213 protein-coding genes, 1 tRNA gene and 1 other RNA gene (1 of these 215 cut by a window edge) are annotated in these 230,686 nt (G+C 36.0%); 130 read left to right on the forward strand and 85 right to left on the reverse strand.

The window, feature by feature from the left end:
- Positions 1-71: 71 nt before the first annotated feature.
- Both ssrA and ICG50_RS07380 read right to left on the reverse strand, forming a co-directional pair.
- Positions 72-469: a transfer-messenger RNA gene (gene ssrA, locus ICG50_RS07375) on the reverse strand.
- A gap of 46 nt (positions 470-515) precedes the next feature.
- Entirely contained in the window at positions 516-1,718 is a 1,203-nt protein-coding gene (locus ICG50_RS07380) for a serine hydrolase domain-containing protein (protein ID WP_187660271.1), read from the reverse strand.
- 157 nt (positions 1,719-1,875) lie between these two features.
- Here ICG50_RS07380 and ICG50_RS07385 point away from each other — a divergent pair, with 157 nt between their 5' ends.
- From ICG50_RS07385 to ICG50_RS07435, 11 genes are all read left to right on the forward strand, one after another.
- Positions 1,876-3,078, forward strand: a complete 1,203-nt coding sequence (locus ICG50_RS07385) for an NAD(P)-dependent oxidoreductase (protein WP_187660272.1) — start codon at positions 1,876-1,878, stop codon at positions 3,076-3,078.
- Between the two features lie 59 nt (positions 3,079-3,137).
- Positions 3,138-5,885: a LuxR C-terminal-related transcriptional regulator gene (locus ICG50_RS07390; protein WP_187660273.1), complete on the forward strand. Its 2,748-nt coding sequence runs from the start codon at positions 3,138-3,140 to the stop codon at positions 5,883-5,885.
- Between the two features lie 250 nt (positions 5,886-6,135).
- Complete coding sequence (locus ICG50_RS07395; protein WP_187660274.1) at positions 6,136-9,108, forward strand: SusC/RagA family TonB-linked outer membrane protein; 2,973 nt, start codon at positions 6,136-6,138, stop codon at positions 9,106-9,108.
- A gap of 10 nt (positions 9,109-9,118) precedes the next feature.
- Positions 9,119-10,576, forward strand: a complete 1,458-nt coding sequence (locus tag ICG50_RS07400) for a RagB/SusD family nutrient uptake outer membrane protein (RefSeq protein ID WP_187660275.1) — start codon at positions 9,119-9,121, stop codon at positions 10,574-10,576.
- Between the two features lie 34 nt (positions 10,577-10,610).
- A complete protein-coding gene (locus ICG50_RS07405; RefSeq protein ID WP_187660276.1) occupies positions 10,611-11,513 on the forward strand; it encodes a LamG-like jellyroll fold domain-containing protein in 903 nt (300 codons plus the stop codon).
- 79 nt (positions 11,514-11,592) lie between these two features.
- On the forward strand, positions 11,593-12,957 hold the full coding sequence (locus ICG50_RS07410; protein WP_187660277.1) for a glucoamylase family protein: 1,365 nt from the start codon (positions 11,593-11,595) through the stop codon (positions 12,955-12,957).
- A gap of 1 nt (position 12,958) precedes the next feature.
- The gene (locus ICG50_RS07415; protein WP_187660278.1) at positions 12,959-13,666 is read left to right on the forward strand and encodes a carboxylesterase family protein; all 708 of its coding nucleotides are present in this window, start codon (positions 12,959-12,961) and stop codon (positions 13,664-13,666) included.
- 9 nt (positions 13,667-13,675) lie between these two features.
- Entirely contained in the window at positions 13,676-15,979 is a 2,304-nt protein-coding gene (gene bglX / locus ICG50_RS07420) for a beta-glucosidase BglX (RefSeq protein WP_187660279.1), read from the forward strand.
- 95 nt (positions 15,980-16,074) lie between these two features.
- Positions 16,075-18,174, forward strand: coding sequence for a glycoside hydrolase family 97 protein (locus ICG50_RS07425; protein ID WP_187660280.1), 2,100 nt, complete (start codon positions 16,075-16,077; stop codon positions 18,172-18,174).
- Between the two features lie 10 nt (positions 18,175-18,184).
- Positions 18,185-19,942 (forward strand): family 43 glycosylhydrolase, encoded by a 1,758-nt coding sequence (locus ICG50_RS07430; RefSeq protein ID WP_187660281.1) that lies wholly within the window; start codon positions 18,185-18,187, stop codon positions 19,940-19,942.
- Between the two features lie 127 nt (positions 19,943-20,069).
- The gene (locus tag ICG50_RS07435; RefSeq protein ID WP_187660282.1) at positions 20,070-21,506 is read left to right on the forward strand and encodes an MFS transporter; all 1,437 of its coding nucleotides are present in this window, start codon (positions 20,070-20,072) and stop codon (positions 21,504-21,506) included.
- Between the two features lie 91 nt (positions 21,507-21,597).
- On the opposite strand, the gene ICG50_RS07440 is transcribed toward ICG50_RS07435, so the two are convergent.
- Positions 21,598-22,188, reverse strand: a complete 591-nt coding sequence (locus tag ICG50_RS07440; protein WP_187660283.1) for a hypothetical protein — start codon at positions 22,186-22,188, stop codon at positions 21,598-21,600.
- Positions 22,189-22,462: 274 nt separating this feature from the next.
- On the opposite strand from ICG50_RS07440, the gene ICG50_RS07445 reads away from it, so the two are divergent.
- Positions 22,463-23,641, forward strand: coding sequence for a M28 family peptidase (locus tag ICG50_RS07445; RefSeq protein ID WP_187660284.1), 1,179 nt, complete (start codon positions 22,463-22,465; stop codon positions 23,639-23,641).
- Between the two features lie 38 nt (positions 23,642-23,679).
- On the opposite strand, the gene uvrA is transcribed toward ICG50_RS07445, so the two are convergent.
- On the reverse strand, positions 23,680-26,481 hold the full coding sequence (gene uvrA / locus ICG50_RS07450; protein ID WP_187660285.1) for an excinuclease ABC subunit UvrA: 2,802 nt from the start codon (positions 26,479-26,481) through the stop codon (positions 23,680-23,682).
- A 402-nt stretch (positions 26,482-26,883) separates the two neighbouring features.
- Between uvrA and ICG50_RS07455 the strand changes: the two genes are divergently transcribed.
- The 13 genes from ICG50_RS07455 (at position 26,884) to ICG50_RS07515 (ending at position 49,488) form a co-directional block, all read left to right on the forward strand.
- Positions 26,884-28,296: a T9SS type A sorting domain-containing protein gene (locus ICG50_RS07455; RefSeq protein ID WP_187660286.1), complete on the forward strand. Its 1,413-nt coding sequence runs from the start codon at positions 26,884-26,886 to the stop codon at positions 28,294-28,296.
- 127 nt (positions 28,297-28,423) lie between these two features.
- Positions 28,424-31,258, forward strand: coding sequence for a helix-turn-helix and ligand-binding sensor domain-containing protein (locus tag ICG50_RS07460; RefSeq protein ID WP_187660287.1), 2,835 nt, complete (start codon positions 28,424-28,426; stop codon positions 31,256-31,258).
- A gap of 338 nt (positions 31,259-31,596) precedes the next feature.
- Positions 31,597-34,728 carry a glycoside hydrolase 5 family protein gene (locus ICG50_RS07465; RefSeq protein WP_187660288.1) on the forward strand — a complete coding sequence of 1,044 codons (3,132 nt, stop codon included), beginning with the start codon at positions 31,597-31,599 and terminating at the stop codon, positions 34,726-34,728.
- A gap of 17 nt (positions 34,729-34,745) precedes the next feature.
- Positions 34,746-36,161 carry an Ig-like domain-containing protein gene (locus ICG50_RS07470; RefSeq protein WP_187660289.1) on the forward strand — a complete coding sequence of 472 codons (1,416 nt, stop codon included), beginning with the start codon at positions 34,746-34,748 and terminating at the stop codon, positions 36,159-36,161.
- Between the two features lie 35 nt (positions 36,162-36,196).
- Positions 36,197-37,003 (forward strand): glycoside hydrolase family 16 protein, encoded by an 807-nt coding sequence (locus ICG50_RS07475; RefSeq protein WP_187660290.1) that lies wholly within the window; start codon positions 36,197-36,199, stop codon positions 37,001-37,003.
- A 94-nt stretch (positions 37,004-37,097) separates the two neighbouring features.
- Positions 37,098-40,565: a hypothetical protein gene (locus tag ICG50_RS07480; protein WP_187660291.1), complete on the forward strand. Its 3,468-nt coding sequence runs from the start codon at positions 37,098-37,100 to the stop codon at positions 40,563-40,565.
- Complete coding sequence (locus ICG50_RS07485) at positions 40,565-41,815, forward strand: glycoside hydrolase family 17 protein (protein ID WP_187660292.1); 1,251 nt, start codon at positions 40,565-40,567, stop codon at positions 41,813-41,815. Before ICG50_RS07480 ends, ICG50_RS07485 begins: the two co-directional genes overlap by 1 nt.
- A gap of 59 nt (positions 41,816-41,874) precedes the next feature.
- Positions 41,875-43,332, forward strand: a complete 1,458-nt coding sequence (locus ICG50_RS07490; RefSeq protein ID WP_187660293.1) for a glycoside hydrolase family 30 protein — start codon at positions 41,875-41,877, stop codon at positions 43,330-43,332.
- Between the two features lie 26 nt (positions 43,333-43,358).
- Positions 43,359-45,719, forward strand: a complete 2,361-nt coding sequence (locus ICG50_RS07495; protein WP_222940167.1) for an MFS transporter — start codon at positions 43,359-43,361, stop codon at positions 45,717-45,719.
- A gap of 2 nt (positions 45,720-45,721) precedes the next feature.
- A complete protein-coding gene (locus ICG50_RS07500; RefSeq protein ID WP_187660294.1) occupies positions 45,722-46,636 on the forward strand; it encodes a glycoside hydrolase family 17 protein in 915 nt (304 codons plus the stop codon).
- 82 nt (positions 46,637-46,718) lie between these two features.
- The gene (locus tag ICG50_RS07505) at positions 46,719-48,419 is read left to right on the forward strand and encodes a family 16 glycosylhydrolase (RefSeq protein ID WP_187660295.1); all 1,701 of its coding nucleotides are present in this window, start codon (positions 46,719-46,721) and stop codon (positions 48,417-48,419) included.
- A 278-nt stretch (positions 48,420-48,697) separates the two neighbouring features.
- Positions 48,698-49,285: an RNA polymerase sigma factor gene (locus ICG50_RS07510; protein ID WP_187660296.1), complete on the forward strand. Its 588-nt coding sequence runs from the start codon at positions 48,698-48,700 to the stop codon at positions 49,283-49,285.
- Between the two features lie 59 nt (positions 49,286-49,344).
- Positions 49,345-49,488 carry a hypothetical protein gene (locus ICG50_RS07515; RefSeq protein ID WP_187660297.1) on the forward strand — a complete coding sequence of 48 codons (144 nt, stop codon included), beginning with the start codon at positions 49,345-49,347 and terminating at the stop codon, positions 49,486-49,488.
- A gap of 17 nt (positions 49,489-49,505) precedes the next feature.
- Here the strand turns inward: ICG50_RS07515 and ICG50_RS07520 are convergent, their stop codons facing one another.
- Positions 49,506-50,165, reverse strand: a complete 660-nt coding sequence (locus ICG50_RS07520; RefSeq protein ID WP_187660298.1) for an endonuclease III domain-containing protein — start codon at positions 50,163-50,165, stop codon at positions 49,506-49,508.
- A gap of 76 nt (positions 50,166-50,241) precedes the next feature.
- Here ICG50_RS07520 and bcp point away from each other — a divergent pair, with 76 nt between their 5' ends.
- On the forward strand, positions 50,242-50,694 hold the full coding sequence (gene bcp, locus ICG50_RS07525) for a thioredoxin-dependent thiol peroxidase (protein WP_187660299.1): 453 nt from the start codon (positions 50,242-50,244) through the stop codon (positions 50,692-50,694).
- 31 nt (positions 50,695-50,725) lie between these two features.
- Here bcp and ICG50_RS07530 read toward each other — a convergent pair whose 3' ends face one another.
- Positions 50,726-52,192, reverse strand: coding sequence for a TonB-dependent receptor (locus ICG50_RS07530; protein WP_222940168.1), 1,467 nt, complete (start codon positions 52,190-52,192; stop codon positions 50,726-50,728).
- Positions 52,193-52,320: 128 nt separating this feature from the next.
- Here ICG50_RS07530 and ICG50_RS07535 point away from each other — a divergent pair, with 128 nt between their 5' ends.
- From ICG50_RS07535 to ICG50_RS07545, 3 genes are read left to right on the forward strand one after another with little or no spacing between them, the layout of a single operon-like run.
- Positions 52,321-53,088: an MBL fold metallo-hydrolase gene (locus ICG50_RS07535; RefSeq protein ID WP_187660581.1), complete on the forward strand. Its 768-nt coding sequence runs from the start codon at positions 52,321-52,323 to the stop codon at positions 53,086-53,088.
- 4 nt (positions 53,089-53,092) lie between these two features.
- Positions 53,093-53,587, forward strand: a complete 495-nt coding sequence (locus ICG50_RS07540) for a hypothetical protein (RefSeq protein WP_187660300.1) — start codon at positions 53,093-53,095, stop codon at positions 53,585-53,587.
- 11 nt (positions 53,588-53,598) lie between these two features.
- Complete coding sequence (locus ICG50_RS07545; RefSeq protein ID WP_187660301.1) at positions 53,599-54,087, forward strand: hypothetical protein; 489 nt, start codon at positions 53,599-53,601, stop codon at positions 54,085-54,087.
- Positions 54,088-54,116: 29 nt separating this feature from the next.
- Here the strand turns inward: ICG50_RS07545 and ICG50_RS07550 are convergent, their stop codons facing one another.
- Genes ICG50_RS07550 through ICG50_RS07570 form a run of 5 tightly spaced genes read right to left on the reverse strand, consistent with a single transcriptional unit; the run spans position 54,117 to position 59,673 of the window.
- On the reverse strand, positions 54,117-54,761 hold the full coding sequence (locus ICG50_RS07550) for an alpha/beta hydrolase (protein WP_187660302.1): 645 nt from the start codon (positions 54,759-54,761) through the stop codon (positions 54,117-54,119).
- Positions 54,761-55,084: a DUF4870 domain-containing protein gene (locus ICG50_RS07555; RefSeq protein ID WP_187660303.1), complete on the reverse strand. Its 324-nt coding sequence runs from the start codon at positions 55,082-55,084 to the stop codon at positions 54,761-54,763. The genes ICG50_RS07550 and ICG50_RS07555 overlap by 1 nt, the downstream gene beginning before the upstream one ends.
- Positions 55,085-55,090: 6 nt before the next feature.
- Positions 55,091-56,344: a dihydroorotase gene (locus tag ICG50_RS07560; protein WP_187660304.1), complete on the reverse strand. Its 1,254-nt coding sequence runs from the start codon at positions 56,342-56,344 to the stop codon at positions 55,091-55,093.
- Positions 56,341-58,269 (reverse strand): vWA domain-containing protein, encoded by a 1,929-nt coding sequence (locus ICG50_RS07565; RefSeq protein ID WP_187660305.1) that lies wholly within the window; start codon positions 58,267-58,269, stop codon positions 56,341-56,343. The genes ICG50_RS07560 and ICG50_RS07565 overlap by 4 nt, the downstream gene beginning before the upstream one ends.
- Positions 58,270-58,329: 60 nt before the next feature.
- Entirely contained in the window at positions 58,330-59,673 is a 1,344-nt protein-coding gene (locus ICG50_RS07570) for a DEAD/DEAH box helicase (RefSeq protein ID WP_187660306.1), read from the reverse strand.
- Positions 59,674-59,915: 242 nt separating this feature from the next.
- Between ICG50_RS07570 and ICG50_RS07575 the strand changes: the two genes are divergently transcribed.
- From ICG50_RS07575 to ICG50_RS07645, 15 genes are all read left to right on the forward strand, one after another.
- On the forward strand, positions 59,916-60,656 hold the full coding sequence (locus ICG50_RS07575) for a LytR/AlgR family response regulator transcription factor (RefSeq protein WP_187660307.1): 741 nt from the start codon (positions 59,916-59,918) through the stop codon (positions 60,654-60,656).
- Positions 60,657-60,659: 3 nt separating this feature from the next.
- Positions 60,660-62,585 carry a sensor histidine kinase gene (locus ICG50_RS07580; RefSeq protein WP_187660308.1) on the forward strand — a complete coding sequence of 642 codons (1,926 nt, stop codon included), beginning with the start codon at positions 60,660-60,662 and terminating at the stop codon, positions 62,583-62,585.
- Positions 62,586-62,744: 159 nt separating this feature from the next.
- On the forward strand, positions 62,745-63,488 hold the full coding sequence (locus ICG50_RS07585; protein ID WP_187660309.1) for a hypothetical protein: 744 nt from the start codon (positions 62,745-62,747) through the stop codon (positions 63,486-63,488).
- Positions 63,489-63,565: 77 nt separating this feature from the next.
- On the forward strand, positions 63,566-64,078 hold the full coding sequence (locus ICG50_RS07590; protein ID WP_187660310.1) for a nuclear transport factor 2 family protein: 513 nt from the start codon (positions 63,566-63,568) through the stop codon (positions 64,076-64,078).
- Positions 64,079-64,145: 67 nt separating this feature from the next.
- A complete protein-coding gene (locus ICG50_RS07595; RefSeq protein WP_187660311.1) occupies positions 64,146-65,081 on the forward strand; it encodes an NAD-dependent epimerase/dehydratase family protein in 936 nt (311 codons plus the stop codon).
- A 6-nt stretch (positions 65,082-65,087) separates the two neighbouring features.
- Positions 65,088-65,966, forward strand: coding sequence for a nuclear transport factor 2 family protein (locus tag ICG50_RS13130; RefSeq protein ID WP_246448728.1), 879 nt, complete (start codon positions 65,088-65,090; stop codon positions 65,964-65,966).
- Positions 65,967-65,974: 8 nt separating this feature from the next.
- The gene (locus tag ICG50_RS07605; protein WP_187660312.1) at positions 65,975-67,351 is read left to right on the forward strand and encodes an MFS transporter; all 1,377 of its coding nucleotides are present in this window, start codon (positions 65,975-65,977) and stop codon (positions 67,349-67,351) included.
- 18 nt (positions 67,352-67,369) lie between these two features.
- Positions 67,370-67,819 carry a VOC family protein gene (locus ICG50_RS07610; RefSeq protein ID WP_187660313.1) on the forward strand — a complete coding sequence of 150 codons (450 nt, stop codon included), beginning with the start codon at positions 67,370-67,372 and terminating at the stop codon, positions 67,817-67,819.
- On the forward strand, positions 67,816-68,991 hold the full coding sequence (locus ICG50_RS07615) for an acetyltransferase domain-containing protein (protein ID WP_187660314.1): 1,176 nt from the start codon (positions 67,816-67,818) through the stop codon (positions 68,989-68,991). Before ICG50_RS07610 ends, ICG50_RS07615 begins: the two co-directional genes overlap by 4 nt.
- Before the next feature lie 24 nt (positions 68,992-69,015).
- On the forward strand, positions 69,016-70,749 hold the full coding sequence (locus ICG50_RS07620; protein ID WP_187660315.1) for an amidohydrolase family protein: 1,734 nt from the start codon (positions 69,016-69,018) through the stop codon (positions 70,747-70,749).
- 17 nt (positions 70,750-70,766) lie between these two features.
- Complete coding sequence (locus ICG50_RS07625; protein ID WP_187660316.1) at positions 70,767-72,017, forward strand: DUF418 domain-containing protein; 1,251 nt, start codon at positions 70,767-70,769, stop codon at positions 72,015-72,017.
- A 1-nt stretch (position 72,018) separates the two neighbouring features.
- Positions 72,019-73,878, forward strand: a complete 1,860-nt coding sequence (locus ICG50_RS07630) for a M14 family metallopeptidase (RefSeq protein ID WP_187660317.1) — start codon at positions 72,019-72,021, stop codon at positions 73,876-73,878.
- Between the two features lie 22 nt (positions 73,879-73,900).
- Positions 73,901-75,127 carry an alpha/beta hydrolase-fold protein gene (locus ICG50_RS07635; RefSeq protein WP_187660318.1) on the forward strand — a complete coding sequence of 409 codons (1,227 nt, stop codon included), beginning with the start codon at positions 73,901-73,903 and terminating at the stop codon, positions 75,125-75,127.
- 10 nt (positions 75,128-75,137) lie between these two features.
- Positions 75,138-76,445, forward strand: coding sequence for an amidohydrolase (locus ICG50_RS07640; protein WP_187660319.1), 1,308 nt, complete (start codon positions 75,138-75,140; stop codon positions 76,443-76,445).
- Between the two features lie 137 nt (positions 76,446-76,582).
- Entirely contained in the window at positions 76,583-77,350 is a 768-nt protein-coding gene (locus ICG50_RS07645) for a sterol desaturase family protein (RefSeq protein WP_187660320.1), read from the forward strand.
- A 23-nt stretch (positions 77,351-77,373) separates the two neighbouring features.
- Here ICG50_RS07645 and ICG50_RS07650 read toward each other — a convergent pair whose 3' ends face one another.
- Genes ICG50_RS07650 through ICG50_RS07660 form a run of 3 tightly spaced genes read right to left on the reverse strand, consistent with a single transcriptional unit; the run spans position 77,374 to position 80,495 of the window.
- Positions 77,374-78,138 (reverse strand): TIGR02757 family protein, encoded by a 765-nt coding sequence (locus tag ICG50_RS07650; RefSeq protein ID WP_187660321.1) that lies wholly within the window; start codon positions 78,136-78,138, stop codon positions 77,374-77,376.
- Positions 78,131-79,831: a DUF8201 family protein gene (locus ICG50_RS07655; protein ID WP_187660322.1), complete on the reverse strand. Its 1,701-nt coding sequence runs from the start codon at positions 79,829-79,831 to the stop codon at positions 78,131-78,133. Before ICG50_RS07655 ends, ICG50_RS07650 begins: the two co-directional genes overlap by 8 nt.
- 4 nt (positions 79,832-79,835) lie before the next feature.
- Positions 79,836-80,495, reverse strand: a complete 660-nt coding sequence (locus ICG50_RS07660; RefSeq protein WP_187660323.1) for an ABC transporter ATP-binding protein — start codon at positions 80,493-80,495, stop codon at positions 79,836-79,838.
- A 155-nt stretch (positions 80,496-80,650) separates the two neighbouring features.
- On the opposite strand from ICG50_RS07660, the gene folE reads away from it, so the two are divergent.
- Positions 80,651-81,322, forward strand: coding sequence for a GTP cyclohydrolase I FolE (gene folE, locus ICG50_RS07665; protein ID WP_187660324.1), 672 nt, complete (start codon positions 80,651-80,653; stop codon positions 81,320-81,322).
- A gap of 52 nt (positions 81,323-81,374) precedes the next feature.
- Here the strand turns inward: folE and ICG50_RS07670 are convergent, their stop codons facing one another.
- From ICG50_RS07670 to ICG50_RS07690, 5 genes are all read right to left on the reverse strand, one after another.
- On the reverse strand, positions 81,375-81,695 hold the full coding sequence (locus ICG50_RS07670) for a DUF6787 family protein (protein ID WP_187660325.1): 321 nt from the start codon (positions 81,693-81,695) through the stop codon (positions 81,375-81,377).
- 26 nt (positions 81,696-81,721) lie between these two features.
- Positions 81,722-82,147 (reverse strand): DUF6146 family protein, encoded by a 426-nt coding sequence (locus ICG50_RS07675; RefSeq protein WP_187660326.1) that lies wholly within the window; start codon positions 82,145-82,147, stop codon positions 81,722-81,724.
- Between the two features lie 108 nt (positions 82,148-82,255).
- Positions 82,256-83,218 carry a D-2-hydroxyacid dehydrogenase gene (locus ICG50_RS07680; RefSeq protein WP_187660327.1) on the reverse strand — a complete coding sequence of 321 codons (963 nt, stop codon included), beginning with the start codon at positions 83,216-83,218 and terminating at the stop codon, positions 82,256-82,258.
- A gap of 124 nt (positions 83,219-83,342) precedes the next feature.
- The gene (gene serC, locus ICG50_RS07685; RefSeq protein WP_187660328.1) at positions 83,343-84,437 is read right to left on the reverse strand and encodes a 3-phosphoserine/phosphohydroxythreonine transaminase; all 1,095 of its coding nucleotides are present in this window, start codon (positions 84,435-84,437) and stop codon (positions 83,343-83,345) included.
- Positions 84,438-84,570: 133 nt separating this feature from the next.
- Positions 84,571-85,629, reverse strand: a complete 1,059-nt coding sequence (locus ICG50_RS07690) for an acyl-CoA reductase (RefSeq protein WP_187660329.1) — start codon at positions 85,627-85,629, stop codon at positions 84,571-84,573.
- Positions 85,630-85,691: 62 nt separating this feature from the next.
- On the opposite strand from ICG50_RS07690, the gene ICG50_RS07695 reads away from it, so the two are divergent.
- The gene (locus ICG50_RS07695; protein WP_187660330.1) at positions 85,692-86,042 is read left to right on the forward strand and encodes a 4Fe-4S dicluster domain-containing protein; all 351 of its coding nucleotides are present in this window, start codon (positions 85,692-85,694) and stop codon (positions 86,040-86,042) included.
- Between the two features lie 100 nt (positions 86,043-86,142).
- On the opposite strand, the gene ICG50_RS07700 is transcribed toward ICG50_RS07695, so the two are convergent.
- Together ICG50_RS07700 and ICG50_RS07705 are read right to left on the reverse strand one after the other, a co-directional pair.
- Positions 86,143-86,679, reverse strand: a complete 537-nt coding sequence (locus tag ICG50_RS07700; RefSeq protein ID WP_187660583.1) for a hypothetical protein — start codon at positions 86,677-86,679, stop codon at positions 86,143-86,145.
- A gap of 147 nt (positions 86,680-86,826) precedes the next feature.
- Positions 86,827-89,265 carry a TonB-dependent receptor plug domain-containing protein gene (locus ICG50_RS07705; protein ID WP_187660331.1) on the reverse strand — a complete coding sequence of 813 codons (2,439 nt, stop codon included), beginning with the start codon at positions 89,263-89,265 and terminating at the stop codon, positions 86,827-86,829.
- A gap of 157 nt (positions 89,266-89,422) precedes the next feature.
- Here ICG50_RS07705 and ICG50_RS07710 point away from each other — a divergent pair, with 157 nt between their 5' ends.
- From ICG50_RS07710 to ICG50_RS07730, 5 genes are all read left to right on the forward strand, one after another.
- Positions 89,423-90,589 carry a peptidase associated/transthyretin-like domain-containing protein gene (locus ICG50_RS07710; RefSeq protein ID WP_187660332.1) on the forward strand — a complete coding sequence of 389 codons (1,167 nt, stop codon included), beginning with the start codon at positions 89,423-89,425 and terminating at the stop codon, positions 90,587-90,589.
- Positions 90,590-90,723: 134 nt separating this feature from the next.
- Complete coding sequence (gene ychF / locus ICG50_RS07715) at positions 90,724-91,818, forward strand: redox-regulated ATPase YchF (RefSeq protein WP_187660333.1); 1,095 nt, start codon at positions 90,724-90,726, stop codon at positions 91,816-91,818.
- A gap of 289 nt (positions 91,819-92,107) precedes the next feature.
- Positions 92,108-93,961 (forward strand): DNA topoisomerase IV subunit B, encoded by a 1,854-nt coding sequence (locus ICG50_RS07720; RefSeq protein WP_187660334.1) that lies wholly within the window; start codon positions 92,108-92,110, stop codon positions 93,959-93,961.
- Positions 93,962-94,061: 100 nt separating this feature from the next.
- On the forward strand, positions 94,062-96,782 hold the full coding sequence (locus tag ICG50_RS07725; RefSeq protein ID WP_187660335.1) for a DNA gyrase/topoisomerase IV subunit A: 2,721 nt from the start codon (positions 94,062-94,064) through the stop codon (positions 96,780-96,782).
- A 108-nt stretch (positions 96,783-96,890) separates the two neighbouring features.
- A complete protein-coding gene (locus ICG50_RS07730; RefSeq protein ID WP_187660336.1) occupies positions 96,891-97,472 on the forward strand; it encodes a hypothetical protein in 582 nt (193 codons plus the stop codon).
- A gap of 153 nt (positions 97,473-97,625) precedes the next feature.
- Here the strand turns inward: ICG50_RS07730 and ICG50_RS07735 are convergent, their stop codons facing one another.
- The 8 genes from ICG50_RS07735 to ICG50_RS07770 are packed head-to-tail and all read right to left on the reverse strand — an operon-like array spanning position 97,626 to position 102,494.
- Entirely contained in the window at positions 97,626-98,399 is a 774-nt protein-coding gene (locus ICG50_RS07735; protein ID WP_187660337.1) for a TerC family protein, read from the reverse strand.
- Positions 98,400-98,433: 34 nt separating this feature from the next.
- Complete coding sequence (locus tag ICG50_RS07740; protein ID WP_187660338.1) at positions 98,434-98,805, reverse strand: DNA topoisomerase IV; 372 nt, start codon at positions 98,803-98,805, stop codon at positions 98,434-98,436.
- Positions 98,806-98,824: 19 nt separating this feature from the next.
- Positions 98,825-99,052: a DUF6095 family protein gene (locus ICG50_RS07745; RefSeq protein ID WP_187660339.1), complete on the reverse strand. Its 228-nt coding sequence runs from the start codon at positions 99,050-99,052 to the stop codon at positions 98,825-98,827.
- Between the two features lie 3 nt (positions 99,053-99,055).
- Positions 99,056-99,523: a hypothetical protein gene (locus ICG50_RS07750; RefSeq protein ID WP_187660340.1), complete on the reverse strand. Its 468-nt coding sequence runs from the start codon at positions 99,521-99,523 to the stop codon at positions 99,056-99,058.
- A gap of 4 nt (positions 99,524-99,527) precedes the next feature.
- The gene (locus ICG50_RS07755) at positions 99,528-100,214 is read right to left on the reverse strand and encodes a hypothetical protein (RefSeq protein WP_187660341.1); all 687 of its coding nucleotides are present in this window, start codon (positions 100,212-100,214) and stop codon (positions 99,528-99,530) included.
- A gap of 1 nt (position 100,215) precedes the next feature.
- Positions 100,216-101,028 carry an N-acetylmuramic acid 6-phosphate etherase gene (murQ, locus tag ICG50_RS07760; protein WP_187660342.1) on the reverse strand — a complete coding sequence of 271 codons (813 nt, stop codon included), beginning with the start codon at positions 101,026-101,028 and terminating at the stop codon, positions 100,216-100,218.
- A 53-nt stretch (positions 101,029-101,081) separates the two neighbouring features.
- Positions 101,082-101,750, reverse strand: a complete 669-nt coding sequence (locus ICG50_RS07765; protein WP_187660343.1) for a ZIP family metal transporter — start codon at positions 101,748-101,750, stop codon at positions 101,082-101,084.
- A complete protein-coding gene (locus ICG50_RS07770; RefSeq protein ID WP_187660344.1) occupies positions 101,751-102,494 on the reverse strand; it encodes a class I SAM-dependent methyltransferase in 744 nt (247 codons plus the stop codon).
- Positions 102,495-102,597: 103 nt separating this feature from the next.
- Here ICG50_RS07770 and ICG50_RS07775 point away from each other — a divergent pair, with 103 nt between their 5' ends.
- Positions 102,598-103,797 carry a THUMP domain-containing class I SAM-dependent RNA methyltransferase gene (locus ICG50_RS07775; RefSeq protein WP_187660345.1) on the forward strand — a complete coding sequence of 400 codons (1,200 nt, stop codon included), beginning with the start codon at positions 102,598-102,600 and terminating at the stop codon, positions 103,795-103,797.
- Here ICG50_RS07775 and ICG50_RS07780 read toward each other — a convergent pair whose 3' ends face one another.
- The 8 genes from ICG50_RS07780 to rlmD form a co-directional block, all read right to left on the reverse strand.
- The gene (locus ICG50_RS07780; protein WP_187660346.1) at positions 103,798-104,046 is read right to left on the reverse strand and encodes a redox-active disulfide protein 2; all 249 of its coding nucleotides are present in this window, start codon (positions 104,044-104,046) and stop codon (positions 103,798-103,800) included.
- The gene (locus ICG50_RS07785) at positions 104,043-105,557 is read right to left on the reverse strand and encodes a redoxin domain-containing protein (protein ID WP_187660347.1); all 1,515 of its coding nucleotides are present in this window, start codon (positions 105,555-105,557) and stop codon (positions 104,043-104,045) included. The genes ICG50_RS07780 and ICG50_RS07785 overlap by 4 nt, the downstream gene beginning before the upstream one ends.
- A 141-nt stretch (positions 105,558-105,698) precedes the next feature.
- Positions 105,699-106,052, reverse strand: a complete 354-nt coding sequence (locus ICG50_RS07790; protein WP_187660348.1) for a hypothetical protein — start codon at positions 106,050-106,052, stop codon at positions 105,699-105,701.
- A 162-nt stretch (positions 106,053-106,214) separates the two neighbouring features.
- Positions 106,215-106,958, reverse strand: coding sequence for an NYN domain-containing protein (locus ICG50_RS07795; protein WP_187660349.1), 744 nt, complete (start codon positions 106,956-106,958; stop codon positions 106,215-106,217).
- A 64-nt stretch (positions 106,959-107,022) separates the two neighbouring features.
- Positions 107,023-107,238 carry a hypothetical protein gene (locus tag ICG50_RS07800; RefSeq protein WP_187660350.1) on the reverse strand — a complete coding sequence of 72 codons (216 nt, stop codon included), beginning with the start codon at positions 107,236-107,238 and terminating at the stop codon, positions 107,023-107,025.
- 337 nt (positions 107,239-107,575) lie between these two features.
- The gene (locus tag ICG50_RS07810) at positions 107,576-108,334 is read right to left on the reverse strand and encodes a DUF6048 family protein (protein WP_187660352.1); all 759 of its coding nucleotides are present in this window, start codon (positions 108,332-108,334) and stop codon (positions 107,576-107,578) included.
- Positions 108,306-108,806, reverse strand: coding sequence for a DUF6452 family protein (locus ICG50_RS07815; RefSeq protein WP_187660353.1), 501 nt, complete (start codon positions 108,804-108,806; stop codon positions 108,306-108,308). Before ICG50_RS07815 ends, ICG50_RS07810 begins: the two co-directional genes overlap by 29 nt.
- Positions 108,807-108,847: 41 nt before the next feature.
- Positions 108,848-110,260, reverse strand: a complete 1,413-nt coding sequence (gene rlmD, locus ICG50_RS07820) for a 23S rRNA (uracil(1939)-C(5))-methyltransferase RlmD (RefSeq protein ID WP_187660354.1) — start codon at positions 110,258-110,260, stop codon at positions 108,848-108,850.
- Positions 110,261-110,336: 76 nt separating this feature from the next.
- Here rlmD and ICG50_RS07825 point away from each other — a divergent pair, with 76 nt between their 5' ends.
- The 6 genes from ICG50_RS07825 to ICG50_RS07850 all read left to right on the forward strand — a co-directional run bounded on the left by ICG50_RS07825 (position 110,337) and on the right by ICG50_RS07850 (position 114,355).
- Positions 110,337-110,885: a DUF1697 domain-containing protein gene (locus ICG50_RS07825; protein ID WP_187660355.1), complete on the forward strand. Its 549-nt coding sequence runs from the start codon at positions 110,337-110,339 to the stop codon at positions 110,883-110,885.
- A 29-nt stretch (positions 110,886-110,914) separates the two neighbouring features.
- Complete coding sequence (locus ICG50_RS07830) at positions 110,915-111,616, forward strand: DUF1003 domain-containing protein (protein WP_187660356.1); 702 nt, start codon at positions 110,915-110,917, stop codon at positions 111,614-111,616.
- Between the two features lie 180 nt (positions 111,617-111,796).
- Positions 111,797-113,077, forward strand: coding sequence for an ornithine--oxo-acid transaminase (gene rocD / locus ICG50_RS07835; protein ID WP_187660357.1), 1,281 nt, complete (start codon positions 111,797-111,799; stop codon positions 113,075-113,077).
- 42 nt (positions 113,078-113,119) lie between these two features.
- A complete protein-coding gene (locus ICG50_RS07840) occupies positions 113,120-113,578 on the forward strand; it encodes a DUF5362 family protein (protein ID WP_222940170.1) in 459 nt (152 codons plus the stop codon).
- 62 nt (positions 113,579-113,640) lie between these two features.
- Positions 113,641-113,823 carry a hypothetical protein gene (locus ICG50_RS07845; protein WP_187660358.1) on the forward strand — a complete coding sequence of 61 codons (183 nt, stop codon included), beginning with the start codon at positions 113,641-113,643 and terminating at the stop codon, positions 113,821-113,823.
- On the forward strand, positions 113,813-114,355 hold the full coding sequence (locus tag ICG50_RS07850) for a Smr/MutS family protein (RefSeq protein ID WP_187660359.1): 543 nt from the start codon (positions 113,813-113,815) through the stop codon (positions 114,353-114,355). The genes ICG50_RS07845 and ICG50_RS07850 overlap by 11 nt, the downstream gene beginning before the upstream one ends.
- A gap of 78 nt (positions 114,356-114,433) precedes the next feature.
- Here ICG50_RS07850 and ICG50_RS07855 read toward each other — a convergent pair whose 3' ends face one another.
- Entirely contained in the window at positions 114,434-114,805 is a 372-nt protein-coding gene (locus ICG50_RS07855; RefSeq protein WP_187660360.1) for a hypothetical protein, read from the reverse strand.
- Between the two features lie 300 nt (positions 114,806-115,105).
- Between ICG50_RS07855 and ICG50_RS07860 the strand changes: the two genes are divergently transcribed.
- From ICG50_RS07860 to ICG50_RS07875, 4 genes are all read left to right on the forward strand, one after another.
- On the forward strand, positions 115,106-115,438 hold the full coding sequence (locus ICG50_RS07860) for a ribonuclease Z (protein WP_187660361.1): 333 nt from the start codon (positions 115,106-115,108) through the stop codon (positions 115,436-115,438).
- A gap of 5 nt (positions 115,439-115,443) precedes the next feature.
- The gene (locus ICG50_RS07865; RefSeq protein ID WP_187660362.1) at positions 115,444-116,352 is read left to right on the forward strand and encodes a ribonuclease Z; all 909 of its coding nucleotides are present in this window, start codon (positions 115,444-115,446) and stop codon (positions 116,350-116,352) included.
- A 145-nt stretch (positions 116,353-116,497) separates the two neighbouring features.
- Positions 116,498-117,142, forward strand: a complete 645-nt coding sequence (gene pdxH / locus ICG50_RS07870) for a pyridoxamine 5'-phosphate oxidase (RefSeq protein WP_187660363.1) — start codon at positions 116,498-116,500, stop codon at positions 117,140-117,142.
- Positions 117,143-117,464: 322 nt separating this feature from the next.
- A complete protein-coding gene (locus ICG50_RS07875) occupies positions 117,465-117,959 on the forward strand; it encodes a CAP domain-containing protein (protein WP_187660364.1) in 495 nt (164 codons plus the stop codon).
- A 61-nt stretch (positions 117,960-118,020) separates the two neighbouring features.
- Here ICG50_RS07875 and ICG50_RS07880 read toward each other — a convergent pair whose 3' ends face one another.
- The 4 genes from ICG50_RS07880 to ICG50_RS07895 form a co-directional block, all read right to left on the reverse strand.
- Positions 118,021-118,617, reverse strand: a complete 597-nt coding sequence (locus tag ICG50_RS07880; RefSeq protein WP_187660365.1) for a 3'-5' exonuclease — start codon at positions 118,615-118,617, stop codon at positions 118,021-118,023.
- Between the two features lies 1 nt (position 118,618).
- The gene (locus tag ICG50_RS07885; protein ID WP_187660366.1) at positions 118,619-120,535 is read right to left on the reverse strand and encodes a DUF294 nucleotidyltransferase-like domain-containing protein; all 1,917 of its coding nucleotides are present in this window, start codon (positions 120,533-120,535) and stop codon (positions 118,619-118,621) included.
- A gap of 248 nt (positions 120,536-120,783) precedes the next feature.
- Positions 120,784-122,310 (reverse strand): DEAD/DEAH box helicase, encoded by a 1,527-nt coding sequence (locus ICG50_RS07890; protein ID WP_187660367.1) that lies wholly within the window; start codon positions 122,308-122,310, stop codon positions 120,784-120,786.
- Positions 122,311-122,385: 75 nt separating this feature from the next.
- Positions 122,386-122,901, reverse strand: coding sequence for a DUF6155 family protein (locus ICG50_RS07895; protein ID WP_187660368.1), 516 nt, complete (start codon positions 122,899-122,901; stop codon positions 122,386-122,388).
- Positions 122,902-122,985: 84 nt separating this feature from the next.
- On the opposite strand from ICG50_RS07895, the gene ICG50_RS07900 reads away from it, so the two are divergent.
- The gene (locus tag ICG50_RS07900; protein ID WP_187660369.1) at positions 122,986-123,270 is read left to right on the forward strand and encodes a DUF3817 domain-containing protein; all 285 of its coding nucleotides are present in this window, start codon (positions 122,986-122,988) and stop codon (positions 123,268-123,270) included.
- Positions 123,263-124,525, forward strand: a complete 1,263-nt coding sequence (locus ICG50_RS07905) for a mechanosensitive ion channel family protein (RefSeq protein WP_187660370.1) — start codon at positions 123,263-123,265, stop codon at positions 124,523-124,525. The genes ICG50_RS07900 and ICG50_RS07905 overlap by 8 nt, the downstream gene beginning before the upstream one ends.
- On the opposite strand, the gene ICG50_RS07910 is transcribed toward ICG50_RS07905, so the two are convergent.
- Complete coding sequence (locus ICG50_RS07910; protein ID WP_187660371.1) at positions 124,519-124,911, reverse strand: acyl-CoA thioesterase; 393 nt, start codon at positions 124,909-124,911, stop codon at positions 124,519-124,521. The genes ICG50_RS07905 and ICG50_RS07910 overlap by 7 nt on opposite strands.
- Before the next feature lie 234 nt (positions 124,912-125,145).
- Between ICG50_RS07910 and ICG50_RS07915 the strand changes: the two genes are divergently transcribed.
- From ICG50_RS07915 to ICG50_RS07945, 7 genes are all read left to right on the forward strand, one after another.
- Entirely contained in the window at positions 125,146-126,444 is a 1,299-nt protein-coding gene (locus ICG50_RS07915) for an OmpA family protein (protein ID WP_187660372.1), read from the forward strand.
- Between the two features lie 73 nt (positions 126,445-126,517).
- The gene (locus ICG50_RS07920) at positions 126,518-126,916 is read left to right on the forward strand and encodes a glyoxalase (protein WP_187660373.1); all 399 of its coding nucleotides are present in this window, start codon (positions 126,518-126,520) and stop codon (positions 126,914-126,916) included.
- A gap of 239 nt (positions 126,917-127,155) precedes the next feature.
- The gene (locus tag ICG50_RS07925; protein WP_187660374.1) at positions 127,156-127,869 is read left to right on the forward strand and encodes an esterase family protein; all 714 of its coding nucleotides are present in this window, start codon (positions 127,156-127,158) and stop codon (positions 127,867-127,869) included.
- A 36-nt stretch (positions 127,870-127,905) separates the two neighbouring features.
- Entirely contained in the window at positions 127,906-128,853 is a 948-nt protein-coding gene (locus ICG50_RS07930; protein WP_187660375.1) for an ATP-grasp domain-containing protein, read from the forward strand.
- A gap of 30 nt (positions 128,854-128,883) precedes the next feature.
- The gene (locus ICG50_RS07935; protein ID WP_187660376.1) at positions 128,884-129,993 is read left to right on the forward strand and encodes a carboxylate-amine ligase; all 1,110 of its coding nucleotides are present in this window, start codon (positions 128,884-128,886) and stop codon (positions 129,991-129,993) included.
- A 99-nt stretch (positions 129,994-130,092) separates the two neighbouring features.
- A complete protein-coding gene (locus ICG50_RS07940; protein ID WP_187660377.1) occupies positions 130,093-130,917 on the forward strand; it encodes a type 1 glutamine amidotransferase in 825 nt (274 codons plus the stop codon).
- A gap of 9 nt (positions 130,918-130,926) precedes the next feature.
- Positions 130,927-132,117, forward strand: coding sequence for a hypothetical protein (locus tag ICG50_RS07945; RefSeq protein WP_187660378.1), 1,191 nt, complete (start codon positions 130,927-130,929; stop codon positions 132,115-132,117).
- Between the two features lie 54 nt (positions 132,118-132,171).
- Here the strand turns inward: ICG50_RS07945 and ICG50_RS07950 are convergent, their stop codons facing one another.
- The 7 genes from ICG50_RS07950 to ICG50_RS07980 form a co-directional block, all read right to left on the reverse strand.
- Complete coding sequence (locus ICG50_RS07950) at positions 132,172-132,717, reverse strand: hypothetical protein (protein WP_187660379.1); 546 nt, start codon at positions 132,715-132,717, stop codon at positions 132,172-132,174.
- 46 nt (positions 132,718-132,763) lie between these two features.
- Positions 132,764-133,981, reverse strand: coding sequence for an ATP-grasp domain-containing protein (locus ICG50_RS07955; RefSeq protein WP_187660380.1), 1,218 nt, complete (start codon positions 133,979-133,981; stop codon positions 132,764-132,766).
- A gap of 3 nt (positions 133,982-133,984) precedes the next feature.
- A complete protein-coding gene (locus tag ICG50_RS07960) occupies positions 133,985-135,406 on the reverse strand; it encodes a leucyl aminopeptidase family protein (protein ID WP_187660381.1) in 1,422 nt (473 codons plus the stop codon).
- A 1-nt stretch (position 135,407) separates the two neighbouring features.
- Positions 135,408-136,550, reverse strand: coding sequence for an alpha/beta hydrolase (locus ICG50_RS07965; RefSeq protein WP_187660382.1), 1,143 nt, complete (start codon positions 136,548-136,550; stop codon positions 135,408-135,410).
- A gap of 190 nt (positions 136,551-136,740) precedes the next feature.
- Positions 136,741-137,238 carry a DUF2231 domain-containing protein gene (locus tag ICG50_RS07970; RefSeq protein ID WP_187660383.1) on the reverse strand — a complete coding sequence of 166 codons (498 nt, stop codon included), beginning with the start codon at positions 137,236-137,238 and terminating at the stop codon, positions 136,741-136,743.
- Positions 137,239-137,313: 75 nt separating this feature from the next.
- Positions 137,314-138,696, reverse strand: a complete 1,383-nt coding sequence (locus tag ICG50_RS07975; RefSeq protein ID WP_187660384.1) for a sensor histidine kinase — start codon at positions 138,694-138,696, stop codon at positions 137,314-137,316.
- A gap of 2 nt (positions 138,697-138,698) precedes the next feature.
- On the reverse strand, positions 138,699-139,367 hold the full coding sequence (locus ICG50_RS07980; protein ID WP_187660385.1) for a response regulator transcription factor: 669 nt from the start codon (positions 139,365-139,367) through the stop codon (positions 138,699-138,701).
- Positions 139,368-139,791: 424 nt separating this feature from the next.
- On the opposite strand from ICG50_RS07980, the gene ICG50_RS07985 reads away from it, so the two are divergent.
- From ICG50_RS07985 to ICG50_RS08015, 7 genes are all read left to right on the forward strand, one after another.
- Positions 139,792-140,985 (forward strand): alpha/beta hydrolase-fold protein, encoded by a 1,194-nt coding sequence (locus tag ICG50_RS07985; protein ID WP_187660386.1) that lies wholly within the window; start codon positions 139,792-139,794, stop codon positions 140,983-140,985.
- A gap of 155 nt (positions 140,986-141,140) precedes the next feature.
- Entirely contained in the window at positions 141,141-141,560 is a 420-nt protein-coding gene (locus tag ICG50_RS07990; protein ID WP_187660387.1) for a DUF3997 domain-containing protein, read from the forward strand.
- Between the two features lie 145 nt (positions 141,561-141,705).
- Complete coding sequence (locus ICG50_RS07995; protein ID WP_187660388.1) at positions 141,706-142,173, forward strand: hypothetical protein; 468 nt, start codon at positions 141,706-141,708, stop codon at positions 142,171-142,173.
- Positions 142,174-142,339: 166 nt separating this feature from the next.
- Positions 142,340-142,846 (forward strand): VOC family protein, encoded by a 507-nt coding sequence (locus ICG50_RS08000; RefSeq protein WP_187660389.1) that lies wholly within the window; start codon positions 142,340-142,342, stop codon positions 142,844-142,846.
- 10 nt (positions 142,847-142,856) lie between these two features.
- Positions 142,857-143,339: a glycosyl-4,4'-diaponeurosporenoate acyltransferase CrtO family protein gene (locus tag ICG50_RS08005; protein WP_187660390.1), complete on the forward strand. Its 483-nt coding sequence runs from the start codon at positions 142,857-142,859 to the stop codon at positions 143,337-143,339.
- A 38-nt stretch (positions 143,340-143,377) separates the two neighbouring features.
- On the forward strand, positions 143,378-143,836 hold the full coding sequence (locus ICG50_RS08010; protein ID WP_222940172.1) for a DUF4440 domain-containing protein: 459 nt from the start codon (positions 143,378-143,380) through the stop codon (positions 143,834-143,836).
- Positions 143,837-143,914: 78 nt separating this feature from the next.
- Complete coding sequence (locus ICG50_RS08015; protein WP_187660391.1) at positions 143,915-144,382, forward strand: hypothetical protein; 468 nt, start codon at positions 143,915-143,917, stop codon at positions 144,380-144,382.
- A 52-nt stretch (positions 144,383-144,434) separates the two neighbouring features.
- On the opposite strand, the gene ICG50_RS08020 is transcribed toward ICG50_RS08015, so the two are convergent.
- Complete coding sequence (locus tag ICG50_RS08020; protein WP_187660392.1) at positions 144,435-144,998, reverse strand: hypothetical protein; 564 nt, start codon at positions 144,996-144,998, stop codon at positions 144,435-144,437.
- A gap of 450 nt (positions 144,999-145,448) precedes the next feature.
- Here ICG50_RS08020 and ICG50_RS08025 point away from each other — a divergent pair, with 450 nt between their 5' ends.
- The 6 genes from ICG50_RS08025 to ICG50_RS08050 all read left to right on the forward strand — a co-directional run bounded on the left by ICG50_RS08025 (position 145,449) and on the right by ICG50_RS08050 (position 149,672).
- The gene (locus tag ICG50_RS08025) at positions 145,449-146,501 is read left to right on the forward strand and encodes a type I restriction enzyme HsdR N-terminal domain-containing protein (RefSeq protein ID WP_187660393.1); all 1,053 of its coding nucleotides are present in this window, start codon (positions 145,449-145,451) and stop codon (positions 146,499-146,501) included.
- A 152-nt stretch (positions 146,502-146,653) separates the two neighbouring features.
- Positions 146,654-147,034 carry a hypothetical protein gene (locus ICG50_RS08030; RefSeq protein WP_187660394.1) on the forward strand — a complete coding sequence of 127 codons (381 nt, stop codon included), beginning with the start codon at positions 146,654-146,656 and terminating at the stop codon, positions 147,032-147,034.
- Complete coding sequence (locus ICG50_RS08035) at positions 147,012-147,482, forward strand: helix-turn-helix domain-containing protein (RefSeq protein WP_187660395.1); 471 nt, start codon at positions 147,012-147,014, stop codon at positions 147,480-147,482. The genes ICG50_RS08030 and ICG50_RS08035 overlap by 23 nt, the downstream gene beginning before the upstream one ends.
- Positions 147,475-147,966 (forward strand): protein-export chaperone SecB, encoded by a 492-nt coding sequence (locus ICG50_RS08040; RefSeq protein WP_187660396.1) that lies wholly within the window; start codon positions 147,475-147,477, stop codon positions 147,964-147,966. Before ICG50_RS08035 ends, ICG50_RS08040 begins: the two co-directional genes overlap by 8 nt.
- A 143-nt stretch (positions 147,967-148,109) precedes the next feature.
- On the forward strand, positions 148,110-148,808 hold the full coding sequence (locus ICG50_RS08045; RefSeq protein ID WP_187660397.1) for a DUF2971 domain-containing protein: 699 nt from the start codon (positions 148,110-148,112) through the stop codon (positions 148,806-148,808).
- Between the two features lie 159 nt (positions 148,809-148,967).
- On the forward strand, positions 148,968-149,672 hold the full coding sequence (locus tag ICG50_RS08050; RefSeq protein ID WP_187660398.1) for a hypothetical protein: 705 nt from the start codon (positions 148,968-148,970) through the stop codon (positions 149,670-149,672).
- Between the two features lie 351 nt (positions 149,673-150,023).
- On the opposite strand, the gene ICG50_RS08055 is transcribed toward ICG50_RS08050, so the two are convergent.
- Positions 150,024-150,638, reverse strand: coding sequence for an SOS response-associated peptidase (locus ICG50_RS08055; RefSeq protein WP_187660399.1), 615 nt, complete (start codon positions 150,636-150,638; stop codon positions 150,024-150,026).
- Between the two features lie 315 nt (positions 150,639-150,953).
- Here ICG50_RS08055 and ICG50_RS08060 point away from each other — a divergent pair, with 315 nt between their 5' ends.
- From ICG50_RS08060 to ICG50_RS08070, 3 genes are all read left to right on the forward strand, one after another.
- Positions 150,954-151,358, forward strand: coding sequence for an RDD family protein (locus tag ICG50_RS08060; protein ID WP_187660400.1), 405 nt, complete (start codon positions 150,954-150,956; stop codon positions 151,356-151,358).
- Positions 151,359-151,458: 100 nt separating this feature from the next.
- Positions 151,459-152,499, forward strand: a complete 1,041-nt coding sequence (locus ICG50_RS08065; RefSeq protein WP_187660586.1) for a ligand-binding sensor domain-containing protein — start codon at positions 151,459-151,461, stop codon at positions 152,497-152,499.
- A gap of 131 nt (positions 152,500-152,630) precedes the next feature.
- Complete coding sequence (locus ICG50_RS08070; RefSeq protein WP_187660401.1) at positions 152,631-153,644, forward strand: M64 family metallopeptidase; 1,014 nt, start codon at positions 152,631-152,633, stop codon at positions 153,642-153,644.
- A gap of 21 nt (positions 153,645-153,665) precedes the next feature.
- Here ICG50_RS08070 and ICG50_RS08075 read toward each other — a convergent pair whose 3' ends face one another.
- Genes ICG50_RS08075 through ICG50_RS08090 form a run of 4 tightly spaced genes read right to left on the reverse strand, consistent with a single transcriptional unit; the run spans position 153,666 to position 156,733 of the window.
- Positions 153,666-155,096 carry a DUF3570 domain-containing protein gene (locus ICG50_RS08075; RefSeq protein ID WP_187660402.1) on the reverse strand — a complete coding sequence of 477 codons (1,431 nt, stop codon included), beginning with the start codon at positions 155,094-155,096 and terminating at the stop codon, positions 153,666-153,668.
- An 8-nt stretch (positions 155,097-155,104) separates the two neighbouring features.
- Positions 155,105-155,314, reverse strand: a complete 210-nt coding sequence (locus ICG50_RS08080) for a DUF4266 domain-containing protein (RefSeq protein WP_187660403.1) — start codon at positions 155,312-155,314, stop codon at positions 155,105-155,107.
- Positions 155,307-156,296: an FAD:protein FMN transferase gene (locus tag ICG50_RS08085; protein ID WP_187660404.1), complete on the reverse strand. Its 990-nt coding sequence runs from the start codon at positions 156,294-156,296 to the stop codon at positions 155,307-155,309. Before ICG50_RS08085 ends, ICG50_RS08080 begins: the two co-directional genes overlap by 8 nt.
- 2 nt (positions 156,297-156,298) lie before the next feature.
- Positions 156,299-156,733 (reverse strand): thioredoxin family protein, encoded by a 435-nt coding sequence (locus ICG50_RS08090; protein WP_187660405.1) that lies wholly within the window; start codon positions 156,731-156,733, stop codon positions 156,299-156,301.
- A gap of 419 nt (positions 156,734-157,152) precedes the next feature.
- Here ICG50_RS08090 and ICG50_RS08095 point away from each other — a divergent pair, with 419 nt between their 5' ends.
- The 3 genes from ICG50_RS08095 to ICG50_RS08105 are packed head-to-tail and all read left to right on the forward strand — an operon-like array spanning position 157,153 to position 159,628.
- A complete protein-coding gene (locus ICG50_RS08095; RefSeq protein WP_187660406.1) occupies positions 157,153-158,469 on the forward strand; it encodes a serine hydrolase domain-containing protein in 1,317 nt (438 codons plus the stop codon).
- Positions 158,470-158,515: 46 nt separating this feature from the next.
- Entirely contained in the window at positions 158,516-159,247 is a 732-nt protein-coding gene (locus ICG50_RS08100) for a YoaK family protein (RefSeq protein WP_187660407.1), read from the forward strand.
- Positions 159,248-159,250: 3 nt separating this feature from the next.
- The gene (locus ICG50_RS08105) at positions 159,251-159,628 is read left to right on the forward strand and encodes a ribosomal maturation YjgA family protein (protein WP_187660408.1); all 378 of its coding nucleotides are present in this window, start codon (positions 159,251-159,253) and stop codon (positions 159,626-159,628) included.
- Here the strand turns inward: ICG50_RS08105 and ICG50_RS08110 are convergent.
- Together ICG50_RS08110 and fabG are read right to left on the reverse strand one after the other, a co-directional pair.
- A complete protein-coding gene (locus ICG50_RS08110) occupies positions 159,620-161,647 on the reverse strand; it encodes a hypothetical protein (RefSeq protein ID WP_187660409.1) in 2,028 nt (675 codons plus the stop codon). The two genes, ICG50_RS08105 and ICG50_RS08110, sit on opposite strands and share 9 nt — an antisense overlap.
- A gap of 92 nt (positions 161,648-161,739) precedes the next feature.
- On the reverse strand, positions 161,740-162,486 hold the full coding sequence (fabG, locus tag ICG50_RS08115; protein ID WP_171223289.1) for a 3-oxoacyl-[acyl-carrier-protein] reductase: 747 nt from the start codon (positions 162,484-162,486) through the stop codon (positions 161,740-161,742).
- 130 nt (positions 162,487-162,616) lie between these two features.
- On the opposite strand from fabG, the gene ICG50_RS08120 reads away from it, so the two are divergent.
- From ICG50_RS08120 to ICG50_RS08135, 4 genes are read left to right on the forward strand one after another with little or no spacing between them, the layout of a single operon-like run.
- Complete coding sequence (locus ICG50_RS08120; RefSeq protein WP_187660410.1) at positions 162,617-163,303, forward strand: MbnP family protein; 687 nt, start codon at positions 162,617-162,619, stop codon at positions 163,301-163,303.
- Positions 163,300-164,319: a cytochrome-c peroxidase gene (locus ICG50_RS08125; protein ID WP_187660411.1), complete on the forward strand. Its 1,020-nt coding sequence runs from the start codon at positions 163,300-163,302 to the stop codon at positions 164,317-164,319. Before ICG50_RS08120 ends, ICG50_RS08125 begins: the two co-directional genes overlap by 4 nt.
- A 37-nt stretch (positions 164,320-164,356) precedes the next feature.
- Positions 164,357-165,706 (forward strand): YHYH protein, encoded by a 1,350-nt coding sequence (locus ICG50_RS08130; RefSeq protein WP_187660412.1) that lies wholly within the window; start codon positions 164,357-164,359, stop codon positions 165,704-165,706.
- Between the two features lie 16 nt (positions 165,707-165,722).
- Entirely contained in the window at positions 165,723-166,907 is a 1,185-nt protein-coding gene (locus ICG50_RS08135; RefSeq protein WP_187660413.1) for a cytochrome-c peroxidase, read from the forward strand.
- A gap of 40 nt (positions 166,908-166,947) precedes the next feature.
- Here ICG50_RS08135 and ICG50_RS08140 read toward each other — a convergent pair whose 3' ends face one another.
- From ICG50_RS08140 to menD, 12 genes are all read right to left on the reverse strand, one after another.
- Complete coding sequence (locus ICG50_RS08140) at positions 166,948-169,047, reverse strand: DUF7619 domain-containing protein (protein ID WP_187660414.1); 2,100 nt, start codon at positions 169,045-169,047, stop codon at positions 166,948-166,950.
- A 92-nt stretch (positions 169,048-169,139) separates the two neighbouring features.
- Positions 169,140-171,425, reverse strand: coding sequence for a T9SS type A sorting domain-containing protein (locus ICG50_RS08145; protein WP_187660415.1), 2,286 nt, complete (start codon positions 171,423-171,425; stop codon positions 169,140-169,142).
- Between the two features lie 85 nt (positions 171,426-171,510).
- Complete coding sequence (locus ICG50_RS08150; RefSeq protein WP_187660416.1) at positions 171,511-172,062, reverse strand: helix-turn-helix domain-containing protein; 552 nt, start codon at positions 172,060-172,062, stop codon at positions 171,511-171,513.
- 132 nt (positions 172,063-172,194) lie between these two features.
- Positions 172,195-173,067 (reverse strand): succinate--CoA ligase subunit alpha, encoded by an 873-nt coding sequence (gene sucD / locus ICG50_RS08155; RefSeq protein WP_187660417.1) that lies wholly within the window; start codon positions 173,065-173,067, stop codon positions 172,195-172,197.
- 96 nt (positions 173,068-173,163) lie between these two features.
- The gene (locus ICG50_RS08160) at positions 173,164-173,523 is read right to left on the reverse strand and encodes a nuclear transport factor 2 family protein (RefSeq protein ID WP_187660418.1); all 360 of its coding nucleotides are present in this window, start codon (positions 173,521-173,523) and stop codon (positions 173,164-173,166) included.
- A 2-nt stretch (positions 173,524-173,525) separates the two neighbouring features.
- The gene (locus ICG50_RS08165) at positions 173,526-174,455 is read right to left on the reverse strand and encodes a UDP-3-O-(3-hydroxymyristoyl)glucosamine N-acyltransferase (protein WP_187660419.1); all 930 of its coding nucleotides are present in this window, start codon (positions 174,453-174,455) and stop codon (positions 173,526-173,528) included.
- Between the two features lie 66 nt (positions 174,456-174,521).
- Positions 174,522-175,088: an elongation factor P gene (gene efp, locus ICG50_RS08170; RefSeq protein WP_187660420.1), complete on the reverse strand. Its 567-nt coding sequence runs from the start codon at positions 175,086-175,088 to the stop codon at positions 174,522-174,524.
- Between the two features lie 90 nt (positions 175,089-175,178).
- Positions 175,179-175,964: an acyl-ACP--UDP-N-acetylglucosamine O-acyltransferase gene (gene lpxA / locus ICG50_RS08175; RefSeq protein ID WP_187660421.1), complete on the reverse strand. Its 786-nt coding sequence runs from the start codon at positions 175,962-175,964 to the stop codon at positions 175,179-175,181.
- A gap of 3 nt (positions 175,965-175,967) precedes the next feature.
- A complete protein-coding gene (locus ICG50_RS08180; RefSeq protein ID WP_187660422.1) occupies positions 175,968-177,356 on the reverse strand; it encodes a bifunctional UDP-3-O-[3-hydroxymyristoyl] N-acetylglucosamine deacetylase/3-hydroxyacyl-ACP dehydratase in 1,389 nt (462 codons plus the stop codon).
- A 23-nt stretch (positions 177,357-177,379) separates the two neighbouring features.
- Entirely contained in the window at positions 177,380-178,396 is a 1,017-nt protein-coding gene (lpxD, locus tag ICG50_RS08185; protein ID WP_187660423.1) for a UDP-3-O-(3-hydroxymyristoyl)glucosamine N-acyltransferase, read from the reverse strand.
- A 124-nt stretch (positions 178,397-178,520) separates the two neighbouring features.
- A complete protein-coding gene (locus ICG50_RS08190) occupies positions 178,521-179,756 on the reverse strand; it encodes an HD domain-containing protein (protein WP_187660424.1) in 1,236 nt (411 codons plus the stop codon).
- A gap of 17 nt (positions 179,757-179,773) precedes the next feature.
- Complete coding sequence (gene menD / locus ICG50_RS08195; protein ID WP_187660425.1) at positions 179,774-181,435, reverse strand: 2-succinyl-5-enolpyruvyl-6-hydroxy-3-cyclohexene-1-carboxylic-acid synthase; 1,662 nt, start codon at positions 181,433-181,435, stop codon at positions 179,774-179,776.
- Between the two features lie 94 nt (positions 181,436-181,529).
- Between menD and ICG50_RS08200 the strand changes: the two genes are divergently transcribed.
- On the forward strand, positions 181,530-182,027 hold the full coding sequence (locus ICG50_RS08200) for a GNAT family N-acetyltransferase (RefSeq protein WP_187660426.1): 498 nt from the start codon (positions 181,530-181,532) through the stop codon (positions 182,025-182,027).
- A gap of 16 nt (positions 182,028-182,043) precedes the next feature.
- The gene (locus tag ICG50_RS08205; protein ID WP_187660427.1) at positions 182,044-182,430 is read left to right on the forward strand and encodes a RidA family protein; all 387 of its coding nucleotides are present in this window, start codon (positions 182,044-182,046) and stop codon (positions 182,428-182,430) included.
- A gap of 43 nt (positions 182,431-182,473) precedes the next feature.
- On the opposite strand, the gene ICG50_RS08210 is transcribed toward ICG50_RS08205, so the two are convergent.
- On the reverse strand, positions 182,474-182,848 hold the full coding sequence (locus ICG50_RS08210) for a hypothetical protein (protein WP_187660428.1): 375 nt from the start codon (positions 182,846-182,848) through the stop codon (positions 182,474-182,476).
- Positions 182,849-183,034: 186 nt separating this feature from the next.
- Complete coding sequence (locus ICG50_RS08215) at positions 183,035-183,640, reverse strand: glutathione peroxidase (protein ID WP_187660429.1); 606 nt, start codon at positions 183,638-183,640, stop codon at positions 183,035-183,037.
- Positions 183,641-183,951: 311 nt separating this feature from the next.
- On the opposite strand from ICG50_RS08215, the gene ICG50_RS08220 reads away from it, so the two are divergent.
- Both ICG50_RS08220 and ICG50_RS08225 read left to right on the forward strand, forming a co-directional pair.
- On the forward strand, positions 183,952-184,482 hold the full coding sequence (locus tag ICG50_RS08220; RefSeq protein WP_171223272.1) for an RNA polymerase sigma factor: 531 nt from the start codon (positions 183,952-183,954) through the stop codon (positions 184,480-184,482).
- Complete coding sequence (locus ICG50_RS08225) at positions 184,482-185,264, forward strand: anti-sigma factor (RefSeq protein WP_187660430.1); 783 nt, start codon at positions 184,482-184,484, stop codon at positions 185,262-185,264. The genes ICG50_RS08220 and ICG50_RS08225 overlap by 1 nt, the downstream gene beginning before the upstream one ends.
- A gap of 67 nt (positions 185,265-185,331) precedes the next feature.
- On the opposite strand, the gene ICG50_RS08230 is transcribed toward ICG50_RS08225, so the two are convergent.
- Positions 185,332-188,469, reverse strand: coding sequence for a cytochrome c biogenesis protein CcsA (locus tag ICG50_RS08230; RefSeq protein ID WP_187660431.1), 3,138 nt, complete (start codon positions 188,467-188,469; stop codon positions 185,332-185,334).
- A gap of 154 nt (positions 188,470-188,623) precedes the next feature.
- On the opposite strand from ICG50_RS08230, the gene ICG50_RS08235 reads away from it, so the two are divergent.
- The 9 genes from ICG50_RS08235 (at position 188,624) to ICG50_RS08275 (ending at position 197,663) form a co-directional block, all read left to right on the forward strand.
- Positions 188,624-189,385: a Rossmann-like and DUF2520 domain-containing protein gene (locus tag ICG50_RS08235; protein ID WP_187660432.1), complete on the forward strand. Its 762-nt coding sequence runs from the start codon at positions 188,624-188,626 to the stop codon at positions 189,383-189,385.
- Positions 189,369-189,896: a KdsC family phosphatase gene (locus ICG50_RS08240; RefSeq protein WP_187660433.1), complete on the forward strand. Its 528-nt coding sequence runs from the start codon at positions 189,369-189,371 to the stop codon at positions 189,894-189,896. The genes ICG50_RS08235 and ICG50_RS08240 overlap by 17 nt, the downstream gene beginning before the upstream one ends.
- A gap of 66 nt (positions 189,897-189,962) precedes the next feature.
- Entirely contained in the window at positions 189,963-190,886 is a 924-nt protein-coding gene (locus tag ICG50_RS08245; RefSeq protein WP_187660434.1) for a geranylgeranylglycerol-phosphate geranylgeranyltransferase, read from the forward strand.
- Positions 190,879-191,451, forward strand: coding sequence for a Maf-like protein (locus ICG50_RS08250; protein WP_187660435.1), 573 nt, complete (start codon positions 190,879-190,881; stop codon positions 191,449-191,451). Before ICG50_RS08245 ends, ICG50_RS08250 begins: the two co-directional genes overlap by 8 nt.
- 4 nt (positions 191,452-191,455) lie before the next feature.
- A complete protein-coding gene (locus ICG50_RS08255; RefSeq protein ID WP_187660436.1) occupies positions 191,456-191,986 on the forward strand; it encodes a mechanosensitive ion channel domain-containing protein in 531 nt (176 codons plus the stop codon).
- 187 nt (positions 191,987-192,173) lie between these two features.
- Complete coding sequence (locus tag ICG50_RS08260; RefSeq protein WP_187660437.1) at positions 192,174-192,644, forward strand: hypothetical protein; 471 nt, start codon at positions 192,174-192,176, stop codon at positions 192,642-192,644.
- 212 nt (positions 192,645-192,856) lie between these two features.
- Positions 192,857-193,237 (forward strand): hypothetical protein, encoded by a 381-nt coding sequence (locus tag ICG50_RS08265; protein WP_187660438.1) that lies wholly within the window; start codon positions 192,857-192,859, stop codon positions 193,235-193,237.
- A 92-nt stretch (positions 193,238-193,329) separates the two neighbouring features.
- Positions 193,330-195,831 (forward strand): PIG-L family deacetylase, encoded by a 2,502-nt coding sequence (locus tag ICG50_RS08270; RefSeq protein ID WP_187660439.1) that lies wholly within the window; start codon positions 193,330-193,332, stop codon positions 195,829-195,831.
- A 110-nt stretch (positions 195,832-195,941) separates the two neighbouring features.
- Positions 195,942-197,663: a sodium:solute symporter family protein gene (locus ICG50_RS08275; RefSeq protein ID WP_187660440.1), complete on the forward strand. Its 1,722-nt coding sequence runs from the start codon at positions 195,942-195,944 to the stop codon at positions 197,661-197,663.
- Between the two features lie 52 nt (positions 197,664-197,715).
- On the opposite strand, the gene ICG50_RS08280 is transcribed toward ICG50_RS08275, so the two are convergent.
- Positions 197,716-198,567, reverse strand: coding sequence for a DUF2911 domain-containing protein (locus ICG50_RS08280; RefSeq protein ID WP_187660441.1), 852 nt, complete (start codon positions 198,565-198,567; stop codon positions 197,716-197,718).
- Positions 198,568-198,700: 133 nt separating this feature from the next.
- On the opposite strand from ICG50_RS08280, the gene ICG50_RS08285 reads away from it, so the two are divergent.
- From ICG50_RS08285 to ICG50_RS08300, 4 genes are all read left to right on the forward strand, one after another.
- Positions 198,701-199,171, forward strand: a complete 471-nt coding sequence (locus tag ICG50_RS08285) for an SRPBCC family protein (RefSeq protein WP_187660587.1) — start codon at positions 198,701-198,703, stop codon at positions 199,169-199,171.
- Position 199,172: 1 nt separating this feature from the next.
- On the forward strand, positions 199,173-199,871 hold the full coding sequence (locus tag ICG50_RS08290) for an SDR family NAD(P)-dependent oxidoreductase (protein WP_187660442.1): 699 nt from the start codon (positions 199,173-199,175) through the stop codon (positions 199,869-199,871).
- Positions 199,872-199,880: 9 nt separating this feature from the next.
- Entirely contained in the window at positions 199,881-201,167 is a 1,287-nt protein-coding gene (locus tag ICG50_RS08295; protein WP_187660443.1) for a cryptochrome/photolyase family protein, read from the forward strand.
- Between the two features lie 84 nt (positions 201,168-201,251).
- Positions 201,252-201,479 (forward strand): hypothetical protein, encoded by a 228-nt coding sequence (locus ICG50_RS08300; protein ID WP_187660444.1) that lies wholly within the window; start codon positions 201,252-201,254, stop codon positions 201,477-201,479.
- Positions 201,480-201,510: 31 nt separating this feature from the next.
- On the opposite strand, the gene ICG50_RS08305 is transcribed toward ICG50_RS08300, so the two are convergent.
- Together ICG50_RS08305 and ICG50_RS08310 are read right to left on the reverse strand one after the other, a co-directional pair.
- On the reverse strand, positions 201,511-202,176 hold the full coding sequence (locus ICG50_RS08305) for an HAD family hydrolase (RefSeq protein ID WP_187660445.1): 666 nt from the start codon (positions 202,174-202,176) through the stop codon (positions 201,511-201,513).
- A 24-nt stretch (positions 202,177-202,200) separates the two neighbouring features.
- Positions 202,201-202,923: a tRNA threonylcarbamoyladenosine dehydratase gene (locus ICG50_RS08310; protein WP_187660446.1), complete on the reverse strand. Its 723-nt coding sequence runs from the start codon at positions 202,921-202,923 to the stop codon at positions 202,201-202,203.
- Positions 202,924-203,348: 425 nt separating this feature from the next.
- On the opposite strand from ICG50_RS08310, the gene ICG50_RS08315 reads away from it, so the two are divergent.
- The 5 genes from ICG50_RS08315 to ICG50_RS08335 all read left to right on the forward strand — a co-directional run bounded on the left by ICG50_RS08315 (position 203,349) and on the right by ICG50_RS08335 (position 206,775).
- Positions 203,349-204,032: a hypothetical protein gene (locus ICG50_RS08315; RefSeq protein ID WP_187660447.1), complete on the forward strand. Its 684-nt coding sequence runs from the start codon at positions 203,349-203,351 to the stop codon at positions 204,030-204,032.
- Positions 204,033-204,131: 99 nt separating this feature from the next.
- Positions 204,132-204,854, forward strand: coding sequence for a hypothetical protein (locus tag ICG50_RS08320; protein ID WP_222940173.1), 723 nt, complete (start codon positions 204,132-204,134; stop codon positions 204,852-204,854).
- 67 nt (positions 204,855-204,921) lie between these two features.
- Positions 204,922-205,383, forward strand: a complete 462-nt coding sequence (locus ICG50_RS08325) for a hypothetical protein (RefSeq protein ID WP_187660449.1) — start codon at positions 204,922-204,924, stop codon at positions 205,381-205,383.
- 213 nt (positions 205,384-205,596) lie between these two features.
- A complete protein-coding gene (locus ICG50_RS08330; protein ID WP_187660450.1) occupies positions 205,597-206,022 on the forward strand; it encodes a hypothetical protein in 426 nt (141 codons plus the stop codon).
- Positions 206,023-206,343: 321 nt separating this feature from the next.
- Positions 206,344-206,775, forward strand: a complete 432-nt coding sequence (locus ICG50_RS08335) for a VOC family protein (RefSeq protein ID WP_187660451.1) — start codon at positions 206,344-206,346, stop codon at positions 206,773-206,775.
- A 4-nt stretch (positions 206,776-206,779) separates the two neighbouring features.
- Here ICG50_RS08335 and ICG50_RS08340 read toward each other — a convergent pair whose 3' ends face one another.
- Positions 206,780-208,630 carry an adenylate/guanylate cyclase domain-containing protein gene (locus ICG50_RS08340; RefSeq protein WP_187660452.1) on the reverse strand — a complete coding sequence of 617 codons (1,851 nt, stop codon included), beginning with the start codon at positions 208,628-208,630 and terminating at the stop codon, positions 206,780-206,782.
- Positions 208,631-209,071 carry a hypothetical protein gene (locus ICG50_RS08345; protein ID WP_187660453.1) on the reverse strand — a complete coding sequence of 147 codons (441 nt, stop codon included), beginning with the start codon at positions 209,069-209,071 and terminating at the stop codon, positions 208,631-208,633.
- Between the two features lie 188 nt (positions 209,072-209,259).
- Here ICG50_RS08345 and ICG50_RS08350 point away from each other — a divergent pair, with 188 nt between their 5' ends.
- Together ICG50_RS08350 and ICG50_RS08355 are read left to right on the forward strand one after the other, a co-directional pair.
- On the forward strand, positions 209,260-210,147 hold the full coding sequence (locus tag ICG50_RS08350; RefSeq protein ID WP_187660454.1) for a YitT family protein: 888 nt from the start codon (positions 209,260-209,262) through the stop codon (positions 210,145-210,147).
- Positions 210,148-210,149: 2 nt separating this feature from the next.
- On the forward strand, positions 210,150-210,731 hold the full coding sequence (locus tag ICG50_RS08355) for an HD domain-containing protein (RefSeq protein WP_187660455.1): 582 nt from the start codon (positions 210,150-210,152) through the stop codon (positions 210,729-210,731).
- 24 nt (positions 210,732-210,755) lie between these two features.
- On the opposite strand, the gene ICG50_RS08360 is transcribed toward ICG50_RS08355, so the two are convergent.
- The 3 genes from ICG50_RS08360 to ICG50_RS08370 form a co-directional block, all read right to left on the reverse strand.
- Positions 210,756-211,568, reverse strand: coding sequence for a class I SAM-dependent methyltransferase (locus tag ICG50_RS08360; RefSeq protein WP_187660456.1), 813 nt, complete (start codon positions 211,566-211,568; stop codon positions 210,756-210,758).
- 88 nt (positions 211,569-211,656) lie between these two features.
- A complete protein-coding gene (locus ICG50_RS08365; RefSeq protein ID WP_187660457.1) occupies positions 211,657-212,301 on the reverse strand; it encodes a TatD family hydrolase in 645 nt (214 codons plus the stop codon).
- On the reverse strand, positions 212,301-212,888 hold the full coding sequence (locus ICG50_RS08370; protein ID WP_187660458.1) for a DUF1684 domain-containing protein: 588 nt from the start codon (positions 212,886-212,888) through the stop codon (positions 212,301-212,303). Before ICG50_RS08370 ends, ICG50_RS08365 begins: the two co-directional genes overlap by 1 nt.
- Before the next feature lie 105 nt (positions 212,889-212,993).
- Here ICG50_RS08370 and ICG50_RS08375 point away from each other — a divergent pair, with 105 nt between their 5' ends.
- The 6 genes from ICG50_RS08375 (at position 212,994) to ICG50_RS08400 (ending at position 219,574) form a co-directional block, all read left to right on the forward strand.
- Entirely contained in the window at positions 212,994-214,217 is a 1,224-nt protein-coding gene (locus ICG50_RS08375; RefSeq protein WP_187660459.1) for an MDR family MFS transporter, read from the forward strand.
- A 136-nt stretch (positions 214,218-214,353) separates the two neighbouring features.
- Positions 214,354-214,713: a BlaI/MecI/CopY family transcriptional regulator gene (locus ICG50_RS08380; protein ID WP_187660460.1), complete on the forward strand. Its 360-nt coding sequence runs from the start codon at positions 214,354-214,356 to the stop codon at positions 214,711-214,713.
- A 1-nt stretch (position 214,714) separates the two neighbouring features.
- A complete protein-coding gene (locus tag ICG50_RS08385; RefSeq protein ID WP_187660461.1) occupies positions 214,715-216,583 on the forward strand; it encodes a M56 family metallopeptidase in 1,869 nt (622 codons plus the stop codon).
- A gap of 181 nt (positions 216,584-216,764) precedes the next feature.
- Positions 216,765-219,215: a TonB-dependent receptor gene (locus tag ICG50_RS08390; protein WP_187660462.1), complete on the forward strand. Its 2,451-nt coding sequence runs from the start codon at positions 216,765-216,767 to the stop codon at positions 219,213-219,215.
- 69 nt (positions 219,216-219,284) lie between these two features.
- On the forward strand, positions 219,285-219,428 hold the full coding sequence (locus ICG50_RS08395) for an SsrA-binding protein (protein WP_187660588.1): 144 nt from the start codon (positions 219,285-219,287) through the stop codon (positions 219,426-219,428).
- A gap of 72 nt (positions 219,429-219,500) precedes the next feature.
- Positions 219,501-219,574, forward strand: a tRNA-Arg gene (locus tag ICG50_RS08400).
- Between the two features lie 53 nt (positions 219,575-219,627).
- Here the strand turns inward: ICG50_RS08400 and ICG50_RS08405 are convergent.
- The 3 genes from ICG50_RS08405 to ICG50_RS08415 form a co-directional block, all read right to left on the reverse strand.
- The gene (locus ICG50_RS08405) at positions 219,628-221,043 is read right to left on the reverse strand and encodes an MATE family efflux transporter (RefSeq protein ID WP_187660463.1); all 1,416 of its coding nucleotides are present in this window, start codon (positions 221,041-221,043) and stop codon (positions 219,628-219,630) included.
- Between the two features lie 63 nt (positions 221,044-221,106).
- Complete coding sequence (locus ICG50_RS08410) at positions 221,107-221,634, reverse strand: NUDIX hydrolase (protein WP_187660464.1); 528 nt, start codon at positions 221,632-221,634, stop codon at positions 221,107-221,109.
- Positions 221,635-221,636: 2 nt separating this feature from the next.
- Entirely contained in the window at positions 221,637-222,680 is a 1,044-nt protein-coding gene (locus tag ICG50_RS08415) for a GMP reductase (protein ID WP_187660465.1), read from the reverse strand.
- A gap of 146 nt (positions 222,681-222,826) precedes the next feature.
- On the opposite strand from ICG50_RS08415, the gene ICG50_RS08420 reads away from it, so the two are divergent.
- On the forward strand, positions 222,827-223,399 hold the full coding sequence (locus tag ICG50_RS08420; protein WP_187660466.1) for a pentapeptide repeat-containing protein: 573 nt from the start codon (positions 222,827-222,829) through the stop codon (positions 223,397-223,399).
- Between the two features lie 53 nt (positions 223,400-223,452).
- Here ICG50_RS08420 and glyA read toward each other — a convergent pair whose 3' ends face one another.
- The gene (gene glyA, locus ICG50_RS08425; RefSeq protein ID WP_187660467.1) at positions 223,453-224,727 is read right to left on the reverse strand and encodes a serine hydroxymethyltransferase; all 1,275 of its coding nucleotides are present in this window, start codon (positions 224,725-224,727) and stop codon (positions 223,453-223,455) included.
- A gap of 109 nt (positions 224,728-224,836) precedes the next feature.
- On the opposite strand from glyA, the gene fahA reads away from it, so the two are divergent.
- From fahA to ICG50_RS08450, 5 genes are all read left to right on the forward strand, one after another.
- Positions 224,837-226,120 carry a fumarylacetoacetase gene (gene fahA / locus ICG50_RS08430; protein ID WP_187660468.1) on the forward strand — a complete coding sequence of 428 codons (1,284 nt, stop codon included), beginning with the start codon at positions 224,837-224,839 and terminating at the stop codon, positions 226,118-226,120.
- Between the two features lie 69 nt (positions 226,121-226,189).
- Positions 226,190-227,272, forward strand: coding sequence for a glycine cleavage system aminomethyltransferase GcvT (gene gcvT / locus ICG50_RS08435; protein WP_187660469.1), 1,083 nt, complete (start codon positions 226,190-226,192; stop codon positions 227,270-227,272).
- 5 nt (positions 227,273-227,277) lie between these two features.
- Entirely contained in the window at positions 227,278-229,299 is a 2,022-nt protein-coding gene (locus ICG50_RS13185; RefSeq protein ID WP_187660470.1) for a S41 family peptidase, read from the forward strand.
- 4 nt (positions 229,300-229,303) lie between these two features.
- Positions 229,304-230,338, forward strand: coding sequence for an LIC11966 family surface protein (locus tag ICG50_RS08445; RefSeq protein ID WP_187660471.1), 1,035 nt, complete (start codon positions 229,304-229,306; stop codon positions 230,336-230,338).
- A 75-nt stretch (positions 230,339-230,413) separates the two neighbouring features.
- On the forward strand, positions 230,414-230,686 hold the beginning of the coding sequence (locus ICG50_RS08450; RefSeq protein WP_187660472.1) for a YebC/PmpR family DNA-binding transcriptional regulator. The gene runs 438 nt beyond the window's last position; only the first 273 of its 711 coding nucleotides appear in the window; its start codon is at positions 230,414-230,416; its stop codon lies beyond the right edge, outside the window.

Here is a 230,686-nt window from a genome sequence, read left to right on the forward strand (position 1 = left end):
GATAATTGAAGGAATGCACAAGTGGTCTGCTCCTAAAAATTGAAAAACGCCTCATTCAATTGAAGCGTTTTTTGTGGAGTCGGGGAGAGTCGAACTCCCGTCCAAACAAGCAACTAAAGAGCTTTCTACACGTTTAGTCTTTGATTGGGTTTTCGACAGTAGGCTATGCCAAAGACAGCGGCCTAATGCTTAGCTCTATCAGTGTCAGAAAGGATTCAGAACATTACCTTTCCTAGGTTTACATTTACGGTTCCCCTGAGCCAGACGCCATAAACCAGGGCTTCTGAGGAGAATCCAGCTTCCCGACCTTGTCGGGACGTGGCAAATCTTACTTTAATTCAGATTATGCAGCTAAAGCGTAGTTATTTTCGCCGTTTATAAGTTCGTACCCTTGGATTTACGAGCAAAAGGTACCATGCTCGACGTGCTTACTGTTCAATTCGACTTGCTGTCAAAACCAGTCGACCCCAGATTTTAATTCTGATTATCAAAAATCAGACCACAAAAGTAGTTAATTATTCGTCATTATCATCATTCAATTTGAACGGATAATCGCCAAAAAGAGCCGCCAATCTTTTAGACTGATAAGTTTTTCGGGTAAACTTATTGGAAAGTGCTATGATGGTGACTTTTTCTTTTCTCAAATTAATAAAAGTAGATGTATTTCCGTGCCACCAACCATTGTGAAAGTAAAACGGTTCGCCTTTTTCATACTCCACCATTCTAATACCTAAACCGTAATTCTTTAATCCTTTGCTCTCGTAGCTGTAGCCTTGGTACATTTTTTTAAGTAATTCTTTATTGAGAAAGAAAGGTGCGTAGCGAGCAGTATCGAATTTCAATAAGTCTCTTGGGGTGGAATAGATGTTTTTGTCACCGTAAATACCATCCAAATAGTCGGTTCCGATTTCGACATTGTTGCCTTTATACGATGGAACTATATTTTCTCTGTCTTTTTCAAAATCACACACAAAAGTATTGGTCATACCTAAAGGCTTGAAAATCATTTCTTTCATCGCTTCGGGATATTTCAATCCGGTAGCTTTTTCGATGATTAAAGCCAACATAGCATAATTGGTATTGCAGTAACTAAAACGGGTATCGGTTTTGGTTTCCAATGCGATTTCTTTTTCCACCATTACTTTGACGATGTCTTCATTAGTCAAGATTTTTTTCTTGTCCCAATTATTATTTTCAAACGTGAAATAAGCATAGTTTCTCATACCACTTCTATGGTTTAAGAGCGTTTGCACTGTAACTTCTGGATAAGGAAAACCATCGATTAAAGTAGTTACTTTTTGGTTGAGTTTAATTTTTTCAGCATCAACCAACATCAAAATTGCCGTAGCAGTCAAAACCTTACTTACCGAAGCGATGTGTAATGGTGTATCTTTTGTGATTTTTTCATCGGTTCGTTTATTGGCATAGCCCATATAGTTTTCATAAATGATTTGGCCGTTTTTGGCTACCAAAAAACTAACATTATCATTTTTTTCCGACCAAGTTTTTTCAAAAAAACGAGAAGCACCATATTTTTTATCCTCAATGAATGATTTGGTTAGTTTAGGTAATTCTTCATGTAAAGGTTGCATTACCGGAATGCCATTCTCATTGATTTTGATGATATTTTCTTCGTTTTTTTCTTGTTTTGAGCAGGAAGTTGCAATAAAAAGCAATGTGCTAAGAATAAAAGTATAGTGGTATATTTTGTTTTTCATTTTAAAGACATATGGAAACACAAATATAATTATTCAAGTATGGAGTACAGTTAATATTTCGCAAAGCTTTCAACAGGTTTTTCACAATTTTTATTTTTTCGAAAAAGTTTTGAAAACGTTTTCGTTACAACTACTTTTGGGCACAAAAAAAGAGAGAATGAAATTTGGTATTATCAAAGAGAGAAAAAACCCACCTGACAGAAGAGTTGTTTTTACTCCGGAAGAATTAGTGAGATTACAAGAAGAACATCCTGAAGCTATAGTAAAAGTGGAAAGCTCTGATATTAGAGTTTTTAATGATGAAGCTTATGAAAAACTTGGTGTTGAGGTAGCTGAAGATATTTCAGATTGTGATGTATTCTTTGGGGTGAAGGAAATTCCGGTTGAATATTTGATTCCGAATAAAAAGTATTTTTTCTTTTCACACACGATTAAAAAGCAAGTGCACAATCGAAAACTATTGCAAGCAATTTTGGCAAAAAACATTGAGTTGTATGACCACGAAACAATCGTTGACGCAAGCAACAGAAGGTTGATAGGTTTTGGCCGTTATGCCGGAATTGTTGGAGCTTACAACGGTTTCAGAGCTTTCGGAATTAAATATGAATTATTCACTTTGCCCAAAGCGGAAACTCTAAGCAGTAAAGAAGATTTAATCGTTCGTTTGAAAAGACAAACTTTACCCAATATCAAAATTGTTTTAACCGGTCACGGAAAAGTAGGTATGGGAGCCAAAGAAATTTTGGACGGTATGAAGATTAAAGAAGTTTCAGCGGCAGACTTTTTGAATAAAGTATACTCACAGCCGGTTTATACCCAAATCGATGTTTTAGACTATAACAAACGTCTTGACGGACAAGCTTTAGACAATAATGATTTTTACAAAAATCCACAAGAATACACTTCCAACTTTGAACGTTTTACCAAAGTAGCTGATATTTATATGGCTGGTCATTTCCATGGCAATAACGCACCTGATATTTTAACGCAAGACATGCTTAAGGCAGCTGATTGTAAAATAAAAGTCGTAGCCGATATTTCTTGCGATGTTGATGGGCCGATTGCTTGTACCATTAAAGCATCCACAATTGCGGAACCTTTTTTTGGTTATTTACCCTTTGAAAATAAAGAAGTTCCTTTTACCCATCCGGGTTCAATTATGGTGATGTCTGTGGATAATTTACCTTGCGAATTGCCCAAAGATGCCAGCGAAGGTTTTGGAGAAATGTTTATGGAGCATGTAATTCCGGCGTTCTTTAACGGAGACAAAGATGGTATTTTGCAACGCGCTAAAATTACTGAAAACGGCCAACTCACACCTCGATTTGCTTATCTGCAAGACTACGTTGACGGAAATTAATTTTTAATTGGTACCAAAAGGCATAAGTTTTTTTATTTTTGGGTACTAATCTTTCCAAAGTGAGAAACAAAATTGCCTTTTTATTTTTATTCCTATGTTCCTTTACCTATGCACAGGAGTTGCTTCCGTTTGTAGAAAATTTTACCAAAAGCAATTACAACGGCGATAATCAGGTTTGGAGTGTTACTCAAGGCAATGACAATGCGTTTTACTTTGCCAATAACCATTACTTACTTCGTTTCAACGGCGTTCGTTGGGAAAAATACAGTTTGCCCAACAAGACGATTATCAGGTCTGTTTTTTCAGATGGTGATAAAATTTATTCGGGTTCTTATAACGAGTTTGGCTATTGGAAAAGAACGAATGGCATACTGCAATACACATCGCTTTCCAAAAATAAAAATTATTTTACCGGTTCTTCCATCAATGAAGAGATTTGGAAGATATTTAAACATGATGATAAAATCTACTTTCAGTCTTTTAATGAGCTTTATGTTTTAGAGAACAACAAGATTCGGAAAATTAGGATTCCGTTTCAAATATCGTACTGTTTTTTAGTAGAAAATAAAATCTACGCGGCTTCGGTAAAAGACGGTGTTTTTCTTTTTGAGAACAATGATTTCAAAAAGATTGAGAAATGGAATTTACTCGAGGACAATATTATCCATGCGATTGATAAAGCCTATGGTAAAATGTTCTTTTTTACTCAAAAAAATGGTATTTATATTGAAGAAAACAATACTTTAAAACCATGGTCACATCCATTAAATGACTTATTAAAAAAAGAAATTATCATTACGGCAAAGGCAATTTCAGATGACAGATTGGTTATTGGTACTGCTTTTCAAGGTGTTTATGTAATCGATTTAAACAACAATAGTTATAATAATATATGTCGAAAAAATGCGCTTAAAAACAATTCTATTTTAAGTATAGGTTTAGATAAAGAAAACGATTTATGGCTTGGTTTGGATAATGGCATTTCACATATCGAAATCAATTCCCCCTATAAAATCTTTTCAGACAATACCGGAATTTTAGGTTCGGTTTATACTTTGGCACCTTTAGATAATGGATTGCTTTTGGGTTCCAATCACGGAGTTTTTAAATATCAGAATAAAACATTGACTTTATTAACGAATTCCCAAGGACAAGTTTGGGATATTTTAAAAGTAGGTGACAAGTATCTTATAGGTCATAATGACGGCACTTATGTCTATGAGAATGATGTTTTGAAAAAAGCCAACGAAGTCAGTGGCGGATGGAAATTTTTGAAGAGTAATTTCCATGATAATTTTTTTCTGGCTAATTATTCGGGTATAGTCATCTTTGAAAAACCGACTGATTTGCATACGTATAAATACTTTTCAAACCTCACCAAACCCATCAAGAGCATAGTGCAGAATAAGCCCAATGAACTCTGGGCAGTGGATAATTACAGAAGTCTGTACCGAATACTTTTTGATGATGATTTTGTAGTTAAGAAGATTGAGAATATTACACAGAAGAATAAAATTCTTAACGATTATGGGGTTAAAATGGTGAATTTCAATAGTGAAGTATTGTTTTATATCAATTCGAGATGGTATGAATATAATGCCATTTCGGACAAACTTGAACTCAATGCATATTTCAATAAATCTTTTACAAACATATCGGAGTTGATTCCGATTGATAATGAAAACTTTATCATTTTAAAAGACAAGTCACTGTATGTTATCAATAGAGTCAATAATAAATTTGTATGGAGATTAATTCCCGAGAAATATTATGAAGGAAAAATAATTAATCAAGATACTAAGGTTTTTAAAGTTAACGGCCAATATCTATTAAACCTTGATGATGGCTTTTTTGCCTTTAAATTGCAAAAAGAGAAGCCTAAGCCAAATAGTAAAAGTGTGAAGTTAGAAGCTTTTGTTGATGGAGTATTTATAGAAAAAGCAGCAACGATAAGCTATAACAAGTCAATTAGTTTAGATGTAATTTCAGAATATTATGGCTATAACAAGCAAGAGCTTTTTTATTCACTTGATGACCGAAAGCAACACATTCCAATGAAAGATTCTAATATTTTGCTGAGTAATCTTTCCAGTGGAAGTCATGAGTTGATTGTTTTTTATAATGACGGAGAAAAATATTTTCAATTAGCAGTATTTAACTTTGAAGTTGAACGCCCGTGGTATATTTCCTTTTGGATGATCTTGATTTATGTTTCCATAATTGTAGGTGCTTTTTATCTTTACTACAAATGGAATAAAATTCGTTACATCGAGAAATTAAAGTTGAAAGAAGAAGAATTAAAACATCAAAAAGAAATTCTTCATTTAGAAATGGAAGCACAAAATAAATTAAAATTGCAAGAGTATGAGAAGCACATACTAGAGGTGCAAATTCAGGCCAAAGCTTCAGAGGTAGCCGGGAAATCATTGTCTATTGCCAAACAATCCGAGATGATTGAAAGTATTCAAAGAGCCTTGGAATCTGAAAGTGACATTAGTAATTTAAAAAGCAGTATCAAGAAATCAATTAAGATTAACGCCATCAATAAAAATGAATGGGAGAGTTTTGAAAAGAACTTAATGCAAAGTAATGAGGAATTCGTGCAACGTTTATCAAAAAAATATCCGGTTTTAACTTCAAAAGATATCAAGCTTTGTATTTATCTCAAAATGAATCTTTCTTCTAAAGAAATAGCGCCGTTAATGAACATTTCATTTAGAGGAGTTGAGTTGCATCGTTACCGATTAAGAAAAAAATTGGGGCTAACTTCAGATGATAGCTTGTCTAAGTTTATGATAAACACATAATTTTAATTGTTTTTTTATCAATGCTTAAATTTTAATTATAGTATTTTATCAATTATTAACTCATCAATACTACATCATAACTGATTTGTATCGATGAGTTTTTTGTTGTGTAAATTAATTTTAAAATATTAAAAATCAATTAATTATATTTTTATTTTTATAGAAAGATGTAGTAATGTAGTGAATTATAACCTATTACTATAACGATTTAGTTCATTACATTTACTAAAACAAAATCAAATTTTATAAAATGAAAATTTTCCTAGCTTATTTTTTGTTGCTGACTTTTGGTTGCGTAACATACGCTCAAGAGGTAAAAGGTAAAGTAATTGATGTAAATGGCATGCCGCTTCCCGGAACTAACGTAGTTGTAAAAGGAAAAAACATCAGTACATCAACTGATTTTGATGGTGTTTTTTCTTTAAAAGCTGACACAAATGATATAATAGAGTTTTCAATGATTGGTTTTGAAACGATTTCATTAAAAGCCCAATCTAATATGACAGTTACCTTAAATGAAAGCAATCAGTTGCTTAAAGAGGTTATAGTTGTTGGATATGGAACCAAAAAAGCAGGTTCTATTACCGGTTCCGTAGCACAAATTAAAGCGACTGAGATTGTAAAAACTCCTGCACAATCAGCCATACAGGCTATTCAAGGGAAGGCTGCCGGTGTTAATATTGTTACTAATGATGAACCTGGCGCTAATCCATCAATACGCATCAGAGGTTTAGGAACGGTTTTAGGAGGAAGAGATCCACTTTATATTATAGACGGTTTGGAAGCTTCAAGTTTGAACGGTTTGAGTCCAAACGAGATTGAAACTATAGACATATTAAAAGACGCTTCGTCTTTAGCTATTTATGGACAAAAAGGGTCAAATGGTGTTGTAGTTGTTTCTACCAAAAAAGGTAAAAGCGGTAAATTAAAAATGGATTATAATAGCTATTATGGACTAAAAATGATTCAACGTGAAGTAGAAATGTCTGATGCATACCGCTATGTTTACTACAATAATACCGCACTTGGGTCGAGTTCCTATTTTAATTTTGACCAACCTTACAATACCAATTGGTTAGATGAAATTACTAGTAATGGTGAGGTTGTAAGCCATAATATTTCTCTATCTGGTGGATCTGAAAATGCTAGCTTTTATTTTGGCGCAACTAATTTAAAAGAAAAAGGAATTTTAAACGGAACCGAGTTTGAGAGAACCAACTTAAATTCAAGAAATGAATACAGTTTTTTTGATAAGAAACTAAAAATATCCCAATCGGTTAATCTTTCAATTGTAAAAAATACACCAAAGCCTTTAAGTGCTTTTACCAATGCCTACAAACAATCACCAATAGTACCAGTAAGATTTGACAACGGTCGATGGGGTGTTCCATTAAGAAATCCATCAACAGGTCAAGTAGATATCAACGGTAATGACAGATTTAATAATGTTGGAAATCCGGCAGCACAATTGTTCTATACCAACGAAAAGAATAAAAACTTAGTGCTTTTTGGTAACATTGGTGCCGAAATGCAAGTAACCAAAGAATTAAAATTCAATTCTAATTTCGGCGCAACGTTTGACTGGTCTAAAGGATACACTTTCACGCCAAGCAGAGAAATTTGGCTGTCCCAAAATCCAACAGAAGAGATTGCTGATTATCCTGTTGCAGAACCCATTAACATATTGCAACAACGAAGAGGTGACAGTTACCGTTGGAATTGGGATAATTATTTCACCTACAGTAAATTGTTTGGTAAACATGATTTGAAAGCGACTGTTGGTATGAATAGAAGTACATCAAACATCACAGAGAATCTTTCTGCTTCGCGATGGAATGTTCCGGCACAATCTAATTATTGGTCACTGGATTTATCAACTTATAATAATGAAGTTGCACCGGGTTCTATTGTGAGTAATAAAAGAGAAACACCACTTGTTTCTTTAGCTTATTTCGGCAGATTAGATTATGAATACAACGAAAAGTATTTGTTTAGTGCTACTATCAGACGAGAAGGAATCAGCACTTTTCAAGAATCAAAGCGTTGGGCTGTTTTTCCGGCATTTTCAGGAGGTTGGATAATGTCTAATGAAGATTTCCTAAAAGAAGTTAGTTTCCTTAACTATTTAAAAATAAGAGGAGGTTATGGTGAAGTAGGAAACGGTAATAGCTTATATGCTTTGAATATCCCTGTTTTCGCTGCTGGTTATAATTATACATTTGGGGCAAATGAAACTATTTTTCCGGGAAATAACCAACCTTATCAAGTTGATCCAAATTTAACTTGGGAAACGATGAAGGAAATTGATTTCGGAATCGATTTTAAAGTCCTAGGAAATAAATTATCTGGATCTATCGATTTTTATGACAGAAAATCTGAAAACGTAATATTACCGGTTGAATTACCGGATGTTTTATCACCGGAACCGGTTACTTTAAATACCGGAACCGTTTCAAATAAAGGATTAGAATTGTCTTTAAAATGGAGCAAAGAAATTAATGACAATTGGAGCTATTCAATTAACGGAAATATTTCATTCAACAAAAACGAACTAACAGGTGTTAACAATGCTTATTTCGCTGATTATATTGGTGGAAGTATCAACAATGGTCAATGGACCAAACAAGTTTTGGTTGGGGAATCACTGGGTAGTTTTTACGTCTACCAAGTTACCGGTATCGATGGCGATGGTAATTTTACCTACAGCGATGAAAGAGTAGTGGCCGGTTCTTATCTTCCGACTTATACTTATGGTTTAAGTTTCGCCATTAACTATAAAAAATTTGATTTCTCAGTTGATACATACGGTGTTGGCGGAAATAAATTATACAACGGAAAAAAAGCACAGCGCTTTGGTGGAGAAAATGTGGAATATGATGTCTTGGAAGATTTTTGGACACCGGGTAATCCAAATCCGAATGCTGCAAATCCAGCGCCATTTAATATAGTGCCACGTTCTTCAACCTATTACATTGAAGATGGTGCTTATCTTCGAATTAACAACATTACTTTAGGATATACTTTTCCAAAGTTTTTTGGACAAATAGACAAAGTGCGATTATACGCCACAGCGATTAACCCATTCATCTTTACAAAATACTCTGGTTATTCTCCTGAATTGTCAGGAAATAACAATGCTGACCCATTGGGAAGCGCAGGTATTGAATTGGATGCTTATCCAACGAATAAAACATTCTTATTAGGTTTAAATGTAAGTTTCTAAAAAATAGACTATGAAAAGTTTTTTTAAATATAGATTATGGCTTTTTTCAATTGTAATGATTTTATTTTCAGCATGTGAAGATGATTTGAATATAGAGCCCAATACTGCTTTGTCGGAACTTGATTTCTTAAATAATCCTGATAACGCTGTCAATTTGGTTAATGGGGTTTACAATAAGCAATTGGATTACAATATGTATTCCTTTTCTTGGATAGGTATCACAAGTATCACTTCCGATGATGCTGACAAAGGGTCAACATCAACAGATACCGGAACTGATAAACACAAGATGGATAACTTGACTTTTGAAGCCACCGATATTTCATTTAATGATGTTTGGGAAGGTAGATATGACGGAATATACAGAGCTAACAACGCTTTGTATTATTTGGAACTATTAACCATCGATGAAACACTAAAAAACAGATTGATCGGAGAAGTAAGATTCTTGAGAGCTTTATACTATTTTGATTTGGTGAGATGTTTTGGAGGTGTGCCCTTAGTTACATCAAGAATAAATATCAATGATACTGAAACTATCAATGATGTTGTTTTTAACAGAAAAACAAAACAAGAAACTTATGAACAAATAGAAGCGGATTTATTAGATGCTATTGAAAGACTTCCTCTCAAATCTCAGTATGGGAATAATGACTTAGGAAGAGCAACCAAAGGTGCAGCTCAAGCATTATTAGCAAAAGCTTATTTATACCAAGGCAAATGGCAACAATCTTTTGATATGTCCGGAAATGTGATTACCTCAAGTCAATACTCATTATTAGCAAATTACGCTAATGTTTGGAGAGAAGTTGGTGAAAATGGCACAGAATCTATTTATGAAGTTCAAGCTTCTTTAACCAATGGCTTAAGAGATTACACCAATGTACAAGGACCAAGAGGAACGCCTGATTTGGGTTGGGGTTTTAACACGCCTTCTTTGAATTTAACAAATTCCTATCAAGTAGGCGATTTGCGCAAAGGAGCCGCTATTCTATTTGTTCCTTCAATACTATGGGATGGGTTTTCAGCCCCAACCTCATGGAACAATCCAAGATACAATTACAAGGCGTACCAAAGTCCAATTGCGGAACCTTGGAATGGAGACAAAGGAAATACCGCTAAAAATTTAAGAATTTTAAAATACAGTGATATACTACTAATTAGAGCCGAAGCTGCTTTTCAATTAGGTTTAACTGATGAAGCCAAAGACAGAGTCAATGAGCTTAGGGTTAGAGCCGGATTAGAAGAATTAACAAGCGTAACATTGCCAATCATTCTCAATGAAAGAAGATGGGAAATGGCTATGGAACACGATCGATGGTTTGATTTAGTTCGTACCGGTCAAGCACAGTCAGCAATGGCATTAGACGGAAAAACTTTTATACCGGGTAAACACGAATTATTTCCAATCCCAAGTGATCAAATTGTAATCAGTGGAGGAAGATTAGTGCAGAATCCGGGATATTAAACTTAGTAATTAACCTTAAATTAAATATTTTATTATGAAAACAAACAGATTATTTTATTCTTTAGTGGTAGCGTCAGGTTTGGCTCTAGTAGCTAGTTGCAGCAGTGATGACTCAAGCTCTTTACCACCAATTGGTGGTTACAACAGTGCTGATGAAGTTGCCGCAACTTCTTTAAAAGCTTATTGGCCTTTGAATGGAAATGGAAAAGAGTCCATCTCTAATACATCGCCATCAAATACAGTAGCCACAACTTATGTAAACGGAATTAAAGGACAAGCAGCCAATTTCGATACCGGTTTCATGGCTTATCCCGCAATTACGGCTTTAAACACAACTTCAGGAAGTGCTTCTATTAGTGCTTGGATCAAAATTTCAAACACCAAATTAGTAGCTGGTGGGGTTAGTAACATTTCACCTATTTTCTCTTTAACAAGAACAGGAGAAGCGTTTGGAAATTTGAATTTATTGGGTGAAACTCACGGTTTAACGACTAGTGACTCAATTCAAATGAAAGGTATTTTCAGAATCAAAAAACCAGACGGAACTGACTTCGGAGGTGATGCTGTAAACATGATTAAACAAGAATCTTGGATGGATGCAACTCATACTTGGGCTCCAAACAAAATTGGTGGGCAATGGGCTCATGTTGTTTACATTTATGATGGTCCAACAGCAACCAACAAAATCTATGTTAACGGTGTGAAAATTTCCAATTCAGCTTGGGAAGTTAGAAACGGTGGTGATCCATTTATGTTAAATCACTTTACTCCAACTAGACCGGTTATTGGTGCGCTTGAAACAGTAGCTAACGGAACTAATACTGATGCTTGGAATGCTGCACTTAAAGGACAAGTTGACGAATTAAGATTATTTGACAAAGCATTAACTCCGGCAGAAATCGGCGCTTTATATGAGTTAGAATTAGCAGGTAGATAATTCCTGGACAATAATAAAAAGTCTGGTGGTTAAACTGCCAGACTTTTTAATTCTAAATTTAATCATCCCATCATCAATCATGAAAAACATTCCCAAAATGCTTATCCTTTTACCTTTTTTGCTACTTTTCAGCTCTTGCTCAAAAGACGTTTCACCACAAACTGAAGTACCTATTATATTAAGCGATGAAGAGATACTTAATTTGGCTCAAAAAGATGCCTTTAAATACTTTTGGGATTATGCAGAAACCAATTCAAAATTGGCTCGAGAAAGATACCACACAGACGAACCGTTCGTTGATGAACATCTTGTGACCACAGGTGGTTCAGGATTTGGATTAATGACCATTCTAGTTGGTATTGAACGTGGTTTTGTTTCCAGAGGCGAAGCAGTAACGAGATTAAACACCGCATTGACATTCCTCGAAAATGCAGACCGATTTCACGGTGCATGGCCACATTGGATGAATGGAACAAACGGAAACGTAGTACCTTTCGGAACTGTTGATAATGGTGGCGATATTGTAGAAACTTCTTTTCTCTGTCAAGGATTAATTTGTATCAGAGAGTATTTCAAAAATGGTACTGCCGAAGAACAAGCATTAGCATTAAAAGCCGATAACTTGTGGAAAGGCGTTGAGTGGAGTTGGTATACTAAAGGGGAAAACGCTATGTATTGGCATTGGTCACCAAACTATGAATGGCAAATGAATTTCAAATTAGAAGGCTATAACGAATGTCTGATTACTTATATCATGGCTGCAGCTTCGCCTACACATCCCATTCCTTCAGCGGCTTATCATGAAGCTTGGGCAAGAAATGGTAATATAGTTAATTCAGCTTCGGCTTATAATATTCCTTTGATTTTTAAATATAATGGTACTACTTCTGTCGGACCAATGTTTTGGGCACATTATTCTTATTTAGGGCTTGATCCCAGAGGTTTAACAGACCAATATGCCAATTACTGGGATTTAACAAAAAATCATGCCCAAATCATGCATAGATATTGCGCTACAAATCCTGTGGGTTGGATTGGTTATAGCGAAGATTGTTGGGGATTAACCGCGAGTTATACCCGAAACGCAAACGGAACTGTTGGCTATACCGATCATCGTCCTGGGAATGATAAAGGTGTTATTTCGCCAACAGCTGCATTATCGTCATTTCCATACACACCCGTAGAATCTATGAAGGCATTGCGTTTCTTTTATGAAAACGAAGATTGGAAGGCAAGGCTAATAGGCGTTGCCGGACCATACGATGCTTTTTCGCCTCATCATGATTGGGTAACCAAAAGATACTTAGCCATTGATCAGGGAACGATAGTTCCAATGATTGAAAATTACAGAACCGGATTTCTTTGGAACTTATTCATGCAAGCACCGGAAGTACAAACCGGTTTAGGAAATTTAGGGTTTACGTCAACTCAACACGGATTCTAAAATGGTAAGTTCTTTTAAAATAATTACGCTTTTGTGTTGCATAGTATTTGGTTTAAATGCTTTTGCTCAAGAAACTTCAGGTAGCTTTTCAACTCAAATAACTACAACTTATTCTTATGGTTATTTATTGAACAAACCCAAAAATGTAAAATCAAAAAAGCCCTTAATCGTTTTTTTACACGGTTCAGGTGAAAGAGGAACGGATTTGGAAAAACTTAAAATTCATGGTCCATTGAAATACATTCAAAATCATGAATTAGACGCATACATACTTGCGCCACAATGTCCGGAAATCGGCAATTGGGAAGCTGAATCGCTTTACCAATTGATTCAAAAAATCGTTAAAGAAAATAATATTGATGCCAATAGAATTTACTTAACCGGTTTGAGCATGGGCGGTTGGGGTGCATGGGATTTGGCATTGGCTCATCCTGAGATTTTTGCTGCCTTAGTCCCAATAGCAAGTTTTGTCAATCAAATGCAAGAAGACGATGCTTGTAAAGTAAAAGATATTCCCATTAGAATTTTTCACGGTCTGTTAGATGATGTAGTGGTTTTAAATTCTGTAACCATCGTATTTAAAAATCTTAAATCTTGTAACGCCGATGTTCAACTTACTATTTTTGCAGATGCCGATCACGACAGTTGGAGTAGGGTGTATGACAATCCTGAAGTCTACGATTGGATGTTGCAACAAGTTAAAAAATAAGGAACTATAATGAAATTAAAAGCCACAATAATCCTATTACTGTTAACCGGATTAACCTTTGCCCAAAAAGCAAAAAAGAGTAAAACCGCTATTACAATTGCCCCAAAAGAAGTTTTTGTATCTGACTTATTATCCAAAATGACTTTGGAAGAAAAACTCGGACAACTAAACTTACCTACTTCCGGAGATATTACTACTGGTCAAGCCAACAGTTCAAATATTGCCAAGAAAATTGAAGAAGGTAAAGTCGGTGGATTGTTCAATATAAAATCCGTTAAAAAAATTAAAGAAGTTCAAAAGATTGCCGTTGAAAAAAGTCGCTTAAAAATTCCGTTGCTTTTCGGAATGGACGTTATTCACGGATACGAAACTACATTCCCGATTCCGTTAGGATTATCGTGTACATGGGATATGAATTTGATTAAAAGAAGTGCCCAAATAGCCGCTCAAGAAGCCAGTGCCGATGGCATAAACTGGACGTTTTCTCCCATGGTAGATATTTCCCGCGATCCGCGTTGGGGAAGAGTTTCCGAAGGTTCAGGAGAAGATCCTTATCTGGGAAGCCAAATTGCCAAAGCCATGGTTAGTGGATATCAAGGCGATGATTTAATGAAAAACAATACTATTTTGTCTTGCGTAAAACACTTCGCTTTATACGGTGCACCGGAAGGCGGAAGAGATTACAATACGGTCGATATGAGTAAACTCAGAATGTTTAACGAATATTTACCTCCATACAAAGCTGCAATCGATGCAGGTACAGCTTCTGTAATGGCCTCATTTAATGAAATCGATGGGATTCCGGCTACTGGTAATAAATGGTTATTGACAGATTTGTTGCGTAAACAATGGGGTTTCAAAGGTTTCGTAGTGACCGATTATACTGCTATAATGGAGATGAGCGAACATGGTATTGGCGATATGCAAACTGCAGCTGCGATGGCATTAAATGCCGGAGTTGAAATGGATATGGTAAGTGATGGCTTCTTGTCAACATTACAAAAATCTCTTAATGAAGGAAAAGTATCATTGGCGCAAATTGATAATGCGGTTAGATTAATTTTAAATGCAAAATACGATTTAGGATTATTTCATGATCCTTACAAATATTGTGATGCCAATCGTGCGGAAACGGAAATTTTCACTTCATCTCACAGATCCGAAGCTAAAAAAATTGCTATAGAATCATTGGTTTTATTAAAAAATGAAAACCAAACTTTGCCTCTTAAAAAGTCAGGAACCATTGCTGTTATTGGTCCGTTAGCAGATGCCAAAGAAAATATGGCAGGAACTTGGAGTGTGGCAACCAAACAAGAAAATTCTATTTCATTGATTGCCGGAATTAACTCCGTGGTCGGAAATTCAGCCAAAATATTGTATGCCAAAGGCAGCAATCTCGATTATGATGCCGCTTTAGAAGAAAGAGCCACCATGTTTGGTAAAACCTTACACAGAGATAACAGAACTACTGAAGAACTACTCTCAGAAGCGCTGAAAATCGCCAATCAAGCGGATGTTATTGTGGCAGCATTAGGGGAATCAGCTGAATTCAGTGGCGAATGCAGTAGCCGAACTAATTTAGAGATTCCGCAAGCACAAAAAGATTTGTTACAAGCCTTATTAAAAACAGGAAAGCCGGTGGTTTTGGTTTTATTTGATGGTCGTCCATTGGTTATAACGGACGAAAGTAAAACCGTTCCGGCTATTTTGAATGTTTGGTTCGCCGGAAGTGAAGCCGGTTATGCTATCGCCGATGTTTTATTCGGAAACGAAAATCCATCAGGAAAATTGACGACTACATTCCCAAGAAGTGTTGGGCAAGTACCGATTTATTACGCCGTCAAAAACACAGGAAGACCATTAGGCAATAAAGAAGGTATTTTCGAAAAGTTTAAATCAAATTACATAGATGAAAGAAACGAGCCTTTATTTCCATTCGGATTCGGATTGAGTTATACGTCTTTTGATTATTCAAATTTGAGATTGTCTTCTGCTGTTATGAATACAAATCAAACCCTTAAAGCTTCAGTTGACATAACCAATACCGGAAATTTTGATGGCAAAGAAGTGGTTCAATTGTATATCAGGGATTTAGTGGGTTCGATAACCCGGCCGATTAAAGAATTAAAAGGTTTTCAAAAAATAAACCTTAAAAAGGGTGAGAAGCAAACCGTAACCTTTGAGATTACTGTAGAAGATTTAAAGTTCTATAACTCAGATTTACAATTTGTGGCCGAACCCGGGAAATTTCAAGTCTTTATCGGAACCAATTCTGATACTACTAATAAAATAGAATTTGATTTAGTTAATTGATTTTATGTTTACTTTGAAGGAAACCCTTTGGTTAAATACTAAAGGGTTTTTTTAAAAGTAAGGAGTAATTTCTATCTTTAGCAAAAATATACTTTATGAAAAATTCGATTACCATTACTTTGCTGTTGTTTGCTTTTTGTCTTAAAGCGCAAACGATACAATCGCCTTCAAAAGAACTTACACTCGATTTTAAATTGGCCGAAAAAGGAATACCTTCTTATACGCTGAGCTATAAAAATAAACCAGTGGTTTTGAAAAGTCTCATGGGGATTTATTTGAAAGGTGACACCGATTTGGCAACCAATTTTAAAATTGATAGTGTTAGAACTATAACTTTTAATGAAACATGGAAACCGGTTCTAGGAGAGCAATCTAGTATTGTAAATCATTATAACGAATTGACCTTTTGTTTATCTCAAACAGGAACTAACAGAAAGATGAATATCATCTTCAAAGTTTATGACGAAGGCATGGCTTTTCGCTATGAATTCCCTAAACAACCGAACTTGAATTATTTTATTATTTCTGATGAGAAATCAGAATTCAACTTAGCCGGAAATCACAAAACGTTCTGGATTCCGGGTGATTTTGACAGTCAGGAATATGCTTATAATGAAACTTTATTGTCAGAAGTCAATACTGAAAAAATCAATTTAAATAATGGTATCGGACTAAAATCAATCGCCGAAAAGTACGTTGTACAATCACCATTAATGATGAAAACCGCCGACAATTTATACCTGAATATTTTTGAAGCCGCGGTTGTCAATTATCCTATAATGCATTTGGATTTAAATCCAATAACAAATGCACTGACATCTCGTTTAGTGCCGAATGCCATTGGCGATAAAGCCTATTTGCAAACACCATGTGTTTCACCATGGAGAACGATTATGGTAAGCGATGATGCTAGAGAAATTGTAGGTTCCAAAATGATTTTAAACTTAAATGAGCCTTCAAGAATTGAAGACACTTCATGGATTAAACCTATGAAATATGTTGGTGTGTGGTGGGAAATGCACGTAGGAAAATCAACTTGGGATTATGCCGGAAGCCAAAATGCCCAAAATACGGAATCTAAAGAATTAATCGCCAGTGGCAAACACGGAGCAACTACGGCTAATACAAAACGTTATATAGATTTTGCAGCCAAACACGGTTTTGACGGTGTTTTAGTCGAAGGTTGGAATGTGGGTTGGGAAGACTGGTTCGGCAATTGGAAAGAAGATGTTTTCGATTTCACGACGCCTTATCCGGATTATAATTTAGCCGAAATCAATGCTTACGCCAAATCCAAAGGCGTTAAGATGATTATGCACCACGAAACTTCGGGCTCTGTTGCCAATTACGAGAGACATTTAGACAGAGCCTTAAACTTGATGAAAGAGTATGGATATCCTGCAGCAAAATCAGGTTATGTAGGCCGAATTATTCCGCGTGGTGAATTTCATGACGGACAAACGATGGTCAATCATTTCAACTTCGTAGCCAGAAGATTTGCCGATTACAAAATGATGGTTAACTCACACGAAAGTTCCCGTCCAACAGGTTACAGCAGAACTTATCCTAATTACATTGCAGCCGAAGCGGCTCGTGGAAACGAATTCAACGCATGGAGCAGCGGAAATCCGCCAATGCACGAAACCATTTTACCATTCACCCGATTATTAGGCGGACCAATGGATTACACACCGGGCATTTTTGAAATCAAAATGAGCTTTTATGACAAAACTAAAAAAGAACAAGTTCATACTACTTTGGCCAAACAATTAGCCTTGTATGTTACCATATATTCTCCATTGCAAATGGCCGCTGATTTACCCGAAAACTACGAGAAATATCCTGATGCTTTTCAGTTTATCAAAGATGTTGCCGTGGATTGGCAAGATTCGAAATATCTTGAAGCTGAACCCGGAGATTATTTGACGGTTGCTCGTAAAGACAAGGAATCTGAGAATTGGTTTTTAGGTGCAATTACTGATGAAAAAGCCAGAAATACCGAAATCAAATTGGATTTTCTTTCTCCAAATAAAAAATACAAGGCCATTATTTATCAAGATGGGAAAACAGCACATTGGGAGACAAATCCAATCAATTACGAAATTAAAACCATGACAGTAACCTCTAAAAACAAACTGAAATTAGTTATGGCTGCCGGTGGTGGAACCGCTGTTAGTTTTGTGCCAATTAATTAAAACTTACTTTATGAAACATCGGATTGCCTTACTGTTATTGTTATTGATTTCAAATTATGGAATAGCGCAGCAAAAAACGTATTGCAATCCGATTAATATTGACTACGGTTATTGCCCAATTCCCGATTTTGTTAAGCAAGGAAAACACCGAGCTACTGCCGATCCTGTGCTGACATTCTTCAAGGGTGAATATTATCTTTTTTCGACTAATCAATGGGGTTATTGGCATAGCAAAGACATGTCGGATTGGCAATTTATTTCCAAAAAATTCCTTCGTCCTGAGCATAAAGTTTATGACGAATTGTGCGCACCATCGTTGTCTTTTGTCAATGATACTTTGTTAGTGGTAGGTTCAACCCACGGAAAAGAATTCCCGCTTTGGATGAGCACTAATCCGTCGAAAGGCGAGTGGATAGAATTAATTCACAAATCAGAAGCTGCCGCTTGGGATCCGCAGATTTTTTGGGACAAAGAAAAAGACGAAGTCTATGAATATTACGGTTCGAGCAATTTATATCCGTTGTACGGAATGAAACTCAATCGTAAAACTTTCCAACCGGAAGGCGAGAGAATTCCTGTGTTGGCTTTGAATGACGATGAACACGGTTGGGAACGCTTTGGTGAACACAACGACAATACTTTCCTGCAACCGTTTACCGAAGGTGCTTTTATGACCAAACACAATGGCAAATATTACTTGCAATATGGTGCGCCCGGAACCGAATTCAGCGGTTATGCTGATGGTGTTTATGTGGGTAATCATCCGCTTGGTCCTTTTGAGTATCAATCACACAATCCGTTTTCTTATAAACCTGGTGGATTTGCTCGTGGTGCAGGACATGGAGCGACTTTCACCGATGCGAACAATCAGTATTGGCACATTTCTACGATAGGTGTTTGTGTTAAAAACAATTTCGAACGCCGTTTGGGCATTTGGCCTGCCGGATTTGATCAAGAGGATATTTTATATTCGAATACCGCTTATGGTGATTATCCAACGTTTTTACCTTCAGAAAATAAAGGGCATTGGAGCGAAAGTTTTGCCGGATGGATGTTACTGAATTATAACAAACCGGTTCAAGTTTCTTCAACATTGGGTGGCTTTCAGGCGAACCTTTCGGTAGATGAAGATATTAAAACCTATTGGTCGGCTAAAACCGCTAATAAAGGAGAATACCTTATTTCGGATTTGGGCGAAAAAAGTACCATTAACGCGATCCAAATCAACTATGCCGATCAGGATGCAGAAATTATGGGTAAACCCGAAACGACCTTGGGACACAAATACATCATTTATACTTCCAATGAAGGCAAAAACTGGAAAGTGTTAATCGATAAAAGCAAAAGCACCAAAGATGTGCCGCATGAATACATCGAATTGCAGACTCCGACTTCGGCTCGGTATTTAAAACTGGAAAATATCGGGATGCCAACGGGTAAATTTGCGATTAGTGGTTTTAGGGTTTTTGGTATAGGAAGTGGTGAAAAACCGAGTGAAGTTAAAGGATTTGTACCATTGCGTTCGGGACCAAAAGTAAAAGGGGAACGAAGAAATGTTTGGTTTAAATGGCAACAAGAACAAAATGCAGACGGTTATGTAATTTACTTTGGCAAATCGCCTGATAAATTATATGGCTCGATTATGGTTTACGGCAAAACCGAATATTATTTCAATGGTTTGGACAAATCTGAGGCGTATTATTTTCAAATAGAAGCTTTTAACAACAACGGCATCGGACCAAAAAGTGAAATCAAAAAAGCAGATTGAGTTTATAAAGAAGACTTCGTTAATAACTAATTTTAAAGCGAATCTTTTTTTTTACTTATAAATGTATATTTAACCAATCAAATTTATTCAAGCATTAACTATTAACAACCAAACCAAAACTATAATTATGAGTACACAAAATCTTAAAACCAATTGGGCACAATTTATTCCGTTAGTCACTGTTTTTTTCTTTTGGGGATTTGTCGCTGCAAGTAACGATATTTTAATTCCTGTCTTTAAAAAAGCTTTCAACTTAACTCAAGGAGAAAGTCAGCTAGTTTCTGTAGCTTTTTATGTGGCTTATACCGTTGGTTCGATTATCTACATGATTATATCGTATTTGACAAAAGGTGATTTAATAAATCGAATAGGATACAAAAACTCGTTGGCATTAGGCTTAGTAATTTCAGCTTTAGGAACATTGTTATTTTATCCTGCTGCAAATACAGGTTCATTTCCTTTAATGCTTTCCGGACTTTTTATTGTAGCACTTGGTTTCTCTTTGCAGCAAACTGTAGCGAATCCTTTAGCAATTGCACTTGGACCAATAACTACCGGTTCACAGCGTTTGACTATGGCTGGTGGAATTAACAATCTTGGAACAACTATTGGCCCGCTGATTGTTAGTTTTGCCATATTTGGATCTGCAACTTCAGGAAATACAGAAATGAGTATTGAAAGTGTGAAAACACCTTATTTAGTTCTTGGTGCAGCATTCTTATTAGTTGCTGTGTTATTAAAATTTTCTTCATTACCGGATAAACCGGCAGCGGTTGTTGAAGTTGAAGGCGAAGCAGATAACACCAGAAGTTCGGCTTTGAAATATCCACAATTGATTTTAGGTATGATTGGAATCTTTGTTTATGTTGGAGTAGAAGTATCTACAGCAAGTAATTTACCTGCTTATATGGAAGGTGATTTAGGTTTTGCGACTAAAGATATTGCTCCGTTTATCTCTTTGTATTGGGCAAGTTTGATGATTGGTCGTTGGACTGGTGCAGTTGAAGCTTTTACAGATAACGTGAACACCCAAAAGATATTGCGCTTTATTGCACCCTATTTGGCATTTGGTGTTTTCTTAGGAATAAACAAATTTATGGATCACGATTTGGCTCCATTTTATGTATATGCTTTAATCATATTAGTCTTGATTTTTGCAGATATGGCTAGTAAAGGAAATCCGGCGCGAATGTTATTGATTTTCTCTGTATTGGGAATTGTAGCTTTATTGGTAGGAATGGCCACAGATGGAATGGTGAGTGTTTATGCGTTTACCAGTGTTGGTTTGTTTTGTAGTACACTTTGGCCATGTATATTTACTTTAGCAATTAGTGGTTTAGGAAAGAATACCAGTCAAGGAAGTAGTTTCTTAATCATGATGATTATGGGTGGTGGAATTGTAAGTTGGTTACAAGGTTATGTAGCAGATTTGACAACCATTCACGTGAGTTATATTGTTGGTGTAGTGTGTTTTGCCTATTTAGCATTTTATGCTTGGAAAGTAACTGGAATATTAAAAAACCAAGGCATTGACTTTGATAAAAAAGTGAGTGGCGGACACTAATCCATCCAAATACTTATAAAATCAAAAATCCCGCATCGTATAAACTTTGCGGGATTTTCTTCATCAAAACCTAACCAAAACAACTAACTATTTAATCTTTATCTTCAATCTTGGCTTTTGTGCCATCTGCCTTGTAGTAGTAATAATCATCATCATTTCTTGGATTGTTTGAGGCGTAATCATGTTCGTAATCATAATTGCTTTGAAAAACATATCCTTGATTTCTTCCACCTTTTACATTACCAAACATGTTTATGATATCACCTCTACGGTTGTAAACAATTTGCATTCCTCCAATTTGAGTCAATGCATGTCGGTTGTATCTCATATAAACCGTTCCAATTCGGTTTACTCTGTCTCGACTGTCATAGTTGATAAAAGTGTTTCCCACTCGTCTAATTCTACCAAAACTATCATGTTCAATTCTTGTTCCATAGTTAATTGGTCTTCTTGCTGAAACAGTAGTGCCTCTTTTTCCGGCAGTTCGGTAAAAATAATCACCTTCACTATCTTGTGGACGGGTGTTGAAATCAAAGTCTCCATTTGGGAATACAAAAAACTCAATACCTCTTTCCATAAATGAGATTGGCTCATCAAAACTAAATCTAGTTCTTACTTCTGTTGCATTCACTACGTTTCCAACCAGTAAAACGGTAGCTACTAAAAGGGTAATTTTTTTCATAATCAATACATTTTGAGTTTTGCTTACTATTTCGATTTTCAGCATCTTCGAACAGTTATTATTGCTGTTGTTTGGTACATTCCAATACGCGTGCCAAAACCCGTAAATAAATTCTTAAGGTTTGATTAAGAAGTATTAATAGTCACATTTACAGTTATTTAGGACGTTTGTTATTGGCTTCTAATTTATTTTTCTTTACTTGATTATCTTTAAAAATTTAGTACATTTGCTACCAAATTTGTAAACTAAACAACTTTATTTTATTAAAACTTCAATGAAAAACCTACTATTTGCATTATCACTTTTGGTCTTATTGTCAAAAGGCTATGGACAAACTTATGTTCCTTCCTATGCAACAGTAGTTGACCAAGTATCAGAATCTAACATACTAACCAATTTAACCGAATTTGAAAATCTTGGGGTAAAAAGAAGAGGTACTGCTGCTTTACAAAACACACTCGACTGGTTAAAAGCTGAATATTTAAGTTACGGATATACGGCTTCACAATTGCAGGAATATAGTTTTACCAATGGTTCAACTACATGTAAAAATTTAGTGGTAACTAAAGTGGGAACACTTTACCCAAACACTTATGTGATTATTTGCGGACATTACGATACCATAACTGGAAAAGGAACCAATGATAATGGAAGTGGTGTAGTTACTATTTTTGAAGTCGCACGTTTATTACAAAATATTCCAACAGAGTACTCCATCAAATTCATCAATTTCAGTGGAGAAGAAGATGGTTTAGTTGGAAGTCAAAACTTTGTTTCTACAGTAGTTAACGCTACAAATCCAAAAATGGATATTAAACTAGTATTTAATATAGATGAAGTTGGAGGAAGGGCAGATATGACCAATGACACGATTACTTGTGAAAGAGATACCGGAAGTCCTACTACTAATAATGCTGCTTCGAATGTTATTACAAATGAATTGATAGCATGTACCCAACTTTATTCTCCTTTGAATACTCATTTGTCTTACGCTTATGCTTCAGATTACATGCCTTTTGAAGACAATAATGAAGTGATTACCGGTTTTTTTGAAAAAAATCAAACGCCACACCGTCATACTTCAACGGATTTATTGGTCAATATGGATCCTGTGTATGTTTATAATATAGCCAAAGCAGCGACAGGAGCAATGTTGCATTTTACAGTAGCTTCTACTTCAACACTAGCTTCAAATGAATTTAATAATGATTATCAGGTGAGTTTTTATCCAAGCCCGGTTAAAGATGTTTTGCATATTAATTTGGGCACTTTAACTGATACTCGATACTCTTTTTCAATGGTTGATTTACAAGGAAAAGTAGTTTTTAATACCCAAGTTGACAATGCTAATCTGATTGAACCTATAGCAATTGGTGGATTATCTAAAGGGATGTATTTAGCCGTTTTAGAAACTTCAAACAAGCGAATTGCAAAGAAAATAATAGTAGAGTAACTTCTATTCAAAAAAAGCCTTCCGACGGAAGGCTTTTTTTATAGTTTGTCTTTCAAGTATTTTGCAGTAATTGATTTATTATTTTTCACAATCTCTTCCGGCGTTCCAACCGCTAACAATTGTCCTCCGTTTTCTCCACCTTCAGGCCCTAAATCAATAATCCAATCGGCACATTTGATTAAGTCGAGATTGTGTTCGATAACAATAATAGAATGTCCTTTTTCAATTAAAGCATCAAACGAAGCCAACAGCTTTTTAATATCATGGAAATGCAAACCGGTTGTTGGTTCGTCAAAAACGAATAATGCTTTTTCTTTGGTTACCCCTTTTACAAGAAATGAAGCCAATTTGATGCGTTGCGCTTCTCCACCGGATAGTGTAGAGGAAGATTGTCCTAGTTGCACATAACCTAAACCAACGTCTTGTAAAGGTTGTAGTTTTTGTGTGATTTTAGTTTGCTTGTTTTTGGCAAAAAATGCAATGGCATCATCAATGGTCATTGTTAGAATATCATCTATGTTTTTGCCTTCAAAAGCGACTTCCAAAACTTCTTTTTTGAAACGTTTTCCGCCACAAGTATCGCATGGTAAAGATACATCGGCCATAAAAACCATTTCAACATTGATTGAACCTTCTCCTTTGCAAGTTTCGCAACGCCCGCCATCTACATTGAAGGAGAAATGTTTGGCTTGGTAACCCCTAACTTTAGATAGTTTTTCTTTGGCATACAAATCACGAATGTCATCATAGGCTTTGATATAAGTCACAGGATTCGAGCGTGAACTTCTCCCAATTGGATTTTGGTCAACGTATTCTATGTGTTTAATGTGTGAAAAACTACCGGTTATTTCGGTAAACTGCCCGGCTTTGTCTCCGATGCCTTCCAGTTTTTTTTGCATTGCAGGAAACAATATTTTCTTTACCAACGTACTTTTTCCGCTACCGGAAACTCCGGAGATTACCGTTAAACTTTCTAATGGGAATGCAACGTCTATGTTTTGCAAATTATTTTCACGAGCGCCTTTAATTTCAATAAAGTTGTTTGATCTTCTGCGTTTTTGAGGCACCGAAATTTCTAATTGTCCGTTTAAATATTTTGCAGTTAAAGAATTTGCTTTCAAAATTTCGTCAAATGTACCTTCGGCTACCAATTCGCCACCAAAAGTTCCCGCTTCCGGACCAATATCTATGATTCTGTCGGCTGCTTTCATGATGTCTTCATCGTGTTCAACAACAATAACAGTATTGCCTAAATCGCGTAGGTTTTTTAAGACTTTGATTAATCTTTCGGTGTCTTTGGGATGCAAACCAATGCTAGGTTCGTCTAAAATATACATCGAACCCACTAAACTACTGCCTAATGAAGTTGCCAGATTTATGCGTTGAGATTCACCTCCGGAAAGTGAAGCAGAATTTCTGTTTAAGGTTAAGTAGTCTAAACCAACATCACTTAAGAAAGCCAATCGGCTATTAATTTCAATTAAAAGACGTTTGGCGACTTTAGCATCGTATTCAGAAAGAGTTAGTTCGCTAAAAAAAGGAATCAAACGTTTAATTGATAGATCAACCAATTCAGAAATGGTTTTTCCGCCAACAGTAATGTAATTGGCTTCTTTACGTAATCTTTTACCTTTGCAAGCAGTACATTTTGTTTTACCACGATATCGTGATAGCATTACGCGGTTTTGTATTTTATAATTTTTTTCCTCTAATTCTTTAAAAAAATCATCTAAACCAGTGAAGAGTTTGTTTCCTTTCCAGATTAGGTCTTTTTGTTCTTCAGTTAACTCGAAATAAGGTTTGTGTATCGGAAAATCAAATTTATAGGCATTGTTAACCAATTGATCGCGATACCAACTCATACTCTCACCACGCCAAGGAAATAGGGCATTTTCAAATACTGAAAGGGATGTATTTGGTACAACTAATTCTTCGTCGATGCCAATGATATTTCCATAACCCTCACAAGTTGGACATGCACCATATGGATTATTGAAACTGAACAAGTGAATGTTAGGCTCTAAAAAAGTAATACCATCAAGTTCGAAATTGGCACTGAATTCTAAGCGCTTTTTGGTCTCTAATTCTTGTAAATAACAAACACCTTTTCCTTCAAAGAAGGCTGTTTGTACGGCATCAGCTAAACGATTGTAGAAGTCTTCATCATCAGCCGTTTCAGCATTCAATACAATTCTATCAATGATAAGTAAAATGTCTTTATTGTCTAAGGAATGTTGGTTAATTTCGTCCAATCGAACCATTTCGTTATCCACTAAAATGCGCGCAAAACCTTGTTGAAGTAATACTTTTAACTTGTCTTCCAATTGTCTTCCTTCTTCTAAATGAATAGGGGAAAGTAGAAGCCATTTGGTATCTAAATCAAACTCTTTAATAGCAATTACAACATCAGAAACAGTATCTTTCTTTACTTCATTACCTGAAACTGGTGAAAAAGTCTTTCCTATTCGGGCATAAAGTAATTTCAAGTAATCATAGATTTCAGTTGATGTACCTACAGTAGAGCGAGCATTTGTTGTATTTACCTTTTGTTCAATGGCTATGGCAGGGGCAATACCTTTAATGTATTCAACTTTGGGCTTGTCTAATCGACCTAAGAATTGACGTGCATAAGATGATAAACTTTCAACATACCGACGCTGTCCTTCAGCATATAATGTATCAAAGGCTAAACTTGATTTTCCTGAACCTGAAAGTCCGGTGATGACCACTAATTTATTGCGAGGAATGACTACATCCAGGTTTTTTAAATTGTGGATTTGTGCGCCTTTGATTAAGATGTTTTTTTTAGGTTCTAGTGTAGCAATATCTGTACTCTTCATAGCAAAAATAGAATGTTCGCAAAGTTAATCAATTCTGATAGTAATTCGTAGCAAAGTTAATTTTGAAATCTTAGTATTATCTTAATAGCTTCTTTTCAATTTGACAAAAAAACAGTTGTATTTTTATGTTAAGCAACTTTTTAGAGTTAATTTTTTATAAATTAATCATATTATTACGTATTAAAATCATATCTACTTTCATTTTACCACAACATTACCACAGCATTTTAAACTTTTAACACTTGTTTGAAGGCCTTCTTGAATCATAATTATTATCTTTGAGTGCAAGAATTTCAATCGATTGAGAAAGATTTTTGTCTGTATAGTTTTTGTATAGTTTAATAAAAGCCATTCTGATTAATAACTCTTTATATTTGTTTACATAACATTAAAAAAAATATCATGAAAAACATTACTTTAAAAATTAAACACGTTTTATTTTTATTAGCTTTCCTGACTACATCACTTGGATACTCACAAGACCAATTGTTGGGCTTCGAGGTTAGTGAAAGTGGAGGTGTAAATGGTGGTCCTTTTGGGGATGGACCTGCACCTGTTGTTGAAACAGGTACTGGTACAAATACCACTCAAGTTCTTAAAATAGTTGGAAATCCTGCAGGTCAGCCATGGCAAGGAATTAATTTAAATTTAACTTCATTGGTTAATTTGACAACAACTAAAACAATGACCATGGATGTGTTTTCGGCTACTGCTATTACATTTTTGGTTAAAGTTACAGGAGGTGTCGGTGGGCCAGCTGTAGTTGCGGCTTCTGCTTCGCATCCAGGTGGTAGTACTTGGCAAACTATATCATTTACTTTTGATACTTCTTTAGACGGACAAGCTGCACCTGCAAATGGTACTTACAGCGGTTTTGTAATACACACTTATTGGGCTCCAGGCGCAGTAGGGTTCTTTAATCCAACTGTCCCTACACCTGAAAGAACTTTTTATGTTGATAATATTAAAGGCCCTCTTGGAACTCCTCCAGTTATAGCGGCGCCAACTGTTGCTGCACCAACACCTCCAAACAGAGCTGCTGCTGATGTAAGATCTATATTTAGTGATGCCTATGCGCCAGTTGGTGTAATTGGTTATTCAGGTGATGATAATTCATACAATACTTCATGGTGTCCTGCAACTACTACTTTAGTACAGATAGAAGGTAACAACACTAATAGAACTGTAGGTTTAGGATGTGAAGGTGTTGGGTTTTTAGCCGGAAGATTTGATGCTACCGGGTTTACTCGTTTTCACATGGATATTTGGACACCTACAACAACTCAAGATAAAGTTTTTAGTTTTAAATTCTCTAACTGGAATGGTACTACAGGAGAAACAAACGCATGGGAATACACTGCTACAAACGCCAATGTTTTGACAAGTGGAGCAGAAGGAACTTGGATTTCTATAGACATCCCTTTTTCTGCACCAACCTTTAATTGTATTAATACACCACCTGGAAATGCTTGTCCTAGCGTAACTGACATAGCACAGTTCGTAATGACTTCAAATTTAGATATTGTTTATTATGACAATCTTTATTTACACAAAAACACGGTGTTGTCAACTAATGATTTTGAAACTTCAAATGCAAGAATTTATCCAAATCCAGCAGACAATATTTTAAATATTGAGTCTTCAATGTCAATTGAAAAAGTATCTGTATACAATCTTTTGGGTCAAGAGGTAATCACAAAATCTACGAATGCTGAGTTGGTAACTCTTGATGTTGCTAATCTACAGGCTGGGGTTTATGTTGTTAAAACTTCTATCAATGGAAATGTTTCTTCAACAAGATTTATTAAAGAGTAATTTTAAGTTAATTAGTTTTGAAAGCACGGAATTTATTTCGTGCTTTTCTATTTATAGTATCTATATGATGTAAATTAATTTAACTATAAAAGCATTTCTGAAAATTAGAATTCGTAATATTGTGTATATGACCTCCCAAAAATCATTCATTAATAAATTTTCAACACTAGCAATATTATTATTGTTTGTCAATTTTACAGTTGCTCAAGACTTGCCGCCCATTGTGAAATATAATTCTACAACCTACAATGCCGGTAATCAGAATTGGATGATTTCACAAGACAAGAATCATTTTGTTTATTTTGCGAACAATGAAGGATTGCTTGAATTTAATGGTTCAAATTGGGTTTTATATCAATCACCTAATGAAACTATAATTCGATCTGTAAAGGTTATTGGAGACAAAATATATACAGGTTGCTACATGGAATTTGGGTACTGGGTCAGAGAAAAAAATGGCAGGCTTAAATACACTTCACTAAGTCATAAAATCAAATCAAAAATTAATGTAGACGAACAGTTTTGGAATATTCTTAATTATGATCAATGGGTTATTTTTCAATCTTTAGATAAAATTTACATTTATGATACCAAAACAAATACCTTTAAAATTGTCAATCCAAATATCCGAATTTTAAAGGCCTTTAAGACTCCTGGCTCTATTTATTATCAAACGGTGAATTTTGATTTATTTGAAATTGAAAATGGGACTAATAAGTTAGTATCTAATAATTCCATCCTAAAAAACAATAAAATTGTAAATATTTTCGAGATTGATGAGGGTTTGTTAATTCACACACAATTTGATGGATTTTACAAGTTGACCAATGGTAATTTGGTTAAGTTCAATACTGAAGCCGATTCTGAAATAGCAACTAGTAGTATTTATAGCAGTCAAATGATGGCAGATGGAAGTTTTGCCGTTGGAACAATATCTAATGGGGTTTATATTTTAACTAAAGAAGGCAAAGTTAAATACCATATAACCCAAAGAAAAGGATTAAGTAATAATACAGTTTTATCTATTTATGAGGATATTGATAATAATTTATGGCTTGGTCTAGACAATGGGATCAATTGTATCAATTTAAAATCTCCTATAAAAAGCTTTTCTGATGACTCCGGAAATTTAGGGACTGTATATGCTTCAATTATCTATAAAGGCTTTTTGTATTTGGGAACAAATCAAGGTCTTTTCTACAAAAGTTATTTAAATGATGATAACCAATTCAAATTTGTTAAAGGAACGAAAGGTCAAGTTTGGTCACTCTTTGCCTATGATAATGTATTGTTTTGTGGTCATGATTCAGGAACTTACATCATTGACAATGACAATTCAAAACTAATTTTTTCGCAATCCGGAACATGGAAGTTGGGATTAGTTCCTAATAAAAAGAATTTATTGTTACAAGGAAATTATTATGGCATGTCAGTTTTGGAAAAAGTTAATAATGTATGGGTATTCAGAAATAAAATTTCGGGCTTTAATTATTCTTCTAAATATTTTGAAACTACAAAGTCAAATGAAGTATATGTAAGTCATGAGTATAAAGGAATTTTTCGTTTTCAATTGGATGCTCAATTTCGTAAAGGTTTCGGCATTTACGCCTATAAAAGTCCAAACAAAGGAAAAAATGCAGGGTTAACTAAGTTTAACAATTCAATTTACTATGCCTACAAAGACGGCATTTTTAGATTAAATCAAAAGACAAAAGTGTTTGAAAAAGATAAAGTATTGAGTACTGTCTTTGCAAATAATGAATATACTTCGGGTAGATTAATCATAGATAACTCCAATAAACTTTGGCTTTTTTCGAAAAACTACATTAATTATTTTACTGTAAACAAGCTAAATTCAGAGTTGAAAAAGAATGTGATCTCAATTCCTTCATCGATAACTAATACGATGCTAGGATACGAAAACATTACGCAGCTGTCCAATTCAGTTTATATCATAGGAACTACTGACGGGTATTATACTTTTAATATCGAGGATTTAAATTTTAAAAACAATCATGTGGTAATTTCTAATGTTAGTGTCAATAAACTTAACGAAGCACTAATAAGTTCCCCAATTACAGAATCCGGTACATTTTCTCATGATGAAAACAATATCACTTTTAGTTATACAGTACCGAAATATAATAAGTATATTATTGCCGAATATCAATATTTACTTGAAGGTTTTCAAGATCAATGGAGTGATTGGAGTTCAAAATCTACAATCAATTTCAAAAATCTATCACCCGGAGATTATAAATTTAAAGTTCGCTCAAAATTAGTCAATTCCCAAATCGAAAATGTGGCTGTTTATTCATTCACAATTTCGAAACCTTGGTACAGTACAAATTTTGCTATCATTATTTATTTTCTATTGGTTTGTTTGATGGCTTATTATATCAATAAAGCTTATGTCAATTACTATTCTCAACAGAAGCAAAAATTGATAGATGAAAATAATCTTTTATTAGAAATAAAAGAGTTAGAAAACGAACAGCAATTGATGAAATTGCGAAATGAGCAACTCTCATTGGATGTGAATGAAAAAAGCAGAGAATTGGCTTTATCAACAATGAGTCTGATTAAAAAAGATGAGTTGTTAGCATTGATCAGAGATGATTTAAAAAAATCTTCAGATGAAGCTAGTTCCAGAAGCGTGAAATCAATACTATCTACTACCATAAATAAAAACGTTTCAGCCGATAAAGCTTGGAATGTATTTAAGGAAGCGTTTGATTCAGCGGATAATGACTTTTTGAAGAAAGTAAAACAAGCCTATCCTTCTTTGACTCCAAACGATTTAAGGCTGTGTGCTTATCTTAGGTTAAATTTATCTTCAAAAGAAATAGCTCCCTTGTTGAATATCTCGGTTAGAAGTGTCGAGATTAAACGATATCGTTTGCGAAAAAAAATGGATTTGCCGCATGAAACAGGACTTGTTGAGTACATCCTTTCAATTTAAGAATGTTGTTTAAAATGTTTTCGACTATACATTGACTATACAAAATGTGTTTATTCCTTAAATGATTTGTTGTGAATAGCACCTAAATCACCCGTAACTGGACAATTTTCTGTTTTTTTTTGGATAAAACACGGATTGTATAGTTTCTATAATCTTTATTTTTTTTTTAAATTTATAAAAAATGTAAATTTACTAAATCTCAAATTTTATCAATTTTTTTATGGATACATTAAAAAATGCAACTAAAAGTTATGTAATGTGTAATTAAACCTATGATTAATAAAACAGTTTATAATCTAAAAATTCAAATTTAAATACCAATCAAACAATTATCAAAAATGAAAAACTTTATTTTACTATTTACCATTATGATTTTTTCTCCTTCCGTTTTTTCACAAGCCAATAAAGTGGTCATTGTGAACAATAATGAAGGTATTAAATTTGTAGTTGATGGCAAAGATTTTATTGTAAACGGAATGAATTGGGATTATTTTCCAATAGGAACGAATTACTCATACAGCCTTTGGAATCAATCGGATGATTTTGTTAAAGACGCGCTGGATGAAGAGATGGGATTGCTTAAAAATATGGGCGTAAATACAATAAGAGTTTACTCGGGAATGCCAAAAAAATGGATTGAGTATGTTTATGACAATTTTGGAATCTATACCATGTTAAATCACTCTTTTGGTAGATATGGTTTAACATTAGATGGAGTTTGGACGCCAAATACAGAATATTCCAATCCTAAAACACGTGAGTTGCTTATGAAAGAAGTTAAACAAATGGCTTCTGATTATAAAGACACAAGAGGTTTATTAATATTCTTGTTAGGAAATGAAAATAATTACGGCCTTTTTTGGGATGGAGCTGAAACGGAGAATATTCCAATCAAAGACAGAAAGTCAACTATAAGAGCACAAGCAATGTACAAGTTATTCAATGAGGCTAGTGTGGCTATGAAGTCCATTGATGGTTCACATCCAATTGCGATTTGTAATGGTGACTTACTTTTTCTTGATTTAGTTGCTCAAGAATGTAAAGATGTAGACATTTTTGGAACTAATGTATACAGAGGTGTTTCTTTCGGAGATTTATTCGATCGAGTAAAAAAAGAATATGGTAAACCGGTTTTGTTTACAGAGTTTGGTGCCGATGCCTTTAATGTAACAACTAATGAAGAAGATCAAAAAGCACAATCTTTTTATCTAAAAGGCAATTGGAAAGAAATCTATGCAAATGCTGCCGGTCAAGGCAAAGCTGGCAACTCATTGGGAGGTTTTACCTTTCAATTTAGTGATGGATGGTGGAAATTCGGCCAAACTAAAAATTTAGACATACATGATTCCAACGCTTCATGGTCTAATGGAGGATATCAAAAAGATTTTACCGAAGGACAAAACAATATGAATGAAGAATGGTTTGGAATTTGTGCGAAAGGACCAACGGATGAAAAAGGGCATTACCAACTATACCCACGTGCGGCTTATTATGTTCTAAAAGAAATACACCAATTAAATCCTTTTGCTGCCGGAACAACACTCACTTCAATTGACAGTCATTTCGAAAAATCTCAGATTATGGATGCTGTTTTAAGAGCTAGAGGTGATAAAGCCGCACTAGGAGGTAATGATAGTGAGATATTGAAAATCAGTAATTTAAGAGCAGAATTTACTACATTTAACACAGGTGGAAGTTTATTGACAACACCTAGTGTTGCTGATCCGGAAGCATTGTCTTATCCTAATCGAACCGGTTTTGACCACATGGAATCTTATTTTATAGGTGTAGAAGGAAATCCGGCTCCTAATATGAAAGCAAATGTGAACGTAAATATTTTAGGCCGTGTGGCTGAAAATCCAATAAATGAAATATTTTATGAAAATAGAGGTCGTACACAAATTGTAGACACGCCTGAAGGTCCAGCATTAATTTCTGACGCTAACAGAGTTCAAGTATACAATGCATCTTACAGTTGGAATCAGAAAGATTTTGATTTAAGAGGTTTTTACAGAACCGGACATTACCATTGGGGTTATGAAGGTGACTTTTTTGCTTTGTATTCAGAAGCAAACTATGGCCCGAACTTAGATATTTATAATGGCGAAACATTAGGTTTTGAAGTAGATGGAAAAAGAAGCTTAAGTGGTTTCAAAGCCGCTTTTGGTCCACAACTTTGGTGGGCAGCTAACCCAGCTGTACTTTTAAAATACAGCAAAAAAATTGGCAAGTTTGATGCTACTGCAGTTTATCATGAAGATATTGCCAATGCAAATAATATTCAAACCTCTATTTTTGTTCCACAACCTAAAACCCGTAGAGCTACTTTAGCCTTCAAAACAAAAGTAGGTGCATTAGGCATTGAATTTGGTGGAATTTGGGGTGGACAACCTTTGAATGGCAGAGTTTTCCAATACGCAGTTGAAACTACTCCTGGCAATTATATTGCTTATGATGATAAAATAAACTCAAGTGATAATTGGGGAGGTAAAGCTAAACTAACCTTTTCTAAAGGAAAGTTTAATGTTTACACTCAAGGGGCTATAATGGGATTAGTTGCTAATGGTGGTGCAGACAATGTTCAAACATTCACCGGATGGAGATTAAAAGACAGTGGTAGTGGAAATCAAATGAATTTCTTAGCCGGTTTGACTTATAATGTAAACTCAAATTTACAAATCGCTCCAAACTTCTTGTGGCAAAAACCTTTAGTTGATGCTATGCCAAATGGTATCGATGCACCGGGAAGATTGCGTAATATTTTAGAAGACCCATTTATAGTAAGAGCTAACAGAGAAACCGTGGGTGGAGAATTGTTAATCACTTGGGATCCAACTCCGGCTACTTGGATGTATGAATGGAATAATGATATGGTAGAGGACGCTAAGTTTGCCGTAAGTACAGGTTTCGTATTCAGACATTTGCCAACCAATCAAGATGCTGCTATTGGATTTTTAGCTAATCGTACAGCTTTTGCCTTTGAAAGATCTGCACCGGCACAAGATTTATGGGAATCTAATACTAGATTAGTTTCTAAATTGAGTACTGACTTAGGTGTTATTGCCAATATTTATTTTGGAAATGGTCAAGCCAATGGTGATTCTGAAAGAACTATTAATAGAGCCGGAGGAGATGTCCGCTTAATATACAGAAAAGTTAAAGTGACCAGTGCTATAAAGTTTAATGATTGGGGACCATTTGATTATCACCGCGATTTCAATTTAACTTATCCATTACAAACCTCATTAGATATCTCTACATCTGTTGGAAAACCTAGTTGGTTTATATTGCCTGATACAAGAATTGGTATTATGGGTATTTGGAGATCTTTAGATCAGTTTTCTCCAAGATATTCTCCCAACCAAACAGCAACGGAATTTGCTACTGAACCAATCTTAACTCCGGTTGGTTTCGGAAACGGTTCTGAATGGGAAATAAGAACATACATTCACATAAATATTGGAAAATAATTTTAAAAAATTGAAAAATGAAAAATAGAAAAATTAATTATTTTAAAAAGTCACTACTGTTGTTAATCGTAATGATTACAGCAATTAATTGTGATCGTGAATTATCTGATGATGCGACATTGTCCGGTTTCTCAAAAAACGGAGAAATTTTTACAGATAATTTTATTGGTATGGGAAGTGATTTTTATTTCCCTTACGGAGATTCTAAATTTACAGCTTTCTCTGTTGATACAGATGAAGCTTACAAAGGTAATGCTTCCATTCGTTTCGATGTACCAAATGCAAATGACCCGCAAGGAAGTTATGCCGGTGGTATTTTTAGAGTTGAAGGTGCCGGACGTGATTTAACAGGTTATGATGCTTTAACGTTTTGGGCAAAAGCTTCTCAAGGGGTAACGGTTGCTGAATTTGGTTTTGGTGAAGATTTTTTCCCAAATCAATTCATCACTACTATGAGAAACGTAAGTGTAGGAACTGCATGGACAAAATATATTATTCCAATTCCTGATGCTTCAAGACTTTTACAAGAACGTGGTATGTTTAGATACGCAGCTGGTTCAAACGGAACCAACGGCGCAGGATATACTATTTGGATTGATGAGTTAAGATTCGAAAAATTAGGAACAATAGCTCATGGACAAGCGTCAATAATGAATGGCAATAATCAAGCACTAACTACTTTTGTTGGGGTTACTTCTAATGTTGATGGAGTTATAGCCACTTTTAACTTACCAACCGGGGTAGATCAAGCGGTATCAATTAGCCCTTCTTATTTAGAATTTTCTTCTTCAAATCCTGCAGTAGCATCTGTAGATGATGCAGGAGTAGTGACTTCTTTGAGTGCAGGAACTGCTGTAATAACCGCAACTATGAATGGTGTTGCCGCCACAGGTAGCTTAACAATCAATTGCGTGGGTACTTTTATACACGCACCTATACCAACAAGAAATCAGGCTAATGTGATATCCATTTTTTCAGACACTTACAATAATGTTCCTGTAAATTATTATAATGGTTATTGGCAGCCTTGGCAAACCACTGTTTCAAATGATTTCTCCGTTTTAGGGGATAATATTTTGAATTACACCATATTTAATTTTGTGGGTATTGAATTCAGTAACCCTACTATAAATGCCAATAGTATGACGGGTATACATTTGGATGTTTTCATTCCAGGACCAGTTGCTCCTGGTAGACAACTAAGGGTTCTTGTAGTTGATTTTGGAGCAAATGGTGTTTTTGGTGGTGGAGATGATACAAGACATTCTACGACTTTTACAGCCCCAACTTTAGTATCCCAAGCTTGGATTCCTATAGAAATTCCTTTTTCAGCCATGCCACTATTGTTAAGTAGATCACATTTGGCACAAATTATACTAGAAGGTGGAGATGGTTCGGTTCTTTATGCAGATAACATCTATTTTTATAACTAATTAGGCTTTATTTAAAAACAATTAAATTTCACATGATGATTAAATTAATAAAAAGAAGTTGTCTTTTAACCGGAATAGCTATGTTCTTTATAGGTTGCTCTACAGATGAAAAGCAAACTGTAATAACTATGAAAGAGTTGGTAATGCAAGATGAGTTTGACACAAATGGTGCTCCAAACTCAAGTTTATGGAGTTACAACATCGGTACAGGCAACAATGGATGGGGTAACAATGAATTACAATATTATACCGATAGACCCGAAAATATTGTGGTTGAAAACGGGATGCTAAAAATTAAAGCAATCAGAGAACTTTACTTGGGTTCAGGATATACTTCTGCAAGAATTTTTACCAAAGGAAAATTTGAAAAAAAATATGGAAGATTCGAAGCTCGTATCAAATTACCTTGGGGTAAAGGAATTTGGCCTGCATTTTGGCTTTTAGGTGCAAATTCTGATACTGTTGTTTGGCCACAATGTGGTGAAATTGATATCATGGAATACTTAGGAAACAATCCAACCACTGTATTTGGTACAGTACACGGACCTGGTTATTCCGGTGCCGAATCCATTTCTAAAAACTATTCATTACTCGACAACAGATTTGATAATGATTTTCACGTTTTTGGAATAGAATGGGGTGAAAATTACATTAACTATTATGTTGATGATGTTTTATACAATCAAATTACACCTGAAGATGTTCCAGGAGAATGGGTTTTCAACGAGCCTTTTTATATTATCCTCAACATGGCAGTAGGTGGAAATTTACCGGGTACTCCAAATAGCCAAACGGTATTTCCTCAAACAATGTTAGTTGATTACATAAGAGTATATGAATAAATGAAATATAAACAACTAGGCTTATTGTATAATAGGTCTAGTTGTTTTTATTGATGCGATTGGACAAAAAAACAAAGAACTCTTTTTGATTATTATGATTAACAAACAAACCACATTAGGTGATAATGAGATTGATAATAAAAAGGTATCTATGGATATCGTTTTGTTAGATGGGGAAAAATTTTATAAAATAGCCAATAATGATGCCATGCGACCATTCTTCATGAGTGTCGTGAGTGATTCCAATCATTGGTTGTTTATTTCTAGTAATGGTGGTATTTCTGCCGGAAGAAAGAATGCTGAATACGCCTTATTTCCTTATTACACTGATGACAAAATAACAGAATTTGCGGATATTACCGGAAGTAAGTCTGTTTTCCAAATTCACTCCGAAGACCAATCTTTTATTTGGGAACCGTTTTCAGAACGTTTTAATGATAAGTATAAGCTTAGCAGAAATCTCTACAAAAACAATTACGGAAACAAAATCATTTTTGAAGAAATTCACCATGATTTACAACTGACTTTCAGATACCAATGGAGTAGTAGCAACTTGTTTGGCTTTGTTAAAACCTCAAAATTAATCAACAATTCAAATGCGGATTATACTATTACACTATTAGATGGTATCCAAAATGTCTTGCCACAAGGAGTTAGTAGTGATTTACAAGCCACAACTAGTAATTTAGTAGATGCTTATAAAAGAAATGAACTTCATGCTGAAAGTGGATTAGGCATTTATGCACTAAGCGCCATAATTGTTGATAAAGCAGAACCAAGTGAAGCATTAAAAGCCAATATTGTTTGGTCATTGGGCTTTGAAAAGCCTACCTATTTACTGTCTTCATTACAACTTGCTGCTTTCAGAAAAGGACAAAATATTAAGCAAGAAACCGATGTTAAAGGTGAAAAAGGCGCTTATTTTATCTCTTCTAAAGTTGTTTTAGAATCCAATTCATCAAAAGAATGGAAGATTGTAGCCAACGTAAACCAAAATCAATCACAAATAATTGCCTTGACTGAGGCGATTTGTAATGATAAAAATCTTAATGGCAAAGTGGTTGAAGATGTCGAATTAGGAACACAAAACCTAATTGCATTAAACGCCACAGCTGACGGATTACAATTCACTGCTGATAACCGAAAAGATACTCGTCATTTTTCAAATGTCTTGTTCAACATCATGCGTGGTGGAATTTTTGATGAAAATTACCAAATTGACAAAAGTGATTTTGTAAACTATATTGCAAAAGCAAACAAAATTGTTTCAGAAAAGCAAGCCTCTTTTTTGAGTCGTTTGCCGGAAACCTTCAATTATTCTTTTCTGCAACAACTAGTTGCAGCAAATGAGGATGCCGATTTATTGCGATTGTGCACCGAATATCTACCGCTTAAATTCAGCAGACGACACGGTGATCCAAGTCGCCCATGGAATAAATTTTCTATCAATACAAGAAGTGAAATTGATGGTTCAAAAATCCTCGATTACCAAGGAAATTGGCGCGATATTTTTCAGAATTGGGAAGCTTTAGCGTATGCTTATCCTGATTTTATCGATGGAATGATTCACAAATTTTTGAACGCTTCCACTTTTGATGGATACAATCCTTATCGCGTAACCAAAGACGGGTTTGATTGGGAAACCATAGAACCGGATAATCCTTGGTCCTACATTGGATACTGGGGAGACCATCAAATCATCTATCTATTAAAATTTTTAGAGTTCATAGAGAAATACCAACCCGGTAAACTCAATAGCTACTTTGACAAAGAATGTTTTGTTTATGCAGCCGTGCCTTATACCATTAAATCGTATCAGGAGATTTTGCAAAACCCAAAAGACACCATCTTATTCAACCATGAATGGGATGCCAAAATCAATGCCCGAAGAAACCAAAACGGAGCCGATGGCGCTTTGTTAAGAGATAATAATGACGAAATCTATCATGTCAATTTGATCGAAAAGATATTGGCTACGGTTTTGGCAAAAATGTCCAATTTTATTCCCGAAGCCGGTATTTGGATGAATACCCAGCGACCTGAATGGAATGATGCCAATAATGCTTTAGTTGGTAATGGTGTTTCAATGGTGACTTTGTATTATTTGAGAAGATTTTTGAAATTTTTCCAACAATTACTTGAGAATTCTAATCAGGAAACTATTAAAATTTCAAACGAAATGGTAGAATTTTACCATGCTATTCGAGAAAATTTGATTGCGTTTCAACCATTACTGTCTCAGTCTATTAACGATAAAAACAGAAAACAAATTTTGGATGCTTTAGGACAAGCGGCTTCAGAGTATCGTTACCAAGTATACAACAGCGGTTTTTGGGGTAAGAAACGAACCCATTCTATGGAAGGTTTGAAGAAGTTTACCCAAGTAAGCATCGATTTTATTGAGCATTCCATTAAAGCCAATCAAAGAGAAGACAAATTGTATCATGCTTATAATTTGATGTCATTAGCAAATGACGGTGTTTCAATTTCCTATTTACCCGAAATGCTTGAAGGCCAAGTGGCAGTCTTAAGTTCAGGATTTCTAAATGGTAAAGAATCATTAGAAGTCCTAGATGCCTTGAAAAATAGTGCTTTGTACAGACCAGATCAAGACAGTTACATTTTATATCCGAATAAAGCGCTTCCTAAGTTTTTAGAAAAAAATACATTACCAAAAGATAGAGTTGAGAAATCAATTTTATTGAAAAAGCTTTTGGATAATAACAACTTCCAAATAGTCAATCAGGACATCAAAGGGAATTACCATTTCAATGGCAATTTTCACAATGCCAATGATGTAAAGGAAGCACTTATCCAATTAAGGAATCAGCAAGATTATAAATCATTAATAGATAATGAGTCAGAACTGGTGTTGCAAATTTTTGAAGAAGTCTTCAATCACAAAGCTTTCACAGGACGTTCCGGTACTTTTTATGGGTATGAAGGTTTGGGCTCAATCTATTGGCACATGGTTTCTAAATTGCATGTTGCTGTATTTGAAGTTATTGAAACAGCTGTGGAATCTAATGAAAATCCATCTATAATTAAATCATTAATTACTCATTTTGATGCTGTTGGAGCCGGAATCGGTGTTCACAAGTCACCACAAGTTTATGGTGCTTTTCCAACCGATCCTTATTCGCACACACCATTTAATAAAGGAGCACAGCAACCGGGAATGACCGGACAAGTAAAAGAAGATATTCTGACCCGAATAGGAGAATTAGGTGTAAAACTGAAAGATGGTCAATTGCATTTTGAACCCAATTTTCTACTTAGAAATGAGTTTTTAACACAAGAAATTGAGGCTACTTTTGTTTTAGTCGATGGCACAAAGATGCCATTAACTCTTCCAAAAAACAGTATGGCATTTACGGTTTGTCAAGTACCGGTTATTTACAAAATAGCTGCAGCAAACCACATAGAATTGTATAACGCAAATGGTTCAAAAGAAAGACTGGATTCGCTAGAATTAAGCAAAGAGCAAAGCACAAAAATATTCCAAAGAACAGGTGAAATTTCACAAGTAGTGGTGTATTTAGATGAAAATAATTTGAGATAATGAACAAGTTAATTTACATCATATTACTCTTGTTTATAGCATGTAATCAAAAAAAAACTAGCAATTTAGTTTCAAAAGAAATGACCGCAGAGAAAATATTAGGAAATGTTGAGTACCAAGCGATTTGTTATGGTGGATACCGAACCCAAACAAGAGAAAAGCAACCCACAATTGCCGAAATAAAAGAAGATTTAAAGTTGCTAGCTGCTTTAAATTTTAAAATAATCAGAACCTATAACGTTCATTATGAAGAGGTTTCGAATGTTCTAAAAGCCATAAACGAGTTAAAAAAAGAGACCGAAGGTTTCGAAATGTATGTAATGTTAGGTGCCTGGATTGATTGTAAAAATGCTTGGACAAATTTGCCTCCAATTCACCACGAGGAAAGCGAACGCAATGCTGTCGAAATTAAGGAAGCGGTCCGATTAGCCAATCAATATCCTGATATTGTTAAAATTATTGCAGTAGGTAATGAAGCCATGGTAAAATGGGCTACGAGTTATTATGTAACTCCCAATATCATTTTAAAATGGGTTAATCATTTACAAAATTTAAAAAAAGAAGGCAAATTATCCAAAGAAGTTTGGATAACCTCATCAGACAATTTTGCCTCATGGGGCGGAGGTGGAAAAGAGTATCATGTTGAAGATCTAAACCAGTTGATTAAAGCAGTTGACTACATTTCGATGCACACTTATCCAATGCATGACACTCATTACAACCCGGTTTTTTGGGGAATAAAAGAAAGTGAAATGTCCTTGTCCGAGAAAGAAAAGATAGATGCCGCGATGGTTAGAGCTCGAGATTATGCTGTTCAACAATACGATAGTGTTATCAACTATATGAAATCAGTTGGTGTAAAAAAACCGGTTCACATTGGCGAAACGGGTTGGGCTACAGTATCCAATGAGCATTATGGTAATGATGGTGCTAAAGCTACCGACGAGTACAAATCGGCTCAGTTTTATAATTTAATACGAGAATGGTCTAATAATAATAAGATCTCATGCTTCTATTTTGAAGCTTTTGATGAGAATTGGAAAGATAGCGCAAATCCGATGGGTTCAGAAAATCATTTTGGATTAATCAATTTGCAATCGCAAGCCAAGTATGCCCTTTGGAAAGAGATTGATAAAGGCACTTTTAAAGGTTTAACCAGAAACGGTAAACCCATTACAAAGACTTACAGCGGCGACGAAAAAGCATTATGGTTGGAGGTAAAAACACCAACATCGATTTTAAAAAATTAAGCGTGCAAAAGATTCAGTGTAAAATAACCAATGTTAAATTTTTGATACTAGTGTGTAGTATGGCCTTTTCATTGCAAAGCTGTAAAGTAACCGATAAACTAAAGGTAGAAGTCTATGAAACTTCCGCACAAGGTCACTCGTTAGAAAAATTGACTGAATTCACTCAAAATGATAAACCGCTAATTATCAAACTGAATCCGGAAGAAAAATTTCAGACCATCACGGGTTTTGGTGGTTCATTTACTGAAGCTTCGGCCTATTTGTTAAACAAATTAAGTCAAGCCAATCGAAAAAAAATACTCGATGCCTATTTTAGTGAAGAGGGTGCCAATTATTCTTTGACACGAACACACATTGCCTCTTGCGATTTTTCTTTGAGCAATTATACCTACGCCAAAGTCGAAAACGACTTAAAAATGGAGCATTTTACCATAGAAGACGACAAATCCGATCTTATTCCGATGATACGCGAAGCCAAAGCCATTTCTAAAGATGGATTTAAGATTATCGCTTCGCCTTGGACTTCTCCACCATGGATGAAAGACAATAAAAAATATGTAGGCGGAAAATTATTGCCCGAATTCAACGATGCCTTTGCTTTGTATTTTTCAAAATATTTAGAAGCTTACAAAAAAGAAGGAATTGATATTTGGGGCGTTACCGTTATCAACGAACCACACGGGAATGGAAACAACTGGGAAAGCACACTTTTTTCTCCGGAAGAAATGACTTTGTTTGTTCAAAATCATCTCGGACCAAAATTAGAAAAAGACGGTTGGGCTGATGTTAAAATTTTTGGCTACGACCAAAACAGAGCCGGTTTGCCGGAATGGGTTGATGCCATGTTTAAAAATGAAGCGACTTCAAAATATTTCGCGGGAACAGCTATTCATTGGTATGAAAGTACCTATGAGTATTTCGCCAAAGAACTGCAATACGCCCATGACAAAGCGCCCAACAAATACCTAATCGAAACCGAAGGCTGCGTTGACTCAGAAGTACCACATTGGAACGATGACGCCTGGTATTGGAAAAAAGAAGCTACAGATTGGGGTTGGGATTGGGCTAGTGAAAAAGAAAAATATTTGCATCCGAAATACGCTCCGGTTAATCGCTATGCTAATGATATCATTGGTTGCCTCAATAATTGGGTCGATGGTTGGGTCGATTGGAATATGGTTTTAGACCGTCAAGGTGGCCCGAATTGGTTTAAAAATTGGTGTGTCGCACCGGTGATTGTTGATGATAAAAACGATGAAGTGTATTTCACTCCGTTATACTATGTAATGGCGCATTTTAGTAAGTTCATGCGTCCGGGAGCCATAAAAATCGGGTGCACAATCGATAGCAATGAGGTCGTAACCACAGCCGTTAAAAATCCTGATGGCTCTATTGCTGTAGCCGTTTTTAATCCAACAGAAACCAAACAATCAATAGAAATTAATATACGTAATAAAAATGCTTTAATCTCAATTGATTCAAAAGCATTACAAACTATCATAATCAAACAAAACTAACCCTATAATTTAAAACTATAATTGTTATGTCAAACACTACTTCAACTTCATCAGGAAAAGTTCCCATGGGTCAAAAAATTGCCTTTGGGTTAGGTATGCTGGCCAACCAAATGTTTCCTGCAATGATTGGCATTTTCACAGTTGTATTAGTAGAAAAATTAGGATTTAGTGGTCTGTTACTCGGTTTAACTTATTTTATTCCAAAGTTTTATGATGCTTTATTTGATCTTATAATGGGTTATGTTAGCGATAATACAAAATCAAAATGGGGCAGAAGACGACAATATGTTTTAGCAGGTGCGATCATTTTAGGAATTTCGTTTGCACTAATGTGGCAATTATATGCTGAAAATGGTATTACTTACAATTTTTGGTACTTTTTAGTTATTTCATTGATTTTTTATTCTGGTTTGACCATTTTTAGTATTCCTTACGTAGCGATGGGTTACGAAATGAGCGACGATTTCCACGAGCGAACCAATATTATGGCGACTTCACAACTCATCGGTCAGTTAGCTTGGGTAGTAGCGCCTTGGTTTTGGGTGATAATGGCAGATCAAACCTTATTTCCATCAAGTGATATTGCGGTGCGAACTTTGGCAGTTTATGTTGCGATTGGTTGTGCTATTTTAGCGGCAATTCCCGCATTTTTTATTCCAAGTAAATCTACACTTAACGAAAATTACAGCCCTATTGATTTAAAAGGAATCTTGGGAAGTTTTGGCGAGATAAAAGAAGGTTTGAAAGCTTCGATAGAAATAAAACCCTTCAGAAAAATTTGTATTGCCACTTTTCTAATATTTAATGCTTTCCAAACCACAGCCGGATTTTCTTACTTCATCATCAAATATTATTTATTTAAAGGAAATGAAGAAGGTTTCGGATTATGGCCTACCTTATTTGGAAGTGTAGGTGCGATTATCACTACGATTGCCGTTATTCCTATTGTAGCAAGAATGTCGAGAATAATGGGAAAAAAGAAAGCGTTTTTGATTTCTCAAGGGATTTCTGTAGTGGGTTACATTTTACTTTATTTATTATTTGTTCCAGGAAAACCGTATCTATTTCTGTTTGCATTGCCATTTTTCTCATTCGGAATTGGTAGTTTATTCACCTTAATGATGTCGATGACTTCGGATGTAATTGATATTGATGAACTCAATACCGGTAAAAGAAGAGAAGGAAGTTTAGGCGCAATTTATTGGTGGATGGTAAAATTCGGAACTGCAGTTGCAGGATTATTAAGTGGTTTGATTCTTTCTTTGGTCGCTTTTCAATCAAATGCCGCTACACAAACGGACGATACCATGTTTTGGTTGCGAATTTTCTTTGTTGGAATTCCGATTTTAGGAACATTAACTGCTATTTGGGTAATGAAAGATTACGATGTAGATGAAGCCAAAGCCAGAGAAGTGAGAGCTCTTTTAGAAAAAAGAAAAGGAACACCAAAAATTCAATCTTCTGCATATCTTTCCGGAAAGCTGTCCTCGTTACTGAAAAACAATGGTTTAAATACTATTAAAGGAACTGATTTTAGTTCTAAAAGTGATGCTGAAATAAAAGAACAATATGAAGAAATTTTGAGCAAAGGTTTGCATGGCGTTTGTTTTAGTCCTTACACCGAAGGGCAACAAGCCGGAGACGTTTTGTCATCTGACCAAATAAAAAGAAGACTCGATATAATTGCGCCACATACCCAATGGATTCGTTCTTTCTCTTGTACTGAAGGAAATGAACTAATCCCTGAAATTGCCCGCCAAAAAGGTTTGAAAACCATAGTCGGAGCTTGGATTAGCGATGACAAAGTCAGAAATGAAAAAGAAATACAATCCTTAATCAACTTGGCAAAAGCCGGATTAGTTGATATTGCAGCAGTTGGTAATGAAGCTTTGCACCGTAATGAGATTTCTGAGCAAGAACTTATTAGCTACATAAAAAGAGTAAAAGAAGCATTGCCAAATATCTCAGTAAGCTATGTAGATGCTTATTATCAGTTTTTAGACCGACCTAATTTGGTTTCCAATTGTGATGTCCTATTGGTTAACTTTTATCCGTTTTGGGAAGGTGCAAAGAATGACTATGCCATTTCCTATTTGCAAAATATGTTAGAGGTAACGCAATCTGTCGCTAATGGAAAGAAAGTCATAATCTCAGAAACCGGTTGGCCTAGTAAAGGGGAAACGGTTGATCAAGCTGTTCCATCAGAAATCAATGCGGTTAAATATTTTGTAGCATCCCATGAATGGGCTAAAAATAATAATATTGAATTATTTTATTTTTCATCCTTTGATGAATCATGGAAAGCCAATCAGGAAGGAACTATAGGAACTGCCTGGGGAATTTGGGATAAAAACGAGAAATTAAAGTTTGAACTTAACTTAAATTAATTATGTCATATAGAGAAGGTCATTATTTTTCCTTAGAAGATCATTCTTTTGAAAATACACCACAACCAAGAATTAATTTTCCTGAGATTTCAGAAAAAAAATTAAAAGAAATTTGGAGAGAAACATTACAAAAAGGCATGCACGGTATTTGTTTCAGTATGTATGAAGACGGTCAAAAACCGGGTGATGTTATTATAGCAGAGCAAGTAAATAGACGTATTCAAATTTTAAAACCTTATTCCAAATGGGTTCGTTCATTTTCTTGTATTGAAGGCAATGAACATATTCCAAGAATTGCTCATCAAAACGGTATGCAAACATTGGTTGGAGCTTGGCTTGGTGACGATTTAGAAAAAAACGAAAAAGAAATTGAAGCATTGATTGAATTGGCCAATGAAGGTTGTGTAGATATTGCCGCTGTTGGAAATGAAGTTATGTACAGAGGTGATTTAACCGAAGAACAATTGTTAGCCTATATTCATCGTGTGAAAGAAGTATTGCCTAATATTCCTGTGGGATATGTTGATGCTTACTATGAGTTTTCTCATCGACCAAAAATAACCGAAGCGTGTGATGTTATTTTAACCAATTGTTACCCTTATTGGGAAGGTTGCCCTATAGAACATTCCCTAAATCACATGCAAAGTATGTTTGGATCAGCCAAAGATGCCGGTCAAGGAAAACGCGTGATTATTACAGAAACGGGTTGGCCAAGTGAAGGAGGTTCTCTCAAAGGCGCTTTTGCTTCGAATGAAAATGCGATGCAGTATTTTATAGAAACACAAAATTGGTCCAGACAAAATAATATCGAAGTCTTCTACTTTTCTTCTTTTGATGAAGGATGGAAGGTAGGAGCGGAAGGTGATGTTGGCGCTTATTGGGGATTATGGGATAAAAACGAACAATTAAAATTTTAGTGTAATTTATTAAAATTATTATTTAAGTAAGTTAAGTTCTAAGATCTGAATTAATGCAATCAATAAAAAATAAGCACTCATTATGAGAATTAATATTTTTCAACTATTTTTTTTAATTTCCATCCTTGTAACGCAAAGCAGTTATTCTCAAGTAGATGTTGTTTACACTAATTTGGTATGGTCTGACGAGTTTGATGCTAATGGTGCTGTAAATTCAAGTAAGTGGCATCATCAAACCCAGTTGCCAGCTGGTGGAAGTTGGTTTAATGGAGAAGTGCAGCATTATACGGATCAATTAACCAACTCTTTTGTCAATGGAGGTTTTTTGAATGTAGTAGCAAAAAAAGAACCATACACAAGTCAAGGAATAACCAAACAATATACATCAGCTCGTTTAAATTCGAAGTTTTCGTTTTTATATGGTCGTGTTGATGTTAGAGCCAAAATCCCAACCAACCAAGGTACATGGCCTGCCATTTGGATGCTTGGCAAAAATGTGAATGAGGACGGCGGTTTTTTTGATGCCCAATTCGGAACTACCAATTGGCCGGCTTGTGGTGAAATTGATATCATGGAACACGGTATAACGCCATCCCAGCCAGCGAATTATGTGCAGAGTGCCTTGCATACGCCTTCCTCTTTTGGTAACACAACCAACATTGGAGGTACAATTGCCAATAATTTAGGAAATGATTTTCATGTGTATTCTATGAATTGGTCTCCTTTTCAAATCTCTTTTCTGTTGGATGGAGTGGTATTTTATACTTACAATCCTGCAGTTAAAACACCAAGTAATTGGCCATTTAATGCAGAACAGTATCTCTTGTTAAATATTGCTATGGGTGGTATTGCAGGGACAATACCTTCAAATTTCACACAAGCATCAATGGAAATTGATTATGTAAGAGTTTATCAAAATACTATTGTAGATAATCAAGCACCAACTAACTTCACCGCATCAATAGGCGCTGTAACTAGTTCAACTATCGAATTATTATTGAACGCTAATGACAACTCAGGAAATGTTAATTATAACATTACTTACAGTGGTGGAACTATAGCTTTAGCCAATCCTTCGGGAATTCAAAAATCGGTTATTGTGCCCAATTTAATGCCTAATACCAATTATAGCTTTTCAGTTTCTGCCAGTGACTTGGCAGGAAATAATTATATCGCCAATCCGATTATAGTTACTGCAACAACGACGGGTGTTATTGGATGTTCAGGATCTGATACACAATCTACAGATGGACTACCTTTCAATTTAGGATATAATTATTCATTTGAAACTATTGGAACTGATGTTAAAATTACTTTTGAGTTGTTAGATGCCAAAGTTGGTTTGGTTGCTTTTTTAAGAAGGCTATCACCTTTCTCTGAAACACAAATGACAAATGTCTCCGGACAGATTTTTTCACATACTGTTACCGGGCAAACAATAGGTTCGACTATCAATTATGCTGTAAAGTTTGCTTTTTCTGGCGGATTATCTGTAACTAGATTTATTTCCTATGTAGTAGGTAGTAATTGTGCTTTAGATGTACCAACAGTATCTGAATCACGTCAATTATTTTATCCTAATCCGGTTGATAATGTTTTGCACTTGCAATTGTCAGACGTTCACAATCAAATTACGTTGACTGATATCTTGGGCAAAAAGCACTTACAAACAACAGTTGGCGCTTTAGAAGATATCGATACGAGTAATTTAAAACCTGGAGTATATTTTTTAAGAATTCAAAACATGTATGGAATTCAACATCATAAAATAATTAAGAAGTAATTAGTAACACAGAGCGTACCAGAAAAGTTTGTTTTTAATTATTAAACTTCAAATTCTTTTGTAAATAATAGACTTTTTAATACTATTTGACTGAAATAATCAAGTAAAATCAACTCTTTACTTAAGAAAAATAATATTTTTTCAATTTTAATTTGTTTTTTAAATAAAAATTATGTTAAATTTGGCTTATAATTAACTCTCAATCCCCTTTTGCCTATACATAAAAATTACTTTTTAGATTAAAAATTCTTTTTTAACCCTTACTAAAAGGTAATGTTATGGCACAATCTCAACTTCCGGACGCTATATTAGTAGACAAGTATGTTAAAGGCGATGAAAACGCTTTGGCAATTCTTATTAATAGACACCAATCAAAAATTTATGGGTATATCTATTCCAAAGTTTCGGATAGAGATGTGACCGAAGATATTTTTCAGGAAACATTCTTTAAAGTAATTCATACCCTTAAATCAAAAAAATTCTATAACGAAGAAGGCAAGTTCTTATCTTGGGTTTTGCGTATTGCCAGTAATTTGATTATTGACAAATTCCGTAATGATAAAAAAATGCCTTTAAATCGGGATACAGATGAGTTACTAATTTTTTCCAGAATCACGGATGACTCATTAAATATTGAACGAAGATTGATTAAAAATCAAGTAGAAATTGATATCAAAATGATCATTGAAAAATTACCACATGATCAAAAAGAAGTTATCATGATGCGCTACTTTTTAGACATGAGTTTCAAAGAAATAGCTGATTTTACAGGCGTTAGTGTAAATACTACTTTGGGTAGAATGCGTTACGCTATTACAAATCTGAGAAAAGTAATTGAAAAGAATAAAATTTATTTACCTTCTTAGGCAATAAAAAGTAAACTTTTGCGTTATTATATAAACCTCTCAAAACAACAGATTTATATATGGCAAAACTTTACTCAAAAAGAAAATTAGCACCCAAAAAAATGTTACCTAAAAAAGAAACCATTCGTCTCATCCTTCAATATTCTTGTGCATTGAATATTATTAAAGTAGGCAACATGAACTTCGAAAATATTGCTAATTAAGAAACATCCCGGTATAATTATCGGGATGTTTTTTTGTTATATTCTTCCAAAACATCTTTCCGGCCTATTGTTTTGGTGATAATGTCTTTTTCTATATCCCAACCACGTGCCGGTGAATATTCTCGTCCATACCAAATAATTTGCAAATGCAACTCGTTCCATAATGCTCTAGGGAAAATAGCTTTGGCATTTTTCTCCGTTTGCTGAACGTTTTTTCCATTACTTAGATTCCAACGATACATCAGACGATGAATATGAGTATCAACAGGAAAAGCCGGAACGCCAAAAGCTTGTGACATCACTACACTTGCCGTTTTATGGCCTACAGCCGGTAATCTTTCTAAAGCTTCAAAACTTTGTGGTACTTCACCGTTATGCTCATCGATGATTATTTGAGACAACCCATATATGCCTTTTGATTTCATTGGCGATAAACCACAGGGACGAATAATCTCTTTTATTTCGTCTACTGAAAGTTTAACCATGTCATACGGATTATCCGCTTTTGCAAATAGGATAGGAGTAATTTGGTTAACGCGAACATCGGTACACTGTGCAGAAAGCAGTACGGCAATCAATAAAGTGTAAGCATCTTTATGGTCAAGTGGAATAGGAATTTCTGGATAGTATTCTTTTAACGTATTTATAACGAATGTTGCACGTTCTTTTTTGGTCATTTTAACTAAATTTGAATGGTAAAAATAAGAAATAATACTTAGAAATTATATAACCCTAAACATTGCATTATACATTATGACAACACTACAGATAGGTGATAAAGCTCCCAATTTTTCAGGAAAAGATCAAGATGGAAATCTTCATTCTTTAGCAGATTACAACGGTAAAAAGTTAGTTGTTTTCTTTTATCCAAAAGCTGACACACCTGGTTGTACTGCGGAAGCTTGTGATTTGAGAGACAATTATGATCGCTTCAAAGCCGCTAATTATGAGCTCCTAGGTGTTAGTGCTGATGGTGCCAAAGCCCAAAGTAAATTTAGAAATAAATATGAGTTCCCTTTTCCTCTATTGGCTGATGAAGATAAGTCAGTTATCGAAGCTTTTGGCGTTTGGGGACCAAAAAAGTTTATGGGAAGAGAATACGATGGGATTCACAGAACTACTTTTATTATCAATGAAGAAGGCTTTATTGAAGAAATCATTTCGGACGTAAAAACCAAGGCACATGCCGCTCAGATATTGAAATAAAAAAAGCCAAGATTTAATTCTTGGCTTTTTTTTATGCTTTTTCCAAAATTCTATTCGGATCATAACCAAATAATTGGTGTTGTTTGATAATATCTGCAATACCTTTAGGCAACAACTTTTCCCAACCCGGAGTACCAGTGCTAATCATCTTCAACACTTCACGAGAGAAAATTTTTAAGTGATCTTTATCAAAATCGGTGATGTCAACTACTTTTCCATTGTATGCAAAGAACTTATACAATTCTTTCATACGTGGGTGAACTTTTAGGTTTTGAGAGTTGATGATTTCTCCGTTTTCGTCTTCCATAGGATATAAAAACACTTTTAAATCGCGGTAAAACAATTTACCAAAAGCTTCCAAAATTCCACCACTTAAGTGACGGTAATATTTTTCATCAAAAATATCAACCAAATTATTTACACCCATGGCCAATCCCATACGGGCTTTGGTGTAATTGGAGAAATATTCTACTACTTTGTAATATTCTTGGAAGTTCGAAATCATTACAGTTTGCCCCAAGGAACAAAGTAACTCGGCACGGTCCATAAAGTCTCTTTCGTCAATTTCGCCTTCAGATCGCAAGTTAGATAGTGTAATCTCAAAAATCACTAAAGTGTTCTCTTTGTCTACTTTACTTTCTTCAAGGAACATCTTTAATGATTTTTCATACATGTCCATATTCACCTGAGTTACAGGACGAAAACTTCCCCTAAGCGCTAATATATTTTTCTTGTAAAGGATTGATGCCGGTAGGATGTTTTTCCCATCAGGACCAAACATTACCGCATCAGTCATACCGTTTTTAACCAATTGCAAACTCATTAAACGGTTGTCAACATTGGCAAAACGCGGTCCTGAGAAGTTAATGGTATCAATTTCCAGCTGGTCTTTATCTAAGTGATCGTACAAATAGCGCAATAATTTTTTGGGATCGTTATACTTGTAAAAGGCACCGTAAATTAAGTTTACACCCAAAACACCCAAGGTTTCTTGTTGTAATTTAGCATCAGTTTCTTTAAAGCGGATGTGCAAAGTGATTTCGTTATAATCTTCATCAGGTTCGACTTGATATTTAATCCCAACCCAACCATGACCTTTAAATTGCTTTGCAAAATCAATTGTCGCTACAGTATTGGCAAAACTGAAGAATATTTTATTAGGATGTTTGTCTCTTTTTAAACGCTTTTCAATCAGTTCAACTTCATGATTCAACATCTTTTTTAAACGACTTTCAGTAACGTAACGTCCATCATCTTCAATGCCGTAAATAGCGTCACTAAAATCTTTATCGTAAGCCGACATGGCTTTTGCAATCGTTCCTGATGAACCACCAGCTCTAAAAAAGTGTCTCACCGTTTCTTGTCCGGCCCCAATCTCAGCAAATGTCCCGTAAATATTGTCATTTAGGTTGATTCGCAAAGCTTTATCTTTGATAGCAGGAATTTGTTCAATGGCTTTATCGCCTTTCAGTTTAATTATAGAAACAATATTGTCCATAGTAGCGTAAGTATTCTTTGCAAAGTTAGTAAAATAGCTATTTTATTAAAAGATAATTAACCTATTTTTGTAATTAATTACATTTAAAGTACAACTTCAAAAACGATTCCATCAAAAACCGTGCTATGATGCAAGTTTATTTTCTCGGAACCGGTACGTCTCAAGGAATTCCTGTCATTGGAAGCAATCATCCTGTCTGTAAAAGTGATGATTTAAAAGACAAACGATTGAGAGTTTCGGTTTGGGTAACTTTTAATGATATTTCAATTGTAATAGATTGCGGACCTGATTTTAGACAACAAATGTTAACTTCAGGATGTGAAAAGTTAGATGCGCTACTATTTACCCATGAACACGCTGATCACACCGCTGGTTTGGATGACATTCGCCCGTTTTTCTTCAGACAAAAAAAAGACATTCCAATTTACGCTCATCAAAGGGTTTTAGATAATTTTAAAATGCGTTTTGATTATATTTTTGAAACTGAAAATAAGTATCCCGGTGCGCCCGGTGTAGAAACTTTCGAAGTTAAGAAAAATGTAGCTTTTAAAATAGGTAGTTCCCAAGTTATCCCCATCAATGTAAACCACGGGAATCTTCAAGTTTTTGGATACAGAATTCAGGATTTTGTATATTTAACCGATGTTAAAACTATTGATACTGCTGAAATTGAAAAGCTGAAAGGAGCAAAAGTATTGGTTGTGAATGCCTTGCGTGAAGAACCACATCATTCCCATTTTAATTTGCAGGAAGCGTTAGATTTTATACATTTGGTAAAACCTGAAAAAGCCTATTTGACTCACATTAGTCATCTTTTAGGTTTTCATGAAGAAGTTCAAAAAAAATTACCTCCAAATGTATTTTTGGCCTACGACAATTTGAAAATTACAATTTAATACTATGAAAAAATCGTTGTTTTTATACCTGTTTATCATCGCTGTTTTGATGAATGTTTTTACCTATAAGTATTTCACTTCAAAAGAAGCCTCAGTCAAGAAGCCTGAAAGTGCCCTAGACAATAAAAAATGGAATGATAGTGTTGTCAAACTCACGGACCAACTCTATGACGCTAATTATTTTTCTTTGGAAGCCAATGATAGAGCGCAAAACTATTTAAACCAAAATGACATTACTGTTTTTGCTGAAAAAGTAAAGCAAGCCCTTTTAGCTTACAACGATTCTCCTGAAGGCAATCAGTATACAGATCAAGTAACTATGGGGGAACAAAAATTTATCATTAGTAAAGTGAAGTTGTTGAATCACCGTTGGATTATAGCGAGTTATAGTAATGGTAAGCTTTGGGGCGAAGTTTTACTTAAATATTTTATCAATGAGGATCAAACTGTTTCATTTGAAATCATGAATTCCTATCTTTATCCTGAACAATTAAATTAGAAACGAAAGGCATGAAAAAAATCTCTCTACTCTTAATCGCCTCAATCCTCTTGTTCTCCTGTAAGTTAAATGATCAAAACGATGCAGCATCCGAAGAAGAAAATATTCCTTTAGCCGTTAAAGATTCTACTTTTGTTAATGACAAAGATGAACACGGATGCTTGGCTAGTGCGGGTTATATTTGGTCAAAGATGAATAAGGAATGTGTTAAAGGGTATACCGGTATTCCGTTAAATCCGAGCGACAAACCCGACAATGAAGATGAAGCTTTGAGTGCGTTTGTACTTTTTAGTGAAGATTTGAATAAGGCAGAGGTTTTTTTGCCAAACGTAACTAACTCCATAGTTTTAACCCGATTGGCAGAAGGAAAGCCGTGGGTTTTTGAAGATTGGCAACTCGTGCCTTGGAAAGGTTATGTTTTGAAAAAAGGCGCCGATATCAAATTTTCAGGCGATGGCCAAATGGGTAAAAAAATCACCGGAAGTGATACACAAGAATAACAAAAAAGTCCCGAGAAATCGGGATTTTTTTATTGGGTTAACCAGTGTTTGAAATCGAAGAAATTCTGTGGCGCTACACCGTGACCAACCATATATTCTTTAAAGACTATATCAATCCCTAATACTTGTAACATCGGAATGGATTTTCGTGCCCATTCTACAGGAATTACTTGGTCAACCGTACCATGTGAGGCAAATATCTTTAATTTACTGAAATCATTTTCGGTATAATCATTCACAGCAATTTCAGGGTTGAAATAACCGCTCATGGCCACAACGCGTTGTACTTTTTCAGGATAAGACAATGCCACAGCATAACTCAAAATACAGCCTTGACTGAATCCAATAAGTGTCACATTATCAGCATCAATAGGGTATTCAGCAATTAATTCGTCTATAAAATTAGCAATGATATCTCTGGATGCTCTGGCTTGACCGATATCAGAAAACTTATTCTCATCAGCATCAAAATTTATGGCATACCAAGCGTAACTTCCATACATCATATCAAATGGTGCGCGGGCTGAAATCACATAATATTCTTCGGGCAATTCGTTGGCAAAAGAAAACAAATCTTCTTCATTGCTGCCATAACCATGTAGCAATAGGAGTAAAGGATTTTTAACTTTCTTATCTTTTGGTTCACGGACTAAATGGTGAAGTGTTAAACTCATTACAAATTTTTAAATAGGTTTTGAAAAAATCCACCAACTACCGGTAACTCTCGTTTTTGACCTTGAACTGCGCCTAAAAAGCCATATATCCATAAGATAAAATAAAACAGATAAAAGGCAGATGTTGCAGTCCAACTATTGGCATAACCTACAAAATACCCCAACAAGAAAAATGAGATGAATAATCCCAATGCTTGTCGAATATGAAAAGAAGCAAAATCGGATTTATTTTCTTCTTGATTCATAAAAATGGCAATCACGCTTCCAATGATGGTTAAATAAGCAACGATGGCAGTATTTTTTGCTTTTTCAATATTTTCCATAATAATTTAGGCTAAAACAAATTTTCCTTGATTATAAATCCCCAAAACTTTGCCTTTCATGGCTTGTCCAAAGAAAGCAGAATTTTTAGATTTTGAAGCTATATTTTCTTTGCCAAATGTCCAATCGGCGTCAATTTGGAATAGACTAAAATTAGCTGTATTATTTTCTTTAATTTCTTGATTTTCAATATTTAAAATAGTTTTACCGAAAGTCAATTTTTGAATTATTTTTTCCAAAGGCAACACGGTTAGCAATGCACCAAAAGTACTTTCTAAACCAATGGTTCCGTTTTTAGCCAAATCAAATTCCATCTTTTTATGCTCAATGTCGATTGGATTATGATCAGCAGTAATGCAGTCAATAGTGTTGTCTAAAACACCTGCTATTAAAGCTTGTCTGTCGGTTTCAGTTCGCAATGGTGGCGACACTTTGTATCTTGTATCAAACCCATCCAGTTTTTCATCCGTTAGGACCAAATGATGCACAGTTACACTACAAGTCACGTTCAAACCTTTCGCTTTCGCTTCTTTGATTAACGCTACAGATTTCGCTGTAGAAATCGTTGGAATGTGTAGTTTTCCACCGGTATATTCGAGTAAAAACAAGTTTCTGGCGATGATTAATTCTTCGGCTAAGTTGGGAATTCCTTTTAAGCCTAATCTTGTCGAAACTATTCCTTCATTAGCAACACCATTGCCTTTAATGTTGTCATCTTGCGCAAAAGCGATTACCAAACCATCAAAATCTTGAGTGTATTGCAAAGCTATTTTCAACAGATTCGCATTAGCCAAACTTTTACCATAATCCCCGAAAGCTACAGCTCCGGCGTTTTTCATGTCGAACAATTCGGCTAAATCTTTTCCTTCGCTGTCTTTGGTTAAAGCTCCAATTGGGAATAACTCTGTAGCAGAATTAGCCGCTTTTTGTTTGACAAAATGAACCTGTGATTGGTTGTCAATTATCGGATTTGAATTAGGCTGCAAAGCGATTCCGGTAAAGCCACTTTTGGCAGCGACATCCAATCCGTTGGCGATGGTTTCTCGGTCTTCAAATCCGGGTTCGCCCAGGGAAACACTAGTGTCAAACCAACCTTGAGAAAGGTACAAACCGTCGTGTTGGTATTCCTGATGTGTATCCGAACTCGGAATTGAAACGCCTATTTTCTCGATAATACCGTGGGTTATTTTCACATCAACAGTTTGATGGTGAAATGGACTTTTTGGGTCAACAATTTTGGCTTTTCGGATGATTAGGTTCATTTTACAAATTTTTGAATGAGGAGTTCTAATACTAAAAAGAGTAGCGTAAGCAGCACAAACCATTTCCAGATTTGCGTATCGGTTCGGTCGGTTTGAATCGAATTAAAAACCGTTTCTATATCTTCTATTTCCTTGTAATTAGCAGTAATATCGGTGTTGGCTAAACTCAGGTTGCTTTCGGTTCGTGTGTAATTAAAGCTGATATTCTGTGCCAAATTTACTCCGTTAAAGATACCAAAATTTCCGGCTTCGATAGGATTGTCGCCAAAAGTTATTTTGACCTTGGTATTCAACAATTGTTGCACCGGAATAAAACTTTCGGCGGCATTTTTTACGTTCAGAATTTCATCTTTTGACAAGAGTGCATCTACCACAAACGGTTGGTCTTCGCCAATAATAATCGCATTAACACCGGTTTTTTGGCTGTTTTGTGCCATGTTGTAAAATGTGGGTACGATTAAAGGTGAATTTTGGAAATTACTGTTGGTTTTGTTGATTGGCGCTGCAAAAAGATAAACTGCAGACAAAGGATTCGAAACCGAAGTCAGGAAAGCACTTTGGTCTTCATAACTCAGAATTGCAGGCGTTGTACTATTGATTCCAAAAGCAGTTTTGGTTGACGGATATTGGAAATTGTCAATTTTCTTTTCAAACACATTGCTAAACAACGGATGATTGAAATTGATTTTGGTCACTTTTTTATCGTTACTTGCAATCGATTTCAATTGAATCGCTCCAAAGTTGGCCAAGAAACTATTCATTGTAGTCACATTACTTTCTTGCGCCGGAATGACCACTATGTTTCCGCCTTTATTTACAAATGATTTCAGTGTAGTTTGCAACGCTTGTGGAATGTCTTTTAATTCATTCAATACAATTGCATCTTGTTTTTCCAATAAATTATAATCCAAATTGGCAATCGGAAAATTGGTATAAGCAAACTCGTCACTGGTGTAAATTCTCGAAAGGAAATTGCTTTTATCGGTGTCGCCAATGCTGATTACGTTGGTTTTACTGGGTTTGGAAATGCTGAAATAATAAGTATTGTCATAAGCCAAACCTTTATCGGTAATCGAAACATAGCCGTGAAAATCTTCTTTTGGTATGGTGAATTTAATCGTTTCAGTTGTGTTTTTGAAATCGATTAATGTCTTTGCAGTCAATTTGTTTTGGTTGTACAACGCAATCGGAACCGCCGTAATATCTTCGCCATTGGCTGATAATTTTATGCCAATTTCATAGAAACTGTCTAAGGTTTGTTGGATATAGACACTGTCAATCGAAACGTTGTTCTTTTGTTCCGCTTCAGGAATGATGAAATAGACATTGTCTTCTTTTTTAAAGCTTTTCGCTTGATTGGCTTCCAAACCAACGGCATCTGTAATAACGATGATGTCTTTGTTGAAAGCAGATTTTCGGGCATTGACTTTCGCAATCAAATTGTCTAATCTAAAAGGCGTTGCGCTGTATTTTAAATCCTGTAAATCCTTTTGAATCGATTTGATGTCGGTATTCCAATAGGTTTCAGAGTTGGTAATCAAAGAAAAATTTTGAGCTTCCGGAGTATGTTCTAATAAATCTTGAACCGCACGCTTGAGCAATTCTCCTTTTTTGCCTTTGGCTTGCATGCTATAGGAATTGTCTAAGATGATGTACATTTCGTTAGTCGATTTCAGACTTTCTTTCGCCGTAAAAAAAGGTTGGGCAAAAGCGAGAATCAAGCAGGCGAGAAGTAGTAAACGGGTGAAAAGCAACAACCATTTTTTGATGGTCGAACTTTTTCGGGTTTGCAGGGAAAGTTCTTTTAGGAATTGTACGTTGGTGAAGTATTCTTTCTTAAAACGTCGCAACTGAAATAAATGCACCAAAATTGGAATCACCAATAAAAAAAGAAAATATAGAATTTCCGGGTGTTTGAACTGCATTTCAATTATTGTTTGTCAAAAATAGTAATCAATTGTCAATTATCAATTACCAAAAAGGAATTATTTCTTCTTTCTCTTCGCGGCTCTGTTCTTCAAAATATTTCTATTTACCGAAGTTCCGGTTTTCTTCTTCGTTTTCGATGGTCCGCCAAGGTTGACTTTGGTGTTTTTCTTTGCCTTTTCATGAAACGATGCGCCACCTTCTAATTTGTTGGTTTTCAGAATCACTTTCATTTTTTTTCTGTCTTTTTCAAACTCTAGCAAGCGTTCCGCAATGACAACTTCTTTTGGTAAAGGCAAAAAGGTAAGTTCTTTTTCCATCAGCATTTCGGCCTCAATCATAATTTCTTCTTCTCTCGGACTAATCAAACTAATGGCAATACCCGATTTATCGGCACGACCGGTTCTTCCGATTCTGTGAATGTATTGTTCTTGTATTTCGGGAAACTCTACATTGATTACGTGTGTGATGTCGGAAATATCCAAACCTCTCGCCATTACATCCGTAGTAACAATTCCGCGGATTTCTCCGGCTTGAAAAGTGGCCATCGTTTGCAAACGATAGTTCTGTGATTTGTTAGAGTGAATCGTTCCGAATTGCTCCGGATATACTTCTTCCAATTTATCGGCTAACAAATCGGCTGTTTTTTTATTGTTGACAAAAAGCAAAACCCTTTCGTAAGCTTCGTCTTTTAGTAATTCTATGATCAAATTGACTTTCGTCAAAAAATTAGGCGTTTTGTAACCCAATTGTTCTATTTGTTCCAATGGCGTACCACTTGCTGCCAAAGAAACTTCTTCCGGAAAATCGAAATATTCTTCTAACATGCCGTCAACCTCATCCGTCATAGTGGCTGAAAACAAGATATTCTGGCGTTTGGTTTTAATCATAGTCAAAATAGAAGTCACTTGAGAACGGAACCCTAAATTCAAGATTTCATCGAATTCATCAATGACTAATTTTTGCAAACTGTCAAAGCGAATGACATTGTCTAAAGCCAAATCCATAATTCTTCCCGGAGTTCCAACCAAGACATCAATTCCTTGATAAACGGCCTTTTTTTGCGTATTGATGTTTACACCACCGTAAACGCCTAAAGTTCGCACCGACATGAATTGGGTAAGCTTTTCCACTTCGGCCGCAATTTGTACTACTAATTCACGCGTTGGAACCAATATGACCACTCGTGGCGTATCAGTGGCAACAAATTTCCATTGTTTTAGAATTGGCAAAAGGTAAGCAAATGTTTTACCTGTTCCGGTTTGGGCAATTCCCATCATATCACGACCTGACATAATCACCGAAAAAGATTTTTCCTGAATTGGAGTAGGCGTAGTCAAACCTAATTCGTCGACGGCTTTTTGTAATGATTTCGGAAGATTGAATTGCTCAAAAGTGCTCATTGTAGATGTAATTTGCCGCAAAGGTAAGGAATTCTATTTTGGGAATATTTTAGGCGATGACATTTTGCTAACGAACGTATAATCAATAATTTTAGTTTTAATTAGTACTGACTTTCTTACCATTAAATTAAATTTCATACATTTATAAAAATTATTCACGCATAGTCTACCATTGCCGCCTCAAATACGCTTATAGTTTTAACCTGCTAAACTAATATAGTAACCAACTTAAACCCTAGTTGATGAGTACAATGCAATCTGTCTTGATAGTTGAGGACGAAATGATTATAGCGGCAAATATATCCATGCAACTAAATCATTTAGGATACCATGTAAACGGAATCATTCCCAGAGCTGAAGAAGTACTGCCACACATTAAACTACAAGTACCCGACATACTTTTAATGGATATTAATCTAAAAGGGGAAATGGATGGTATTGAATTGGCCGGTTTGATTCAGAACGAGTATAAAATTCCTATTATTTATTTAACCGCCAATGCGGATGAAGTACATTTCAACCGTGCAAAATCAACTAATCCCTATGCTTTTATTTCCAAACCCTTTAAGAAAATCGATTTGCAGCGAGCGATTGAATTAACCATTATTCGGGTTGCAGAAGAAAAAAACAGTAAGCCTAACGAAGAAATTCCAAACGAACCTTTTATGCTCAGCGATTCTATTTTCGTACGCCATCATGACAAAATGGTAAAAATTAATATCCATGATATTCTTTACATTGAAGCCGAACGCAATTACTGTAAAATTCATTGCAAAGACAAAGAACACTTGATCGTTTCTACATTAAAAGACTTAGAAGAGAAGTTGACTGTTAATCATTTGATGCGAATTCACCGTTCATTTATTGTTAATTTATTTCACATCGATGAAATCGCCAACACTCATGTGGTCATTGCCAGAAAAGCCATTCCTTTGAGTGCTGAGTTGAAAAAGCAATTGTTACTTCACATTCAAAAGATTTAAGTAATGAAATCATTGATCTTATTTTTATTCTTACTCTTTTCCCAATTGCAGTTTTCCCAGGCAAAACATAAATTGTCTGCTAAAGAAGCTTTGATTTTAAGTGCTAAATACAAAGAAAAGGCAAGTTGGTTTACCGATATGCCGCAGTATAATAATGACAGTACCGCTTTTTATTCGGCTAAAGCCATTAAAGTTTTAAATCGAAACGAGCCGACACACCGTAATACTTTGTTGCAATTGCAATTGGAAATGAATAAAAGTAAGTTTTATGCACTTTCTAATGCTGAGAAAGATTCTATACTAAATACTCAATGGACTGACTATCAAGAATTAGATCCCAAAGCAAAGGAAAACCGAATTTTACAATACAAATATTTGGTTTTTTGGGCCAACATCAAACTTCAAAAAGGGGATTCAAAAGCTTCCTTGGATTTATTTGAAAAAGCATTGGCTTTAATCCGTAAAAATGACGCACCTAACGTGAAAGCCCGAGCAATATTGGATAAAGGGTTATACTATGGTTTATACGGACTTGAAGCTGAAAAAAAACTGTCACTTAAGTATTTAAAGGAAAGCTTGGTTTTTTATAAAAAGAATTACAAAAAATATCCTTCTGAATATTATATGATTAATGCCGAATTGCAATATTATTATACCAGCAAAAATATTGATTCTGCTTACTTCTATCTTAATGAGGTAAAAACAATACTAAAGGATTTTAAAAAACCTTTGTGTCATATTTGGTATTATTCCTCTTTAGGTAGTTATCTAATTGGAGAAAAGCAAAACTACGAGGAAGGAAGGACCAACATTAATAAAACCATTGAATTAATAGAAGCCTACCATTTTGAGGATTACTATGGGTATTGTCTTGAACGATTAGCTGATATTGATTACTATACTGAAAATTATGATCAAGCAGTTGTAAACTATTCTAAAGCGCGCGAGGTCTATCTAAAAAACAACGACCATTTCGCAGCTGTTAATGCTTTAAATAATATCGCTGATACTTATGAGACCAAAGGAGATTTAGCCAATGCCTTAAAGTTTAAAAAACAATATTACACCGAGTCATTAGCTTCACAAAAAGAATTGAACGACCGGAGTTTACGCGAAAGCGAACTCAAAGTCAATGTGATAAACCAAGAAAAAGAACTTATCCAAAAAAGCAACCTTCAAATTTTCTTTATAGTGGCTTTAGGTTTGTGTGCCATTTCATTACTGTTATTTTATCGCAATGTTAGACTTAAACAAAGAAGCAATTTAAAACTGGCAGCGGTAAATCATGAATTGGAGGATAAAAATGAATTGTTGGACAAACGCAATGCTGAAAACGAATTGTTACTAAAAGAAATTCACCATCGTGTGAAAAATAATTTGGAGGTCGTTTCGAGTTTATTAGCCTTGCAATCCGCTCAAATTGACGATCCTAATACAAAAGACGCCATGGCTGAAAGTCAAAACCGCGTCAATTCTATTGGGATTGTACATCAAAAACTCTATCAAGGAACCAATTTGGGTGCCATAGAAATGAAAGACTATTTTTTAAATCTAAGCGAAAGTATACTCGATAGTTTTGGTGCCGAAGAGCGAGTAGAGCTTAACCTTGCCATGGAAAAATTAGATTTAGATATTGATACCGCTGTTCCTTTGGGATTAATTATAAATGAATTATTGACCAATACCATCAAATACGCTTTCCCAAAAGGCGAAAAAGGTACTGTTACTATCAAGATGGAAAGAAAAAAAGGCAACATTCTTCACTTAGAAGTGGCTGACAATGGCGTTGGAAAATCGGGAATCACACACGGAACCGGTTTTGGAGGTCAACTGGTTTCCTTACTCACTAATCAATTAAACGGCACCATGCGGGAAGATAGTCAAAATGGTACTGCTATTATATTTGATTTCAAATTAAAGGCTGCGTAAAGCCTATTCCAATAATTTATTTAACCGATAAATAAATCCCTTGCTTCGGACAGTATTGATGCCCATTCGTCCTAATTTGTTTTTGTTTCTTATTGATTAACTGTTACTTAGAGGTAGAATTAATAGTAATTCTATTGAACCAATAAAAAACTAACAATCATGAAAAACAAATTCTATTCAACAGTGAAGAACCTGTTTCTTCTCTTGATGCTTATCCCTTTAATAGGCATAAGTCAGACCAAAAATGTGATTTCCACCAGTCGTGTATTTCCCAAAATTGACAAGCAACTTGAATTTGAAAAAGCATTGGCAATTCATGCCAAAAAGTATCACACAGGAGATGTCAAATGGCGAGTATTTCAAATTCAGTCCGGACCGGATGCCGGAGGGTATCATATAGTTGAAGGACCAAAGTCTTGGGAATCTGAAGATGTTCGCGGGGATATTAATGAAGCACACAATAATGATTGGCATAAAAATGTAACCGTCTATTTAACTGATAGACAGTCAAGTGGTTATTCTGTTTATGTCGATTCATTGAGTACTGTTGCCGTTGGTGATTACTCAGACAAAGTTCAAGTAACACACATTTACCCAAAAATTGGTTGTGGTTATAAAGTGGCTACCATGCTTAAAAGTTTAAAAGCGGCATGGGCGGCAGAAGGTTCAACGATTGCCGTTTATGAAGTTAATGGTTCAGGAGAACCACAATTTGCCATAGCCAGAAGATACAAACAAGGACTTAAAGAAAAAGCAGATGGCTTTAGAACGTCATTTGTAGACACTTATGAAAAGATTCATGGTAAAGGTTCTTGGGGATTATACATGGATAATATTAAAGAATATTACGATGATGTTTGGAGTGAAATAATTTTTTATCGGGCTGATTTGAGTTCGAATTAATACTAAAAATCATTTAATAATTGATTAAGCCTTCAGTGTCATAAAACTTTGAGGGCTTTACTTAAAAACCAAACAGTATGAAAAAAATAATTCTTTTAGGACTTGCAATAGTTCTTTCGCTTAGCGCTTGTAATCAAGAAAAGCGTTACACCCAACAATCGCCTGAAATCGATTCGTACAAAAAATTAATGGAAGCTTATAAAACCCAAAAATGGGATGAATTTCCAAATCATTATGCCGATACTGCCAAAATAGCCAACAATGTTGTCAAAAAGAAAGGCATTTCAGTGGCAGAAGCCATTAAAAAAAATCAAGATGATGCAGCCTTATTCAATTGGGTTGTAGAAAATGAAGAATATGAAATGGTCGTTACAGACAAGAAAGAAACTTGGGTTAACTTTTGGGGATTGTGGAAAGGAACGCTCAAATCAAGTGGTAAAGTATATGAAGTTCCGTTTCACAATACCGCGCGTTTTATTGATGGCAAAATCGTAGAAGAATATGGTTATTGGGATAATTCAGCAATTATGATGGATTTGATAAACCAACCTGAAGTTGCTGTGAAGCCAACCGATACTATTTCAAAATAACAATTGTTAATTCAGAAAGCCTACAAGATTTCAAGCGTCTTGTAGGTTTTTTTTAATTGAATTAAAGATGAAAAAAGTTGGCATTATCGGTGGTTCAGGTTATATTGGAAGCTTTATCACCAAACTATTTTTAGAAACCGGTTACCAAGTAAAAGTATCGGCTACAGATATTACCCGAGAAGACAAATACCAACACTTGATGCTGTTTCCAAACACTGAAAATTTGTACATCAGTGAGCTGAACGTGACAGATAGTAAGCAATTGGAAGATTTTGTAACCGATTGTGATTATGTCATCCACGGCGGAACTCCTTTTGTATTGGATTTTCAAGATGCTGAAAAGGAACTGTTTGCCCCAACGATTAACGGAACCATAAACTTTTTGGAAACAATTCAGAGAACTAAGAACATTGAAAAAGTAGTTTTAATTGCTTCCGTAGCCGGATGGAACACCAATTTTCCTTTACCCGCCGAAGGAAAGGATTTCTACGACACTTTTGACGAAACTGACAAAAGATTTACTAGTACCGAAAGCCATCCTTATGCACAAGCTAAATTCATAGCTAATCAGGTGGTAGAACAATTTATAAAAAACAATTCGAAATTATCTTTCGAAATTACTTCCGTTTCTCCGGTAGCTGTAATGGGAAAAGCATTGTCAAATCGTGAAGATTCGACTTCAAACGGATTGCAATTTTTAATTAAAAACAAAATCGTTCCCAATGATTTTATCCAATTTTTATATGAAAATGATGTCCCGTTTGCTATGGTAGACGTCGCAGATGTTGCTCAGGCAGTTTTTAAAGCTACTATTACTAAAGGTTTGCACGGCAAAGATTATTTGCTAAGTAGCGAGACTTATAAAGTGTCTGATATGCACGAAATGCTGAATGGGAGAGAACCTGTTTCAAGTGCCAAAATAGTTTATAAAAATGACTTGGCTAAAAGAGATTTAGGGATTTCATTTCGTCCGGTCAAAGAAACATTTAGAAACCAACAATAAACCATTATGAAAAAAGTAATCTTAATATTTTTAATCATCATCTTGAGCATTTCATCTGCATTTTCTCAAAAAAGCAACACTGAAAAAGACATCAAAATGTACACTCAAGTTTGGGATAACATCATCAATAAAGGACAAATCAATTTAATTAACAGTGATAATTTTGATACTGGCATTACATTGGTCACCAGTCCTGAAAATATTGTTGGTATCGATAAATTTAAAGCCTATTATCAAAACTTTATAACCGGATTTTCGGAGGTGCAATTCACCATAGTTGATGTTTTCGGTCAAGGCGATAAAATAGTAAAGCATTGGAGTTTTAAAGGAAAACACACCGGTAATTTCTTCGGTATTTCGGCAACCGATAGAAGGCGTAACATAGAAGGCGTAACACTTGTGAAAATGAAAAACGGAAAGATTTTACAAGAGCAAGACTTTATGGATAATACCGTTTTTATGCAACAATTGGGATTGACTTCTAATCCGGCAAATGTTGGGATTATTGATGGATTGTATAAAGCCTTTGCCGTTGGAGATATTCCAAAAGTATTGATCCGTTTAGACGAAAAAGTGATATGGAATGAAGCTGAAGGCAATAAATACGCCGATGGCAATCCTTACATTGGACCGGAAGCTGTATTAAACGGTGTTTTTACCCGTATTGGTGCCGAACACGAATATTTTAAATTGGTCAATATTGAATTGCACGACATGACCAACAATCAAGTTTTAGCGACATTGCGTTACCAAGGAAAACTTAAGAAAAACGGAACTGCTTTTGATGCTCAAGTGGCACATCTTTGGACGCTAAAAGACGGCAAAGTCGTTGCTTTTCAACAATATGTAGATACTAAAAAACTTGCCGATACTGAGGCGAAATAATTAAGTCTATGAATTCAACCTTAAACCTTTCAATTAAAACCAAAAAAGCTTTTCCCTCACTTTCGGAAAACTCCACTCTTCGTTATTTCCACTTCATTGCTTTGTATTTTGCACAGGGCATTCCCGAAGGAATGTTGTTTTATGGTATTCCGGCTTGGATGGCAATGAACGGCAAAACTCCGGGGGAAATAGCGGGTTTCGCAGTAGCTTGTGGCTTGCCTTGGAGTTTTAAATTTATAGTAGCGCCACTTATGGATCGCTATACTTATTTACCTATGGGTCGAAAAAGACCTTGGGTACTTTTAGGACAATTGGGTTTAATTTTAAGTTGCCTTTATATGGCTAATGTTCCCGATCCATTAAATAATCTCAACCAATTTATGATTGCAGGTTTTATTGTTTCTTTTTTTGGTGCTTTTCAAGATGTGGCTACCGATGGAATGGCTGTAGATATAATCCCGGTCGACCAACAAGCTCGTGCTAATGGTTTGATGTGGGGTTCAAAAATGGTGGCCATTTCTACTACACTCGCCTTGGGAACTTGGTTATTGAATGAATACAATTTTACCGTTTCTATAATAACGCTTGCAGCAATGATTGGAATTATTATGTTAGTTCCGTTATTTGTAAGAGAAAGACAAGACGAGAAAATAGTGCCTTGGGCTACCGGAAAAGCATCACCAGAAACAAAAAAACTGCAACTAACCAATTGGACGGCTATTTTCAAATCTTTATACCGTGTTTTTAGTTTGCGGAATTCTTTAATACTGGCTTTAATAGCTTTCACAACTCAGGGTTCTTATAATTATCTTGATGTTTTGTTACCCATTTTCACAGTAACTGAATTGGGCTGGAGCAATCTCGAATATTCCCAAGTATATGCAACAGCAACCCTAATCGGTGGAATTAGCGGGATGGTCATTGGTGGCTTTTTGATTGATAAATTTGGAAAAAAGCTAATGATGAATATCTATTTTTTCATCCTGATAGCTTCAACTGTAACTTTGGTTTTTGTAAAATCTTATTGGGTTAATGCAACTTTTATTTATGCCTTTATGCTACTATTTAATATAATGAATGTTTTTGCTTCTATTGGTCTTTTTGCCATTGCCATGCAATGCTGTTGGAAAAAAGTCTCGGCCAGCCAATTCACTCTTTACATGACTATTGCCAATCTTGGGCGAATAGCTTTAGCCGCATTAATTGGTCCGATAAAGGCCAATTTCAGTTGGGAAATCACACTGTTGGGTTTTGCAATTATGATTGGATTTGCATGGTTACTGTTGCAGTTTTTAAATATTAGTAAGCAAGTGGAAGGAGTAGTTAAATTAGAAAATAGCGATATAGAAAAACGAGGCACAATAGTGAGTTTAACAAAGGTTTAAATATAAAATTCAACCAATATGAAAAAAATAATTTTAATACTAGTTCCATTCTTGTTTTTTGGGGTTATTCAAGCACAAGAAACTGTTTCGTTCTCTTTCAATCATTTAGCCTTGTCTGTAAAAAATCTTAACGAATCCGCTGCTTTTTATAACGAAGTTTTAGGGTTAGAAGAAATCACGAATAAGACTAAAATCGAAGGTATTCGCTGGTTTTCCTTTGGAGAAGGAAAAGAGTTGCACCTGGTTTCTATTGTAAAAGAACCGGTTATTTTAAATAAAGCGGTTCATTTTGCACTTTCAACATCAAATTTTGATAACTTTATCAAAAGGCTGGAGGAGAAGAAAATAACTTATTCGGATTGGCCGGGGGTTACTAATAAAGTTACTTTGAGAGCTGACGGAGTCAAACAGATATATTTTCAAGATCCGAATGGGTATTGGATTGAAGTAAATAGTGTTGTAAAATGATAGAAACAATTACAAAACAAAGAATACAATCTATAGATTTTTTAAAAGGTTTAGTAATGATCATTATGGCACTCGATCATGTGAGAGATTATTTTCATTACTCGGCTTTCTTTTATGATCCAACCGATCCCACACAAACGTCATTCCCCATTTTCTTTACCCGATTTATAACCCATTTTTGTGCTCCTGCATTTTGTTTTCTTGCCGGGACTTCCGCTTTTATGGTTGGCATGAGAAAATCTAAATCTGAATTATCCGGTTTTCTTTTAAAACGCGGTATTTGGTTGGTTTTTATCGAAATGACTGTTGTCAATTTTGCTTGGTATTTTGATGTTTATTTTAGAAGTCCGGGTTTGCTGGTAATTTGGTCTTTAGGTATCAGTATGATCGTTTTAGCGGCTTTAATTCATCTACCGCGGAAAGCTATTTTAGCATTTAGTTTGCTGCTCATTTTTGGACACAATCTTTTAAATACAATCCATTTTGAAGGAAATGTTTTTTGGGCAATACTCCATGAATTTGCTTTTTTCAAGCTTACCGATAGTGTTGAGTTTGTTGTTGGTTATCCGATTATTCCGTGGATTGCCGTAATGGCGTTGGGGTATTATTTTGGTTCTTTTTATGACAAATCATTTGAAGTTGTAAAAAGGAAAAAGCTGTTTAACTTAATAGGTATTTTAGCAATCATCACCTTTATAATTTTAAGATTTACTAATTTATACGGAGATCCGGTTCTTTTTAAAGATTATGAAACTATAACCAAAGATTTGATTTCATTCTTTAATCCTTCTAAATATCCGCCTTCCTTGTTATACTTGCTAATGACATTGGGAACCACACTGCTAATTTTAGCAAACACGGAAAAAATAAAAGGCAAAGTGGTTGCCTTTTTCAGCACTTTTGGACGCGTACCTTTTTTCTATTACATTATACATATTTATCTAATTCACCTAATTGCGTTACTCTTTGCCGAACTTTCAGGATTTGGTTGGCGCATCATGATTTTACAAGATTGGGTGACGGAATCACCTTCTCTAAAAGGGTATGGATTTCCGCTTTGGGTAGTTTACAGCGTTTGGATTTTAGTGATTATACTGCTATATCCTTTGTGTAAAAAATTTGATACCTATAAACAATCCCACAAAGAAAAATGGTGGCTCAGCTATTTATAAAACAACCTTAATAAATTAAGTATTATGAAAAGACTACTAAACTTCGTATTGCTAATTTCATGTAATTTACTTTTGGCGCAAACCTACATCACTAACGTAACGATTGCCGATGTAGAAAAACAAAAACTAGTTCCAAATCAAACGGTAATAATTACTAAAGATTTGATTTCTAATATTCAATTGAGTAGTAAAATAAAGATTCCCGCAAGCGCTACTGTAATTGATGGTAAAGGCAAATTTCTATTGCCGGGATTGGTAGATGCCCATGTTCATTTCTTTCAAAATGGCGGATTATACACGCGTCCGGATGCCATTGATTTTAGAAGCGAAATGCCTTATAACAAAGAAATCGATTTGGCGCATAACACTATGGAAGACAAATTACGCAGGTATTTGCAAAATGGGATTACAACGGTTATCGACGTTGGAGCAACTTATAGTTTTTTAAAACAAAGAAAAGAGTTCGCAACTAAAGATTTTGCGCCAACCGTTTATATGACAGGCCCTTTGGCCACAACATATGAACCATCAGTCTATGAAAATTTAAAAGAAGACGAACCGTTTAATTTAGTCAAAACTGTTGAAGATGGAATTAAAATGGTCCAAAATCAGTTACCGTTAAATCCGGATTTTATCAAAATTTGGTACATCACTGCTCGTGACAAAGATGGAATTGAAGCCAGCGCCAGAAAGAATTTACCCATTATCAAAGCCATAATTGAGGAAGCCCATAAAAACAAACTGAAAGTTGCGGTTCACGCCACAGAAAGAATCACAGCGCAATTAGCTGTAGAAGTCGGTTGCGATTTTTTAGTCCATAGCGTAGATGACGAACTGCTGAAAGACGATTTTGTGCAGTTACTCAAAAAAAACAAAACCATACTATGCCCAACTTTAATAGTGCACGATGGTTATGTCAATACTTTTGGTCAAAAATTGCAATTCACCAACCACGATTTATTAAAATCTGACCCATTTCAATTGGGTTCTTTATTAGATTTAAAACATTTACCCGATACACTGCTGATCAATAATTATAAAAAAAGTGTGAATTCAGAAGCCTATATAGCTATGTCAGCCAAGGAAAATATCACTTGCAGTCAAAACCTAAAAAAGTTGTCTGATGCAGGCGTTACCATTGCCACCGGAACTGACGCTGGAAATATTGGCACTTTACATGCTTCCTCTTATTTGGCAGAATTAAAAGCCATGCAAAATAGCGGCATGAGCATTTGGCAAATCATTCAGGCATCAACGATTAATGGCGCCAAAGTGTTGAATAAAGAAAATGAATTCGGAACCATCAGTATTGGTAAAAAAGCCAACTTGATTTTATTGGACAACAATCCGATTGAAAACCTCGATAATATTACAAAAATCAATCGTGTCATCAATCGTGGCGTAGTTTTTAATCCGTCGGATTTAATTCCGGAAACACCGGAAGCTTTAGCGCAACGCCAATTAAATGCTTACAATCTCAGAGATTTGGAGGCTTTTTTGGAACCTTATGCTGATGATGTTGAAATCTACAATTATCCCAACGAACTACAATCTAAAGGAAAAGATAAGATGCGAGAAGGTTATGCCGGAATGTTCAAGTCGGTAACCAATTTGCATTGCGAATTAAAAGCAAGAATTGTGCAAGGCAATATTGTCATTGATAAAGAACGCGTACAATTTGGAAATCAATTCATTGAAGCTATTGCCATTTACCACATTGAAAACGGAAAAATTAAGAAAGTCTATTTTATCAATTAAACACTAAATAAAAAAATATGGAAACCAACGCCCCAATTCAAAATCACGAACGCGAAATCTTTATGGATGCTTTGCGTGGTTTTGCCATCTTAGGGATATTTATTGCTAACCTGAATTTTCTGAGTCATTACCGAGGCTCAGATGACGCTATCGGACCATGGCTACTGAAAGGTTCAGACGATGCTATGAGTTTTTTGCATCATATGTTTATTGAAGGCAAATTCTATTCTATTTTTAGTTTACTGTTTGGTTGGGGAATTGCCTTGCAAATCAAACGCGGTTTGGCCAAAGATGTTGATGCTTTGCCTGTTATTAAAAGAAGACTCCGAATTATGTTATTGCTCGGCGCAATGCACTTACTCATTTGGATAGGTGATATTGTTTTCTTTTATGCTTTGCTTGGATTTATATTGTTACCACTCCGAAAATTTTCCAATAAAACATTACTCATTACAGGAGTTATTCTAATTCTTTCCCCAATATTGTTGTATTGGTTAAAAATGACCTTTCCAATTCTAAATTACCCCGCACAATTGTTATATCAAACAGGTGATAACGTAAGTGAACAACTTGCCGGAATTAATGATCAAACAAAACGAATGGATTTTTTGGAGCACGCAAGTTGGTTTGACCATCTCAAAAGAAATATTGCGGGTTTCTTTTACCGTTACGGCTACTTATTCTTTGTGAGCAGAATTCCAAAAGTATTGGGCATGTTTTTAATTGGTTATGTAATCGGTCGTTCTGATTTTTACAAGAATTTGGCCCAAAACAAAAAAACAGTCTATTGGATTATAGGTCTTGGATTGCTAATCGGTTTACCGGCTAATTTTCAATTGGCGCAATACATGTCGGCACCCGGAGACGCTTATTTCGATTTAAAAATAGAAGGTTGGTACGAAACTATTGTTTATGCACTTGGTGTTGTTCCTTTGGCGTTGGCTTATGTCGGCATTTTGATGTTGGTTTTCCAAAAAACTATAGGTCACAAAGTGTTGCTTTTAGTTTCGCCTGTTGGCAAAATGGCCTTTAGCAATTACTTAATGCATTCGCTGATAGGGAATTTCGTTTTCCTCGGTGCCGGATTGGGTTATTTGGGGCAAGTTGGGCCGGTTTATTACACGCTTTTTGCTATCTTAGTATTCGTTTTCCAAATCATTTTAAGTACTATTTGGTTGAAAAATTTCCAATACGGACCAATAGAATGGCTTTGGCGCTCTTTAACTTACAAGAAAAAGCAAGTATTCAGAATAAATTCAAATCAGTAATATGGGATTACGAGTTATCACCATCAGTGTTTTATTGGCACAACAAATTTCAGCACAATCCATATTGCCACCGATTCAAGAGTGGCATGGAAAAAGCGAATCCTTAATTGCCAAAGCCAATAATCCTTGGATAACACCAACAGAAAAAGCCGATTTTATAACCACGCCAACTTATGATGAAACTATGAATTGGTTCCAAAAATTAGCCGATGCTTCCCCCTTACTAAGCATGATTTCTATTGGGAAAAGCGTCGAAGGCAGAGACATTTATATGATTATTGCTTCTTCTGAAAAAGAGGTTACTGCTACTGCATTAAAACAATCTGACAAGCCTTTGTTATTCGTTCAGGCCGGAATTCATTCGGGAGAAATTGACGGCAATGATGCCGGAATGATGTTACTGCGCGATATTGCTTTTGGCAACAAAAAGGAACTCTTAAACCAAGTGAATTTTTTATTCATTCCGATTTTGAACGTTGACGGACATGAAAGAAGTTCGTCTTTTAACCGACCTAACCAACGCGGACCGCAAAATATGGGTTGGAGAACCAATGCCCAAAATTTAAATTTAAACCGTGATTACGCCAAGGTTGACACCAATGAAATTCGCGCCGTAATCAATGTGATGAATGAATACAATCCGTTGCTTTATATGGATATTCACGTTACCGATGGCGCCGATTATCAGTATGACATTACTTTTGGCGGATTGGGACGACAAGGCTATTCTAAAGGTATTTCCAATTGGTTAGCCACCAAATATAAAACACATGCGGATAAAGATTTAGCTGCCAGCGGACATATTCCCGGACAATTATTATTTGCGGTCAATGACCGTGATTTTTCGCAAGGCAATATGCTGTTAATGGGTGAACCTCGATTCTCTGATGCTTATGGTGATTTGCGACATATGGCCTCTATTCTTGTAGAAAACCATTCTTTAAAACCATTTAAACAAAGGGTTTTAGGAACTTATGTGTTGCTGGAAAGCACTTTGAAATTATTGGCCACCGAAGGAAAATCACTTAAAGAAATCACTTTGTCTGATAAAGCCAAAAGAGAAGCATCGCTTCCCACAAAATGGAAAGTACCTGAAATGAAATCGGCAGCCACTTTTGAACACCAATCAAATGTTAAAGTCAAAGAGGATTCGGGAGCAGTTCCGGATAGTTTAAAACTTTTAGGAATAGAATCAAGAATAGTCAAATCATCAGTGACCAATGCGGATTATGTTGAATGGACCGGCAAACCCATAACCATGACTATTCCCAATTATAAAGGTACAGAAGGCGTAGATTTTGTTTCTCGTCCGAAAGGCTATTTTTTGCCGCCAACTTGTGCTGAAGTAATAGCGCGATTGAAACTACACGGCATACAAATGGAAACCTTAAAACAACCCCGTGAAGTAACCGTAGAAATGTACCGAATTCAAGAGGCTAAATTCCAAAATGACGGTGGTAATACTGTACCCTTTGAAGGACATATGCAAGTTAAAGGAACACCAATTCCTGAAACCCGAAAACAAGTTTTTGTGGCAGGTTCGGTTTATATTTCAACAGACCAACCCTTAGGTGATTTGGCGATAATGTTATTGGAACCAAAATCACCCGATTCGTATTTGAGTTGGGGCTTTTTTCATCAAATTTTCCAACGTACGGAATACATCGAAGCTTATGTTTTGGAACCAACGATGAAAAAAATGCTGGAAGATTCACCCGAGTTGCAAAAAGAATTTGCCGAAAAGAAAAAAAACGATACCAAGTTTGCCAACAATCCAAACGCCATAATGACTTGGTTTTACAGTAAAACAAAATATTACGACGACCGTTATTTATTGTATCCGGTTGGCAGGGAAATGTAATTTTAATATTAAATTCAACAAAATGAGAAAGTCATTAATCGCGCTTCTTTTAATCATTATTCCATTGGTAACGATGGCGCAAACCGATAATAAGATTACCATTGGAGCCATTGAAAAGATTCAGTCAAAAATCCTAAACGAAGACCGAGAACTCAGAATTTATGTTCCCAATGGCAATTCGGCCCAAATTTTTTCTAAGCAAAAATATCCCGTTTTATATCTGTTAGACGGAGAAGCCCATTTTAATTCGGTCGTGGGCATGATGGAGCAATTATCGGCTAATACCATAATGCCTGAAATGATTATTGTTGGGATTTCAAATACTAGTAGGATGCGAGATTTATCGCCAACACAAGTTGAAGTAGATTTACCTATGCTTGACGCTGAAGCGGCTAAAAATACAGGTGGCAATGCAAATCTTTTTGCCTTTATGGAGAAAGAGTTATTTCCCTACATTGAAAAAAAGTACCAAACCGCACCATACCGAATGTTAATCGGACATTCATTAGGCGGATTGACAGTAATCAATGCGATGGTTAATTACACGAGTTTATTCAATGCCTATGTCGCCATTGACCCAAGCATGTGGTGGGACAAAATGAAGTTTTTGAAGGATTGTAAAGTAAAACTTGCCCAAAATAAGTTTGACAAAATCGATTTGTATTTGGGCATAGCCAATACTTTGGATCCCAATATGACCATTGAAACTGTAGAAAAAGATACGACTAAAAATTCTGATCACATTCGCTCTATTTTGGCATTAGACAAACACCTTAAAGCGAATGCCCAAAACCAGCTTAATTATAAGTCTAAATACTATCCTGATGATTCCCATAACTCTCTTCCGTTGATAGCAGAATATGATGCTTTTCGTTTTTTCTTCGGGTTCTTTAAACTCGATTTAACTATGGAAGATTTTATGAGCGAAGGTTTATCATTTCCGCAAAAAATTGAAAAGCATTTTGAGAATGTTTCTACTAAAATGGGATATACAATTCCGCCCTCTGAAGGCATTGTCAACAGCTTAGGTTATGAGGTTTTAGGTCAAAAGAAATTTAATCAAGCCGAATATTTTTTTAAAATGAATGTAAAAAACTATCCTGAAAGCTTTAATGTTTACGATTCATTGGGAGATTATTATGTCGCGATTGCTGATAAACCTAATGCCATTATTAATTTCAAAAAAGCATTATCCTTAAAAGACTACCCCGAAACCAAAGCAAAATTAGAATTGTTACAAAAGCCTTAAAATTTATATTATGAAAAAAATTGTTCTCATCACATTCTTATTTTGTTTCAAAATAACCACCGCACAAAAAAGTAACTACAGCGAACTCATAGCCAAAAAAGCTACTCAAATTGAGCAAAAAGTGATTGATTGGCGACATGATATTCACCAAAATCCGGAACTTGGAAACCGTGAAATCAGAACAGCAGCCTTAATTGCCAAGCATTTGCAATCATTAGGGATAGAAGTAAAAACCGGAGTTGCTGTAACCGGCGTTGTTGGCATTTTAAAAGGCGACAAACCCGGACCTGTGATAGCTTTGAGAGCCGATATGGATGGTTTACCCGTAATAGAAAACAACAATTTGCCATTCGCTTCAAAAGTAAAAACCACTTACAACGGAAAAGAAACCGGTGTAATGCACGCTTGCGGTCATGACGGACACGTAGCCATTTTAATGGGTGTAGCCGAAATATTATCCGGAATGAAAAAAGAGTTAAGAGGAACGGTGAAATTCATCTTCCAACCTGCAGAAGAAGGCGCACCGGTAGGGGAAGAAGGCGGAGCTGAACTCATGGTAAAAGAAGGTGTTTTGCAAAATCCAAATGTCGATGTCATTTTCGGATTGCACTTGAGCGCCGGAACAGAAGTGGGCAAAATCAATTATCATCCCGGAGGAACTATGGCTTCTTCGGCTGATGTGAAAATTACCGTAAAAGGTAAGCCTTCGCATGGTGCTTATCCATGGCAATCGGTTGATCCGATTGTAGTTTCGGCCCAAATCATTAATAGTTTGCAGACGATTGTGAGTCGGAATGTTCAGTTAACTCACAATCCTGCAGTAGTGACAATTGGCTCAATCCACGGCGGTAATCGGCATAATATTATTTCGGAAGAAGTTGAAATGTTGGGAACCATCAGAACATTCAGTAAATCTGATGAAGAATTAGTATTTGAACGCATCAGGCAAATTGTTACCAAAACGGCCGAAGCCGCAGGCGCAACCGCTGAAGTGAAATTACCTTATTCGTCTTATAATCCGGTGACTTTTAATGATGTTGAATTAACCGAAGCTATGTTGCCATCCTTACAAAAAACAGCCGGAAAAGAAAACGTAAATTTAGTGCCTGCAGTAACCGGTGCTGAAGACTTTTCATTCTATCAAGAAAAAGTACCCGGTTTGTACTTCTTCGTGGGCGGTATGAAAAAAAGGCAAGATCCTGATACTGTCGGGCCGCATCACACACCACAATTCCTAATTGAAGACAGCGCTTTCCTCACCGGAATGAATGCTTTGTGTAATTTGGTTTTTGATTATATAGCATTGAATAAAAAATAAGTAATAGTTAGTCCTAGAGACTTTCAAACTTAACTGCACTATGAAAAATAAAGTCAATCTAAAATCCACAGGTAATAGCAGTTTGTAGCCCATTTAAAATTTTAGTTTTTAATATAAATATCTAAAACATAAACAAGATGCTCGAAAAATTATCCAATCTCCCGACCCCATTTCAAGTGGTTAGTGATCCTGTATCACTCATTGTTATTGCCATCTTTCTTTGTTTGTTAATCGCAGAGGAATTATTTCCCGGTAGAGCTTTACCGCATGTCAAGTATTGGAAAATCAAAGGTATTGCGGTGTTTGTTATTTATTTTTTCCTTTCTTCTTATCTTCCGTTGATTTGGAATGATTATTTTGCAAAATACAAAATGATTGACCTGACTTTTTTAGGGGATTACACAGGTGCTTTATTAGCCTTACTCATTTATGAACTCGGCATATACGTTTGGCATCGTTCTATGCACAAAAGTAACTTGTTATGGCGGGTTTTTCATCAAATGCATCATAGTGCCGAACGGGTTGATACTTATGGCACTTTCTTCTTTAGTCCCTTGGATATGATAGGTTTTACTTTCCTTACAAGTTTGGCGATGGTATGGATTGGCTTTACCGCGCAAGCTACTATTTACGCCATTTATGGTGCCACATTCTTAGCGGTAATTCAACATACGAATATCAAAACGCCTCAATGGATGGGGTATATTTTCCAGCGTCCGGAATCGCATTCTGTTCACCATGAAAAAGGAGTTCATGCCTATAATTATTCCGATCTTCCTTTATTTGATATCCTATTTGGTACGTTCCGAAACCCAAAAGATTTTGCTAATGAAACCGGATTTTATCCCGGTGCTTCTTCTAAAATTGGTAAAATGATGCTTTTTAAAGATATCAATAAAGAATAAAAGTCGGTTAGGTTATTCAGCTATTAAAACCCTTCAAAAACACCCAAGCCAAACAACGCAAAATCATATTTCACAGGATCAGTTTTGTCTAGTTTTCGTAGTGCTGTGTCTAATTCTAATAAAGCTTTACCATCATTTTGTTTTCGGGTGAGCAATCCCAGTTTTCGGGCAACATTTCCGGAGTGAACGTCCAACGGACAAGAAAGTGCTGCAGCAGAAATATTTTTCCAAAGGCCAAAATCAACGCCGTTATTGTCTTGGCGAACCATCCAACGCAAATACATGTTGATGCGTTTCGCAGCCGATCCTTGCATTGGGTCAGAAATATGTTTGGTCGTTCGTGGCAAATGAGCTACTTCAAAGAAATGTTTTTTGAAAGCCGAAATTGCCGGTTGCAAGGATAATTCTTGTTGGTTATTGGTAAAGAAGGTTTCCAATCCACCATGATTTTGATAGAGATTTTGTAAGGCTAGAATAAAAGTCTTGAAATCTGTACTGTTGAAAGTACGGTGCACAAAAGGTTCTAAATTATCCAAATGATATTCCTTGTGGTTCATCACAAAATCATAAGGAGAATTACCCATCAAATCCATCATGCGTTTGGCATTGTTGATGATCATCTTGCGGTTGCCCCAAGCAATAGTTGCTGTCAGAAAGCCTGAAATTTCAATGTCTTCTTTTAATGAAAATTGGTGCGGAATCTGAATCGGGTCGCTTTCGATAAACTTCGGATTGTTGTACAACGCGACCTTTTCATCTAGAAATTCTTTCAGTTCAGCTTTAGTCATTGGTTTTCGTTTTTTTGGCATAAAAACCTTCGCTTAAAGTTTGACCACGCAGTTGCGGAATGACATGGAAATTGGTCTCAAAATAGTCCAATTGCTCTTTGTTCACACAAGGCAAATTACCATTTCCGGTTATCCAAAAGAGTTCAACATTGACCGGTGAAAAGTAGTTGAGATTTCCTTTTGAGTCTTCATTAAAATCAAGTTTCTCCTTTGTGTTTGGTTTCGGATGAATGACACTCTCTAGTTGAAACGGATTGTTTTCGGCTAATAATTTGTTCTGTGTCAAAACACTGAATGACATTGGTACAAAAACCAAAACAGCAACTAACAGCAGACTCAAACTAAGTAAACCCATGATAAGTTTCTCTTTGGTGATTAAAATCGAGAGAAAAATAAGCCCGAAGAAAATCGTGAAATAGACATAAAAGCGATATTGTGGCGAACTCAAAGCGAGTAATATCAATAAGGCAATAAAAACAAAGTAAACATCTCGAATCCTTTGTTTTGGATAATATTTTGAAATTAAGAAAGGTGAAATCAGCAACAAGAATGCAGTTGTCAATCCAATAATACTGTCAATTCCGTTGTGCAAAAAATATTGCTTAAGGAAGTCTAAAAACGAAGCCTTTTCAAAAGTTCCAAAACCCATATAAAACGAATGCATCATTTCTCCTCCGAAAAAATAATTTATGATTTCTAATGGCACTACATAATCAGCTCCTGAATAGGGCAAAACGGTCAACGGATAAAATGGATAACCGGTCAGTATGATGTTTTTTATGGCAAAAAGAAACAATACCAATCCACCCAAAAGCCGAATCGGAACGAGTTGGCTTCTCAATACTCCTATGTTTTTAATCAAAAGAATGAAAGGTAAAACCAATAGTACGACAGCCGTGATTTTGATATAAACCGCAAAGAGCACCAAAACGGTTAAGAGGTTAAACTTTTCTAAAACATTCTCTTTTTGAGAATCCAAATAAATTGAAAACACTATAAATCCAATCAAATAAACCGGCAAATCAGGTGATGGAGCGCTTACAAATTGGAACATAAAAACATAAGTCAATGGCAATAAACCAAAAACCAAATCCAATCGTTTTCCATTTGTAAAATAGGAGTGAAGCTTTTGAAATACCCAAAAGTTACAAAGCAAAAATACATACCCATTCAAATCGTTAAAGCTATCGTAGCGAAATGAAAACGAGTAAACGCTTTGTGTGATGTGCCAACCGCTAGTTTGTCCTAAAAACAAGTGTAAATTCGCCAAACCGGGTACAAATCCGAATTCGTTCAACCATTTGATGGTTTGGATATAATAAGTTTCATTGTCAACGATAAATGGTAAAGTAGCGCTTTGGGCCAAAATTAAAACACTGCTGAAACTTAAAAGCGCTTTTATTAATACTGAAAAGGAAGTTAATTGTATCCGAAAGCTTTTGATAATCTCTTTGAAATCGGCTTTAAAATAAAACCCAAGAACCATTGAAGTTATCAGTAGAAAAATGTGAAACCCAATATTTATCGGGCCAAATATCGCCCAAGAGCTCGCCAATACAGTAACTCCAAATAAACCAAGAATACCGGCATTAACAATAGTTAAAGATTGAATTCGAAAAAGCTTTGAAAACCCTATTCCAACCGCAATTGAAGTAAAAAAAACATACAGCCAACTAAGTAGAATAAGTGCCATATCATCAAACGATTAAGCCGTCTTTCATGACTAATTTTCTATCGGCCATATTGGCTAATTCTTCGTTGTGGGTAACAATGACAAAGGTTTGTCCAAATTCTTCTCTTAGTTTAAAAAATAATTGGTGCAAATTTTCAGCCGAAGCGGTATCCAAATTCCCGGAAGGTTCATCGGCAAAAATTACCGCAGGTTTGTTTATCAAAGCACGGGCAACTGCTACCCGTTGTTGCTCACCGCCGGAAAGTTCATTAGGTTTGTGATGACTTCTTTCTGCCAAGCCTAAATAATCGAGTAGGCGTTTGGCTTCAACTTCGGTTTCTTTCTTTTCTTTGCCTGCGATGTAGGCCGGAATACAAACGTTTTCCAAAGCGGTAAATTCTGGTAACAATTGGTGGAATTGAAAGATAAAACCCAAATGTGAATTTCTAAATTTAGATATAGCTTTGTCATTCATTTTCAAGATGTTTTCACTATTTATCTCAAGTGAAGTGTCATTTGATTTTGAAGCATTGTCAAGTGTGCCCAGAATTTGCAGTAAAGTGGTTTTTCCGGCACCGGAAGCGCCAACAATGGAAACAATTTCCCCTTTCTTTATATGCAAATCAACACCTTTTAAAACGTGTAAACTATCGTAGTATTTGTGAATGTTTTTGGCAATAATCATCAATCGAATTTTTCACAAAGTAACAAAGTATTTTCTTTTAATACTTCATATCATTTTTTTTTATGATTGAATAAGTAATAAAGTTATGTTAAGAAAATTATTTTGTTTAATTATTTACTACATTTGTTAAACAAAAAATAACAAAATTAATTCTTATGAACACACCCATTGAAAAAGAATTATTTGAATTGATAGGCGACAATCATCAAATGACTTCTGCAGAAACACCGTTGCGTCCCGACGCCTTTATTAAGTCAGATAAGCAAAAGATGGATGCCATCGAAAAGCATTTCCATTGCATTATGGAGGAAATGGGTTTAGACATGACCGATGACAGCCTAAAAGGAACGCCACATCGTGTTGCCAAGATGTTTATTCAAGAAATATTTTCAGGATTAAATCCGGCCAACAAGCCTAAACTTTCGGTTTTTGACAATTCCTATCATTATGATAAAATGTTGGTGGAAGCTGATATTAGTTTTAATTCTACTTGTGAACATCATTTTTTACCCATCATAGGTAAAGCCCATATTGGTTATGTTTCCAGCGGCAAAGTAATTGGCTTGTCCAAATTGAATAGAATCGTTGATTATTATTCTCGTCGTCCGCAAGTTCAAGAGCGTTTGATTATGCAAATTTTTAACGAATTGAAAACTGTCTTAGAAACCGAAGATGTAATCGTAGTAATGGAAGCCAAGCATCTTTGTGTCTCAAGTAGAGGTATTCAAGATGAAAGTAGTTACACGTCAACCATACAATATGGCGGGATATTTAAAGAAAAAGAAAACAGGAATGATTTTTTTAATCTTCTCAATAAAGAAAAGTAGAATTTTAGTTAATGCAAATTGAGTATTTTGGTGAAAAGTCCCGGGTGTTAATTCACTCGGGATTTTTTTTATCCGGAAATATAAAACCCAATCCCATGCTTTTCAACATCTTTTTTTCAAAAGCCCAAAAGAAGGTAAACTGCCCAAAAACAAATCCGAAGCTTACTAATAGAACTTGATAAATAGGAAAGAGGAGAATGATATATAATGGATAATAAACCCAATTGGAAACGTCACCTTTTACAATGCCGAATAAGGCTAAAACCGGCTTAGAAAGTAAGGCCGCTGAAGAACCGGTCACAGCAAATACAACGAGAATGACAAAAACTTGCCAGTTTGATTTGATATTCCAACGTTCTTTAAAATTGGCCATAAATTATTTTCTGCAAAGATAAAGGATTATTGTTTAGGAACAAATCCGCCCAATCGTTGGTTATACCGATTTTGAAAGTAGATAAAATAATTGTAAATCAAATAGTTTACTTCATAGCCATATCGAATAGTAAGGTCATAATCTATTCTGAAAAGATACAAATTACTATCATATTGCATAGGTTGAGCAACACGATTGTTCCATTCGGCGACGTAAAACTGATTTTTATTTTCTAAATAAGCCTCTGAATAATAGCCGCGAGGCAGAGCTCTTCCCGCAATCCAAGAACTGAAACCGGGATCAATGATAATTACTTCATATTCCAATTCTTCATTGGCAATTTTAACCGTATCAGAAATCTTAGAAACTGTGTCCGTTGTAACTACATTTTTGGTACTGTTACACCCAACAATTACCATAAAAATAAACAAAAGAGAAATTACAGTTTTCATCGCTTTAATTTTTAATAAAATTACGTAAAACAGCTCAGAATTAGTCTTTTCATTTTGTTAAAAAAAAAACCACACTGTAAAGTGTGGCTCAAAATATTTTTATAGTATTTAAACTTTCTCCGATTTCATGAGACTAATAATTTGTTCCGCCAATTCTGTTCCAATTCGGTCTTGTGCTTCCAATGTCGCCGCGCCAATATGTGGCGTTAACGAAATCTTGGTATGCATTAGGATTTGGATTTCCGGAGTTGGTTCGTTTTCAAAAACGTCTAAACCGGCAAACAATACTTTGTCATTATCCAAAGCTTCTACCAAAGCCACTTCATCAATCACACCACCACGAGCACAGTTTACAATACCAACGCCGTCTTTCATCAATTCAAATTCTTCTTTTCCAATCACATAACCTTCTTGCGCCGGAACGTGAAGCGTAATAAAATCAGAATGTTTAATCACATCTTCCAATGGTTCAGTTTCAAATTCCACATTGATAAACTGTCCATTGTAGAAATCAACTTTTACTTCCGCTTTGTCCACAAATTTATCGGCTGCAATTACTTTCATCCCCAAACCTAAAGCCATTTTAGCAACAGCCTGACCAATTCGGCCAAATCCAATAATCCCCAAAGTTTTACCACGCAATTCGATTCCATTAGCATAGGCTTTTTTCAACCCGTCAAAGTTGGTATCGCCTTCCAAAGGCATATTTCTGTTGGCATCATGTAAAAATCTAACGCCGGTAAACAGGTGTGCAAAAACCAATTCGGCCACACTTTCCGAAGAAGAAGCCGGTGTGTTAATCACATGAATGCCTTTGCTTCGGGCATAATCCACATCTATATTGTCCATTCCAACGCCACCGCGACCAATGATTTTTAATCCCGGACAAGCATCAATAATGTCTTTTCTAACTTTAGTCGCACTGCGGACCAAAACCACCGAAATGTTATTGGCATTCACATAATTGGCAACTTGCTCTTGCGCTACTTTGGTTGTAATCACTTCAAAACCACCTTTTTCTAAAGCTTCAATGCCGCTTTTTGAAATTCCGTCGTTGGCTAATACTTTCATTATTATAAATTGTGAATTTTAAATTTTAAATTATTTTTAGGAGCTGTTTCCCGCTTTCCGTTCCAATCTTTTTTTCTCGTTTGAAAACGAAAAAAAAGGATTTCCACTGCAATCGGGGCTAATTTTATTCTGCTAACTGCGACTGATTACTGTAAACGACTTCTAATTCTTTCATCACATCAACTAAAACTTGTACGCTTTCCAAAGGCAAAGCATTGTACATTGAAGCTCTATAACCACCAACAGATCGATGACCGGGTAATCCCGAAATTCCGGCTGCTTTCCACATTTTGTCAAACGTTTCTTGATGCTCCGGATTGACCAATAGGAAAGTGGCATTCATAAAACTTCTGTCAGCAGGATTCGCAGTGCCAATGAAAAACGGATTTCTGTCGATTTCGTTGTAAAGTAAATTGGCTTTGGCTTCGTTGATTTTTTCAATGGCAGCGATACCACCTTGGTTTTTTAACCATTGTAAAGTCAACAAACAAGTGTAAACCGCAAAAACCGAAGGCGTATTGTACATGCTTTCCGCCTTAATGTGTTTTTCATAATCTAAAATACTCGGAATTACTCTTCCTGATTTCCCAAGAATTTCTTCTTTCACCACAACTAAAGTTGCTCCGGCAGCACCCATGTTTTTCTGCGCTCCGGCATAAATTAAGTCGAATTGAGAGAAGTCTAAACTGCGCGAAAAGATATCCGAACTCATATCACAAACCACCGGAACATCAGTTTTGGGGAATGATTTCATTTGTGTTCCAAAAATAGTATTGTTACTCGTGCAGTGAAAATAATTTGCATCAGCAGGAATCGTATAGTCAGTTGGGATATGATTGTAGTTTTGCTCTTTAGAAGAAGCAACGACTACAGTTTCACCAAATAACTTAGCTTCTTTAATAGCGTTGTTTGCCCAAGTTCCGGTATCTAAATAAGCGGCTTTGCCATCAACTTTCATTAAGTTATAAGGAACCATCAGGAACTCTAAACTCGCGCCACCTTGTAAAAATAAAGCTTGGTAACCTTTGCCTTCCAAACCTAAAAGTTCTAAAACCAAAGCTCTTACTTCGTCCATAACCGCCACGAAATCTTTGCTTCGGTGTGACATTTCCAATAAGGACAAGCCCGAGTTGTTGAAATTTAAAACTGCTTGAGCAGATTTTTCAAAAACTTCTTGCGGAAGTATACATGGTCCGGCGCTGTAATTGTGTTTTTTCATGGTGGTATTCAAAAAAAATTAAAGTGCAAATTTCGGAAATAGGGCTAAAATAAGCGGTTAGAATTCCACAATAATAAGCCGATGTTATTAACGAAAACGTTTTAGTTTATAACATTTATTGGGAATCTTTCAATCAGATTTTCAATAAAAAATCCAAAGTATCAACATTATCCGCATAATCCCAAAGTTCAGGCTGTTGGGTTTTACCAAACGGTATACTGTTTTCAATAACATTTTTAGAGACAATGCATTGAATTTGCTCAGCATCATTTTCTAATTGCTTTTTAATATCTTCTAGGTTTTCGTAATATTCATAAAACACCGAAGAAATAGGCGAGGCGTAGCTGTTATCTTCTTTCAAAGTCAAAAACTCGTTATCCAATAACTTAAAGTTACTCATCAAGAAAACGGCTTTGTTGTAGTCGTAATTGTTAGAATATTTTTCGTAGAAAATCACGTCTTTGTATTCATAAATCGCTTGAAAGAACGGTTGAAAATCGTAACCTTTCGGGACAAATAATTTGGAAACATTTCGGCAACCTAATCCGAAGTAGCGAAAAATATCTTCACCCAATTTCATTAAATCATCCTGACTTTCATTTCCGGTTAAAATCGCTACAGAATTTCTGTTTTTGCGGATGATACTCGGTTTGTCTTTAAAATAGAATTCAAAATAACGAGCTGTATTGTTGCTTCCGGTGGCAATTACGGAATCAAAGTTCTCCAGCTTGCCATCAGTAAAGGTGATATAGTTTTCAATTTCGGGATTGACAGCAATTAAATATTTGGCCAAAAACTTGATCAGTTGTTGGTCATTCGAAGAAGTCTTTATCAAAACTTTATGCCCTGAAATTAATACGGAAAGAAAATCGTGAAAACCTACCAACGGAATATTTCCGGCGAGAATTAAACCGACGGTTTTAGGCTGTACTTTTGAGAAATCATACTTAGAAAGCCATTGGTTCAGGTTGTCTTCCTGTAAAGCTTTCGCCCAAGATTGCACCGAATGATAAACTTGCTCAGGCGTAAACCAACCATTGTGTGATTGCGACAATTGAATCAAGTCGATAAAGCTATCGAAGAACAATTCATTGTGAAGAACCGCTTCATTTTTACTGTTTTGTTCCAAAGAGAATTGGCTTAAAAACTTCCCTAATTCGATAAAACATTTTTTTTTCTCGATTTGTAACATCAGTAGCTTGTTTATGAATGGTTTTGATTGTAATTTTGCACAAAATTAATTAAAAATTAGCTATGGCAATCATAATAACTGACGAATGTATCAACTGTGGTGCATGTGAACCGGAATGTCCAAATACAGCTATTTACGAAGGTGCTGATGATTGGCGTTATAAAGACGGAACTAAATTACGAGGTAAAGTAATTTTGCCTGATGGGACTGAGGTTGACTCAGATGCGGCACAAACTCCTTTGTCTGATGATATCTACTATATAGTTCCGGGAAAATGTACAGAATGTAAAGGTTTTCATGACGAACCTCAATGTGCGGCTGTTTGTCCGGTTGATTGTTGCGTACCGGATGACAATCATGTTGAAAGTGAAGAAACGTTGCTCAATCGACAATCGTTTTTACACAATGAATAATAAATTAAACCTCAATTTTTGAGGTTTTTTTATACCACTGTTTTTACAAAAAAAAGCCCAAGCATTTAGCCCGGGCTTCTCTAACAAAACATGAAATATATCAAGGCTTCACAACAATATATTTTTCAAGAACCACTGTGTCTGTTTTTTCGTCATAGGTTTCTACCACTAGGTTTCCTTCGGTGTCGAAATAACCAACAGAGAGTTTGTTCTTGTTTTTAAAAATATAATTGTTATTGGAAGTTCTTCTTAAAATCGTTTTTTCCTCTACATCAGGTAGTGTCATGGTATAACCGCTATTGTCAACAGCAACTTGGTATTTTTGTCCGTTATAAGTGTAATAGGCAGAACGGTCAACATCAACATACTTGGTTACACCATCAACAGTAATTTGTGTTTTTGTAGTTACATCAACCTGACTTGGTTTAGTTGGGATATTTAAAGTATTGGTTTTTTCTTGTTCTAATTTAATTTTTTGAACTTCTTTAGTTTCTTCCGTTTTGACAATTTTTTTAACTCCTTCCGAATCTTTGACGGTAGTTGTAGTGGTTTTAACTTCTGTTTTTTTGTTTGTATTTTGTGCTTGATTAGTGATAGACAAAAGCAAAGCAATCATACTTATAAATAAGGTCTTCATCATAATTTATTTTAGAGATTTATATAATACAAATTTACGTCTGACTCAAGTCTTAACTGTTATACAATTCTGTTTAAATGTTATAGGATGATCACAAAAAAAAATCCTGAGTGAAGCCTCAGGATTTTTTGTAACAGTTGATTTAGTTTAGAAGGTAAAACCTAGACGGCTGTAGTAGTAAGCGCCGCTGAATCCCATTTGTACGGCATCCCAATAACCTCCGGCTTCCGTATTGCCTTGCTCGTCTTGTTGGTCCGGATAAATATTGAATAAGTTATTACTTCCAATGCTTAATTTGAAGTTTTTAGTTAATTTGAATCCAAAGGTCAAATCGGTTACTATTTTTGGAGTATAAACATCATCTTCTCCGGCATAATCAACCAAAACTACTTCACTGAATCTGGTAAAATTCAATCCGGCATCTAACCATTTTCTTTCGTAGCTTACGTTAAAACCTAATTTACTATTAGGCGCAGAAGCTCTTAAGAATGCGATTTCTCTTTCCCCGAAAAAAGTTTCTTGGTCTAAGCCATTATTTTTAACATTGGTAACTTTCATATTATTGACATTACCAACAAAAGTGGCGCCCAGTTTAGAACCGCCAAAATCTTTTTTCCAGCCTAAAATAAAGTCAACCCCCATAGTCTTAGTATCAACCCCATTCACGAAGAATTGGGCCGCATCTACATTGAGATTTAAAGCAGTGGCATCAAAATATCCGGTTAATACAATTCTGTCTTTTACATTAATTAAATAACCATCTACCGTTGCTGTTACATTACCAAATCTTCCGGTTACGCCAAACGAAGCATTATATGATTTCTCTTCTTTTAATTTTTCGATTCCAAAACCTTCAGTAACAGCGCTGCCATTAGCCGCAAGTAATACTTCTGTGGCACCGCTTGCGTTGAAATTGGTAAAATTGGTGTTGAAATAAATTTGCGCCAAGGAAGGTGCTCTGAATCCTGTGCTCCATGAACCTCTTACACTAATTTTGTCAGTCAGTTTATAACGGTAAGCATATTTTAAATTTAAAGTATTTCCAAAGTCACTGTAATTTTCATAACGAAGGGCCGCACTGATTAAAAACTCATCAGATACATCTAATTCGGTATCAACATAAATAGCTTGGCTATCTCTGCCTTCATCAACCACGTTTCTCGGACTAAAACCAGGAAAACCTTGAGATCCTCCGGGTCTTGGTTCGCCTGAAATCGGGTCAATTGGCGCTGTTTGCGTTAACGGATTGGTAATTGGTACTCCATTGGTATCGTAAGTAGCCCAAGAACCTACTTCACCGGCAGCAATTTTGTATCGCTCTAATCGGTATTCTGCTCCAAAAGCAAAGTTCAACCCATTCAATACATTGAAATTTTTAGAAAAATCAAGATTGGTAGTGTTTTGACTTAAACTAAATCCACCCGCATCAAAAGACGTTGGTGATGCTTCTTCCAAACTGGCATTCAAAGTACCTTTTATCGTATAGTCAAAATTATTGTTTCCGTAGGCATTGCTCAAATCAATTTTCCATCCACTTGCCGTTTCTGTTTTGAAGCCTGCGGCAATTGAATTGTCCACAATTTTCGAAGTAATTCTTGGGGTAAATCCTCCAGGATATATAGCTTCTACAACTCTTTCACCACCATTTCTGGTAAAGGCATAAGCATCGGTATTTCTATCGTTTCTTCCGCCAAAAGCATAAAACTTAATACGATCTGTAACCGGCATTTCTAAATTTAACATGAAGTTTAAGCTTTTAATTTCGGCTTCACCAAAACCTTTTCTGAAATCATAACCAGGACGAAGGGTTTTGTCTTTTGAAAAATACTCCGTAGTAAAATTGGCAAAACCACCTTTCTTCCCGAGTTTAAAACCATAATTGGCAGCGACTTTCATAGAATTCCCATCGAAGTTTCTGTCTTCTCCAAGGGTGTTTCCGTTACTGTTCTCATCTAAAAAGTTACCCGGTGTATTAGGTGTTCCCGGTAAAAAGTCACCATCGGCATTAGCGTCATAAACACCATAAGTTACAGTACCGGTGAGCTCATTTACATTGTCATTCAAAACAATATTGATAACTCCCGCAATAGCATCGGAACCATATTGTGCCGCCGCACCATCACGAAGAATCTCAATTCTCTTAATGGCACTAGCCGGAATCGCATTCAAATCGGTACCGGTATTCCCGCGACCTCTTGTTCCGAATAAGTTAATTAACGAAGATTGGTGTCTTCTTTTACCATTAATTAAAACCAATGTCTGATCTGGTCCCATACCTCTCAAAGTAGCCGGATCAACGTGGTCAGAACCATCCGAGCCCGACTGCTTGTTAGCATTGAAAGAAGGGGCAACGTATTGCAATAATTCATTGATTTCTAATTTTCCGCTTTGGGTTGTTACGGTTTTTACATCAATGATGTCAATAGGCACAGCCGAATTCACCACTGTTCGCTTGGTGTTTCTGGAACCTACAATTTTAATTTCTTGCAGTTCGTTGGCTTTTGTTGAGTCTTTTTGCGTTGGATTGTCTTGAGCAGCGATGTACCCAAATTGTAATGAAAATAACAAGAGTGTAATTTTTTTCATAAAGTTGGTTGGTTAGTGTTAATTCAACGCAATATAATATTTTTTTAATATCATATTAACAATTGAAGTAAAACCATTTCAACAAATTAACTAACAATCCTTCTTATTTATAATTAAGCCGAAAATTTTATTAAATTTGTTTAAACCTGGTCTATTGATGAAACAACTTTTACTTCTGTTTTTATTGACTTTTAATGTTTCTATTTGTGCTCAATCTGTTGAAAAAACATTGATATTAAAAGATGTAGCAACCAATCTTCCACTGGAAGACGTTACGGTTTTTATCATAAAAACTAAACAAACTTTGCTTAGTAATGCTGAAGGTAAAGTGACTTTTGTCTTAAATGGTTCTTCAAACATTCAGGTTACTCATTCTTCATACGTAAAAGTAACAGTGCGTTCTTCGGCTTTGCAAAAGACAGACAATACCATTTACTTGAAAAGCAATATCAATGATTTAGATGAAATTATTGTAACCAAACAGCATCCGCAGAAAATATTGAAAAGCATAGTAACAAACTCTGTCAAAAAACTGACTGTTCCGGCGCGTTTAAAAGTCTATTCGCGAGAATTCTTTAAAATGGACGGACATTATACTTATTACAATGATGGTTTAATGAATTTTCAATTGTTTGGTAAAGAAAAGAACTTTAAAAGCAATATTTTAGTAGAGCAAAATAGGTCATTCGGATTGGTGTATGACCAAATAAATTCAGATGTTTTGGGGTATAACCTCAATGATATCATGCAGAATTATTACAATTTCAAATACTTGAATCCGATATTGGATGTTGGCGCAAAAAAAAAATATGATTTTATCATCAAAGGCTATTCTGCCAATAATGATTACAATGTAATGATTGTAACGCCTTTGGATAATAACAACGATTTGCGCGATGATTTTAGCATTATATACGATTGGAAAAAGAAAATCATTATCGAAGTAAGTACTGTGGTTTCTCCGACCACCATTGCAAATATAAAAGAAAAAAAAGCGGTTGGTTCTAAGAATATTTACAAATCGTTATTCAAAACTATTTATCGATTAGACGGTGAAAATTATTATTTAGTTAGCTCAAAAGAAGAAATTGGTTTTGAAAGAGTTGACAAAAATAAAACTACAGATATTGAAGTCAGAAATTACTTTGTGACGACTAATTTCAGTACCCAAAATTACAGTTATAAAGATAGCGAAGTCTTTAAAGACAAAACACTCTACAACAAGAAAAACACCATACTTTCTACTTATTGGGATATTTCCGGGTTGGCTACAACTGAAGAAGAGCAAGCCATTATCAATCAATTACAAGATAGGGGTAATTAACTTCAATTTTTTTGCTTTTTCTTCTGCTTTGTTACTTGGTTTTATTACGTTATATTTGCACACTTTTTATAACAAAACTTTAAGATGAAACGCCTTAGCGTTCCATATCACCAATAAAACAATATCAAAGAGATATGAAAGCAGGAATTGTAGGATTACCAAACGTTGGAAAATCAACCTTATTTAATTGTTTATCGAATGCCAAAGCACAAAGCGCGAACTTTCCGTTTTGTACTATCGAACCTAACATCGGAGTCGTAAACGTTCCTGACCCAAGAATCAATAAATTAGAAGAATTGGTAAAACCGGAACGCGTTCAAATGGCTACTGTGGATATCGTTGATATCGCCGGATTGGTAAAAGGAGCAAGCAAAGGCGAAGGTTTAGGAAATCAATTTTTGGCCAACATCAGAGAGTGTAACGCTATCATACACGTTTTGCGTTGTTTTGACAATGACAACATCGTTCACGTTGATGGGAATGTTAACCCAATTCGCGACAAAGAAACCATCGATATCGAATTGCAGTTAAAAGACCTAGAAACCGTTGAAAAACGTTTGGAAAAAGTAAACCGCGCCGCCAAAACCGGAAACAAAGAAGCCCAAGTTGAAAAAGCTTTCCTTGATAGAATCAGAGAAGCTTTACTACAAGCTAAATCAGCAAGAACCGTTTTGCCTCAAAACGCCGACGAAGAAGTATTAATGGAAGATTTCCAATTAATTACTACCAAACCGGTTTTATACGTTTGTAACGTTGATGAAGAATCGGCCGCAACCGGTAACAAATATGTTGACCAAGTTCGAGAATTGGTAAAAGACGAAAATGCAGAAGTAATTGTTTTAGCCGTTGGCACCGAAGCTGATATCACCGAATTAGAAACCTACGAAGAACGTCAAATGTTCTTAGAAGATTTAGGGTTAACCGAACCGGGTTCAGCTGTTTTAATTCGCGCCGCTTATAAATTATTGAAGCAACAAACTTATTTCACAGCCGGAGTTAAAGAAGTTCGAGCTTGGACCATCAACATCGGAGATACTGCGCCAAAAGCTGCCGGAGTTATTCACACCGATTTTGAAAAAGGATTCATCCGTGCGGAAGTGATTTCCTATGAGGATTATGTACTTTACGGTTCAGAAGCCAAAGCAAAAGAAGCCGGAAAATTCAAAGTAGAAGGTAAGGAATACATCGTAAAAGACGGTGATGTGATGCATTTCCGTTTTAACGTTTAGTTAGTTATTAGGCATAAGCCAAAAGGCAATAGTAAAAAACCGGAAGTTAATACTTTCGGTTTTTTTATGACACCAACTGACATTTCTACGATAAGGAAAATCATCTAATTAAACAACTCTAAACTATTGCCTTTTGGCTTATGCTTATGCCTATTTTTGTCAATATCATTCTTAATAACTTTGATAAATATCATTTCTAAAATCACGCTAATTCCACTATATTAGCACACCCGAGGTCGTTGCATGGCAACGGGCGAATTGAACGCAGTTAAAATCGTTAGTTTTTAAAATGTCAGAACAAAATCAATATACCGAAGATAATATTCGTTCCCTCGATTGGAAAGAGCACATCCGAATGCGTCCCGGAATGTATATCGGGAAACTCGGTGATGGTTCTTCGCCCGATGATGGTATTTATATTTTACTAAAAGAAACCATCGACAACTGTATCGATGAGTTCGTTATGGGCGCCGGAAAAGTCATTGAAGTGACTATCAAAGACAAACTGGTAACCGTTCGCGATTACGGTCGTGGAATTCCGCTGGGGAAAGTCGTTGATGTGGTTTCCAAAATGAATACCGGTGGAAAATACGATTCCAAAGCGTTTAAGAAATCCGTAGGTTTAAATGGAGTAGGTACCAAAGCTGTTAATGCTTTGTCGAATTATTTCCGTGTGGAATCGGTTCGGGACAACCAACAAAAAGCCGCCGAATTCTCAGCCGGAAATTTAACCATCGAAGAAGACTTGGTAGAATCAACTAAAAGACGAGGAACCAAAGTGTCTTTCGTAGCCGATGAAACCATTTTCAAAAATTACAAATACCGAAATGAGTATGTCATTAAGATGCTCAAAAACTACTGTTACTTAAATCGTGGTTTAACGATTTATTATAACGGTGAAAAATACGTGTCCGAATACGGACTAAAAGATTTACTCGAAGAAACCATTTCGGAAGAAGACATGCAATATCCGGTAATTCATCTGGAAGGCGATGATATTGAAATTGCTTTAACGCACAGTAAATCGCAATACTCAGAAGAATACCATTCGTTTGTCAATGGTCAAAACACTACGCAAGGAGGAACGCATTTAGGTGCTTTCCGTGAAGCGATTGTCAAAACCATCAAAGAGTTTTACAACAAACCTTTTGAAGCGTCAGATATTCGTAAATCCATTGTTTCTGCCATTGCGGTTAAAGTAGAAGAACCGGTTTTTGAATCACAGACCAAAACCAAATTGGGTTCAACCGATATTGGTCCGAAAGGTCCATCGGTGCGTACTTTCGTAAACGATTTTATCAAAACCAAACTCGATAATTTTTTACACAAAAACCCGGAAGTAGCCGATTTGTTATTGCGCAAGATTCTTCAAGCGGAAAGAGAACGCAAAGAGTTATCCGGAATTCGTAAGTTGGCCAAAGACAGAGCCAAAAAAGCGAGTTTGCACAATAAAAAACTACGCGATTGTCGTGTCCATTTAACCGATGCCAAAAACCCAAGAAGTTTAGAAAGCACGCTTTTCATCACGGAAGGTGATTCGGCTTCGGGTTCAATTACCAAATCGCGCGATGTGAATACACAAGCGGTATTTAGTTTGCGTGGTAAACCTTTGAATTCGTATGGCATGACCAAAAAGATTGTTTACGAAAACGAAGAATTCAACTTGCTCCAAGCGGCTTTAGACATCGAAGAAGATATGGGCGATTTGCGTTACAACAATATCGTAATCGCCACCGATGCCGATGTCGATGGAATGCACATTCGTTTGTTGCTAATCACATTCTTTTTGCAATTTTTCCCTGAGTTGATTAAAGACGGTCATTTATACATTTTGCAAACGCCATTATTCCGTGTGCGAAATAAAAAAGAAACCATCTATTGTTACAGCGAAGAAGAAAGAGTAAACGCGATAGAAAAACTAAAACCCAAACCGGAAATCACTCGATTCAAAGGATTAGGAGAAATTTCACCCGATGAGTTCAAACATTTTATCGGACAAGATATCCGATTGGATCCGGTCATGTTAGACAAAGCCACATCGATTGAAACGTTACTCGAATTTTATATGGGTAAAAACACACCAGACAGACAGATTTTCATTATCAATAATTTGAAAGTGGAATTGGATGTGGTGGAAAAATAATAAATTAAAGAAGTAACTGAGTTTCTGAGTACCTAAGTCGCTGAGTATTTACTATTCAAACTTAGTCACTCAGCAACTCAGCATCTCAGCAACTTTTTATATGAAAGACGAAGAAGAAGACGATATCATCCCCAACGAAGACGAGAACAACGACGAGTTGAACGAATCTTCAAGCGATGAAGGAATGGAAGAAGGCTTTGAAGACATCAAATCTTCAGGCGGCAACCATTTCTACGAAAACGATGAAAACCCGGAAGACACCATTACCAAAGTTACAGGAATGTACAAAGATTGGTTTTTGGATTATGCTTCCTATGTAATTCTCGAGCGTGCCGTTCCTGCGATTGAAGACGGATTCAAACCGGTGCAACGCCGTATCATGCATTCGATGAAAGAGTTGGATGATGGTCGTTACAACAAAGTGGCGAACATTGTTGGACACACTATGCAGTATCATCCACACGGAGATGCGAGTATTGGTGATGCGATGGTGCAAATCGGGCAAAAGGATTTGATTATCGACATGCAAGGAAACTGGGGAAATATCCTAACCGGTGACAGCGCTGCGGCTTCGCGTTATATTGAAGCGCGTATTTCTAAGTTTGGCCACGACGTTTTATATTCCCCAAAAATCACCCAATGGGGAATGTCATACGATGGTCGACGTGCCGAACCGATTAACCTTCCGGTAAAATTTCCTTTATTGTTAGCTCAAGGTGCCGAAGGAATTGCTGTAGGTTTATCGACTAAAGTGTTACCACACAATTTTAACGAACTGATAGATTGTTCGATTAAAGTTTTAAAGAACAAACCTTTTACACTTTTCCCCGATTTTCCAACCGCCGGTATTGCTGATGTTTCCAATTACAATGACGGTTTGCGCGGCGGACGTGTTCGTGTGCGTGCCAAAATTGGTCAACTCGACAAACAAACGTTGGTCATTACCCAAATTCCGTTTTCAACTAATACTTCAACTCTGATTGATAGTATTCTGAAAGCCAACGAAAAAGGAAAAATTAAAGTCAAAAAAATAGAAGACAACACCGCTGCAGAAGTTGAGATTCTAATTCATCTTCCGCCGGGCGTTTCTCCTGATAAAACCATTGATGCACTTTATGCATTTACGGCTTGTGAAACTTCTGTTGCGCCGTTAGGTTGTGTGATTGAAAACCACAAACCGTTGTTCATCGGTGTTTCAGATATGTTGAAGATTTCCACACATCGCACGGTTGATTTGCTCAAACGCGAATTGGAGATTCAGTTAGACGAACTCGAAAACAAATGGCATTTCTCGACTTTAGAGAAAATCTTCATTCGAGAAGAAATGTACATCGACTTCAAATTGTACTCCGACAGAGAATCGCTTTACGTTTACATGTATGACCGATTTAAGCCTTTCTTGAAGTCTTTTGTGCGAGAAATCAATGATGACGATTTGCAAAAGCTAACGCAAATTCCAATGATTCGTATCACGCGTTTCGATTCGGATAAAGCGGATGATGCGATTGCGAAGTTGGAAGCTGAAATGGAAGAAGTAAAACACCATTTAGATCATATCATTGATTATACGGTTGATTTCTTCCAAAAGCTAAAAGACAAATACGGCAAAGGTCGCGAACGCCAAACCGAGTTGAGAAGTTTTGATACGATTGAAGCGACAAAAGTAGTTTTGAGAAATACCAAACTTTATGTAAATAGAGAAGAAGGTTTCTTTGGTACCGGCTTAAAGAAAGACGAATACGTAGCCGATTGTTCCGATATAGATGACGTTATTGTATTCTTACGCGACGGAAAAATGATGATTGCCAAAGTCGATGACAAGAAATTCGTGGGCAAAGATATCATTCATATTGCGGTTTTTGATAAAAATGACAAGCGCACCATTTACAATATGATGTACCGCGATGGTAAGAATGGCTCAACGTTTATCAAGCGTTTCAACGTGTCCGGAGTTACTCGTGATAAGTTTTATGATTTGACCCAAGAAAAAGCCGGTTCGCAAGTGTTATATTTCTCAGCGAATCCGAATGGAGAAGCCGAAACGGTGACGATTTTGTTGCGCCAAATTGGTAGTGTGAAAAAACTAAAATGGGATGTAGATTTCTCTGATATCGCCATCAAAGGAAGAGCATCTCGCGGAAATACCGTAACCAAATATCCGATTAAGAAAATCGAACTCAAAGAAAAAGGTATTTCTACCTTGCGTCCGCGAAAAGTGTGGTTTGACGATACGGTTCAAAGATTGAATGTAGATGGAAGAGGCGAGTTGTTGGGTGAATTTAGACCCAATGACCGTTTGTTAATCATCAACCAATCCGGGAAACTGAAAACTATTGTTCCTGAGTTGACTACGCATTTTGATGAAGACATGATTGTTTTGGAAAAATGGCATCCGAAGAAACCAATTTCGACCATTTATTACGATGGAGAAAAAGAGCGTTACTTCGTAAAACGATTCTTAGTCGAAAATGAAAACAAAGAAGAAACCTTTATCACGGAACACGAAAAATCGCAATTAGAAATCGTTTCCACGGATTGGCGACCTATGGCAGAAATTGTTTTTGCCAAAGTCAAAGGCGTGCAAAAAGACACGATTACGGTTGATTTGGAACAATTTATTTCAGTTAAAGGAATTAAGGCGATTGGTAATCAATTAACCGCAGACAAATTGAAACAAGTCAATTTACTCGAACCATTGCCTTTTGAAGAACCTGAAGAAGTGCAACCTGAAGATGTAGAAGTAACTGGAGAAGACAATGTTAGTGATGACATTCAAACGGAAACGGATGATGACGGACAGATAACCTTGTCGTTGGAGTAACTATTTAAATCTTATTATTGATAGTAATACATGTAAAATAAAATTTATTATTTTTTTGCTATAAATAAATATATATTTGAAAGAAAAATAATTAAAAACAAAACTATTATGAAGCAATTAACAAAATCTATTTTATTTTTATCATTTGCAGTATTTCTTTTTTCCTGTAGTAGTGATGATAGTTCATCCTCAGGTGGTAACACTTTTAAAGTCAACAATGAAACTTTCACTATGCAACCTTCTGGCGGAATTATTTTATTAAATCAGGATTTAATTTCTCAAAACATGAAAAGGTCAAGTTTTACGGTAACCGGACTTATGGGAACATCTAAAACGGCAAGTGTAAGTTTCGATTTATTTAGAAAACCAACCGAAAGTATCAGTGGGACTTATACTATTTATGATACTGATGATGCTAGTTCAGATGATATTGAAACATTTATTCAAACAAACAATAGAGGTTGTTTAGGATGGACATCATCTCTTCAGGTTGTAAATATTGCGACCCAACAAATTTTAAATTCTGCAAACAACCCAACAACAGCAGCTACAATCACTATAATTGATAATGGTAATAATTCATACACCATTCAATATAACGGAAATTATAGAAATTATAATGATGATTTTGTTGTAACAGGAACAGTACCGGTTGAAATGAATGTGACCGGAATAGCGTTAGGGAATTAAATCAAATAGTTATAAAATAAGAACACATCTTAATAGAAAAACTCCCAATGACTTGGGAGTTTTTTATTGTAACTTAAATCGGGAAATCGAAGATTCAGCGGAGCTAAATGCTATAACCGGTAAATCCCAAGCCTTTCGCTCTCAATTTTTATATTAGTGTTTCTTTTTGCGCATTTTCATATTGATGAATTCCACTGCTAACGAGAACGCAATGGCAAAATACAAATAGCCTTTTGGCACCACGCCAACGTGTTGTCCGGCCAATGAAGCGTCAGACAAGTGCATGCTTTCAGTGATTAACATGAATCCGATTAGGATTAAAAAAGCCAAACCTAATACTTGAATCGACGGATTGGCATTCACAAAATTTCCCACCGGAACGGCAAAAAGCATCATGACTCCAACGGATATTACTACAGCTGTAACCATAATAATCAAAGCACCTTCGACACCGTTGGTCATTCCTACAGCGGTTAAAATACTGTCGACAGAGAAGATCAAATCAATTAACAGAATTTGTACAATTACGTTACTGAATGACTTGGCCGCTGAAGTTTTTAAATCTTTTTCCTCTTCGCCTTTGTGGTCTACTTTTTCGTGGATTTCTTTGGTGCTTTTGTAAATCAGGAAAATACCACCAAGTAATAAAATCAAGGCTTGACCGGTGAAATTAGCGCTAAACCAACCCCAATCAAAACTGAATAATGGTTTTTTCATGGCAATTAAAAGCGTAATTCCGAATAACAAACCAATACGCATAAACATGGCCAAGAACAAACCAATTTGAGTGGCTTTTTTGCGTTTTTCAACAGGTAATTTTCCGGTTACAATTGAAATGAAAATGATGTTGTCAATTCCGAGAACAATCTCTAAGAATGTTAAAGTTAAAAGCGCTATCCAAGCATCGGGATTTAAAAATACTTCCATGTGTGTAAATTAAGTTTGTATCGGTTTAATGGTTTTATTTCAATTTTGTTACAGTGCCGCGTTGTTTTTTAGCATCGCCCACAAATGAATAGTCAAAAGTATAACTATTCTCGTCAGTAGCCAAAATTGTCATGCTGATTGCCTTTCTCTCGTTCATCGTTTTGGGATGTAGTTTTTGCAACACCAATTCGCAGTCATTCACCCAACGAACAGAAGCCGTATCGGTTTTGCCGTTAAAAGTTTCAATCTGAAGTGTTTCGGTTCGCGTAAAAGTAGAGGTAACTTTTTTTCCGTTTATTTCTTGTGTGAATTCAAAAGTACCGGTTTTAAAATCTTGGCAGTTGCGTTCTTTTTCAGAGCAAGAAATTAGAGTTAAAACGAGTAGGAGAAGGGATAGTCTTTTCATTTCTGGCTAATGGATTTAATTATTTGTTGTTTTGAAACAACGCGTCGGTTAGGTTTTTTATTCCTTTAAACATAAAATAGACAGCCAAACCACATAAAGAAATGCCTATTGCTAAAACCAACCAATGCCAAACATTCTGCTTGTTGATGAAAGCGTTATAAATAACACTTGGTCCAATAAACATGAGTGGTAATGCGTAAAGCAGGAATTTTATTCCTTTATCGAGTTTTGTTTTATTGCCTGACATAGCTTAGAATTTTAATTGCAACCCAAAACCGTTTTGATTGGAAACCGCATTGAGTTCAAAAGTGTTATTGTTGGCACCTAATTTTAATTCTTTGTGTTCCGAATTGTAAATTTCGATTGCTTCATTATATCTTTTTCTTCTTCCTGAAAGGATTGGCACCGAAACGGCAATCGAACCCAAACCGGCATAAGTCAATGCTGAAGGATATTCTTTATCGGAAAACAAACCAATGGCTAAATCACCAACAGTTAAACCGATGCCTAATCCTAATAAAAATCCGCCCAAAGCTTCTTTGGATTGCGCTTGTTTATAAAGTGCTGCCGCTTTAACATTTGTGGCAAATAAATTTCTGGCTTCTCTACTGTCGATGCGGTTGCCGCCGAGATAAAATTTGCCTTTTTCCAAACTCATTTGCTGTGAGTAAGAAAATAAGAAGAGAAACAGCATGGCTATCGTTATGATTTTTTTCATGATTTTAAGATTTTGTCCAATTAGTAAGCAATGTTTTATCCGAAGACAGTTTGCCTGCCACTCGGTATTTTGATTTCATTAATAAACTCGATTCGATGAACTTTTCTTTAACCACTTTAAACGGTCGCGCACCACTGGAATGGATAAAGAAATTGCCTTCATCGGATAAATATAAAAAACCGGTATGATTGTCCAAACCGACTACATAAATACCATTGCCTTTTTCTTTTAAGGTCTGTTCAAATTCCTGTATACTTTTGTTCGAAAAGCGATAAATATTGTCTTCTGAGACCAACTTTTTAATCATTTCCTCGGAAGCGCATTGTGCCAATTTTACTCGGTTAATGTTAACACCCAAATCTCTCAAAGTAGTTGTCACAAAATAACCGCAAGCAATACTGCCTTCGTTTGGCTTTTGACTGGTACCGTTGAAATCCCAATTGGTTCCATACCAATAAGGAAATATTTTATGAGTGAGTTGATTTGTAAATACTTTGGCTATTTCGGCATTGCTTTTACCTTTCAAGCATCTTCTGATTTGTTTGATGCTATCCAGTGTTTTAGGGTAATCTTTCGCATCGAGTTCCGATTCATATTCTACCACAGAAGCTCTAACCGAGTTGCGATACCCATAAATGCCAATGGCTACGGCAAAAATTAAAAAGAAAACTATTTTGATTGCTTTCTTCATGCTAATTGTGATAAGCTTCCACTGCTTTTCTAACGCTGCCGTGTTTTTCTAACAAAGCCGAAGCTTCTTCATAACTCACCGGAATTTCTCCCATTATCATGCGAACGCCACGGTCAACCAATTTCACGTTACTCAATTGCATATCGACCATTTTGTTGCCTTTCACACGACCTAATTGAATCATTACAGCTGTAGAAATCATATTTAAAACCAATTTCTGTGCGGTTCCGGCTTTCATGCGAGAACTTCCGGTTACGAATTCAGGACCAACCACAACCACAACCGGAAATTGTGCGGTTAAGGCTAACGGACTTCCTTCATTACAAGTTATGCAACCGGTGACGATATTATTTTCATGACATTTTTCTAAACCGCCAATGACATAAGGCGTTGTTCCTGAAGCTGCGATGCCAATTACGACATCATTCTCTGATATATTTTCAGCCACTAAATCTTTCCATGCTTGGGCTGCGTCGTCTTCGGCAAATTCGACTGCTTTGCGAATGGCTTTATCACCGCCGGCAATAATTCCGTTCACTAAGTCGAAAGGAACACCAAACGTTGGCGGACATTCCGAAGCATCCACAATACCGAGTCTTCCAGAAGTTCCGGCACCGATGTAAAACAACCTGCCGCCGAGTTTCATTTTGGCTACAATTTGGGTAACCAATGTTTCAATTTGTGGCAAAGCTTTTTCCACCGCCAAAGGCACGGTTTTGTCTTCGTTATTGATATTGGCTAACAAGTCGGAAACCGACATTTGTTCGAGACTTTCGTAATGTGAGGATTGTTCGGTGGTTTTAGTGAAGCTCATTTTTGAGTGGCTAAGGTTCTGAGTGGCTAAGTTACTGAGTTTTCTTTAAATTTTTAAACAAAACAAGCCAATAAAATCCCCAAAATAATCATCGAAATCTTAGCAATATTAAACTTATGTCCTTCACTGCTTTCAAAGATTATCGTAGAAGAAATATGGAATAAAATCCCAATGACAACCGCTGTGATTTCGGTATAATATTGCGTGATTGATGGTACGGAATCGGAAACAAATGTTCCTAAAGGCGTCATAAGGGCAAACGAAATCATAAAGACAAACAAAGCTGTTTTATTCAATTCCGCATTAAGGAAAAAAGTCGTTAAGATAATAGCAATAGGCAAGTGGTGAATCGCAATTCCATAGGCTAAATCGTGGTGATGCCCAACCGGAAATCCTTCTAAAAAGGCATGAATGCATAAACTGATGAACAGCAGCCAAGGCATTTGCTTGATTTTGTCATGACCGTGAACGTGACCGTGTTCGGCGCCTTTGGAAAAGAACTCTAAAATAATTTGGAACAAAATTCCAACCATAATGAAGATTCCAACCTTATGGTTCTGGCTTTCGTATACTTCCGGCAACAAATCCATCACGGTTAATGATAGCAAAAACGACCCGCTAAACGCCAATAACAGTTTCAGGTTATTCTTCTTTTTTGGCTTAATAATCAATGCAGTTGCATAACCCAAAAGAACTGATAATAAAGGAAGTATGTAATTCATTTATTTAAAAATCATGATTAATCGTTCACTGGTATTCTTGTGGAATTTCTTTAATTTATAATCCCCAAAAGTATCTAATAAATAAATCCCGGCTTCATTCATCATGCGTTGAAAATCCTCGAGAGTATAGGCTTTTACCTTTTCTTCAAAATGAAATTTTTGACCATCGGCCTCAAAATCGATTTCTTTGATGATAAAATGATTTGATTCATAACGTTTGATGTGGAAAGTAATGCCGTCCACTTCTTTGGTTTCCTCGGGAATTAAATTCTCTAAAACCGTGTAAACATTCATAAAATCAATCACGGCAAAACCATATTCTGATAAGCTTTCTTTTATGGCAATCAAGGTTTGCAGATTGTCTTCTTCGTTTTCAAAGTAGCCAAAACTGGTAAATAAGTTGAATATGGCATCAAACTTATCTTCAAAAGGTTCGCGTTTGTCATGCACCACAAAGTGCAAGGTTTCATTCGCGTTTTTATTGGCTTCTGCAATACTGTTTTCGGATAAATCGGCACCCATAACATCATAACCCAATTGGTTTAAATAAATCGAGTGACGGCCTTTGCCACATGCTAAATCAAGGACTTTGGCTTTCTCCGGTAAGTTTAAATAATGGGTAAGATTGTCCATGAAGATTTGAGCTTCACGGTAATTTCGGTCTTTGTATAAAATGTGGTAATACGGGGTATCAAACCAGGAAGCGTACCAATTTTCGGATTTACAATTTGTAGTATCTGACATTTATTCTTTTCAAATGAATTCTTTCACCCGCAAAATTAGTGTATTTTTGCCGAACTTATGGCAGTATTACTTATTGATATTGTCATTGAAATTGATATTAAAAATGGAGAATTTTAAAATGGTAGCCAAAACCTTTTTTGGTTTTGAAGAAATATTGGTCAAAGAATTGCAACAATTAGGCGCTCAAGATGTTGAAGTTGGCACGCGTGCCGTAAGTTTTAAAGGCGATAAAGGGTTTATGTATAAAGCCAATTTGTCGTTGCGAACCGCGTTGAAAATTCTAAAACCGATTTACTATTTCCGTGCTACCAATGATCAGAATTTATACAAAGGCATTCAAGGAATTGATTGGAGTAAGTATATGAACGCCAATCAGACTTTTGTCATTGATACTACGATTCATTCGGATAATTTTAAGCATTCTCAGTTTGTTTCCCAAAAAGCGAAAGATGCTATTGTAGACCAATTTCGAGATAAAACCGGTCAAAGACCAAGCGTTGACAAAGATTTCCCTGATTTAAGAATCAATATTCACATCGATCGTGATCAATGTTCGGTAGCGCTGGATACATCCGGAGCTTCGTTGCATCACAGAGGTTACAGAACGGCAACGAATATCGCTCCGATAAACGAAGTGTTAGCAGCAGGAATGTTGTTGTTATCCGGTTGGGACGGAAGTTCTGACTTTTTGGATCCCATGTGTGGTTCCGGAACTATTTTGGCGGAAGCTGCCATGATAGCGTGTAATATTCCGGCAAATATCAATCGTAAGGAATTTGCTTTCGAGAAATGGAACGATTGGGACAACGATTTGTTTGACCAAATTATCGATGCATTGATGAAACGCACCAAAGAATTCCACCACAATATCATAGGTTACGACAAAGCGCCAAGTGCGGTTCAGAAAGCGAAAGACAATATTCTTAATGCTAATTTAGATGAATACATCACAATAAGTCAGGCGAATTTCTTTGATACCAAAAAAGAAACGGCCGGACCATTGCATATGGTTTTCAATCCGCCCTACGGAGAACGTTTGGATATTGAATTGGAACGTTTTTACCGTGAATTGGGCGATACTTTAAAGAACAATTACCCAAATACCAATGCTTGGTTTATTACGGGGAATTTAGAAGCTTTGAAGTTTGTTGGATTAAGACCTTCGCGCAAAATAAAACTCTTCAACGGAAGTTTAGAGGCGCGTTTGGTGAAATACGAAATGTATGAAGGCAGCAAGCGAACAAAATTTGCTTCGCCAATTCGCACTGAAGGCTCGGGTCAACAACAAGATTCCGAAGAATAATTAACCGTTTCTTTTCGCAATTTCTTCTTTTATTTTTTTCAAATTGGCATAATTTACTATTACTAATGGCAAAAAGGCCATTGGAATAATGGTAAAAACATTAAATCCTTGTTTGATTGTTAAATAGATACCAATTAGAAATTGCATTATAATTACTACTAAAAGCATACCTGTAGCTAATTTGGTAGTTTTGGCTCTTTTTTCGAGTTCTTCGGTAGTAAATGTGGAAAGTTCCGGTTCCTTTTTCATAATTTTAAGTTTTCGGTTTCTATAGCTTTTATGATGGTTTTCACATTGCCTGCTTCAATTCGCTTGGCTCTGATAATCTTATTTTTGTCTAAAACATATATCACCGGAGTAGAGTAGACGTCATATTTTTCAATGACATTATTATAATGCGCTCCATCATAGAGGTTGATGAAAGGCAATTTGTTATCGGCTATGTATTTGAGGTATTTTTCGCCTTCGTGTAAGGTATAAACACTATATACTTTGACATTTTTCTTTTCTTCCAGCAATTCGTTGTAGGCTTTTACCAATACCGGAATTTCTTTTTGACAATGACCACAATCCACGTCCCAAAAAACAAGTATTGTATAATCGGCTTTGACTTCGCTTAGTTTGACAAACATTTTGTTGACTTCGTTGGCGTTTTTATAGAAAACTTGGGTCATTTCCTCACTGTTTTTGGCCGTTTCAAAACCCATCGCTTTAAACTTCGGAAAATCTTCAGCGCGAATCATAGACAAATCAATCGCTTTAGCACCAATCAATAACGGTTTCATTTTATCAGCACGTTTGATGATTCGTTGCACCACATCGGCATCGTCATAAATACCATTAGCTTTGCCGGTTTTAAAATAGTTGTCCGAAAGATGAACAAATACTTTATCAAATCCCATAATTTTGGAGGTTTCATAAGTATAGGTAAAATGTGCCAAAAGTAATTTGTACATCAAACTTTCCGGTTTGGTTTTTAGAAGAAGTTTGTCAATTTCAACACAAACAGTATCAGGATGCGTAACAATCACTTTGTCAAAGTAGGTTTTTAATTTGCTGAACAGAAACGGATTGCGCATCATAGCATCGTTTTTAAAATCAACGTTTCGCCAAAAATTATCTTTGTAATATTGGTAAACCGCTATACTATCCGGTCTGCCGTTTGAAGCGTTGGGCACGTTTTTCAACCCTTTTTCCATCTTTAAATTAATCACATCGGCGATATAACTTCCTTTGTTTTGGGCGATAAAATTTTCTTCATAATCCACTATGCTTTGTTCCAGTTCTTTTTGTTTTTTGGCCAAATCCAAGGAATCATTTTTAGTAGCTAAAACTGTTTTTTGTTTGTATTCAAAAAAACTTCTGTTTTGTTCCCCTAAGAATTTAAGGTATTTAAAAAAATCATTTTGCTTGACCGAATTAACGGCAGTTAAATCTTTGTTTAAGTTGGCACCCATTTCACTTTTGAGTTCCAATTTCTGGGTGTCATCATCAATAAAGAAGTCGAAGAGTATGGTTTTTTGTTGGCTAACCAACGAATAAATACCTTTGTCTAATTTTTCTTTGCCTTTAAAAACAATACGACCGTTTTTAATGGTAGTACAAGTGTCTTTGATTAAAGTTTTATCAAATCGATAGAAAGTAAGATAAGCCAAGGAATCATTACAGTTTTTTAAATCGATTGTAATTTCATAACCTGTTTGGGCATTAGCATAAAAAGGAGCGCAACAAAAAATAAATACGGCTAGTAATTTCTTCATATACAAACTCTTTGTGGTTTACAGATTGTCAAAAATACTCTATTTTTTAAATAAAAAACAGTCTGATTTTTAAAGTTTCCTTAAAAAACAAAAACACCCTAAAATAGAGTGTTTTCATGATAATTTTATGTTCTTTAAAATTTAAAACTCATCAAAAATGACGATGCCTTTTCTTTCTAAATTGTTTTTTATTAGCAATTCCGAAAGGTTGTATTGCGTTGATAAATCACGAATACTAATCCCTGAAAAGAACAATTCCACTAAAGTATCCAGTATAATTGGATTGATGTTTTCGTTGTCATGGATTTGACCATTAACACCGATGATATTTCGTTTTGACTGATGAAGTGCCTCAATGATGGCATCAATGTCATTACTTGGAAATTCTAAAGTGTTAATTTCATTACTGTTTTGAGAAAGTTGTTTAAGCACTACTGTCTTTGGCGTCTTCTTCTCGTTCTTTAGGTCAATACTGTAGTTATAGACATTGCTCATAATAAGGAAAGTTTAAGTTTTTGTAAATCTGGGTTCAACAAAAATAAGAATTCCGTTTGAAAAGAAATGTTAATTAACAAAAACAACCCGACTTATAGTGGCTTTGGCGGTATTTACTGTAAGAAAATTAAAATTAACCCGATGAACGACATCCAAGAATAATTACTTTAATCTTACTAAAGGATGGTTTAGTCCGTTGACTTCATTTTTTACTACTTGGTATTTGTTGATACTTTCAAAAAGTTTGGTCAAATTTCGGAAGCCATAAGTTCTGGAGTCAAAACTGGGATCGATTTTTCTTAAATTGGTTCCTACATGCGAAATGTAAGCTTCGTCTTCTTCATTGGTTGAAATTTCAAAAGCTTTGTCAATGATGGATAAATTGATTTTATTTTGCGGGATTGTTTCCTTTGGCGGATTTTCTTTGGTGTTGGTTTTGGCTTTTGCTTTAGGTTGTTTTTCAATTTGTGGTACCAAATTTTCGCTGAACGTAAAAATTTCACAAGATTGTACAAAAGCACTTGGTGTTTTCTTTTGACCGATGCCCATTACAAAAAGGCCTTCTTCCCGGATTCTTTTGGCCAAACCGGTATAATCACTATCGCTGGAAACGATACAAAATCCATCAATGTTTTTGCCGTGTAAAATATCCATCGCATCAATAATCATTGAACTGTCGGTGGAGTTTTTGCCTGTGGTGTAGGCAAATTTTTGTACCGGACTTATAGAATATTGGTTGATGATTTCTTTCCAACCGTTCATTTGCGATTGCGTCCAATCTCCATAAATTCTTCTTATGGTGGCTTTACCGTATTTAGAAACTTCTTCTAGTATCTCTTTGATTAATTTGGGTTGAGCGTTGTCTCCGTCGATTAATACGGCTATGTTGAATTTGGTGTTTTCCATTAGAATAAAGGATATGGTTTGGTTTTGTTGATTAAAAGTAGTCTATTAAAATCAATCTTTGTTTTTATTTGTTGTTAAGGTGTGTTTCTATGTGGTGTTGCAAAAGAGACTTTAAGGTTTCAAGATACAGTTCGAGTTCAGTAGTATGAACCCTTTCCGAGGCAGTTTCACACAAGGTCAAAGGGGTTTCGTTAAGGTATTTGTACAATTCAGGATATTTGGTTTCTATCTCCGTAGTCAGTTGAATGATGTCTTGCATGAGTTGGTTGAGCGTTTTCATAGTTCCAAATAATTAAGAGATTAATTTTAGCCTCTATAAAAATACTACTTTTAATGGTTTTAGCCATTTGAATAATTCAGTATCTTTGGCAGACAAAACAAATGATATGTCCGGCAAAACAAAAGCATTACTGTACAACTTAATTGGATTCGCTGTAATTTTTATAATAGTTCGAATTTTACTCGGACTTTATTCCGGTTTGACCGGTTTTTGGTTGCCAATAACTTCTTTTGTAATAAGCACTATTTTGGCCCCAAAATTCCAAGCAGTCAAAACTCGAGACGGCGAAAAGATTTTTATGAAATGGCTGTTTGTTAAAGGAATAAAACAGTTCTAACTATTGTTTTTTCTTAGCTTTCTCTTTTTCAGCGGCTTTTGCCTTAACAGTTGATTTGTAAAGTGGAATAAAATAGGAAATCGTATAGTTAAATCCAACGCCAAAATCACCGTTATAAGTTCGGTTAAAGCCTGGAATATAAAGGTTTTCGAAATTGCTAGGTTGCTTTTGAGTCACCATTCGGTTCAATCTAAAACTAAAACCAATAAAAACATTATTGAACACTTCGGCTTTCATGCCGGCGACTACTTCAATCCATTGCGCGGATAATCCTTTGAACTCCTGATTGGGAAATACGGTAGGAGCTTCGCCAAAATATTGGTTGTTTGGGTCATAAATTTCATAACTGTTCAGAGTTTGGCTAAAACTGCTCACTCCATAACGCAAACCAACAGAGATAATGTTTTCCATATCCAACCAATTCTGATAACTGTTGTAATCAAAACCTACTTTTAAATACGTGCCTTTGGTAGTGAAATTTACTTGTGTATCATCCACAGTTTTGTCTTCGTTACCAATTTCGGCAGCCAAATAATGCTTTCGCGTTAAACGATAATCGCCTACAAGTTCTAAACCGCGGTAATCCTTTTCATAGAAGGAACGGGTAAGTTTGAATAAATCCACTCCAAGTCGCAAACCATAACGCTCCATTTTGGGTGGAATGCTGTCTTTCTTAGCAGTGGTTGTTTCTTGCGCATTGCTCGTCAATGAAAGCAATACCAGGGCCATACTAAAAGTAAATTTTGATATGTACTTCATTTTCGGTTTCAATGTTAGTGGTTTGTACGCTGATGTTTCTAATCCAAAGTAAATCAGGTGTGGCTGTGTCTGTTAAGGTCACTCCGCTAGGGGAATTGAGTTCATAAATGGTCTTATATCCGCAAGCTCTGGAAACAAAAACATTCTCACGGGTATAATCGAATTGGAGAAAATCTTCATTGATTACTAGAGGATTGGTGCTGTTACTGTTTAAGACCAAACTGTATTTCGTCATGTCTTCAAAACTTTTCAGAGGCAATTCGATTACGCTAACCCCATTAAAAACTTTTAAAGAATCGGTTTGATCAACAGCGGTAACTTCCAAACTCGTGACATTTTTTAAATTCGCCGGATTAGAATCATCATAAAATTCGATAATTAATCTGGGCGTAGTGTCATCAACACAAATATCATCTTTCTCACAACCGGAGAAGGAAATGGCGAGTAATAACAGGGCAAGTATTTTTTTCATAGCAGCAAATCGTAATTCGTAATTACTAATTCGTAATTCATTTATCTTCTCTCCAAAAGTACAACATTTTCCACGTGATGGGTTTGCGGAAACATATCCACCGGACGAACGCGTGTGACTTTGTATTTTTCATCCATTAATGCTAAGTCGCGTGCTTGTGTAGCCGAATTACAACTGACATAAACTACTTTATCCGGAGCAATTTTTAAAATTTGTTCTACTACATCTTTGTGCATGCCGTCTCTTGGCGGATCGGTGATAATCACATCCGGTTGGCCGTGTTGGGCGATGAAGTCATCGTTGAAAACGTTTTTCATATCGCCTACATAGAATTCACAATTGGTAATGCTATTGCGTTTGGCATTTTCTTTAGCATCAAAAATAGCTTCAGGAACGGCTTCTACGCCAATTACTTTTTTCGCTTGTTTCGAAACGAATTGGGCAATGGTTCCGGTTCCGGTGTATAAATCGTAAACGACTTCATTGCCGGTTAACCCTGCAAATTCTCGAGTGATTTTGTATAACTCATAAGCTTGATCGGAATTGGTTTGGTAAAACGATTTGGCATTGATACTAAAATGCAACCCTTCCATTTCTTCCAAAATATAATCTCTGCCTTTGAACAATTTAATGTCTTGGTCATACAAAGTATCGTTGGCTTTGCCGTTGATTACATATTGTAAAGACGTAATTTGCGGAAACGTTGAATAAATGTGATTCAATAACAATTCCCGTTGTGCTTTGACTTCTTGGTAGAATTGAATCAGCACCATAATTTCTCCGGTAGAAGCGGTGCGAATCATTAACGTTCGCAATAAACCGGTATGATTTCTCGCGTTGAAGAATTCCAATTCATTCTCAGTAGCAAAACGCTTGATTTCATTGCGAATCGCATTGGATGGATCTTCTTGTAAATGACATTTTTCGATGTCTAATATTTTGTCCCACATTCTTGGGATATGAAAACCTAAAGCATTTTTATTGTCGAATTCTACTCCGGATTGAATCTCAGCATCGGTCATCCATCGCGTGTCGGAGAACCCAAATTCCATTTTGTTTCGGTAAAAGAATTGTTTTGTGGAACCTAAAATTGGCTCAAAATCAGGCAATTCAATTTTGCCAATGCGTTTCAGATTATTGAATACTTCCTGGTTTTTGTAAAACAATTGCTTGTCATAGTTCATATTCTGCCATTTGCAACCACCGCAAGCACCAAAATGTTGGCAAACCGGTTCAACTCTATCCGAAGAATATTCGTGAAACTTAATGGCTTTACCTTCAAAATAGGCTTTTCGCTTTTTTAATGTTTGCACATCTACCACATCGCCCGGAACGACATTAGGTATAAAAATGATTTGACCTTCTGGCGCTTTAGCTACGGATACGCCTTTGGCACCGGCATCTAAAACGGTTATATTTTCAAAAATGACTTTGTTGGTTTGTTTTCTTCCCATAGCGCAAAAATAAACTATTGGGCAAAACTGAATAGACATTTAAGAAAAAAATATAAATTAGTAGAAAATTAAAAGTATGCATACTCATTTAGCCCTTCTCCGAGGCATCAATGTCTCCGGTCACAAAATGATTAATATGGTGGCTTTAAAAAAAGCACTCGAAGGCATTGGCTTTACCAATGTGGTGACGTATATCCAATCGGGGAATGTGTTTGTCGATACCGAAGAGGAAAGTCCGGGGAAAGTGGGTTTCTTGATTAAGCAGGAAATTTTTAAAGAGTTTGGACATGATGTTCCTGTGATTGTGATTGGCAAAGAAGATTTGCAAGCTTGTTTGGACCGAAATTTATTCCTCAATGATGAAAGTGTCGATTTGAAAAAACTCTATGTATCCTTTATTTCATCCGAATTGCCCGAGAATATGATTACCCAACTCAACTTAAACTTCATCAAACCGGATGAAATTCAACTCGACGGCAAAAGAATATATTTGAAATACGATGTTTCTCCCGCCAAAACCCGATTAGACAATAAATGGATTGAAAAGAGTATGAACGTGGTTTCAACAACACGAAATTGGAATACGGTTAATAAACTGTTGGAAATGTTTGAAGAGCGCGAATAGTTGTAAATTAGCTAATAAAATAGGTTCATATGAGTTCAAAAACCAAATTTAAAAGCACCATTTCCGGATTAGAATTTCCGGAAAAGGAGAAAGTATACGGTCACCAAATCAGACAAACGGTTTTAAACCTAATCCAAAATGATTATCCCGAATTTAAAGACAACGATTGTATATCCAATAGTGAATTAAACATTTATAGAGAAAAATACATTTCAAAATACCTTCAAACTGAAGTAGGCGAGTTGTCAGAATTACAACAAAAAGTATTAAAATCATTGTCCAACGGAAAATCTTTGGTTAGCAAAGTTGAATACGAAAAAGACAATCGAACCTTCGGGCAAAAAGTAGCTGATAAAGTTGCTGATTTTGGCGGAAGCTGGACGTTTATTATTTCGTTTTTTGTCTTTATTTTGATTTGGATTGGTTCCAACGTGTATATTTTACTCAACAAAGGTTTTGATCCATATCCGTTTATTTTATTGAATTTGATTCTGTCTTGTTTGGCTGCTTTGCAAGCGCCAATTATCATGATGAGCCAAAACCGTCAGGAGGAAAAAGACCGGGCGAGAGCCAAGAAAGATTATATGATAAATCTTAAATCAGAATTAGAAATCAGACTTATAGATGATAAATTAGACCATTTAATCCAGCACCAACAACAAGAATTAATTGAAATACAGAAAGTGCAGATTGAGATGATGAATGATATTTTGGAAAGAATAAAGAAATAGTTATGAGTTATGAGTTATAAGTTAGGAGTTGTTTGGTAAAAATCTAAGTAGTCTAACTTTCTAAAAATCTAACAATCTTTTTTATACTTTTACCGAACATATGGATGATTTCTCTCCAAAAGAAGGAATAACGATTTAATAATTAATCTGCAGTGAGAGTAGATTAAAATTCGAATTACAATGTCAGTTTTAGAAAAATTAACTTCAGCCGATGCTATCAACTTAGAAGACAAATACGGAGCCCACAATTACCATCCGTTACCTGTGGTGCTGAATAGAGGAGAAGGAGTTTATGTTTGGGATGTAGAAGGCAAAAAGTATTATGATTTCCTTTCGGCTTATTCTGCCGTAAACCAAGGCCATTGTCACCCGAAGATTGTAGGTGCCATGGTGGAACAAGCCCAAACTTTAACCTTAACTTCCCGTGCGTTTTATAACGATAAATTAGGCGTTTACGAAGAATACATCACTAAGTACTTTGGTTTTGATAAAGTACTACCAATGAATACCGGCGCCGAAGCGGTAGAAACTGCTTTGAAAATTTGTAGAAAATGGGCCTACGAGAAAAAGGGCATTTCCGAAAATGAAGCCCAAATCATTGTTTGCGACGGTAACTTCCACGGAAGAACCACTACGATTATTTCGTTTTCCAATGATGAAAATGCCCGCAAAAATTTCGGTCCTTATACAGCCGGATTTATCAAAATAGCGTATGACGATTTAGACGCTTTGGAAAAAGCGATTACATCATCTAAAAATATTGCTGGTTTCTTAGTCGAGCCTATTCAAGGTGAAGCCGGCGTTTATGTGCCAAGTGAAACTTATTTGGCGAAAGCCAAAGCTTTATGCGAAGCAAATAACGTTTTATTCATAGCCGATGAAGTGCAAACCGGTATTGCCAGAACGGGTTCTTTATTAGCCGTTTGCGGTAATTGTACTTGTGAAAACCAGTGTGAGAAACAATCCAGTTATGTTTCTCCTGATATATTGATATTAGGCAAAGCTTTGTCAGGCGGCGCTTATCCGGTTTCTGCAGTATTGGCCAATGATGAAATTATGAATGTAATCAAGCCCGGTCAACACGGTTCAACATTTGGAGGAAACCCGATTGCGGCAGCGGTTGCTATGGCTGCTATGGATGTAGTTAGCGAAGAACATTTGGCCCAAAATGCCCGTCGATTAGGAGAAATCTTTCGCTCTGAATTAGCCCAATACATTGCCACATCCACTATTGCTACATTAGTACGTGGAAAAGGCTTACTAAATGCCATAGTTATCAATGATACGGAAGACAGCGATACGGCTTGGAATATCTGTATGAAATTGGCCGAAAACGGTTTGTTAGCCAAACCAACTCATGGTAATATTATCCGTTTTGCACCGCCATTGGTAATGAATGAAGAGCAATTGTTGGATTGTGTTTCCATCATTATCAATACGTTAAAACAATTTGAAAAGTAATTTAAAAACCAATTTATAAACCAACCAAAAAAACTTTTAATTATGGAAAACCAAAACAATTTGACTTTAAATGATTTAGCTGTTGACTCGTTAAGAGAAAGTGCCAAATGGACCATGTTTTTATCAATCGTAGGATTTATTTTTATAGGCTTAATGTTTATAGGTGGCGCAGTTACGATAGTATCTTTATCTAACATACCGGATGAACCTGAATTTGGAGGTATGAATCCGTTTGGTGCTGTTAAAAACTTTATCGGAATTATTTATCTTGTCATGGCCGCTATTTATTTCTTTCCGGTTCTTTACTTGTATAAATATTCAAAAGGCGTTAAAGAAGCTATAAACTTCAGCAATAGTGAGGTTTTAGCCGATGCTCTTCAAAATTTAAAATCACATTATAAATTTGTAGGGATATTGACGATTGTGCTTCTTTGTCTTTATGCCTTAGCCTTTATTGGAATAATTATATTCGCTGCCAGCATGGCCAGCGGAGCAATGTAAATGTTTGTAAAATATACTTATTTAAAACCGACTATCTCAGTCGGTTTTTTTATTTTTGACAAATGAAAAAGTTACTTCTACCTTTAATGATTTTGGCAATTGGCGTTGGTTTATACGAACAAAGTCAAGCGACACCCAATCGTTATATTATGATTATTGCGATTGTCGTCTTTATGTATGGCATGATGCGATTAAGCGCCAAAACACCAAGTAAACACTCAGAAACCGAAGAAAATGATCACTAAAGGCGATAAAGTTTCAGTACTTGATGATGCCATTGATGGTGTTGTAGTGGATGTAAAAGGCCACGAAGTTACCATTGAAACTACCGATGGTTTTAATTTGACTTTTAAAAGTAGTGAGCTAATCAAAATCGCCAATCAAGGCGAAATGAATTTTAGTTTTAATAAAAATCAGGTTATTGCTGAGAAAGAAATTCCGAAACCTAATTATACTAACACGGAAAAGAAGTCTAAAAAAGAACTTCCGGTTCCAGAGTTTGATTTGCACATCGAAAAGTTGGTCAAAAACTACAAATCTATGAGCAACTATGATATCTTGACCAAGCAAACGGATACAGCCAAATACCATATTGAATTCGCCATCAGAAACCGAATCCCTAAAATCGTATTTATTCACGGCGTAGGTGAGGGCATTTTAAAATCGGAACTCGACTTTATGCTCGGACGTTATGATAATATTACGTTTCAAGAGGCTAATTTTCAGAAATATGGTCAAGGCGCTACGGAAGTCTACTTCAAACAAAATCTAAAATAAAAAAAAGTCTCGTGGCATCGAGACTTTTCTTTTAAAACTAACCAATTATATTTAATCCAAACTTAACTTAAAATCTAATTAAGCAACACTGCTTTCTTGTGTACTAACTTTTTTCAAAAACGATCTGATTAGAACACTGTTAGTATTGATACCAGAGTTGATTAAAGCTTTTTTGCTGAAACTTACATTTGATTTACTACCGGTAGTAGTTTTGTTAGTTCCCATAAACCATACTGCGAAATCCATTGAAGCAATTGTAGTTTCTTTAGCGATAACAATGGAATCATTTTTAGAAATTGAAACCTCAGTTGAAGTAGTATTACTTACTGTAGCCACTTTAACTTCCTGACCAAAAACACCATTGCTTGATAAAACCAATAAAACGAATAAAACAAATAATCTAACGTTAGTTACATTTTTTTGAGCTACTGAGTTATTTGTTGTTTTCATAAGTGTGTTTTAATTTGTTTCTTATTTCTTGGTCAAAACTACTCCAAGACTATCTTCGACTGAAATTTTTTCGATAACTAACCCCAAAAGTCGTTTAATCGACAAATTCAATGAATTCAAGGGTTTTTAGCGTTTTTATCGTGCAGTTAATCTATGAAATGTTAAAAAAACGTGCATTTCACCGATGAAAAACCAAAAATTTCTATGAACGGCACACTCCAAATCACAAACCTTTGTGCAAATGCCAAAAAATGGCAAAATCTTCCTAAATTAGCTTCGGATTAAATAGTTACCCACAAAATGAAAGTCGAACAAAAAGGCCACACTACTATTATTAAAGATACCGTCGGACAAACGGCTGATTTTTTAATGAAAGTCACACACGAACACAATACTTATAAAAACAGTAATCTGATATTGGATTTAACCCACGATAAGAATTTATCATTGGAAGACGTCAAGTCGTTTGCCGAACTAATCAAATTGCACAAAAAGCAAAAAAAATCTATTGTCCTTGTAGCGGACAGTGTCAACTTTAATGCGGTACCAAAGAATATCATTTTGGTACCAACACTTTTAGAAGCGCACGATATTATAGAGATGGAAGAAATTGAGCGCGATTTAGGATTTTAAACTATATGAAGTTAACCATCTTGGGTTGCTACGCAGCCACGCCACGAACGATAACTAATCCAACCGCACAAATATTGGAAATTCGCAACCGAATGTTTCTTATCGATTGTGGAGAAGGAACACAAGTACAGTTGCGCAAAAACAAACTCAAATTTTCCAAAATCAACCACATCTTTATTTCCCATTTGCACGGTGACCATTTTTATGGACTGGTCGGATTGATTTCTACCTTTATGTTATTAAACCGTCAAACCGATTTACATGTATACGGACCCAAAGGAATCAAAGAGATTATCTTGTTGCAATTGCGTTATTCCAATTCCTTTACCGGTTACAATCTCTATTTCCATGAATTGGAATCGAAGGAAAGTGAAGTGATTTTTGAAGATGAAAAAGTCATCGTTAAAACCATTCCGTTAAAACACCGCGTTTACACCAATGGTTTTCTGTTTCAGGAAAAACCTAAAGAACGAAAGCTCAATGTAGAAGCGGTTGAAAAATATAAAATAGATACCGCATACTTCAGAAAAATAAAATACGGCGGCAACATCACACTAGATGACGGAACAGTTATTCCCAATGCCGAATTGACATTCGACCCCGAACCCACAAAAAGTTACGCCTTTTGCAGCGATACGATGTATGACGAAACCTTAATTCCGCTCATTCAAGGCATTGATGTTTTGTATCATGAAACCACTTTTCTGGAAAGTGAAGCGGATAAAGCGGAAAAAACCATGCACAGCACCGCCAAAGAAGCCGCAAGAATAGCCAAGTTGGCCAACGTCAAACAATTGCTGCTCGGGCATTACAGCACGCGTTACAGTAGCATTGAGTTATTCATGCAAGAAGCCGAAACTATTTTCCCAAACGTACTTTTAGGTGATGACGGGAAAGTATTCGATTTCGATTAAGGTTAGGAGCGAAGGGTTTGGGATTTATCGGTGATGGCAATTCCCGCTTTTCGTTCTGCACGGCGCCACTTCAATCGGGGCTAAAAAGTTATCCATTTTTTAATCTGAAAACTTAGTATCTTAGCAACTTCAAACTATTGCAGCCATGGAAGACTTAAGCCACTACAGAAAATCATACGAGAAGAGTGAACTACTGGAAACCAACATTCCTGAAGATCCTATCAATCTTTTCCACAAATGGTTCTACGAAACGGAAGAATTCGGTGGAGTAGAAGAGGTCAATGCCATGACAGTAGCCACTATCGGCTTAGACGGTTTTCCAAAGAGTAGAGTAGTGCTGCTTAAAAAGTTTAATGAAGAAGGCTTTATTTTCTACACCAATTATAATTCAGAAAAAGGCAAAGCCATTCTGGATAATCCGAATATTTGTTTGTCCTTCTTTTGGCACAGCATGGAAAGACAAGTCATCATCAAAGGCATTGCAGAAAAAACAACTGATATCATTTCAAACAATTATTTTGACTCAAGACCCGATGGAAGTAAGCTAGGTGCTATAGTGTCTTCACAAAGCGAAATCATTCCATCCAGAGAATACTTAGACCACAAATTAAAAGAACTGGAAAAAGAATACGAAGGAAAACCCATTCGCAGACCGGATTATTGGGGTGGATTTTTAGTTCGACCAATAGAAGTTGAGTTTTGGCAAGGCAGACCGAACCGCTTACACGATAGAATCAGATATAAGTTAAAAGAAGAGTATGTTTGGCAAGTCGACAGACTTTCTCCTTAAATCGTATAAATAATGTTGAAAATTATGTAAACCACTCATCGGAGTGGTTTTTTAGTTTTGTATCTGTCGAAAAAAACATCGATGAAATACATTTAAGTAAGAAAATATCTTATAATAAACAAATAAAAGTGTATTTCATCGATTTTATTTGTGTTTTAATCGATGTTTGCCCTAATATTGTCTAACCAAATCAAACAATACGTTCTTAAAATTAAAATTTATAAAGTGTTTGCCCCACATCTACTTTATTAAAAACTGTCAATATTAATCGAAATAAAGTGTTTGCCCCACATCTACTTTATTAAAAACTTAACCTACTACTATGAAAGCAAAAATGTTTAGAGCATTGTTGCCGTTAGCAATCGTGTTCACTATGGTATCTTGTTCTTCGGACTCTGAAGAAACTACAGTTGATAAGCAAGTTGTAACTGTCTACAATTACAACGAAACCGAATTAAAATTAGTTACGCTAATCAATGACTACCGTGAAAGTCAAGGACTAAACACTCTACAAGTAATCAATCACATCTCTTACAAATCGGAAGAGCACAATTATTATATGATTGATAACAATGTCTTTAATCACGATTACTTCCAACAACGTTCTGATAATTTGATCAGAGTATTAGGAGCAGAAAGGGTAGGCGAGAATATCGCTTACAATTATCAAACTGCAGAAAGCGCCTTTGCGGCTTGGTTAAACAGTCCGGCGCACAAAGCTAACATAGAAGGTGACTACACGCACTTTGGAATTTCAGTTACAACAAATCCGGAAACGGGAAGAAAATATTACACTAATATGTTAATAAAAAAATAGTTTGATTATTGTTTTGTTTGATTTTGACAGATCGAAAAACCCGCCTCTAAAGCGGGTTTTACTATTTAAATCCCAAACGGGTTTTCAATTTCAAAAACAATAAAGCAATGGAGTAAGCATCATCTGAAGCTGAATTTCGTTCGTTTACCGGAAGTTTGTATTGCTTGACCAAATCTTCAATAGAAAAAGATTTATTCGTAATGTCCATTAATTTTTGGTGCATGATTTCAATGTCTAAAGCTTCATTTTTCAATTTGCCGCATTCCATCTTTTCTAAAGCCTCGTTAATCAACTCGATGTCAAAGTGGATTCGGTGTCCAACTAAAACAGCATTCTCAATATATTCTACTAAAGCTTGAACAGCGTTGTATTCAGAGAGTTTTGGTAATTTACTTTCAATTAAAAATTCATTCGACAGGCCATTGTCATGTAAATATTTGTATTGCAAAATAACGACTTCAAAAGTATCGCTAATTTTAATTACATCATTTATCACAGCAATGGCTCCAAAAGATAGAATCACATCTTTCTTTGGGTTTAACCCGGTAGTTTCAGTATTTAGAATTACATACCTGTTTGTTTTAGTTTCAAACTTAGACAAATAGGTTTTCCAAAAGTCAGGGTATTCTTTGTTGATATTTTTAATCCAATCCAGCATATTAGGAGAATTGTGTTAATTGAAATTTATCTTTGATTAATTCTTCCAGCTCTTTCATCGGGGTTAGCGCATTCTTTAATTTTTCTCGGTCAACTTTAGTCAGTTCATCGATATTGATAAAATCCCCTGAGCTATCATTTTTTAAGCCCTCTAATGTTCTGAATTTAGATAAAATTAAAAAAGCATCCGCACAGTTTAAATAAATTTCAGAGAATTTCGGATCAACTAAAGCCAATTGTTTAAAACGCGAGTAGGTATTATTAATTCCCCTCAAATTCATACTAATGGCAAACAATCTTGCGCCATCAACCAATGGCATGATTGCCTTGCTTTTAATGTCGAATTTACCTTTGTTTTCGCCTTCTTCTTCTAAATTGAATTTCTTGAAAAAGTTAAGTGGCGGATTTTTATGCAAGGCATCGTTTCCTAAATAGTCAAAGAACAAAGCATTATTTTTAGTATTCTTAAAAATTAAGTCTGCAATAGTATCTTCAATCTTTCCTTCTCCGAAAGCAATTTCAAAATCAAAAAAGATGCTACTGATGTCATTGGAAGTTTCTCCGGGCATTTTCATCCAATTGTTGTATTGTTTCATCCAATCACTTAATGATTTACACCAAAGCATATTGCTCGCCATATGGCCATTGGGACAAAATTGGTAACCCACTTTCTCCAAAATAGAGGTAGTTCTTTTGGATAATTTCATGAAATAATCTTTTACATCTCTGTATTTTTCCGGAGCTACGTCTTCAAATATCAAGATGCTGTCTTGGTCCGTCAATAAAAGTTGTTCTTTGCGACCTTGACTTCCAATGCTTAACCAAGCAAATCTTGATGGAGGAGAACCTAAGTCAAGTATGGCCAATTCTACAGAACGCTTTATAATAGCCGTGATAATTTCACCTGTAATATTATAAATATGAGGAAGCGGTATGTTTTTAGCGATTGAAGATTGAATCAAATCGGTGAGTTTTTCTCGGACTAATTTCAATTCTTTAGGAGATAAGGAACGTTTGATTTCCTTGATTAATACACCTGGATTATTGGCTTGTGCTACAATTAAATCATGCTCTGAAATAACACCACAAACATCGGATTTATCAGAACCATCGGTGGTTACGCATAAATGACTGACGTTATATTTTAACAGAAGTAATTGCGCTTCGGCTACAGAAACATTTTCAGGAACAGTTACCACAGGCGATGACATGATTTTATCTACTGTTGTTGTAATAGGAAATCGTCCGTTAGCGATTTTAGTTCTGAAATCAGTGTCCGTAACAATCCCAATAGGAGCATTTTGCTCAATAACTATGGCACTGTCGATTAAATTTTCAGTCATTAATTGTGCAGCGTCTTTTACAGATGCATTTGTAGCGATTTTTAAAGGTGTCTTATTATAGGCTAAAGATTGAAAATATTGTATCTCGTTCGTTTGATTTTCGGTGTAAACATTGTCAGTGATGAGTTTACCACGATTCTCTTTATCAAAAGGATTACGCGTATTAGTGGCAAAACTTTCCAAAAGAAAGTCCAAAACTTGAGGGTTTTGTGCTACAAATGGTTTAAAGGAACTAATCGGCACTGCATAAACAATACTGTCTTCGCGAGCTTTAGCTGTCATCATGTAGTTGTTTTTAGCAAAAAATGGGCGTAAACCAAAGACATCTCCGGCATAACATTTATTCAATAAAGTTTCTTCAGCATCAGCAATGACAGAAAGATTAATCACACCGGAGGCAACTACATAAAAACTATCGTGCAGTTTGTCATCAATTTTGAATAAAATTTTATGCTTGTCCAAGTTAACAACACCAATATTGGTAACAACTTGAATCAATTCATCATAACTCAAATAATTAAATGGCGGATATTCTTTTAAAAAATTGGCAATATTTTCAGCAATAGAATTACTCATAGCATTAATCGAATTAAATCGGATGTTTTTTTAACATTACAAAAATAGTAAAGGTTTAGGCAAGATAGGGATGATTGTTAAAAACATTTGAAAACTAAAAAGATGGCTTTACTGCAGTTCCATTTTGAAATATTCTATTTTACATAATATAAATTATAGTTTTTATTTTGTACGTTTTAATTATCAAAATAAAATTAAGTAACTATCTGTAAAATAATGCTATAAAGCACTTTAATTCAATTATATTGTTAGAAATTCAATTCTCTGAATTTTTTTCCTATGGCTAAAGTTAATTTGGTTTTATAGTCTTCAATTAACCATTCGCGATAATTTTTGCTCGTTTTCCCTAAACAATTTACAAATCGTCTGACACGACTTTCAATATCATCGTTTAATAGTTTTGATACCATTCGTGCCGCATTTAAATCAGTGGTATTTTCAACACACATTAACGCATGTTGGTTTATCGATTTTTCGAGCACTTCTTTAGAACGCATATTCATCGCGGAGTTCTTTTTGAATTCTTCTTCAATGTCCATATCGATTACCGCTGTTTTAGCAAACATTTTTCGAATAGCTTCCGGCATGGTATACTTGAATCCGTATTCAATTTCTGCATCATCTCGTAGACTTTCCAAATAATATTCCGGCGATTTAAAGATGTGTTGCCAATCTACTGGATCATTCCACAAACCGAATCGCAAGGCATTGTTTCCTAAATCGATAACGGTAAATTCATCTTTATTCGGCAATTTACGTGAACCACGACCAATCATTTGAAAATAAAGCGTCAAAGATTTGGTGGCCCGATTCAATATAATGCTTTCAACCGTGGGTTCATCAAATCCGGTGGTTAATATACCAACCGAAGTTAAAATAGCATCCGGCGTCTTTTTAAACCAATGCAAAATATCTTTTCTGTCTTCCGCTGACGTGGTGTTGTCTAAGTGTTTTATAGGATAACCGGCTTCTTTAAAAGTATCATAAACATATAAGGAAGTATTAATTCCGTTATTGAATATCAAGGTCTTTTTACCTAATGATTTTTCGGTATAAGCGTGCAATAATTTTTCTTGCATGACCATGTTCATATACAAATCATCAGAAGATTTTACGGTATAATCACCGTTGATTCCCACTTTAAGCGAAGTTAAGCCAACATCATAACTGTAAGTCGTGGCTTTAGCCAAAAACCCTTTATCTATAAGTGATTGAATGGTGTCGCCCACAATTAACTCATCATAATTATGATGCATGGGTAACTTGATATTGGAACTTAAAGGTGTTGCAGTCACTCCTAGAATAAAAGACTTCTTGAATTGGCTTAATAATTTTCGAAAGGAATTGTAATGAGCTTCATCAATAATAACCAAACCAACATTGTCAATCATCAATTTCTCATCATTGAGGCGATTTTTCAACGTTTCCACCATAGCTACAAAACAAGAATATTCATCTTGGTCTGGCAATTCTTTGATGTTACTGTTGATGATTTTGTTTTTGACATCAAAACCTTTAAGCATTTTGGAAGTTTGCTTACAAAGCTCTATTCGGTGTGTCAAAACGACTACTTTTTTGTTGTGCTGTGCTAAATAGCGACGTACTATTTCTGAAAAAATTACTGTTTTTCCACCGCCTGTGGGCAATTGGTATAACAAATGATGGTCGCTGGGCGCATTATCTAATCGTTCAAAAATTTTGTCAATATCTCCCTTTTGGTAACTGTAAAGTTCCTTTTTCTCTTCAATTTCAGGGTTAAAATCTTTGTGAGACATATTGATTGGTACAATTTTGCAAAAGTACACCTAAAAAAGAGTTCTCACACCATTTAATTTCTAAATAACAAAAAATTAATATTCGAGTCTTTCGACAACGGCTGAAAACTCATATTGATTGAACCAATTTTGAGCGATAGTTTCCTCTTTGACAGCCACTACTCTATTCTTAAATTCATCAAGAATTCCTTTTTCAATCATAAAACTAACGGCTTGCTGAAAAGAAGTCAGCATACTTTTAAAGAATAATTCTTGCTTAACTAATTTTTCTGCGGAATACGTTTGAGCAATTTCAATATTGTAAAGCATCAAATCAGCAATAATAAAAGCATCAACACCAAGGGTTGTGTAATGTTTGATGAATTTTTGAGCCACAGAACGGCGCATTTTCGGCTTTTTACTTTTTACCGGAAAATATTCGTTGGAGATTTTGAACTTAGCTTCTCGAACCAGCTTCTCTTCGTTGGGATTAAAGGCAAAATCATAATAAACTTTTACCTCACTGAACTTTTCGTAAAGCTCCATAATTTGCTCTTCCAATTGCGGTTTGGAAAGTTCATTAAGGTATTTCTTTAAATCTCTTTTACTCATCTTTAAATTATACCAACAAAAGTAACCGCTTTTTAGTTCTTTATTAATGTTATTACTTAATTTTGTCATCAAATTCAAAAAAATATGACCAAACTTTTTAAGTTTACCGCCATTGCTGAAGGCATCTCCTATCTTGTTTTGTTCTTTAACATGTTAGTAATCAAACCTACCGATTTGGATTTATACAAAGTTTTATTGTTCCCAATTGGAATGGCACATGGTGTGTTGTTCATAGGGTATGTGATGTTAGCTTTTCTGATCTACAATAGTCAAAAATGGAGTTTGAAAGAATTAGCCATAGTTCAATTGGCTTCCCTATTCCCTTTTGCCACTTTTTATGTGGAGAAAAAATATGTAAAAAATGCATAAAATCGTCGAAAAAATATTTGGTTGGAGTTATCCGTTGTTTAAAAAATGGGATTTTGGAGAAACCTTATCATCCTATTTAAGTTTAGCCATAAATATTGCCGTAATGGTGATTATGGTTTACATCATTTACAGAATATTTCGCTACACCTTGGTGCGAACAATGGTTATTTTAGCCAGAAGAACTAAAACCAGATTCGATGATTTATTGGTTTCAAACAAGACGGCTAAATACATTGCCCACTTAATTCCGCTTTTGTTTATATACAAATCGGTTCCTATTATTTTGAAAAACTTTGTTTATTGGGAAGATATTTTTGGAAAATTAGTAGCCATTTATATTGTATTGTTGACTTTGTGGATTATCAAAACGATACTTCATGCCTTTCGAGATCATTTAAAATCCAATCCGTCATTCAGCGATAAACCTATTGACAGTTACATTCAAGTAATTATGATAGTGTTGTGGATTTTTGGTTTTATCATGATTATTTCCAAAATCTTTGACATCAGTACCAATGCCATGTTGGGAACTTTTGGAGCCATTTCGGCCATCATCATTTTAATTTTCAGAGATACCATTTTGGGATTTGTAGCCAGTGTTCAGGTTTCTTTAAATGATATGGTTCGTATTGGCGACTGGATTACTTTTGACAAATTTGGCGCTGATGGTGATGTAATCGAAATCAATTTGGCCACCGTAAAAGTCCGAAATTTTGATAATACTACCACAACGATTCCTACTTACAGCATGATTTCGGATTCCTTTAGAAATTGGCGCGGCATGTTGGACTCGAGTGGAAGAAGAATAAAGCGACACATCTTAATCAAAGCCAACAGCATTAGATTTTTAGATGACAAAGATTTACAAGATTTGAAAAAAATTCAGTTGGTAGCCAATTATATCCAACACCGTCAAACCGAAATAGACAAGTTTAATAAAATGCACGAAATTGATAAATCGGTACTTATCAATGGAAGAAACATGACCAATTTTGGCTTGTTCCGAAAATACATTACCCAATATTTAAGTCAATATCCGGGTTTGAATAAAGAGATGATATTACTTTGTCGACAATTGCAGCCTACACCACAAGGAATTCCTTTAGAGATTTATACTTTTTCGAATGATAAAAGATTTGAGAATTATGAATACATCATGGCTGATATTTTTGACCATATCTTTGCTTCTATTCCCTATTTTGATTTAGAAATATATGAAATGCCATCCGGCAAAAGTGACTTTGTAGATCAATAATCGGTTAGTCTGTCCTGTATATATTCAATTTGGATTTTGCCATGCGGTTTAGGTTTGCCGTCTGCTCCTAGACTTACCATAGTAATAGAGTCAATCGTAATAATAATTTCTCGGGTCATCATATTTCTGACTTGACAGGTCAATGTTAAAGATGAAGCTCCGAATTTCACCACATCAATACCAATTTCAACAATATCCCCTTGCTTGGCAGAACTTCTGAAGTTAATCTCCGACATGTGTTTGGTAACAATTTTGGGGTTTTCCAATTGGATGATTGAGTATAAGGCCAATTCTTCATCAATCCAAGCTAACAGTCTACCACCAAAAAGTGTGCTGTTTGGATTCAAATCTTCTGGTTTTACCCATTTTCTGGTATGAAATCTCATAAATGTAAGTTTATTTTCAATAACAAAATTAATTATTAAAGCTTGATTGCTTTAAAAAATTGGCAAATCATTAACCGAAATCGATTTCACAAAGACAACCAACTTTAAAAAATGATTAAATTAGAATTAAAACATTGTCTCTTTTGGCATAAGTATGCAAAAAAGTTGATTATTAATTGTAAACATTTATATTTGTAAAGATTTTAACATTTTAATAATCGCAAATAAACCTATATGAAGAACTACCTACTACTTTTAATTGCTATTTTTTCCTTCAATTTTTCAAATGCTCAGGTGGCAGTTGATACTACCGGTACATTGGGAGACAGCTATAACAGATGGACCATAGACGTTTATGCAGGACAGGCCAAAGGTATAAAACCCTACGCTGACGGATTTTATTCAAGTGATCCTACAAAATCTTTTGGTGGATTTGAAGTAAATTCATTTGGTGCCGCAGCACGCTATATGTTAAGTCCAAAATTTGGATTCAAACTAGATTTAAATTATGATAAGTTTACCAACCAAAGCGGTAGTGGAAGTTTACCATTTGAAACCTACCAATACAGACTAGGTTTTCAAGGAGTTGTAAATGCTGTAAGACTTTTTGGTCTTGAAGAATCATTAGGAAGATTTGGATTGCTTTTGCATGGAGGTCTTCAAGTAGCCAGAATGCACTCTGATGTTGTTAATAAAGATGAACTTAACGGTGGATTAATCGTTGGATTTTCGCCTCAGTTCAGAATTTCTAATTCTATTTCTGTAATTGCTGATATTAGTCTTTTGAATAACTTCAGACAACATTTAAATTGGGATGGTTCTTATGCTAATAGTTCTGAAAACCTATCAGGACAAATGATTGTAACTACGCTTGGACTTTCCTATTCTTTCGGAAGAGAGAAAATTCACGGAGATTGGGCTATCATACAAGATAAAAAAGACAAAGAAATTAATGAGTTGAACAATAGAATAGGTGAAATTGAAACACTTATGAACGATACTGATAAAGATGGTGTTCCGGATTACTTAGACGTTGAAAACAATTCATTAGCAGGTGTTGCTGTTGATACTAAAGGTAGAATGGTTGATAAAAACAATAATGGTGTGCCGGATGAATTAGAGAAATATGTTGACAGTTCAATCATCAACAACAATAGTAATAATGTTGCATTGTCTAAAAATATGATTGAGCAATTAATCAATGAAGGCTATATTGCTGCTTACTTTGATAAAGCGGTTTCTCAACCCAATTCAGCCTCTACAGACAACATTGGTTTTGTCTTGAATTACTTAAGAAACAATCCTTCTGCCTCTGTTGAGATTTCAGGTTATGCTGATGAAGTTGGTAACAGTGCTAAAAATGAGAAATTGGCAGCTAACAGAGCAGAGAATGTAAAAGCAATCTTAGTCAAAGCCGGTATCAATCCGTCAAGATTAAATGCTAAAGGAGCCGGAATCGACAATTCTGTTGACAAGGATTCTGAGTACGCTCGACGTTTAGTTCGTAAAGCTGTATTTAAAATAACTAATTAACAATCAATTATTGATAACTATAAAATGACCTCTGTTTTACGACAGGGGTTTTTTTATAACTTTAAAAGAAAAAATGGAAGCCCGAGACAACAATGTTCTAGAGTTAAGAGGAGAATCTTTAGGAACAATAACCAGTCAGTCCTCGTTAGAGGAAGTTTTTCAAAACAAAACCCTTCGTCCTATTTTAAAGCTGCAGAATGATTTGTTCATTCAAGTTTTTATCAATTATGCCATGAAACAAAAGAATGTTTTCTTTTCATTGACGCCTGAAAAGAAAATGGCTTATGTAGAAAACGTTATCCAAAGAGATATCAAATTCAGAAATTCTCTAAAAGGAATGGTCATCGCCTTTTTTACTTTGGATGAATATGCAGAATACATTCAGAATTCCTCCAATCTTAATAAACGGATGATGAATATGTTAATTGAGAGACTTAAAAGTCAAATCCAATTAATTGAACTCGAAGCTTAGTTGCTGACTTTTTTAGATTATACCAACAGTTTTAACTACTGTTTAGTAATACATACGGGATTTATATTATTGTTATTCTTGACAATAATTAAATTCCGTATTTGTATTTACTACTTTTTTTGGAGAATTTTCAATAACTAAATATTATTAAATATTTTATCGCAAAACTTAATAAGATTCAAAGTTTTACGCATTTCACAACAAATTTTTCATTATAATTGTTAAAACGAATAACAATTATGAAAGAGGAATATTTTAAATGGTATTCGCCTAATTTGAGCCGTGAAATCCAAATGCTGGTTTTCGGACATGCCGGCTATCCGGTCATCCTCTTCCCTACTTCTATGGGAAGTTACCACGAAAATAAAGATCAAGGATTAATAGAAAGTGCTCGTTGGTATATCGAACAAGGATTGATACAAATTTTTTGTCCGGACAGTATTGATAAAGATAGCTTCTACAATAAAAATATTCATCCTGTTCATCGTATTCAAAATCACGTTTGGTATGATAAAATGATTTGCCATGAAATTGTAGAACGGGTAAAAAATAATACTTACGCCGGAAAAGTAGCTGTAGCCGGTTGTAGTTTTGGTGGTTATCATGCCGCCAATTTTGCCTTTAAACATCCGGGGTATGTGAGTCATATGTTTTCGCTTAGTGGCGCTTTTTCCATTAAAAGTTTTATGGATGGTCATTGGGACGACAATGTATTCTACAATAGTCCGGAAGATTATTTACACGGATTAAATGATGGTGAATTATGGAATATGGATATTATACTTGGCACTTCCAATTGGGATATCTGTTTTGATGCCAATCTGAAACTAAGTAAAATCCTTTCCCAAAGAGACATTCCGCATTGGTTAGACATTCGGCAAGACCGAGAACACGATTGGCCGGTTTGGCGCGAGATGTTCCCACATTATTTATCTAGAATAAAGTTTTTTTAATAACAACAACTAAGACAAAATAATAACACAAGAGATATGAAAAAGATTGGTATTTTATTCGGAATGGAAGACACTTTCCCTTACGCATTTATCGAGAGAGTAAATTCAAAAAACGAGAAAGGCATCATCGCAGAAGCGGTTTCTATTGACAAAGTCGTGCAAAACAAAGGTGGTGAATATGCCGTAATTATCGACAGAATATCACAAGATGTTCCTTTTTATCGCGCCTATTTAAAAAATGCAGCATTAACAGGAACCAACGTAATCAATAATCCGTTTTGGTGGAGTGCCGATGATAAGTTCTTCAACAACTGTTTGGCTGATACTTTAGGCGTCCCGCTACCCAATACGGTAATTCTGCCTTCAGCTGAACATCCGACGGATACGACTTCTAAATCCTTCAGAAACCTGAAATACCCAATGGATTGGGAAGGAATTTTCGAATACATAGGTTTTCCGGCTTATATGAAACCTTACGCCGGCGGTGGTTGGAAAAACGTATATCGCCTTGAAAACAAAGAAGAATTTTGGCAAAAACACCAAGAAACCGGTCAGTTGGTTATGCTTTTACAAGAAGAAATTGTATTCGATGATTATTATCGCGTGTATTGTTTGGGTGGAAAAGCCGTTCGCATCATGCCATACGAACCAAGAAATCCACACCATTTAAGATATGTAGTAGAAAATCCGAATACCGATAAAAAATTAATGGCAACTATCAAAGATTATACACTTCGCCTTTGCAAAGGTTTGGGCTATGATTTCAATACCGTTGAATTTGCGGTTCGTGACGGCATTCCGTACGCCATCGACTTCGGAAATCCTGCTCCGGATGCTGAATATACTTCGGTTGGCGCCGAGAACTTCGAATGGGTTGTGGAAGAAGCGGCCAAAATGGCTATAGCTTTCGCTAAAAAACAAAAACCGGGCAAAGTTAACCTAACTTGGGGAGATTTCATTAAAAACGCTGCCGCAGAGAAATAATAGCTTTCCTTATAATTTAAAAGTGAAATAATGACGAAGAAATTACCTGTATTTACCCTAGGCGTAGAAGAAGAATACCAAATTATAGACCCACAAACCCGTGATTTACGCTCGCATTTGTCCAAAATTGTCGATGGTGCCAAAATCATTTTAAACGAACAGGTAAAAGCCGAAATGCACCAATCTGTGGTGGAAGTCGGAACCAATATTTGTAAAAATGTTAAAGAAGCTAAAAATGAAATCCGCTTTCTGAGAAGCAAAATTGTTGAATTGGCAGCCAAACAAAACTTAGTTGTAGGCGGCGCAGGAACACATCCTTTTTCACGTTGGCAAGACCAACCGATTACTGACGATCCAAGATACCATCATATTGTAAACGAATTGCAAGATGCGGCTCGATCCAATTTGATTTTTGGGATGCATTGTCATGTCGGAATTGAAAATCGTGAAATTGGTTTGCAATTGATGAATCAAGCGACTTATTTCTTGCCGCATATTTTTGCTTTGTCAACCAATTCACCTTTCTGGGAAGGTCGAAATACCGGTTATAAATCATTCAGAACTAAAGTATTCGATAAGTTTCCAAGAACCGGTTTGCCCGAATATTTCGATAGCGTTCAAGCCTATGATAACTACTTGGAAACGCTTGTTAAAACCAAATGCATCGACAATCCGAAGAAAATTTGGTGGGATTTGCGTTTGCATCCTTTTTACGATACCATTGAATTTCGCATCACCGATATGAGTTTGACCGTTGATGAAGCCATGTGTATTGTAGCCATAATCCAAGCGGTTGTGGCTAAGTTGTACAAATTGACGATGGCCAACACCAGTTTTAATATCTATAGAATCGCTTTGATTAAAGAAAATAAATTCCGTGCCGCACGTTACGGCGTTGAAGGCAATATGATTGATTTTGGTTTGCAACAAGAAGTCAATACCAAAAGCTTAATCCTTGAATTACTTGAGTTTATTGATGATGTGGTTGACGAATTGGGCAGTCGAGACGAAATCAATTATGTTCACACTATTCTAAATCATGGTACCGGTGCCGATAAACAATTAGCCGTTTTCAATCAAACAAAAGATTTAACGAAAGTAGTAGATATGATTACGTCAGAATTTACTAGAGGATTGTAATTTCAAGAGATTTGTTAATTGAATTGTTATTAACTGAACACTAATTACGGAACACTGACCACTATTTGTTTAAATTTGCATTACCAAATTGTAAAAAAAATGAGTCACCCCATTCGCATAGCGATTTTAGACATGTACAACGGAGAACCCAACCAAGGAATGCGTTGTATCATTGATATTATCAATAGATTTAACCAAATTGTTACGTTCCAAGTTTTTGATGTCAGAGGCAAATCTGAGTTTCCGGATATACAGAAATATGATATTTTTATTTCTACCGGCGGACCCGGAAATCCATTAGAAGGCGATGGTTGGGATTTGAAATGGTATGATTTTATTGATCAATTATGGAATTGGAATAAAGATCAAAAAGTAAAAAAACACATGTTATTCATCTGTCATTCGTTTCAAATGGCTTGTCATCACTTTGGTTTGGCAACGATTAATAAACGAAAAGCCACTTCGTTCGGTGTAATGACTATTCACAAAACCGAAGCCGGAACCAATGATCCCATTTTAGAAGGTTTGAACAATCCGTTTTATGCCATTGACAGTCGTGATTACCAAGTGGTTCAGCCTAAACTGAGTATTTTTAGCAAAAAAGGCGCGATGATTATCGCTTTAGAAAAAATAAGAACACATGTAGAATACGAACGCGCTATTATGGGCGTACGTTTTTCAGATGAGTTTGTTGGGTTGCAATTCCACCCCGAAGCGGATGCCTTGAGTTTTGTGGCGAATTTAAAAAACAAAGAAAGACGTGAACACATTATTGCCATGAAAGGCAAAACCAAGTTCCGGGATATGCTGGAAGACTTATTGGATGAAGACAAAATCTATAAAACCAACGAAACCATCATTCCGAATTTCTTGCGCATTGCCATTAATGATTTGATGAAACACAGAAAGTCGATATCCAATTAGATTTACAAAATGAATTCTAACTACCGCCAACTTTTCAACGACAACTTTACCTTGGCTAAATACCAAGCCATGCAAGACGACATCACTGCTGATTTCAATTATAAAGTGACGTTCCGAATTGGCGAAACTCCTTTTTTTATTTCGAATGCGTTAAAAGCACAGTTGTTAGAAGGTTGTCAGGAAGTTATTAATTTCATTCAAAAGGACGACTTCAAATCACTTACCGATAGGGCTTTAGAATTGAATCGAAAAGTCCCAAATGAAGACAATCACACCACGTTTTTAGCCATCGATTTTGGTATTTGTGAAGAAGATGGTGAGATTGTACCCAAGTTAATTGAAGTACAAGGTTTTCCTTCGCTTTTCAATTTTCAGAATCATTTGTCCCAAAAATTTGTCAACCACTACCCTTTTTTGGCTGAGTTAACGCCGTTTTTAAGTGGATTGAATTCGGAAAGTTATTTGAAATTAATAGAAGAAGTTATCTGCAATGACCTTCCAAAAGAAAACGTAATCCTTCTCGAAATCGAACCCGAAAAGCAAAACACCAAGATTGATTTCTATTATTGTCAAAGGGATTTAGGCATTCCGGTAGTTTGTGTTACTGAATTATATGAAAAAGGAAACCAACTTTTCTATAAAAATGAACAAGGAGAAGAAACCCAAGTGAAACGTATTTACAACCGCGTAATTTTCGACGAATTGGATTTGCGCACCGACTTACAGTTGAACTTCGACTTTTCCAAAGCATACGACGTTGAATGGGCCGGGCATCCGAATTGGTTTTTCAGAATCAGCAAATTCATTTTGCCTTATTTAAAAGGAAAATATTTTATTGAAACGACTTTGCTTTCCGACTTAAAAGAAATCCCAACAGATTTAGAAAACTATGTTTTGAAACCCTTGTTTTCGTTTTCAGGCAGTGGCGTGATTTTCCATGTAAAACGTGAAGACATCGAAGCTGTCAAAGAAAAAGATTTGTATATTTTGCAAAAGAAAGTCAACTACAAGCCCATCATTCAATCTCCGGATGGAAAAGTAAAAGCAGAAGTTCGTTTGCTTGCCGTTTGGAAAAAAGACGCGTCTTCTCCTACTCTAGTCACTAATTTAGTCAGACTAAGCCGCGGTGAAATGATTGGTGTAAAATTCAATAAAGACAAAGATTGGGTTGGCGGAACGGTTGGGATGTTTGAAATTTGATATTAAGAGGAGGACTGCCAGTGGCAGTCAGGTATACTAACTTTAGTTTGTTGTTTATAAATAAGCTTTTTTCACTTCCAAAAAAGTCTTAGAAGTAGTTACCAATTCCGTTACTATTTCGTTTCTCAAGGTTTCCAAATCTTCATAATTTAAATACTTTGCCCATTCTTCTTGAGTCAGGACTTCTTTGATGATTCTGATGGTTTTGGAAGTATCCTTGGCGTTTCTTAAAACTATTTTTTCCTTATTTTCAGCGGTGAGTTTGTGGTAAAAATTAACTTCCTTGGTTTCAAAATTGACTTTGACATAAAACAGCTTTGAAGTATCATCATTGGAATAAAAGTCTGTCCAACGAGCAAAAGCGACCGTTATGTTTTGGTTTTTAAATTCTGTTAAAGGAATCAACCGCCAATGACAATTTGCCACTCTTCCCCAATGATTGGAAATACGATACAAACCTTCTGGCGTAAAAATGTATTGACTTCCGGATTGGCTGGTATAATTGATTTTTAAATCTTTTATTTCAGCAAAAGGCACTTCTTTCCAAATACAAAATGTATGGGAGTGAAAATTGAGTTTGGTGTAGGTCTTGTTTGCCATATATTTTTACCGCAAATTACAATTCGTGAATTTGCGGTTGATTTTATTAATGCAATTTTTTTACAGCTTCCTGTTGCGCTGTAGTAGCAAAATCCCTAATCAAACGCTCAGCGTAATCATCTAGTAATTGTCTTACTCGTGCGTGTTTATCACTTTTTACTACCAATCCGGCGTGGTATTCTAAAGGTACTCGGAAACACACTTCTCCATCATTAAAACCGGATAAATCAGGATGTTCAAATTTGGATAAGGTCAGTACAATTCCGGCGTATTCTTTTTTGATGGTGGGTAATTTGTATTCTTTGCCTTTAACTAAGGCATCTTCAATTTTGGCCCATTCACTCCAAAGATTCACGCCACAAGCAGCTTCCACCATTTCGGCTAAATGCGCACCACCGACACGCGAAGCGGTTTCTAGAAAGTAGATTTTACCGTCATCATTGCATTTAATGAACTCCGTATGATTGGCACCATGTTGCATTCCAAAAGCTTTCATCACTTGCTCGTTTTGTTTTTTGATGGCTTTGTCATCTTTAGAATCATAAGGAATATTGGCACTTCGGAAAATACCACCACCTTGGGAGATTTCCATTGGCGTCGCCAAATATTGAGAAGTTATGGAAAACAAAGTTTTACCTTGCCAATTCAATCCATCACAATGATACACAGCGCCAGGTTTGAATTGTTCTACCAAATATTTAATGCGATTGTCTCCCAATCCGTGAATTTTTTCCCAAAGTTCATCTTTAGAATAGACTTTCATAATCCCCGAAGCCGAAGCTTCCGAACGCGGTTTTAAAACCCATGGCGGCGAAACGGTATCGGCAAACTCATTAATTTCGGTGTCATTAAATAACGGACTGAACGCCGGAATCGAAATACCCGCATCTTTAGCGCGCATTCTCATGGCCAACTTGTCTCGGAAATACCTACCGGTAGTTTGTCCCATTCCGGGCATGCGCAAGTTTTCACGCAAGTACGCCGCTTTTTCCACATCAAAATCATCTAAAGCTACGATGCCGTCAATCTTTCGTTCTCGCATCAAACCGGCCACTCCGGCCAACAATTCTTCCAAGTTCCAGTCCACATCCTGTCCGGGCATGAAATATATTTCGTCAATGTACTCAAACGCCCAAGGTTTGTCACGCAATTTCTCGGAAGTGATTAAATACACTTTATTGCCTTGTTTCTTCAAATTGATTAAGAAATCATTGCCTTTAAAGTAATTCGATATGCAAATGAAATTCTTGATTGGATTTTCCATACGCTATAGATTTTCAATAAATTTAGTAATTAAATGAACGCCATACCCAGTGGCATGTTTGGTCTTAGCAAATTCACTATCGCCAAAAGCCACACCGGCAATGTCTAAATGCGCCCACGATTTATGGTCTTCGGTAAAATACTCTAAAAACTTCGCTGCCGAAATCGCTCCGGCCACCGGTTTCCCTGAATAGTTTTTCACATCGGCAATTTCGCTGTCGATATCCGGTTTGTAAGCATCCCAAAGCGGTAATGGCCACAAACGTTCCCCAATGGCATCACCGGATTCTTGTAGTTTTTTGGATAACGCTTCATTATTGGTAAACAATCCGGCGCATTCGTAGCCTAAAGTACCCACGACGCTTCCGGTTAAAGTGGCTAAATCGATTACCGTTTCGGGTTTGTAGTTTTTGATTAAATACGACAATCCGTCCACCAAAATCAATCGGCCTTCCGCATCGGTATCAATAATTTCAATCGAATGTCCGGCATAACTTTGGATGACATCGCTTGGCATAAAAGAATGCGCATCGACTGAATTCTCACAAGCAGGCACAATCGCCGTAACGCGATATGGCAATTGTAAATCGGCCACCAATTGCATGGCACCCAAAACCGCAGCAGCTCCGGCCATATCGCATTTCATTTGCACCATTCCGGTTGTTTTGATGTTTAAGCCGCCGGTGTCGAATGTGATGCCTTTGCCTACCAAACCGATGTGCTTTTGGGCATTTTCGGGTTTGTATTCCATGATGATGAATTGCGGTTCATTGGCACTGCCTTTTCCAACCGATAGGAAAGAATGCAACCCAATTTCTGTCGCTTTTGCTTTGCCGAAAACGGTTACTTCAAAACCATACTTCTTTCCGGCATCCATAGCCCAATCGGCTAAGTATTTCGGATTGACCTTGTTTGGTGGTAAATCGACCAGATTGAAAGTTTCCAGTTGGGCATTGGCGATTTTGATTCCCTTGACAATCGCTTCTTGAACCTCGTTTTTTGCTATATATTGCAACTCGAACTGCTCTTCTGCTAACGGATGGGTTTCGCTTTTTTTGTAATGGCCTAAATTATAAGTGCCTAAAATCAATCCGGAAACGGAGGCTTCCACCTCATTGGCATTGAATTGATCGGGAATTACCAACGCTACATTAGTTCCAAAAACCTCTTTTTGCTTGGAAGCTATACGCCTGAATATCGTTTTTAGGGATTTATAATCGATTTCTTTTCCCAAGCCAATAAAGACATGAGTACAATCGTATTTTTCGACCAAATAATGGGTGTCTTTCTTTCCGTAAAATACTTTGGAGGAAACTGTTACACCATGGTATTCTATCGGTACTATACTTTTAGCATTGGTTTCGTACACCGGAATTAAAATAGTTCCGATAAAAGCGTCAAGGGTTTTTATTTGTTTTGTTTTCATATTATTCTTCTTTAGTACTGAAATAAAGCCATTCAATCGCTTTGGGAAATTCGTCACTCCAGTATCTTTCGTTGTGTTTGCCTTCCATATTAAGGCTCAAACGCACCTTCATTTTATCGGCGAACCCTTCTTTTTTTAGTAATCGTTTTTTAAAGTTTTTTACGTGGTCAATCATGGTCGCACTTTCATCGCCTCCGGCATAAAGATAAATTCGGGTGTCTTGCGGTTCATCCATGTCTAAGAAAGACAACTTGATTTTAGGCACTACCCAAAGCGATGGCGAGAATATCATCAACTTCCCAAAGATTTCCGGATACATAATCCCCGAAAAAATACTGACCAAGCCGCCCATAGAACTGCCGCCAATTCCGGTGTGCTCTCGTTCAGGTTTGGTTCTGAAATTAGCATCCACAAAAGGCTTTAAAGTTTCGGTTACGAAGCGAATGTACTTTTTACCTTCGCCGCTACCCAGAACAGTATTGCCAACATTGTATTCTTTGATTCTTTCTTTTTCCGCATGTTCAACCGCTATGATAATGATTTTGCCAATTTTGTATTCGGCCATGACGGCTAGTTTTTTATCGATTTCCCAGTTGCCGTATTTGGCTTTTTCGTTGAATAGATTTTGTGCGTCTTGCAAATACAACACCGGATAAGTCTCGGAAGTATTTTTATAATCATGAGGCAACAACGCCCAAACTCTGCGGGTTTTATTCAATTGCGGAATTTCGAATTCTTCGGAGATTAAATGGACTTCCGGTAAGAACTTGGATTTGAAGGGCAGCCAGTTGTGACGCCATTTGGCCACGTGTTCTTTGCGAACGCCGTTGTGTTGTTTGCAACTTCTGTTTTCGGTACGATTGCCAAATTTATCAATCTCTACTTCGCTCCAATCGCCTCGGGTAAATTTGTATAAAAGTTCGTCGGGATAAGTGAAATTGTGGTCAAATTTGTAATGGTACAAACCTTGTCCAACACGCTCCATTTCGAATTGTTTGTCTTGGGTTTCCCAGTTATTGAAATTTCCGGAAATGTAAACCGGTCTTTCGTCGTCTTCGTCGGTGGTTAAAATAATATTGAGTTGGGGTTCAATAATTTTCTTTGGATTTAAATCTTCCGCGACATTTTCTTCAGGGCTGCGCATGCTTAGTATTCGTTTTACTTAAAACGTAAATATACTTTATTGCCTAATGATAACAAAGTATTTCTGAAAAATTAGCAGATAATCGGTATAGCGTAATTTTTATTGAAATATCTTAATTTATAGGCTTATATAATAAAAAAACCTAACCAAATTAACGGTTAGGTTCTTATAAACTATGATTAAATTTAGGCTATTCTATTTCGATTTCCATTTCATTTTGCGGCTCAGCGATTTCTGAACTTACGGCATTTTCTCTAATCTCTGTATGGCGAACTTCTCCGCCTGAAGTACCTACTTCTTTGGCTAAAACTACGGTAACAACAGCAAGCAATAAAGTAATCCAAGAAAATAAATTGGCTTTAGCATGTTTTTTGGCAGTAGCTATCAAAGACAATAAGGCAAATGCACCTGTTACATAAAGCACCAAAACAAATTTTTCGGCCAGTTCTTCGTGTTCGTGAATGATTTCTTTGCCTACACTTGGCATGTCTTCTACTAACTCTTCAGCGCCTTCTCCTGTTGACATTGAAGCAAAGCCAAAGACTGCAGCGATAATCAGTAGTACATAGGCTGTATTTTTTACCGCATTGTTTTTCATTACGATACCGGCAATTAAAATGCCTAATCCAAATATCGTCCCGATAATTGGAAAATGGTTGACTACCATGTGTAAGTGAGCGTCATTCATAATTTGTTGTGTTTTAATTGATTCAAATATAGGATTTATTTTAAGAGTCAGACATGATAATTATCAAGTCCTAAATCATTTTGGAAAGCGTAAAATAACTTTGGTTCCTTTGTGCTCTTCGCTTTCAATTTGCAAATCAATTTGCAGTAAAAGCGATAATCGTTTTACAATAGACAATCCCAAACCGGTTCCTTTAATTTCGGGATGGTCATTGGATTTGGAGCGGTAGAATTGGTCAAATATCTTTTGTAAATCTTCTTCGGCTATGCCAATTCCGTGATCAGAAACCGAACAAATCAATTCATTTTCGGTTTCAATAATGTCAAAATTGATGGTATCGCTGGGTTTAGAATACTTGACCGCATTGGTTAAAATATTATTCACAATGATGTTAAGCAAATAGGCATCTGTAGTTACATAATAATCTTTAGAGAACTTGGCAATGCACTTGATTTTCTTGTCGCTTATAATGGTGGTATTCCTTGAAATAACATCTAAAAACAGCGCGTTTAAGGAAACCTTTTCCAACTTTAAGGTTTGCTTTTGGTTTTCAAAACGGGCCAACAAAAGCAACTCGTCTACCAAGTGGTTCAATCGGTTTACTTCGTTGATACAGAAATCTATTTTTTCTTTATATTCCTCAGGATTACGGGGTTTACGAATCAGCACTTCTAAAGTCCCTTTAATTACCGCTAAAGGCGTTCTAAGTTCGTGCGAGGCATCGGAAGTGAATTGTTTTTCGCGTTCAATGGCGTTCTCTACCCTATCTAATAAATTATTGATGGTATGAGACAAAGTAAACAACTCGTCTCTGTTTTGTGGTAAAGGAATCCTCGATTTCAAGTTGTCTTTGGTAATCACATTCGAAGTTTGGATGATAGTGCTTATCGGTTTGATGCTTCTGCCGGCTATGAATCGGGCGATTAGGAACAGCACTAACAATATCATCGGATACGCGATGAGCATCACGGTAAATAGGTTGTTCAATACCATGATGGAATCTTCTAACGACATGGCCACAATCATATAACCAATGATCTTAGTGCCTTGGTATAACGGCACTTGAATTTGTCTGACTGAAATGTTTTCTAACTTGGTGTCAAACAGTTCATTCACCGGTGCATTGGCTTTGTAGGTCAGTTGTTTTTGTTTTAAGTTGGGCGACTTTTCCACCATCGCGCCTAATTCATCTACGAACTGGATGAAGGCCGGACTGACTTCTACTTTGTTAAACTGACTCGTCTTCCACTCTTCTTCTTCAATTAGTAAGACGCAGTTTTCTATGACTTCAATTTCTTTTAGGTGTTCGGCTACTTCTGTTTTGATTTCGTTGTTCACCCTAACATAGACACTAAATCGCACTATAGAATAGATAGCAAAAAAGACCACCAAAATTAACAAGGCAGTCGTGATGATGTAATTGGAAGCGATTCTGTTTTTAAAAGAAAACTGTTGCATTTTTATTCGTCATTAGCGATATATCCTACGCCACGTATGGTTTTGATGTAATCTTCCTCCACTTTAAGATTTAGTTTTTTACGGATGGCGTTCATAAACACATCTATAACTCCGGTGTCGTATTCAAAATGAATGTCCCAAACGTCTTGAATGATTTGGGTTCTGGAACAAACGGTTCCTTTGTTTTTAACCAAGTAATGGAGTAAATCGAATTCCTTTTGCGTAAGCGAAACCTCCTTTTTGTTAACCGTAACTTGGTGTTTTTGCAAATTGATTTCTACCGGCCCGAGGGTTAAGATCTCATTCTCGGGTTGGTCCCGCAATTGTACTTTAATCCGCTCAACCAATTCGTCAAAGCTAAAAGGTTTTTTGATGTAATCATTGGCGCCGCTTTTTAGTCCTTCTACGGTTTCTTGCACGGTGTCTTTGGCGGTTAGGAAAATGATAGGCACTTTGGTGTTTTGGCCTCTGATGGCTTTACATACTTCTACGCCGGTCATTTTGGGTAGCATCCAATCGAGTAACACCAAGTCGAACTTTTCGGTTTGAAAAAGCTCCAGTCCTGATTTGCCATTGTTGGCTGCCGAAATTTGGTAGCCTTCTTCTTCCAGCCCTTGTGTGAGGAACTGAACGATACCGACTTCGTCTTCTACTAGTAAAATGTGCTTCATAGCGGCTTTGATTTGCTGTGCTAATGTACTACATTTTATGTTTTGGCGGTAGTGAGGGTTTTGTTTTTAAGGGAAAATTAATTTGGGAGAGGTTGGGTTATTAGGGATAAGGGATAAGGGATAAGGGATAAGTTTATAACTGACCACTATTTAATATCAAAAGTTTTACTAAACAAGAGTATGTTTTTCAAAACTGAAAAGTATGCACAATGGGTTGTAATGACTATCGGGGTTTTCTTTCCCCTTATCCCTTATCCCTCATCCCTTTTTCATAAGAATTTTATGTTAATAACTTAAGGTGAAATCCCTATTGATGGGGATTGTTTGGTAGTAGGAAATTGGTTAAATTTGGAAACACCGCTGATAGTGTTTATACTTATCGGTTAGTTATATGCCATTAGAACACTCACCTAAAAATTACTATATGAAATCTTTACACTTTTTCTTTATTTTTATTGCTTTTGCATTTTGTTCTAATGCACAAACAGATGCTAAAATTGTGATTGGTACTATTGATAGCATTCAATCCAAAATCCTGAATGAGAAAAGAAAGTTTAGGATATATGTGCCTGCCGCTTCTAGTGTGACTGCTTCTGGTAAGCAACGCTATCCTATTATATATTCTATAGACGGTGATGAAAACTATTTCACCATGTTGACAGCGACAGTTCGCTTTTTGAGTACTATATACGATCCTGTTATTCCTGAACACATTGTTGTAAACATTATGGATACTGATAGAACAAGGGATTGTACACCTACGCATAGGGCGTATGACCCCAATTATGCAACTTCTGGAGGTAGTGAAAATTTTATTTCATTTATAGAGAAAGAATTAATCCCTTATATAGATGCCAAATACCCAACAACAACCAACAGAACAATTACTGGAGGTTCGCTGGCCGGACTTATAAGTATGCAAGTTTTTTTGCATCATAATCAATTGTTTAATTCCTATATACCTTCTGACCCTAGTTTTTGGTGGGACGATGATTTGACAGTAAAGCAAGCTGAAAAAATATTGGCCAATACGAAATACAAAGGAACTTCTTTATTTATAGGCATTGCTAATAACATTCCAACAGGATGGGATATCAATACAGTTGAGAAAGATACCTCTGAAGCTTCTGGGCACATTCGCACTATTCTGAAAATGAAAAAACTATTGGAAAAAAATAAAGACAATGGTCTGAACTTTCAATCTAACTATTACAATAACGAAACGCATGCCTCTATAGGTCTTATGACAGCATATGATGCTTTGCGTTTTATTTATAAAGACTATGCTATAACCGAGAAAGACATAACTGATACTACTGTAAATTTGTTGGATAAATTGAAAACAAATTATGCATACTACAGCACAGAACCTGCTGAAACGAAAGTAAATGATGTTGGTTATTGGGCTTTGTATCTAAAACAATTTAAAAAAGTAGCAGAGCTTTTCAACTATAATCTTGACAAACATCCCAAAAGCTATAAAGTGTATGTTGCCCTGGGAGATTATTATGCCGCTATTGATGACAAACCCAATGCTATCATTAATTACAAAAAGTCATTGGCTATTGAAGAAAATGCGGATATAAGAAAGAGACTGGAAAAGGTTGAAGGAAAATAAAACGGCATACAACAGCCGTTTGTGATTATGATTGATTTTGCGTTTATCCCGAAACACCTGTGCAAAAAGGAAATTATAGATGTAATCATCAGTAATAAATCATCGCAACAGTCGCGAAGCCGTTGCACGTTGTAGGCAATGCTAAAACACACGTTATGAAAAAGACAAATTTATTTTTGACAATCATATTTGCATTTTTAAATTATAGTTGTGCTTGGTTTGAGGAAAGTGAGCATCAAAAAATTATTGGTGATTATGAAGTTGGCTGGAATGATTTAGAATCAAACAGGTCTATTCATAAACTCATAAAAAATTGCGACGGTTGTTCCGAAGTAATTATAGAGAATTATGTATATGCTGTTGGTCACAATGAAAAGTATATTATAGCTAAACAAATTCAAAATTTCAACGGAGAAACACGATACTTCATAATTGACATTAAAAAAAACAAGATCAGTAGCCAAAAAGGAATTTTTGGTCCATTAAGCGAAACCGAATTTGAAAAAACTAGGAAAGAATTACAAATAGAAAGTTTAAAATTTGATTTAAATTTTAGTCAGAAACCGAAAAGCTAAGTACTGTCTACAACAGCCGTTTCTCTCTATAGCCGGTTTTTCTTAACTCCTACTCTATTTTCAGAAATAAACTTTATCTTAGCTTAGCTATAGACTGATAGCGGTGGAACGTCAGAGGTCATTGTAACACAATTTTTTCTTTATTATGAAATCATTTGTTTTTTCGATTTTACTATTTCTTTCTTTAACCGCTTGTACTTCGAGTATTTCAGCAAAAAACTCACGAGAAAAGCTTTTGAAGTATAGAAAAGAAGGCTACTCGGTGCGACTTAATGATAGTGTAATACGAATTGATCAGCTCATATTGGACGAGAATAAAATGGAGGAAATTTTAGTTGACAAGTTTGACAAGATTGTAACAATAAAATATAGTGAAAGCTTAAATGTTGTCCCGGCATACTGGACTGTAAAAAGCAATGAAAAAGACAAATTACTAATCATTGACGGTGTGCCAATTAGACACGAGGAACTTGACTCACTAAAAATAGAAATGTCTGCCTTTAACAGTATTCAAGTAAAAAACGAAACGATAAACCATTTTGGCCGACAATTCAAAAAAGTAATACGAGTAAATACTAAAACAACGACCGCCAACAGCCGTTTCGCGCATTAACGTGTTTTGTTTTTCTTAGCCGGAAATACTAAGTTGAAATTTTGCTTATCTTTAGAAAACAAATTATTTAAATAGTCACCACTACTTCGCCAAGCGGCGGCACGTTAGTGGTAATGCTTTTGCAGAATTAAGAATCTAACGCAATTTTAAATCAAAATATAAACCAATGATAAAGTCTTTTCTTCTTTTATCCTTTTTTTTTATCACATCCTTTGCGAGTGCACAAAAAAGTACTGTCCGGTATAACCATACTTTATTGGATGTACAGAATTTGGAAATAAGTGTTGCTTTTTACACCCAAGTCTTTCAAGCAGACACTATACCGTATCCCTTTCCTCCAAGCCCTCTATACGATGTAAAATGGTTGAAATTTGGTGATGGTACTGAACTCCATTTATCACAATGGCTCAATGTCACCACTAAAGTTACCAATGACGTACCTTCGACACCAAAATATGTAGGTTTTGTACACCTAGGCTTTATAGTAATTTCTATGGATGATTTTCTAAAAAGGCTTATGGAAGTGAGCAGCGATTACAAATCAGGCAAATACAAGCATCCAATTATTGACAAAATGCCCAACGGTGCGAAAACTATAGAGATTAAAGACCCTGATGGAAACGAAATACACGTAATAGAAGCAATTCCTGCAAGCAATAGCCCGAACCGCTAAAAGTATTATAATGAAACACTTACTATTAGGCCTTACCTTTGGAATATCCCTATCCTTTATATCTTGGATGGTTGGCATGATCCTCAACAGTATACTGATGAAAACGGCCTACTATGACAAGCTATCCAACTTGAATTTTATTAGCCACAAAACCTTCAATAAAAAAATGGGGATGAAACTCTTTAAGTGGATGGTTAAAAACACTTTTTTCAAATTCTTTAACCAAAAACTTAAGGTGGAAAAGCCAAATGATGATTTGACCGTACTACGAAATGAAATGACCTTTTCTGAAATAAGTCATTTGATCGGATTTGTTTTCGTGTCCATTTTCGCCGTTTATAAAAGTTTTAGTGTGGGAATTCTATTTGGACTCTCAATGATGATTCCCAATATTGTACTGAACCTGTACCCTACTTTATTGCAACAAGAAAACAAGAGGCGTATTGACAGTATACTAATAAGAAAAAACGGGAGCCAAGAGCGGCAACCGTAAACGCTTACAAATAATCGCAGTAATTTTAAAGAGAAAACATGAAAAAATTCAATACCATAATTTTAATAATAGGTTTCACCACGTTATCCTTTGGTCAAAACGCCATCAAAACCGAAAAAGAACAGCTCAAAGAATTAATTAGTAATTCTTTTGACGCTATATGGTCGGAATTGAATGCTAAAAACATTGATCAATATTACACCAAGGATTTTCTGCTTTTGGAAAATGGCGAAGTGTGGAATAATGACTCTATTGCCAAGTATTTAAACAAAGCGGTTCTTAAAAAACCAATGCCTACCCGAGTGAACTCGATTGAAATTATTGATGTTAAAGTCTTAAACGGAATGGCTTGGATTGCCTATAAAAACCATGCGGTATTTACGGTTGACCATAAAATCATCAGAAAAGCGTATTGGCTGGAAAGTGCGACCGCCATTTTAACAGAAAACGGCTGGAAACTGCAAATGCTTCATTCCACGAGAGTAAAAAATGAATAATAACCAGGTTGTTACAATCCTTTCACGATTTTTCTAACTATCTTTAGGATCTAACTATCACCAAAAAACCACCTAGCCATGAAACACTTAAAACGGTTCTCTTTGATCGCAGTACTTTTCCTGTTGTTGAGTTGCAGTTCAGACGACACTAGCAACCAACCCACTTCCATTACCATTGGAAACTATATTTTGCACTTTGAATCGAAATTTGTGTTGGAAGAGTTAGCGGGTACCGACTCATATGTGGGCTCTATCACCGGGTCCGGAATCACACTTTATTTTGATTATGGCTATTACACTGTCCCATTGACTAATTTGCCTTCGGATACTTATGTGGTTACCGAGGATGAACTAAACGGTCACTACAGACAAATAGTGCAAGCCATCCACCCGGAAACGAATCCTACCCAAATTCATTTATACAATATAAGTGAGGCGGGAACCTTACCCCTCTATAATTCACTTACTGTATACACCAACAACCTAAGCGCAGCCCAACAAGCCTTGGTTATGGAGGTATTCAACACTATAGAAATCACGGAATAACTGACCACTGACTATAACCGCAAAACCGACTAAAATTCCCTGCTCGTAGTGGTTAAACCTGTGATGCATTATTCTTATTGCCGTTAGCGCCAATTTCATACTGTTTCCGTTCCAACAGCCTTTTTTCATAGACTAATAAATCGACCTGCAGTTCCAAAGCCAACACCTCTGCCTTGCCTTGTTTTTCGAGCGAAGCTTTCACTCTTTTCTCCAAAAGATGCAATACATCCGGAGACACTTCGGGCAGTTCTGCGGCGTGTTCCCTTAGGAAATACAGGAGCTTCGTGGCATTTTCGTTATAGGCATAGTTGGCCTGTGCCTTGTGTAGTTTCCGGCTCAGCCGCTCATACTGGTATTCGTTTTCCTTTATCAGTTTCTGAAGTTTTACGGCCTCCAGTGCCTGTTGTTCTTCCAGCGCTTCGGGCAGGTCAGCCTTAGCTTCGGGCGATTGGATGTATTGGAGCATAGCGCCCAACACTACGTTAGAACGGTGTGGGATATGACCGTTGCCCAACTCAAAACGGGAAACCGAATTGCGATGAAGCTTTAAAAGTTGGGCCATTTCGTCCTGGGTAAACCCCAGCAAGGCCTTTATTTCTTGAAATTTTCTCTTCATAGATCATTGATTACTACCCTATTTGCCAAGCCATAAAAGGGTAAGTGCATAGTAACTAAAACGTAAAAACAAGGGAATTTATTGTGCATTTTTGTCGCCTCCGAAAAGTATGCTACATTTTGTGGTGCATTTTTATCGCTATTGAAAAGTATGCTACATTTTATGGTGCATTTTTGTCGCTACTGAAAAGTATGCACAATGGGTTGCGGGTTGCAGGTTCCGAGTTATGAATAGCCCCTTGATTATATTCTAACGATGTGGAAAACCGTAAAGACAGAACACAATTGAGAAGTATATTTACCCTCAAACCAACCCAAAACAAGCTAATCGTAAGAAATTTATGTTGATAACTTAAAGTAAAATCCCTATTGATGGGGATTGATTGGTGGTGGGGAATTGGTTAAATTTGAGAAGTAACAATAATATCATATATCTAAAACAACTATAAACATGGCATTAGACTCAAAGAAGCTCAAACAGATAACTAATAACCTAAAAAAATGTTTAGATAATTGGGATTATAAAAAAGCAATAAGTGCCAGTAAAGACGAAACTCAAACGCGAGATAATTTAATCCATACTTTTTTAAACATTCTAAACTATAAAAAGATAGACCATTACACCCATGAGTATTATGCCGACATGGCCGATAAAAAGAATCGTCGTGTTGACATAGCGATTACTTTAGGAAAAAAAGACCCTGTAATGTTAGTGGAATGCAAAAGCGTAACGGTAAATTTAAATGACAATCACTTCCGACAGTTAAACGAATATTGTCTTTATACCCCATCTGCAAAAATTGGTATTGTCACTAATGGTATCATTTATAACTTTCACGCGGTTGATACCAAACAAAAGAAAGGATTGAATCCAAAACCATTCTTTGTGTTTAATCTACTTAACTATGAAACCGCAGATATTGAAAAATTGGCGTTGTTTAATCATCAAAATCTTGAAATAAAAGACATCCTTGCTGAAGCTGAAGATATTTATTTCTTGGACGAATTTGACAATGCCCTTTATCAAACTCTTGCTATTCCAACCGATGATTTGGCAAAACTCATTTATAAAAATATGGGAGGACAACGTTCTTCTGACAAAATATTATTCCAAATCAAGCAATTGGTTAATTCTGTTTCAATTAAAACTGCTTTAGAAAAAGTAATTAAAAAGGAAATAGCTGATTCAAACTCGGGCATAATAACTACTGATGAGGAAATTAAAGCCTATAATGTGGTTAAAACCATATTGGCAATGTCTTCTAAAATCAAAGAGCCTCAACTAGCCAGAATTAGTTATCGCGATATGAAAAACAAGTTTGCCATTATAGTGGATGAAAACCAAACTAAAAACATTTGCTCCTTTGTATTCAAAGAGAAAGTAAAAACATTAGAAATCAATGGGTATCGCTTTGATTTGGAAGAAGTAACAGTTGCCTCTATCACAAAACTTAAAAAAGAACTTTTAGATTCTGCTTTAAATAATTTAGGGTTGAATCCGTGATTATTTTAGGAGAGTAATAGTAATAAATCGTCGCAGCTGATGCAATCTTCTGCATGTTAGTGTAATTATTTTTTAGATATAATTGGAAAATTAAAGTAAAGTTAAATTCTGACGAAAAAATTTTGATATTATAACTTATAGGTTATATTTGTATGAGAAAAGCAGTAGTTTTAATGAAAGGCAAGAAATATAATTTGTGCTGTGATGTAGAATTCCTAGAGGAATTCACCCAGTACGTTCTATTAGATACTCGTCATACAAATGAAATAAAGCAAATTTTTCAGCAAATTTGTGAAGGCTTAAAAAGCAGGAAATATGGAGATGAACCATATTCGACTAAAGCTTTAAAACCTTTTTTGAATAATGATAATGATAGAATAATTTGCCATGTCAAGAAAATGAAAAACGAAAAACAGCATATAATTATGTCTGAATTATTTTTGCATAAAAAAACAGATGGTATTGATAAGAGGTTAAACGTGAGATATAAAACAGTTTCAGAATATGAATATGAAATTATTAGACCAAATTAGAAATCAATTAAACGAAAATAGAGTTGACATTGTTTTTGAATCACAAATGGTTCAAAGTAGAATTGTTAGTACATTTTTGGAAGTGATTGAAAACAATAAAGTAACTCAAAAAGAGCTAGAAGAAAGAACAGGTCTTTCACAACCTTTTTTGAGTGCTATTTTTAACAATAGAAAAAAACTCAATGTTGAACATATTGCAAAATTGCAAAATGCTCTAAATATTATTCTGCAACCACCGAAATATTTAACTACTGAGGAACATTACAACACATATTATCAAGATGATGAATATGTAGGACTAATTGAAAGAAATTTTATAATTTCTAAAGAAGTTTGCGAATTTAAATTTGAAAGACTTGTTTTAGATAATAATAGACATTCTCGAAAAAATTTTTTACACACTAAACGTATTAAATTAACAAGAAAAGAAAGTTATGAATATGCATAAATTATTTGAAAATAAAATTTTTAATACTGACATTAGTATTGAAAGTCAGTATGTAAAATTGATTCAATTTTTTACTCCACTTGGGCAAGATTTTGATTTCAATTCGGAAAATCTAAAACTTGATTATTCTTACAATATATTAAACAACAAAAAGGACAAATGCAATTATATTGTTATTTTAGAATTTAGTTTAATTGAAACAAATCCAGATGATGAAAGTCAGAATTGTATGTTAAATATTGTTGTTGAAGGGATTTACCAATTAAATCCAGACATCAAAGAAGATTCGGATATTGAGTCTGCAAAACATTTTGGAAGTTTAAATTTACTTGTAAACTATTTGAGAACTGTAATTTTTAATATCACTTCATTAACTGCAAATGGAGGTGTATATCTTCCATTGATAAATATAAGAGAACTCCATGTCAAAAATATGAATGAAGAAAAACCGAAGCGACCAAAAAATGTAAATAAAAAAAAATAACTACCGCTATCAGCAGTTTGACTTAATAGCTTGTTAATCTTTCTTGGAAAATACTCTGAACTTCAGCATTTCTTATTATATTTTTCTTTAACCTACCGCTACTACGCCAAGCCGCGACGTTATCAGCAATTTTTAAACAAATTATGAAATTCTATCGTTTTCAATCAATAAATAAGTTAACTCTACAAAACTTAACTAACCAAAATAATTGGGTTGCTGATCCTTTTGAATTTAATGACCCTTTTGAGTTTAGTCTTTACGATAGTGTACTTATTGACGAAAATGGTGATTTTAGAAATTTGAATCATATTGAAAAGGCCAATGTAATGAAGTTTAAAGATTCTATAAATGAATATGGAGTAGTTTGCTATTCATCAGATAGTACTAATAATCTGCTTTGGGCACATTATGCAGATAATCATAAAGGAATGTGTTTGGTTTTTGATGTTCCAAAAGAAAAAGAAGATGGAATATATAAAGTTAAATATCAGGAACGATTTCCAGAAATTAATTTGACTGATGATGCAAACTCACATGAAGAAATAAAAACAATTGTTACTACTAAATCTATTGAATGGAAATATGAAAATGAATATCGTCAAATATTCATAATGAAAAATATGCTTTACGAATATCCCGGTATTCTTGTTGAAATAATTTTTGGCTGTAGAACTCCATATGAGGATATTAAAATGGTAACGAACATTGCAGTAAGTAAAAATCCAAGTATTAAAATTTCAAAAATGCATATGGATAAAACAACATATAGCTTAGGAAAAGTTACAATTGGAAATAATACTGTAATTCCTGAGTTTTGGCGAATAAATGGATTACGCATTTGATGATAATAACAACTTCGTGGCTTGGTTTGTCCACCAGATTTTCTCCAAAAATTCAAAAAGGAATTTATATATTGAAATCGACGTTGATTAATCTTTGCAATTGTTGCAAGCCGGAACGTTAGCAACAAGCTCACCTCAAAATACTAAAAATCAAAATTCATGAAAAATATTATTACAATATTATTGTCTTTTATTTTATTAATCTCTTGTAAACAATCGACAAATGTTCCAGTCAAAAAAAAATTAGACTATGCTAACAAAACTGTTTTGGATAGCTTAATAAAATCAACATCACAATCGAAAGACACTTTATTTCTTGGTTTTATGATTGGAATGAAGAAATCAGATTTTAAAAAACAAATCGAAAAAATTAGAAGGGAAGGTAAAACTATCACTTTTTCGAACTCAAATGGCTACACATCAATTGCAGGTGAATTTGATCTTGGAGCTGGATATACTTTTAAAACAAGTATTTCTACTGAAAGTGAAGGAAAAACAATAACTGGTCAAGGAAGTTATTTTATAGAACCCATTTATAATAAAAATGGTGAATTGTCGCAATTAAAAATTTTAGCTTCAGAAGATTGGAATAATAGTGGTTATTCAATTGACAAACCAAATTGGTTAAAAAATAAAATTGAAGAAAAACATGAAGAATCAACAAACGAAAGTTTAAAAAAAGCACTTGTTGATAATGGAATAATAAGTGATTACAATACAGTTTGGCAAAAGGGAAATTTAATAATTTATGAAACTAGTATAACAGTTAATTATGTTGATTTAAAAACTCTATTGGTTGAATTATTAGTCAAAGAATTGGAAAAGGAAGTTATTAAAAAAGAAAGCAAAGATGTTACAATATAAAGCAAGCTACTAACAGCCGTTTCGCGCAATAGCTGATTTATAACCCACCTCCCTTTCACCCCCCATACTTCCACCCTACGCACACATACCCTTTTTCAGTGGTTACCATATGCAAAGGGTACTCAATTTTCTGGGCTAGTTTTTGCACCAAGGCAATGCGGTAGGGCGATAACTTTTCATAGTATTGAAAGATATAGATGTACTGTCCCTTTTTGTTTTTTACAAAAAAAGTTTGTTTGATGGTGTGTTTCTTTTCCGGGTAAAAAAACTGCAACGACTCCTCGGTGCCCGGGGCCAAACGCATTAAGATGTCTTGCATTTGCAGTACCGTTTCCTTCTTAAACCCCATAGCTATAGTGTAAAAGCAGTCAGCCTGCAATGATAGGGATAGGCAAACTCGGTTAGGTTGGCGCCTTGCAACCATCGGTCTTCGTCGGTTTGGTGCAAAATGACCGGCATGCGTTCTTTGGTGTTGTGCACATACTTCATCGTGTCATTGCCTTCGGTAGTCAGTATCGTAAAAGTGCGCAGCAATTGGCCGGTGGCAGGATGGTTCCAATCACTGTACAAACCCGCAAAACAAAACAGATCGCTTTCGTGTTCGCTGCTCACTATAATATAAGGGATTTTAGTTTTGCCCTCGTGCCGCCATTCGTAAAACCTAGAGGCCGGAACTAAACAGCGGTTTTGGTTGTAGTCTCTAAAGCTGGGCAATTGGCTTGCGGTTTCTATTCGGGCGTTCAAAGTGTTTTTTCTAAACGCGAGGTCTTTACTCCATTGCGGCAACAAACCCCAAGAGCCGGTGGTAATCAGCTCGGGAGCCTCATTAGTGATTAGTAAATTTTCGGGATGCGCAAAACCATTGAACTTCTCATTAGGTTGATAGGTCGTACTGTTTTTCACTTCCCGATTAAAACGTTTTTTAATCACGCCAATATTTTCGGGCAATCCAAAATAAAAACACATAGCAAATCGGTTCCTGTAAAAATACTAAAAACTATCTTTGGTCTTCACAACACTAAATTAATTCAAAATTTTTTTTCAGTGGTAAGAAAAAGTTTTTATCTTTACCTCACTGAATAAGTTTATTAATTTTCACCCAGTATACCACAATCGAAAGCATTCTCCAAAGAGTGCTTTTTTTTTTATGGGCACCCATCGCCCCCTAACCCACTTAAGGCATTACAGTGTTGATAACTTGCATAATAACCTTACAAATTATAAGGAGTTATTTTGTAAGTTTGGAATACAAGTGCCGAGAGGATTAAATTTAAAACAACTATGAATTTTAACAACGACATAAGCATTGATTATGCTAGTAAATTATCCCGATTTTTGGGTTTTATGCTGGACAATTTTATATTAATAATCCTCTATATTTCCTCCACACTCCTTTATGGGGATTGGTATCAAGAAATAGTGGGAAACAGTTTTCTAGCTAATTTCGGCTTTTTTTTATTGGGATATTTTTTATACCATTTCCTTTTTGAACTTGCTTTTAGTTGGACACCCGGTAAATTTTTAACCCTTACCAGAGTGATTAATGAATACGGATATAAGCCAAGTTTTAAAGCCCTGTTAATTAGAAACGCTTGCCGATTCATTCCGTTCGACCACCTCTCCTTTCTTTTTGCTGAAAAAGGGTGGCATGATGCTATTTCAAAAACAACCGTGGCAAATTTATAAGGGTTTGCTGCCATAATTTGGAGACTGACCCCAAAAAGTGTCTTTGATAGTATCAAATGATAGCATCGCCAACCCAATTACAACCCTAAAACAGTCCCTTATGAAAGTAAACATCCTTTTATTGTTGCATTTTGCACTGCTGTTGACCTCGTGCAACGGACAGACCACTGTTCCGAAAAAAGACACCGACCAAATTACTAAGGGAGACACGGTTAAAGCATTGGGCAGCAGTATAATGGTGGTTTATCAAGACCAAAAAAATGTTTATTGGTTTGGCAGTTGGGAAACAGGTCTCTATAGCTATGACGGCAAGACCTTGATTAATTATACCACAAAACACGGTTTACCCAACAACCGCATTGATGAAATTAAAGAAGACCAATCGGGCAACCTATACTTCTCTAGTTGCCATCCAAAATCGACCATAGTTAAGTTTGACGGCACTACCTTTACAACCTTATCGCCTATCGCGGATTCCGACTGGCAACTGCAACCGAATGATTTGTGGTTCAGACACGCCTATCAAACTGAAAAAGTGTACCGGTATGATGGCACTATTTTACATGAATTGCAGTTGCCAAAACCTGCTGAACATCAAAATCGTTTTGAAATTTACAGCATTTATAAAGACCGCAAAGGATACCTTTGGTTTGGGACCAATCCGGTTGGCGTTTGCCGCTACGACGGAAAATCATTTGAATGGATTACAGAAGAAGATGTGACCGAATTTCGCGACGAAGGCGCTAACGGAGTGCGTTCTATTGCAGAAGACCAAAAAGGCGACTTTTGGTTCAATACCGAATACCGCTATACTATTGACGATACTGCGCCCTTAAAAAACAATACAATATACACCAGACATAAAAGCATAGGCGGTTTAGACGGGAAAAAGGACAGCCATTTAGACGAATACCTTTCAACCGTAAGAGACAACCAAAATAACTTGTGGTTTGTAACCTATCGGGATGGCGTTTGGAAATACGATGGCACTACCATTACGCATTATCCGGTGCAAGTGAATTCAAAAAACGTTACGGTATTCAGCATTTACAAAGACAACAAGGGCGATCTTTGGCTAGGAACACACGACAATGGTACCTTTAAATTTGACGGAACTAGTTTTGTGAAATTTAGTCTATGACGAAAGAAGTGTTTGTTGCATTAATGGGTATTTGGAATCTTTAGAAGTAAACTGTACCTTTATAAAACAACCTATAGCAGCCCACATTTTAAAATCCTTAATTTCGAGTTCCTTAAAAAACTACCTGCCTTATGAAAAAAATAAAAATAGTACTGTGGACGCTGATCATTGGGAGTACTTTCTCCTGTAGTAAAGACGCTGAAGTAACGACCGATGATTCTTCTGAAAATTATTTTCAAGATAAAGAAGTGGAAATACTCTTTGAAAACGACCCGGAAAATGGCATTAATGTGATTTTTATGGGAGACGCCTACTTGCGTGCCGATTTAAAAAGAGACAATGGAAAATACAAGCATGATGCGCTTAAATCGATTGAATTTTTATTTAACGCCCATCCGTTTTTTGAATACAAAAACCATTTTAATGCTTATATAATCTATGCTGAATCTTCCATCGAAAACAGTAGCAGCGGTATCGTTGTCAATTATCCGTTTGGGACTACCAACGCTACCTCATTTTTTCAATATCCGATTATTACCAATTACGAGGCCGTAAATGAATATGTTTTTAAAATAAAGGGACGATCAATTTCCAATAACGATTTAATACTTATGGCTGTTAATGGTCAAACCGGAGGAAGTGCTTATTTAGGCAACAACATTGCAGTATTTGGCACCTCCGGATCAACAACATCCAGCTCTTCTGCATTTTCAACTATGCTTCACGAAGTCGGTCATGCTTTTGCTTCGCTTGGCGATGAGTATATTGTTCCCAATGAAAATGCAACCTACATACCCGAAGGGCAAGCCAATCTTGACAACACTAATGATCTAAATCTCATCAAATGGAACCATTTTATTGGGTTACAGGGATATTCCAGTGTGGGCGCTTTTGAAGGAGGAGGCTATTTGGAATTCGGAATGTGGCGACCTGAACTAAGCAGTATTATGAGAGGAAATATTGGTTCCTATTTTAATGCGCCAAGTCGAGAAGCCATTGTAAAAAAAATACTGTCTCTTAGAGGAATACCCTATAATTTCAATGCCTTTTTAGCAGCCGATGCCGGAAACCAATCCAACCGAAATTCCAATGGAATGAGTTATGGAAAAACGGAAAGAATCCAATGTGGCGTAAGGAAATACTAGCCTTTACTATTCAACCGACCCTTATTTGTCCATCACAAACTTAAAGCCCATCGAAACGATATCGGCACTCAAAGTATCGCTACGTTGGTAATGATTGTAACGGAAATCAACATTTTTCAGGCCAAACTTCCAAATGTGGGCTTTGGTAAAAATGTCTAAGTATGTTGCTCCTACCCCATACTGACTGGCATTGAAAGTTGACAAATCATAATCAGACGTATAATACTTCTCGGTGGAAAGATGCGTTTCAAAAGGCGCAAAATATTTTGATTCTGTTTGCGTATAATAACGATACATCGGATAAACCGTAAAATGGTCATTCAATTTTATTGGCACTTCAATGTTAGCGGTATGCGCTTGTACGCCCCAATCGTCAGTATAATAGCGATAATAAGTACGCAGTTTAAAGTGTTCGTTGATGTAATAGTTTAAACGGGCACCAATCGGCAATTTAAAACGGGAATCCGGCAAACGCTCTATGTCGTCAGCCAAGCGGTAAACTCCAACGTTTTCCGGACTTTCATACACCGGTATGTATTGGCTTTGCCCCACGTAATAATTAGGTTTATCGGCAAAGTAAATTCGGTGGTAAGGCGTAGACAATAATCCTTGTTGTTGTAAGATATCAAAGAATATAGAACCTTGCAGTTTTTTAGACAATACTTGTGAATAGGCAAACGACAAGGAATACGAATTTCGATTCACCGCTTCTATTGATTCAAATTGGGAAGGCAAATACCCGTTTGAAGCCAAGCCATTTTGATCATAAATGGTTATACCACTGAAATAGCCGTTGTTTAAAAAGGAATTGCCATACTTGTCATATTCGTGTAATTCTGTTGGCAAAATTGGTCGCCATTGGTCTAAATATACATTGGCTTTTAAGCTAAGCTCGGTGTTCTTTTCATTAAAAAGTTTGGCCACACCACCGCCAAAACCTATAGAAGTATAATCGTATTCGTTAGAGAAAGCCACATCGGCATTCCAAATAAAGTTTCGGTCATCGGAACTATGACTGTAAGCAACGGTCACACTGGCCAAAGCATCTTGGGCTGAGGCACCCGAAGAAGCCAACCAAGGGGTTCCGTAAGGAGAACCCGCTTTATCGTCATCATCGTCATCACCACCGCCTGAAGCACCGGAATCGTTAAAAGGATTAATATTACTGGAAGAAGCCGAGGTATAAGCAGACAAACCGGCGTCTACCGTTAAAATATCATCGGCATTCATAGGCATAGTTACTACTATATTAGAAGCTAAATCGGTCAACTTCTCAGAACCCATTCCACCCGAAACGGCCGAATGCACCCCGTCTTGTTTGTAATAGCTCACTAAAAAATCGACTTCCGTGGCCTCTAAAACTCTCTTTTTGAAAACAACAGTACTGTCTTTTTCTTGAGAGAAGGATTGATAACCACTTAGTAAGGCAAAAAGGATTAGGTATTTTTTCATGTCAATTATTAGTTACAACCACAACCACCACCTGTTTTTCCACCATTGGCTCCGGCGGCCGCTTCACGATACACCTGAAAAGTTACTTCATAGCGTTCGGCCGTTTTTGCCGATAATTTCATTTCGGGGTCATTGATATATTCTTTTTCATATTCTTTCACAGCCGTGCAGGAAGACATGAAAACAAGGAGTACGAGTAGGGAAAATACTTTAGTCATGTTGGTATTTTTTTAAATCTATATTATTTGATGTGGAAATCTTTCCGTCTTCATCCACCATAATGCATCCTATACCGGGCAATTGGTTGACTAAGTTCATGCCGACCTCTTTACCCAAGACGAATACGCCTGTGGCTAAGGCATCAGCCAATTCCGTGGTTTTGGCAAAAACACTTACGCTTATCAACCCCGAAGCCGGATAACCGGTTCGGGTGTCAATAATGTGCGAATAGCGTTTGCCGTTAAAAGTCACATATTTTTCATAACTGCCCGAAGTCTCCACCGCAGTATCTTCTAGTGGAAAAGTGGCAAATATTTTGTTTTTATTCATAGGGTTTTTAATCCCAACTTTCCATTGTTCGCCAGTAGGTTGTTTGCCCCAAGTGCTGATATCGCCGGAAATGTTAACCAAACCTGCCGCACAACCATTCGCTATTAAATGGGCTTTGACTTTATCGGCTATATAACCTTGTCCTATGCCGCCCATGCCTAGTTTCATGCCTTCGAGTTTTAAGAAAACGGTTTGTTGTTCTTTATCAATTATAATGTTTTCATAGCCTACCTTCTCTACCGATTTTTTGATGGCTTCCGGAGATGGCATTTCCTTCATGCTGCCGTCAAACTTCCAAATTCGGTCCATAGAGGCATAACTAATGTCAAAAGCCCCATCGGTTAGTTTTGATATTTTGATGGAACGTTCAATTAATTCAATGAGTTCCAAAGGTACTTTGACCGCTTGCTTACCGGCATTCTGATTGATTTGGGATAAGGGTGTGGTGGGAATCCAATCGGAGATTAGATTTTCTATGCGTTTCACTTCGGCAATGGCCATGTCTTCATATTGGTTGGCTTGAACGGTATCATTGGCCACCACTGTAATCTCAAACGGACTGCCGAGTAAACTCACTTTTCGTTTGTGGATTAGTTGGGCATTGGCACTGAAACCAACCGCTAACAATACTATAAAGAGTAATCGATTCATGTTTATGGGATAAGGGCTTGTAATTCGGCTACAAATTTATCTGCGGATTGGTTTTCGTACCCTTTTTTGGCGATGACTTTTCCTTTTTTATCTAAAACAACTACCAGTGGAAAAAACCCTTCCTTGTTGTATTTTTCGGCCAAAGCCAAATTGGAGGTTCTCAACTCATCCGGTAAAGCGTTGTTTTTCTTTTTTGGGAAATCGGCGCGCAAAAGGACTAATTTATCTTGGGCATAAGCTTTAAAAACTTCGGATTGCCATACGTTTTTATCCAACTTGATGCAAGTCGCACACCAATCAGAACCCGAAAACACTAATAGTATGGACTTGCCTTCTTTTTCGGCAGTGGCTTTTGCTTCCTCGAAATTGGTGGTCCAGTTTTGCGCTAAACTTGTGGCAGAGATTAGTAAAAATGCGGCTAAAAATATCTTTTTCATGTTGACTTTTTATGTAAAGCAAGTTAAGGTTCATTTACCCTACTTGAAATAGAAATAAATTATTATTATTATTATTATTATTCGTTGGGTGTAATACAATTGGTATGATTATTCAACCACATAGAAACATAAATTTTATAATTTTTGAAAGTCGTTTCACTTTATTATAGAAAATCATAGCTATATGAACCCAAAAGTTGGGCTATTCAACTCTTTTTTCTATGTTTCTATGAGGTTAAATTTTGTGTAAACTAGATTTAATTGATTTTGATTAATTACACCCAACGGGTAATAATTATTTTTATTCGGATTGTATTTTATAAAAAAGCGCACTTAAAATTTGCGTTCAACTTTCAATACCCTTTCAATTTTTCATAAATTGTAATACCTTTACCTTTCTTAAAACATCCACATTAATCATGGCTAAAAAACTTCTCTTCGCTTTTATTTTTGCATCTTGTGTTTCTACTTCTTTGGCACAAAATGATTATGCTAAATTAGACAGTTTGTTTACATTGTTGGAAAGCAACAACAAGTTTATGGGCAGTGTTGCCATCAGTCAAGGCGGAAAAGTCCTTTACAGTAAATCCGTGGGAGTTACTAATCTGTATAACAAACAAAGAGCTACCAATGCTACTAAATACCGTATAGGTTCTATTTCTAAAATGTTTACGGCGGCTATGATTTTCAAGGCGGTTGAGGATAAAAAGTTGTCTTTAGATCAAACTATAGATACTTATTTTCCTAGTATTCCTAATTCAAAAAAGATCACCATCAGTAATTTACTAAACCATCGCAGTGGTATTTACAATATAACCAACAGCGGCGATTATTGGAATTATTATACCCAACCCAAAACAGAAGCCGAAATGGTAGCCATAATTGCTAAATTTAAAAGTGATTTTGAACCCAACAGCAAATCCGATTACAGCAATTCCAATTACATCTTGTTGAGTTATATTTTAGAGAAGGTTTATAAAAAACCCTATGGGCAAATTTTAACCGAAAAGATTACTACACCATTAGGATTGAAAAATACTTATATGGGTAACCGAATTACCTTAGGGAAAAATGAATGCTATTCCTTTACTTATACTGAAGAATGGGTGGCCGAAAAAGAAACCGATGCCTCTATCCCGCTTGGTGCCGGTGCAGTAGTTTCAAATCCAACCGATTTAACACTATTCATCGAAAGTTTATTTGCCGGAAAAATTATTTCGAAAACAAGTTTAGCGCAAATGACCGAGATTAAAGAGGGTTATGGCATGGGTGTTTTTCAAGTGCCTTTTGACAACCGAAAAGGATTTGGTCACACCGGAGGTATTGACGGATTCAGTTCTGCCTTGTGTTATTTTCCGGATAGCAATGTTTCCGTAGCTTTAACATCAAACGGCAATAATTATGACAACAACCAAATCATGATTGCCTTGTTGAGCACTTATTACGCCTTGCCATTTGAAATGCCATCTTTCAAAACGATTGCCTTAACTGAAGAAGCATTAGACAAATACCTGGGTAATTTTGCCAGTGAAGAATTGGCGATGACCATCAAAGTAACCCGAAAAGCGGATAAACTCTTTGCCCAAGCCACAGGCCAAGGTGAATTTCCTTTAGAGGCAACCAAAACGGACACTTTTGAATTTTTAGCCGCCGGAATCAAAATAAAATTTGATTTACCCAACAACCAAATGACTTTAGTACAAGCCGGCAAGAGTTATATTTTTAGAAAAGTTTAAATAGATTAGTAACGGTCTGAACCTAAATTATAATTACTTTTAATCTATGTTTAGACACCAAGGCAAAGCCAGAACTTTTCTGCACAATCTGCGTTTAGCGGCACTATTGTCATTAGTGGCCGGGATTGTTAACATTACCGGTGTTTTGGGCCTAAAAACACTGACCACCAATGTCACGGGACATTTCGCCTACTTTGCCGAAGAGATGATGCGAAAAGATTATGCTATCGCCATTACTTTTTTGGTTTTTACATTATGCTTTTTGTTGGGTTCGTTTACTGCCAATACCATAGTAGAAATAGTTTTACAGAAACGACCGAGATTGGCACACGTGATTCCTATTGCTATAGAAATTGTAATGCTCACAAGTATAGCGCTGTTTTTAGGCACTTCCACTATTTATGAAGTTTATGGAAAAGTGGAAGCGTTTTTATTACTGTTTGCGATGGGTATTCAAAATTCATTAGTGACTAAAGTATCGCAGTCGACTGTAAGGACAACACATTTAACCGGTTTGTTCACTGATTTGGGTATTGAACTTTCCCAATTGTTCTTTTATAAAAAACCGGAACAGCAAGCCAAGTTAAAATCGAACATTTATTTAAGATTGTCTATTATCACTTTCTTTTTTATAGGTTGTGTTGTTGGCGGAATTGCTTATGGTTATCTCCAAATAAAAACCTTATTGATTGCGTCATTCGTATTAGTCATAGCGTTGTTTTATGATTATCTGCGCTTGAAGTTTTTTGAAATTACCCGAAAATCATTTGATTCATAATTTATGCTTAAGTTCAACAAAAACTATTTTCTACTAACCCTTTTGCTTTTTTTGATTGAAGTGTGCATTGCGCTATTTGTTCACGATCACTTTGTCCGACCTTATTTGGGCGATGTTTTGGTGGTGATTTTGATTTACTGCTTTGTAAAATCGTTTCTGACTATTTCCGTAATTAAAGCGGCAACAGCTGTTTTGTTGTTTGCTTTTGGGGTTGAAACGTTACAATACTTTGCCATCATAGAAATACTCGGACTTCAAGACAACAGCTTAGCGCGAACCGTAATTGGAACTTCTTTTGCTTGGGAAGATATTCTGGCTTATATAGTAGGAATTATGATAGTAATTGTTTCTGAAAAATGGCTTAGAAAACCATTAAAGTAAGCCATTATATTTTCTGATAAACCATTCGGCAGCCAACGAAAGTGCTAATAAAACCAACAGCCAAACCCAATCCACCAAAGGCGATTTCTTAACGATGGTTTTCTGAATGGCTTTGTAGCTTTCGTCTTCTGACAATTGTTGGATTAAAGCGTCAATTTGGTTTGGTAAATAAGCCTTTCCTTGCGTTTGTGTAGCCAATTGGTTCAACTTATTCCAATCCGGATTAACAAATTGCTTTTCGATATCAAAATCTAAGACTTCAAATCCGCTGCTGTAAGAGGAATTGGAATTCAATTCTTTCACGGTAAACTTGTAGTTCCCGGCCGCTAATCCGTCTAAATTCACTTGGAAAGCATTCGTGGTTCTTAGCAAATCGTAGTTTTTAACTTGCTTGGTTTTGGTATTGGTTACCGAAATGGTTAATCGAGCTTTTTCGTCTAATTCGTAGTTTTTATTGAAATATTGTGCGGTAATTTCAATGCCTTCGCCTGAATTGTAAAAACGCTCGTGGTTCACTACCAAAGACTTTCTGGCATTATTGGAAGCCAAATATTGAATGGTATTATCCAAGAAAATATCGAAGTCTACAAAGTCTTTTTTGGTCAAATAATTATCGGCACGCCATTTCCAAATGTTCTCTCCGAATAAATAAGCCGAACGTTTGCCTTGCTCTTCATTGAAAGTCAACAAAGGTTGATTGGTGGCAATGTTTCTGATAGTTGACGATAATAACGTATTGGTATTGCCTTTTGCGGTTATCGTTCCAAATGGATTTTCTAAAGGCGGAAATTGTTCGAAGCCAATGTTATTCAGCGCAAACAAATTAAACTGAGAATCATACGAAGCCAAATAATCTTCTTTTTGCGAACTCATTTTAAAGACAAACTGACTTTGATTTTGGTTTAAAAAGTTGAAATCAGTGTCATTTCCGGTGATAATCCAGGAGTTGATTTTGGCATTAGCATTCTTCTCAAAAACCGATTTAAAAGCCGCAGTTGGCTGGTACAGAATTAAAATATTGTAATTTTCTAAGCTACTGACTTGATTAGGTTTAAGAATGGTTACTTTTCGTTGTGCATTAGTTTCGATGGCGCGTTTTATCGCACCCAAATCGGGATGCGCCATGTCTGAAATCAAAGCTACTTCTGTCTTTTGATCAATGACTTCTACTGCAAAATTCTTTGTGTTGTTATACGTATTTTTCTCTTGCTCTTTAGACGAAACGGTGGCTTTCAAAATTTGCAATCCAACGTTGTTCGCCGGCAATAAAACATTCAACGTAGCTGATTTCTTTGAGGGAGAAAAGGCTACCGTTTGCTCATTTAAAACCGAATTGTCTTGGGTAATTTTAAAAGAAGCATTAATACTTTTGGTTCCCGAATAATTCAAGAACACTTCCACCGGATATTTGTTCTTGTGGAAAGCGTATTTGTTGACGTTTAGCTGAGTAACTCTCAAATCCAAATAAGTCGTCGTATCGCCTAAAACCAAAGGATAAACTTTATTCTGTGGATTAAACCCAAAAACATAATCTTCACCCGAAGTCTGGTTTCCGTCTGAGATTAGAATAGTTGGAAACGTTTGGTTTTTATAAATGTTCTTCAAGCTTTTCGCCACGACATCTATATTGGATTGTGTCCCTTTAAAATCAATGGTGTCCGAAGGCAAAAAGTCTGCATCAAACTGATACGTCTGCACTTCAAACTTATCATTTAAAGCCGAATTGTCTTTAAGTTTCTCAAACAATTCCATCGCTTGTTTGTCCGATTTCAAATCAGCCATAGAAGCTGAATTGTCAATCACAATAGGCAAAGGCGTTTTAACCGTTTCAACCGTTTTGCGCGTAATGATTGGATTAATCAACAAAAGCAATAAGCCAAAGACTGAAAAGAAACGCAAAAAAGCCAAAAGCAAAGTCACTTTCGACCTGCTTTTGACTTTGTATAAATATTGGTAAAATGACACAGCGAACGCTATTCCTAAAGAAAGCAATATTAGTAAAACAGTGTTTGTGGTCATTTATAGTTTATTTTAAATGTTGAATTTTAAATTTTAAATGGTTTATCCAAATAAGATTAATTCAAAATTTATAATTTAAAATTTATAATATTTTAAGTCAGCATTCCTCCGCAAACATTCAATACTTGTCCGCTAACGTATGCACTCATATCAGAAGCGAAGAATAGACAAGCATTCGCAACATCTTCCGGAGTTCCGCCACGTTTTAACGGAATAGAATCTCTCCAACCTTGCACTACATCGTCGTTTAGTTTAGCAGTCATTTCAGTTTCAATAAAGCCCGGCGCAATCGCGTTGCAACGGATATTTCTGGAACCTAATTCTAAAGCTACCGATTTGGTAAATCCAATCATCCCCGCTTTTGACGCGGCATAGTTGGCCTGACCTGCATTTCCTTTAACCCCAACAACAGAACTCATGTTTACGATAGAACCTTTGCGGTTTTTCAACATGATTTTCTGAACGGCTTTAGTCATATTGAATACTGATTTCAAGTTGATTTCAATTACTTTATCAAAATCCTCTTCGCTCATGCGCATTAAAAGGTTGTCTTTGGTGATTCCGGCGTTGTTGATTAAGACGTCAACGTTTCCAAAATCGGCCATAACATCATCGACTAATTTTTGCGCCTCGTTAAAGTCAGCGGCGTTTGATTTGTATCCTTTGGCTTTGATGCCTAAAGCGGTTAATTCGTTTTCCAATGCCAAAGCACTTTCGGCAGAAGAACTATAAGTAAAAGCCACATTGGCTCCGTGTTGGGCAAAAACTTTAGCGATGCCGCTTCCGATTCCTCTACTCGCGCCGGTGATAATGGCTACTTTTCCTTCTAATAATTTCATATTATAAAAATTAGTTTTGTTTGTTTTAATGAAAGGTCAAATATAGGAATATTTTACACGTTGAAAAAGTTAACTTTACTTTTAAACCTTTTCCTTTTTATTGTGTCTTAGAAGTCAAACCAACCAAAATATGAATAAGACAACTTTAATTGTTACAGGGATACTGCTGTCTTTTCTGTCTTTTGGGCAAACCAAAGATTCTTTGAGTATCAATTTCAAAGCGAGTTTTGACCAATTTCCTTTGGAACTCAATAAGCAGTACATCACTTCTATTAAAGATACTGTTTCGATTACCACTTTCAAATGTTATATTTCCGATATTGAAGTTCAATATGCCGATAAAACCGTTTTTAAAGAAAAAAACAGCCATCACCTACTCGATGTAGAAAATCCGAACTCGTTGCAAATCCCCATTACCGAAGCCAATGACAAATTGATTTCAAAAGTCGTTTTCAATATTGGAATTGATAGTATTACCAATACTTCCGGAGCATTAGCCGGAGATTTAGACCCAACGAAAGGCATGTATTGGGCTTGGCAAAGCGGTTATATTAATATGAAATTGGAAGGTACAAGTCAGAGTTGTAAAACCCGCAAGAATCAATTTCAGTTTCATCTTGGTGGCTATTTGCAACCTTATTATGCCATGCGAAAAAAAGTGATTAATGTCAATGGTAATAGCAATATCAATATCGGAATAGATATCTCTATTTTTTTAGCCGAAATCCATTTGGCCCAAACCCATTCAATCATGATTCCCGGAAAAAAGGCGATGGATTTAGCGGATATCAGTACTAAAATGTTTTATCTCGAATGAAAAAAGTCTTTATCATATTTGGCTTTGGTATATTACTTTTCGGAATTGTGGCATTTTCCAAAAGCTATTTCACGCCTATTTATTTTGAAGTGCCTAAAGGTTGGCCACAACCTAAATATGATTTCAAGAAAAACCCTTTAACAGAAGAAGGTTTTCAATTGGGCCGACATTTATTTTACGATCCTATTATTTCGCGAGACAGCACGATTTCCTGTTCGAGTTGTCATTTACAGCAAACCGGTTTTACCCATGTTGACCACGATTTAAGCCATGGTATTGAAGGCAAAATCGGCACCAGAAATTCTTTAGCCTTAATCAACTTGGCTTGGAACAATAATTTCCATTGGGATGGCGGCGTAAACAATCTTGAAGTGCAAGCAATTAATCCGATAGAAAGTCCGGCAGAAATGGATGAAAAACTCGAAAACGCCATAGCTAAATTACAACAAAGTGATAAGTACAGAGCATTATTCGCTAAAGCTTTTGGTGATGATAAAATAACTTCTCAACGATTATTAAAAGCTTTGGCACAATTCACCGTATCGCTTAAATCTGCCAATTCGAAGTACGATAAAGTCATGCGTAAAGAAGAAAACTTTAGCACTAACGAAAAACGTGGCTATGACTTATTCAAAGTTAATTGTGCTTCTTGTCATGCTGAACCGTTATTTAGCAATGATCAATTTAAGAACAACGGATTGGCTATTGATGCCACTTTAAATGATTTAGGGCGAATAAAAATCACTAGTCGAAAAGAAGACCAACAGCGATTTAAAGTACCGACTTTGAGAAATATTCAATTTACATTTCCTTATATGCACGATGGTCGATTTAAAACTTTAACTGATGTCGTAAAGCATTACAATTCATTAGGCAAAAATTCCAATCTGCCCAAAGAATTAGTACAACCGATGAATCTTTCTGATAACGACAGAGTTGATTTGGTTGCTTTTTTGCAAACACTAACCGATAAAGAATTCTTGTACAACAAACGATTCAGCTTTCCGAAGGAATAAATTGATAAGCATAATTAATTAACCAATTCAAACCAATATGAAAACCAAATTAACGCTAACCCTATTATTAACCTTTAGTGCTTACCTTCAAGCCCAAACCAATCCTGCTATTACTTCTTGGTTGCGCAATACTACCGGAATTACCGGTCGCCATTATGTTTCCGGAAATCCTACTCCGATAACGGATGCTGTTTTAGCCAATGTACAAACCGTCCAATATTCTATCAATTGGGTTTATGTCACTACCAATGGGATTCCGGCTTATATTACCGGGCCGTTTTTAGATGGAAATCCATCCTTGGCTACCAGCCGAAATGGTGCTATTTTCAGATTTCCATTGAATCCAACGCAAAACACAGGAACACCTACCAACACGACCGGTGGTAATATTGGTTTGTTTAAAAATGGTGTCGCTTTGTTTGATTACAGAGATGGTGTTTCATGGAGAAATGCTTCGAGTCAAATTTGTGGCGGACCGATTCAAGGTTGCACAGGCGATGGTGTTTGGAACCGTGATGCTGTTTATGCCGAACGCGCAGGTTTTGATTGTGCCAAAGCACATCCGGCTATGGGCAATTACCATCACCATCAAAATCCGTCTGCATTTAACTTAGATTTGGCGGTGCTTTCTACTATTTGTGACACTTATCCTTCTGATGGTTTGTATGTTATCAATCCGGCAGAACATTCGCCTTTAATTGGTTTTGCTTATGATGGTTTCCCTATCTATGGCGCTTACGGTTATGCCAATGCTGATGGAACGGGTGGCATTGTCCGAATCAAATCGGGTTACCAATTGAGAAACATTACTACCAGAACACATTATGTTAACGGAACCAATGTAACTGATGGACCTTCGGTGAGTACGACTTATCCTTTGGGTTATTTTAGAGAAGATTATGAATTTATTGCCAACACTGCGGCTGATTATTTAGATGTACACAACGGTCGTTTTTGCGTAACTCCTGAATATCCTTTGGGAATATACTGTTATTTTGCTACGGTTGATGCCAATCACAATTCGGCTTATCCTTATGCGGTTGGACCAACCTTTTATGGCAACAGAACCGCTTCATTAGTAGCTTCTATTACAGAATCGACTTCGCAATATACTTTGGACAATACCGATTTTAATTTGTCAAACCTCAATATCAAAATCTATCCAAATCCGGCACAAGAGTTTATTGCCATTCAAACGGATATGGTAGAAGATAACCTAAAAGTTGCTTTGATAGATGTCTTAGGAAAAACCATCCAAACCAATGAGATTTTGCAAGGAAGTACTCTTTGTATTATGGATTTGTCAACGGTTTACAACGGTACTTATTTTGTAAAAGTTGCTAATGGAAAGGATGATAAAACGTTCAAAATTATTGTCAATAAATAAACTTAACCCAATTAGTATGTATAAAAAAATCAGCACCATATTGTTCATTGCCCTCGCCTATTCCTGTGGTAGTGATGACAGTTCAGAATACGTTCCAATCGACCCTTATGCCAATATCACAGCGACTTTCGGAAGTACTATTAATACGGAAAGTCTTGCCAATTACGCCAATCAGACGATTCCAAATTATATCACCAAAGACAACACCGGCGGAAATGCAATTACGGATAAAGGCGCTACTCTAGGTCGGGTTTTGTTTTACGACAAAAATCTTTCTTCTAATAACACTATTTCTTGTGCTAGTTGCCACCAACAAGCGAATGCTTTTAGTGATACTACTATTGCCAGCAATGGGGTTAACGGTACAACCGGTAGACACTCGATGCGATTAATTAATACGCGCTTTGCTAACGAAGCGAAGTTCTTTTGGGATGAACGCGCCATTAATTTAGAAACGCAAACTACTATGCCTATCAAAGACCATGGCGAAATGGGTTTTAGCGGTACTAATGGCGATGAACCTTTTAGTGGTTTAATCACCAAGTTAAGTACTATTGGTTATTATAAAGAGTTGTTCCAATTTGTTTATGGGAGTGAGGAAATCACCGAAAACAAAATCCAATTGGCTTTAGCGCAATTCATTAGAAGCATCCAGTCTTTTGACAGCAAGTATGATATTGGAAGAGCCCAAGTGGCCAATGACGGTCAACCTTTTCCGAACTTTACCGCACAGGAAAATCAAGGGAAAAATTTATTTTTGTCACCACCTGTTTTTGATGCCACAAGCAATAGAACTGCAGGAGGTTTAGGTTGTGCCGGTTGTCATGCTGCGCCTGAGTTTGACATCAATCCAAACACTGGAAACAATGGTATCATTGGCACTATTAACGGCACCGGAATTGACATTACCAATACCAGAGCACCTTCTTTACGCGACTTAGTAAAACTTGACGGAACCACTAACGGACCTATGATGCATACTGGAGTTATTACTACTTTACAAGCAGCGATTGGTCATTACGGCACTATAAATTTGGCGCCGGGAAATACAAACTTAGACCCAAGATTACGTCCTAATGGTTTTGGACAACAACTCCATTTAACAGCACCTGAAGTCAATGCTGTGATTGCTTTTCTCAGAACGCTATCGGGAACTAATGTTTACACCGATCCGAAATGGGCCAATCCGTTTCCGAATTAAAAATAAAAACTCCCGAGATAATCGGGAGTTTTTTTATTAGCTATTCTTTTATAAACTTACCTGTTGAACTTCCTCTATCACTAATTATCTTAATAAAATAACTGCCTGCTTGTAATCCAGAGACATCAATAGTTTCACTCGGATTCGCATTCACTTGAATTAACTGTCCCAAAGTGTTATAAATATTTACCGATGACATAACTACAGATTCTTTTGCAGTAATAGTTAGCAAATCTTTGGTTGGCACCGGAGACAAACTAAACACACTGTTAAACTCAAAATCTTGATTGTCCAAGGCTTGAACTGTGGTAGTATAAGTATCTGTAACAATGGGAAAGTTATAATCAAAATAAATATCAGCACTATTAGCAAATGTATTGCCAACCACTAATGTCGGTTTGGTTTTAATTTTAAACACTACGTACCCACCATTATTGGCATCGTCAAAGGGTAAGTTGATGTTTTCAAAAATAAACTCGAGTTGATTGGTATTAATCACCCGTGTTACAAAGGGATGACTACCATAAAGAGGAACCAAAGAAGTCAGGTCAAATTTAGTTACATCAATTATATCTTTTATCACTACATTTTCAGCGGCGAATGTACCGGTGTTTTCAAATCGAATTACATAATTTACATATTGGCCCACCATATTGGGTGTGATGGAAGTACCTTCCACACAAGTTTTGTCATTGGGGTCGTAAGAACCTACTACAACTTGCTTTAGTCCTGATTCATTGTCTAGAGGATATCCATCATCTTGAATCGGATAGATGACAGCTGCAAAATTCAATTGGTCACCAATAGCTATAGCCGGAGTTTCTGTAGGCGAATTGATATTCATTGTAATCATAAAATCTCTCCTTTCAAATGGTAACAAATCGGTATAGTTCCAACTCATAAAACCTAAACTTTGGCTAGTTGGTATTGGTGTTACAGAAACTAAATCCATCTTACTGTCTTCATAGGCAAAGGTTACGGAGCCTGACAGTGTTACATTTCCTTTATTTCTGTATATTACTCTATACGTGGCATCAAATCCGGGTCTTGCGGGAATTAACGGAACGATGGTTATTTCTAAATCTTGATGAACACCCAAAGGGGTAACACAAAAATTTTGAGTAAACGGATTTGCTTGCGTAGGAAAGGAAACATTAAAGGACGTTGGAGATAAAATAAAATAAGGGGTATTTTCAATTTGTGGCGTTATGGTATAATTTCCGGCAACAACCGGTATTGAAAAAGCGCCTGTTTGGTTAGCAAACAATGAAAAAAAGGAAGTTCCATTAGTCACATTGAATCTCATATAGGAATACCCGGGATCGTTGGAATCGCAGCCGTTATTATCAGTATCCATTTTGCTTACGCCATTCACTGTATAATAAGTTCCTCCGGGTGTAAAAGTACAATAAGAGTTCAAGTTAGTAGTCATCCCAAAAACATCCAATAGATTTTGAACGTTTGTGAATTGACCTTCATCTGCACAGATATAAGTTAGATTGGGATTTCCTCCAATTCCAAGGGAAGCTTCATTCTTTCCATTCTTAATAAATAACGTTTCCAGTTCATTTGAACCGGCTGTCATATAATTCAGGCTAATACAAGTGCTAAAATCTAAAGTAGTCAGATTGTTGGATTCACAGCTCACGTTTGTTAAATTCACAAGGCCTTCCACATCCAATACCGTAATCTGGTTTTGAAAACAAGTAATTGACAACATTTGGGTCAAGCCTGTAAAATCCAAAATCGATAGTTGATTTACTTGACAAAACAATCTCGTGAGGTTGGGAAAATAGGAAACGTTTAAAGTGCTGATTGAGTTGTAGGCACAATTTAATATGGTAAGATTGTTAAAGTATTCAATTCCGGTCAAATCCGCAATTAAAAGTCCGGTAGAAGCCGGAACATTATTGTTGTTGACATCCAAAACACTAACATTTAATGCTTCTGCCACTTCAATTTGACCGTTGTCGTTGGCATCAATTTTAAAATAAGCACCTGCCAAATTTTTAGCTATTTGATTGGAAGGGCTTGCCGATAAAAGCTTTGCCTTAAAATTAGCATCCGGGATGGTAATCACTTGAGCGTTTGCTGTTAATGACAATAACGCTAGTAGTAAATTGAAGTAAAGCTTTTTCATGAAAATGGTTTGATGCTCAAATATATATAAAAATACGGGGAAGATACTATGTCTGCAAAAAAACTCCCGAGAGTATCAGGAGTGTTTCATCGCTATTCTTTTATAAACTTACTAGTAGCACTACCCCTATCGCTTATGATTTTGATAAAGTAACTACCACTCGACAAACCGGAAACATCAATGGTCTCTGTTGGATTGGTATTCACTTGAACCAATTTCCCTAGCGTGTTGTAAATATTGACCGAAGTCATTACTACAGAATCTTTTGCCGTAATAGTTAGCAAATCATTAGTTGGCACAGGCGATAAACCAAACATAGTGCTAAACTCAAAATCCTGATTGCTTAAAGCTTGAATAGTTGTAGTATAAGTATTGGTTACAATCGGGAAATTATAATCAAAATAGATGTTGGCACTATTACTGAAAGTATCACCCAATACCAATGTTGGTTTGGTCTTGATTTTAAACGCTACATACCCATCATTATTGGCATCATCGAAGGGTAAGTCAATGTTTTCGAAAATGAATTCTACCTGATTGGTGTTGATTCGGGTGATAAAAGAATGGCTTCCATTTAATGGAATTAATGTAGCGATGTCAAATTTAGCACTGTCAATCATATCTTTTACGACAATGTTTTCCGCAGCAAATGTTCCGGTATTCTCAAAACGAATAAGGTAATGCACATATTCTCCAATCATAGTAGTAGAAACGGTTGTTCCTTCCAGACAAGTTTTGTCATTAGGATCTAATGAGTTTACTACGATTTGTTTTAGTGAAACTATATTATCGATTGGAATTTCATCAATGTCAATTGGAGTTATTGTTGCCACAAAATCTAGTTGGTCACCGGCATTAACCGCCGGAGTTTCTGTAGGAGCATTGATATTTAAAGTTGTTAGAATTTCTCTACTTTCAAAAGGTTGTAAATTTGTATAATTCCAAGTAAGTAAGTTTACTTCTTGATTGGACATGATAGGAATTGCGGAAACCAAATCAATTCTGTCATCTTCAAATTCAAAAGATACTGAACCTGAATGTGTTTGATTTCCTTTATTTTTATAAACAATTTTATAACGAGCATCAAAACCCGGTCTTGCCTGATTTAATGGTACAAGAATTACTTCTAAATCTTTGTGAACTCCATTTGGAATTACACAAAAGTTTTGTGCAAAAGGACTGACTAGATCAGGAAAAGTAACACTAATACTCGATGGCGAAACCGTAAAATAGTTTGGATTTTCTAAAACTGGAACAACAGTATGCGTTGCTGCAGTAACTGGAATTGTATAATCACCAGTGCTATTGGCAATAATATTAGCATTTTGAAAACCATCAGTTATGGAAAAATTTAAGTTAGGAAAAACTAAATCGTTACTATCACAACCATTGCTATTACTGTCATATTTTACATTTCCCTCTATAGTGTAATAAGTACCGCCTGGTGTAAAGCTGCAATACGAATTAATTTCAGCATCATTGCCTCCTAAATAATTAACATAATAATCTACCCAGGTTTTTTCATCTTCATCCACGCATACATAAGTAATGAGATTACCGCTTGTAATATTCAGTTGAGTTAGCTGAGAACCGTTTTTTAGGAATAATGAATTAATAGGATTCTGATTTATAAACATGTAGTGCATAAATGGATTATTACTGATATTAAAAGTCGTTATTTGATTGTTCATTGCCAATAAATCATACAAAGCCGGCAAGCTCGTTAAATTAAGACTGGTCAACTGATTGTTTCCACAATACAAATACTGTAAGCTAGGCAGGTTGTTAAGCCCTAGAAATGTCAGAGCACAATAGGAAACATCAAGCTTGTTCAATAAAGGAAGGTTTGAAAAAGTGAGCGAAGTAAAATCATTACCGTCTGCATCAACGTGTTTTAAATTAACTAATCCTGTAAAATTCAATGAACTCAACTGATTTCCACTACAAAAAAATTCTTCAAGACTTGTTAAGTTACTTAAATTTAAGTTAGTTAACGAGCTATTGTAACACCACAACGTCTTGAGATGTGTCATATTATCTATTGGAAGACTCGTGATTGGGTTGTTATTGAAAGTGTATAACGTCACCAAATTAGTGAAATACTGCAATCCTTCCACCGACGATATTGTACAACTGCTCAAGCTACAACCATTTCCGTTTACGTCAAGATAAGAAACTTGTAAAGCCTCACTTATCTGTATTTGAGCATCATTATTGGCATCAATCTTAAAATAAGTTCCTGCCAAATTTTTGGCTATTTGATTGAAAGGGCTTGCCGATAAAAGCTTTGCTTTAAAATTTAAATCAGGAATGGTAATCACTTGGGCGTTTGCTGTTAATGACAATAGCACTAGTAATAAGAAGTAAAGCTTTTTCATAAAATAGTTTGAACCTCAAATATATAAAAAACATTTGTAAGACTATCCTATCTTTAAAAATAGCCGTTAAAAATAAAATTAATTGCTATTCCAATTCTTGTTTTTCTATCCTATTGCTCTCTATTAATTCTTTTAGCACCTCTTCTTGCTTTTGCAACATCACTAGTTGGTAATTTTTTCTCACCATCTCCTTCGGACCACATCTTTCCAAGCTTTTCATAGCTTTATCTTCTAAAGTTACTAAAGCTCCGAGATGCAGTGCGTCCTCTTTAACTTCCTGTTCTTTAAAATAATCAATTAGTTGGAGTAGATTCAATGTGACTCGATATTCTTCTTCCATATTGGGTAGCTTTCTAATGATACCCAACTGATAATATTTACAATCGTCTAAGGCTTTCGCGAGAAATTTTTCTTTTTCTTCCTCCCAATCAGCAATTTGAGGATAATCTTTTGCTTCTGGCGCTTTGGCAGTGGCCATGAAAATTCCTATTTGTGATGATCTTACCAAAGCACTTGTAGGCAATTCTCGTAAACCCAATTCAAAAAGGGACAATTGGCTTCGGGTAATATTCAATAATTCAGACATTTCGTATTGCGTAAGATTCAATTCTTTTCTGAGGTATTCTCTTTTTTCCATCTGTAGCATTTATTTTGTAGCATTTTAAATTGCTACAGTATTATTGCTACATTTTAAAACAAAAAAGGTGCCAAAGCAAAAAAGCCCCGATTTCTCGAGGCTTTTCATTTATAATATATGTTGAGGAATCAATTATCCCATCACTTCTTTTACTTTCTTACCAATCTCAGCAGGAGAATCTACTACGTGGATACCGCATTCTCTCATGATTCGTTTTTTGGCTTCAGCCGTATCATCAGAACCACCAACGATAGCACCGGCGTGACCCATGGTACGACCTTTAGGAGCCGTTTCACCTGCGATAAAACCAACCACCGGTTTGCGGTTACCGTCTGCTTTAATCCAATAAGCAGCATCTGCTTCTAATTGGCCTCCAATTTCACCAATCATAATGATACATTCGGTTTCAGGGTCGTTCATTAATAATTCAACTGCTTCTTTAGTGGTTGTTCCAATGATTGGATCTCCACCAATTCCGATAGCGGTTGTGATGCCTAATCCTTGTTTTACTACTTGGTCAGCCGCTTCATAAGTTAACGTACCCGATTTAGATACAATCCCAACTTTTCCTTTTTTGAATACAAAACCAGGCATAATACCTACTTTAGCTTCTTCCGGAGTAATTACCCCAGGACAGTTTGGCCCGATTAATCTACAGTTTTTCCCTTTGATAAAATCATAAGCTTTAATCATATCTGCTACCGGAATACCTTCAGTAATGGCAATGATTACTTTGATTCCCGCGTCAGCAGCTTCCATAATAGCATCGGCAGCAAATGCAGGCGGTACAAAAATGATAGAAGTATCAGCTCCGGCTTGCTCTACCGCATCTTTAACCGTGTTAAAAACCGGACGGTCTAAATGGGTTGAACCACCTTTTCCGGGTGTTACACCACCAACTACATTGGTGCCGTATTCAATCATTTGCGAAGCGTGAAATGTTCCTTCACTTCCGGTAAATCCTTGTACTATTATTTTTGAATTTTTATTAACTAAAACGCTCATGTTTGTGTTTGTTTATTTGTGTTTATTTTTTGTGATGCAAAAGTAGAAAATAGTAATTAGTAATTAGTAATTAGTGATTAGTTTTTTGCAAAATTACTATAGTTGACTCATTTGGTAACCTCGGTATAACTTATCGTCTTTGACTTCCCACACTACCATGAAGTGCGCCAACATCATTTCCTCTCTGGGATTTTCTATCGTTTTTACATAATGAGCATAACGAACCGCAACCGTATTACCGTTGGCAACAATATGCGAGATTCTTGATTTGGAACGAAGATAGGCTTTGCTCAACTCTGTACTCAATTCAACGATTTGACTTTGGTGAAGTTTCAAAAAACCTTTGGTACTATGCCATTCCAAAACAACATCAGGATGCAGTAAAGATTTCACTTTATCCGCATCTAATAGTACATCCGATTTGTAAAATTCTTGAACGATAGCTTTAGCGCTCATATTTATTTTAGTTTATTTAAAATTTCAGGTATTTTCTTGATATAAGCAAACTGTTTCATCTTCTCACGTGCTTCATCTATTGGTGTTCCCGAATAGGTTTTGCCGCCTTCAATAGATTTACTCACACCGGTTTGGCCCAAAACTACGGCTTTGGCACCAATAGTAATGCCGCTGGTGGTTCCTACTTGTCCCCAAAGTGTTACTTCATCTTCAATGACTACACAGCCGGCAATTCCGGTTTGGGCCGCAATCAGACATTTTTTTCCAATGACAGTATCGTGACCCACATGGACTTGATTATCAATTTTAGTTCCGGCACCGATAGTGGTATCGCCTGTAACTCCTTTATCAATGGTACACAACGCTCCTATGCCAACATTATCCTCAATAATGACTCTTCCGCCTGAAAGCAATTGGTCAAAACCTTCCGGACGTTTTTTATAATAAAAAGCATCGGCACCTAAAATCGTCCCCGAGTGAATAATCACATTGTCGCCAATAACCGTATGGTCATATACAATTACATTAGCGTGCAACAAACAGTTTTTACCAATAGTTACATGGTGACCGATAAAACAATTCGGTTGAATGACTGTTCCTTCTCCAATTGAAGCAGAAGCCGAAATGCTTGCATTAGCAGCCACAAATGGTCTGAAATGTTTAGTCAACTTATTGAAATCTCTAAAAGGATCATCGGAAATCAACAACGCTTTGCCATCCGGACAATCGACTTCTTTGTTGATTAAAACAATAGTCGCCGCCGATTGCAGAGCTTTGTCGTAATACTTAGGATGGTCAACAAAAACAATATCACCCGGTTCTACCACGTGAATTTCATTCATGCCATGCACTGCAAAATCATCAGCGCCAACATAGGGACAGTCGATGATGGTTGCAATTTCTTTTAGGGTATGTATTCTTGGGAACTTCATATTTTAGTGTTTAGTCCCGAAACTTCGGGACAGTAATCAGTGTTCAGTTTTTCTGCTAACTGACCACTATTCCTTAACTCTTTCCATATAAGAACCTGTAGCCGTATCGATTTTGATTTTATCGCCTTCATTGATGAATAGAGGTACGTTTACCGAAGCTCCGGTTTCTACTTTCGCAGGTTTCGTGGCGTTGGTAGCGGTATTTCCTTTTACGCCCGGTTCAGCATAAGTCACTTCTAAAACAATAGAAGCCGGCATGTCAACAGACAATGGTAAGTCGGTTTCCGTGTTAATTTGAACCATTACTACAGTTCCTTCTTTTAATAAATCGGGAGCATCAAGGACTTTTTTATCCAAGGTAATTTGCTCGTAGGACTCGGTATTCATAAAATGAAACTGATCACCTTCGGCATATAAAAACTGGAAGTTTTGTGTTTCTACACGAACTTCGTCAATCTTGTGTCCGGCCGAAAAAGTATTGTCCAATACTTTACCGTTGGTTAAACTTCTCAATTTGGTTCTCACGAAAGCCGGACCTTTCCCCGGTTTAACGTGAAGGAATTCAATAATTTTATAAATATCGTGATTGAATTTAATGCATAATCCGTTTCTAATATCTGATGTAGATGCCATTTTGTTTGTTTTATAATTCGTAATTGATAATTTATTTCGCTACGCTCCATACAATTCGCGCTGTGCGCTCGGGTCGTAATTCGTAATTTTTTAATAAGAACCTGAGTACCCTTTCATGATTCCTCTTGAAGAGTTTCTGATGAAATCCAAAATCTCGTCTCTTTCCGGTGTTGCTTCCATTTCACCTTCAATGATGGCCATTGCTTGTGAAGTGTTATAGTTTTTTTGGTACAATATTCTGTAAATATCTTGCACTTCTCTGATTTTCTCGGAAGTAAACCCTCTTCTTCTCAATCCAACCGAATTGATCCCAACATAAGAAAGCGGTTCTTTTGCGGCTTTGGTGTATGGCGGAACGTCTTTACGGACCAAGGAACCACCGGAAATCATTGCGTGATCACCAATATGAATAAACTGGTGAATCGCAGCCAAACCACCAATGATGGCGTAGTTGCCTACGATTACGTGTCCGGCCAAAGCCACACCATTAACGATAATGGCATTGTCACCAATATGGCAATCGTGTGCAATGTGTGCGGTTGCCATAACCAAACAGTTTTTACCAATTACGGTTTGTCCTGAAGCGATAGTACCACGGTTAATAGTTACACACTCTCTGATGGTCGAATTATCGCCGATTATGGCTAACGAATCTTCACCACCAAATTTTAAATCTTGGGGCACAGCGGCAATTACGGCACCGGGAAAAATATTGCAATTCTTTCCGATACGCGCCCCTTCCATGATGGTTACATTGGAACCAATCCAAGTTCCTTCCCCAATGATGACGTTGTTATGAATAGTTGTAAATGGTTCTATAACGACATTCTTAGCGATTTTCGCACCAGGATGTACATAGGCTAACGGTTGGTTCATATATTATTGTTTTTTGGCTATTTGCGCCATAAGTTCAGCTTCGGCTACTAACTTTCCGTTAGCGTAAGCTTTGGCTTGCATATGACAAATTCCTCTTCTTATAGGGGTAATCAATTCGCATTTAAAGATCAAAGTATCGCCCGGAAGCACTTTGTGTTTGAACTTCACATTGTCTATTTTCATAAAGAATGTCAAGTAATTTTCCGGATCAGGCACCGTACTTAAAACTAAAATTCCTCCCGTTTGTGCCATCGCCTCTACAATGATAACGCCGGGCATAACCGGTGCTTCTGGGAAATGGCCTACGAAGAAACCTTCGTTCATCGTTACGTTTTTCATGCCTACCACATGACTGTCTGACATTTCAATGATTCTATCAATGAATAAAAATGGCGGACGGTGCGGCAAGATACTCATGATTTTATGAATATCCATCAATGGTTCCAAATTCAAATCGTAAACCGGAACTTGATTGCGTTGTTCTATTTTGATAATCTTAGATAGTTTTTTAGCAAACTGTGTATTCACAAAATGGCCCGGTTTGTTGGCAATAACTTTACCTTTAATTCTGGTTCCGATTAAAGCTAAATCACCAATCACGTCAAGCAATTTGTGACGAGCCGCTTCGTTTGGATAATGCAAAGTCAAATTATCGAGAATACCATTGGGTTTCACTGAAATTTTATCTTTTCCGAAAGCCACTTTCAGATTGTCCATGGTTTTTTCAGAAATCTCTTTGTCAACGTAAACGATGGCGTTATTTAAATCGCCACCTTTGATTAAACCGTTGTCTAATAACGTTTCTAATTCGTGAAGAAAACTAAACGTTCTTGCATCGGAGATTTCTGCTTTAAAATCGGTTATGTTTTTCAAAGTCGCATTTTGTGTGCCTAAGACTTTGGTACCAAAATCAACCATAGCGGTTACTTGGTAATCGTCTGCCGGCATTACAAGAATTTCACTTCCGGTAGTTTCATCGGTAAAAGAAATTACTTCTTTCACTACGTAATAAGATCTTTCGGCGTCTTGTTCAACGATTCCGGCTTTTTCAATCGCTTCCACAAAAAACTTAGAAGAACCGTCCATAATTGGTGGCTCCGATTCGTTTAATTCGATAATAACATTATCCACATCACAACCTACAAAGGCCGCTAAAACGTGTTCTGAAGTTTGAATTTTTACGCCTAATTTTTCAAGGTTGGTTCCTCTTTGAGTATTCACCACATAATTAGCATCGGCTTCAATAATTGGGCTTCCTTCTAAATCAACTCTGACAAAAGTATAGCCATTGTTTACGGGTGCGGGTTTAAAAGTCATCTTTACTTCTTTTCCCGTATGGAGACCAACTCCGGTCAATGAAACTTCGCTTTGGATGGTTTTCTGTTTAACCATTGGTATGCTTATTTATTAGTTTGTTATTTATTTTTTTTCAATTCTTCTATGTCGGCTACAATCTTAGGCAAGTTTCTAAAATGCACATACGATTTGCTGTAGTCACCATAATTAAATGCCGGTGAACCTTGTATAACTTCACCATCGGCAATATTTTTTCCTATTCCGGATTGCGCTTGCACACGAACATTGTTGCCAATAGTCAAATGTCCGGCAATACCTACTTGACCGCCAATCATGCAATTGTTTCCTATTTTGGTTGAACCTGCTACACCCGTTTGAGCGGCAATCACCGTGTTTTCGCCTATTTCAACATTGTGGGCAATTTGAATATGATTATCCAGCTTTACGCCTTTTCGGATGATGGTTGAACCTAATGTAGCTCTGTCAATGGTAGTATTGGCACCAACATCAACAAAATCTTCCATAATCACGTTTCCTATTTGAGGTATTTTGCTAAAGGTACCGTCTTCGGTTGGCGCAAAACCAAATCCGTCTGAACCAATGATGGCACCGGAATGAATGGCACAATTAGCACCAATTACCGATTCGGAATAGACTTTAACACCGGCAAAAAGTATGGTGTTATCCCCTATCGTTACGTTATCGCCAACAAATGAGTTCGGGTAAATTTTCACATTGGCACCAATAATGACATTTTTGCCAATGTAACTAAAACTACCCAGGTATAAATTTTCGCCGTAAGTCACATTCTCTGAAATCACTGACGGTTGTTCAATCCCTGATTTCATTAGCTTTACCTGATTGTAGTATTCAAGCAATTTTGAAAAAGATTGATAAGCGTCTTCGACTTTAATCAAAGTCGTTTTGATTTCGTTCTCAGGCTCAAAAGTATTGTTTACGATGGTAATCGTAGCTTCGGTTGAGTAGATATAATTGAGGTATTTTGGGTTGGCTAAGAATGTTAGCGAACCTTCAGTGCCTTCTTCGATTTTTGACAACTTGAAAACTTCGGCGTCAGGGTTGCCTACCACTTCGCCTTCAAGAATTCCCGCTATTTGAGCTGCTGTAAATTTCATCTTATGCTATTTTATTTTTTATAGGTATAAGATGGAACTCACCAGAGATAGTTTTTAATGTATGTATCAAAATATTGGTAGTTCGTTTCATCGACACAAAAGTATAAAAAAAACGATTTTAATGTTAAATTTCCGCAAGTAGTTTTGGGAAACAGATAAAATATTTAGTCACAGGTTTAGATAACGCTTTCAAATTCAATTGATCTGAAGCTTCCACTACATCTTCTATCGTTCTATCTTTCTTCAAAATGCGAATGGGTTCCGCGTCTTTACTGTAGGCCTGATTTTTAATCTTTCCTTTAAAGATAAAATACTTGGCTTCTTGAATGGTGATATTGTTTTCTTTGGCAAACTGACTTGACATTTCCTGCAACACTTCCGCAGGGAATTTTTCGCTGTTGAGTTTGATTTTCGATAAGTCACGATTGATAATCATTTTGCTCAAACTACTCAAGATAAAGTCGTCGTTGAATTGCCAAACTTTTAAAGCGCTAATAATATCAAAATCATCAAGTTGGGTAAAAGTATCTAAATCATGAGTTGAGAAATTATCCAGCGTAACTTTGTGCTCCATAAAGTATTTTAACGGTTTGCTGCATTCTATTTCAATGCCTTTGTGAAGCAGTTCTTTGGCTCTTTGTAATGTCTTGGTCAAAGTCAATTCGGCGACCAAACTTGTTTTATGTAAATAAGCTTGCCAGTACATTAATCGGCGTGCCATCAAGAATTTTTCTATCGAATAAATCCCTTTTTCTTCCATCACCAAAACATCATCAACCACATTCATCATTTGGATCAAACGGTCGGAATTGATATTTCCTTCCGCCACACCTGAATAAAAACTGTCTCGTTTCAGATAATCCATACGGTCCATGTCGAGCTGACTTGAAACCAACTGCAACATGAATTTTCGGTGGTATTCGCCTTTGAATACTTGGATAGCCAAACTCAATTGTCCGCCAAACTCTTCGTTTAATTTATCCATAAACAACAACGAAATCGCTTCGTGATTGACTTCCTCCACTATGCTGTGTTCCATCGCATGTGAAAATGGTCCGTGCCCGATGTCGTGTAAAAGAATCGCAATCAGCAGAGCGTTTTCTTCTTCTTTCGAAATTGCTACTTCTTTAAATCGAAGCACTTCCACGGCTTGTTGCATCATATGCATCGCGCCCAATGCATGGTGAAAACGCGTGTGATGCGCACCGGGATAAACCAAATAAGACAAGCCCATTTGGGAAATACGACGCAAACGTTGAAAATAAGGATGCTGAATTAAATCATAAACCAATGAATTGGGAATGGTAATAAACCCATAAATCGGATCGTTGAATATTTTTAGTTTATTGGTTTGGCTCATTTAGTAAAGATATAAATTTAGACCAAGGCTTTAAAATAGTTCAATAACTGTTTGTTGTTCTCACGCGTTGGAGTAAAAACTTCTAATATGGCAGGTTGGTCGTTGTTCTTGAACAATTGTTTCAAACCATCGGTCAAAGTAGTTTCATCACTGGCTATGGCATAATCCAATTGGTACATTTTGGCCAAATGCTCTGCCGTCAAACAATGTGAAGTTTCAAAGTAAGTGTTGAAAGTTTCATTTTCCTGATGACCGGGAAGAATTCTGAAAATACCGCCACCGCCATTATTAATCAATATAATTTTAAAATTTTTTGGGATATAATTGTTCCAAAGCGCATTGCTGTCGTATAAAAAACCAACATCACCGGTGATTAAAACAGTTGGCTTTCCACTACCTACTGCTGCTCCGATGGCTGTTGAAGTACTGCCGTCAATTCCACTCGTTCCTCGGTTGCAAAAGACTTCAATCGACTTATCGATGTCAAATAATTGTGCGTAACGAATTGCGGCACTGTTGCTGATTTGCAACTGAATGTTTTTTGGCAAAGCCGATAATATATTTTCAAAAGCTTTTAAATCCGAGAATTTTACTTTGGCCAAATACTCGTTGTGATTTACTTTTCTATCCTGATGAATCGTTTCAAATGTCGATTTGTAATGGCTTTTGACTTCTTTTAAATGCGGCATAAACTGCGTAAAAAACTGATTCGGACTCACCACAAAATGCTTGGTTAGGATACCAAAGGTGTTGTAAGCTCTCAGTTCGTCTATGTGCCAATGGTGTCTTGGTTTGTATTTTCTCAAGAATGCTTTTACTCTTTTGGAAACAATCATACCACCAAAAGTGATTAGGATTCTGGGTTGTAATACTGCAAATTCTTTTGGGCCAAAAGGCGTTATCAACGTATCAATGTTATTGATAAATGATGGATGATGTAGGTTTGATGTTGTTTCGGTCAGCACAACAACCGAAGGAAACTCAGCAAGTTTGTCAATCCATTTTTGTTCTACTGAATTGGGAGCGCATTCGCCTACTAATACCAAAATCTTTTGGCTGTGGTTCCATAAAGTCGAAAACGCGATAATATCTTCTACCCTAACTTGGCGATGGATTTTAAACAAGCTCGTTAAATTTACATCAACCGATAATTTGTTGGTCGTTTGGTATAAAGGTTCTTCAAACGGCACATTGATATGCACCGGACCTTTGTGCGCCATGGCTACGTTAATCGCTTCATTGATAAACACATCGTTTTCTTCAGAAGCTTCTTGGAGTAAATTGGCATTGTACAAAGAGTGATTCAAAAAAACATTTTCTTGGCGAATGGTTTGCCCGTCACCAATATCGATTTTGTCAAAAGGCCTGTCTGCCGAAATAACTATAAATGGAATCTGGCTGTAAAAAGCTTCTGCTAATGCCGGATAATAATTCAATAATGCTGAACCTGAAGTACAAACAACAGCAACCGGTTTTTGGGTTTGTTGGGCAATACCCAAAGCAAAAAAGGCAGCACAACGTTCATCCGCAATACTATAGCAACGAAAATTAGGATTATTGGTAAACCCAATAGTCAACGGTGCATTTCTGGAACCGGGTGAAATAACAATATCGTGAACTCCTTTGGCATTGCAAATCTCAATAATGCTTTGTGCCAACGGTATTTTGGGATAAATCATTGTTGCTTTTTATGGACTACAAAGGTACAAAGTTGTGTAGGTTTTTCAATACTATTGAATAGTTTTATTACTTTTGGGTACACTTTTTTATCCCATGGAAATTAGCATTAGACCTTATCGAAAAGAAGATGTTCAACCTATAGTGGACATCATTAATTACAATATTTTAAACTCAACCGCTTTATACGATTATCACCCGAGGACTTTAGAACAGCAAGAAGCGATTTTTGAGGATAAATTAAAGAAAGGGTTTCCGATAATTGTGGCTACTATTGAGGAAAAAGTAGTTGGTTTTGGTTACTACAGCGAGTTTCGTTTTCGAGAAGCTTATCGCTTTACTGTTGAACATTCGGTTTATGTGGACAATGATTTTCACGGCAAAGGCATCGGTAAAATAATCATGCAAAATCTGATTGATTTGGCCAAAAAGCAAAAACTGCACACCATGATAGCCGTGATTGACTCGGAAAACCAAAGCAGTGTGACTTTTCATGAGCAATTTGGTTTTAAAACGGTGGCAGTGCTTAAAGAAACCGGATTTAAATTTGACCGTTGGCTGCATTCACAAATTATGCAATTGATGTTGGAATAACTTTAAAAACTATTTTATGAAAAGACAACGCATCAGTTCAGGCTCCACTTTTGAAACAGCAATCGGTTATTCTCGAGCAGTAGTTCAAGGCGATTGGGTTTTTGTATCCGGAACAACAGGATATGATTACGAAACGATGACCATTTCCGAAACGATTGAAGAACAAACCGAGCAATGTTTCAAAAATATTAAAGCTGCTTTAACGAAAGCTGATGCTGAAATAACTGATGTGGTTCGAGTACTTTATATTGTGCCAAATGCGGAAGAATTTAAGCTATGTTGGCCAATCCTTAGAAAGTATTTTGGCGAAAGCCGACCTGCCGCCACTATGATTTCGGCAGGATTAGCCGATACTCGAATGAAAATAGAGATTGAAGTGACTGCTTTAAAACAAAAAAACTGATGAGGGTTTCATCAGTTTTTTATAAAAAAGTCAGGGGTATTTGTCAGGCAATTTCGATGCCGTTTTCTTCTAATATAGAAAGCAAATAATTGCTTTGATTGGCGTTGTATTTCTCTACGCCGCTTTGGTACCATTTCTGTATGACGTCAATCTGGAAACCGGTGTAACCCTCAGAATCGATATCCATTCCTAACATTCCGGCTAAAAGAAAATCTTCTAAAACTTTGTTGGTGACTATTAATTGCGGAATGCCATAAGCGACTTTTCCGTTTAATCGTTCATACTCCATTCTTCCTTGCTCGAACCCAAAATTATAGGCTTCATTTTTTTTGGCTGAAATTTTCATGTAAGGATTGTGGCCACTGGCATAACCCTCCAAATAATCCTCTCTGTATACTGGGTTGAAAATATTCTTCATATAATAATCATTGTGGTAATTGATATTTAATTCAAAGCTAATAACAATAGTTTAACATTGAATCAAAAATCGTTGAACGGATAAAAAACTCTTTAAACCACGTGGTCATTGATGTTCATCGATTATTTTAAAGCAAAAAACCTGACGAATGACTTCATCAGGTTTTAGTTGAGCAAAACATTTTTTTTACTTTTCGTTAATCCAACCTACAATAGCGGCATCAGTTGGTAGCACTCTCGGTGATAATACTTTGGCCAATTCGCCCTGTTCGTTGATTAAGTATTTTTGGAAGTTCCATTCGACTTCACTGTCTTGCAATCCGTTTTTACTTTTCTGTGTTAAGAATTGATAAACTTCATTTTTGTCATCTCCTTTTACAGAAATTTTACTCATCATTGGAAACGTAACGCCATAATTCATTTCGCAAAATTTAGCGATTTCTTGATTACTTCCCGGTTCTTGTGCTCCGAAATTATTAGCAGGAAATCCAACTATTACGAAGTTTTTATCTTTATATTTTTTATAAATGGCTTCTAAATCTTTGTATTGCGGAGTCAATCCACACTCTGAAGCCGTATTGACAATTAGTATTTTTTTCCCTTTTAGTGAGGCAAAGTCAAATTCCTCACCATATAAATCTTTTACCTTAAACTGGTAAATTGTTTCTGCTTTTACTGCTGTGTCCATTTTTTTGTTTTTTTCTGTGGTATTTGTTTCTGAATTTTGTTGCGCATTGCTTTGACAACTCCAAAGTAACAATACGCTGCAACTCAGTAGGATTATTTTTTTCATTTTTAATATTTTTTTATAAAATTAATCAATATTTTGAACGATTGGTGTTATACAACTGCTAAAGTTTTTGTTAAATAAAAAAAGCCCAATGACTTTGCAATCATTGAGCTTCCAACAAACATGACAGAAAATTACTTTCTACCACAAAACAAAAAACCTAATCAAAATCTCATAGCAGATTTTCCTTAAATGCATTTACGAAAATGGTGCCGGTTAGGTTCTGCTCATGGGTTGATTTATAGCATATTATTTTAAAATACTAGTTAATGTGAAATAAGTTTCGTTATTTTTACGTTCAAAAAAAATTAGGTATGACACAAGAAGAACTATTACCCTTGCTTCTGAGGAAGGAAGAAAAAGCCTTTACGATACTGTATGATATGTATTCTAAAAGCCTTTTCAGCATTATCACCAATTTAATTAAGGATCGCGAAGAAGCCGAAGATGTACTTCAGGAAGTATTCGTGAAGATTTGGAAAAACATCGATACTTATAATCAAAGTAAAGGAAGATTGTATACTTGGATGCTGAACATTACCCGAAATACTTCTATCGATAAATTGCGTTCTAAAGGTTTTAACAATAGTCAAAAAAACCTGTCTTCTGATAATTTCGTACATCTGTTGGATGACAGTAACAAGCTAACCAATAGAATTGATACCATCGGAATTTTGGAATTTGTTAAAAAATTGAAGCCAAAATGTATCCAAATTATCGATTTACTTTTCTTCAAAGGATATACCCAGCAAGAAGCTTCTGAAGAATTAGAAATACCTTTAGGTACCGTAAAAACCCAAAATCGAATGTGTATGAATGACCTACGTAAATTTTTAAATGTATAATGGAAACTAAAGACTATATAGAATCAGGCATTTTAGAACTCTATGTGTATGGTTTGCTTACCGAATCAGAGAATGATGAAGTAAATGCTATGGCGAATAAAAATCCGGAAATAAAAGCTGAAATCCTCTCGATTGAAAAAGCGATTATCAATCTTTCGAGTAGTTTCTCTCCATTTATTTCGCATAGTCAATTTGAAAAAATCAAAGCGCAACTCGAATTAAAACACGGAAGAGTAGTTGACTTTAAATCGAGAAGTAACACTGCGACTTATATTGGTTGGGCCGCATCAATAGCTTTATTAATCGGAATCGGATTTCAATATTCAAAATTGAATGAAACCAATCAACAGATTGAAACTATTAAAGTAGAGAAAAATAAATTACAGGAGACCGTAGTTGGTTTAGAATTGAAAAACAAAGAAACCACTACCGTTTTGAATGTGATTAGAGATACCAAAACATCGGTAATCCAACTAGGCGGACAAGCCATTGACCCTACCGCTTCAGCAAAAGTATACTGGAATAAAGAACAACAAGTGGTTTATGTAGACGCTTCAGGCTTGCCGAAACCACCGGAAGGCATGGTGTACCAAGTTTGGGCTTTGAAACTCGAACCATTGACTCCAACAAGCGTTGGTTTGTTAGAAAACTTCACCGCGGATAATTCCATCTTTAAAGTAGACAACAATGCCGGAGCAGAAGCTTTCGGAATCACGTTGGAACCTGCAGGCGGAAGCAAATCGCCTACCTTGGAGAAATTGTATACTTTAGGGAAAGTATAAATCAACCCAATTATTATATAAAAAAGTCCCGATAATCTCGGGACTTTTTTATTGGAATCAGATCAAGTTACTTTTTTAAATACTTTCTGTATTTGAAGTAAGACAAAGTAGCCAAAACAACTACAAAGGCAACGGAATAATAAACAAATGAAGGTGTAACTACTTTATCACCACTAGCATAAGAATGCAAACCGGTAAGATAGAAATTCACTCCAAAATAAGTCATCATAATCGAATAGAAAGCAAAAATCGCCAATACATTGTAAACCCATTTACTGCGCAAAGCAGGAACAAATCGGGCGTGAATTACAAAAGCATATATCATAATACTGATTAATGCCCAAGTTTCTTTTGGATCCCAACCCCAATACCTTCCCCAACTCTCATTGGCCCATTGGCCTCCTAAAAAGTTACCAATAGTTAACATGACCAAACCAATAGTCAGCGCCATTTCATTGATATAAGTGATTTCTTTAATATTAAGATCCATTTTGGCTTTGTTCTTTTCATTGACGAATAACATCAATAGTAATGATACTACACCTAACACCATCGCTAAAGTAAATGGTCCATAGCTGGCAACGATTACCGCAACGTGAATCATCAACCAATAAGAATTCAATACCGGTTGCAAATTGGCAATCGCCGGATCCATCCAATTCCAGTGTGCAATCATCAAAATCATAGAAGCTACAAATGTTCCTGAAGCCACCGTTAATTTAGATTTTCGGTCAAAGGCCAAAGTAAAGAACATAGTCGCCCAAGCCACATAAATCATACTTTCATAAGCATCACTCCAAGGTGCATGTCCGGATATATACCAACGAGCAATTAATCCCAAAGTATGAATTCCGAATAACAATCCGATGAGAATATGAAAACCGTTTACTGTATATTTTACAATCTTGTTATCAAAGAAAATATTGACTATTACTAATACCAACATCAAACAGCCGGTTAACATGTACAACCAAAACAGGTTTTTGAAAACATCATATTTGTTATACAATATCTCGTATTCGATTTTTTGCTCTGCAGGTCTTACTGCTTTTCCGTAAACTTTCTGATAGTCTTCCATCCCAACTAAAAAAGTATTCGCACGAGTATAATCTTTACTCTCCGTAGCTTTCGTTAAAGCATCTAAATAAACCGGTAAAGCACCTTTAATAGTATCTAAAGCATTTCCTGTAGTGTGGTTGATTTCTAAAAACGAAACCCATTTGTTATTCGGATCATTCGGGACCGGAAAGATTTTTAATATTTTACCACTCAAGGCAGCATTCATCAGATTCACTTTTTTATCGGTTTCGATAAAGTCTTTTTCAAACTGATTCGGGATGGCTGCTTTGTAGGCCGTTTCCAAATATGGGGATAATTTATAATTCCAATCTTTGTCAAAAAAGGAATGGAACGAAGCGTATTTTTCATCCGGTTTGATGCCGATTATCTTGCGAATACTGTCGTTTCCTTTTTTAATGTAAATCAGCGGTGATTCAAACCAAACCGTAGGAAACTGCGTCATGGAAAGGAACACTTGGTCAGAGTTCATTCCTTTATAAGTATCACTCTTACTTACCTTACGCAACAATTCAGAAGAAAACGTATTGATAGGTTTCATTCTTCCGCCCTCATCTTGAATGACCAATCGCCCAAATTGCGCTGCGTGTTTTTCAGAAACTTTGTATTTGTTAATGATAGAATCGATTTGCTTTTGGGTTGGCATTGCTTTATTGTGCGTAGCGTTGTGCTCTTGCGCGAATCCGTTTAAAGAAAACAACAAAACTAAAGCAGTCGCTAATTTGGCTTTTTTCTTTTTCACGTTTTCTAATTTTCGTTTCAAATCGGAAAAACGGGTATTTTTAGTAAACAAAATAGCCATCATGCAGAAATACAACAAAAAGTAACCAATATAGGTAATGGTTGTTCCCCAAAAATCATGATTAACCGAAAGCACCGTTCCTTTTTCATCCGGATCAAAATTGGCTTGAAAGAATCGGAATCCTTTGTGGTCTAAAATGTTATTCATGTAGATATGAGCGTCAAATTTTTCGGCACCCTCTAAAACGGTTACTTTGCTTTCGAAAGAAGAATAGCTTTTCTCTGTTCCGGGATATTTGGCTGCGATGAAATCATTGAGTTTTAAACTAAAAGGCAATTCGTATATTTTACTACCATAACTTATAGTAAATTCGAGCTTGCCTAATTTAAAAGATTTTGGTTCGCCTTGTTTTCCTTTGGATCCGACTAGTGTTATGACTTTTTCTTCGCCTGCAGTTTTAACTACAAGCGTCAAAGCATCTTCTCCATTTTTGGCTTTATAATCGCCACTCGATTGGTATGATTTTACCCCTTTTTTAGGCAATTCCGGAATTACAAATTGGCTTCCGCCCATGTTATATAAAGAGCGATACATCAAAGGTTCAACAATATCCTTGGTCACTTTTCCTTGCATTTTATCTGCCATTCTCATGAACTGTCCGTCAAACGGTGAGGTTATGGTATTGGCTTTAGAATCGATATTAATTGCGCCTTTGGTAGGTTTGTCTAAGGCAAATAAAACGTTGTGAATATTTTGTACTTCTCCGGCTTTAAGCATGTGCTCGTGACGCGTTCCATCGCCAGATTCAACTAATTTTAGGTAAGTGTCGCCTTTGGGGTCTTCTTTAATACTTTCTTTGGCATCAAACACAAAATCCTTGTATTCAATTTCAAACGGAATATCACCAAACTTTTTTTTGAAAGCGAAATGATTGTTGGTAACCGGTGAAAGCAATAATGACTCTTCAAAAGTTCGTCGTCTGATTTCTCCATCGTAAACCCCATCTACAAAAACCGTCAGGTAGCATTTTTCAGAATAAACTTGTTTAGAAGTTTCGCCTTCGCGAATGGGCATCATCCCTTCATAACTGATGTAACGTGTAATAAAGGCACCGGCAATAATAAAAATGAAAGACAAATGCAGCAATAGAGTAGCCCATTTTTCTTTTTTATACAACTGATAGCGTTTAATATTTCCTAAGAAATTAATCATAAAAAACAACATGATGGCTTCAAACCACCAAGCGTTGTAGATTAAAATTCGAGCTGTATCAGTGTTGTATTCACTTTCAATAAAAGTTCCTGCGGCCATTGCTGCGGCAAAACCTAGAAACAAAACAGCCATTAAACGTGTGGAGAATAAAAAAGAGTATAATTTTTTTTCCATGAGTTGGAATTATTTTTTTAAAAAAGTCGTACAAAAATAAGGTAAATAAATAGATTTATCTTTCATTTGATTGGTGTTTTAATACATTTTTAAGACTTGTGTATTTCTTCCATTTAAAATAAAAAATGAAATTAATTTTCGATAATTTAGCCACATGATTCAAGTGACTATTATTGGTTCAGGAAATGTTGCTCTTCATCTCATAAAAGCTTTTAAAAAAAAGGCTGAAATTGAGTTGGTTCAAGTGTTTTCAAGAAAGCCTGAAACGGTAATCGACTTTGTCAATTCTGACCAAATAATAGCTGACTATAACCTATTGCACCCGGTTGATTTATTCATTATTGCCGTTAGCGACGATGCCATTGCTTCCGTTTCCAATCAAATTCCTTTTCAAAATCAATTGGTGGTTCACACTTCCGGAAGTGTCAATATAGGTGCTTTAAAAGATAAAAATCGCAAAGGTGTTTTTTATCCCTTGCAAACCTTCTCAAAGTCGAAAGCAGTCGATTTTAAAATCATTCCTATTTGTTTAGAAGCTGAAAATAAAAATGATTACAAAACGCTTGAAACTGTTGCAAAATCAATCTCTGAGGTCATTTACCATGTCAATTCCGAACAAAGAAAAGCGTTGCACGTTGCGGCCGTTTTTGTGTCTAATTTTGTCAATCATTTGTACCAAATGGGAAATGAAATTTGTACCGAGAACCATTTGTCTTTCGACATCTTAAAACCTTTGATTCAAGAAACGGCTAATAAAATTTTGACGCTTTCACCCAAAGAAGCGCAAACCGGTCCGGCCAAAAGAAACGATACACAAACCATCAATAGTCATCTGTCTTTTTTAACCGATGAAAACCAAAAAGAAATCTATAAATTGCTAACCAAATCAATAATTGACCATGGGAAAAAGTTATAAGCAAATCATGAATGATATTACTACATTTATATTGGATGTAGACGGTGTTTTAACCGACAGTTCAGTTCACGTGACACCAACGGGTGAAATGTTGAGAATCATGAATATAAGAGACGGTTTTGCTATGAAAGCCGCTGTGGAAAGTGGTTATAATGTATGCATCATTTCGGGTGGTAATAATGAAGGCGTTCGTATCCGATTGAGAAATTTAGGCATAACAGATATACATTTGGCTTCGCCTGATAAAGTGGCGACTTTCAAAGAATACATTGAATTGTACAACATCAAACCCGAACAAGTTTTATACATGGGCGATGATATCCCCGATTTTCATGTGATGCAATTGGTCGGTTTACCAACTTGTCCTCAAGATGCCAGTCCGGAAATCAAAGCGATTTCTAAATATATTTCGCATAAAAACGGTGGCAAAGGAGCTGTTCGCGAAGTCATAGAACAGGTCATGAAAGCACAAGACAAATGGCATATGTATTACAACGGAAAACACGATTAGATTAGTGATCAGTCAAACTGTTTCACAAAAAGTATTAGATTTCAAGATTTATAAAATTACAACCAAATGAATTTTTTAAGATTAATTAGATACCAAAATTTATTGTTACTGGCTTTTATGCAGTTGGTTTTCAGATATGGATTTTTCAAGGAAAAAGCCGTTTATTATCTCTCTGATTTTCAATACCTGTTACTGGTACTTTCCACTTTATTGATAGCTGCAGCAGGATATATTATCAATGATATTATGGATCAGGAAACCGACTATGACAACAGGCCCAATAGTGTTGTTATTGGCAAAGGCATTTCTGAAGCGATGGGCTATAATCTCTACTTTGCGTTAAATGTTATCGGGGTTGGGATTGGTTCCTATTTATCCAACGTGATTGACAAGCCAAAATTTATACTGATATTCATTATCATTGTTTCCCTACTCTATTTGTATGCGACAAGTTTCAAAAAGATGTTGCTTATTGGGAATTTAATTGTAGCATTTTTACTGGCCTTAAGCATACTTATTATCGGTATTTTCGACATACTTCCGCTTACTTCATTTGTTGACGAAAGCATATTGAAGGATTATTTTTCGGTGCTTTTAGTGTACGCTTTGTTTGCTTTCGTCATCAATTTAATTCGTGAAATTGTTAAAGACATGGAAGATGTAAATGGCGATTACAACCAAGGAATGAATACGTTACCAATTGTACTTGGCGTGAGCAGAACAAGCAAAGTTACTTTTGGACTGGGAGTTATAGTTACCTTAATTTTGCTTTGGTTCATCAATGCTTATTTGATGGATGACAAGCTTTATTATGTGGTGGTTTACGGGCTGATATTTGTGGTTGGACCAATGATTTTCTTTGTGGTTAAAATGTGGAATGCCAAATCAAAAAAACATTTTCATTTGTTAAGTTCGGTGTTAAAGTGGGTTATATTCTTCGGAATATTGTCTATTTTAGTCATTAATTTGAACATCAAAAACAATGCTTAATAAAAACTACAAAATCATTTTAGCTTCCGGTTCGCCGAGAAGACAGCAGTTTTTAAAAGAGTTAGCAGTCGATTTTGAAATCAGACTAAAAGAAATAGAAGAAATTTATCCCGAAAACCTTCAGGGCGTTGAAATCACCAATTTCTTAGCCATCCTAAAAGCCAATGCTTTTGAAGGAGAAATTGCCGATAACGAAATTCTAATTACCAGTGATACGATTGTTTGGTTTGAAAATAAAGCTTTAGGAAAACCTACAGATTATGAGGATGCGTTTCAAATGCTGCAATCGATGTCGGGTAAAACCCATGAAGTCATTACTTCCGTTTGTTTTAAAACCATTCAAAAAACGGAAACCATTTTTGAAGTAACCAAAGTGACTTTCAATCCTCTAACAGACGAAGCTATTCGGTATTATATTGACCATTATAAACCTTTTGATAAAGCCGGAGCATACGGTATACAAGAATGGATTGGACTCATTGGTATTGCCAAAATTGAAGGTTCGTACACCAATGTAGTAGGTCTGCCAACGGATAAAGTTTACACCTACTTATTAAATTTATAAAAGCATGAGTTTTTTTGAACAATATTTGAGACAAGAAATTGCAACCGGTTTAGTCATTCTGGTTGTCGTTATATTACGGCTGATTGTTACCAAAGCAGTTAAGAGCTATGCCAAATCGCATACTGTTATGGAGAAAAGAACCAATTTAGTTATAAAATACATCCATCTACTAATTAGTATCTTAGCCATCATTTCACTAATTGTAATTTGGGGCGTTCAGAAAGATGATATCTTAATCACACTCTCTTCCATCGCTACAGTGGTTGGTGTAGCAATGTTTGCCCAATGGTCAATTCTAAGCAATATTACTTCCGGCATTATCTTATTCTTCTCCTTTCCCTTTAAGATCGGTGACATAATCAAAGTACATGACAAGGATTTCAATATTGAAGCTGAAATTATCGACATTACTGCCTTTCATACCGATTTAATGACCCAAGATGGTGAACATATCGTTTATCCGAACAGTCTCTTACTTCAAAAGGGGATTTCTATTGTCAAACCTAAGTTTGAAGACAAAGAATTCATGGATTAAATAAGAATTCTATAAATTTTAATACAAATCATGTAACCCGCCTTCTTCTTTGTGGCACTACTTTTGGAATATCTAAAACCAAAGCGCGCAAGAGTAATTTAATGCTTCTGCTAAACCAAACCTAAACTTTGTAACCAATCAGTTTAGTTGGGTGAGAATTTAGAATTATTAATTTAAATGAAGAATCATGAAAACAAGAAATTTATTATTGCTATTGACACTTTTAGTGGTCACGGTAAGCACTCAAGCTCAATTATCGGTTAATGTCAATGTTGGAACGCCACCTGTTTGGGCACCCGCAGCACCGGTTGGAGTAAAATACTATTACATTCCGGACATTGAAACCTACTATGATGTTCCCGCCAAAAGATACATCTATTTAAGAAACGGAAAATGGCACCGTTCTGCTGCACTTCCAGCACATTACAGAGGTTATAATTTACGTTCCGGTAGAACAATCTTTTTGACAGATTACAAAGGTAAAACACCTTATTCTTTCTATAAAGTACACAAGGTTAAATACAAAGGAAACGGAAAGTGGAAAAGCAAATCGAATTTTAAAAGCAATTCAGGTACTAAAAAATTTAAGCCACAAGGCAATGTCTCAAAGGCAAAAAGCAATGGGAATGGGAAAGGCAAAGAGAAAGGAAAAAAATAAATTTACAATCTATCAGATAAAAGGCAAAGATTAATTTCTTTGTCTTTTTTTTTGGTATTCGTCTTGATTCCAGTAAATTAAAATACTATTATTCTTAAATAAACACACTAAAAATGCATTTCAGCGTTAAAAAATACATTTGAAGGGTAATTATAATTATATTTGTTTCAAATTATTGAATCTGTTTTTGTTAACCCCAAATTTACAAAATCATGAAAGTGCTAAAAGTAATGCTCGTTTTAACTCTTGTGTTGATTTCTTTAAATTCTTTCGCGCAAAATACATCCGCCAAAATAGAGAATTTACCCCTAGATAAGAAAACTAATTGTTACCTTAGGTATCACTACTTTCCTAATATTCAAGTTTATTTTGACCTTCTCAAAATGGTTTATTATTACAAAGAAGAAGGACAATGGAAAACAGCTCCCGAATTACCCAAAAATTATGGCGGCTATTCTTTGTACAACAAAGCCAAAGTGACTATAACTGATTATGATGGCGACAATCCGATTGACTTATTGCCAATTCACAAAAAAATGTACCCTTACAATTCCAAAGGTCGTTTTGCCAATACTACTGCAGGTGCTGAATAATCTGTTTTGTCTATTTGTTAAAAACAAATTAAATAAAACGTTACTTTTTATTTAATGTTTATATTTGGAGCTATAGCTATAATGACAAACCAATGCAAAAGCTTTACTCCTTATTCATTGCCTTTTTACTTCTAACTTGTCAATTTGTATTGGCACAACAACCTGTTAAACCTAATGCGGTTGAAATTTACAATCAAATTCAAAAACTAAATTTTTTAGGCTCAGTGCTTTACATTGCTGCGCATCCTGATGATGAAAATACGCGATTGATTTCTTATTTATCCAATGACAAAAAAGCCAGAACCGGTTATTTGTCCTTGACACGAGGTGATGGTGGACAAAATCTTATCGGACCTGAACTAAGAGAATTATTAGGCGTTATCAGAACGCAAGAACTAATTGAAGCTCGTAAAATAGATGGTGGTGAACAATTTTTCACTCGCGCCAATGACTTCGGTTTTTCAAAAAACCCTGAAGAGACCTTGAAAATTTGGGACAAAGACCAAGTATTAAGCGATGTAATTTGGGCCATAAGAAAATTTCAACCCGATGTAATCATCAACCGTTTTGACCATCGCTCTCCCGGAACAACTCATGGACATCATACTTCTTCAGCTATGCTGAGTTTTGAAGCTTTTGACAAAGCCGGAAATGCTTTGATTTATCCTGAACAATTAGAGTACGTCCGCATTTGGGAACCTAAACGATTGTTCTTTAATACTTCATGGTGGTTTTATGGCAGCAAAGAGAAATTTGAAGCCGCTGATAAAACCAATTTAGTCAATCTCAAAATCGGAACCTATTACCAATCGGTTGGGAAATCCAATCAGGAAATTGCGGCATTGAGTCGCAGTCGTCACCAATCACAAGGCTTTGGCTCTACCGGTTCTCGTGGTGAGGAAGATGAATATCTTGAATTTCTAAAAGGTGATATGCCGAAAGACAAAACCAATTTGTTCGAAGGTATCGACACTACTTGGAATCGTGTGAAAGGCGGAACTGAAATTGGTTCTGTCTTGACCAATGTAGAGAAAAACTTCGATTTTAAAAATCCGGCAGCCAGTATTCCGGAATTGGTCAAAGCTTTTGCCTTAATTGATGAGTTAGAAGACAAGCATTGGAAATACATTAAATCCGATGAAATAAAGAAAATCATCGCGGCATGTGCAGGTCTATATTTAGAAGCAGTTGCCGATACCCAAGAAATAACACCGGGAAGTCCTTTAAAAATTAAAATTGAAGTAATCAACCGAAGCAACATTCCTATGAATTTAAAGGGAATTGGTGCAGTACCGGTATATATGAGTGATGGACAAAACAATATTGCTTTAAAAAACAATATACCGCATACTGTAACTAGTACTTTGCAACTGCCAAACGACTTTGAATACACCAATGCTTATTGGTTAAACCAAAGCGGAACCAATGGCATGTATCGTGTGGACAATCAAGAAGAAATAGGCATACCCGATGTATTGCGTAGAGCAAAAGTGGGTTTCTGGATTGAAATAAATGGTGTTGAGATTCCTTTTGAACGCTATGTGATTTACAAATACAATGATGATGTTAAAGGCGAAGTTTATCAACCTTTAGACATAGTTCCTTTAGCTACTTCTTCCATCACGGAAAAGGTCTTTATTTTCAACAACGACCGAAATAAAACAGTAACCGTAAAAGTAAAATCCGGAAGAGATAATGTAAATGGGAATGTGAAACTGCAGCTACCTCAAGATTGGAAAGTATCGCCAACAGAAATACCGTTTGTAATTGACAAAAAAGGACAAGAAGTTTTAGCCGTTTTCACCGTTTCGCCTTCTGAAGAAGCTAGTGAAATTGTCATCAAAAGTATTGTTACAGTTAACAATCAAATATTTGACAAAGAAAAAATCGACATTAATTACTCGCACATCTACAAACAAATGGTTTTAAAATCGGCTGAAGCCAAAGGCATTCGCTTAAAAATTAAAACCAAGAACGAAAAAATAGCCTACATCATGGGTGCAGGCGATGAAGTACCCAAAAGCTTAGCACAAATGGGTTACGAAGTGCAAATCCTAAAACCGGAAGAAATATCGACTGAAAAACTACAAGAATTTGATGTCGTAATGACCGGAATTAGAGCCTACAATGTAGTAAGTGCTTTAGCGTTCAAGCAAAACATCTTATTGGATTTTGTTAAAAGCGGCAAGACGATGATTGTGCAATACAACACTACCGATGATTTGGTAACCAAAGAAATGACACCTTTTCCTTTGAAAATATCTCGTGACCGAGTTACCGAAGAAGATGCTGAAGTTCGGTTTTTAGCCCCGAATCATCCTGTTTTAAATTATCCGAACAAAATTTCCGCAGAAGATTTTAAAGGTTGGAAGCAAGAACAAGGATTGTATTATCCAAGTGAATGGGATGCCAACTTCACGCCTATCCTTTCTGCCAATGACAAAGGAGAAAAACCTAAAAATGGCGCTTTATTAGTAGCCAAATATGGCAAAGGAAATTACCTCTATACCGGATTGAGTTTCTTTAGAGAATTACCGGAAGGCGTTTCGGGTGCTTTTAGATTATTAGCCAACATGATAGCTATCGGAAAATAATATGGAAACAGAAAAAAAATCAGTTTGGAAAAATAGCTATACTTGGGTTTTAATTGCCAATGCTATTTACATTTTAATCTTCTTCTTATTAATGCAATTATTCTTCTGATATGCAACAACTCGACTGGATAATTTTATCGGTTACACTCCTTTTTATAGTTTTCTATGGTGTGTATAAAACCAAAGGAAGCAAAAATGTTGAAGATTATATTTTAGGTAACAAAGAAACACCTTGGTGGACAGTTGGTTTGTCAGTAATGGCCACTCAAGCCAGTGCTATTACTTTTCTTTCTACACCCGGACAAGCTTATCATGACGGAATGGGTTTTGTTCAATTCTACTTCGGTTTACCTATTGCAATGGTGGTAATCTCGATGACGTTTATTCCCATTTATCATCGCTTAAAAGTCTTTACAGCTTATGAATATTTAGAACAAAGGTTTGACTTAAAAACACGTTCCTTTACGGCAATTTTGTTCTTAATCCAACGCGGATTAGGTACGGGTTTAACCATTTATGCGCCTTCTATTATCTTGTCTTCTATATTGGGTTGGAATCTAACTTTGCTCAACGTTATTATAGGAATATTGGTAATTATTTACACTTTCGCCGGCGGAACCAAAGCCGTAAACGTTACCCAAAAACAACAGATGTTCATCATCATGAGCGGGATGTTTATCACGTTCTTTTTGATTCTTCATTTACTGCCAAATGACATGACATTTTCCAACGCTATGCATATTGCGGGTGCCAATGATAAAATGAATATTTTAGATTTCTCTGTTGATCCCGAAAACCGTTATACCTTTTGGAGCGGTATTACCGGAGGTTTCTTCTTAATGCTTTCTTACTTTGGCACTGATCAATCACAAGTTGGACGCTATTTATCCGGAAAATCAGATAGGGAAAGCCAAATGGGATTAATCATGAACGGCTTTTTAAAAGTGCCGATGCAGTTTTTTATTTTATTAACCGGCGTGATGGTTTTTGTGTTTTTCCAATTTAATCCGGTGCCATTGCATTTCAATCCGGTTAATCGAGATGCAGTCGAAAAATCTGTGTATGCCCAACAGTACAATTCATTGGAAACCCAATTAGCCCAATTATCGGAAGAAAAAAAGGAATACAACTTATTGTATATCGATCATTTGAATCAAAATTTTGACAATCCCATTCTCCGTCAAAAGCTGATTTCACTTTCAGGAAAAGAAAAAGATTTGCACGATCAAGCCAAAGAAATCATTGCTAAAGTTGACAGTAAAGCCGAAACCAATGATAAAGATTACGTATTCATCTATTTCATCTTAAACTATTTGCCTTCCGGTTTGATTGGGCTTTTATTGGCGGTAATCCTTTCAGCTGCAATGTCTTCTTCTGCTTCCGGATTGACTGCATTGGCTTCAACCACTGCCATTGATATATACAAGCGAAATGTAACCGGCGAAAAATCAGAAAAGCATTTTGTGAATGCCACCAAATATTTCACACTGCTTTGGGGAGCAATTGCTATCCTTTTTGCTTGCGTAGGTACATTGTTTGAAAACTTAATTCAATTGGTCAATATCGTTGGTTCCATTTTCTACGGAACCGTTTTAGGCGTTTTCTTAGTTGGATTCTACATCAAATTTGTAAAAGCCAACGCCATTTTCTACAGTGCCGTAATTAGTCAGATTACGATATTCTTTATTTACTACTTTACCATTCATATTTATCCGAACGGACAAGAAAAATTAGGCTATCTGTGGTTGAACTTTATTGGTGCCTCATTAACCGTTGTTTTATCGATTTTAATGCAATTAGGTTCAAAAGGAAAACGAAAAGTTATGGCATAAAAAAACCACGAATTCTAATGGATTTCGTGGTTATTTAGGTTGAAAGAAAAGATTATTTTTTACTCCATTCTTTAATACTATCGTTATTCATTTTAACATAATCACCATTGTTGGCTTTTTCTGCACCGGCTAATGACAATCTTGCCGTTTCAATTGCGCCCGATTTGTTACCTAATTTGGCTTGAATTAATGATTTTAATCTCAAGTGCCAAAAGGGAACATCGTCAGCTTTTGCCATAGAAATGGCTTTGTTTACATACTCTAAAGCTTTATTCAAATCGCCTTCTGATTGGTAAAAATACTGTGCAGATGAAAAATAATCCCCTGCAGTTGGTCCGGCTAATACTTTGTTGATACTGGCAATGGCCGCTTTTTGTGTTGGTACTTCAAACTTAACGGATACCATGGTTTTTTCCCATGAAATATCTAAAGTAGCGCTATCATTAGTCAAATTATTGATGGAAATAGTAAACGTTTCAACGTTGTTTCCTAATGAAATCGGATCAACGTTAGTTTTATAAGCTACTTTGTTTTCATCCCAATTTTCAGGTGTACCCCAATTTTCTGTATCAGTATAAAAGATAACTTCCCACATGTCGGCTTTAGGTGTAGTGAAAATGGCATATTTGCCTTTTTTCAAAGTCGATCCCTTGATTACTACATCTTCACTGAAAGTAACCATCGAATTTTGGTTTGCTCCCGTTCTCCATAATTTTCCAAATGGAACTAAATCACCAAAAACGGGTCTTCCTTTAGCACTTGGACGTGAATATTCAATCGTAACATCAGTCAAACCAACCACTTGGTTTACCGTTGATTTCGGACTAGGAGCCGGTGTTTTAACTTGAGCTTCAATTGTAAAGTTGGCTACTAGTATAGCCAAGGCAAAAATAATTTTTCTCATAATGTTTGTTTTAGTTTGTCAAAATTACAAATTGTTGGGCTTCAAAATGTTAATTTAAACTTAAATGAGAATAATTTTGTTTAATGTTTTATCCATTAAATTAAACAATCACTATCTTTACCAAAAAAAAGTAATGAAAGTATATACTTTACACACCAAACAAAACTTACCCATTTCAATTGAAGAAGCTTGGGAATTCTTGTCTGATCCAAAAAACTTAAAGACAATTACTCCTGAATACATGGGTTTTAAAACCCTTTCGGGTGATGACAGACCTATGTTTGCCGGACAAATTATACAATATATTGTAACTCCGGTTTTCAACATTCCGATGAAATGGGTTACTGAAATTACTCATGTAGTAGACAAAAAATATTTTGTTGATGAACAACGATTTGGTCCCTATGCGCTTTGGCATCATAAACACTTCCTACAAGAAATTCCCGGCGGTGTAGAGATGGAAGATATAGTAGATTATAAAATCCCTTTGGGAATCATTGGACAAATGGTTCATCCTTTTTTAGTAAAACCAAAACTAAATGAAATATTCAATTACCGCAGAAAGAAATTAATTGAATTATTTGGAGAATTTAAAACAGTATAACATGAAAAACATACTATTAATTGGTGGTTCCTACGGAATCGGATTGGCAATTGCCAAAGAATTACAATTTGAAAATAAAGTCTATATAGCCTCAAGAACTCACGAATTAATTGCCGATATGAATGTAACCCACATTCCATTTGATGCTACAACTGACACCTTAGATACCACAAAACTACCCGAAGTCATTCACGGTTTAGTATATTGTCCTGGCAGTATTAATCTTCGTCCGTTTCGCGGTTTGAAACCCGAATCTTTTGAAAGCGATTTACAAATTAACTTCCTCAGTTTGGTTAAAGCAATTCAAACGGTTTTACCTAACCTTACCGCTGCTGAACAATCAAGTATTGTATTATTTAGTTCAGTTGCAGCAAGTATGGGAATGCCTTTTCACACCAGTGTTGCCGCTTCAAAAGGCGCGATTGAAGGTTTTGCTAAAGCATTAGCCGCCGAGTATGCGCCCAAAATCAGAGTGAATGTTATTGCGCCATCGTTAACCGATACGCCTTTGGCAGAAAAGTTTTTGAGCAATGAGGAAAAAAGAGAAAAATCAGCACAACGTCATCCATTGAAACGTGTTGGTACTTCAGAAGATATGGCACAAATGGCTGGTTTTTTACTTGGAGATAAAAGCAGTTGGATTTCGGGACAAATATTCCCTGTAGATGGCGGTATGTCGACTTTATTGGTAAATGCATAAATTTGCAATATGAACATATTTTGGTTTAGACGCGATTTACGATTAGAAGACAATGTCGGACTTTTTCACGCCTTAAAAAATGGTGAAGAAGTTTTGCCTATTTTTATATTTGATGAAAATATTCTATCCCAATTGCGCAATGATGATGCTCGCGTAACCTTTATTCATCAGCAGTTAACCAGAATTCAGAGTCAATTAAATAAATTGGGGAAATCATTGGCTGTCTTTTATGGTGACCCATTTGAAGTTTACCATAAAATACTAAGTGAAAACGTTATAACAACAATATACACTAATCACGATTACGAACCTTATGCCCGAAAACGTGACTTAGAGTTGTTCCATTTGTTTAAAGAATACAACATCGATTTTAAAACTAGCAAAGACCAAGTAATTTTTGAGAAAAGCGAAGTGGTCAAAGATGACGGAACTCCTTATGTGGTCTACACTCCTTATGCAAACAAATGGAAAGAACACTTTAAAAAGGCACCTTTAGTCAACTACAATTCAGAAGATTATTTGGATAAAATAGCGCTTCACTCCTACCCGTTTTTGAGCTTAAAGGATATTGGATTTCTGGAATCGAAAATCAAAGTTACACCATATGATATTTCTGATGCCTTAGTCGATAATTATGAAGCAACACGCAATTTTCCTGCGATGAACAAAACATCCTATCTTGGAATATATTTGCGCTTCGGAGCCGTTTCTATTCGAAAAACAGTTGGGAAAGCTTTACAAAGTAAAAATGAAACTTTTTTAAAAGAACTGATTTGGCGAGAGTTTTTTATGCAAATCCTTTGGCATTTTCCTCACACGGTCAACAAAAGTTTCAAAGCGAAATATGACAGTATTCAATGGGACAATAACGAAGTGTTGTTCCAAAAATGGTGTGATGGCCAAACCGGTTATCCTTTTGTAGATGCAGGAATGCGTGAACTTAACGAAACCGGACACATGCACAACAGAGTGCGAATGATTGTGGCCAGCTTTTTGTGCAAACATTTATTAATTGACTGGCGTTGGGGTGAAACTTATTTTGCACAAAAACTGCTAGACTACGAACAAGCCAGCAATGTAGGCAATTGGCAATGGGCAGCGGGAAGTGGTGTTGATGCAGCGCCCTATTTTAGAATATTTAATCCGACAGAACAAATAAAGAAGTTTGACAAAGATTTAGTTTACATCAAAAAATGGATTCCCGAATTAAACTCACTTGACTATCCACAACCCATTGTTGACCATAAAGAAGCGCGAGAAAAATGCTTGCGAACCTACAAACTAGCGGTCGGATAAAAACCTTAGAGCAAATTGATAGACTATTAATAGCTTAACCGGTATTAATTGACTACCTTTCCAAATAACTAAATAAATAGTTTTATGAAAAATATTGGAATTTGCCTTAGTATGTTATCAATGGTTTTGGTAATGGCTTGTGATAAAAAAGAAGAAAAAACAACAGAAACAATCGAAACAAACACTATCGAAAAAGAAACTGTAATTGTTAAGGACACCGTTAAGGAAAAAGAAGAAGGTACTTCAGTCAAAGTAAACGGTGATGGTATTGATATTGATAGTGACGATGTTGATGTAGAAATCAAAAAGTAATTTTTCTGCTGTAAAAAAACAAAAAGCCGGTTTAAACCGGCTTTTTTATGCTTTTAATTTTTTCAAAACTCAATTGATTAAAATGTGTAATTACTATATCAGCTTGTGAATAATCCTGTAGTTTAGAATGAAAACTGTCATAGCCTACACAATAAATCCCAGCTGCTTTGGCTGCCAATATACCGTTGGTACTATCTTCAATAACAATACAATTTTCTACCGAAGTTTGAGCCAAAAATGCTGCGTGCTGAAAGATAGCCGGATGCGGTTTCGATCTAGGAAAGTCTTCTCCGGACACTTTATGGGTAAAATATTGGTCTAAATTAAATCGGTTGAAAATACGATTAATAGTCACTGTTGCTGAACTCGAAGCCAAAACCAATTGCATGCCATTACTATGCAATTCCTTGATTAAATCTTCTACGCCGTCTAACAAGTACAAGTCTTCTTTGTTGTCGAAAGCGTCATTGAATAAGTTACGCTTGGTTTGTACCAAAGTTTGCACGTCTTGTTCCAAATTAAATTCGGCTTTCAAACGCTCAAAGATATTCTTAGTCGAATTCCCCGTAAAGGAAGCATACATTTCGGGTGAAATATCGATGCCTAATTGTTTGAATTGCTGGTTGTATGCGTAATGGTGTACCGGTTCGGTATCTACAATTACACCATCCATGTCGAAAATTACGGTTTGTATCATTTTTAAGTGGCTGAGTGCCTGAGTTTATTTTTGTTTTTTAATCAAATATCTTATAACGGTTTCTGCAGCGTGTAACCCAAAAAGGCACGGTATCCAGCTGTTGGTTCCGTAAAATGACTTTTTGTAGTTTTTGCCATCCGTCAATTTCACACTGCTTTCATCGGGCATTTCGGTGGAAAAAACGGCTTTGATGCCTTTGGATATCTTAGCCTCTTTCAAGCGTTTGCGCATATTTTTGGCCAATGGGCAATATTCGGTTCTACTAATGTCGCGCACTTTTACTTTACTCGCTTCATATTTTCCACCGGCACCCATACTACTGATGACTTTTACTTTTTTGCGTTTGGAGGCAATCAATAAGTTTAGTTTAGGCGTGATACTGTCTATACAATCTAAAACATAATCAAATTCGGGTGTCACCAATTCAAAAGCTCTTTCCGGTGAAAGGAATTCTTCCAATCGGATTAAGTTTAGTTCGGGGTTAATGTCCATTAGCCTATCGCCTACAACGTGCACTTTGGGCATGCCTACGGTCGAATGTAAAGCCGGTAATTGTCGGTTTACATTGGTAATATCAACCACATCACCATCCACGATAGTCATATTGCCTACACCGGCACGCGCCAGGAACTCAGCAGCAAACGAGCCTACGCCACCCAGTCCTACGACCAATACATTGGCATTCTTTAAATTGTTTAATCCTTCTTCTTTAAATAAAAGCGCTGCTCTTTCTTGCCACTTAGCCATTTCAATTACAAATTGAGAATTACGAATTACGAACCAAGGCTTAAGCCGACAGGAACGATGTTAATTATAATTTTAAAGGTGCAAAAATAAGCAAAAAGGAATAGGAATTTGTAAAGTTTTATGGTTGCACGCTTACTGCACTTTTATTGGGCGTTTATAGGACGTTAATAGGACGCAGTAACTTTTTAAAAGGCCTTGCATAACCTTCCCATGGCTTATCTATGGTTTATTAGCGCTCAAAATTGGTGTTCACAAGCACATTTATAAGAATTTTATGTTAATAACTTGATTTAAATTCCCTATTGATGGGGATTGGTTGGTGGGAAGAAATTTGGTAGATTTGAGAAGAACAAATCTATTAAGGTAATAATTTATAATACTTATTAGAAAGTTATAGGCAACCCACAAAAAAAGTGAATAAAATCATGAAACTATATCTATTAATTCTATTCATAACATTTACAGTAAAAAGTGAAGCGCAAACTGAATTTGAATCCTTTCTTAAGTATGCAAAAAAAATAAATTTGCCTTATTCATCAATCTCAGAAAGTGATGATTTAGAAAAGACAAAAAAAGTTTTACATGCATCAGATAGTCTATTCATTATAACAAAGCTTAATAGAAAAGAACCTAAAGCTGTAAATCTATATGGAAATTCTCCTTTTGGTCAAATAGATTGTGAAGAAACAATCAGCAACATGGGGCAAACTGAGATAAATGACTGTTTAAAAATTTCTGAAATGAAGGAGATTGCAATTCTATCTTACATTAAAATTAATAACAATCATTATTTGTTACATTTAGAATTAACTAAAAAAGGGGAATTTGGGGAATCCAAAGGCATTTTAGTTAGCATGAATGAAAATGGTGATGTTATGGATTGGTTATTCTCAAACGGTAGTGCCAACAGTGGTAATCCAAATGGAAATGTACGAAGAGATTTTACTGTTCAAAAGGATTTCACTTTAGATATTGATGAAACATCTTGGGGTAACAATAATGTTTCATATGCATTTAACGCAAATTATGAAATAATTAATTATTCAATAGAAAATAGTGATTTCATAGTTGGTGAATTTAATTTGAAAAACTTAACTGTCAAATATTAAAGAATATCAGGTAAGGCAGCCTATAACAGCAGTTTGTAACTACTGCGCGCTTGGGCTTGTCCCGAATTTTCTCCGAAAATTCAAAAAGGAGTTTTATATTTGGAATCAACAGTAATAAATCATCGCAGCAGTTACAAGCTGCAAGACGTTATGCGTCAGTGTAAAAAACCTATCCAAATGAGAACATTATCAATTTTATTAATCTTTTACTTTTGCATATCTTGCAGTAAGAATGATTCGAAAACAGTTGAAAAATTTAATGGTTCTGAAAAGATTGACAAAACAGTTAATGACAATAAAATTAAAGATAATAGTCTGGAAATAAAAGTTTATCAAAATGAAGTAATGAAAGAAGAAGACATTCTTTTTAATGGTAAGTTTAAAAGATATTTCTCTTTAACCGAATTTTTAAACGTACTTGGGAAAGCCGACAGTATTAAATTAATGTCGGAATTAGAACCATGTTCATATATTTTTGAAAATGAAGATGGAAGTAAAGATACAGACGATAAATATCTTTACAAAAATGGTTCGCGATATGAAAACAACAAAGAAAAAGTTGCTGTTGATGAATTCAGATTCACCAAAAATAATTTCATTTCTTACAGAGGAAAGAAGCTAAATTCATCTACAACCATAAATGATCTAAAAAAACTCTTCCCAAAAGCAATTAAAAACATCAAAACTATTGATGTTCATGATGAAGGAAATCTCCAAGTCATTCAGTTGAGAGAAGATGAAAACAATGTTTCTGATGGACATGTAAATATGTTTATTAAAAGTGGAAAATTATATTTTATACATTGGTGGTTTCCTTGTTAAAACACCGAACGCATAACAGCCGTTAGCAGTAATTGTTTAGAAACTTCCGCTAAACCAATCATAAATCATGAAACAAAAAAAATATAACATCAATATCATCTCAAGAAGTAGATTAATATTTGTTATGGTTTTGATATTATGTTCAAGCACAATAATTATCAAAGATTATACTCCGAGAATTGACAATATATTCCTTTCAGTATTACAATTTATCTTAATTTATGCAACATCTTTTTTTATTGCAAGCCTTATCGCAACGGCAAAAATAAAAGTCATTCTAGCAGACGAAGGAATAATTCACATCTGGAAACGTAAATTCCTCTTAAGTTTTGAAAAGGATATAAAAATTCCTTGGAATAATGTTGACAATTATAGATTTGAAAGTGACAGAACTTGTGATAGCATAATTATCAACCTTACAAACAAAACAAAATATAAAATTGACAAGCTAAATATTTTGCCGATAAATGATGATTTTAAGAAACTTGAAAATGAGTTTTTAAAGCTTAATGGAAAGAACAGTAAGTAAACAACTACTGCTTACAGCGGTTTGTAATAATGGCTGGTTTTGGTCGTGTCAGAAATGTCTCGGCTGACTGAAATTTTAGTTATATTTGGAAACGCAAGTGAATGAGGAACGCCACAATCACAATCCGCGAAACGTTATGCACCAATTTCGACTCTCACTTTTCAAAGACGAATAAAAAATTTAGAAATTTCCGTTTACTTAAAAACATTCACAATGGAAAAATATAGTATTAAAGCAATTACAGCTTTTAGCCTTATAATCTTTATTGTTTCGTGTGACAGACCTGTTTGCAAAAACACAAATATCATATTTGAAAAATTTACTCCAGAAACAAAAGAATATAAAGATGAATTAATTAAACAGATAGAAAAAGTTGACAAAACTAAACTAACATATTGGATGAAAAGTTATCATGAAAATGATAATTCTCAATCTATAAATGTTAACATTCAAGGTGACAGTTTATGCGCTGTAATTGTATTGAAAATAGCTTCATCTAAAAACGGAATCGAAGGAATTCTTAAAAATAAAGGTAACGGTTATATTGGAGCCGAATTAAAAAACCTAAAGTTTGAAATTGAAAAAGATAGCGCGTCAACAGAATTTATTTTTGAAGAAATTAGTGGAATTATTGACTAAAAAAAACGGTGCATAACAGCCGTTTGAAACTACTGTGCGCTTGGACTTACTCCGGATTTTAACTCTGAATCAAAAGCAAAACACAAAATATCTTTCCTTGAAAAAAAGTGTAGCAAAAAAACAGTAGCAAAATAAAATGCTACAAAAAAATTGCTGCAAGGTTATTTAAGCATGATAACTGATGATTTGATTAACCAAAAAAACAGATTCAAAAGTAATCTCAGTGTAACCACTTCCAAATTCGTAATTCGTAATTTTCAATTCCCATTTTTGCCAATCATGTAAAAATTAAAACTATATTTAATCTCTAAAAAATACAAAATGGCAAAAATAAACCCTCACCTCCTTTTCAAAGGCAATACAGAAGCAGCTTTTGGTTTTTACCAATCGGTTTTTGGTGGCGAATTTACCACGCTGATGCGCATGAAAGATTTACCCGGTGATCCTGACAATCCACTTCCAGAAAGCGTGGCCAACAAAATAGTATTCATTGCCTTGCCCATAGGAAATTCAGATTCACTTATAGGCAGTGATGTAGGAGAACAATTTATGGATGAAGAACTGGTAACCGGCAACCGATATACCATTTCCATAACTGCCGAAAGCAGAGAAGAAGCCAATAAACTGTACAACGGTCTATCTGCCGGCGGAATAATAGAAATGCCTATGGATGACAGTCCGTTAGGTTCCTGTTTTGCTATGTTTGCCGATCAATTCGGTATTCAGTGGATGCTAAGTTTTGATCCTAAATAGCAGTTTATTTTGGCCCATTGACAAAGTACATTTTCATCATGCCTTTGTGCTTTACTTCTATTTCGCCGCGATACTCGCAGTGAAATTGGTCTTTGATGAGCTCATAAGTATACTCAGAAACATTAATTCTTCCTGGTTCAGAGCAGGATTCCATACGCGAAGCAATATTCACGGCATCGCCCCAAATGTCGTAGGCAAACTTCTTGCTACCCACAACTCCGGCTACAATAGGTCCGGAATTGATTCCGATGCGAATTTCAAAACGGGTTTGGTCTTGGGTTTGCATGGCTAACGATTCTTTTACAAACTCGGCTATTTCTATGGCGGCCAATACCATTTTATGCGCATGGTCAGTAGTTTCAAAAGGCAATCCTGCCGCGCACATATACGAATCTCCTACGGTTTTAATTTTCTCTAAATCGTACTTCTCCATTATAGTATCAAACTTAGAGAAGTAATAATCCACACTTTCTACCAATTTCTCCGGCGATAAGTCTTTGGCATAATCGGTAAAGCCTTTAAAATCGGTAAACAATACAGTCACCGATTCAAATTTCTTAGCCGCTACTTTACCGCTTTGTTTTAATTCCTGAGCCGTTTCTTCGGGTAGAATATTGAGTAATAAAGTATCCGAGCGGTTCTTTTCTTCTTCGATAATGGCTTTGGTTTTCTGTATAAACTTATTGCGTCGGTACAAGCCAAACGCCAAGAAAATAATGAACAATAAAGTACTGGCTGTGACATAAATAAGATTGCGTTGCCGTTTTACTCTTAACTGCTGAATCTCTTTGTCTTTTTTCAACAGGTTTACTTGTACTTGCTTTTGCGATACTTCATAATTGGTACGTAAATCCGCTATCTTTTGCACCGATTCGAGATTGGTCACACTATCGCGGTAAGTAATGTGGTCTTTGTAATGTTTTAAAGATTCGGCTGTATTGCCCACCTTTTCATAAAGTTGGGAAAGTTTTAAATTGGAGGTGCTCACTTGGTCTTTCAGTCCGTATTTTTGAGCCAAGTCCAAACTTCTTTTGGCATAACTCAGTGCTGTCTTGGTATCGTTTTGTTTCACATAAATATCCGACATGTGAATCAGGTAATCGGAAATGGCGTAATAATCTTTTAAGTCTTCCAAAATGACAATGGCCTTGCGCATGTTTTCCATAGCCAAGTTATTCTTGCCTTGTTCGGCATATACCATTCCTATATTGCCCAAGCTGTAGGCAAACCCTATGATGTAATCATTCTTTTTAAAAATCGCCCCCGATTCGTTAAAATACTGCAAGGCAACCTTGTATTGTTTTGTTTTAAAATATTGGTCACCGGCATTGATTAAAGCACTGGCCAAGACTATGGCGTTATCCGTTGTCCTCAATATTCTAACGGCTTTATTATAATAAATTTCAGCATTTTTAGTATTACCCATTACCGAATAGACATCGGCTATAGCCGAATATGCAGTACCTAAACCAGGAGTATAATTTGCTTTTTCTGCCGCATTTGTACTTTTAAAAAAAGCTGACAATGCAACGTCTAAATCTCCGGCAAGTCTTAGCTTGTTTCCTTTTTGATAATACCCGCGGTGCAAGTATAGATAGTTCTTTTCTGCTTTTGAAAGCGCAATAAGTTCATCAGCATACTTCATCCCCAGTGCTGAATTGTTGACTTCATTAAAAGACAAATTTCTAAGCAATTCCATTTTTTCGGAACTACTTAGAGATTTACCGTTTGTATAAATTTTTCTCAAACTGTCTGCTACTCTCTGTTCTTGAGCCAAGGCAGTTGGCGGTAGAAAAAACAGAAAGCATAAAACAGTAGAGCATTTAAAATGATATTTTAAAATGTTCCATTTCATTTAAGGGTTTACTTGTAATTTAGGATCAATGCTAAAAGATTTGAATTCGGTTGGCGTGTCATAAATACTGAAGTTAATGGTGTAATCTTCATGTTGGTTTACCAAATTGCCATCATTATTAACATTGGCGTTGACATTGCCCGATCTTCCTCCGCTACCGGTTATGGTACCACTGCTGAAGATGTTTACATCATCACCTTCATTTTCATAAGAGATACTGTCAATGGCCACCGTATAACCGCTGTCGGCAGTAACACCAACCCATTTTACGTTTTTGTTTAAGTTTACTTGTGAAGTAAAATCTTCAATAGTTCCGTTAGGAGAGTTTCCGTTGTTGTCATCGGATAAAGAACAACATCCGTCAATTTGTGCTTGTGAGGGGTTTGTCAAGTTCCAAAGGGTATTGGCGCTGACATTCAGAGTGATTTTTACATCTGGCATAATTAAATATTTAAAGGTTAATAAATGCATATTTATAAGACCATTAATTTAATTCGGCGGGGCAACCCAATAAGACTTGAAGCAAAATGACCTGAACGGGGAAACAAATATAGTATTTTTTCTATTAAATTAATAGAATTTTTATTAAATTAGTATCTTTTTAAGAATTAAATTAAATTTATTTCAACATGAGCCACGTCAACAACGCTATAAACTGGAAAGAAATCTTTCACCCAAGAAACCTTTTATTAAACTTAATTGGCGTTGCCTTTATTACTTTGGCATTAAAAGGGTTTATGATTCCCAATAAGTTTCTCGATGGAGGTGTGATTGGCATTTCTATCTTAGTTCATGAGCTAGTACCGGTGCCTTTTGCACTGTTGGTTTTTGTATTCAACTTGCCTTTTATATTTCTGGGGAAAAGATTGTTGGGTAATACTTTTGCTTTGCAATACTTGCTGACATTGTCTTTAATTTCGATTAGTATGGCGAGTATCGAATTTGATGCTGTGACTTCCGATAAGTTGTTGATTGCACTATTCGGCGGTTGTTTGATTGGTATTGGGATGGGATTGTGCATTCGCAGTGGTTCTGTGGCTGATGGGTTTGAAATATTGGCGGTAATGACCACTAAGAAAATTGGTCTCAATGTTTCCGAAGTTATCTTTGGGATGAATACTTTAATCTTTTTGGCCGCGGCTTGGTATTTTGGAATAACGACCGCTTTGTATTCGATAGTGACTTATTTTGCCGCCGTCAAATCGCTCGACTATGTAGCTGACGGCTTGGAACAATACACTTCGCTCAATATTATTTCGTCTGAAAGCGAAGCCATTAAATCATTGATAGTAGAAAAGTTTGGCAAAGGCATTACCGTTATCAAAGGCGAACGCGGATATTTGCCTGATAATTTTCTAGTAAAACACGACTGCGATATTATCGTAACCATCGTCACCCGATTAGAATTATTGCGCATCAAAGACGAAGTCAGACAACTCGACCCGAAAGCCTTTATGTTCATTCATTATATCAAGGAAGCTAGCGGTGGCATTTTGAGACACAAACAAAAACATTAGCCATGAAAAACTGGGATGCTTTGTACACCAATGTAATGGGATGCTTGAAAGAAAAGCTGTCTCCCAAGTTGACCTATCATCATTGGAAACACACCGAACATGTAGTAGAAATGGCGGAATTTATTGGTCACAAGGAACATTGCACTGAAGACGAAATCATCTTAATTAAAACCGCTGCCCTATTTCACGACGCGGGATTTGTCAATCCGATTACGGACAACCATGAAGATGAAAGCATACGTTATGCGCAAAAACGCCTTCCGGAATATGGTTATACCAAAAGTGATATCGAACAAATAGTAGGGATGATTAATGCTACCAAGATTCCGCAAAACCCGCAAAACAAATTAGAGCGCATCCTAGCCGATGCTGATTTGGAATACTTGGGTACGGATAACTTTATCTACATTGGTAACAAACTCTACCAAGAGCTCAAGCACGAAAACCCAAGTCTAAGCACAGAAGAATGGAACGAGATTCAGATTAAGTTTCTCGAGTCTCATGTTTTCCACACCCATTATTGCCTGCACCACAGGGCAGAAAAGAAAGCACAAAATCTACAAGCGCTTTTGCACCGAAAATAGTTTGATAAATTTAAACCGGTTTGCTTAACACTGCACGGTTACCTTTAAAAAAGTCGCCGGTATCTTAGTAGTATTCGCTAAATTACTTGTGTTTTGGTTGTTGAACAACTCCTCTAATTCCAATTGAAGTTCTGTTGCTTTTCCATTGGCTTCCGCTGCAGCAAAGGCATTCATAGTTGGACCATAGTAGTCTCTGAAAACATTTACTAATTCAGTTGGTGAATAAGGTGCATTAAAAACAAAAGTGTCTCTGGCGAAGGCTATATTTTCCTTTGAAATCCCGGCATTTTCAAATCGCTCCGTAACATTACTCTCAACACCCCAAAGCATCGGACTGATAAATCCTTCGGGCGGCGGCGGTGTATAAGCAGAACTGATTCTCAAAATTTGAGCGACCAATGTTGGGTCACCCGGAATCCAATTGCCCATTACTATTCTTCCACCCGAGCGAGCCACACGAACCATTTCTTTAGCAACCTCGAACGGTTTTGGCGCAAACATAGCCCCAAATATGCTAACCACTAAATCAAAAGAAGCATCTTTCAGTTCTTGTAAATCGGTAGCGTCACCTTCTTGAAAGGTACAATTAGTAAGTCCTTCAGCCTTGGCTCTGAGATTGCCAGCTGCTACAAGATTATCGGCTATGTCAACGCCTAAAACGTTAGCTCCGATTTTAGCTGCCGGAATGGCGGTAGTACCGTCACCACAACCAAGATCAAGAACGTCAAGTCCTTTGGTGATTTGTAACGAGTCAACTAAAGCTGACCCGCTTTCACGCATATTAGAGGCAATGCGTGTGAAATCTCCTTTTTCCCATAATGCTTTGTTTGGATTCATTTGTTTGATTTTTAGCCAATAAAGATAATTAAAAAACAACTGTAATTGTGGTTTTTACCCTTCAATTTCATAACTAAATCATTGAAAGTCAATAAAAAACACGCTTCCAGTTTGAGGCTACTTGTGTTTGCAAGGCCTCAATAGTCATTTCTTTGTACTGAGCCGCTAAAGTGTAAACTTCCTCTAAAGTTTCTTCAACGGTATCGGTTTCGAGAAAGAATCGGTCATTGGGAACCGAAAGAAACACCGATTTCAGTTCAGGATTTCTTAAAAGATATTTGCCAAACGACAAATAGAAACCATGGTCTATCATTTGCTGAGCCACTTGTTCATTCTTAGAAAACCCGTGAAGTATTATGGGCACCGAAATAGTCAATCGGTTTTTGATTTCCACTAATTCTTGATAAGCGGCAACCAAGTGTAACACCAATGGTTTTTGATATTTTTCCGCTAAGGCGATTTGCTTTTCAAAGACATCTATCTGGAGCGCCATAGGTATGTCGATTCGCTTGTCTAATCCGCATTCGCCCAGTGCCAAACATTCGGGCTGTTGTAATTTGGTTTCCATGAATTGCAAATCACTTTCCAACCGACTTTCGTTGATATACCAAGGATGAATACCAATGGAATACTGAGGAATGCTATCTATAAACTCCCACGGATATTGGTTTACCAATTCAAAAGTATTGGCTTTATTGGTAAATTTATGGGTATGTAAATCATAGAAAGACATTAGTCGTGAAACTTCTTAACTCCGGCCAGGATTTCAATATTCAAATCGTTTTCCAAAGGCACAATCGGGCAAGAATATTTGTGGTTATAAGCACAATAAGGATTATAGGCTTTGTTGAAATCGATAGTGACTGTTTCCTCTTTTGGAATGCGCATGTCAATGTAGCGTCCGCCAATGTAACTTTCTTTACCACAAGTCAAATCAGAAAAAGGTAAGAACAAATAATCTTCGTAGCCTTCCTTTTTGGTTAAATCGATATTTTGGTACAGGTTTAATTTGAAGGGTTTTCCATCGATCGTAAAAGTCAATTCGCCGTATTTCACATATTCGGGCAAGCGTGTGGTAGAAGTTTTCATTTTAAATACTTTCTCCTTTGGCGTTCGGGTAAACTTCGCTTCTACTATAAACTTATCGTTAATCGGAAAAAAGTCCAAGCTTTTGAATACTTTGAAATCCTCATCCGTTAGTGGACTATCCTCGCGAGTTCCGTATTCTTTATTGAGGGTGTCTTGAAATTCTTTCGAGGTTTCTTGAGCGGTCAGCAACAAAACATTGAACAATAACAAGAAGGAAAGTATTTTTTTCATGGGTCACTTTTTAACAAAAATAGTATAAAAATTGTTTGCAAACTCAGAAACTTGTTGACTCAGTAACTCCGTAACTTTGTAACTTTACATGATCAATCACCCATCATGCTTAAAACCGCTTTCCAACGCTACATAGACAACTTTAAAGGCTTTTCCAGAGAGATTTGGATACTTACCATTATTACCTTTATCAATCGTGCGGGTACTATGGTGTTGCCTTTTCTTTCTAAATACTTGAAAGAAGATTTGGGTTTCAGTTACAGTCAAGTCGGTTGGATTATGGTTTGGTTTGGTGTTGGTTCCATGCTTGGTTCATGGCTTGGCGGAAAGCTTTCGGACAAAATTGGCTTCTACAAAATCATGATTTTCAGTTTGCTCACCAGCGGCTTGATGTTCTTTGTGATTCAATACATCACGAGTTTCATCGGACTTTGTATTAGTATGTTTGCTATCATGACAGTGGCTGATATGTATCGCCCGGCGATGTTTGTCTCCATTGGAGCCTATGCAAAACCTGAAAACAGAACGCGTGCGCTGACATTAGTTCGTTTAGCCATTAATTTAGGTTTCGCGGCCGGACCGGCAATGGGCGGATTGATTATTATGAATATTGGCTATCGTGGGTTATTTTGGGCGGATGGAATTACCTGTATCGTGGCAATTCTAATCTTTTGGATAAAAGTAAAAGAAAAGAAAAAATCGGCTTTCACTGATAAAGAACATCCGGGTGAAGTGTTGACGCATTCGGTTTTTAAAGACAAACCGTTTTGGCTGTTTTTGTTTTCCTGTTTGGTTTCGGGGGTTTTGTTTTTCCAAGTCTTTACCACTATTCCGTTATACCATAGAGAACAATTTGATTTATCTGAATTCCAAACCGGATTATTACTGACCATGAATGGTGTTTTGGTTTTTTTCTGCGAAATGGCGATTGTTAGTTATGTAGAAAGAAAGAAAATCAACAAGGTCAAAGTGGTTGCATTTGGTTGCTTTTTGATGGCCATAAGTATGTATTTAATGCTAATCAACACTTGGGTCGGCATCTTAACTATTATGATGTTGTTTATGACCTTTGCCGAAATGTTTGCTTTTCCTTTTTCTAATTCGGTCGCTTTGAGTCGAGCCCCAAAAGGTCACGAAGGTCGTTATATGGCTATTTATACTATGAGTTTTAGTTTGGCGCATATATTGAGTGCCAAATTAGGAATGGAAATCATTCAGCATTATGGTTATCAAATCAATTGGTTCTTTATGGGCATGCTTGGACTTGTTGGAACTGCATGTGGTTATTGGGTTTTTAAACTGATACAATCCGAACATAAAACACTATAATACAGTTGTTTAAAGAATATTCCACTCTTCAATCCTTAATATTTAGTTAAATAACTATAAATATAGTTGTGCAACTAAAAAAATAGTTATACGTTTGTTTTATCAATTTAGATAAACCCTTTTAAACGAAATAATCATGCAAAAGTTAACCAATAAGGAAGAAGAGATTATGCAAATCTTGTGGAAGCTCAAGAAAGCTTTCGTCAAAGAAGTTTTAGCAGAAATAACGGAAGACCAGCCACATTACAACACACTTTCTACCATTATCAGAAACTTAGAAGAAAAGGGTTTTGTAGGTCACAATGCTTTTGGTAACACCCACCAATACTTCCCTATCGTTAAAATGGAAGACTACAGAAAACGCTTCATGAATACAGCCATTGATAATTATTTCAACAGTTCGTATAAAAATTTGGTGTCCTTTTTTGCCGAAGAAGAGAAAATTTCGGCTGAGGAATTAAGAGAGATTTTAGCTATAATCGAAAAAAAGGAGTAATATGGAAACATTATTCATCTATCTTCTAAAATCGAGCGGATTAATCGCTATGTTTTATTTGGCCTATCATTTTTTGGTTCGCAAAGAGACATTCTTCAACAGCAACCGTTGGTTTTTAATTACAGGATTGTTCACTTCGCTCCTATTACCACTGTTTTCTATTACCAAAATTGTGTATGTGGAAAGACCTAAAATCAACTTAGAAGATTTGGTTGCCTATGCTAATACAACTACAGCTTCCCAACAAGCTCCGGTAGCGGAAACCTTTGATTGGATGCAAATCATTTGGATGGGCTATATCTTAATTGCGTTGTTTTTACTGACTAAGGTTATCATTAATTTCATTTCGCTTTTTCAAATGCTTTATCAACAGCAAAAAGTTAAAAATGAAAGCTTTATGTTAGTTGATTTAAACCATGACATTACTCCTTTTTCGTTCTTTAATTATATTGTTTTCAATTCGTCATTGTATACCCAAGAAGAGTTGCAGAGCATTCTTTTACACGAAAAAGTCCACAGCCAAGAGAAACATTCTTTTGACGTGATGGTCGCTAAGATTTTCTGCATCTTGTTTTGGTTCAATCCGTTTGTTTGGTTGTATAAAAAAGCCATTATTCAAAACTTAGAATACATTGCCGACCAAAAAGCGGTGCAACAATTACAAGATCCAAAAGTGTATCAAAGAGCACTTTTAAAAGCAATTACTCATCAAAACTGCTTATCAATTACTAATAATTTTTATCAATCATTAATCAAAAAACGAATCGTTATGTTAAACACTCATCAATCCCAAAGAAGAAATTCATGGAAGTACACTTTAGTAATTCCGGCCTTAATCGGTTTTGTGCTTTTGTTCCAAATTAAAACTATTGCACAAGAAAAAGAATCCGATACTGAAGTAACCAGATCACTGCAACACCGAGAAGAAATTAGACTTGTCATTGATAAAAACTCTTCTGAAGAAGATTTAAAAAGAGAAGCTAAAAGGTTAAAAAATGACCATGGTGTTACTTTAAAATGTTCTAAAATCAAGCGCAACAACAAGGGTGAAATTACCGGAATCAAAGTCGAATACAAAGATAAAGACGGCAATAAAGGCGTTTCACAAGTTGACGGTAAAGAACCGATAACACCCATTCATTTTTATAAAAACAATGAAGCTATTGGATTTGGAAGACCAAAAAACCTTAAAGTGTACGCCAATGTTCCCGGTGTTCATGCAGAGCATAGCGAAGACTTTGTTTACAACTTCAATGACAGTTTGCCAAATATGAGTGATTTCAACTTTGATTTCGACATTGATATTGAAGCACCCGAAATGCCTGAGATGCTTGAAATACCTGAGATGCCAGAAGCAACTGAAGCACCCGAAGCTCCGGAAATGGACTGGAAAAATCTGCAAGAATCAAAAATTATCATCAAAAAAGGAGACAAAAAACCTATGGTAATTGTCAATGGTAAAGTATTGTCTGATGACGCTGAAATTAAAAAAGCATTAAAAGATTCCGATGTAAAAGGCCAATACAGCATTACCGTTGACAGTGAAGACGGTAATGAAAGTCGCATTGTGATTAACGGCAAAGACGTGGCCAAATTCAGAGCTGAAGCCATGGCCAATGCCAAAGTCCAAATGGGCAAAAACAAAGAAATGATTCGCCTGCAAATGGAACGCGTAAAAGAAGAAATGGAAAGAGTTAAGCCTCAAATAGAGCGTGCCAAAAGAGAAGTGGAACTCGCTAAACCGGATATGGCAAAAGCCAGAGCCGAGATGGAACAAGCCAAAGCGGAAATGCTTAAAGCAAGAGAAGAAATGCAAAAAGCCAAAGCTGAACTAGACAAAGCCCGAGAAGAATTAAAAAGAACCAAATAAGAATTTCAGCTATGATGACTTTTATCATTTCAGTTTCAAAGGCAATAGCCCTTTGGCTGAGTCAATAAGAATGTTGTATCAAATCACATATTAATGAAACAAAAAGTCAGTTTCAACGACTTAAATAAAGAAACCGCTAGATGGCGGTTTTTTTATGCCAAAACTTAATCAATATCAATCAATGAAAAATAAAATCACTTTTTTATTTGCCTTACTGTTATTCAACGGAATCCTCAATGCTCAAAACGGTTTTAGCATTTCAGGCAAATTAATCGACAAAGACCAAAAATCAGCGAGCGGCATTCAAATTACCTTACTTTTGACCAAAGACAATTCCGTAGTAAAAATTGAAATCACTGATGCAGAAGGTAAATTTGAATTTACCAATCTAAAAGAAAACGATTATAAAATCCAAACAGATGATATTGCTTTTAAAAGTTACCAAAGTCAAACCATCACTCTTTCGGCCGTTAATCCAATTGTAAACTTGCCTCAAATCACTTTAGCAGCCAATGAACTGAACAAATTAGACGAAGTGGTCATTACCAAGAAAAAACCATTTGTAGAAAACAAAATCGACCGAACAGTGGTAAATGTTGACGCCTTTATTACCGCTGCCGGCGGCGATGCAATGGATGTTTTAGAAAAATCTCCCGGAATATCAGTAGACCAAAACGGAACGATTACTTTCAAAGGCAAATCGGGCGTTCAGGTTTATATAGATGACAAACCGACTTATTTATCCGGAGCAGAATTAGAAGCTTATCTTAAATCGCTTCCGGTAAGTACGTTAGACAAAATTGAATTAATGACGAATCCACCGGCAAAATACGATGCTGCTGGCGGTGCCGGAATTATAAATATTGTTTCCAAAAGATCAAAAGCCAAAGGTTTCAACGGCAATCTAACTTCGAGGATTTCTCAAGGAAAAAGAAGCGGCAATCGTCAAGGGTTTAATTTCAATTATTTGAATGAAAAAGTACGTGTTTTTGGTAATATTGGCTATGCCGAACAAAATCCAATTAACGATTTATTCATTTTCAGAAAGTTCAAAGACGATTCCGGAAACACTACCAGTTTGTTTAATCAAAATAGTTTCATTGACACCAAAGTACAATCTAAGAATGCCCGAATCGGCTTAGATTATTATGTTTCCGATAAAACCACGATTGGAATTGGATTAAGTGGCATTTTGAGAAAGAATAATCAAAATTCAGATGTAAGAAGTGAAATTACGGATGCCAATTCGGTTTTAGATTCTTCCATCATTGCCTACAACAGACAAAAGCAGAAATTCAAAAACGGCGGCGTTAATTTTAATTTCCGACATGAATTAGATAGTCTAGGTCAGCGTTTGACTGTTGATGTCGATTATTTAAAATATGACACTTCTGCCAAGCAAACGTTCAATAATTACATCTATCAACCTGACAATACACTTTCAAGTCAGGATGAATTAAGAGGTGATTTACCATCGGATATTGATATTTATTCCTTAAAAACAGATTATACTTTACCTTTTAAAAACGGTAGTAATTTTGAAGCTGGTTACAAAGTAAGCTACACCAAAACAGACAACATCGCCGATTACCGTGATGTTATTGATGGTGAAGAAATCCCAAATTATGCTACCAGCAATCATTTTAAATATGATGAGATTATCAATGCGGCTTATGTAAATTTCAATACTAATTACAAGCGTTTCAGTTTCCAAACGGGTTTGCGTGTCGAAAATACCGAATCAAGAGGAAATCAATTGGGCAACATCGAACAACCTGCTTCTAAATTTAAGAGAAATTACACCAATCTTTTCCCGACGGTTTATGTACAATATAAATTAGATTCGATAGGCGATAATTCTTTGGTTATCAATTATGGCAGAAGAATCAACCGACCTTATTTTCAGGATTTGAATCCATTTGTAAGTCCGTTAGACCGATTCACTTTCTATTCGGGTAATCCTTTCTTGAATCCTTCATTTGCTAATAATTATGAACTCTCTTATCGATATAAAAGTATTCTCTCAACCACTTTAAGTTATGGTTCTTCCAAAGATGACATCAACGAAACCATCGAAATCAATGACGGAATTTACTATAGTCGTCCTGGAAATATTGGTAAAAGTCAGTTTTTCAGTCTTAACGCCAGTTTGCAATTGGAATTAAACAAATGGTGGTCAACCAACATTTACAATGAAGTAACTTATACCCGATACAAAAGTAAATTATACACCGAAGATTTAGAATCATCAGGTACATTTTGGAGTGTTAACGTGAATAACAGCTTTAAATTCCAAAAAGGTTGGTCAGCCGAATTGAGCGGAAATTATCATACTGATATTGTTTCGGCACAGTTTGTCATATTATCTAGATCCAGTATCAATATTGGTGTACAGAAAAAAATTCTTAAAGACAAAGCAACTATCAAATTATCCGGTAATGATATTTTCTATTCTAATTTGAATAACGGAATTATCAGAAACCTTCAAAATACGGAAGCCAACTGGAGAAACAAACTTGACAGCCGTTTCGTAGTCTTAACTTTTACTTATAGTTTCGGAAAATCTTTCGCTCCTAAAAAGCAATATGATGCTAATGGCGCCGAAAGTGAAAAAAACAGAGTAAGAAGTTAGTCCTATCACCTATCTAAAATTAAACCGTCAATTGGCGGTTTTTTTTATCTTTACACTAAAGTAAATATGATGTATAAAATTTTAGCCAAACTCAACAAACTTCTTTTACCAAGCTTCACCAAGCGTGGATTGGATTTGGCAAAAGCCAAGAAATGGCAAATGGCTATAATTGCCTGGCGGTATTATGTTACCACAAACGCGTTGAAAAACTAAAAAATATTCGTTTAAATTTTAATTTCCATTTGTAAATTACACTTAAATACCTATATTTGCACCCACAAAAAAGGCCTCGTGGCGCAACTGAATAGCGCATCTGATTACGGCTCAGAAGGTTACTGGTTTGAATCCAGTCGAGGTCACAAAAACAAAGAAAAGCTCATACAAAAGTATGGGCTTTTTTATTAGAAAACATTTAAACCTGAACTATCTTCCACTTCCCTTTTTTGAAATAATAAAAAGCCAATAAAGCCAAAACGGTTTCCGCAGAAGGAATTGCAATAAAAGCGCCTAGCGGCCCAAGGTCAAGATAAACCGCAAGAAACCAAGCCAATGGAATTTGGATCATCCAAAAGCAAACAATATTAATCCAGGTTGGCGTTTTGGTATCGCCTGCGCCATTCAGCGCTTGTATCATCACCATTCCTATTCCATAAAATACATAGCCTAATCCGATGATTCGCAATGCCTGACTTCCATAAGCCAAAATCACTTTGTCTTCAGTATAAAAACTGATAATTAATTCTGAAAAACAAACAAATAGCAAAGTCACTAAACTCATGAAAATGATATTGTATTTGGTCGTCAATAAAACGCTTTGTTGGGCGCGTTCGGGTTGTTTGGCACCTAAATTTTGTCCAACCAAAGTCGCAGCCGCATTACTCAATCCCCAAGCCGGCAAGATAAAGAACACTACATTTCTAATCGCAATTTGATAACCGGCACTAGCATCCGTACTTCCGGTTACTGAAACAATATAAGTCAGAACAATCCAACTGCCGCTTTGGATAAAAAACTGCAACATCGCGGGTGTGGAAATGCTCAACAAAGATTTTATAATTTCGAAATTAGGTTTGAAATACGTCTTGTAAATTTTAATCGTTCTGCTTTTGGCAAACAAATGATAGCATTGATAAATTACTCCGGTTGATCTACCTATTGCTGTGGCAACTGCAGCGCCAACCAAACCCAGTTCCGGAAACGGTCCGTAACCATAAATGAGTAGCGGACACAAAATGATATTGATGATACTCGCCAACCAAAGACTTCTCATCGCCATCGCAGCATCTCCGGCACCTCTAAATATTCCGTTAATCAAAAACAGCAAAATAATGGCGGGACTACTGGCAAAAATGACTTGGGCAAAAGTAGTTCCCTCTTTAATAACTTCGGGTTGTGCACCCATTATGGCTAAAATATCAGAAGCAAAAGTAACCCCCAAAATAGCTACCAAAATTGCCACAATCAAAGAAACCGTAATGGCTTGTGCTCCGGATTTAGAAGCTTCCGTAAAATCTTTTTCCCCAACCCGTCGAGCTACAATGGCTGTGGCACCAACACTCAAACCAATTCCGAGTGTGTAAACTAAGGAGATTACGGCTTCGGTTAAACCAACCGTAGCTACTGCTACATCAGCATTGGGCAAGTGACCCACAAAATAAATATCCACTACAGCAAATACTGATTCTAAACTCAATTCCAAAATCATCGGCACTGATAATAAAAGAATAGCCGTTTTTACATTGCCTTGCGTATAATCATGTTCTTCACCTTTGAGTGATTGCTTGATTAGTCGAAAAAGTTTGGTGATTTTATTTGGATTGGATGACATTCTGAAAGGATTAGTTTATTCAAAAATAACATTTTTTTGTACTAAAAAATCAACCAAAATGGCTTATTCCAAAAGATATCGTTCCTGAATTACTTTTTTAATAGATACAAAACCTATGGCATCCAAATCAATCTGGTTTCTTTTGATCCAAATCAAATCCTTGATTTCCTCTTCTGCTGTAATGGAGATATTGTTTGAAGCCAATTCACATTCATAAAAAATATCCATCGTTCTGTAGGCTACATTTTTATACAAATAATTATTGGGTGAAGTAGTAACATACTTGAGTGCTTGTGGTAAAATATCTAATCCTATTTCTTCCTTGATTTCCCGACAAGCCGCTTCTTCGGCAGTTTCACCAGGATCAATAAAACCGCCGGGTAAGTCGAGTTTACCTTTATCAGGTTCGGCGTTTCTTACCGTAAACAAAACTTTGTCTTCATAAGTAAATACAATCGCCACTGCTGCCGCTATGTTATGGTACAATACAAAATCACAAATATGACAGTTGAACTTGAAATTGTTATTATATTCAAAATCCTGCGAACCACAATGGGGACAAAATTTAAAAAAGGCTGTTCCGTTTGTCATCTTTATAATTTACCGAAAACGGTATTTTCTTGTTCAGTTACTCTGATAAATGTTGTTCTTTTGGTCAGTTCTTTTAATTTGGAAGCGCCAACATAAGTACAGGTACTTCGAATACCACCTAGAATATCGTGCAAAGTAACTATCACATCGCCTTTATAAGGAATCTGAACCGTTTTGCCCTCACTCGCACGGTAATCAGCAACACCACCCACGTGTTTTTTCATAGCAGTTTCCGAACTCATACCATAGAACTCTTTGAACTTTTCACCATTGACTTCAATCAGTTTTCCGCCACTTTCGTTATGACCGGCTAACATGCCACCCAACATGACAAAATCGGAACCTGCTCCAAAAGCCTTGGCCACATCGCCCGGAATCGCACAACCACCATCGCTGATGATATGTCCGCCCAAACCGTGAGCCGCATCGGCACATTCAATAATAGCAGACAATTGCGGATAACCAACACCGGTTTTCACTCTGGTGGTACAAACCGAACCAGGTCCAATCCCCACTTTGACAATATCGGCTCCTTCTAGTAAAAGTTCTTCAACCATTTCACCTGTCACTACATTACCGGCAATGATTACTTTATCCGGAAATTGTTTTCGCGCTTGACGCAGAAACTCCACAAAATGTTCTGAATAACCATTAGCCACATCAATACAAAGAAAATTAAGTTGTGGATTCTGAGTAAATATTTCTACTATCTTTTTGAAATCACTTTTACCGGTTCCGGTGCTAACGGCGATGTAATCGGCAATTTCGTTTGGTGCGCTTTTCAAGAAATCATTCCATTGCGCTACCGTGTAATGTTTGTGGATGGCTGTAAAGAGTTTTTCTTTGGCTAAAGCCAGTGCCATTTCGAAAGTGCCAACCGTATCCATATTGGCCGCCATAATAGGTATACCTGTCCAAACGTGCGTGCTGTGTAAAAATTTAAATTCTCTTTCCAAAGACACTTGTGCTCGACTGTTTAATGTCGACCGTTTTGGTCGTATCATTACATCTTTAAAGCCCAGTTTCAGATCGGTTTCGATTCTCATAATTCAAGATTTAGAGTACAATCAAATGTATTGCTTTTCCCCCTTTGGTGATTGAAAAAATCATTTTTACACCCTATAATTTATCAACAATTGTTAGTAAGAAAATGCAATTTAATTTAGTAGTTTTACACACCAATATATGACTTATGCATTCAGATTATATAGCAGACCAAGAATTCAGAAACGAAGTTTTTAATGATGTCAATACGAAATTCAAAGAGTTTGACAACTGCACGTTTTACAACATCGACTTCACCGATTGCACCTTCCAAACGGTAACTTTTGTCGACTGTAATTTCTTTGATTGCAATTTTAAAGACACTAAAATCAATTATGTTTCCTTGCGCGGTGTTTGGTTTACCAAATGCAATTTTACCAATGTCAATTTTGCCATGACCGACCAAGTAATTTTTGAGTTTCACTTCAAGGATTGTTTGTTGGATTATGCCCAATTCTACGCCTTGAAGATGAAAAAAATGCAATTCATCAACTGCAGTATGATTGCCGTCGATTTTATGGCAAGTGATTTAACCGAAGTTTTATTCGACAATTGTAATCTGCGAAGAGCTGTTTTTATTGACACTATTGCCAACAAAGCTGATTTTTCCACCAGTTATGATTATGCTTTTGACCCTGAAAAAAATAAAATCAAAAAGGCTGTTTTTTCAACTGATGGTTTGAAAGGATTGTTACAGAAATACGATATTGTGGTAAAATAAAAAACCTTCAAAAGCGAACTCTTGAAGGTTTTTGTATAACTGTTTTTTACTGTTTAGTAAACGAAAATCGCTCTTTCGCTCATCATGTCGTTTACTTCGTCTCCGATTTCGGCTAATAATTCTTCGTTAGTTGAATTCATCAACACTCTGTCGATTAAATCAACAATCGTTTCCATATCACTTTCTACTAAACCACGAGTCGTAATAGCCGGAGTTCCAACGCGAATTCCTGAAGTCACAAACGGTGATTTGTCATCAAACGGTACCATATTTTTATTCACGGTGATTTCGGCTTTGCCCAAAGCAATTTCGGCGTCTTTACCGGAAATGTTTTTATTTCTTAAGTCGATTAACATCATGTGGTTGTCTGTTCCTCCAGAGATTAAATGGTAACCTCTTTTTACGAAAGCTTCCGCCATCGCTTTGGCATTTTTTTGGACTTGCATTGCATAAGCAAAAAACTCATCTGATAAAGCTTCGCCAAACGCTACTGCTTTCGCTGCGATGATATGCTCCAATGGACCGCCTTGATTTCCCGGGAAAACCGACATGTCTAAAACGTGAGACATCATTCTGATTTCTCCTTTTGGCGTTGTTAAACCCCATGGATTTTCGAAATCTTTCCCCATCATAATCATTCCGCCTCTTGGTCCACGCAACGTTTTATGCGTTGTAGTTGTAACGATATGACAATGTGGAATTGGGTCATTCATCAAGCCTTTGGCAATTAAACCGGCTGGATGCGAGATATCGGCTAACAATAAAGCGCCAACGCTATCCGCAATTTCTCTGAAACGTTTAAAATCCATGTCACGAGAATAGGCTGAAGCGCCTGCAATAATCATTTTCGGTTGCTCTTTAGTTGCGATTTCTTGGATTTTATCATAGTTCAACACTCCGGTTTCTTGTTCCACACCATAAAAACTTGGCGAGTACAATTTTCCTGAAAAATTCACAGGAGAACCATGAGTTAAGTGACCACCGTGAGACAAATCGAATCCTAAGATTTTATCGCCCGGTTTTAAACAAGCCGCAAAAACAGCGGTGTTTGCTTGAGAACCTGAGTGTGGTTGAACATTAACATATTCGGCACCGAATAAAGCTTTTGCTCTGTCGATGGCGATTTGCTCAATCACATCTACCACTTCACAGCCACCATAATATCTTTTACCGGGATAGCCTTCAGCATATTTATTAGTCAATACAGAACCAGCTGCTTCCATCACTTGATCACTTACAAAGTTCTCAGAGGCAATAAGTTCAATTCCGTGAATTTGTCTTTCTTGTTCTTCAAGAATTAAGTCAAAAATTTGTTCGTCGCGTTGCATTTGAAATTATTTCGTTAAATTGAGGTCAAAATTACAAAAATCGTTTGTTAAATTAATAGTAAATGATATATTTGATTGCTAATTTTTCAACAACTAAATCAACACTATCATGCCTTTAACAACAAACAATCCCACCCGTAAATCCTGGCTTAATGTCCCCAATAACAGTGACTTTCCCATTCAGAATATTCCTTTTGGTGTATTCTTGACTAAGGAGGATGTCATCACCATCGGAACAAGAATAGGTGATTACGCTATCGATTTAGGCGCTTTGCAGCAATTAAATTATTTTGAAGGTATTGATTTGACCGATGATATGTTTATGCAAGACACGCTAAACGATTTTATATCTGACGGAAAAAAGACTTGGCGCTTAGTAAGAAACAGAATTGGCGATATTTTTGACAGTAACAATCCGAAGCTAAGAGATAATCCTGAGCACAGAGAAATAGTAATCTTTAAAATGGAAGATGTTGAGATGCAACTTCCAGTGTTGATTGGCGACTATACTGATTTTTATTCCAGTAAAGAACACGCTACTAATGTTGGAAAAATGTTCCGAGACCCTGCAAATGCTTTGTTACCCAACTGGTTGCATATTCCGGTTGGTTACCACGGAAGAAGTTCCACTATTATTCCATCAGGCATTCCAATTCATCGACCAATGGGACAAACTTTGCCTAACGGAGAAACCACACCCGTTTTTGGTCCGTCAAGATTAGTTGATTTCGAATTGGAAACTGCTTTTATCACTACCGATGCCAATATCATGGGAGAAAACATTCCGGTAAATGAAGCAGAAGAATATATTTTTGGTATGGTTTTACTAAACGATTGGAGCGCACGCGATATTCAAAAATGGGAATATGTACCACTTGGACCATTTTTAGCGAAAAACTTTGCTTCATCAATTTCGCCATGGATTGTAACAATGGATGCATTAGAACCTTTTAGATGCAAAGGACCAAACCAAGAACCGATGCCACTTCCCTATTTGCAACAAAAAGGAAAACACGCTTTTGACATCAATTTAGAAGTTTATATCGAACCTGAAAATGTAGCACCAAGTTTGGTTTCTAAATCCAACTTCAAATACATGTATTGGTCCATGTCGCAACAATTGGCACATCATACTTCTAACGGTTGCCGAATTAATTCAGGAGACATGATGGGTTCGGGAACGATTTCTGGTCCAACACCGGATAGTTTTGGTTCTATGCTCGAATTAACTTGGGGCGGAAAAAATCCAATTGTAATGAATGATGGCAGCGAACGCAAATTCATCAACGATAATGATACGGTCACTATGAAAGGTTTTTGTAAAAACAGTTCGGTTCGAATTGGTTTTGGTGAAGTTTCAACCAAACTTTTACCGCCTTTCGTTAGAAAATAATTTTCAATTGCAATGACAATTGCAAAATCAAATTTAAAATAAACAAACAACAACACAATTTAATTTATAATGAAAAACACAGCTTTAACACACATTCATGAAAGTTTAGGGGCTAAGATGGTACCATTTGCCGGGTACAACATGCCGGTGCAATATGAAGGTGTAAATGCCGAACATGAAACCGTAAGAAATAGCGTAGGCGTTTTTGACGTGTCACACATGGGTGAATTTTTGCTTACGGGCGAAAATGCTTTGGCACTAATTCAAAAAGTAACTTCTAATGACGCTTCGGTTCTCGAAATCGGGCGTGCACAATATTCTTGTTTACCAAACAATGACGGTGGCATCGTAGATGATTTAATCGTTTACCGAATGAAAGAAGACCAATATTTATTGGTAGTCAATGCGTCAAACATCGACAAAGACTGGAACTGGATTTCTTCACACAATGATTTAGGTGTTGACATGAAAAACATTTCTGAGGACTATTCTTTGTTGGCAATACAAGGACCAAAAGCGGTGGAAGCCATGCAGTCCTTAACTTCCGTAAACTTATCTGAAATCAAATATTATCATTTTGAAGTTGGGCCATTTGCCGGAGTTTCAGACGTAATTATTTCTGCTACAGGCTATACCGGTTCGGGCGGATTTGAAATTTACTGCAAAAATTCAGATGCAGAACAAGTTTGGAATAAAGTATTCGAAGCCGGTGCCGCTTTTGGCATCAAACCAATTGGTTTAGCGGCGCGTGATACTTTACGTTTGGAAATGGGATTTTGTTTATACGGAAATGACATCAACGATACTACTTCTCCATTAGAAGCCGGTTTGGGTTGGATTACCAAATTTACCAAAACCTTTACCAATTCAGAAAACCTTTTGAAACAAAAAGAAGCCGGCGTTACTCGTAAGTTGGTTGGATTCGAATTAATTGAAAGAGGCATTCCGCGTCATGACTACGAAATTGTAGATGCTGAGGGAAACAATATCGGAATTGTTACTTCTGGAACTATGGCACCATCTTTAGGAAAAGGAATTGGAATGGGCTATGTAAAAACGGAATTATCAGCGGTTGACAGTGACATTTATATCCAAATCAGAAACAATAAAGTAAAAGCAAAAGTGGTCAAATTGCCGTTTTATAAAAAATAATTAAAGTGAACCGATTCTTAATCATAGGGCTTTTTCCTCTTTTCCTACTCGGTCAAACGGAGAAAAACCCTTGTAAAACCTTATCAAGAATCAACACACTTATTCAGGAAAACCATTACAAGCCAAAACCGGTAGACGACAGTTTATCGGTTTATGTTTTTAAAACACTGCTCAGCCGTTTAGACGAAGAAAACCGCTTATTCATTGAACCCGAAATCAAATGGTTGCAAAAGCACGAGCTAAAAATTGATGATTATCTGACTACTAATGACTGTACCTTTTTAGACGATTTTTACGCTGCTTACTCCAAAACGGTATTGCGATATAAAACCGTTATAGAAACCCTCAAAAAAGAACCTTTTCCTTTAAGCAGTTCAGAAAAAGTTCAGTTCTCCAAAGAGGCATTTCCTTATGCCAAAGATGAAGCAGAATTAAAGCATCAATACAAAAAAAGAATCCTTTTCAACATTCTTCGCGATGTGTCGGAAATGAGTACCAACAAAGACTCACTTACTGCCAATTTTGAGACTTTAGCAGCAACCAGTAAAGCCAAAGTTTTTGATAAGAGCGAATGCAAAATCAGAAGCTACGAACTCACTAAAGAAGAATTCAATTCGGCTTTCCTTTCGGTATTTTGCTCTTATTTTGATCCGCATACCGATTATTTCTCCCAAAGTGACAAATCTTCTTTTTATTCCAACGTAAGTTCAGACAACCTTACTTTCGGGCTTTATGTTTCCATGACCGAAAAAGACGAAATGACCGTGGATGAAGTTTTACCCGGAAGTTCGGCCTATTTTACCGAGAAAATCGACAAAGGTGACCAACTGTTAAAAGTCAAACACAAAAACGATGAGTATGAAATCGCCTGCGCTTCGATGAAAAAAATAGATGAAATTATTACATCAAACGAATACAAAACCGCCGATTTTACCTTTAGAAAAAAAAGCGGTGAAGTGTACAGTGTACGCTTGAGTAAAAAAATAATGAAGGATTACCAAAACAATGTCTTTAGTTTCAAAATTAAAACCGACAATGCTACTATTGGCTACATTCGAATTCCAAGCTTCTATGCTACTTTTGAAAACGGGAAATCCAGCGCGAGTAATGATGTGGCTAAAGAAGTCTACAAACTCCAAGAAGACCAAATCGACGGAATCATCATCGATGTTGAAAACAATGGCGGTGGTTCAATGGAGGAAGCAGTCAAACTATCCGGATTGTTTATAGACGCCGGTCCTTTGGCTATAATGAACGACAACAAAAACAAAAAAGAAATCCTGAAGGACATGCGTCGTGGTACAATTTACACCGGACCTATAGTAGTCATGGTCAATGGTTTTTCGGCTTCTGCGAGTGAGTTTTTTGCCAATGCCATGCAAGATTATAATCGTGCTATTTTAGTTGGAAATCGAACCCTGGGAAAAGCTTCTATGCAAAGAATATTTCCTTTAGATGATGACAATCAAGAGTTTCTAAAATTAACTTTGGAAAAATTCTACCGCATTACCGGAAAAAGTAACCAATATTCCGGCATCATGCCCGATATTGAAATTCCGTTGTTGTTTGACAAGCAAATGCCACGTGAAGACAGTAACAAAACCGCTTTGCAAAATGATGAAATTAGTGTAATTGTTAAGTACAACCGATTGAGTAATGAATTCAAAGACGAAGTGATGGCTTTAAGCAAAAAACGCATTGAACAAAATCCAATCGCGAATGAAATTATAGCTTTAAACACTAAAATCAATCCGTTATACGATAATGATTTGCCTCCAATACTGTTGCATTTTGACAAGGTTTTTGATGAGGTCAATAGCATAAACAAACTTTGGAAAGAAATCAAATCAACCGGTGAAAAAAAGTTATCCATGACTGTTGAACAAAATTCCATTGATATAGAAAACCAAAAGTTTGACGAATACTTAAAGAGTTTCAATACTGAAAGAGTAAAAGACATCAAACAAAACTATCACATATTGGAAGCCGTAAACATTTTAAACGATATTAAAAACATAAAACCCTAACTTTATGAAAATCAAATTACTATTTGTTATTACATTTTTTATTAGTTTAAATATAAAAGCCCAAGAATTCAAATCTCCGGTTGAGTACCTAAGCTACATCGGTAAAGAACAAGAGAACATTTCTAAGAGCATGTGGAAGTACACTTCTGCTGTGGCGCATTCTAAAAGTGCTCGTCGCATTGACAACACCAGAAAGCTCTTGGTAAAAAGCATCCAAACCGCCAACAAAAAAGTCAGTGCTTTAAAAGACGGTTACAAAGGCGATGTAGATTACCGAAATCAAGTAATAGAGTTTCTAAATATCTCTGAAAAAAACATCAACGAAGAATACGACAAAATCATCAACATGCAAGAAGTGGCTGAGGAATCTTATGATTTAATGGAAGCTTACATTATGACACGTGATTTGGTCAATAAAAAGATCGATGCCGAATATGAAAAAGTGAGTTTGGCCCAAAAAACTTTCGCCACCAAATACAACATCAACCTCACCGAAGACGTAAGCGAATTGGGTAAAAAGATGAAAATCTCAGGAGAAGTTTTTGATTACCATACTCAATTGTACCTGATCTTCTTCAAAACTAATATAACCGATTTGTTTCTGTCACAAGCCATAGAAAAGAAAGACCTTGGTGCTATCCAACAAAACAGTAGCGCTTTGATTCAGTATGCTGACGAAGGGTTGGAAAAACTAAAAACCATCAAACCTTATGATGGCGACAATACTATGGTTTTAACCACCAAAAAAGCTTTGGAATACTATAAAAAACAAGCCCAACAGTTTGCGCCTAAGGTAGTTGATTTCCTCATGTTCAATGAAAAATTTGAAACCGCCAAAAAATCATTAGAATCCAAATCAGACAAAGACAGAACCAAAGAAGAAATCGAAAACTACAATGGTATGGTCAAGCAAATCAACAAAGAAATCGACAATTACAATAAAATCAACAACACCAATTTACAAGAAAAAAACACCATAATCAACAATTGGAACTCGACCGGAGACATTTTTATTTCGGCACACGTTCCCCAAGGTTAATTTGTAGATTCTATCGTTTGCAATAACCGAATAAACCGTTATTTTTGCACAAAATAAAAAAACATTCTATCAGAAATGGGAAGAGCATTTGAATTTAGAAAAGGAAGAAAAATGAAGCGTTGGTCAGCCATGGCCAAAGCCTTTACACGTATCGGAAAAGACATCGTCATGGCGGTGAAAGAAGGCGGACCAAACCCGGAAGCCAATTCCCGTTTAAGAGCGGTAATGCAAAACGCCAAGGCAGCTAATATGCCAAAAGAAAACGTAGAACGCGCTATTAAAAAAGCCACCGACAAAGATACGGCCAACTATAAAGAACAACTTTTTGAAGGTTATGCACCACACGGA

This window comes from Flavobacterium buctense (assembly GCF_014486695.1).
GTDB classification, from domain to species: Bacteria; Bacteroidota; Bacteroidia; order Flavobacteriales; family Flavobacteriaceae; genus Flavobacterium; species Flavobacterium buctense.

Coding starts and splice junctions, on each gene's coding strand:
- ICG50_RS07380 (WP_187660271.1), bottom strand. CDS start 1,718: ATGAAAAACAAAATATACCACTATACTTTTATTCTTAGCACATTGCTT.
- ICG50_RS07385 (WP_187660272.1), top strand. CDS start 1,876: ATGAAATTTGGTATTATCAAAGAGAGAAAAAACCCACCTGACAGAAGA.
- ICG50_RS07395 (WP_187660274.1), top strand. CDS start 6,136: ATGAAAATTTTCCTAGCTTATTTTTTGTTGCTGACTTTTGGTTGCGTA.
- ICG50_RS07400 (WP_187660275.1), top strand. CDS start 9,119: ATGAAAAGTTTTTTTAAATATAGATTATGGCTTTTTTCAATTGTAATG.
- ICG50_RS07405 (WP_187660276.1), top strand. CDS start 10,611: ATGAAAACAAACAGATTATTTTATTCTTTAGTGGTAGCGTCAGGTTTG.
- ICG50_RS07410 (WP_187660277.1), top strand. CDS start 11,593: ATGAAAAACATTCCCAAAATGCTTATCCTTTTACCTTTTTTGCTACTT.
- ICG50_RS07415 (WP_187660278.1), top strand. CDS start 12,959: ATGGTAAGTTCTTTTAAAATAATTACGCTTTTGTGTTGCATAGTATTT.
- bglX (WP_187660279.1), top strand. CDS start 13,676: ATGAAATTAAAAGCCACAATAATCCTATTACTGTTAACCGGATTAACC.
- ICG50_RS07425 (WP_187660280.1), top strand. CDS start 16,075: ATGAAAAATTCGATTACCATTACTTTGCTGTTGTTTGCTTTTTGTCTT.
- ICG50_RS07430 (WP_187660281.1), top strand. CDS start 18,185: ATGAAACATCGGATTGCCTTACTGTTATTGTTATTGATTTCAAATTAT.
- ICG50_RS07435 (WP_187660282.1), top strand. CDS start 20,070: ATGAGTACACAAAATCTTAAAACCAATTGGGCACAATTTATTCCGTTA.
- ICG50_RS07440 (WP_187660283.1), bottom strand. CDS start 22,188: ATGAAAAAAATTACCCTTTTAGTAGCTACCGTTTTACTGGTTGGAAAC.
- ICG50_RS07445 (WP_187660284.1), top strand. CDS start 22,463: ATGAAAAACCTACTATTTGCATTATCACTTTTGGTCTTATTGTCAAAA.
- uvrA (WP_187660285.1), bottom strand. CDS start 26,481: ATGAAGAGTACAGATATTGCTACACTAGAACCTAAAAAAAACATCTTA.
- ICG50_RS07455 (WP_187660286.1), top strand. CDS start 26,884: ATGAAAAACATTACTTTAAAAATTAAACACGTTTTATTTTTATTAGCT.
- ICG50_RS07460 (WP_187660287.1), top strand. CDS start 28,424: ATGACCTCCCAAAAATCATTCATTAATAAATTTTCAACACTAGCAATA.
- ICG50_RS07465 (WP_187660288.1), top strand. CDS start 31,597: ATGAAAAACTTTATTTTACTATTTACCATTATGATTTTTTCTCCTTCC.
- ICG50_RS07470 (WP_187660289.1), top strand. CDS start 34,746: ATGAAAAATAGAAAAATTAATTATTTTAAAAAGTCACTACTGTTGTTA.
- ICG50_RS07475 (WP_187660290.1), top strand. CDS start 36,197: ATGATTAAATTAATAAAAAGAAGTTGTCTTTTAACCGGAATAGCTATG.
- ICG50_RS07480 (WP_187660291.1), top strand. CDS start 37,098: ATGATTAACAAACAAACCACATTAGGTGATAATGAGATTGATAATAAA.
- ICG50_RS07485 (WP_187660292.1), top strand. CDS start 40,565: ATGAACAAGTTAATTTACATCATATTACTCTTGTTTATAGCATGTAAT.
- ICG50_RS07490 (WP_187660293.1), top strand. CDS start 41,875: ATGGCCTTTTCATTGCAAAGCTGTAAAGTAACCGATAAACTAAAGGTA.
- ICG50_RS07495 (WP_222940167.1), top strand. CDS start 43,359: ATGTCAAACACTACTTCAACTTCATCAGGAAAAGTTCCCATGGGTCAA.
- ICG50_RS07500 (WP_187660294.1), top strand. CDS start 45,722: ATGTCATATAGAGAAGGTCATTATTTTTCCTTAGAAGATCATTCTTTT.
- ICG50_RS07505 (WP_187660295.1), top strand. CDS start 46,719: ATGAGAATTAATATTTTTCAACTATTTTTTTTAATTTCCATCCTTGTA.
- ICG50_RS07510 (WP_187660296.1), top strand. CDS start 48,698: ATGGCACAATCTCAACTTCCGGACGCTATATTAGTAGACAAGTATGTT.
- ICG50_RS07515 (WP_187660297.1), top strand. CDS start 49,345: ATGGCAAAACTTTACTCAAAAAGAAAATTAGCACCCAAAAAAATGTTA.
- ICG50_RS07520 (WP_187660298.1), bottom strand. CDS start 50,165: ATGACCAAAAAAGAACGTGCAACATTCGTTATAAATACGTTAAAAGAA.
- bcp (WP_187660299.1), top strand. CDS start 50,242: ATGACAACACTACAGATAGGTGATAAAGCTCCCAATTTTTCAGGAAAA.
- ICG50_RS07530 (WP_222940168.1), bottom strand. CDS start 52,192: ATGGACAATATTGTTTCTATAATTAAACTGAAAGGCGATAAAGCCATT.
- ICG50_RS07535 (WP_187660581.1), top strand. CDS start 52,321: ATGCAAGTTTATTTTCTCGGAACCGGTACGTCTCAAGGAATTCCTGTC.
- ICG50_RS07540 (WP_187660300.1), top strand. CDS start 53,093: ATGAAAAAATCGTTGTTTTTATACCTGTTTATCATCGCTGTTTTGATG.
- ICG50_RS07545 (WP_187660301.1), top strand. CDS start 53,599: ATGAAAAAAATCTCTCTACTCTTAATCGCCTCAATCCTCTTGTTCTCC.
- ICG50_RS07550 (WP_187660302.1), bottom strand. CDS start 54,761: ATGAGTTTAACACTTCACCATTTAGTCCGTGAACCAAAAGATAAGAAA.
- ICG50_RS07555 (WP_187660303.1), bottom strand. CDS start 55,084: ATGGAAAATATTGAAAAAGCAAAAAATACTGCCATCGTTGCTTATTTA.
- ICG50_RS07560 (WP_187660304.1), bottom strand. CDS start 56,344: ATGAACCTAATCATCCGAAAAGCCAAAATTGTTGACCCAAAAAGTCCA.
- ICG50_RS07565 (WP_187660305.1), bottom strand. CDS start 58,269: ATGCAGTTCAAACACCCGGAAATTCTATATTTTCTTTTTTTATTGGTG.
- ICG50_RS07570 (WP_187660306.1), bottom strand. CDS start 59,673: ATGAGCACTTTTGAGCAATTCAATCTTCCGAAATCATTACAAAAAGCC.
- ICG50_RS07575 (WP_187660307.1), top strand. CDS start 59,916: ATGAGTACAATGCAATCTGTCTTGATAGTTGAGGACGAAATGATTATA.
- ICG50_RS07580 (WP_187660308.1), top strand. CDS start 60,660: ATGAAATCATTGATCTTATTTTTATTCTTACTCTTTTCCCAATTGCAG.
- ICG50_RS07585 (WP_187660309.1), top strand. CDS start 62,745: ATGAAAAACAAATTCTATTCAACAGTGAAGAACCTGTTTCTTCTCTTG.
- ICG50_RS07590 (WP_187660310.1), top strand. CDS start 63,566: ATGAAAAAAATAATTCTTTTAGGACTTGCAATAGTTCTTTCGCTTAGC.
- ICG50_RS07595 (WP_187660311.1), top strand. CDS start 64,146: ATGAAAAAAGTTGGCATTATCGGTGGTTCAGGTTATATTGGAAGCTTT.
- ICG50_RS13130 (WP_246448728.1), top strand. CDS start 65,088: ATGAAAAAAGTAATCTTAATATTTTTAATCATCATCTTGAGCATTTCA.
- ICG50_RS07605 (WP_187660312.1), top strand. CDS start 65,975: ATGAATTCAACCTTAAACCTTTCAATTAAAACCAAAAAAGCTTTTCCC.
- ICG50_RS07610 (WP_187660313.1), top strand. CDS start 67,370: ATGAAAAAAATAATTTTAATACTAGTTCCATTCTTGTTTTTTGGGGTT.
- ICG50_RS07615 (WP_187660314.1), top strand. CDS start 67,816: ATGATAGAAACAATTACAAAACAAAGAATACAATCTATAGATTTTTTA.
- ICG50_RS07620 (WP_187660315.1), top strand. CDS start 69,016: ATGAAAAGACTACTAAACTTCGTATTGCTAATTTCATGTAATTTACTT.
- ICG50_RS07625 (WP_187660316.1), top strand. CDS start 70,767: ATGGAAACCAACGCCCCAATTCAAAATCACGAACGCGAAATCTTTATG.
- ICG50_RS07630 (WP_187660317.1), top strand. CDS start 72,019: ATGGGATTACGAGTTATCACCATCAGTGTTTTATTGGCACAACAAATT.
- ICG50_RS07635 (WP_187660318.1), top strand. CDS start 73,901: ATGAGAAAGTCATTAATCGCGCTTCTTTTAATCATTATTCCATTGGTA.
- ICG50_RS07640 (WP_187660319.1), top strand. CDS start 75,138: ATGAAAAAAATTGTTCTCATCACATTCTTATTTTGTTTCAAAATAACC.
- ICG50_RS07645 (WP_187660320.1), top strand. CDS start 76,583: ATGCTCGAAAAATTATCCAATCTCCCGACCCCATTTCAAGTGGTTAGT.
- ICG50_RS07650 (WP_187660321.1), bottom strand. CDS start 78,138: ATGACTAAAGCTGAACTGAAAGAATTTCTAGATGAAAAGGTCGCGTTG.
- ICG50_RS07655 (WP_187660322.1), bottom strand. CDS start 79,831: ATGGCACTTATTCTACTTAGTTGGCTGTATGTTTTTTTTACTTCAATT.
- ICG50_RS07660 (WP_187660323.1), bottom strand. CDS start 80,495: ATGATTATTGCCAAAAACATTCACAAATACTACGATAGTTTACACGTT.
- folE (WP_187660324.1), top strand. CDS start 80,651: ATGAACACACCCATTGAAAAAGAATTATTTGAATTGATAGGCGACAAT.
- ICG50_RS07670 (WP_187660325.1), bottom strand. CDS start 81,695: ATGGCCAATTTTAAAGAACGTTGGAATATCAAATCAAACTGGCAAGTT.
- ICG50_RS07675 (WP_187660326.1), bottom strand. CDS start 82,147: ATGAAAACTGTAATTTCTCTTTTGTTTATTTTTATGGTAATTGTTGGG.
- ICG50_RS07680 (WP_187660327.1), bottom strand. CDS start 83,218: ATGAAAGTATTAGCCAACGACGGAATTTCAAAAAGCGGCATTGAAGCT.
- serC (WP_187660328.1), bottom strand. CDS start 84,437: ATGAAAAAACACAATTACAGCGCCGGACCATGTATACTTCCGCAAGAA.
- ICG50_RS07690 (WP_187660329.1), bottom strand. CDS start 85,629: ATGTTACAAATCGAGAAAAAAAAATGTTTTATCGAATTAGGGAAGTTT.
- ICG50_RS07695 (WP_187660330.1), top strand. CDS start 85,692: ATGGCAATCATAATAACTGACGAATGTATCAACTGTGGTGCATGTGAA.
- ICG50_RS07700 (WP_187660583.1), bottom strand. CDS start 86,679: ATGAAGACCTTATTTATAAGTATGATTGCTTTGCTTTTGTCTATCACT.
- ICG50_RS07705 (WP_187660331.1), bottom strand. CDS start 89,265: ATGAAAAAAATTACACTCTTGTTATTTTCATTACAATTTGGGTACATC.
- ICG50_RS07710 (WP_187660332.1), top strand. CDS start 89,423: ATGAAACAACTTTTACTTCTGTTTTTATTGACTTTTAATGTTTCTATT.
- ychF (WP_187660333.1), top strand. CDS start 90,724: ATGAAAGCAGGAATTGTAGGATTACCAAACGTTGGAAAATCAACCTTA.
- ICG50_RS07720 (WP_187660334.1), top strand. CDS start 92,108: ATGTCAGAACAAAATCAATATACCGAAGATAATATTCGTTCCCTCGAT.
- ICG50_RS07725 (WP_187660335.1), top strand. CDS start 94,062: ATGAAAGACGAAGAAGAAGACGATATCATCCCCAACGAAGACGAGAAC.
- ICG50_RS07730 (WP_187660336.1), top strand. CDS start 96,891: ATGAAGCAATTAACAAAATCTATTTTATTTTTATCATTTGCAGTATTT.
- ICG50_RS07735 (WP_187660337.1), bottom strand. CDS start 98,399: ATGGAAGTATTTTTAAATCCCGATGCTTGGATAGCGCTTTTAACTTTA.
- ICG50_RS07740 (WP_187660338.1), bottom strand. CDS start 98,805: ATGAAAAGACTATCCCTTCTCCTACTCGTTTTAACTCTAATTTCTTGC.
- ICG50_RS07745 (WP_187660339.1), bottom strand. CDS start 99,052: ATGTCAGGCAATAAAACAAAACTCGATAAAGGAATAAAATTCCTGCTT.
- ICG50_RS07750 (WP_187660340.1), bottom strand. CDS start 99,523: ATGAAAAAAATCATAACGATAGCCATGCTGTTTCTCTTCTTATTTTCT.
- ICG50_RS07755 (WP_187660341.1), bottom strand. CDS start 100,214: ATGAAGAAAGCAATCAAAATAGTTTTCTTTTTAATTTTTGCCGTAGCC.
- murQ (WP_187660342.1), bottom strand. CDS start 101,028: ATGAGCTTCACTAAAACCACCGAACAATCCTCACATTACGAAAGTCTC.
- ICG50_RS07765 (WP_187660343.1), bottom strand. CDS start 101,750: ATGAATTACATACTTCCTTTATTATCAGTTCTTTTGGGTTATGCAACT.
- ICG50_RS07770 (WP_187660344.1), bottom strand. CDS start 102,494: ATGTCAGATACTACAAATTGTAAATCCGAAAATTGGTACGCTTCCTGG.
- ICG50_RS07775 (WP_187660345.1), top strand. CDS start 102,598: ATGGAGAATTTTAAAATGGTAGCCAAAACCTTTTTTGGTTTTGAAGAA.
- ICG50_RS07780 (WP_187660346.1), bottom strand. CDS start 104,046: ATGAAAAAGGAACCGGAACTTTCCACATTTACTACCGAAGAACTCGAA.
- ICG50_RS07785 (WP_187660347.1), bottom strand. CDS start 105,557: ATGAAGAAATTACTAGCCGTATTTATTTTTTGTTGCGCTCCTTTTTAT.
- ICG50_RS07790 (WP_187660348.1), bottom strand. CDS start 106,052: ATGAGCAATGTCTATAACTACAGTATTGACCTAAAGAACGAGAAGAAG.
- ICG50_RS07795 (WP_187660349.1), bottom strand. CDS start 106,958: ATGGAAAACACCAAATTCAACATAGCCGTATTAATCGACGGAGACAAC.
- ICG50_RS07800 (WP_187660350.1), bottom strand. CDS start 107,238: ATGAAAACGCTCAACCAACTCATGCAAGACATCATTCAACTGACTACG.
- ICG50_RS07810 (WP_187660352.1), bottom strand. CDS start 108,334: ATGAAGTACATATCAAAATTTACTTTTAGTATGGCCCTGGTATTGCTT.
- ICG50_RS07815 (WP_187660353.1), bottom strand. CDS start 108,806: ATGAAAAAAATACTTGCCCTGTTATTACTCGCCATTTCCTTCTCCGGT.
- rlmD (WP_187660354.1), bottom strand. CDS start 110,260: ATGGGAAGAAAACAAACCAACAAAGTCATTTTTGAAAATATAACCGTT.
- ICG50_RS07825 (WP_187660355.1), top strand. CDS start 110,337: ATGCATACTCATTTAGCCCTTCTCCGAGGCATCAATGTCTCCGGTCAC.
- ICG50_RS07830 (WP_187660356.1), top strand. CDS start 110,915: ATGAGTTCAAAAACCAAATTTAAAAGCACCATTTCCGGATTAGAATTT.
- rocD (WP_187660357.1), top strand. CDS start 111,797: ATGTCAGTTTTAGAAAAATTAACTTCAGCCGATGCTATCAACTTAGAA.
- ICG50_RS07840 (WP_222940170.1), top strand. CDS start 113,120: ATGGAAAACCAAAACAATTTGACTTTAAATGATTTAGCTGTTGACTCG.
- ICG50_RS07845 (WP_187660358.1), top strand. CDS start 113,641: ATGAAAAAGTTACTTCTACCTTTAATGATTTTGGCAATTGGCGTTGGT.
- ICG50_RS07850 (WP_187660359.1), top strand. CDS start 113,813: ATGATCACTAAAGGCGATAAAGTTTCAGTACTTGATGATGCCATTGAT.
- ICG50_RS07855 (WP_187660360.1), bottom strand. CDS start 114,805: ATGAAAACAACAAATAACTCAGTAGCTCAAAAAAATGTAACTAACGTT.
- ICG50_RS07860 (WP_187660361.1), top strand. CDS start 115,106: ATGAAAGTCGAACAAAAAGGCCACACTACTATTATTAAAGATACCGTC.
- ICG50_RS07865 (WP_187660362.1), top strand. CDS start 115,444: ATGAAGTTAACCATCTTGGGTTGCTACGCAGCCACGCCACGAACGATA.
- pdxH (WP_187660363.1), top strand. CDS start 116,498: ATGGAAGACTTAAGCCACTACAGAAAATCATACGAGAAGAGTGAACTA.
- ICG50_RS07875 (WP_187660364.1), top strand. CDS start 117,465: ATGAAAGCAAAAATGTTTAGAGCATTGTTGCCGTTAGCAATCGTGTTC.
- ICG50_RS07880 (WP_187660365.1), bottom strand. CDS start 118,617: ATGCTGGATTGGATTAAAAATATCAACAAAGAATACCCTGACTTTTGG.
- ICG50_RS07885 (WP_187660366.1), bottom strand. CDS start 120,535: ATGAGTAATTCTATTGCTGAAAATATTGCCAATTTTTTAAAAGAATAT.
- ICG50_RS07890 (WP_187660367.1), bottom strand. CDS start 122,310: ATGTCTCACAAAGATTTTAACCCTGAAATTGAAGAGAAAAAGGAACTT.
- ICG50_RS07895 (WP_187660368.1), bottom strand. CDS start 122,901: ATGAGTAAAAGAGATTTAAAGAAATACCTTAATGAACTTTCCAAACCG.
- ICG50_RS07900 (WP_187660369.1), top strand. CDS start 122,986: ATGACCAAACTTTTTAAGTTTACCGCCATTGCTGAAGGCATCTCCTAT.
- ICG50_RS07905 (WP_187660370.1), top strand. CDS start 123,263: ATGCATAAAATCGTCGAAAAAATATTTGGTTGGAGTTATCCGTTGTTT.
- ICG50_RS07910 (WP_187660371.1), bottom strand. CDS start 124,911: ATGAGATTTCATACCAGAAAATGGGTAAAACCAGAAGATTTGAATCCA.
- ICG50_RS07915 (WP_187660372.1), top strand. CDS start 125,146: ATGAAGAACTACCTACTACTTTTAATTGCTATTTTTTCCTTCAATTTT.
- ICG50_RS07920 (WP_187660373.1), top strand. CDS start 126,518: ATGGAAGCCCGAGACAACAATGTTCTAGAGTTAAGAGGAGAATCTTTA.
- ICG50_RS07925 (WP_187660374.1), top strand. CDS start 127,156: ATGAAAGAGGAATATTTTAAATGGTATTCGCCTAATTTGAGCCGTGAA.
- ICG50_RS07930 (WP_187660375.1), top strand. CDS start 127,906: ATGAAAAAGATTGGTATTTTATTCGGAATGGAAGACACTTTCCCTTAC.
- ICG50_RS07935 (WP_187660376.1), top strand. CDS start 128,884: ATGACGAAGAAATTACCTGTATTTACCCTAGGCGTAGAAGAAGAATAC.
- ICG50_RS07940 (WP_187660377.1), top strand. CDS start 130,093: ATGAGTCACCCCATTCGCATAGCGATTTTAGACATGTACAACGGAGAA.
- ICG50_RS07945 (WP_187660378.1), top strand. CDS start 130,927: ATGAATTCTAACTACCGCCAACTTTTCAACGACAACTTTACCTTGGCT.
- ICG50_RS07950 (WP_187660379.1), bottom strand. CDS start 132,717: ATGGCAAACAAGACCTACACCAAACTCAATTTTCACTCCCATACATTT.
- ICG50_RS07955 (WP_187660380.1), bottom strand. CDS start 133,981: ATGGAAAATCCAATCAAGAATTTCATTTGCATATCGAATTACTTTAAA.
- ICG50_RS07960 (WP_187660381.1), bottom strand. CDS start 135,406: ATGAAAACAAAACAAATAAAAACCCTTGACGCTTTTATCGGAACTATT.
- ICG50_RS07965 (WP_187660382.1), bottom strand. CDS start 136,550: ATGCGCAGCCCTGAAGAAAATGTCGCGGAAGATTTAAATCCAAAGAAA.
- ICG50_RS07970 (WP_187660383.1), bottom strand. CDS start 137,238: ATGAATGACGCTCACTTACACATGGTAGTCAACCATTTTCCAATTATC.
- ICG50_RS07975 (WP_187660384.1), bottom strand. CDS start 138,696: ATGCAACAGTTTTCTTTTAAAAACAGAATCGCTTCCAATTACATCATC.
- ICG50_RS07980 (WP_187660385.1), bottom strand. CDS start 139,367: ATGAAGCACATTTTACTAGTAGAAGACGAAGTCGGTATCGTTCAGTTC.
- ICG50_RS07985 (WP_187660386.1), top strand. CDS start 139,792: ATGAAATCTTTACACTTTTTCTTTATTTTTATTGCTTTTGCATTTTGT.
- ICG50_RS07990 (WP_187660387.1), top strand. CDS start 141,141: ATGAAAAAGACAAATTTATTTTTGACAATCATATTTGCATTTTTAAAT.
- ICG50_RS07995 (WP_187660388.1), top strand. CDS start 141,706: ATGAAATCATTTGTTTTTTCGATTTTACTATTTCTTTCTTTAACCGCT.
- ICG50_RS08000 (WP_187660389.1), top strand. CDS start 142,340: ATGATAAAGTCTTTTCTTCTTTTATCCTTTTTTTTTATCACATCCTTT.
- ICG50_RS08005 (WP_187660390.1), top strand. CDS start 142,857: ATGAAACACTTACTATTAGGCCTTACCTTTGGAATATCCCTATCCTTT.
- ICG50_RS08010 (WP_222940172.1), top strand. CDS start 143,378: ATGAAAAAATTCAATACCATAATTTTAATAATAGGTTTCACCACGTTA.
- ICG50_RS08015 (WP_187660391.1), top strand. CDS start 143,915: ATGAAACACTTAAAACGGTTCTCTTTGATCGCAGTACTTTTCCTGTTG.
- ICG50_RS08020 (WP_187660392.1), bottom strand. CDS start 144,998: ATGAAGAGAAAATTTCAAGAAATAAAGGCCTTGCTGGGGTTTACCCAG.
- ICG50_RS08025 (WP_187660393.1), top strand. CDS start 145,449: ATGGCATTAGACTCAAAGAAGCTCAAACAGATAACTAATAACCTAAAA.
- ICG50_RS08030 (WP_187660394.1), top strand. CDS start 146,654: ATGAGAAAAGCAGTAGTTTTAATGAAAGGCAAGAAATATAATTTGTGC.
- ICG50_RS08035 (WP_187660395.1), top strand. CDS start 147,012: ATGAAATTATTAGACCAAATTAGAAATCAATTAAACGAAAATAGAGTT.
- ICG50_RS08040 (WP_187660396.1), top strand. CDS start 147,475: ATGCATAAATTATTTGAAAATAAAATTTTTAATACTGACATTAGTATT.
- ICG50_RS08045 (WP_187660397.1), top strand. CDS start 148,110: ATGAAATTCTATCGTTTTCAATCAATAAATAAGTTAACTCTACAAAAC.
- ICG50_RS08050 (WP_187660398.1), top strand. CDS start 148,968: ATGAAAAATATTATTACAATATTATTGTCTTTTATTTTATTAATCTCT.
- ICG50_RS08055 (WP_187660399.1), bottom strand. CDS start 150,638: ATGTGTTTTTATTTTGGATTGCCCGAAAATATTGGCGTGATTAAAAAA.
- ICG50_RS08060 (WP_187660400.1), top strand. CDS start 150,954: ATGAATTTTAACAACGACATAAGCATTGATTATGCTAGTAAATTATCC.
- ICG50_RS08065 (WP_187660586.1), top strand. CDS start 151,459: ATGAAAGTAAACATCCTTTTATTGTTGCATTTTGCACTGCTGTTGACC.
- ICG50_RS08070 (WP_187660401.1), top strand. CDS start 152,631: ATGAAAAAAATAAAAATAGTACTGTGGACGCTGATCATTGGGAGTACT.
- ICG50_RS08075 (WP_187660402.1), bottom strand. CDS start 155,096: ATGAAAAAATACCTAATCCTTTTTGCCTTACTAAGTGGTTATCAATCC.
- ICG50_RS08080 (WP_187660403.1), bottom strand. CDS start 155,314: ATGACTAAAGTATTTTCCCTACTCGTACTCCTTGTTTTCATGTCTTCC.
- ICG50_RS08085 (WP_187660404.1), bottom strand. CDS start 156,296: ATGAATCGATTACTCTTTATAGTATTGTTAGCGGTTGGTTTCAGTGCC.
- ICG50_RS08090 (WP_187660405.1), bottom strand. CDS start 156,733: ATGAAAAAGATATTTTTAGCCGCATTTTTACTAATCTCTGCCACAAGT.
- ICG50_RS08095 (WP_187660406.1), top strand. CDS start 157,153: ATGGCTAAAAAACTTCTCTTCGCTTTTATTTTTGCATCTTGTGTTTCT.
- ICG50_RS08100 (WP_187660407.1), top strand. CDS start 158,516: ATGTTTAGACACCAAGGCAAAGCCAGAACTTTTCTGCACAATCTGCGT.
- ICG50_RS08105 (WP_187660408.1), top strand. CDS start 159,251: ATGCTTAAGTTCAACAAAAACTATTTTCTACTAACCCTTTTGCTTTTT.
- ICG50_RS08110 (WP_187660409.1), bottom strand. CDS start 161,647: ATGACCACAAACACTGTTTTACTAATATTGCTTTCTTTAGGAATAGCG.
- fabG (WP_171223289.1), bottom strand. CDS start 162,486: ATGAAATTATTAGAAGGAAAAGTAGCCATTATCACCGGCGCGAGTAGA.
- ICG50_RS08120 (WP_187660410.1), top strand. CDS start 162,617: ATGAATAAGACAACTTTAATTGTTACAGGGATACTGCTGTCTTTTCTG.
- ICG50_RS08125 (WP_187660411.1), top strand. CDS start 163,300: ATGAAAAAAGTCTTTATCATATTTGGCTTTGGTATATTACTTTTCGGA.
- ICG50_RS08130 (WP_187660412.1), top strand. CDS start 164,357: ATGAAAACCAAATTAACGCTAACCCTATTATTAACCTTTAGTGCTTAC.
- ICG50_RS08135 (WP_187660413.1), top strand. CDS start 165,723: ATGTATAAAAAAATCAGCACCATATTGTTCATTGCCCTCGCCTATTCC.
- ICG50_RS08140 (WP_187660414.1), bottom strand. CDS start 169,047: ATGAAAAAGCTTTACTTCAATTTACTACTAGCGTTATTGTCATTAACA.
- ICG50_RS08145 (WP_187660415.1), bottom strand. CDS start 171,425: ATGAAAAAGCTTTACTTCTTATTACTAGTGCTATTGTCATTAACAGCA.
- ICG50_RS08150 (WP_187660416.1), bottom strand. CDS start 172,062: ATGGAAAAAAGAGAATACCTCAGAAAAGAATTGAATCTTACGCAATAC.
- sucD (WP_187660417.1), bottom strand. CDS start 173,067: ATGAGCGTTTTAGTTAATAAAAATTCAAAAATAATAGTACAAGGATTT.
- ICG50_RS08160 (WP_187660418.1), bottom strand. CDS start 173,523: ATGAGCGCTAAAGCTATCGTTCAAGAATTTTACAAATCGGATGTACTA.
- ICG50_RS08165 (WP_187660419.1), bottom strand. CDS start 174,455: ATGAAGTTCCCAAGAATACATACCCTAAAAGAAATTGCAACCATCATC.
- efp (WP_187660420.1), bottom strand. CDS start 175,088: ATGGCATCTACATCAGATATTAGAAACGGATTATGCATTAAATTCAAT.
- lpxA (WP_187660421.1), bottom strand. CDS start 175,964: ATGAACCAACCGTTAGCCTATGTACATCCTGGTGCGAAAATCGCTAAG.
- ICG50_RS08180 (WP_187660422.1), bottom strand. CDS start 177,356: ATGGTTAAACAGAAAACCATCCAAAGCGAAGTTTCATTGACCGGAGTT.
- lpxD (WP_187660423.1), bottom strand. CDS start 178,396: ATGAAATTTACAGCAGCTCAAATAGCGGGAATTCTTGAAGGCGAAGTG.
- ICG50_RS08190 (WP_187660424.1), bottom strand. CDS start 179,756: ATGAGCCAAACCAATAAACTAAAAATATTCAACGATCCGATTTATGGG.
- menD (WP_187660425.1), bottom strand. CDS start 181,435: ATGATTTATCCCAAAATACCGTTGGCACAAAGCATTATTGAGATTTGC.
- ICG50_RS08200 (WP_187660426.1), top strand. CDS start 181,530: ATGGAAATTAGCATTAGACCTTATCGAAAAGAAGATGTTCAACCTATA.
- ICG50_RS08205 (WP_187660427.1), top strand. CDS start 182,044: ATGAAAAGACAACGCATCAGTTCAGGCTCCACTTTTGAAACAGCAATC.
- ICG50_RS08210 (WP_187660428.1), bottom strand. CDS start 182,848: ATGAAGAATATTTTCAACCCAGTATACAGAGAGGATTATTTGGAGGGT.
- ICG50_RS08215 (WP_187660429.1), bottom strand. CDS start 183,640: ATGAAAAAAATAATCCTACTGAGTTGCAGCGTATTGTTACTTTGGAGT.
- ICG50_RS08220 (WP_171223272.1), top strand. CDS start 183,952: ATGACACAAGAAGAACTATTACCCTTGCTTCTGAGGAAGGAAGAAAAA.
- ICG50_RS08225 (WP_187660430.1), top strand. CDS start 184,482: ATGGAAACTAAAGACTATATAGAATCAGGCATTTTAGAACTCTATGTG.
- ICG50_RS08230 (WP_187660431.1), bottom strand. CDS start 188,469: ATGGAAAAAAAATTATACTCTTTTTTATTCTCCACACGTTTAATGGCT.
- ICG50_RS08235 (WP_187660432.1), top strand. CDS start 188,624: ATGATTCAAGTGACTATTATTGGTTCAGGAAATGTTGCTCTTCATCTC.
- ICG50_RS08240 (WP_187660433.1), top strand. CDS start 189,369: ATGGGAAAAAGTTATAAGCAAATCATGAATGATATTACTACATTTATA.
- ICG50_RS08245 (WP_187660434.1), top strand. CDS start 189,963: ATGAATTTTTTAAGATTAATTAGATACCAAAATTTATTGTTACTGGCT.
- ICG50_RS08250 (WP_187660435.1), top strand. CDS start 190,879: ATGCTTAATAAAAACTACAAAATCATTTTAGCTTCCGGTTCGCCGAGA.
- ICG50_RS08255 (WP_187660436.1), top strand. CDS start 191,456: ATGAGTTTTTTTGAACAATATTTGAGACAAGAAATTGCAACCGGTTTA.
- ICG50_RS08260 (WP_187660437.1), top strand. CDS start 192,174: ATGAAAACAAGAAATTTATTATTGCTATTGACACTTTTAGTGGTCACG.
- ICG50_RS08265 (WP_187660438.1), top strand. CDS start 192,857: ATGAAAGTGCTAAAAGTAATGCTCGTTTTAACTCTTGTGTTGATTTCT.
- ICG50_RS08270 (WP_187660439.1), top strand. CDS start 193,330: ATGCAAAAGCTTTACTCCTTATTCATTGCCTTTTTACTTCTAACTTGT.
- ICG50_RS08275 (WP_187660440.1), top strand. CDS start 195,942: ATGCAACAACTCGACTGGATAATTTTATCGGTTACACTCCTTTTTATA.
- ICG50_RS08280 (WP_187660441.1), bottom strand. CDS start 198,567: ATGAGAAAAATTATTTTTGCCTTGGCTATACTAGTAGCCAACTTTACA.
- ICG50_RS08285 (WP_187660587.1), top strand. CDS start 198,701: ATGAAAGTATATACTTTACACACCAAACAAAACTTACCCATTTCAATT.
- ICG50_RS08290 (WP_187660442.1), top strand. CDS start 199,173: ATGAAAAACATACTATTAATTGGTGGTTCCTACGGAATCGGATTGGCA.
- ICG50_RS08295 (WP_187660443.1), top strand. CDS start 199,881: ATGAACATATTTTGGTTTAGACGCGATTTACGATTAGAAGACAATGTC.
- ICG50_RS08300 (WP_187660444.1), top strand. CDS start 201,252: ATGAAAAATATTGGAATTTGCCTTAGTATGTTATCAATGGTTTTGGTA.
- ICG50_RS08305 (WP_187660445.1), bottom strand. CDS start 202,176: ATGATACAAACCGTAATTTTCGACATGGATGGTGTAATTGTAGATACC.
- ICG50_RS08310 (WP_187660446.1), bottom strand. CDS start 202,923: ATGGCTAAGTGGCAAGAAAGAGCAGCGCTTTTATTTAAAGAAGAAGGA.
- ICG50_RS08315 (WP_187660447.1), top strand. CDS start 203,349: ATGAAACTATATCTATTAATTCTATTCATAACATTTACAGTAAAAAGT.
- ICG50_RS08325 (WP_187660449.1), top strand. CDS start 204,922: ATGAAACAAAAAAAATATAACATCAATATCATCTCAAGAAGTAGATTA.
- ICG50_RS08330 (WP_187660450.1), top strand. CDS start 205,597: ATGGAAAAATATAGTATTAAAGCAATTACAGCTTTTAGCCTTATAATC.
- ICG50_RS08335 (WP_187660451.1), top strand. CDS start 206,344: ATGGCAAAAATAAACCCTCACCTCCTTTTCAAAGGCAATACAGAAGCA.
- ICG50_RS08340 (WP_187660452.1), bottom strand. CDS start 208,630: ATGAAATGGAACATTTTAAAATATCATTTTAAATGCTCTACTGTTTTA.
- ICG50_RS08345 (WP_187660453.1), bottom strand. CDS start 209,071: ATGCCAGATGTAAAAATCACTCTGAATGTCAGCGCCAATACCCTTTGG.
- ICG50_RS08350 (WP_187660454.1), top strand. CDS start 209,260: ATGAGCCACGTCAACAACGCTATAAACTGGAAAGAAATCTTTCACCCA.
- ICG50_RS08355 (WP_187660455.1), top strand. CDS start 210,150: ATGAAAAACTGGGATGCTTTGTACACCAATGTAATGGGATGCTTGAAA.
- ICG50_RS08360 (WP_187660456.1), bottom strand. CDS start 211,568: ATGAATCCAAACAAAGCATTATGGGAAAAAGGAGATTTCACACGCATT.
- ICG50_RS08365 (WP_187660457.1), bottom strand. CDS start 212,301: ATGTCTTTCTATGATTTACATACCCATAAATTTACCAATAAAGCCAAT.
- ICG50_RS08370 (WP_187660458.1), bottom strand. CDS start 212,888: ATGAAAAAAATACTTTCCTTCTTGTTATTGTTCAATGTTTTGTTGCTG.
- ICG50_RS08375 (WP_187660459.1), top strand. CDS start 212,994: ATGCTTAAAACCGCTTTCCAACGCTACATAGACAACTTTAAAGGCTTT.
- ICG50_RS08380 (WP_187660460.1), top strand. CDS start 214,354: ATGCAAAAGTTAACCAATAAGGAAGAAGAGATTATGCAAATCTTGTGG.
- ICG50_RS08385 (WP_187660461.1), top strand. CDS start 214,715: ATGGAAACATTATTCATCTATCTTCTAAAATCGAGCGGATTAATCGCT.
- ICG50_RS08390 (WP_187660462.1), top strand. CDS start 216,765: ATGAAAAATAAAATCACTTTTTTATTTGCCTTACTGTTATTCAACGGA.
- ICG50_RS08395 (WP_187660588.1), top strand. CDS start 219,285: ATGTATAAAATTTTAGCCAAACTCAACAAACTTCTTTTACCAAGCTTC.
- ICG50_RS08405 (WP_187660463.1), bottom strand. CDS start 221,043: ATGTCATCCAATCCAAATAAAATCACCAAACTTTTTCGACTAATCAAG.
- ICG50_RS08410 (WP_187660464.1), bottom strand. CDS start 221,634: ATGACAAACGGAACAGCCTTTTTTAAATTTTGTCCCCATTGTGGTTCG.
- ICG50_RS08415 (WP_187660465.1), bottom strand. CDS start 222,680: ATGAGAATCGAAACCGATCTGAAACTGGGCTTTAAAGATGTAATGATA.
- ICG50_RS08420 (WP_187660466.1), top strand. CDS start 222,827: ATGCATTCAGATTATATAGCAGACCAAGAATTCAGAAACGAAGTTTTT.
- glyA (WP_187660467.1), bottom strand. CDS start 224,727: ATGCAACGCGACGAACAAATTTTTGACTTAATTCTTGAAGAACAAGAA.
- fahA (WP_187660468.1), top strand. CDS start 224,837: ATGCCTTTAACAACAAACAATCCCACCCGTAAATCCTGGCTTAATGTC.
- gcvT (WP_187660469.1), top strand. CDS start 226,190: ATGAAAAACACAGCTTTAACACACATTCATGAAAGTTTAGGGGCTAAG.
- ICG50_RS08445 (WP_187660471.1), top strand. CDS start 229,304: ATGAAAATCAAATTACTATTTGTTATTACATTTTTTATTAGTTTAAAT.